The sequence below is a fragment of the Herbaspirillum frisingense genome (assembly GCF_047325095.1).
Classification (GTDB): domain Bacteria; phylum Pseudomonadota; class Gammaproteobacteria; order Burkholderiales; family Burkholderiaceae_D; genus Herbaspirillum; species Herbaspirillum frisingense.
Genome location: NZ_CP168558.1, coordinates 3,354,166 through 3,582,298 on the forward strand (window position 1 = coordinate 3,354,166; position 228,133 = coordinate 3,582,298).

The 228,133-nt window shown below is 63.1% G+C and carries 205 protein-coding genes, 13 tRNA genes and 1 riboswitch (2 of these 219 running past the window's edge); of the genes, 66 read left to right on the plus strand and 152 right to left on the minus strand.

All coding sequences use genetic code 11. The features are described 5' to 3' along the window. On the minus strand, positions 1 to 98 hold the start of the coding sequence (gene thrS / locus ACEOAC_RS15405; protein WP_006712685.1) for a threonine--tRNA ligase. The gene continues 1,810 nt to the left of window position 1, outside the view; the window shows 98 of its 1,908 coding nt (coding positions 1-98); the start codon lies at positions 96 to 98; its stop codon lies off the left edge, out of view. Positions 99 to 470: 372 nt separating this feature from the next. Here thrS and ACEOAC_RS15410 point away from each other — a divergent pair, with 372 nt between their 5' ends. Beyond that, entirely contained in the window at positions 471 to 656 is a 186-nt protein-coding gene (locus ACEOAC_RS15410; protein WP_006712683.1) for a hypothetical protein, read from the plus strand. A gap of 83 nt (positions 657 to 739) precedes the next feature. Here ACEOAC_RS15410 and ACEOAC_RS15415 read toward each other — a convergent pair whose 3' ends face one another. The 6 genes from ACEOAC_RS15415 to ACEOAC_RS15440 form a co-directional block, all read right to left on the minus strand. Beyond that, on the minus strand, positions 740 to 1,147 hold the full coding sequence (locus ACEOAC_RS15415) for a response regulator (protein WP_006712681.1): 408 nt from the start codon (positions 1,145 to 1,147) through the stop codon (positions 740 to 742). 316 nt (positions 1,148 to 1,463) lie between these two features. After that, positions 1,464 to 1,540: transfer RNA gene (locus tag ACEOAC_RS15420), tRNA-Val, on the minus strand. Between the two features lie 102 nt (positions 1,541 to 1,642). Then, positions 1,643 to 1,719: transfer RNA gene (locus tag ACEOAC_RS15425), tRNA-Val, on the minus strand. A gap of 124 nt (positions 1,720 to 1,843) precedes the next feature. Continuing rightward, positions 1,844 to 4,096 carry a RelA/SpoT family protein gene (locus ACEOAC_RS15430; RefSeq protein WP_006712679.1) on the minus strand — a complete coding sequence of 751 codons (2,253 nt, stop codon included), beginning with the start codon at positions 4,094 to 4,096 and terminating at the stop codon, positions 1,844 to 1,846. A 6-nt stretch (positions 4,097 to 4,102) separates the two neighbouring features. Continuing rightward, the gene (locus tag ACEOAC_RS15435) at positions 4,103 to 4,453 is read right to left on the minus strand and encodes a RidA family protein (RefSeq protein ID WP_006712677.1); all 351 of its coding nucleotides are present in this window, start codon (positions 4,451 to 4,453) and stop codon (positions 4,103 to 4,105) included. A 69-nt stretch (positions 4,454 to 4,522) separates the two neighbouring features. After that, complete coding sequence (locus ACEOAC_RS15440) at positions 4,523 to 5,389, minus strand: alpha/beta fold hydrolase (protein ID WP_234296350.1); 867 nt, start codon at positions 5,387 to 5,389, stop codon at positions 4,523 to 4,525. A 240-nt stretch (positions 5,390 to 5,629) separates the two neighbouring features. Here ACEOAC_RS15440 and ACEOAC_RS15445 point away from each other — a divergent pair. After that, a tRNA-Leu gene (locus tag ACEOAC_RS15445) sits at positions 5,630 to 5,722 on the plus strand. A 145-nt stretch (positions 5,723 to 5,867) separates the two neighbouring features. Here ACEOAC_RS15445 and ACEOAC_RS15450 read toward each other — a convergent pair. Beyond that, on the minus strand, positions 5,868 to 6,011 hold the full coding sequence (locus ACEOAC_RS15450; RefSeq protein ID WP_233207655.1) for a hypothetical protein: 144 nt from the start codon (positions 6,009 to 6,011) through the stop codon (positions 5,868 to 5,870). Between the two features lie 369 nt (positions 6,012 to 6,380). On the opposite strand from ACEOAC_RS15450, the gene ACEOAC_RS15455 reads away from it, so the two are divergent. Then, the gene (locus ACEOAC_RS15455) at positions 6,381 to 6,935 is read left to right on the plus strand and encodes a DUF2242 domain-containing protein (RefSeq protein WP_006712670.1); all 555 of its coding nucleotides are present in this window, start codon (positions 6,381 to 6,383) and stop codon (positions 6,933 to 6,935) included. A gap of 128 nt (positions 6,936 to 7,063) precedes the next feature. Here the strand turns inward: ACEOAC_RS15455 and ACEOAC_RS15460 are convergent, their stop codons facing one another. The 8 genes from ACEOAC_RS15460 to ACEOAC_RS15495 form a co-directional block, all read right to left on the minus strand. Beyond that, complete coding sequence (locus ACEOAC_RS15460) at positions 7,064 to 7,375, minus strand: hypothetical protein (protein ID WP_006465596.1); 312 nt, start codon at positions 7,373 to 7,375, stop codon at positions 7,064 to 7,066. Between the two features lie 211 nt (positions 7,376 to 7,586). Further along, positions 7,587 to 8,102, minus strand: a complete 516-nt coding sequence (locus tag ACEOAC_RS15465) for a 6,7-dimethyl-8-ribityllumazine synthase (RefSeq protein ID WP_006465597.1) — start codon at positions 8,100 to 8,102, stop codon at positions 7,587 to 7,589. A gap of 88 nt (positions 8,103 to 8,190) precedes the next feature. Next, positions 8,191 to 8,359: riboswitch (FMN riboswitch) on the minus strand. Positions 8,360 to 8,454: 95 nt separating this feature from the next. Next, positions 8,455 to 10,095 carry a YbaL family putative K(+) efflux transporter gene (gene ybaL / locus ACEOAC_RS15470; RefSeq protein WP_006465598.1) on the minus strand — a complete coding sequence of 547 codons (1,641 nt, stop codon included), beginning with the start codon at positions 10,093 to 10,095 and terminating at the stop codon, positions 8,455 to 8,457. Positions 10,096 to 10,270: 175 nt separating this feature from the next. Beyond that, positions 10,271 to 11,149, minus strand: a complete 879-nt coding sequence (gene htpX / locus ACEOAC_RS15475; protein WP_102663981.1) for a protease HtpX — start codon at positions 11,147 to 11,149, stop codon at positions 10,271 to 10,273. A gap of 152 nt (positions 11,150 to 11,301) precedes the next feature. Beyond that, on the minus strand, positions 11,302 to 11,814 hold the full coding sequence (locus ACEOAC_RS15480; RefSeq protein WP_413444789.1) for a hypothetical protein: 513 nt from the start codon (positions 11,812 to 11,814) through the stop codon (positions 11,302 to 11,304). 219 nt (positions 11,815 to 12,033) lie between these two features. After that, on the minus strand, positions 12,034 to 12,996 hold the full coding sequence (locus ACEOAC_RS15485) for a diguanylate cyclase domain-containing protein (protein WP_413444790.1): 963 nt from the start codon (positions 12,994 to 12,996) through the stop codon (positions 12,034 to 12,036). After that, entirely contained in the window at positions 12,993 to 13,616 is a 624-nt protein-coding gene (locus ACEOAC_RS15490; RefSeq protein WP_077236996.1) for a chemotaxis protein CheC, read from the minus strand. The genes ACEOAC_RS15485 and ACEOAC_RS15490 overlap by 4 nt, the downstream gene beginning before the upstream one ends. Continuing rightward, positions 13,613 to 13,996, minus strand: coding sequence for a response regulator transcription factor (locus ACEOAC_RS15495; RefSeq protein WP_006465603.1), 384 nt, complete (start codon positions 13,994 to 13,996; stop codon positions 13,613 to 13,615). Before ACEOAC_RS15495 ends, ACEOAC_RS15490 begins: the two co-directional genes overlap by 4 nt. Positions 13,997 to 14,317: 321 nt before the next feature. Here ACEOAC_RS15495 and ACEOAC_RS15500 point away from each other — a divergent pair, with 321 nt between their 5' ends. Together ACEOAC_RS15500 and ACEOAC_RS15505 are read left to right on the plus strand one after the other, a co-directional pair. Further along, positions 14,318 to 15,739 carry a cache domain-containing protein gene (locus ACEOAC_RS15500; RefSeq protein WP_241812697.1) on the plus strand — a complete coding sequence of 474 codons (1,422 nt, stop codon included), beginning with the start codon at positions 14,318 to 14,320 and terminating at the stop codon, positions 15,737 to 15,739. Next, positions 15,732 to 16,385, plus strand: a complete 654-nt coding sequence (locus ACEOAC_RS15505; protein WP_413444791.1) for a response regulator — start codon at positions 15,732 to 15,734, stop codon at positions 16,383 to 16,385. The genes ACEOAC_RS15500 and ACEOAC_RS15505 overlap by 8 nt, the downstream gene beginning before the upstream one ends. Before the next feature lie 33 nt (positions 16,386 to 16,418). Here ACEOAC_RS15505 and ACEOAC_RS15510 read toward each other — a convergent pair whose 3' ends face one another. The 31 genes from ACEOAC_RS15510 to plsX form a co-directional block, all read right to left on the minus strand. Further along, a complete protein-coding gene (locus tag ACEOAC_RS15510) occupies positions 16,419 to 17,033 on the minus strand; it encodes a histidine phosphatase family protein (protein WP_413444792.1) in 615 nt (204 codons plus the stop codon). A gap of 2 nt (positions 17,034 to 17,035) precedes the next feature. Beyond that, the gene (locus ACEOAC_RS15515; RefSeq protein ID WP_413444793.1) at positions 17,036 to 17,875 is read right to left on the minus strand and encodes an adenosylcobinamide-GDP ribazoletransferase; all 840 of its coding nucleotides are present in this window, start codon (positions 17,873 to 17,875) and stop codon (positions 17,036 to 17,038) included. Then, positions 17,868 to 18,911, minus strand: coding sequence for a nicotinate-nucleotide--dimethylbenzimidazole phosphoribosyltransferase (gene cobT, locus ACEOAC_RS15520; protein WP_413444794.1), 1,044 nt, complete (start codon positions 18,909 to 18,911; stop codon positions 17,868 to 17,870). The genes ACEOAC_RS15515 and cobT overlap by 8 nt, the downstream gene beginning before the upstream one ends. 169 nt (positions 18,912 to 19,080) lie before the next feature. After that, positions 19,081 to 20,055, minus strand: coding sequence for a chemotaxis protein (locus tag ACEOAC_RS15525; RefSeq protein WP_077236989.1), 975 nt, complete (start codon positions 20,053 to 20,055; stop codon positions 19,081 to 19,083). A 283-nt stretch (positions 20,056 to 20,338) separates the two neighbouring features. Further along, positions 20,339 to 20,414: transfer RNA gene (locus ACEOAC_RS15530), tRNA-Gly, on the minus strand. Between the two features lie 52 nt (positions 20,415 to 20,466). Further along, positions 20,467 to 20,542 (minus strand) — tRNA-Gly (locus ACEOAC_RS15535). Between the two features lie 52 nt (positions 20,543 to 20,594). After that, positions 20,595 to 20,670: transfer RNA gene (locus ACEOAC_RS15540), tRNA-Gly, on the minus strand. An 11-nt stretch (positions 20,671 to 20,681) separates the two neighbouring features. Then, positions 20,682 to 20,755: transfer RNA gene (locus ACEOAC_RS15545), tRNA-Cys, on the minus strand. Positions 20,756 to 20,907: 152 nt separating this feature from the next. Beyond that, positions 20,908 to 20,983, minus strand: a tRNA-Gly gene (locus ACEOAC_RS15550). A 70-nt stretch (positions 20,984 to 21,053) separates the two neighbouring features. Further along, positions 21,054 to 21,653 carry a CDP-diacylglycerol--glycerol-3-phosphate 3-phosphatidyltransferase gene (gene pgsA / locus ACEOAC_RS15555; protein ID WP_006463484.1) on the minus strand — a complete coding sequence of 200 codons (600 nt, stop codon included), beginning with the start codon at positions 21,651 to 21,653 and terminating at the stop codon, positions 21,054 to 21,056. A 122-nt stretch (positions 21,654 to 21,775) separates the two neighbouring features. Beyond that, positions 21,776 to 23,641, minus strand: coding sequence for an excinuclease ABC subunit UvrC (gene uvrC / locus ACEOAC_RS15560; protein WP_413443387.1), 1,866 nt, complete (start codon positions 23,639 to 23,641; stop codon positions 21,776 to 21,778). Between the two features lie 15 nt (positions 23,642 to 23,656). Next, complete coding sequence (gene nagZ / locus ACEOAC_RS15565; protein WP_413443388.1) at positions 23,657 to 24,685, minus strand: beta-N-acetylhexosaminidase; 1,029 nt, start codon at positions 24,683 to 24,685, stop codon at positions 23,657 to 23,659. Continuing rightward, positions 24,682 to 25,074, minus strand: a complete 393-nt coding sequence (gene acpS, locus ACEOAC_RS15570) for a holo-ACP synthase (RefSeq protein WP_006463490.1) — start codon at positions 25,072 to 25,074, stop codon at positions 24,682 to 24,684. The genes nagZ and acpS overlap by 4 nt, the downstream gene beginning before the upstream one ends. Before the next feature lie 10 nt (positions 25,075 to 25,084). Then, positions 25,085 to 25,864 carry a pyridoxine 5'-phosphate synthase gene (gene pdxJ, locus ACEOAC_RS15575; RefSeq protein ID WP_413443389.1) on the minus strand — a complete coding sequence of 260 codons (780 nt, stop codon included), beginning with the start codon at positions 25,862 to 25,864 and terminating at the stop codon, positions 25,085 to 25,087. A 142-nt stretch (positions 25,865 to 26,006) separates the two neighbouring features. Then, positions 26,007 to 26,867 carry a DNA repair protein RecO gene (gene recO, locus ACEOAC_RS15580; protein ID WP_006463493.1) on the minus strand — a complete coding sequence of 287 codons (861 nt, stop codon included), beginning with the start codon at positions 26,865 to 26,867 and terminating at the stop codon, positions 26,007 to 26,009. 103 nt (positions 26,868 to 26,970) lie between these two features. Beyond that, positions 26,971 to 27,900 carry a GTPase Era gene (era, locus tag ACEOAC_RS15585; RefSeq protein WP_039875381.1) on the minus strand — a complete coding sequence of 310 codons (930 nt, stop codon included), beginning with the start codon at positions 27,898 to 27,900 and terminating at the stop codon, positions 26,971 to 26,973. Further along, positions 27,897 to 28,871: a ribonuclease III gene (gene rnc / locus ACEOAC_RS15590; RefSeq protein ID WP_413443390.1), complete on the minus strand. Its 975-nt coding sequence runs from the start codon at positions 28,869 to 28,871 to the stop codon at positions 27,897 to 27,899. Before rnc ends, era begins: the two co-directional genes overlap by 4 nt. 203 nt (positions 28,872 to 29,074) lie before the next feature. Further along, positions 29,075 to 29,989, minus strand: a complete 915-nt coding sequence (gene lepB, locus ACEOAC_RS15595; RefSeq protein ID WP_006463496.1) for a signal peptidase I — start codon at positions 29,987 to 29,989, stop codon at positions 29,075 to 29,077. 1 nt (position 29,990) lies between these two features. After that, positions 29,991 to 31,784, minus strand: coding sequence for a translation elongation factor 4 (lepA, locus tag ACEOAC_RS15600; RefSeq protein WP_077236983.1), 1,794 nt, complete (start codon positions 31,782 to 31,784; stop codon positions 29,991 to 29,993). Positions 31,785 to 32,033: 249 nt separating this feature from the next. Next, on the minus strand, positions 32,034 to 32,342 hold the full coding sequence (locus ACEOAC_RS15605) for a glutaredoxin family protein (protein ID WP_413443391.1): 309 nt from the start codon (positions 32,340 to 32,342) through the stop codon (positions 32,034 to 32,036). A gap of 113 nt (positions 32,343 to 32,455) precedes the next feature. Then, a complete protein-coding gene (locus ACEOAC_RS15610) occupies positions 32,456 to 33,934 on the minus strand; it encodes a DegQ family serine endoprotease (RefSeq protein WP_413443392.1) in 1,479 nt (492 codons plus the stop codon). Positions 33,935 to 33,950: 16 nt separating this feature from the next. After that, positions 33,951 to 34,985: a MucB/RseB C-terminal domain-containing protein gene (locus tag ACEOAC_RS15615; RefSeq protein ID WP_413443393.1), complete on the minus strand. Its 1,035-nt coding sequence runs from the start codon at positions 34,983 to 34,985 to the stop codon at positions 33,951 to 33,953. Between the two features lies 1 nt (position 34,986). Further along, positions 34,987 to 35,691 carry a sigma-E factor negative regulatory protein gene (locus tag ACEOAC_RS15620; protein WP_413443394.1) on the minus strand — a complete coding sequence of 235 codons (705 nt, stop codon included), beginning with the start codon at positions 35,689 to 35,691 and terminating at the stop codon, positions 34,987 to 34,989. 76 nt (positions 35,692 to 35,767) lie between these two features. Next, on the minus strand, positions 35,768 to 36,370 hold the full coding sequence (gene rpoE / locus ACEOAC_RS15625) for an RNA polymerase sigma factor RpoE (protein WP_006463502.1): 603 nt from the start codon (positions 36,368 to 36,370) through the stop codon (positions 35,768 to 35,770). A 91-nt stretch (positions 36,371 to 36,461) separates the two neighbouring features. Then, positions 36,462 to 36,959, minus strand: a complete 498-nt coding sequence (locus tag ACEOAC_RS15630) for a protein YgfX (RefSeq protein WP_039875390.1) — start codon at positions 36,957 to 36,959, stop codon at positions 36,462 to 36,464. A gap of 69 nt (positions 36,960 to 37,028) precedes the next feature. Further along, positions 37,029 to 38,270 (minus strand): beta-ketoacyl-ACP synthase II, encoded by a 1,242-nt coding sequence (fabF, locus tag ACEOAC_RS15635; RefSeq protein ID WP_006463504.1) that lies wholly within the window; start codon positions 38,268 to 38,270, stop codon positions 37,029 to 37,031. A 33-nt stretch (positions 38,271 to 38,303) separates the two neighbouring features. Beyond that, a complete protein-coding gene (acpP, locus tag ACEOAC_RS15640) occupies positions 38,304 to 38,543 on the minus strand; it encodes an acyl carrier protein (protein ID WP_006463505.1) in 240 nt (79 codons plus the stop codon). Positions 38,544 to 38,706: 163 nt separating this feature from the next. After that, positions 38,707 to 39,462 (minus strand): 3-oxoacyl-ACP reductase FabG, encoded by a 756-nt coding sequence (gene fabG, locus ACEOAC_RS15645; RefSeq protein WP_413443395.1) that lies wholly within the window; start codon positions 39,460 to 39,462, stop codon positions 38,707 to 38,709. Beyond that, the gene (gene fabD, locus ACEOAC_RS15650) at positions 39,459 to 40,391 is read right to left on the minus strand and encodes an ACP S-malonyltransferase (RefSeq protein ID WP_413443396.1); all 933 of its coding nucleotides are present in this window, start codon (positions 40,389 to 40,391) and stop codon (positions 39,459 to 39,461) included. The genes fabG and fabD overlap by 4 nt, the downstream gene beginning before the upstream one ends. A gap of 75 nt (positions 40,392 to 40,466) precedes the next feature. Further along, the gene (locus ACEOAC_RS15655; protein WP_413443397.1) at positions 40,467 to 41,453 is read right to left on the minus strand and encodes a beta-ketoacyl-ACP synthase III; all 987 of its coding nucleotides are present in this window, start codon (positions 41,451 to 41,453) and stop codon (positions 40,467 to 40,469) included. Positions 41,454 to 41,470: 17 nt separating this feature from the next. Beyond that, positions 41,471 to 42,571: a phosphate acyltransferase PlsX gene (plsX, locus tag ACEOAC_RS15660; protein WP_241813783.1), complete on the minus strand. Its 1,101-nt coding sequence runs from the start codon at positions 42,569 to 42,571 to the stop codon at positions 41,471 to 41,473. Between plsX and ACEOAC_RS15665 the strand changes: the two genes are divergently transcribed. After that, complete coding sequence (locus tag ACEOAC_RS15665) at positions 42,543 to 42,794, plus strand: hypothetical protein (RefSeq protein ID WP_158243310.1); 252 nt, start codon at positions 42,543 to 42,545, stop codon at positions 42,792 to 42,794. The two genes, plsX and ACEOAC_RS15665, sit on opposite strands and share 29 nt — an antisense overlap. Before the next feature lie 6 nt (positions 42,795 to 42,800). Here ACEOAC_RS15665 and rpmF read toward each other — a convergent pair whose 3' ends face one another. Both rpmF and ACEOAC_RS15675 read right to left on the minus strand, forming a co-directional pair. Beyond that, complete coding sequence (rpmF, locus tag ACEOAC_RS15670; protein ID WP_006463510.1) at positions 42,801 to 42,983, minus strand: 50S ribosomal protein L32; 183 nt, start codon at positions 42,981 to 42,983, stop codon at positions 42,801 to 42,803. A 113-nt stretch (positions 42,984 to 43,096) separates the two neighbouring features. After that, entirely contained in the window at positions 43,097 to 43,627 is a 531-nt protein-coding gene (locus tag ACEOAC_RS15675) for a YceD family protein (RefSeq protein ID WP_006463511.1), read from the minus strand. Positions 43,628 to 43,799: 172 nt separating this feature from the next. Here ACEOAC_RS15675 and ACEOAC_RS15680 point away from each other — a divergent pair, with 172 nt between their 5' ends. After that, positions 43,800 to 44,441: a Maf-like protein gene (locus ACEOAC_RS15680; RefSeq protein ID WP_413443398.1), complete on the plus strand. Its 642-nt coding sequence runs from the start codon at positions 43,800 to 43,802 to the stop codon at positions 44,439 to 44,441. Here the strand turns inward: ACEOAC_RS15680 and ACEOAC_RS15685 are convergent. Together ACEOAC_RS15685 and ACEOAC_RS15690 are read right to left on the minus strand one after the other, a co-directional pair. Beyond that, the gene (locus ACEOAC_RS15685; protein WP_039875400.1) at positions 44,435 to 44,653 is read right to left on the minus strand and encodes a DUF1289 domain-containing protein; all 219 of its coding nucleotides are present in this window, start codon (positions 44,651 to 44,653) and stop codon (positions 44,435 to 44,437) included. The genes ACEOAC_RS15680 and ACEOAC_RS15685 overlap by 7 nt on opposite strands. Positions 44,654 to 45,175: 522 nt before the next feature. Next, positions 45,176 to 46,372, minus strand: a complete 1,197-nt coding sequence (locus ACEOAC_RS15690) for an HPP family protein (RefSeq protein ID WP_413443399.1) — start codon at positions 46,370 to 46,372, stop codon at positions 45,176 to 45,178. Positions 46,373 to 46,531: 159 nt separating this feature from the next. Here ACEOAC_RS15690 and ACEOAC_RS15695 point away from each other — a divergent pair, with 159 nt between their 5' ends. Both ACEOAC_RS15695 and ACEOAC_RS15700 read left to right on the plus strand, forming a co-directional pair. After that, complete coding sequence (locus ACEOAC_RS15695; RefSeq protein ID WP_006463515.1) at positions 46,532 to 46,957, plus strand: MarR family winged helix-turn-helix transcriptional regulator; 426 nt, start codon at positions 46,532 to 46,534, stop codon at positions 46,955 to 46,957. Positions 46,958 to 47,057: 100 nt separating this feature from the next. Then, positions 47,058 to 48,080 carry a LacI family DNA-binding transcriptional regulator gene (locus tag ACEOAC_RS15700; protein ID WP_241813788.1) on the plus strand — a complete coding sequence of 341 codons (1,023 nt, stop codon included), beginning with the start codon at positions 47,058 to 47,060 and terminating at the stop codon, positions 48,078 to 48,080. A gap of 21 nt (positions 48,081 to 48,101) precedes the next feature. On the opposite strand, the gene ACEOAC_RS15705 is transcribed toward ACEOAC_RS15700, so the two are convergent. Together ACEOAC_RS15705 and ACEOAC_RS15710 are read right to left on the minus strand one after the other, a co-directional pair. Continuing rightward, positions 48,102 to 49,847 (minus strand): diguanylate cyclase, encoded by a 1,746-nt coding sequence (locus ACEOAC_RS15705; RefSeq protein WP_413443400.1) that lies wholly within the window; start codon positions 49,845 to 49,847, stop codon positions 48,102 to 48,104. Positions 49,848 to 50,243: 396 nt separating this feature from the next. Further along, a tRNA-Ser gene (locus ACEOAC_RS15710) sits at positions 50,244 to 50,333 on the minus strand. Positions 50,334 to 50,595: 262 nt separating this feature from the next. Between ACEOAC_RS15710 and ACEOAC_RS15715 the strand changes: the two genes are divergently transcribed. Then, complete coding sequence (locus ACEOAC_RS15715) at positions 50,596 to 52,482, plus strand: GGDEF domain-containing protein (RefSeq protein ID WP_413443401.1); 1,887 nt, start codon at positions 50,596 to 50,598, stop codon at positions 52,480 to 52,482. Positions 52,483 to 52,584: 102 nt separating this feature from the next. On the opposite strand, the gene serS is transcribed toward ACEOAC_RS15715, so the two are convergent. Continuing rightward, the gene (gene serS, locus ACEOAC_RS15720) at positions 52,585 to 53,886 is read right to left on the minus strand and encodes a serine--tRNA ligase (RefSeq protein WP_077236972.1); all 1,302 of its coding nucleotides are present in this window, start codon (positions 53,884 to 53,886) and stop codon (positions 52,585 to 52,587) included. A gap of 175 nt (positions 53,887 to 54,061) precedes the next feature. Between serS and ACEOAC_RS15725 the strand changes: the two genes are divergently transcribed. Then, complete coding sequence (locus tag ACEOAC_RS15725; RefSeq protein ID WP_241813792.1) at positions 54,062 to 54,685, plus strand: anaphase-promoting protein; 624 nt, start codon at positions 54,062 to 54,064, stop codon at positions 54,683 to 54,685. Between the two features lie 50 nt (positions 54,686 to 54,735). Here ACEOAC_RS15725 and ACEOAC_RS15730 read toward each other — a convergent pair whose 3' ends face one another. Then, positions 54,736 to 55,680, minus strand: a complete 945-nt coding sequence (locus tag ACEOAC_RS15730) for a LysR substrate-binding domain-containing protein (RefSeq protein WP_413443402.1) — start codon at positions 55,678 to 55,680, stop codon at positions 54,736 to 54,738. A 95-nt stretch (positions 55,681 to 55,775) separates the two neighbouring features. Between ACEOAC_RS15730 and ACEOAC_RS15735 the strand changes: the two genes are divergently transcribed. Beyond that, positions 55,776 to 56,414, plus strand: a complete 639-nt coding sequence (locus ACEOAC_RS15735; RefSeq protein WP_413443403.1) for an alanyl-tRNA editing protein — start codon at positions 55,776 to 55,778, stop codon at positions 56,412 to 56,414. Between the two features lie 21 nt (positions 56,415 to 56,435). On the opposite strand, the gene ACEOAC_RS15740 is transcribed toward ACEOAC_RS15735, so the two are convergent. Continuing rightward, entirely contained in the window at positions 56,436 to 57,740 is a 1,305-nt protein-coding gene (locus ACEOAC_RS15740) for a replication-associated recombination protein A (protein ID WP_241813795.1), read from the minus strand. A 259-nt stretch (positions 57,741 to 57,999) separates the two neighbouring features. Between ACEOAC_RS15740 and fdxA the strand changes: the two genes are divergently transcribed. Further along, positions 58,000 to 58,338, plus strand: a complete 339-nt coding sequence (gene fdxA / locus ACEOAC_RS15745) for a ferredoxin FdxA (RefSeq protein ID WP_413443404.1) — start codon at positions 58,000 to 58,002, stop codon at positions 58,336 to 58,338. A gap of 71 nt (positions 58,339 to 58,409) precedes the next feature. Here the strand turns inward: fdxA and lolA are convergent, their stop codons facing one another. Together lolA and ACEOAC_RS15755 are read right to left on the minus strand one after the other, a co-directional pair. Then, the gene (lolA, locus tag ACEOAC_RS15750; protein WP_077238544.1) at positions 58,410 to 59,129 is read right to left on the minus strand and encodes an outer membrane lipoprotein chaperone LolA; all 720 of its coding nucleotides are present in this window, start codon (positions 59,127 to 59,129) and stop codon (positions 58,410 to 58,412) included. Between the two features lie 110 nt (positions 59,130 to 59,239). Beyond that, on the minus strand, positions 59,240 to 61,579 hold the full coding sequence (locus tag ACEOAC_RS15755) for a DNA translocase FtsK (RefSeq protein ID WP_413443405.1): 2,340 nt from the start codon (positions 61,577 to 61,579) through the stop codon (positions 59,240 to 59,242). 477 nt (positions 61,580 to 62,056) lie between these two features. Here ACEOAC_RS15755 and trxB point away from each other — a divergent pair, with 477 nt between their 5' ends. The 3 genes from trxB to ACEOAC_RS15770 all read left to right on the plus strand — a co-directional run bounded on the left by trxB (position 62,057) and on the right by ACEOAC_RS15770 (position 64,208). Next, the gene (gene trxB / locus ACEOAC_RS15760) at positions 62,057 to 63,010 is read left to right on the plus strand and encodes a thioredoxin-disulfide reductase (protein WP_006463527.1); all 954 of its coding nucleotides are present in this window, start codon (positions 62,057 to 62,059) and stop codon (positions 63,008 to 63,010) included. 144 nt (positions 63,011 to 63,154) lie between these two features. Next, positions 63,155 to 63,469 carry an I78 family peptidase inhibitor gene (locus ACEOAC_RS15765; protein WP_413628438.1) on the plus strand — a complete coding sequence of 105 codons (315 nt, stop codon included), beginning with the start codon at positions 63,155 to 63,157 and terminating at the stop codon, positions 63,467 to 63,469. A gap of 85 nt (positions 63,470 to 63,554) precedes the next feature. Next, positions 63,555 to 64,208, plus strand: a complete 654-nt coding sequence (locus tag ACEOAC_RS15770) for a Smr/MutS family protein (RefSeq protein WP_039875406.1) — start codon at positions 63,555 to 63,557, stop codon at positions 64,206 to 64,208. Between the two features lie 14 nt (positions 64,209 to 64,222). On the opposite strand, the gene ACEOAC_RS15775 is transcribed toward ACEOAC_RS15770, so the two are convergent. Further along, positions 64,223 to 65,533: a leucine-rich repeat-containing protein kinase family protein gene (locus ACEOAC_RS15775; RefSeq protein WP_413443406.1), complete on the minus strand. Its 1,311-nt coding sequence runs from the start codon at positions 65,531 to 65,533 to the stop codon at positions 64,223 to 64,225. A gap of 65 nt (positions 65,534 to 65,598) precedes the next feature. Next, positions 65,599 to 66,906, minus strand: a complete 1,308-nt coding sequence (locus ACEOAC_RS15780) for a PA0069 family radical SAM protein (protein WP_413628439.1) — start codon at positions 66,904 to 66,906, stop codon at positions 65,599 to 65,601. A gap of 208 nt (positions 66,907 to 67,114) precedes the next feature. Here ACEOAC_RS15780 and ACEOAC_RS15785 point away from each other — a divergent pair, with 208 nt between their 5' ends. Further along, positions 67,115 to 69,136, plus strand: a complete 2,022-nt coding sequence (locus ACEOAC_RS15785; protein WP_413444059.1) for a sigma-54-dependent Fis family transcriptional regulator — start codon at positions 67,115 to 67,117, stop codon at positions 69,134 to 69,136. On the opposite strand, the gene ACEOAC_RS15790 is transcribed toward ACEOAC_RS15785, so the two are convergent. The 4 genes from ACEOAC_RS15790 to ACEOAC_RS15805 form a co-directional block, all read right to left on the minus strand. Continuing rightward, entirely contained in the window at positions 69,117 to 69,497 is a 381-nt protein-coding gene (locus ACEOAC_RS15790; protein WP_006463533.1) for a DUF779 domain-containing protein, read from the minus strand. The genes ACEOAC_RS15785 and ACEOAC_RS15790 overlap by 20 nt on opposite strands. Positions 69,498 to 69,612: 115 nt before the next feature. Next, positions 69,613 to 71,133 carry an aldehyde dehydrogenase gene (adh, locus tag ACEOAC_RS15795; protein WP_077238539.1) on the minus strand — a complete coding sequence of 507 codons (1,521 nt, stop codon included), beginning with the start codon at positions 71,131 to 71,133 and terminating at the stop codon, positions 69,613 to 69,615. Positions 71,134 to 71,400: 267 nt separating this feature from the next. After that, on the minus strand, positions 71,401 to 71,739 hold the full coding sequence (locus ACEOAC_RS15800) for a P-II family nitrogen regulator (protein WP_006463535.1): 339 nt from the start codon (positions 71,737 to 71,739) through the stop codon (positions 71,401 to 71,403). Positions 71,740 to 71,919: 180 nt separating this feature from the next. Next, entirely contained in the window at positions 71,920 to 73,977 is a 2,058-nt protein-coding gene (locus tag ACEOAC_RS15805) for an NAD(+) synthase (protein WP_413444060.1), read from the minus strand. A gap of 125 nt (positions 73,978 to 74,102) precedes the next feature. Here ACEOAC_RS15805 and ACEOAC_RS15810 point away from each other — a divergent pair, with 125 nt between their 5' ends. Further along, positions 74,103 to 75,245 (plus strand): GNAT family N-acetyltransferase, encoded by a 1,143-nt coding sequence (locus ACEOAC_RS15810; RefSeq protein WP_413628440.1) that lies wholly within the window; start codon positions 74,103 to 74,105, stop codon positions 75,243 to 75,245. Positions 75,246 to 75,304: 59 nt separating this feature from the next. On the opposite strand, the gene ACEOAC_RS15815 is transcribed toward ACEOAC_RS15810, so the two are convergent. After that, on the minus strand, positions 75,305 to 76,339 hold the full coding sequence (locus ACEOAC_RS15815) for an extracellular solute-binding protein (RefSeq protein ID WP_077238536.1): 1,035 nt from the start codon (positions 76,337 to 76,339) through the stop codon (positions 75,305 to 75,307). A gap of 358 nt (positions 76,340 to 76,697) precedes the next feature. Then, positions 76,698 to 78,155, minus strand: a complete 1,458-nt coding sequence (locus ACEOAC_RS15820; RefSeq protein ID WP_413444062.1) for a Ppx/GppA family phosphatase — start codon at positions 78,153 to 78,155, stop codon at positions 76,698 to 76,700. Between the two features lie 189 nt (positions 78,156 to 78,344). Between ACEOAC_RS15820 and ACEOAC_RS15825 the strand changes: the two genes are divergently transcribed. Next, a complete protein-coding gene (locus tag ACEOAC_RS15825) occupies positions 78,345 to 79,109 on the plus strand; it encodes an SAM-dependent methyltransferase (RefSeq protein WP_077238534.1) in 765 nt (254 codons plus the stop codon). Between the two features lie 90 nt (positions 79,110 to 79,199). On the opposite strand, the gene ACEOAC_RS15830 is transcribed toward ACEOAC_RS15825, so the two are convergent. From ACEOAC_RS15830 to ACEOAC_RS15845, 4 genes are all read right to left on the minus strand, one after another. Next, a complete protein-coding gene (locus ACEOAC_RS15830) occupies positions 79,200 to 80,243 on the minus strand; it encodes a S49 family peptidase (RefSeq protein WP_006463541.1) in 1,044 nt (347 codons plus the stop codon). 47 nt (positions 80,244 to 80,290) lie between these two features. After that, entirely contained in the window at positions 80,291 to 80,689 is a 399-nt protein-coding gene (locus ACEOAC_RS15835) for a Rieske (2Fe-2S) protein (protein ID WP_006463542.1), read from the minus strand. Then, positions 80,676 to 81,335, minus strand: a complete 660-nt coding sequence (locus ACEOAC_RS15840; protein ID WP_006463543.1) for an HAD-IIIA family hydrolase — start codon at positions 81,333 to 81,335, stop codon at positions 80,676 to 80,678. Before ACEOAC_RS15840 ends, ACEOAC_RS15835 begins: the two co-directional genes overlap by 14 nt. A gap of 128 nt (positions 81,336 to 81,463) precedes the next feature. Beyond that, positions 81,464 to 82,531, minus strand: a complete 1,068-nt coding sequence (locus ACEOAC_RS15845) for an RluA family pseudouridine synthase (protein ID WP_413444064.1) — start codon at positions 82,529 to 82,531, stop codon at positions 81,464 to 81,466. A 798-nt stretch (positions 82,532 to 83,329) separates the two neighbouring features. On the opposite strand from ACEOAC_RS15845, the gene ACEOAC_RS15850 reads away from it, so the two are divergent. The 4 genes from ACEOAC_RS15850 to glp all read left to right on the plus strand — a co-directional run bounded on the left by ACEOAC_RS15850 (position 83,330) and on the right by glp (position 90,044). Beyond that, positions 83,330 to 86,581 (plus strand): Rne/Rng family ribonuclease, encoded by a 3,252-nt coding sequence (locus tag ACEOAC_RS15850; protein WP_413628441.1) that lies wholly within the window; start codon positions 83,330 to 83,332, stop codon positions 86,579 to 86,581. 396 nt (positions 86,582 to 86,977) lie between these two features. After that, entirely contained in the window at positions 86,978 to 88,093 is a 1,116-nt protein-coding gene (gene moaA / locus ACEOAC_RS15855) for a GTP 3',8-cyclase MoaA (RefSeq protein ID WP_241813759.1), read from the plus strand. A gap of 47 nt (positions 88,094 to 88,140) precedes the next feature. Further along, entirely contained in the window at positions 88,141 to 88,761 is a 621-nt protein-coding gene (mobA, locus tag ACEOAC_RS15860; protein ID WP_077238528.1) for a molybdenum cofactor guanylyltransferase MobA, read from the plus strand. Next, complete coding sequence (gene glp / locus ACEOAC_RS15865) at positions 88,758 to 90,044, plus strand: gephyrin-like molybdotransferase Glp (RefSeq protein ID WP_413628442.1); 1,287 nt, start codon at positions 88,758 to 88,760, stop codon at positions 90,042 to 90,044. The genes mobA and glp overlap by 4 nt, the downstream gene beginning before the upstream one ends. 359 nt (positions 90,045 to 90,403) lie before the next feature. Here the strand turns inward: glp and rmuC are convergent, their stop codons facing one another. From rmuC to ACEOAC_RS15885, 4 genes are all read right to left on the minus strand, one after another. Then, positions 90,404 to 91,885: a DNA recombination protein RmuC gene (gene rmuC, locus ACEOAC_RS15870; RefSeq protein WP_254427102.1), complete on the minus strand. Its 1,482-nt coding sequence runs from the start codon at positions 91,883 to 91,885 to the stop codon at positions 90,404 to 90,406. Between the two features lie 9 nt (positions 91,886 to 91,894). Then, a complete protein-coding gene (locus ACEOAC_RS15875) occupies positions 91,895 to 92,296 on the minus strand; it encodes a group II truncated hemoglobin (protein WP_006463550.1) in 402 nt (133 codons plus the stop codon). Between the two features lie 81 nt (positions 92,297 to 92,377). Then, positions 92,378 to 94,876, minus strand: coding sequence for an ABC transporter permease (locus tag ACEOAC_RS15880; RefSeq protein ID WP_413628443.1), 2,499 nt, complete (start codon positions 94,874 to 94,876; stop codon positions 92,378 to 92,380). A gap of 100 nt (positions 94,877 to 94,976) precedes the next feature. Next, on the minus strand, positions 94,977 to 95,327 hold the full coding sequence (locus ACEOAC_RS15885) for a hypothetical protein (protein WP_077238524.1): 351 nt from the start codon (positions 95,325 to 95,327) through the stop codon (positions 94,977 to 94,979). Between the two features lie 148 nt (positions 95,328 to 95,475). Here ACEOAC_RS15885 and ACEOAC_RS15890 point away from each other — a divergent pair, with 148 nt between their 5' ends. Together ACEOAC_RS15890 and ACEOAC_RS15895 are read left to right on the plus strand one after the other, a co-directional pair. Beyond that, positions 95,476 to 95,865 carry a lysozyme inhibitor LprI family protein gene (locus ACEOAC_RS15890; RefSeq protein WP_006463553.1) on the plus strand — a complete coding sequence of 130 codons (390 nt, stop codon included), beginning with the start codon at positions 95,476 to 95,478 and terminating at the stop codon, positions 95,863 to 95,865. A gap of 79 nt (positions 95,866 to 95,944) precedes the next feature. Beyond that, the gene (locus ACEOAC_RS15895) at positions 95,945 to 96,244 is read left to right on the plus strand and encodes a PsiF family protein (protein WP_006463554.1); all 300 of its coding nucleotides are present in this window, start codon (positions 95,945 to 95,947) and stop codon (positions 96,242 to 96,244) included. A 127-nt stretch (positions 96,245 to 96,371) separates the two neighbouring features. Here ACEOAC_RS15895 and ACEOAC_RS15900 read toward each other — a convergent pair whose 3' ends face one another. Beyond that, entirely contained in the window at positions 96,372 to 97,031 is a 660-nt protein-coding gene (locus ACEOAC_RS15900; RefSeq protein ID WP_006463555.1) for a LysE family transporter, read from the minus strand. A gap of 205 nt (positions 97,032 to 97,236) precedes the next feature. Here ACEOAC_RS15900 and ACEOAC_RS15905 point away from each other — a divergent pair, with 205 nt between their 5' ends. Both ACEOAC_RS15905 and ACEOAC_RS15910 read left to right on the plus strand, forming a co-directional pair. Next, positions 97,237 to 97,533: a hypothetical protein gene (locus ACEOAC_RS15905; protein WP_413628444.1), complete on the plus strand. Its 297-nt coding sequence runs from the start codon at positions 97,237 to 97,239 to the stop codon at positions 97,531 to 97,533. A 77-nt stretch (positions 97,534 to 97,610) separates the two neighbouring features. After that, positions 97,611 to 97,862, plus strand: coding sequence for a hypothetical protein (locus ACEOAC_RS15910; RefSeq protein ID WP_006463557.1), 252 nt, complete (start codon positions 97,611 to 97,613; stop codon positions 97,860 to 97,862). Between the two features lie 141 nt (positions 97,863 to 98,003). On the opposite strand, the gene tilS is transcribed toward ACEOAC_RS15910, so the two are convergent. The 4 genes from tilS to cysS form a co-directional block, all read right to left on the minus strand. Then, on the minus strand, positions 98,004 to 99,422 hold the full coding sequence (gene tilS, locus ACEOAC_RS15915; protein WP_413628445.1) for a tRNA lysidine(34) synthetase TilS: 1,419 nt from the start codon (positions 99,420 to 99,422) through the stop codon (positions 98,004 to 98,006). A gap of 82 nt (positions 99,423 to 99,504) precedes the next feature. After that, positions 99,505 to 100,485 carry an acetyl-CoA carboxylase carboxyltransferase subunit alpha gene (locus ACEOAC_RS15920; RefSeq protein WP_006463559.1) on the minus strand — a complete coding sequence of 327 codons (981 nt, stop codon included), beginning with the start codon at positions 100,483 to 100,485 and terminating at the stop codon, positions 99,505 to 99,507. A gap of 147 nt (positions 100,486 to 100,632) precedes the next feature. Further along, the gene (locus ACEOAC_RS15925) at positions 100,633 to 101,292 is read right to left on the minus strand and encodes a DNA-3-methyladenine glycosylase family protein (RefSeq protein WP_006463560.1); all 660 of its coding nucleotides are present in this window, start codon (positions 101,290 to 101,292) and stop codon (positions 100,633 to 100,635) included. A 1-nt stretch (position 101,293) separates the two neighbouring features. Then, positions 101,294 to 102,685, minus strand: coding sequence for a cysteine--tRNA ligase (gene cysS / locus ACEOAC_RS15930; protein ID WP_241813766.1), 1,392 nt, complete (start codon positions 102,683 to 102,685; stop codon positions 101,294 to 101,296). A 231-nt stretch (positions 102,686 to 102,916) separates the two neighbouring features. Between cysS and ACEOAC_RS15935 the strand changes: the two genes are divergently transcribed. From ACEOAC_RS15935 to ACEOAC_RS15955, 5 genes are all read left to right on the plus strand, one after another. Further along, positions 102,917 to 104,428, plus strand: coding sequence for a tetratricopeptide repeat protein (locus tag ACEOAC_RS15935; RefSeq protein ID WP_413628446.1), 1,512 nt, complete (start codon positions 102,917 to 102,919; stop codon positions 104,426 to 104,428). A 30-nt stretch (positions 104,429 to 104,458) separates the two neighbouring features. Further along, positions 104,459 to 105,682, plus strand: a complete 1,224-nt coding sequence (locus ACEOAC_RS15940; RefSeq protein ID WP_413445304.1) for a L,D-transpeptidase family protein — start codon at positions 104,459 to 104,461, stop codon at positions 105,680 to 105,682. Continuing rightward, positions 105,679 to 106,248: a peptidylprolyl isomerase gene (locus tag ACEOAC_RS15945; protein ID WP_006463564.1), complete on the plus strand. Its 570-nt coding sequence runs from the start codon at positions 105,679 to 105,681 to the stop codon at positions 106,246 to 106,248. Before ACEOAC_RS15940 ends, ACEOAC_RS15945 begins: the two co-directional genes overlap by 4 nt. 82 nt (positions 106,249 to 106,330) lie before the next feature. Further along, entirely contained in the window at positions 106,331 to 106,819 is a 489-nt protein-coding gene (locus tag ACEOAC_RS15950) for a peptidylprolyl isomerase (RefSeq protein ID WP_077238520.1), read from the plus strand. A gap of 23 nt (positions 106,820 to 106,842) precedes the next feature. Beyond that, a complete protein-coding gene (locus ACEOAC_RS15955; RefSeq protein ID WP_413445302.1) occupies positions 106,843 to 107,634 on the plus strand; it encodes a UDP-2,3-diacylglucosamine diphosphatase in 792 nt (263 codons plus the stop codon). Between the two features lie 68 nt (positions 107,635 to 107,702). Here ACEOAC_RS15955 and cysE read toward each other — a convergent pair whose 3' ends face one another. The 3 genes from cysE to rnr form a co-directional block, all read right to left on the minus strand. Beyond that, on the minus strand, positions 107,703 to 108,455 hold the full coding sequence (gene cysE / locus ACEOAC_RS15960) for a serine O-acetyltransferase (protein WP_006463567.1): 753 nt from the start codon (positions 108,453 to 108,455) through the stop codon (positions 107,703 to 107,705). Between the two features lie 99 nt (positions 108,456 to 108,554). After that, positions 108,555 to 109,292 carry a 23S rRNA (guanosine(2251)-2'-O)-methyltransferase RlmB gene (rlmB, locus tag ACEOAC_RS15965; RefSeq protein ID WP_077238518.1) on the minus strand — a complete coding sequence of 246 codons (738 nt, stop codon included), beginning with the start codon at positions 109,290 to 109,292 and terminating at the stop codon, positions 108,555 to 108,557. Between the two features lie 90 nt (positions 109,293 to 109,382). Continuing rightward, positions 109,383 to 111,917, minus strand: a complete 2,535-nt coding sequence (gene rnr, locus ACEOAC_RS15970) for a ribonuclease R (protein ID WP_413628447.1) — start codon at positions 111,915 to 111,917, stop codon at positions 109,383 to 109,385. A gap of 221 nt (positions 111,918 to 112,138) precedes the next feature. Between rnr and ACEOAC_RS15975 the strand changes: the two genes are divergently transcribed. Further along, positions 112,139 to 112,223, plus strand: a tRNA-Leu gene (locus ACEOAC_RS15975). A gap of 100 nt (positions 112,224 to 112,323) precedes the next feature. Here ACEOAC_RS15975 and ACEOAC_RS15980 read toward each other — a convergent pair. Beyond that, positions 112,324 to 113,865, minus strand: a complete 1,542-nt coding sequence (locus ACEOAC_RS15980) for a methyl-accepting chemotaxis protein (RefSeq protein ID WP_006463570.1) — start codon at positions 113,863 to 113,865, stop codon at positions 112,324 to 112,326. Between the two features lie 239 nt (positions 113,866 to 114,104). On the opposite strand from ACEOAC_RS15980, the gene ACEOAC_RS15985 reads away from it, so the two are divergent. Continuing rightward, positions 114,105 to 115,589, plus strand: a complete 1,485-nt coding sequence (locus ACEOAC_RS15985) for a cryptochrome/photolyase family protein (protein WP_413444420.1) — start codon at positions 114,105 to 114,107, stop codon at positions 115,587 to 115,589. Positions 115,590 to 115,669: 80 nt separating this feature from the next. Here ACEOAC_RS15985 and ACEOAC_RS15990 read toward each other — a convergent pair whose 3' ends face one another. The 3 genes from ACEOAC_RS15990 to pmbA form a co-directional block, all read right to left on the minus strand. Then, a complete protein-coding gene (locus tag ACEOAC_RS15990; protein ID WP_077238514.1) occupies positions 115,670 to 117,268 on the minus strand; it encodes an MDR family MFS transporter in 1,599 nt (532 codons plus the stop codon). 82 nt (positions 117,269 to 117,350) lie between these two features. Further along, positions 117,351 to 117,842 carry a GNAT family N-acetyltransferase gene (locus ACEOAC_RS15995; RefSeq protein WP_006463573.1) on the minus strand — a complete coding sequence of 164 codons (492 nt, stop codon included), beginning with the start codon at positions 117,840 to 117,842 and terminating at the stop codon, positions 117,351 to 117,353. 75 nt (positions 117,843 to 117,917) lie between these two features. Beyond that, a complete protein-coding gene (pmbA, locus tag ACEOAC_RS16000) occupies positions 117,918 to 119,282 on the minus strand; it encodes a metalloprotease PmbA (protein WP_006463574.1) in 1,365 nt (454 codons plus the stop codon). Between the two features lie 75 nt (positions 119,283 to 119,357). Here pmbA and yjgA point away from each other — a divergent pair, with 75 nt between their 5' ends. Together yjgA and mog are read left to right on the plus strand one after the other, a co-directional pair. Continuing rightward, entirely contained in the window at positions 119,358 to 119,960 is a 603-nt protein-coding gene (gene yjgA, locus ACEOAC_RS16005; protein WP_182994577.1) for a ribosome biogenesis factor YjgA, read from the plus strand. Then, on the plus strand, positions 119,950 to 120,579 hold the full coding sequence (gene mog, locus ACEOAC_RS16010; protein WP_413444419.1) for a molybdopterin adenylyltransferase: 630 nt from the start codon (positions 119,950 to 119,952) through the stop codon (positions 120,577 to 120,579). The genes yjgA and mog overlap by 11 nt, the downstream gene beginning before the upstream one ends. Before the next feature lie 48 nt (positions 120,580 to 120,627). Here the strand turns inward: mog and ACEOAC_RS16015 are convergent, their stop codons facing one another. Continuing rightward, a complete protein-coding gene (locus tag ACEOAC_RS16015) occupies positions 120,628 to 121,290 on the minus strand; it encodes a hypothetical protein (protein WP_102664605.1) in 663 nt (220 codons plus the stop codon). Positions 121,291 to 121,495: 205 nt separating this feature from the next. Here ACEOAC_RS16015 and ACEOAC_RS16020 point away from each other — a divergent pair, with 205 nt between their 5' ends. Beyond that, positions 121,496 to 122,164 carry an alpha/beta hydrolase gene (locus tag ACEOAC_RS16020; protein ID WP_006463578.1) on the plus strand — a complete coding sequence of 223 codons (669 nt, stop codon included), beginning with the start codon at positions 121,496 to 121,498 and terminating at the stop codon, positions 122,162 to 122,164. 152 nt (positions 122,165 to 122,316) lie between these two features. On the opposite strand, the gene ACEOAC_RS16025 is transcribed toward ACEOAC_RS16020, so the two are convergent. Both ACEOAC_RS16025 and ACEOAC_RS16030 read right to left on the minus strand, forming a co-directional pair. After that, positions 122,317 to 123,339, minus strand: a complete 1,023-nt coding sequence (locus ACEOAC_RS16025; protein WP_006463579.1) for an alpha/beta hydrolase — start codon at positions 123,337 to 123,339, stop codon at positions 122,317 to 122,319. A 347-nt stretch (positions 123,340 to 123,686) separates the two neighbouring features. After that, complete coding sequence (locus ACEOAC_RS16030) at positions 123,687 to 124,148, minus strand: MarR family winged helix-turn-helix transcriptional regulator (protein WP_077238506.1); 462 nt, start codon at positions 124,146 to 124,148, stop codon at positions 123,687 to 123,689. A 447-nt stretch (positions 124,149 to 124,595) separates the two neighbouring features. Between ACEOAC_RS16030 and ACEOAC_RS16035 the strand changes: the two genes are divergently transcribed. From ACEOAC_RS16035 to ACEOAC_RS16070, 8 genes are all read left to right on the plus strand, one after another. Continuing rightward, positions 124,596 to 126,095 carry an ABC transporter substrate-binding protein gene (locus tag ACEOAC_RS16035; RefSeq protein WP_413444418.1) on the plus strand — a complete coding sequence of 500 codons (1,500 nt, stop codon included), beginning with the start codon at positions 124,596 to 124,598 and terminating at the stop codon, positions 126,093 to 126,095. 65 nt (positions 126,096 to 126,160) lie between these two features. Next, positions 126,161 to 127,099: an ABC transporter permease gene (locus ACEOAC_RS16040; RefSeq protein WP_006463582.1), complete on the plus strand. Its 939-nt coding sequence runs from the start codon at positions 126,161 to 126,163 to the stop codon at positions 127,097 to 127,099. A 55-nt stretch (positions 127,100 to 127,154) separates the two neighbouring features. Further along, positions 127,155 to 128,057, plus strand: coding sequence for an ABC transporter permease (locus ACEOAC_RS16045; RefSeq protein WP_182994574.1), 903 nt, complete (start codon positions 127,155 to 127,157; stop codon positions 128,055 to 128,057). A gap of 45 nt (positions 128,058 to 128,102) precedes the next feature. Then, complete coding sequence (locus ACEOAC_RS16050; RefSeq protein ID WP_413628448.1) at positions 128,103 to 129,062, plus strand: ABC transporter ATP-binding protein; 960 nt, start codon at positions 128,103 to 128,105, stop codon at positions 129,060 to 129,062. A 16-nt stretch (positions 129,063 to 129,078) separates the two neighbouring features. Next, positions 129,079 to 130,026: an ABC transporter ATP-binding protein gene (locus ACEOAC_RS16055; RefSeq protein WP_241813431.1), complete on the plus strand. Its 948-nt coding sequence runs from the start codon at positions 129,079 to 129,081 to the stop codon at positions 130,024 to 130,026. 33 nt (positions 130,027 to 130,059) lie between these two features. Beyond that, positions 130,060 to 131,679 carry a gamma-glutamyltransferase family protein gene (locus ACEOAC_RS16060; protein WP_413628449.1) on the plus strand — a complete coding sequence of 540 codons (1,620 nt, stop codon included), beginning with the start codon at positions 130,060 to 130,062 and terminating at the stop codon, positions 131,677 to 131,679. A gap of 13 nt (positions 131,680 to 131,692) precedes the next feature. Next, the gene (locus tag ACEOAC_RS16065) at positions 131,693 to 132,493 is read left to right on the plus strand and encodes a GntR family transcriptional regulator (RefSeq protein WP_324877702.1); all 801 of its coding nucleotides are present in this window, start codon (positions 131,693 to 131,695) and stop codon (positions 132,491 to 132,493) included. Between the two features lie 84 nt (positions 132,494 to 132,577). Then, a complete protein-coding gene (locus tag ACEOAC_RS16070) occupies positions 132,578 to 133,471 on the plus strand; it encodes a ketopantoate reductase family protein (protein WP_234296224.1) in 894 nt (297 codons plus the stop codon). A gap of 9 nt (positions 133,472 to 133,480) precedes the next feature. Here the strand turns inward: ACEOAC_RS16070 and ACEOAC_RS16075 are convergent, their stop codons facing one another. The 8 genes from ACEOAC_RS16075 to ACEOAC_RS16110 all read right to left on the minus strand — a co-directional run bounded on the left by ACEOAC_RS16075 (position 133,481) and on the right by ACEOAC_RS16110 (position 142,907). After that, complete coding sequence (locus ACEOAC_RS16075) at positions 133,481 to 134,326, minus strand: M55 family metallopeptidase (protein ID WP_413444598.1); 846 nt, start codon at positions 134,324 to 134,326, stop codon at positions 133,481 to 133,483. 24 nt (positions 134,327 to 134,350) lie between these two features. Continuing rightward, the gene (locus ACEOAC_RS16080; RefSeq protein ID WP_413444597.1) at positions 134,351 to 135,379 is read right to left on the minus strand and encodes a P1 family peptidase; all 1,029 of its coding nucleotides are present in this window, start codon (positions 135,377 to 135,379) and stop codon (positions 134,351 to 134,353) included. 35 nt (positions 135,380 to 135,414) lie between these two features. Then, positions 135,415 to 136,359 carry a glutathione ABC transporter permease GsiD gene (gene gsiD, locus ACEOAC_RS16085; protein WP_006463593.1) on the minus strand — a complete coding sequence of 315 codons (945 nt, stop codon included), beginning with the start codon at positions 136,357 to 136,359 and terminating at the stop codon, positions 135,415 to 135,417. Positions 136,360 to 136,367: 8 nt separating this feature from the next. Continuing rightward, positions 136,368 to 137,288 (minus strand): glutathione ABC transporter permease GsiC, encoded by a 921-nt coding sequence (gsiC, locus tag ACEOAC_RS16090; RefSeq protein WP_413444596.1) that lies wholly within the window; start codon positions 137,286 to 137,288, stop codon positions 136,368 to 136,370. A gap of 129 nt (positions 137,289 to 137,417) precedes the next feature. Next, entirely contained in the window at positions 137,418 to 138,989 is a 1,572-nt protein-coding gene (gene gsiB / locus ACEOAC_RS16095; RefSeq protein WP_039875449.1) for a glutathione ABC transporter substrate-binding protein GsiB, read from the minus strand. 90 nt (positions 138,990 to 139,079) lie between these two features. Next, positions 139,080 to 140,933, minus strand: coding sequence for a dipeptide ABC transporter ATP-binding protein (locus ACEOAC_RS16100; protein WP_039875450.1), 1,854 nt, complete (start codon positions 140,931 to 140,933; stop codon positions 139,080 to 139,082). A 25-nt stretch (positions 140,934 to 140,958) separates the two neighbouring features. After that, positions 140,959 to 141,945, minus strand: a complete 987-nt coding sequence (locus ACEOAC_RS16105; protein ID WP_413444595.1) for an isoaspartyl peptidase/L-asparaginase family protein — start codon at positions 141,943 to 141,945, stop codon at positions 140,959 to 140,961. Continuing rightward, complete coding sequence (locus ACEOAC_RS16110) at positions 141,942 to 142,907, minus strand: MurR/RpiR family transcriptional regulator (protein ID WP_039875452.1); 966 nt, start codon at positions 142,905 to 142,907, stop codon at positions 141,942 to 141,944. Before ACEOAC_RS16110 ends, ACEOAC_RS16105 begins: the two co-directional genes overlap by 4 nt. Before the next feature lie 368 nt (positions 142,908 to 143,275). Between ACEOAC_RS16110 and ACEOAC_RS16115 the strand changes: the two genes are divergently transcribed. The 7 genes from ACEOAC_RS16115 (at position 143,276) to parC (ending at position 153,833) form a co-directional block, all read left to right on the plus strand. After that, on the plus strand, positions 143,276 to 144,211 hold the full coding sequence (locus ACEOAC_RS16115) for a LysR family transcriptional regulator (protein WP_006463599.1): 936 nt from the start codon (positions 143,276 to 143,278) through the stop codon (positions 144,209 to 144,211). Positions 144,212 to 144,779: 568 nt separating this feature from the next. Beyond that, the gene (locus tag ACEOAC_RS16120; RefSeq protein ID WP_039876979.1) at positions 144,780 to 146,093 is read left to right on the plus strand and encodes an MFS transporter; all 1,314 of its coding nucleotides are present in this window, start codon (positions 144,780 to 144,782) and stop codon (positions 146,091 to 146,093) included. Positions 146,094 to 146,161: 68 nt separating this feature from the next. Further along, the gene (locus ACEOAC_RS16125; RefSeq protein ID WP_006465278.1) at positions 146,162 to 146,839 is read left to right on the plus strand and encodes a DUF2848 domain-containing protein; all 678 of its coding nucleotides are present in this window, start codon (positions 146,162 to 146,164) and stop codon (positions 146,837 to 146,839) included. A gap of 107 nt (positions 146,840 to 146,946) precedes the next feature. Then, positions 146,947 to 148,299, plus strand: coding sequence for an amidase (locus tag ACEOAC_RS16130; RefSeq protein WP_413445159.1), 1,353 nt, complete (start codon positions 146,947 to 146,949; stop codon positions 148,297 to 148,299). 270 nt (positions 148,300 to 148,569) lie between these two features. Beyond that, complete coding sequence (locus ACEOAC_RS16135) at positions 148,570 to 150,558, plus strand: DNA topoisomerase IV subunit B (protein ID WP_413445160.1); 1,989 nt, start codon at positions 148,570 to 148,572, stop codon at positions 150,556 to 150,558. 1 nt (position 150,559) lies between these two features. Further along, positions 150,560 to 151,483, plus strand: coding sequence for a lytic transglycosylase domain-containing protein (locus ACEOAC_RS16140; protein ID WP_413628450.1), 924 nt, complete (start codon positions 150,560 to 150,562; stop codon positions 151,481 to 151,483). A 34-nt stretch (positions 151,484 to 151,517) separates the two neighbouring features. Then, positions 151,518 to 153,833 (plus strand): DNA topoisomerase IV subunit A, encoded by a 2,316-nt coding sequence (gene parC / locus ACEOAC_RS16145; RefSeq protein ID WP_413445117.1) that lies wholly within the window; start codon positions 151,518 to 151,520, stop codon positions 153,831 to 153,833. Between the two features lie 60 nt (positions 153,834 to 153,893). Here the strand turns inward: parC and ACEOAC_RS16150 are convergent, their stop codons facing one another. The 9 genes from ACEOAC_RS16150 to ACEOAC_RS16190 form a co-directional block, all read right to left on the minus strand. Then, positions 153,894 to 154,058, minus strand: a complete 165-nt coding sequence (locus ACEOAC_RS16150; protein WP_241813440.1) for a hypothetical protein — start codon at positions 154,056 to 154,058, stop codon at positions 153,894 to 153,896. A 64-nt stretch (positions 154,059 to 154,122) separates the two neighbouring features. Beyond that, positions 154,123 to 155,250: an ABC transporter permease gene (locus ACEOAC_RS16155; RefSeq protein WP_413445118.1), complete on the minus strand. Its 1,128-nt coding sequence runs from the start codon at positions 155,248 to 155,250 to the stop codon at positions 154,123 to 154,125. A gap of 1 nt (position 155,251) precedes the next feature. Beyond that, entirely contained in the window at positions 155,252 to 158,035 is a 2,784-nt protein-coding gene (gene rbbA, locus ACEOAC_RS16160) for a ribosome-associated ATPase/putative transporter RbbA (protein ID WP_413628451.1), read from the minus strand. Then, a complete protein-coding gene (locus tag ACEOAC_RS16165; protein ID WP_413628452.1) occupies positions 157,999 to 159,078 on the minus strand; it encodes an HlyD family secretion protein in 1,080 nt (359 codons plus the stop codon). Before ACEOAC_RS16165 ends, rbbA begins: the two co-directional genes overlap by 37 nt. A 2-nt stretch (positions 159,079 to 159,080) precedes the next feature. Beyond that, entirely contained in the window at positions 159,081 to 160,505 is a 1,425-nt protein-coding gene (locus tag ACEOAC_RS16170; protein WP_413445442.1) for an efflux transporter outer membrane subunit, read from the minus strand. Between the two features lie 199 nt (positions 160,506 to 160,704). Continuing rightward, positions 160,705 to 161,073, minus strand: coding sequence for an Hpt domain-containing protein (locus tag ACEOAC_RS16175; RefSeq protein WP_077238489.1), 369 nt, complete (start codon positions 161,071 to 161,073; stop codon positions 160,705 to 160,707). Positions 161,074 to 161,357: 284 nt separating this feature from the next. After that, entirely contained in the window at positions 161,358 to 161,816 is a 459-nt protein-coding gene (locus ACEOAC_RS16180; RefSeq protein ID WP_006465288.1) for an Hsp20 family protein, read from the minus strand. A gap of 158 nt (positions 161,817 to 161,974) precedes the next feature. Then, positions 161,975 to 162,592: an FMN-dependent NADH-azoreductase gene (locus ACEOAC_RS16185; RefSeq protein ID WP_413445443.1), complete on the minus strand. Its 618-nt coding sequence runs from the start codon at positions 162,590 to 162,592 to the stop codon at positions 161,975 to 161,977. Further along, positions 162,589 to 163,074, minus strand: coding sequence for a GNAT family N-acetyltransferase (locus ACEOAC_RS16190; RefSeq protein ID WP_077238487.1), 486 nt, complete (start codon positions 163,072 to 163,074; stop codon positions 162,589 to 162,591). The genes ACEOAC_RS16185 and ACEOAC_RS16190 overlap by 4 nt, the downstream gene beginning before the upstream one ends. Positions 163,075 to 163,170: 96 nt before the next feature. On the opposite strand from ACEOAC_RS16190, the gene ACEOAC_RS16195 reads away from it, so the two are divergent. Beyond that, the gene (locus ACEOAC_RS16195) at positions 163,171 to 164,643 is read left to right on the plus strand and encodes a PLP-dependent aminotransferase family protein (protein ID WP_413628453.1); all 1,473 of its coding nucleotides are present in this window, start codon (positions 163,171 to 163,173) and stop codon (positions 164,641 to 164,643) included. Between the two features lie 99 nt (positions 164,644 to 164,742). Further along, the gene (locus ACEOAC_RS16200; protein WP_413443888.1) at positions 164,743 to 165,195 is read left to right on the plus strand and encodes a carboxymuconolactone decarboxylase family protein; all 453 of its coding nucleotides are present in this window, start codon (positions 164,743 to 164,745) and stop codon (positions 165,193 to 165,195) included. A gap of 17 nt (positions 165,196 to 165,212) precedes the next feature. Here the strand turns inward: ACEOAC_RS16200 and ACEOAC_RS16205 are convergent, their stop codons facing one another. Continuing rightward, complete coding sequence (locus tag ACEOAC_RS16205) at positions 165,213 to 166,058, minus strand: LysR family transcriptional regulator (protein WP_234296186.1); 846 nt, start codon at positions 166,056 to 166,058, stop codon at positions 165,213 to 165,215. Positions 166,059 to 166,256: 198 nt separating this feature from the next. Between ACEOAC_RS16205 and ACEOAC_RS16210 the strand changes: the two genes are divergently transcribed. Further along, positions 166,257 to 166,640, plus strand: coding sequence for a tautomerase family protein (locus tag ACEOAC_RS16210; protein WP_102664256.1), 384 nt, complete (start codon positions 166,257 to 166,259; stop codon positions 166,638 to 166,640). Between the two features lie 101 nt (positions 166,641 to 166,741). Then, positions 166,742 to 167,851 carry an MBL fold metallo-hydrolase gene (locus tag ACEOAC_RS16215; RefSeq protein ID WP_413445362.1) on the plus strand — a complete coding sequence of 370 codons (1,110 nt, stop codon included), beginning with the start codon at positions 166,742 to 166,744 and terminating at the stop codon, positions 167,849 to 167,851. A 73-nt stretch (positions 167,852 to 167,924) separates the two neighbouring features. Here ACEOAC_RS16215 and ACEOAC_RS16220 read toward each other — a convergent pair whose 3' ends face one another. From ACEOAC_RS16220 to ACEOAC_RS16245, 6 genes are all read right to left on the minus strand, one after another. Beyond that, positions 167,925 to 168,254, minus strand: coding sequence for a DHCW motif cupin fold protein (locus tag ACEOAC_RS16220; RefSeq protein ID WP_413445363.1), 330 nt, complete (start codon positions 168,252 to 168,254; stop codon positions 167,925 to 167,927). Between the two features lie 19 nt (positions 168,255 to 168,273). Beyond that, positions 168,274 to 169,470, minus strand: a complete 1,197-nt coding sequence (locus ACEOAC_RS16225) for a PLP-dependent aminotransferase family protein (protein ID WP_006465297.1) — start codon at positions 169,468 to 169,470, stop codon at positions 168,274 to 168,276. 112 nt (positions 169,471 to 169,582) lie between these two features. Next, positions 169,583 to 170,041 carry a RidA family protein gene (locus ACEOAC_RS16230; protein ID WP_077238480.1) on the minus strand — a complete coding sequence of 153 codons (459 nt, stop codon included), beginning with the start codon at positions 170,039 to 170,041 and terminating at the stop codon, positions 169,583 to 169,585. A gap of 161 nt (positions 170,042 to 170,202) precedes the next feature. After that, complete coding sequence (locus ACEOAC_RS16235) at positions 170,203 to 171,123, minus strand: DMT family transporter (RefSeq protein ID WP_039876989.1); 921 nt, start codon at positions 171,121 to 171,123, stop codon at positions 170,203 to 170,205. 112 nt (positions 171,124 to 171,235) lie between these two features. Then, entirely contained in the window at positions 171,236 to 171,835 is a 600-nt protein-coding gene (locus tag ACEOAC_RS16240) for a LysE family translocator (protein WP_006465300.1), read from the minus strand. Further along, entirely contained in the window at positions 171,832 to 172,926 is a 1,095-nt protein-coding gene (locus ACEOAC_RS16245) for a threonine dehydratase (protein WP_413444949.1), read from the minus strand. The genes ACEOAC_RS16240 and ACEOAC_RS16245 overlap by 4 nt, the downstream gene beginning before the upstream one ends. Before the next feature lie 199 nt (positions 172,927 to 173,125). Between ACEOAC_RS16245 and ACEOAC_RS16250 the strand changes: the two genes are divergently transcribed. Further along, positions 173,126 to 174,622 (plus strand): PLP-dependent aminotransferase family protein, encoded by a 1,497-nt coding sequence (locus tag ACEOAC_RS16250; RefSeq protein ID WP_413444950.1) that lies wholly within the window; start codon positions 173,126 to 173,128, stop codon positions 174,620 to 174,622. Between the two features lie 47 nt (positions 174,623 to 174,669). Here the strand turns inward: ACEOAC_RS16250 and ACEOAC_RS16255 are convergent, their stop codons facing one another. The 6 genes from ACEOAC_RS16255 to ACEOAC_RS16280 form a co-directional block, all read right to left on the minus strand. Next, complete coding sequence (locus tag ACEOAC_RS16255) at positions 174,670 to 182,682, minus strand: beta strand repeat-containing protein (RefSeq protein WP_413628454.1); 8,013 nt, start codon at positions 182,680 to 182,682, stop codon at positions 174,670 to 174,672. Positions 182,683 to 182,737: 55 nt separating this feature from the next. Continuing rightward, the gene (locus ACEOAC_RS16260; protein WP_006465392.1) at positions 182,738 to 184,441 is read right to left on the minus strand and encodes a peptidase domain-containing ABC transporter; all 1,704 of its coding nucleotides are present in this window, start codon (positions 184,439 to 184,441) and stop codon (positions 182,738 to 182,740) included. 39 nt (positions 184,442 to 184,480) lie between these two features. Beyond that, positions 184,481 to 186,151 (minus strand): biopolymer transporter ExbB, encoded by a 1,671-nt coding sequence (locus ACEOAC_RS16265; RefSeq protein ID WP_413445036.1) that lies wholly within the window; start codon positions 186,149 to 186,151, stop codon positions 184,481 to 184,483. A gap of 127 nt (positions 186,152 to 186,278) precedes the next feature. Beyond that, positions 186,279 to 187,652 carry an HlyD family type I secretion periplasmic adaptor subunit gene (locus ACEOAC_RS16270; protein WP_234296173.1) on the minus strand — a complete coding sequence of 458 codons (1,374 nt, stop codon included), beginning with the start codon at positions 187,650 to 187,652 and terminating at the stop codon, positions 186,279 to 186,281. After that, positions 187,649 to 188,488, minus strand: coding sequence for an OmpA family protein (locus ACEOAC_RS16275; RefSeq protein ID WP_413445398.1), 840 nt, complete (start codon positions 188,486 to 188,488; stop codon positions 187,649 to 187,651). Before ACEOAC_RS16275 ends, ACEOAC_RS16270 begins: the two co-directional genes overlap by 4 nt. Positions 188,489 to 188,500: 12 nt before the next feature. Further along, on the minus strand, positions 188,501 to 190,015 hold the full coding sequence (locus ACEOAC_RS16280) for a TolC family protein (RefSeq protein WP_413445400.1): 1,515 nt from the start codon (positions 190,013 to 190,015) through the stop codon (positions 188,501 to 188,503). 581 nt (positions 190,016 to 190,596) lie between these two features. Here ACEOAC_RS16280 and htpG point away from each other — a divergent pair. From htpG to ACEOAC_RS16295, 3 genes are all read left to right on the plus strand, one after another. Beyond that, a complete protein-coding gene (gene htpG / locus ACEOAC_RS16285) occupies positions 190,597 to 192,507 on the plus strand; it encodes a molecular chaperone HtpG (RefSeq protein WP_413445399.1) in 1,911 nt (636 codons plus the stop codon). 166 nt (positions 192,508 to 192,673) lie between these two features. Next, positions 192,674 to 193,201, plus strand: coding sequence for an FUSC family protein (locus tag ACEOAC_RS16290; protein ID WP_241813458.1), 528 nt, complete (start codon positions 192,674 to 192,676; stop codon positions 193,199 to 193,201). Continuing rightward, positions 193,185 to 193,763 carry a GNAT family N-acetyltransferase gene (locus ACEOAC_RS16295; RefSeq protein ID WP_413445243.1) on the plus strand — a complete coding sequence of 193 codons (579 nt, stop codon included), beginning with the start codon at positions 193,185 to 193,187 and terminating at the stop codon, positions 193,761 to 193,763. Before ACEOAC_RS16290 ends, ACEOAC_RS16295 begins: the two co-directional genes overlap by 17 nt. A 61-nt stretch (positions 193,764 to 193,824) precedes the next feature. On the opposite strand, the gene ACEOAC_RS16300 is transcribed toward ACEOAC_RS16295, so the two are convergent. The 3 genes from ACEOAC_RS16300 to ACEOAC_RS16310 all read right to left on the minus strand — a co-directional run bounded on the left by ACEOAC_RS16300 (position 193,825) and on the right by ACEOAC_RS16310 (position 195,671). Then, positions 193,825 to 194,277, minus strand: a complete 453-nt coding sequence (locus tag ACEOAC_RS16300) for a glycine zipper 2TM domain-containing protein (protein ID WP_241813460.1) — start codon at positions 194,275 to 194,277, stop codon at positions 193,825 to 193,827. A gap of 163 nt (positions 194,278 to 194,440) precedes the next feature. Beyond that, positions 194,441 to 194,887: a DUF962 domain-containing protein gene (locus tag ACEOAC_RS16305; protein WP_006465403.1), complete on the minus strand. Its 447-nt coding sequence runs from the start codon at positions 194,885 to 194,887 to the stop codon at positions 194,441 to 194,443. 34 nt (positions 194,888 to 194,921) lie between these two features. Then, positions 194,922 to 195,671 carry an SDR family oxidoreductase gene (locus ACEOAC_RS16310; protein WP_413445244.1) on the minus strand — a complete coding sequence of 250 codons (750 nt, stop codon included), beginning with the start codon at positions 195,669 to 195,671 and terminating at the stop codon, positions 194,922 to 194,924. Positions 195,672 to 195,835: 164 nt separating this feature from the next. Between ACEOAC_RS16310 and ACEOAC_RS16315 the strand changes: the two genes are divergently transcribed. Then, positions 195,836 to 196,435, plus strand: coding sequence for a DNA-deoxyinosine glycosylase (locus ACEOAC_RS16315; protein WP_413445245.1), 600 nt, complete (start codon positions 195,836 to 195,838; stop codon positions 196,433 to 196,435). A gap of 36 nt (positions 196,436 to 196,471) precedes the next feature. Here the strand turns inward: ACEOAC_RS16315 and ACEOAC_RS16320 are convergent, their stop codons facing one another. After that, positions 196,472 to 196,612 (minus strand): hypothetical protein, encoded by a 141-nt coding sequence (locus tag ACEOAC_RS16320; protein ID WP_166757875.1) that lies wholly within the window; start codon positions 196,610 to 196,612, stop codon positions 196,472 to 196,474. 82 nt (positions 196,613 to 196,694) lie between these two features. Continuing rightward, the gene (locus tag ACEOAC_RS16325) at positions 196,695 to 197,510 is read right to left on the minus strand and encodes a MetQ/NlpA family ABC transporter substrate-binding protein (protein WP_006465406.1); all 816 of its coding nucleotides are present in this window, start codon (positions 197,508 to 197,510) and stop codon (positions 196,695 to 196,697) included. A gap of 184 nt (positions 197,511 to 197,694) precedes the next feature. On the opposite strand from ACEOAC_RS16325, the gene ACEOAC_RS16330 reads away from it, so the two are divergent. The 3 genes from ACEOAC_RS16330 to ACEOAC_RS16340 all read left to right on the plus strand — a co-directional run bounded on the left by ACEOAC_RS16330 (position 197,695) and on the right by ACEOAC_RS16340 (position 198,957). Further along, entirely contained in the window at positions 197,695 to 198,519 is an 825-nt protein-coding gene (locus ACEOAC_RS16330) for a spermidine synthase (protein WP_102664269.1), read from the plus strand. Positions 198,520 to 198,734: 215 nt separating this feature from the next. Further along, a tRNA-Lys gene (locus ACEOAC_RS16335) sits at positions 198,735 to 198,810 on the plus strand. 71 nt (positions 198,811 to 198,881) lie between these two features. Further along, positions 198,882 to 198,957, plus strand: a tRNA-Lys gene (locus tag ACEOAC_RS16340). 486 nt (positions 198,958 to 199,443) lie between these two features. On the opposite strand, the gene ACEOAC_RS16345 is transcribed toward ACEOAC_RS16340, so the two are convergent. Continuing rightward, positions 199,444 to 199,935: a helix-turn-helix domain-containing protein gene (locus ACEOAC_RS16345; protein WP_254427100.1), complete on the minus strand. Its 492-nt coding sequence runs from the start codon at positions 199,933 to 199,935 to the stop codon at positions 199,444 to 199,446. A gap of 57 nt (positions 199,936 to 199,992) precedes the next feature. Between ACEOAC_RS16345 and ACEOAC_RS16350 the strand changes: the two genes are divergently transcribed. Next, positions 199,993 to 200,187: a hypothetical protein gene (locus ACEOAC_RS16350; RefSeq protein ID WP_077238466.1), complete on the plus strand. Its 195-nt coding sequence runs from the start codon at positions 199,993 to 199,995 to the stop codon at positions 200,185 to 200,187. 32 nt (positions 200,188 to 200,219) lie between these two features. Here the strand turns inward: ACEOAC_RS16350 and ACEOAC_RS16355 are convergent, their stop codons facing one another. The 6 genes from ACEOAC_RS16355 to ACEOAC_RS16380 all read right to left on the minus strand — a co-directional run bounded on the left by ACEOAC_RS16355 (position 200,220) and on the right by ACEOAC_RS16380 (position 206,716). After that, positions 200,220 to 201,050 carry an alpha/beta fold hydrolase gene (locus tag ACEOAC_RS16355; RefSeq protein WP_413444936.1) on the minus strand — a complete coding sequence of 277 codons (831 nt, stop codon included), beginning with the start codon at positions 201,048 to 201,050 and terminating at the stop codon, positions 200,220 to 200,222. 164 nt (positions 201,051 to 201,214) lie between these two features. After that, positions 201,215 to 201,943 carry an ABC transporter ATP-binding protein gene (locus ACEOAC_RS16360; RefSeq protein ID WP_006465411.1) on the minus strand — a complete coding sequence of 243 codons (729 nt, stop codon included), beginning with the start codon at positions 201,941 to 201,943 and terminating at the stop codon, positions 201,215 to 201,217. A 2-nt stretch (positions 201,944 to 201,945) separates the two neighbouring features. Further along, positions 201,946 to 203,913 carry an ABC transporter permease subunit gene (locus tag ACEOAC_RS16365; RefSeq protein ID WP_241813466.1) on the minus strand — a complete coding sequence of 656 codons (1,968 nt, stop codon included), beginning with the start codon at positions 203,911 to 203,913 and terminating at the stop codon, positions 201,946 to 201,948. Positions 203,914 to 203,917: 4 nt separating this feature from the next. Further along, positions 203,918 to 204,808 (minus strand): branched-chain amino acid ABC transporter permease, encoded by an 891-nt coding sequence (locus ACEOAC_RS16370; protein WP_006465413.1) that lies wholly within the window; start codon positions 204,806 to 204,808, stop codon positions 203,918 to 203,920. Between the two features lie 171 nt (positions 204,809 to 204,979). Beyond that, on the minus strand, positions 204,980 to 206,131 hold the full coding sequence (locus tag ACEOAC_RS16375; protein ID WP_413444937.1) for an ABC transporter substrate-binding protein: 1,152 nt from the start codon (positions 206,129 to 206,131) through the stop codon (positions 204,980 to 204,982). Between the two features lie 159 nt (positions 206,132 to 206,290). After that, the gene (locus ACEOAC_RS16380) at positions 206,291 to 206,716 is read right to left on the minus strand and encodes an acyl-CoA thioesterase (RefSeq protein ID WP_241813470.1); all 426 of its coding nucleotides are present in this window, start codon (positions 206,714 to 206,716) and stop codon (positions 206,291 to 206,293) included. Positions 206,717 to 207,151: 435 nt separating this feature from the next. On the opposite strand from ACEOAC_RS16380, the gene ACEOAC_RS16385 reads away from it, so the two are divergent. Continuing rightward, positions 207,152 to 208,828 carry a 4Fe-4S dicluster domain-containing protein gene (locus tag ACEOAC_RS16385; RefSeq protein WP_413628455.1) on the plus strand — a complete coding sequence of 559 codons (1,677 nt, stop codon included), beginning with the start codon at positions 207,152 to 207,154 and terminating at the stop codon, positions 208,826 to 208,828. 63 nt (positions 208,829 to 208,891) lie between these two features. Here the strand turns inward: ACEOAC_RS16385 and ACEOAC_RS16390 are convergent, their stop codons facing one another. The 21 genes from ACEOAC_RS16390 to ACEOAC_RS16490 all read right to left on the minus strand — a co-directional run. Beyond that, positions 208,892 to 209,467, minus strand: a complete 576-nt coding sequence (locus ACEOAC_RS16390) for an NUDIX domain-containing protein (RefSeq protein WP_006712954.1) — start codon at positions 209,465 to 209,467, stop codon at positions 208,892 to 208,894. Between the two features lie 116 nt (positions 209,468 to 209,583). Then, positions 209,584 to 209,898, minus strand: a complete 315-nt coding sequence (locus ACEOAC_RS16395; RefSeq protein WP_006712953.1) for a DUF2818 family protein — start codon at positions 209,896 to 209,898, stop codon at positions 209,584 to 209,586. 12 nt (positions 209,899 to 209,910) lie between these two features. Further along, entirely contained in the window at positions 209,911 to 211,419 is a 1,509-nt protein-coding gene (gene nuoN, locus ACEOAC_RS16400) for an NADH-quinone oxidoreductase subunit NuoN (RefSeq protein ID WP_039876426.1), read from the minus strand. Between the two features lie 158 nt (positions 211,420 to 211,577). Beyond that, complete coding sequence (locus ACEOAC_RS16405) at positions 211,578 to 213,068, minus strand: NADH-quinone oxidoreductase subunit M (protein WP_077235637.1); 1,491 nt, start codon at positions 213,066 to 213,068, stop codon at positions 211,578 to 211,580. A gap of 22 nt (positions 213,069 to 213,090) precedes the next feature. Continuing rightward, a complete protein-coding gene (gene nuoL / locus ACEOAC_RS16410; RefSeq protein WP_413443468.1) occupies positions 213,091 to 215,181 on the minus strand; it encodes an NADH-quinone oxidoreductase subunit L in 2,091 nt (696 codons plus the stop codon). A 115-nt stretch (positions 215,182 to 215,296) separates the two neighbouring features. Beyond that, positions 215,297 to 215,605 carry an NADH-quinone oxidoreductase subunit NuoK gene (gene nuoK / locus ACEOAC_RS16415; protein WP_006712949.1) on the minus strand — a complete coding sequence of 103 codons (309 nt, stop codon included), beginning with the start codon at positions 215,603 to 215,605 and terminating at the stop codon, positions 215,297 to 215,299. 18 nt (positions 215,606 to 215,623) lie between these two features. After that, complete coding sequence (locus ACEOAC_RS16420; protein ID WP_077235635.1) at positions 215,624 to 216,283, minus strand: NADH-quinone oxidoreductase subunit J; 660 nt, start codon at positions 216,281 to 216,283, stop codon at positions 215,624 to 215,626. A 135-nt stretch (positions 216,284 to 216,418) separates the two neighbouring features. Further along, positions 216,419 to 216,907 (minus strand): NADH-quinone oxidoreductase subunit NuoI, encoded by a 489-nt coding sequence (gene nuoI, locus ACEOAC_RS16425; protein WP_006712947.1) that lies wholly within the window; start codon positions 216,905 to 216,907, stop codon positions 216,419 to 216,421. Between the two features lie 21 nt (positions 216,908 to 216,928). Further along, positions 216,929 to 217,999: an NADH-quinone oxidoreductase subunit NuoH gene (nuoH, locus tag ACEOAC_RS16430; protein ID WP_006712946.1), complete on the minus strand. Its 1,071-nt coding sequence runs from the start codon at positions 217,997 to 217,999 to the stop codon at positions 216,929 to 216,931. Positions 218,000 to 218,001: 2 nt separating this feature from the next. Continuing rightward, a complete protein-coding gene (gene nuoG, locus ACEOAC_RS16435; protein WP_413443469.1) occupies positions 218,002 to 220,329 on the minus strand; it encodes an NADH-quinone oxidoreductase subunit NuoG in 2,328 nt (775 codons plus the stop codon). A gap of 83 nt (positions 220,330 to 220,412) precedes the next feature. Further along, positions 220,413 to 221,708: an NADH-quinone oxidoreductase subunit NuoF gene (gene nuoF / locus ACEOAC_RS16440; RefSeq protein WP_006712944.1), complete on the minus strand. Its 1,296-nt coding sequence runs from the start codon at positions 221,706 to 221,708 to the stop codon at positions 220,413 to 220,415. Further along, on the minus strand, positions 221,705 to 222,196 hold the full coding sequence (gene nuoE, locus ACEOAC_RS16445; protein ID WP_006712943.1) for an NADH-quinone oxidoreductase subunit NuoE: 492 nt from the start codon (positions 222,194 to 222,196) through the stop codon (positions 221,705 to 221,707). Before nuoE ends, nuoF begins: the two co-directional genes overlap by 4 nt. 92 nt (positions 222,197 to 222,288) lie before the next feature. After that, the gene (locus ACEOAC_RS16450; RefSeq protein WP_006712942.1) at positions 222,289 to 223,542 is read right to left on the minus strand and encodes an NADH-quinone oxidoreductase subunit D; all 1,254 of its coding nucleotides are present in this window, start codon (positions 223,540 to 223,542) and stop codon (positions 222,289 to 222,291) included. Next, the gene (locus ACEOAC_RS16455) at positions 223,542 to 224,138 is read right to left on the minus strand and encodes an NADH-quinone oxidoreductase subunit C (protein ID WP_039876418.1); all 597 of its coding nucleotides are present in this window, start codon (positions 224,136 to 224,138) and stop codon (positions 223,542 to 223,544) included. The genes ACEOAC_RS16450 and ACEOAC_RS16455 overlap by 1 nt, the downstream gene beginning before the upstream one ends. A gap of 9 nt (positions 224,139 to 224,147) precedes the next feature. After that, positions 224,148 to 224,624 (minus strand): NuoB/complex I 20 kDa subunit family protein, encoded by a 477-nt coding sequence (locus ACEOAC_RS16460; RefSeq protein ID WP_006712940.1) that lies wholly within the window; start codon positions 224,622 to 224,624, stop codon positions 224,148 to 224,150. A 3-nt stretch (positions 224,625 to 224,627) separates the two neighbouring features. Then, positions 224,628 to 224,987 (minus strand): NADH-quinone oxidoreductase subunit A, encoded by a 360-nt coding sequence (locus ACEOAC_RS16465; protein WP_006712939.1) that lies wholly within the window; start codon positions 224,985 to 224,987, stop codon positions 224,628 to 224,630. A gap of 119 nt (positions 224,988 to 225,106) precedes the next feature. Then, positions 225,107 to 225,191: transfer RNA gene (locus ACEOAC_RS16470), tRNA-Leu, on the minus strand. A 109-nt stretch (positions 225,192 to 225,300) separates the two neighbouring features. Beyond that, entirely contained in the window at positions 225,301 to 225,675 is a 375-nt protein-coding gene (gene secG / locus ACEOAC_RS16475; protein ID WP_413443470.1) for a preprotein translocase subunit SecG, read from the minus strand. 82 nt (positions 225,676 to 225,757) lie between these two features. Next, the gene (tpiA, locus tag ACEOAC_RS16480) at positions 225,758 to 226,507 is read right to left on the minus strand and encodes a triose-phosphate isomerase (protein ID WP_413443471.1); all 750 of its coding nucleotides are present in this window, start codon (positions 226,505 to 226,507) and stop codon (positions 225,758 to 225,760) included. A 102-nt stretch (positions 226,508 to 226,609) separates the two neighbouring features. Then, positions 226,610 to 227,587: an NAD(P)H-quinone oxidoreductase gene (locus ACEOAC_RS16485; RefSeq protein ID WP_413443472.1), complete on the minus strand. Its 978-nt coding sequence runs from the start codon at positions 227,585 to 227,587 to the stop codon at positions 226,610 to 226,612. Positions 227,588 to 227,614: 27 nt separating this feature from the next. After that, positions 227,615 to 228,133, minus strand: partial view of a winged helix DNA-binding protein gene (locus ACEOAC_RS16490; protein ID WP_006712932.1) — the 3' portion only. Its footprint extends 9 nt past the window's final position; 519 of the gene's 528 nt are visible here — the last part of the coding sequence; the start codon falls outside the window, past its right edge; its stop codon occupies positions 227,615 to 227,617.

Below are 228,133 nucleotides of genomic sequence, written 5' to 3' on the forward strand. Positions count from 1 at the left end.
TTGGCCAGACCGGTGCCGATGTTGGCAGCAACCTGCGCTACCGTGACCGGGTTGTCGAACTGGCGTTGCGAACCATCGGGAAGACGAACTGAAACCATTGTGCACTCCATGTCGGCAGCGTGACTGCCTTGCCTATTGAGGGTAAAAGAGGGTCGCCAAGGAAAATGGCGAAAAGACGGACAAAAAAAAACGCGGACCAGCCGCGCTTTTTCAAAGGACGAAAAAGAACCCGACTAGCGTCGCGTGAAAACCTCGGTGGTAGTTCGCGGTGTCATAACCGGATTGCCTTTCTCACTCTTACAGATTGGGATGAATCGATATTCGGGAGGCTACCACTGACAGGTGACCTCGACCGTAGATGGCTATTATAGCAAATTCCCTCGACCATCGACACAACTTACCCTTGCCACAGCGTACGCAGAGGGGCGCCACCGTGCTAGCATCCAAGTCCATAGAGGGAGGCCAGCATCATGTCGGACCAGAAAAATCACACCGAGCACCAGACCGTGATCAACAACCGGGAATACACCCTGCAGAGTCGCACCGTGGAACTGGAGAACGGCGAGCGCCATGAGGAGTACCGCGTACTACTTGACGGAGATGTCATCAAATCCTGGACGCGCGGCGATGTGGCCCGCTACTTCGGCCTGGCCTGAATCCCGCCCCTCCATCCTCCGCACCAAAAAACAAAAACGGCATCCGCAGATGCCGTTTTTTGCTCACCGACCACCTACCAGCCTCAGGCCTTGGCCAGGCTGGCGCGTCGCGCCAGGATCTTCTCGATCTTGTCCTTCAGCGTCGCCGCATTGAAGGGCTTGACGATATAACCATCGGCTCCCGACTGAGCGGCCTCGACAATGTTTTCCTTCTTGGCTTCGGCCGTGATCATCAGCACCGGCAGATGCGCCATGGATGGCGTGGCGCGAATCTTCTTGAGCAGCGTCAGGCCGTCCATGCCGGGCATGTTCCAGTCGGTCAACACGAACGTGATCGGCATGGCACCTGCTTCCAGGATTTTCAGGGCGGACGTACCGTCGTCAGCCTCCGCCATCTTGGTGTATTCAAGCTCCTTCAGCAGGCCGCTGACAATACGACGCATCGTCGAAAAGTCATCAACCACGAGGAAATACTGATCATCTGCTGCCATAGGAAAATTCGTTCATCCGTAGAGAATATGAGTTTGAGGAGCAAACTCACAAAAAATTCGACGCAAGTGTAAAGCATTTTTAGATGCTTTCGCGAAACATATGTCACGCAAACACGTAAAAACACCCTCTTCCGCCCTGCTATGCCCAAACAGCGTAACAGCCATACCCCAAGTCTCCCGCAATACGGGAAAGAAAGATGGAAACAATGGGAGATGTCAATGCAGGGCCACAAAACAAAAAAGGAAGCCGCCGATGCGCTTCCTTTTGCGTTTTTATCTTCACCAACTCACCCGTTCGATACTGCAACAGAAGAATTGGTAGGCACGATTGGACTCGAACCAACGACCCCTACCATGTCAAGGTAGTGCTCTAACCAGCTGAGCTACGCGCCTATCGAAGAATTACCGATGAGAAAACAAAAAAGGAAGCCAAGAATGCGCCTCCTTTTCAGTTGGCTTCGCCCCAACCCAACATCCCCAAAAGGGAAGAAAGATTGGTAGGCACGATTGGACTCGAACCAACGACCCCTACCATGTCAAGGTAGTGCTCTAACCAGCTGAGCTACGCGCCTAACGAAGAAGCGAGAGTATAGGAGGCTTTTCAAAATTTGCCAAGAGGTAAATGATGAAAAATTAAAATAATTTCCATACCTCCTGCCACCCCCTACCCCGCAATCCTTCCCTGCTCGCCCTCCCCTATTGTCGCTTGGCCTCGATCACACCCTTCACATCGCGGATCACCGTCAGGGCTTTCTGCAATTGTTCGGTCGAACCGATCTCGGCGGTAAAGGCCATGCGTGCATGCCCCTTCACGCTTTGCGTGCTCACCCCGATCACATTGATCTTGTCACGCAGGAAGATATCGGAGATATCGCGCAGCAGACCCTGACGATCACTGGCCAGCACGAAGATATCGACCGGATAGACCGTATCCCGCGCCGGTGCACCCCAGGTGGTCTGGATCACCCGCTCGGGCGCATGCGAGGCCATCTCGGCGAAATTCTTGCAGTTCACCCGATGGATCGACACTCCCTTGCCGCGCGTGACGAAGCCGGCAATCACATCCGGCGGCGCTGGCTTGCAGCAGCGCGCCAGTTGCGTCAGCAAACCATCGGTGCCGACCACCAGCACGCCGGACTTGGCACCCTGCACGATGCTGGAAGCGCGACTCTTGCGGGTAATCAGCGCCTCGTCATCTATCTCGGGCTTCTTGTCCTGGCCTTCATGCAAAGCCTGCTCGACATGACGCAGGCTGAACTCTTCCTTGGCCAACGACAGGCACAGGTCGTCCACCTTGGCAAAGCCCAGCTTCTGCGCCAGCTCTTCCAGGTTGACAGCCGTCTTGCCCTCGCGCTGCAGGGTCTTTTCCAGCAGGCCGCGACCGACCGACAGGGTCTCCTGCTGCTCGATGGCATTGAACCAGGCGCGGATCTTGGACCGGGTGCGTGAGCTGGCGGCATAACCGGGGCTCAGCCAGTCGCGCGACGGCCCGACACCGGCACCACTCTTGGCCGTGATGATCTCCACCGTCTGACCATTCTTGAGCACCGTATTCAACGGCACCATGACCCCATCTACGCGGGCGCCGCGGCAGCGATGGCCGACATCGCTGTGCAGGTGATAGGCGAAGTCGATCGGCGTGGCGCCGCTGGGCAACTCGATCACCCGCGCCTGCGGCGTGAGCACGTAGATGCGCTCATCCAGCGTGGCCGACTTGAGCTTTTGCACCCAGTCACGGCGAACCTCTTCCTGATCCACGACGGCGTCGGTGACTTCATTTTTCCAGGCCAGAAGCTGACGCAACCAGGCAATCTTCTCGTCGTATTTCTGTGCCGAGAAATTGGAGCCGCCGCTTTCCTTGTAACGCCAGTGGGCCGCCACCCCGTACTCGGCGAAGTGATGCATCTCGTGCGTGCGGATCTGCACTTCCAGGGCGCGACCGTCCTCGGCCAATACCACCGTGTGCAGGGACTGGTAGCCGTTCTGCTTGGGACGGGAGATGTAGTCGTCGAACTCTTCGGGAATCGGAGTCCAGATATCGTGCACGATGCCCAGCACCGCGTAGCAGGTCTTGACGTCGTCGACGATGACCCGGAAGGCGCGCACATCGTAGAGCTCGGAAAAGTCGATCGACTTGCCGCGCATCTTGTTCCAGATGCTATAGATGTGCTTGGGCCGGCCACTGACCTCGGCCCGGATATCCTGGGCCGCCATTTCCGAGCGCAGGCGCGCAATGGCACTGGCCACGAAGGCTTCGCGCTCCAGGCGCTTTTCTTCCAGCATCTTGGCGATGCGCTTGTAGGTCTGCGGCTCCAGGAAGCGGAACGACAGATCCTCCAGCTCCCACTTCAGCTGCCAGATGCCCAGGCGGTTGGCCAGCGGCGCATAGAGGTCGAAGGTCTGTCGCGCATACTGGGCACTGGCCTCGTTCTCCTGCTTGGTTTCGGCAAAGTAGCGCAAGGTCGCCACGCGGGAGGCCAGGCGCACCAGCACCGCCCGCATGTCGGTGGCCATGGCCAGGAGCATCTTGCGCAGTGTTTCCACCTGGGCAGCCGCCTGCTGGGCGGCGTTCTTGCCGCGCAGGACCTCCTGGTTCTGCGGCTGGAAGCTGAGGCTATGGAAGCGCATCAACTGGCGCACATTACCCACCAGCTCGGCGATCTCCTTGCCGAAGCGCTCTTCCAGCTTTTCTTCCAGCTCGGGGTGCAGCATCTGCGCCTCGAAGGCCAGGCCGGCGATACGCGTAGCCGCATCGACATTGAGCGCCGTCAGCACGGTGGCCACGGAAACCGCGAATTGCAAGGCGTTCTGCCCGGACAGGATCTGCCTGTCGGCATACAACGGTTCGAGCTCGGCCAGTGCCTGCTCGACCCGCGTCACATCCTCGGGGGCGAGACCGGCGGTGATCGCCGCCAGGCCTTCGCCCTGTGTACTTGCTACCGAAACCATAAACGATTACTTCTGTGCGGCGACGATGATGATTTCCACCAGCAGTTCAGGACGGGCCAGCTTGGCTTCGACGGTGGCGCGCGGCGGCGCGTTGCCGGGGGCGACCCATTCGTCCCAGACCGAATTCATGCCAGCAAAATCCTTCACATCGGACAGGAAAATCTGGCACGACAGGATCTTGGTCTTGTCGCTGCCGGCCTCGGCCAGCAGGCGGTCGATATGACCCAGTACTTCACGAGTCTGGCCTTCGATGTTCTGGGTGGCGTCTTCGGCGATCTGGCCGGCCAGGTAGACGGTGCCGTTGTGGATGGCCACTTCGGAGAGGCGCTTGCCGACGTGCAGGCGTTGAATGGGCATGGGATTTTCCTTATAGGTAAGCCGGCTCAGCAGGAGCCGGCATATGAAAAAATCTACCGGGTCGAATGCTCAACCCAGCAGGAACTGACGCGCCACCTCGATTTGCGGGGCATGCATGAAGGTCGGCGCATGACCGACCTCGGGGAATTCCACCAGCCTGGCCTGGGGGCCACGACGGGTCATCTCCTGCGCCACTTCGGGCAGCAGCAGATCGGACTGGGCGCCGCGCACCAGCAGCGTCGGGCAAGTGATGGCGTCATAGGCAGCCCACAGCATCTGCTCGGCGGCACTGGCCGCTTCCGGCGTGGTCAGCTTGAACGGCACCGCCAGCGCCAGATCGTAATGGCGCACCCACTTGCCGTCCTCATTCTGGCGCAGTACATCCCTGGCCAGCTTGTGCCACTCCTCATCACTATGATGGCCGAAGCTGGCCGAGATGGTACGAATGTACTGCGCAGCTTCCTCGAAACTGTCGAAACGCACATCCTGGCCGATGTAATCGCCGATGCGCGCCAGCGCCGCGCCATTGATGGAGGGGCCGATATCGTTGAGCACCAGGCGCCGGATCGGATTACCCGGCAGCGACGCCAGTGCCATGCCGATCAGTCCGCCCATCGAAGTGCCGAACCAGTCCACGATCTCGGCATCGGCCCGCGCCAGCAGGGTGACCATGTCGCTGACGTATTGCGGCACCGTATAGAACTGCGGATTGGCCAGGCGCCCGGAGCGCCCGCGACCGACCACATCGGGGCAGATCACGCGATAGGTATCGCAGAGCTCACGGGCCATGCGGTCGAAATCGTCTGAGACCCGGGTCACCCCGTGCACGCACACCAGCACATTGGGATTGCGGGCATCGCCCCATTCCTTGTAGGCCATGGTATGCAGCCCGGCGGGCGAAATGCATTGCACTGTCTTGACTACGGCTTCAGTCATGATGACGGCTTTCTGGTGAAAGAAGTCGTCATTCTACTATCCCGAACCGGTTTATCACCCGGAAATGGACTGCCCCATGGACTTAAAACGCTCTGCATGGCAGGACCAAACCGGAGCGTGCGCCGCGCTGCAAGGATGATCAGGATCATCCTGCCTTTTCCCCAGCAAAAAACAGATGAAGCTGCGCAAGTCGCTGCTATAATGCGTCCCTTTTCCGGCGACCCTCGCCGGCATCCTCATGCCTGAGTGGTGAAATTGGTAGACACAGCGGACTTAAAATCCGCCGCCTACCCGGAAGGGAGCGTGCCGGTTCGACCCCGGCCTCAGGCACCAGAAGAATGCGATGACAGCACGTCGTGCCGGTTCTTCGCTTCCATCTTCAGTTATCGATTTCCTGCTACGAATTTTTCCTGGTGTGGCATGCCCCGTGATCGGCATGGCCGGACGAGCTTGTATTGCCCTCGTCTCTGGTCACCGGTCAGCGCTTGAGCAACTCCAGCGCATCCTCGGCCACGCTGCGCAGATTGGTGATGGTGGCGTTGAGGTCGGCCAGCTCAGCCGCGGTGGGCGGCTGATCCATGCCATTCTTGACCAGCGAAGCCTTGATGATCGTGGCAGCCATCTGCCACGCAGCCTTATTGTGTGCATCCACCAGTTCCCTCTGGATGCGCGCCAATTCCGCTTTCTGATTTTTATCCATTATCCTTGACGAGGCCGTATGCGAATTTGCCCAGCTCGCTGCGCAGATTCATGATCGTCCCGATGGAAGACCACTCCCGAACGCCACTTTCTTGACTCACCTAACGATACTTTCAGTCAGGCAATTTCACAAGTGATTTTACCTTCACGCAAGGGACTTGCGAATCTCTTCACATCTGTTCTCACTCGATGATAAGCCTTCTGTTACCGATCTTTACCATCTGCCCAAACCCTGCGTCAGGCGAATCCTTTACAATTCAGCCACCATTTTTTGTCGCCGGAGATTAGCTGCATGTCGCGCCCGTGTGTTTATGTCCCGCTCACCCTGGTCCTCGCCCTTGGACTGACCGCCTGCTCCACCGGCAAGACCGCCTTCTACCACCAGGAAGAATTCAGCGATACCAGCGCCTTCTCGCGCAGCTTCCCCGGTAGCGAAAAGGCCGTCTGCGAGGCCGCGCGCCGTGCGTTGCTGGGCCAGGGCTATGTCATCAGCCGCTCCACCGACAACACCATGGATGGCAACAAGAGCTTCCAGCCTGCCAGCGACAAGCACATGGAAATCGCTTTTCACGTCGTCTGCGCCTCCAATGGCAACGGCAAGAGTTCGACCATGTTTGCCAGCGCTACCCAGGATGGCTACGGCATCAAGAAGAGCAACAGTTCAGCCAGCCTCGGGGTCAGCGTGCTGGGCTCGGTGTCGATGCCCTTCGCTGCCAGCGACGACTCCATGGTGCGCGTCTCCAGCGAGACCATCCGCTCGCCCGATTTCTACGATCGCTTCTTCGGCGCGGCAGAGCGCTATCTGCTGGTGGACGTCGACGACGAAGCCGCCCCGGCCAAGAAGTAAGCCGGGCTCAATCGAGAGGCCTACCACTCCTGCGCAATGTTCACATCGCGGATACGACAATGGCGGCCTCGGCCGCCATTTTTTTCGCCGGCACACCTGGCATCACCAGGCACCGCCCGCCCCCGACATCAACGATGCCAGTAGCCCGGAGGCGGCGGCGGCCGGTGCCAGTGACGATGATGGTGCCCACGGTAATACCCCGGCGCCACATAGACCGGCGGCGGACCGTAGTAGACCGGAGCCGGTCGGACATAGACCGGCGGCGGCGGTGCGTACACCGGTGCAGGCTGCACGTAGACCGGCTGCGGAGCCACGTAGGCGCCCGGCACGCCGATGTTCACGCCGATCGAGACATGCCCGGCCATGGCCGGAGCGGCCGACAGGCCGGCTACGGCAGCGAAGACGGCCAGGCCGGCCATCAGGGGAATCGACTTTTTCACGATAGCTCCTCGTTGTTCTGGATTACGTAGCGTGAATATAGCCCGCCAATCCTGACAACTCTAGGCCAAAGCCGTAAGGGTTGTAAGCAAATGCTTCACAATCGTTAAGCAAAATGTGAACGGATATTTGAATCCGCCCCCCCCTGCGCGAGCCGCCTGCGCGCCCGGCCGACCTCATTGAGCCCGCTCGCAGCCCACGTTCAGGCCGCGCTCATGCCGCGTTCAGGCTATGCCGCGCAGCCTCCGCAGCCCGCACCTCCGCCAGCTTGGCCACGGTGGTAGCGCATGCCTGTGCCGCTTCCTTGCCCTTGACCAGGAAATGCTCGTGGAAGTACTGATGGTGCTCGCTATGGGAATGGAAGTGATGCGGGGTCAAGACGGCCGAAAAGACCGGCACTTCGGTATCAAGCTGCACCTGCATCAGCGCCGAAATGACCGACTGTGCCACGAAGTCGTGACGGTAGATGCCGCCATCGACCACCAGGCCGCTGGCGACGATGCCGGCATACTTGCCGGTTTTGGCCAAGACCTTGGCATGCAGGGGAATTTCGAAGGCGCCAGGCAGTTCGAAGAAATCGATGCTGCTGCTCGGCCAGCCGAGTGCGGCCATTTCCGCGGTGAAGGCGATACGGCACTGGTCGACGATATCCTTGTGCCAGCAAGCCTGGATGAAGGCGATACGTTGACCGTGGTGGGAAGACACTGCAGAAAGATGCGATTGCGACATGGTTCAGGACTCCTGTTCGATGATTAAACAGGGCGTTGGAATGCGCGGCCGCAGGCAGACTGCTCGCGCAGGGCTGCCATGCCGGACACTCCGTTCTCTTTCATCCGGACTATGACCGTCGGCCCCGGGATCACACCGGGTCTGCTGACCCCGACCTGCCGCGATGGCAGGCCGGGCGCTCGCGGGCTACAGACGAGGTCGGGTGACCTCGTCTGATTACCGCCGGTGGGGAGTTTCGCCCCGCCCCGAGAACTTGTTGCTGCGCAGCGGGCAGGGAGCCCGCCACAGCAGCAGCCGCGACTTTAGCACGCATGGAAAATTGCTGCAGGCCATCGACGCGATAGCTGAACCGTCAGGCGCCCTGCCCCACCATGTCGAGCATGCCACGGGCGATTTCGCGTTCCCCCATGATGACGCGCTGGGCACCATGTTTTTCCAGGTGCTCGATCTCGGCATCCGAATGGGCCCGCGCCACGACCTGCAGCCCGGCGTTCAGCTCCAGCGCGTTCTCGATCACCTGGCCGGCCTCGAACACCTCGGGAATGGCCACCAGCAACCAGCGTGCGCGGTCCACGGCGGCCGCCTTCAACAGTTCGCTCTGGGCGGCATTGCCATACAGGGCCGGCACACCGGCACTGCGCAGGGCATCCAGGTTTTCCCGTTGCGCCTCGATGACCACAAAGGGCCGACCCTGGGCACGCAGTTGCTCGCCGATGCCGCGCCCCACCCGGCCATAGCCGACCAGCACCACATGATCCTGCAGGTCGACGGTCGGTGGCACATTGTCGGCGTCTGGCTCCTTGGGCTGGCGTGCCTCGTAGCGATCCAGCAGCGAGAACAGCAGCGGATTGAGCAGGATGGAGAGGATGGCGCCGCCCAGGATCAGGTCGCGTGCCATCGGCGAGAGCAGGTCCAGCGACAGTCCCAGCGTTGCCAGGATGAAGGAAAATTCACCGATCTGCGCCAGGCTAGCCGAGATCGTCAGGGCGGTCGAATTCGGGTGTCCGAAGACCCGCACGATCATCAATGCCGCCAGCGACTTGCCGATCACGATGATGAGCACTGTCGCCAGTACCAGCAAGGGCTCGCGCACCAGGATGGAAGGATCGAACAGCATACCGACCGAAACGAAGAACAGCACCGAGAAGGCGTCACGCAGCGGCAGGGATTCCTCGGCGGCGCGATGGCTCAACTCGGATTCGGACAGGATCATGCCCGCGAAGAAAGCCCCCAGCGCGAAGGAAACACCGAACACATAGGCCGAACCCAATGCGAAGCCCAGCGCAATGGCCAGCACTGCCAGCCGAAACAGTTCGCGCGAACCGGTATCGGCAATGCGCTCCAGGATCCAGGGAATGACGCGACGACCGACGATGAGCATCACCGCCACGAAGGCTACCACCTTGCCCAGGGTGATCCCCAGCGTCAGCAGCACCGCGTTGCCGCTCAGGGCCTCGCCCTTGCCGCCGAGGATGCCCGACAGCGCCGGGATCAGCACCAGCGCCAGCACCATGGCAATGTCTTCGACGATCAGCCAACCGACTGCGATACGCCCACGCTGGGTCTCCACCAGGCGCCGCTCCTGCAGGGCCTTGAGCAGCACCACGGTACTGGCCACCGACAAGGCCAGGCCGAACAGGAAACCTTCACCCACCGGCCATCCCAGCACCCACCCCATGCCCATGCCCAGCAAGGTCGCAATGGCGATCTGCGCGACCGCCCCGGGGATGGCGATGTTCTTGACCGACAGCAGGTCCTTGAGCGAGAAGTGCAGCCCCACTCCGAACATCAGCAGGATCACCCCGATCTCGGCCAGCTCCTGGGCCAGGTCGGCATCGCCCACGAAACCGGGAGTAAAGGGGCCGATGGCGATACCGGCGACCAGATAACCGATCAGCGGCGGCATTTTCAGACGATGGGCCAGGGTGCCGAAGATAAAGGCCAGCACCAGGCCTGCGACAATGGTGGCAATCAGGGGGGTGTGATGGGGCATCAGTCAGGGTTCCTTTCTGTGTGGATGAAATTGATGGAGATGACTGCAGATAAAGCACGAAGGACACCGACGACCACGCAAAGACTAACATGGCCGTCGGCCGACCACGGCGGCGAACTGCGGCGCTTGGCGCGACGCCACTGGTCCGCCGCCTGCGGTCACTGCGCCGTGGCGATCAGCGGGCTGCCTGCAGGGCGGCGATGCGCGACTCCAGCGGCGGATGGCTGGAAAACAGCCCCAGCCAGGCCTCACGCCCCGAAATGCCGGACGCCTGCAGGTTCTGCGGCAGACCGTCGGATTGCAGGCCACCCAGGCGACGCAGGGCATTGATCATCGGCGCGCGGGAACCCATGAGCGTGGCGGCACCGGCATCGGCGCGATACTCGCGCTGACGCGAGAAGTACATGACGATGACGCTGGCCAGGATGCCGAACACGATCTCGCAGACGAAGACGGTCACCATGTAGGCGATGCCAGGGCCGGAATTTTCTTCGTTGTTGCGACGCAGGAAGGAGTCGACGAAGTAGCCGACAATGCGGGCGAAAAACATCACGAAGGTATTGACCACGCCCTGGATCAGGGTCAGCGTCACCATGTCGCCATTGGCGATGTGCGCCACTTCATGGGCCAGCACGGCTTCCACTTCTTCCTTGGTCATGCCCTGCAGCAGGCCGGTAGACACCGCCACCAGCGAATTGCTCTTGCTGGCACCCGTGGCGAAGGCATTGGGCGGGCCGTCATAGACCGCCACTTCGGGCATCGGCAACTGGGCGCGGGCGGCCAGGGTCTGGACGGTCTGCAGCAGCCACAGTTCGGTGGAATTCTGCGGTTGCTCGATCACGCGCGCACCGGTCGACCACTTGGCGATGGTCTTGGACATGAACAGCGAAATGAAGGAGCCACCAAACCCCATCAGGCCGCAGAACACCAGCAGCATGCCGAAGTTGAGGCCATTGGCGGTGAGGTAGCGATTCACCCCGAGCAGACTGGCTGTGACGCTCAGGACCAGCATCACGGCCAGGTTGGTAACGAGGAAGAGAACAATGCGTTTCATGGTTTTTCCTGTAGAACGAAATGAAAGCGTCCGGCACGGGCCGGTCGCCAAGACTGGGGAAACGGGAACACGGGAAATCAAAGAGGGAGCGCACCGCCAGTGGCGGGGCCATCACTGGGGAGGCGGCAAGGCCGCGAGCAGATCAGGCGCGCTCAGGCCACCAATGGTGGCGGCCGCAACTGGTCTCGCAGGTAGGAAGACCAGGCAGGGATTGCCGAAAAGGCGTGGGGAAACGGGTACCAGAGCAGCTCCGGGGTGGCGATGCGCGCCGGCAAGGTGGGGTCTTCCAGCTCACCCTGTAGCGAGGGCCGGTCATCATCATCGTCCACGGGCGCACCGGGCTCGCTGGCGGTCGCGCCGGCCACGCCAGCCACATCAGCCAAATCAGTTACACCCGCCAGCGCCGTCAATGCGTGCCAGCCACGCAGGTCGGGTCCGGCCTGCAGGCAAGAAGCCGCACCAGCAGCGGAGTGCGATGCGTTGTGCAATTCGGTGCGCAACTGCTCGCGAAGCTGTGACTCTCCCGTGGCTGCCAGCAATTGCAGCGGGATCAGCAGAGTCAACAACAGGAGCAGCAATCGGCGCATCAAATCCTTGTCAGGTGGAAAAACGGAGCAAGAGCAGGCCCAACCCACAGGCGTCAAAAAGGAAATATCCGTCAGCATTTCGTCAGCAATGACGGCCCGGCATTATACGCAATATCCCCGCCAGCCCGCTGTCGACCATCTGCCGAGCATTCTCCCCAGAATCAAGCTGGCAGGAAAGTTATCCACAAAAGCTGTGAACAAGCCTGTTGATAAGCACCCTGCCAGCTTCTGACATGCTTGCTGAGCAAGGGTTTCCAATAAATTGCCCTTGTTTTACACAAAGGTGAAGAAATTGGCCTAGGTGATGGAGACCACCTTGTTGCGGCCACCGAGTTTGGCGCGGTAGAGCGCGGCATCGGCCGCTTCCAGCAGCTGACGACCGTCGGTATCGTCCTGCAGTTCACGGGTGCAGACACCGACGCTGATGGTCAGGCGCCGTTCGACCAGTGACTTGTCATGAGGCTCGGCCAGTTGATAGACCGCCTGGCGCAATGCCTCCCCAAGCTCGGCAGCCTGCAGCGGCGGCAGATTGCGGACCAGGAGGATGAATTCCTCGCCACCATAGCGCGCCAGCACGTCATCCGGGCGCTGCAGGTGCGCGCGCAGGGTCTCCGCCACGCGCTTGAGCACGCGATCGCCGCCGCCGTGACCATAGAGGTCGTTGTACTGCTTGAAATAATCGACGTCGATCATGAACAGGGAGAGCGTTCCACCCTCTTCCTGCACCCGCTGCAAGGCGCGGGTGTAGTTCTCGTCGAAGTAGCGGCGATTGGGGATGCCGGTCAGGCCATCGGTACCGACCTGGCGCTTGAGCACTTCCGAATGGGACAGCAGCATCTTCTCGCGCTTGACCGAATTGCTGGCGTCGGTGACCTGCATCAGGCATAGGCGCTGGCCATCCGGATTATCGATGGGCGTGAGCACCACCGACTGCGCCATCCTCTGGGCGCCCTCCCCCTGCCCGCCCGGATGGTGCGGGTAGAGCGGCAAGGGCGAACGGTGCAAGGCGCTGGAGAGCAGCGATGGCAGGCCGTAGCTGAGGGTGTTGTCCAGCGCGCGCAGCAGGGCCGGTGTCATCTGTCCCGCAAACAGCGCAGCAAAGTCGGCATTGATGGCAGCGCCGGCAGGCACACGGCTGTGGCGCGCCATCCAGGCGTTCCAGAGCAGGATGTTCAAGTCCCTGTCCAGCATGACCAGGCCGCAATTGAGCTGGTCGTAGACGTCCTCCAAGCGGAAGCGCCCGGCAACGAAACTGCTCATGTCAACTCGATCTTCCTCAGATAGGCCTGGACATGCTCGACCAGTGCGTGCAAGGAGGTGGAACTGAGCAGGAAGATGAGATGGCCGTCGGTCTGGTGTTTCTCGATGACCAGGTCGATGTGCAGGACCAGCACATAGCGCTCGTCGGACTGCACCTCCGACAGGCGCGAGGAAATCTCCTCCGGGGAGGACACGACGTACTGCGGCAGGGAGCTGTTGAGCGTGATCTCCAGCATGTCCGCCATGGCCGACAGACAGGCATTGAGGATGATGTTGCCCAGTTCGCACATGGCTTCGCGCTCGAACTCGGCCAACTGGTCCAGGCTCATCTGCGACCCCATCATGTCGCGCACGATGGACAGCGCCCGGTCTTCGGTGAAGAGCAGCACCGCCTCGGCATCGAAGGGGCCATAGAAATTCTGGCTCACCGTGGCAAAGCGGCCCTGGATACGCGGTAGCAGTTGCTCGTTGATGGCGTCGGTGCGCAAGACCTCCACCGAAGGCACGGTCAGGCGCACTTCATCGCCGACGATTTCCGACAGGCTCTGCGCCGCGCGACCGGCACCGACGTTGAAGATCTCGGTCAGGGCATCGCGTTCGATTTCCGACAGGATGCTCACACCGGTCCCCGGAAATGCAGCAAGGCCTGGGCGATCGACTTTTCCGTGACCGGCTTGGCGACGAACACTGCGCCCAGTTGCTGGGCCCGCGTCTGTGCGGCCTCCTGGATATTGGCCGAGAAGATCGCCACCCGCACACTGGGCTGTAGCTGCAGGATCTGCTCGGCCGCATCGGTGCCGAGCATGCCGGGCATGTTGATGTCCATCGTGCAGTAATGCGGCGCATTCTGCTGCACCACACGGATCGCCTCTTCCCCGCTGGCCGCTTCCACCACCTGCCAATCCGGGTGCGCCGCCAGCACGTGGGCCTTGATCACCATGCGCGATACCTTGCTGTCATCGACGATGAGGAGGGTCTTGCCTGTTGCGTCATTAACCATCTTGAATCACTTTGACTATCAGAAAGCTGAATACAAGCTGAAAACAAACAGCTGAACGAAAATGCAGAAAAAACGGGATAAATGCTGACACCTACTGACAAGTTGTCAGACATTTAAGAATGATAAATCAAAATCAAGCCGGGCCGTATGGGGGAATCCCTGATAAAACGTGCATCTGTCAAAGATGCAACATGAATATTACTCCGGTGAGACCGCTTTCTCACGCCACTGCAGCCGACATCTTGACCTGCGGCAATATCGTGATGCCGGAGCAATGCAGATTTTCGGCGGCGTCGGCAGCCCTTGGGTAGAATCGCGGGCATGAAGCTGCGCCAGAAGATCATTTTCCTTGCCATTGTTCCCCTAGGACTGGCTTTTGCCGCCATTGCGCTGGTGGTGCGCTACCAGGCGGTGGAGCTGGCCCGCCAGCAGCGCGCCACCATCGAAGCGGCCTATCTGGCCAGCAAGAACACCGAATTGCGGCATTACGTGGACCTGGCGCAGCACGCGCTGGCCCATCTCTACGACACCGGGCGCAGCGACGACGCCATCAAGGAAGAGGCGCGCCGCATCCTGGCCGACATGGAGTTCGGCGACGATGGCTATTTCTTCGTCTATGACGACCATGGCCGCAACATCGTCCACCCGCGCCAGCCGGAACTGGTGGGACTGGACATGTGGGACTGGCGCGACGAGTCCGGCAGCCTCACCATCCAGCACCTGATCACGCTGGCCCATCAGGGCGGCGGCTTCGAACATTACCTGTGGCGCAAGCCGTCCAGCAAGGCGGTGGCGCCCAAGCTGGGCTATGTGATCAGCCTGCCTCGCTGGGGCTGGGTGATCGGCACCGGCATCTATCTCGACGACGTCGACAAGGCGCTGGCCCAGGTGGATCACCAGAACTCCGGCCACCTGCGCCGGACCATGCTGCTGATCGCCGCCATTGCACTTTCCAGCGCGCTGGTGGTGGGCCTGGCCGGCGTCCTGCTGAACCTGAGCGAACACCGCGTGGCCGACGCCAAGCTGCGCCAGCTGGCGCAGCGCGTGGTGCGCTCGCAGGAAGAAGAACGCGCCCGCCTCTCACGCGATCTGCATGACGGCATCAGCCAATGGCTGGTGTCGATCAAGCTGCAGATCGAAGCAGCCCTGGAACGCCTGCGCGGCACACCCGAGCAGGCCGCCCAGGCGCGGCTGGGCTTCGAGAAGACCGCGACCCAGATCAATGGGGTGCTGGCCGAAGTAAGGCGCATCTCGCACGACCTGCGTCCGGCCATCCTGGATGACCTCGGCCTGGCGGCGGCACTGGAACATCTCTGCGTTGAATGGCGCGATGCAGTCGGCGACAGCGACGGCGATGGTGTCGGGCGCACGGAAAGCCGCATCACCTTCGTCAGCGAAGGCAACATCGGCGATGGCGCGCCGCTGTCCGACGTGGTCAATACGGTGCTCTTCCGGGTGGCCCAGGAGGCGCTGACCAACATCGCACGCCATGCGCACGCCAGCCAGATCAGGATGCGCCTCTACGGTGGCCACAACCTGATCATGCTGCAAGTCCAGGACAATGGCTGCGGCTTCGACCTGGGCCAGGTGGATGATCACTCGCGCCACGGCATCGGTCTGCGCAACATGCGCGAGCGCATGGAGTCGGTGGGCGGCGAACTGGCGATCGATTCGTCGGCCGCCGGCACCAGCATCAGCGCCATCATTCCCCGTTCTTCCCTGTTCCTCTCCTCCCATGGCTGAATTCATTCCCATCGCACCGGCACTGACCCGCATCATGCTCATCGACGACCATCCGCTGGTGCGGGACGGCTTGCGGGCACGCCTGGAAATGGTACCCGGCCTGCTGGTGGTGGCCGAAGCCGGCAACGCCGAGGAAGCGCTGGCCGCCGCCAGCGCGCAGCAGATCGACCTGACGCTGATGGACATCAACATGCGCGGCATCAACGGGATCGAGCTGACCGGCCGCTTCCACGCCCTGCATCCGGAGATCGCGGTGCTCATCCTGAGCATGCATGACAAGGCTGAATACGTGATGCAATCGATCCAGGCCGGTGCCCGTGGCTATGTGCTCAAGGATGCGCCCAGCCAGGATATCGTGCAGGCCATCGAGACCGTGCGTTCGGGCGGCATCTACTACAGCGCGGCACTGGCACGCCAGCTGACCCAACCGCTGCCGCCGCGCGACCTGCTCACGCAGCGCGAACGGGAGGTGCTGCAGCACATCGCCAACGGCGAATCGAACAAGCAGATTGCCCGCGAGCTGGACCTGAGCGTGCGCACGGTGGAAACGCATCGACTCAACATCAAGCGCAAGCTCAACATCGATGGGCAGGCCGAGCTGATCAAGTTCGCGGTGGAGTCACGCAACAGCGCCGGCACGTCCTGACAGGTGCAGGCCGATTGGCCGGCATGATGCACGTCACGCCGCTGGTGTGGACATGGCGGGCAAGCTCAGGCGGATCACCTCCCCAAATCCGATCTGGCGTCGCTGCGCCATGGCGCGCAGGGCAATGTCTTCATATGCCTGCTGCTCCGGGGCGAGCATGTCGCCCTGCTCTGCGCGCCACTGGACGCAGGCGTGCAGCATGCGGATCGATCCCGCATGGCAGACCACGATAGCAGCCGGTAGAGCGCGTGCGCGCAGGCGCTCAAGGGCCTGCCAGATGCGCCGGGCCATCACCGGCAGTGTCTCGCCGCCACCGGGTGCCTGATGCAGCAGGTCCTGGTTCCAGGCCTCGACCTCGGCCCAGGGGATATCGTCCCAGCGGCGCAATTCCCAACTGCCGAAATCCATTTCCTGCAGATCATGTTCCAGCACCGCGCCTGCCTGCTCCAGCCGCACCGCCAGCTGTTGCGCCAGCCCGGCGCAGCGACGCAGCGGACTGCTGAACACCGGCACATCGCGCGGCAGTTGCGTGAGCAGTTGTTCCAGGCACTGCTGCTGCACCTCGGGTGCGACCGCGATATCGCTGCGGCCATAGCAGGTGTGCTGGTCCAATACCGGCTGCGGATGGCGGATCAGGTAGAGCAGCATGGTCAGGCAGTCCACCAGCCTGGCAGCGTGGCCAGTGCGCCCAGATAGAACGCGGTCTCGCTCATTTGCTGGACCGCCCCCAGGCAATCGCCGGTGTAGCCCCCCAGCCGCTGCTGGAAACGTCGCGCCAGCCAGACGGCAGCGAGCGCCGCGAGCAGCACGCCCACCACGATGCGTTGCCACGACATGAGGCCGAGCGCCCACACGCCGATCACCGGTAGCGCCGCGCACAGCGAAGCGAGCAGGAATTCACCGCCATGCAGGTGCTGGGCCAGCGGCTTGGCCTTGCCTTGCTCGCGCACGTAGTCCATACGCCAGATCAGGCAGGTGGCCAGCCAGCGCGACACCGGATGGGCCATGCCCAGTACGGCCAGCACCTGCAAGGGCAGGAATGCGTTGAGCGCAGCCACCTTGAGGGCCAGCAGCAGGACAATCCCGATCACGCCATAGCTGCCCAGACGCGAATCGCGCATGATCTCCAGCGCCCGCTCGCGCCCCACTGCACCCCCCAGGCCATCGCAGACATCGGCAAAGCCATCCTCGTGAAACGCCCCGGTGAGCCAGATGCCCACCGCTGTCGACAAGAGCACCGCCAGCAGATGTGGCCAGAACTGCACTGCCAGCAGATACACCAGGGCGCAGACCCAGGCCACGATCCAGCCCACCAGGGGGAAATAGCGCGTGCAACGCTGCAGCCATTCCGGCCGGAAGCCAACCCAGCGCGGAATCGGCAGGCGCGTGAAGAACTGCAGGGCGATGAAGAACAGCCGCAGCTGATACAGCAGGCCCGTGCCGGATGTGGAGTCCCCGGAGTCCCCGGGGTCCTGGCGCGGATCAGCCATGTTTAGCGCTGACGCTGGCCGAGGAGAAGGTCGCCATCTGTTCCACGAAATTCACGGCCGCCCGCAGCAGGGGCAAGGCCAGCGCAGCGCCGGTGCCCTCGCCCAGGCGCAGATCCAGCTGCATCAGCGGTCGGGCCTGCAGATACTGCAGCATGCGAGCGTGGCCGGCCTCGTCGGAGCAGTGGGAAAACACGCAGTAGTCCAGCACCGCCGGCTGCAAGGCCGCCGCCACCAGCAGCGCCGACGTGACGATGAAACCGTCGATCAGCAGGACCAGGCGCCGCTTGGCGGCGCCCAGCATGGCGCCGACCATGAAGGCAATCTCCAGGCCACCCAGCGCCGCCAGTTGTTCCAGCGGCGCCAGTGGCGTACTCCCCTGCGCATGCAGGCGCAGCGCCCGCGTGATGGCATCGGCCTTGCGCGCCATGCCCTGCTGGTCCATCCCGGTGCCGGCGCCGATACAATCCTCCACGGCCATGCCGGTCAGCGCGGCCATCAAGGCGGCCGCCGCAGTCGTATTGCCGATCCCCATCTCGCCAAAACCGAGCACGTCCGCATCCACCGACGCGGCCCACTGCAGCCCCGCCTGGATGGCGCTCTCGCATTGCACCGCCGTCATTGCCGGGCCAAGACAGAAGTTGGCAGTGCCGTAGGCAATCTTGCGATCCAGCAGGCCGGTACGAACACCGAAATCATGATTGACGCCGACATCGACGATAGTCAGCGCGCATTCGTTCTGTCGCGCAAAGACATTGATCGCGGCGCCGCCGGCCAGGAAATTTTCGACCATCTGCCAGGTCACGCTTTGCGGATAGGCTGAAACCCCCTCTGCGGTGACCCCGTGGTCACCGGCACAGATGACGATGGCCGGCCGCCGCAGGGTGGGCCGATCAGTCGCCTGGATCAGTCCGATCTGGCGCGCCAGGCGCTCCAGCGCGCCGAGGCTGCCCTGTGGCTTGGTCTTCTCGTTGATGCGTGCGTCCAGGCGTGCAGCCAGCGCGGCATCGTGGGTGGAAACGAGGGTGGGAATCTGCATGGCGTCGTGCTCGGCGCCGCATGGCGCGGCAGGATCAAGGGAGCGACAGTATAAGAGATCGCCTCGACCGACGGCGACGACGAAGCGCAGTGCGGACGCAAAAAAGGCAGGGCGCCCTGCGACTCCCTGCCCTTGACCGCTGTTGGCCGGCCCGTGGTGGCGACCCCGATCAGGCCTTCACGGCCGCCTTGTCCAGCACGCCGTAGATGGTCGAGGCCAGCTCGTTGGCTTCGAACTTGGCGACATAGGCATCGCCCCCCACGCTGCGCACGTGATCCTCGTTGGCCGAACCGGACAATGAGGAGTGGATGATGACGGGAATGCTCTTGAGGAAATCTTCACGCTTGATATTGCGGGTCAGCGTGAAGCCATCCATTTCGGGCATTTCCAGATCGGTCAGGACGAAGGAAATCTTGTCGGAGATCGGCTTGCCCTCGGCGCGTGCTTCCTTGGCCAGTTTCTGGATCTTCTCCCAGGCTTCCTTGCCGGTGACGTGCATCTCGAAGGGAATCTCCATGGCCCGCAAGCCCTGCTCGATGAGCGAACGTGCCACCTTGGAATCGTCCGCGGCAATGGCCACGGTCCCCGGGCGGATGCCATGACCGGTGCTCTTCTCCAGGCTTTCCATCTTCAGGTGACGGTCGCTAGGCATGATCTCGTGCAGGATCTGCTCGACGTCCAGCACCTGGGCCAGGCGGCTGGTGTCCTTGTCGTTGTCCAGGCGCGCGATGCTGGTGACGAAGGCGCCACCGCTGCTGGATTCGGCCGACAGCACCTGGCTCCATTCCAGGCGCACGATCTCGTCCACCGACTCCACCGCAAAGGCCTGGGTGCTGCGGGCATATTCGGTGACCAGCAGGATGTTCAGGCCGGTCTTGGGCACACAGCCGACCACGGCCGGCAAATCGATGACCGAAATGATCTGCCCCCGGATGTTGACCATGCCCAGCATCGGCGATTGCGTTCCGGCCGCCTTGGTGACGGGCGGCATGGGCACGATTTCACGGATCTTGAAGACATTGATGCCAAACAGCTCAGAGCGCTCGCCGTAAGGATCCGCCCCCAGACGGAATAGCAGCAGCTCGAATTTGTTAGATGCGGTGAGATTGGTTCTCTCATCGATCTCTTTCTGGAAACTATCCATATCTTCCCCCCGATTCGAATGGATGTGACAGGTAAAGACCTGCTCCAGCAATGTAGTTGGGAAAGTTGGCCGTGGCAATCAGGCAATCACTGATATACGATTTTTTTGATTTTCTGCAATTTGAATCAGGCTGAAATACGACGTCACGAGAGACATCCTGGCAGAAGGATGGGCAACGCCCAGGGAGCAAGGCCGCTGCGCCGGCAGGGAAGAAAAACCGTGGGCTGCTGGAAATACGAGCCGGAAAGCAAAAAAGGAAGCCCGAAGGCTTCCTTTTTCAACTTGGAGCGGGAGAAGAGTCTCGAACTCTCGACCTATACCTTGGCAAGGTATCGCTCTACCAACTGAGCTACTCCCGCATGGGAACTTACATCTACTGCAACAGGAAACCGAAGCCGCCTGCCTTGAAACTGGAGCGGGAGAAGAGTCTCGAACTCTCGACCTATACCTTGGCAAGGTATCGCTCTACCAACTGAGCTACTCCCGCATGGGAACCTGCATCTACTGCAACAGGAAGCCGAAGCTGCCTGCCTTGAATCTGGAGCGGGAGAAGAGTCTCGAACTCTCGACCTATACCTTGGCAAGGTATCGCTCTACCAACTGAGCTACTCCCGCATGGAGCGTTTTGGAGGCGGGGGTCGGGATCGAACCGGCGTAGACGGCTTTGCAGGCCGCTGCATAACCACTTTGCTACCCCGCCTTGGGGACACGCATACTACCTAAAACGCGTGTTGTTTGCAAACATCTTTTTTGACTTTTTCGACAACTTTCCAAAGCCAAACTTTCAATGCATGCTCACCTATCACAATAAAAAAAGGAAGCTTTGTTAGGCTTCCTTTTTTCCAAGTAACCTGGAGCGGGAGAAGAGTCTCGAACTCTCGACCTATACCTTGGCAAGGTATCGCTCTACCAACTGAGCTACTCCCGCATCGAAAACAGAACGCTATTATAAGTCACCGTTGGCGTTTGTCAACTATTGAACTTGGTTTTTTAATTATTTATTTAATTATCTTCTTGCGGTTTTCAGCGTCGGCTTCCTTGATCATCGGCATGGCGCGACGCAGGTAATACAGCATTGACCATACCGTCAGCACCGCCGCCACCAGCAGCAGCAGGCTGCCCCACAGACGGGTATCGATGATGGAGAACAGCGTGTCGTAGTACAGCAGCATGGGGATGGCAATCATCTGGGCGGTGGTCTTGATCTTGCCCAGCGAACTGACGGCCACCGACTTGGAAGCGCCGATCTGGGCCATCCACTCGCGCAGGGCCGAGATGGCGATCTCGCGACCGATGATGACGAAGGCGATCACCGGGTGTACGCGATCCAGGTGCACCAGCACCAGCAGCGCACCGGTGACCATGAGCTTGTCGGCCACCGGGTCGAGGAAAGCACCGAAGGCCGAGGTCTGGTTCCAGCGCCGGGCCAGGAAGCCGTCGAACCAGTCGGTCGCGGCGGCGACGATGAACACGGCGGTAGCGGCGATACCTTGCTCATAGCGGTTCAGGCCGATCTCGGGCAGATAGTAGACACCGACGACCAGGGGAATGAGCGCCACCCGCAACCAGGTCAGCAGAATCGGAATATTGAAAGGCATACGTCTTGGAGGGTGGGTGCGGCGTACACAAAAAAAATTTACCGAATAGTAGCAGAGTCGTCCCCTGCTGCGCCCGCCTTTCATTCGGCCGGCGCCGCAGGGCGCATCGCGCGCGTGACGGATCAGTGCAATTGCCGGTAGATTTCCTCGGCCAGCTGGCGCGAGATACCTTCCACCGAAGCCAGGTCATCCACGCTGGCATCGACCACGCCGCGCAAGCCACCAAAGCGCACCAGCAGGCGCTGGCGACGCTTGGCACCGATGCCTTCGATCTCTTCCAGGCGCGAGGTCTGGCGTGCCTTGGCGCGCTTGGCCCGCATGCCGGTGATGGCGAAGCGGTGCGCTTCGTCGCGGATCTGGGCGATCAACATCAGCGCGGCCGATTCCTTGCCCAGTTCCTTGGGCGCGCGTCCATCTGCGAAGACCAGGGTTTCCAGGCCGACCTTGCGCCCTTCCCCCTTGGCGACGCCGACGATGAGGCTGATGTCCAGGCCCAGTTCAGTAAGGACCTGGCGTGCCATTTCCACCTGCCCCTTGCCGCCGTCGATCAGGACGATGTCGGGCATGACGCCTTCGCCGTTGGCGACCTTTTCATAACGGCGCGTGAGCACCTGGCGCATGGCGGCGTAATCATCACCCGGGGTGATGTCGTTGATGTTGTAGCGGCGGTATTCGCCGTTCTGCATGGCATGGTGATGGAACACCACACAGGATGCCTGCGTGGCCTCACCCTGGGTGTGACTGATGTCGAAGCATTCGGCGCGCAGCTCGTCGAGGTCGTCGCGTTCCAGCTCCAGCACCTCGGCCAGGGCACGCGTGCGGGCCTGCTGCGAACCCTGTTCGGAGAGCAACCGGGCCAGCGCGATGCCGGCACCCTTGGTCGCCATGTCCAGCCACTGCCGGCGCTGACCCTGGGGCTGGAAGGTCAGCGTGATGCGGTGGCCGCACTGCTCCATCAGCGCCACCATCAAGGCCGGATCGTCGAATTCGGCCCCCACGATCAGCGAGCCGGGGACGAACTTGTCGATGTAATGCTGGGCCAGGAAGGCCTTGAGCACTTCGACCTCGATGCTGTCCTCGGCGGTATCCATCGCATCGTCGACGTGCGTGGGGAAATAGGCACGGTCGCCGAGATGACGTCCGCCGCGCACCATCGCCAGGTTGACGCAGGCGCGACCGCCCTGCACCACGACCGCAATGATGTCGATATCGGCGTCGCTGACGGTTTCCATGCTCTGCTGATGCAACACACTGGAGAGCGAGCCGATCTGGTCGCGCACGGCAGCGGCCTGCTCGAACTTGAGGTCGGCGGCGAAGGCATGCATCTTCTGCTCCAGCGCTTCCATCACCTCGCTTTGGCGACCACGCAGGAATTTCGAGGCGTTCTCGACGTCGATGGCGTAGTCCTCACGACTCACCAGATTCACGCAGGGTCCGCTGCAGCGATGGATCTGGTGCAACAGGCAGGGACGCGTGCGATTGGTGAAGACCGTGTCTTCGCAGGTGCGCAGCAGGAAGACCTTCTGCAGGATCTGGATCGATTCCTTGACCGCGCCGGCATTGGGAAACGGCCCGAAATACTGGCTGCGCTTGTCCACCGCACCACGGTAATAGGCCATGCGCGGAAAGGCGTGGCCGGTGATCTTCAGATAGGGGTAGGACTTGTCGTCGCGAAAGAGGATGTTGAAACGCGGCCGCAGGGTCTTGATCAGGTTGTTTTCCAGCAGCAGCGCTTCGGCTTCGCTACGGGTCACCGTGGTTTCCAGGCGGGCGATGCGCTCGACCATCATGGCGATGCGCGGGCTGGTCAGGGTCTTCTGGAAATAGCTGGAAACCCGCTTCTTGAGGTCGCGTGCCTTGCCCACGTAGAGCACATTGTCTTCGGCATCGAAGTAGCGATAGACGCCGGGCAGGTGCGGCAGGCGGCCGACCGTTTCAAGCACGATCTCGCGTGGATCGGGCAACGCAGAGGCAGGAATATCGGACATGGATATGACGGCAGCTTACAGCGATTGCAGCAATGTGCGCGCAGCCAGATAGCGCGCATCGGCTTGCAGCGCATCCCAGCCCGGGGCCTGGCCCAGCGGCAGCAGGCTGGCACGGCGTGTGGCGGAAGCGGTATCGGTGCCGCCCTTGAGACCGGCCAGGATGGCATCGGCCTTGTCGGGCGAATTGCAGATCAGCGCCACGTCGCAACCCGCATCCAGCGCAGCCTGCGCTGCCTCCAGCGGGCCACCGGCGACACTGGCGCCGTGCATGCTGAGGTCGTCGCTGAAGATCACACCCTGGAAGCCGAAACGCTCGCGCAGCAGCGACAGCCATACCTTGGAAAAACCGGCCGGCTGGGCATCCACCTTGGGATAGATGACGTGGGCCGGCATCACCGCCGCCAGGCTCATGCCGAGCCAGTCGTAGGGCGTCGCATCCTCGCCGAGAATGTCATCCAGTTCCCGCTCGTCGACCGGGATGGCCACATGCGAATCGGCCGTGACGAAACCGTGCCCGGGGAAATGCTTGCCGCAATTGGCCATGCCGGCCAGCGCCAGGCCGTGATTGACGCTCTTGGCCAGCAAGGTCACCACGCGCGGATCGCGATGGAAGGAGCGGTCGCCGATCACGGTGGAGACGCCGTAGTCGAGGTCCAGCACAGGCGTGAAGGACAGGTCGATGCCACAGGCGCGCAACTCGGCGGCCAGCACGAAACCGGTGACAGTCGCCAGCTTGGTAGCCTGCAGCACATCACGGTCCCACAGCTGACCCAGTTGACCCATGGCCGGCAGGCGGGTGAAACCGTCGCTGCGAAAACGCTGCACACGCCCGCCTTCGTGGTCGACCGCGATCAGGATGCCGGGGCGTGCCTGGCGGATGGCGCTGGTCAGCGCGACCAACTGCGCACGGTCCTCGTAGTTGCGGGCAAACAGGATGACGCCGCCGGTGAGCGGGTGCTGCAGGCGGGCGATATCGGCGGCATCCAGCCGCGTGCCGACCACGTCCAGCATCACCGGACCCAGGGGCTTGACGGCTTGGTTCATGACTTCTCCACGATGACAAAGGCGACGGCGTATTCCACTTCGTCGGTGATGGTGACGTGGGCGCTGAGGCCCTGCTCTTGCATCCATTGTTGCAAGGCGCCGCTACAGACCACCACCGGCTTGCCGCTGGGGGCGTTCAGAACCTGCATGGCGCGCCAGGTCATGGGCATGCGCATGCCCATGCCGATGGCCTTGGAAAAGGCTTCCTTGGCCGCGAAACGGGTGGCCAGGAAACGGATGCCGCGTGCCTCCACCTTGGCCTTGCGCCGCAGGTATTTTTCCATTTCCTGCGGCCCCAGGATCTTGCCGGCGAAGCGATCGCCGTGGCGCTTGAGCGCCGCTTCCAGGCGCGGGATCTTGAGGATGTCGGTACCGATGCCGTAGATCATGCGATGCGCCTCAAGCCTTGGCGCCGGACTTGGTCGCTTCCAGGCGCGCCTTGACCATGATGGCCTTCATTTCGGAGACCGCATTGCGCCAACCGACGAAGACCGCATGCGCCACCACGGCATGGCCGATGTTGAGTTCGGCGATCTCGGGAATGGCGGCAATCGCCTGGACATTGGTGTAGTGCAGACCATGCCCGGCATTGACCTTCAGGCCGAGCTTGATGCCGGCCTGGACGGCGATGCGGATGCGCTCCAGTTCTTCCTGCTGCTCCTGCTCGCTGGTGGCGTCGGCGTAGCGACCGGTGTGCAGTTCGATCACCGGCGCGCCGGATTCGGCGGCCGCCTGGATCTGTTGCACGTCGGGATCGATGAAGAGCGAGACGCGTACCCGTTCCTGCTGCAATTGGCGGATGGCGGACTGCACATCGGCAAAGTGGCCGGTCACGTCCAGCCCGCCTTCGGTAGTGACTTCGGTGCGCTTTTCCGGCACCAGGCAGACATCCTGCGGCTTGATGAGGCAGGCGAAGTCGATCATCTCCTTCGTCACTGCCGCTTCCAGGTTCATGCGGGTCTGCAGCAGCGGGCGGATGGCCTTCACATCGTCATCGCGGATGTGGCGACGATCTTCACGCAGGTGCAGGGTGATGACGTCGGCACCGGCTTCCTCCGCTTCCAGGGCTGCCCGGATGGGATCGGGATAGCGGGTACCGCGCGCATTGCGCAGGGTGGCGACGTGGTCGATGTTGATGCCCAGTTCGATGGTCGGGCCGGCGGGCTGCAGGAAACTCATGGCGTCAGGATGCTTCGTGTGAGTGATATTCGGATGTGCTGTATGCATCTGGCCGCGCATCGCAGATGATGCGGCCAGACGATGATTGTAGCGACTTGGGAGCGTGCGTGGGAGGAGCGACGGCGAGCGCGCCGCCGTCGGATCACAATTGCATGAGGTCGATCAGGATCTGGCGCGTATTCAACTGCGCTCCACCCAGATGGTGCGCCAGCAGATAGCGCATCAGGAATTTGCTCTGGAGCTGGGTGGTGGGGTCGCTGTAATCTTCGCGCTCCATGTCCAGCAGGGTCTTGCCGCTGACCTTGGGCGCACGGTCGGAAATGCGCTCTGGACGCGTCCCCTGCTCCGGATCGACGACATAGATGCCATCGGCCTGGACCGTCTTGCCGCTGACCACGCAATGACTCCAGTTGCCGGCCACGCCGGTCTGCCTGAGCAGGACGCGTTCGAACTGGCGCAGCACGATGGGTGCATTCTCTCCATGGGCCAGCTTGTTCAGGGTGGCCACGTAATGATCGAACAGCGCCGGGTGCGCGTCTTCGCGGGCCAGCAGCTTGACCAGCAATTCGTTGAGATAGAAACCGCACAGCAGCGCCGACTTCTCCAGCGGCAGCAGGCCACCGACCCATTCGGCATCGGTCAGGGTACGCACCTCGGACTTGCCGCTCCACGACAGCGAGAGCGGCTGGAAGGTCTGCAAGGCGCCACGCAACTTGGAATGCGGGCGCTTGGCGCCCTTGGCCACCAGCGCCACGCGACCATGGTCACGCGAGAAGACGTCGATGATGAGACTGGTTTCCTTGTAGGGATAGCTGTGCAGCACGAAGCCCGGCTGCGCCAGTACCTTGTGCTCCTTCTCCGGCACGGCGCGGCTGCGCGCACGAGGCGCGGCCGGCTTGCGCGCTGGGGCCTTGACAGGCGCCTGCGGCACGACTGCCGGCGCTGCGGCATTTGCCGGATCAGCCTGGCTGTCGAGCTGGGATTCGGTGAGCATGGTAGTCATGGATATCCGTCCTGAATGCGTGAAGCCACGTCGTTAGGGCGCGGCGTAATGCCATGATGATGCAGGAATTTCGCGCAGCCCGCAGGACGGGCCGCAGCCGGGATCATTCGTAGCCGTAGGCACGCAGGCCGGCTTCGTTGTCGGCCCAGCCCGATTTGACCTTGACCCAGATTTCCAGATAGACCGGACCGCCGAAGAGGCGCTCCATGTCCAGCCGCGACTGGGTGGAAATTTCCTTCAGACGCGCGCCCTTCTGACCGATCACCATGGCCTTGTGGGTGTCGCGTTCGACCAGGATGGCGGCGAAGACGCGGCGCAGGTTGCCTTCCTGTTCGAACTTCTCGATCAGCACCGTGCTGGTATAGGGCAGTTCTTCGCCGACAAAGCGGAACACCTTTTCACGCACGATTTCGGAGGCCAGGAATTTCTCGCTGCGGTCGGTGATGTCGTCTTCGTCGAACATCGGCGGATTCTGCGGCAACAGCTTGCGCACCTCTTCCTGCAGACGATCCAGCTGGAAGCGCTGCTTGGCCGAGACCGGCACCACGGCGGCGAAGTCATGATGCGAGGCCACTTCGGCAGCAAAGGGCATGAGGGTGGTCTTGTCCTTGTTGCGGTCGGCCTTGTTCAACACCAGGATGCAGGGCACGTTGGACGGCAGCAGGTCCAGCACCTGCTTGTCGGCCGGGCCGAAGGTGCCCGCCTCGATGACGAACAGGATCACATCGGCTGCCGTCAGGGTATTGGTGACGGTGCGGTTCAGGGTCTTGTTGAGCGCATTGCTGTGACGGGTCTGGAAACCGGGCGTGTCGACGTAGACGTACTGGGTGTTCTCGATGGTCTGGATGCCGGTGATGCGGTGACGCGTGGTCTGGGCCTTGCGCGAGGTGATGCTGACCTTGGCACCGACCAGCACGTTCATCAGGGTCGACTTGCCGACGTTGGGACGACCGACGATGGCGATGTAACCGCAACGGTAATCGTCTGCCGGGGTCTGCGCCGACGCGTCGCCGGCCATGGGGGAATCTGTCATGCTGTTCTGGATTGCGTGGCGGATGAAGCCGCCGAAATGGGTTCTGCCGCGACCGTTTCAGCGCGGTCGCCAGTGTTGTTCTTGCCCTCGTTGCGGGTGGCCGCCGCAGGGCTCTTCGGCTCCTTGGCGGACTTGGCCGGCTTGCTGCCAGGAGCACGCTCGGAGGAGGACGCCCCCTCCGGACGGTTGCCCTTGCCGCTTTCCTGGTCCGGTGCATCGGGCTGGATGGTGGCGATGCCGGCCAGCTTCAACTGGGTGGTCCGGGTGCGCGGCTTGCGGCCGGCCGAGGGCGTCTTGGCCAGCGCCAGCTGCACCGCCTCCAGCGCCAGCTTGGCAGCGGCCTGTTCACCGGCGCGGCGACTGCCACCGGTGCCGAAGACCTGGATGTCCAGCTTGGGCACCAGGCATTCGATCTCGAATTCCTGGCTGTGGGCGGCACCGTGGGTAGCGATCACGTTGTATTGCGGCAGCGGGATTTTCTTGCCCTGCAGGAATTCCTGCAGCAGCGTCTTGGCATCCTTGCCCAGCGTACGGGGGTCGACGTGTTCCAGCACCGGCACGTAGAGCGAACGGATCACCGCGCGTGCCGCCTCGAAACCGGAATCGAGGAAGATGGCGCCGAACAGCGCCTCCAGGGTATCGGCCAGGATCGAGGGGCGGCGGAAACCGCCCGACTTCAGCTCGCCCTCGCCCAGGCGCAGGAACTGCGACAGCTCCAGCCGCTGGGCGATCTCGTACAGGGACTGCTGCTTGACCAGATTGGCACGCAAACGGGAAAGGTCGCCTTCGTCGATCTTGTCGTAGCGCTCGAACAGAAGGGATGCCACCACGCAGTTCAGTACCGAATCGCCGAGGAATTCCAGCCGCTCGTTATGCAAGGCGCTATGGCTACGATGGGTCAAGGCCTGCTGCAGGAGCGACGCATCCTTGAAAGTGTGGCCTAGCCGTTGTTGCAAGAGTTGAGGATCCATTTTTTCATCCGTCATTCAGTCTGCCGCCCCGTTCGCGCAGCGGCGCGAGGATCGGGGATTACCAGCCTGACCAGTCAGCGGGATCGGTGCAAAGCAAAGCTCAATACTGCTCCGGGTCTGCCTCCACAACGCAAAATTGCCAAATGGAAACTACGGAAAACTGCGAAACCTTCGAAAGCTGCTCGATCAGAACGTGGCGCGCCTTAGTGGAAGCTGCCGATCCGCTTGATATCGCCCAGGTTCATCCAGACAAAGAAGGCCTTGCCGACGATGTTCTGGTCCGGCACGAAGCCCCAGTAACGACTGTCGAGGCTGTTGTCCCGGTTGTCGCCCATCATGAAGTACTCGCCCGGCGGCACCGTGCAGGCAAAACCTTCAGCGTTGTAGGTGCACAGCTCATGATGCGGGAAGGCATCCGGGTTGGGCACGAAGTTGGGAGCACGCTCATCAGTGAGGATCTTGTGTTCCACGCCGGTCAGGTTTTCCTGCCATTGCTTATAGTACGTCAGATTTTCCTCGTCCAGATAATCCGGCAGCGCTTTATAAGAAATTTGTTCACCATTTACGGTTAAGCGCTTGTTTTTATAGACAATTTTATCACCAGGAACGCCAACCACGCGCTTGATGTAGTCCACCGACATGTCCTTCGGATACTTGAAGACCATGACGTCGCCGCGCTGAGGCTGGTTCACTTCGATGATCTTCTTGTTGATGATGGGCAGGCGGATGCCGTAGGTAAATTTGTTCACCAGGATCAGGTCGCCGACCAGCAAGGTGGGCACCATGGAGCTGGAAGGAATCTTGAACGGCTCGTAGAGGAAGGAGCGCAGGCAGAACACCAGGGCGATCACCGGGAAGAAGCTGCCCGAGTATTCGATCCAGGCCGGCTGCTTCATCAGGCTGGCCTGCAGGTCGGCGCGGCCGGTGGCCACGGCGCCGTCACGCTTGATGCCCTGGGCCTCGTCACGCGCCACGCGGGCATCGAACTCGGCCAGGGCGGCATCGGCGCGGGCGCGACGCTGCTTGGACAGGAAGAAGGTATCGGCGAACCAGATCACGCCGGTCACCAGCATCAGGACGAACAGAATGAGTGCGAAGTTGCCCAACAAAGCCTGCATGTTATTTATCTTCCACTTGTAAGATTGCCAGGAATGCTTCCTGCGGGATTTCGACCGAGCCCACCTGCTTCATGCGCTTCTTGCCGGCCTTCTGCTTTTCCAGCAGCTTGCGCTTGCGCGAGATGTCGCCGCCGTAGCACTTGGCCAGCACGTTCTTGCGCATGGCCTTGACGTTTTCGCGCGAGATGATGGTGGCGCCGATGGCGGCCTGGATGGCGACGTCAAACATCTGGCGCGGAATCAGTTCGCGCATCTTGGCCGCCACCTGGCGACCACGGATCTGGGCGGCGGCGCGGTGCACGATGATGGCCAGCGCATCGACCTTCTCGCTGTTGATCAGCATGTCCACCTTGACCACGTCGGCGGCCCGGTATTCCTTGAACTCGTAGTCCATCGAGGCATAGCCGCGCGAGGTCGACTTCAGGCGATCAAAGAAGTCCAGCACGATCTCGGCCATCGGCATTTCATAGGTCAGCTGCACCTGCTTGCCGTGGTAGCTCATGTTCATCTGGATGCCGCGTTTCTGCGTGCACAGGGTGATGACGGAGCCCACGTATTCCTGCGGCATGTACAGGTTGACGGTGACGATGGGTTCGCGGATTTCCTCGATCTTGGACACTTCCGGCATCTTCGACGGGTTGTCCACCATCAGCATGGTGCCGTCCCGCTGCTGGACTTCGTAGACCACCGTGGGCGCAGTGGTGATCAGGTCCATGTCGAATTCGCGCTCCAGACGCTCTTGCACGATTTCCATGTGCAGCAGGCCCAGGAAGCCGCAGCGGAAGCCGAAGCCCAGCGCCTGCGAGACTTCGGGCTCGTACATCAGCGCGGCGTCGTTGAGCTTCAGTTTTTCCAGCGAGTCGCGCAGGGCGTCGTACTGGTTGGCCTCCACCGGGAAGAGGCCCGCGAACACCTGCGGCTGCACTTCCTTGAAGCCTGGCAGCGGCGAAGGCGCCGGCTTGCTGGCCAGGGTGATGGTGTCGCCCACGCGGGCCGATTTCAGTTCCTTGATGCCGGCGATGACGAAGCCTACCTGCCCTGCCGTGAGCGCATCACGCGATTGCGACTTGGGCGTGAACACGCCGATGCTTTCAGTCAGATACTGGGTCTCGGTGGCCATCAGCAGGATCTTGTCCTTGGGACGCAGGGTGCCGTTGACGATACGCACCAGCATGACCACGCCGACATAGTTGTCGAACCAGGAATCGATGATCAGCGCCTGCAGCGGCGCATCCGGGTCGCCCTTGGGCGCCGGCACCTTGGCGACGATGGCTTCCAGCACCTCTTCCACGCCCAGGCCGGTCTTGGCCGAGCATGGGGTGGCATCAGAGGCATCGATGCCGATCACATCCTCGATCTCGCTCTTGGCGTTGTCGGGGTCAGCCGACGGCAAGTCGATCTTGTTCAGTACGGGCACCACTTCCACGCCCAGGTCCAGGGCGGTGTAGCAATTGGCCACGGTCTGCGCTTCCACGCCTTGCGAGGCATCAACCACCAGCAGTGCACCTTCGCAAGCCGACAGCGAACGCGAAACTTCATAGCTGAAGTCGACGTGACCCGGGGTATCGATGAGGTTCAGATTGTAGATCTGGCCATCCTTGGCCTTGTAGGACAGGGCTGCGGTCTGGGCCTTGATGGTGATGCCGCGCTCGCGCTCGATATCCATCGAATCCAGCACCTGCGCTTCCATCTCGCGGTTGGAGAGGCCCCCGCACAACTGGATGATGCGGTCGGCGAGCGTGGACTTGCCGTGATCGATGTGGGCGATGATCGAGAAATTACGGATATTGTTCATTAACAGACTGGAAACGATGAAAAAAGGCGCTCTGAAGCGGGCAGTGCCCAGCCGAGCGCCTTTGCAACAGCTTATTCGACCCGGCATTTTACCGGATTTCAGAGTGACAAGCCCGACTTTCCGGTGTCGGGCCGCGTTTGCGGAGGCGAAAAAACCTCGGAAAAGCGCACCACGCGGCGCTGCCGAGCATGACTACCAGGCAACTTTTGCTTGCGCGAAAATGTATCCCGGCCCTCCCTCCGTCCTGCGTTACCTGGCCGCGAGAAAATCCTGCAAGCGCAGCGGATCAAGGTGGTAGTGACACAACTGCAACCACTGCCCATCCGTCGCCCGCCCCATCAAGACCGGCACCAGTTCGTCATAGAGTGCCACCAGCTCCGGATCGGCATCCACGTCGATCATCTCGATCTGCGCCGGCTGCGACCCGAGCGCGGCGCGCAAGGCGTCACGCAAGTCATCACACAGGTGACAATAACTGCGCGAATAGATGATGAACTGCAATTCCGCGGGCTGGGCTGGCTGACCTTCAGTAGCGGATGCAGGGGACGTATGGGACATGTGACGGATGGGCGATCAATCCCGGGCGATGGATGGAAAAAGGCTGCGACTCCCGGGAATCGCAGCCTTGAGGATCAATGCCCGCAGGCATTTGCTTAGCGGAGCGGACTTCCTCAGTTGCCGCCGTTCGGGCGCAGCGGCACGAATTGCGAGGAGTCGCCACGGCGCACCAGTACCGCGGCGCGCTTCTTGGCATCCAGCTTGGCGACCAACTGCCCGAATTGCTTGGCGTCCTTGACATCGACTTCGTTCAGGCGCTGGATCACGTCGCCCGGGCGGATGCCGGCGGCTGCGGCGGCACCGCTGACGGCCTCCACCAGCACGCCGTTATCGACCTTCAATTCCTTCTTCTGGGCGTCAGACAGGTCGCTCACCACCAGGCCCAGGGCATTGGGGGTGTTATCCGGCTTGGCTTTCTTTTCCTCGGCCTGCTTGGGCTTGTCGGCTTCCAGCTCGACCACGGTCACCGTCAGGTCACGCGCACTGCCCTTGCGCCAGATGTTGACGGTCGCCTTGGCCCCCGGCTTGGTGGCACCCACCATGCGCGGCAGATCGCTGGGGCGTTCGATGGCGGCGCCGTTGTATTTCAGGATGATGTCGCCTGCTTCCAGGCCAGCCTTCTCGGCCGGGCCGCCGGCCTCCACACGCTGCACCAGGGCACCCTGGGCGCGCGCCAGGCCCAGCGACTCAGCCACATCCTTGGTCACTTCGCCGATCTGCACGCCGATGCGGCCACGTGTCACGCGACCGCTGGCCTTCAACTGGTCGGCCACGCGCAGCGCCTCATCGATGGGCACCGCGAAGGAAATCCCCATGAAGCCACCAGAACGGCTGTAGATCTGCGAGTTGATGCCGACCACTTCGCCCTTGAGATTGATCAGCGGGCCACCGGAGTTGCCCGGATTGACGGCAACGTCGGTCTGGATCAGCGGCAGGTAGTCGCCGGTATCACGCGCCTTGGCCGAGACGATGCCAGCAGTGACCGTGTTTTCCAGCCCGAACGGCGAGCCGATGGCCAGCACCCACTCGCCGACACGAATCTTGTCGGAGTCGCCCATGTTCAGGCGCGGCAGGTTGCTGCCGTCGATCTTGAGCACAGCCACATCGGTGCGGGTATCGGAGCCGACGATCTTGGCCTTGAATTCACGCTTGTCGGTCAGGGTCACATAGACCTCGCTGGCACCTTCCACCACATGGGCATTGGTCAGGATGAAGCCGTCGGCGGAGATGATGAAGCCGGAACCAACGCCACGCGGCACCTCCTCCTGCTGCCCCTGCCCACCCTGTTTGCCATTGCCACGAGGCGTTCCGGGCTGCTGCTGGCGTGGGACGGGGATACCGAAGAAACGCCGGAAGAATTCCTGCATTTCCGGATCATCCATCCCGCCCTGCCCCTGGGCATTCTGACGTACGCGCTCGGTAGTCCGGATATTGACCACACCGGGGCCGGTGCGCTCGACGATGTCGGCAAAATCGGGCAGCGCGGCCACACTTGGCGACGCCACGGGCGGCGCAGCCAGCACGCCCGGAGCGGCGACCACAACGGAGGCGGCCAGCAAGGCGCTGGCAAAGGTCTTCTTCAACGGAGTCATTGCAACAGTCTCTCTTCTATTTGGATGTCAGTTCAATGGAATCGGCGACTTGCCGGATCGCGGCGGCGGGCACCTCGCCAACCACGGTCAACCAGTAGTCTCCCTGGCGACGACCGAGGATATTCAGGGCCCCTTGCTGGATCGTACCTTCTTCCCCGCCCTGGCTACCGGGCTCGATGAACACCGAGATGGCGGCCAGGCCGTCAGAAAACACGATCTGCGACACTTCACGTCCGGCTGGCTGGTTCTGGGCAGGCACCGGCCCGTCCGGCGTCACACCGGGGATCATGCGTCTTACCTGCTGGATCTTGCGAAATCCCGACGGTGGCGTAATCCGCCATGCGGAAAGATCGACCGGGCTCATGGCAGTCTTTTTCACCTGCCAGCCGCGCGTATCCCTGTAGGTGGGGTTGACGCGGCTGCGATCAATCCCGCCGATCTCTATTTGTGTGAAGGCGATCTGCTCGATCACCTCCCCCTTCGCTCCCAGCGTCTGGGCGCGTAACAACAGGCCCGTGGCCTTGTCGCCGCAGAACCGGTAACCGTAACGCAGCTTGTCCAGTGGCTCCAGCACCACGGCATCACACACCCGTCCGGCCACGCGCTCGGGGGCGCCAGCCTTGAATCGATAGTGGACAGCCAGTTCATCGGGGCGGGCATCCAGGATCGCCGGGAACACATCCCGGCTCACACGTTTTTCCATGCGCATGATGCGTACGTCAGGCAGATAGCCGACGACATCATCATTGTTGCGAATGAATTCGCTGGGCTTGCCATCGAGAAGCTCCAGCTTTTCGTGCTCGGTCTTGCCGGCGACCACGTGCGTGACACGCGAACTGCGGATCAAAGAGCCCTGCTGATAGACGAAACTACCCGAATAATTCAATCGCTGCGCGGCAGATTGCATTTTTTGCAACTGCGTCGGCAATGGGGAAGGAGTGGAAGCTTCACTGGCAGGAGATGCTGAAACGCCATCCGCCGCATGAGCGGATGGCGAGAACAACATGGGCAGGAAGCAGAGTACGCCGTACAGACGCCCCGTTTGACGCATCTTATTTATCGGCGTCAGAGGAGAAGGCAGCAGAACGGGCGTATTGCGCCGAACTATAGGAAGGCGAGAAACGCTGGTGGGCAGACAGGTACTGGTCGATACGCGGGTCGCGCTTGACTTCACCCTGCTGGGCCAGCGAACTGAACTGGTTCACGTTTTGCGGATTGCCGCTGGTATCGGCCACCGTGGCAATCGCCGACGGTACCGAAGGGGCAGCCAAGGGAGCCGAAGCCACCTGAGCGACCGGAGCCGCCATTCTGGCATCGGCATTGACTACCGCCTGCTGCGGCATGGCCACGAACACTGCGGCCACGGCAGCTGCAGCCGCTGCCGCGCTGGGCATCAACAGACGCACCAGACGGCTGGGACGAGCCGCGCGATGATCACCATTGGCAGCAGTCTTGACTGCAGCTGGCTTAACCTCAGCAGCGGCAGGCACTGCCGCGGTCACTGCGGCAGCCTGAGGCGCCACGATGGACGGCTCGGCGTCCAGCAATGCCGCCATGCGGGCCGAGAAGCCGGCGCACAGGGAGACATCCATCTCTTCCGAACGCAGCACCTCGCCGATGCGGTGGTAATCTTCCCAAGCGTCCTGGGCGTTCTCGGAAGAACGCAAGGCCGCGAAGGCAAGGGTCATTTCGTCAGAGCTCAACTCGCCATCGGCAAGGGCTGAGATCTGTTCTCTGGTCGTTACTTTGGTATCCATAAGCAGTCACCCGGCAAAAATCTTAGTTCCATACCCGCTTTATTATTTTCTTTCTTACAACAGGCTTGTGGCCTCATTACCAGCGCTTGTCCGCCGCCGTATCCAGCAAGGGACGCAACTTCTCGGCAATTGCTTCCCGGGCGCGGAAAATGCGACTGCGCACGGTGCCGATCGGACAATTCATCGCATCTGCAATCTCGTCGTAGCTCAACCCCTCGATCTCGCGCAACGTGATGGCAGTACGTAATTCTTCCGGCAATGCCTCCATCGCCACGTTGACCGTTTGAGCAATTTGCTTGGTGGCCAACATCGACTCTGGAGTGTTGATGTCCCTCAGATGGTCCGCATCGTCAAAAGTTTCAGCTTCTTCTGCATCGGCTTCTGTCGAAGTTGGCGCCCGACGGCCCATGGTGACCAAATAGTTCTTGGCAGTGTTGATACCGATGCGGTACAGCCAGGTATAGAAGGCCGAATCGCCGCGAAATTGCGGCAATGCCCGATATGCCTTGATGAAGGCTTCCTGTACCACGTCTTCAGCTTCGGCCTGGTCGCGCACCAGGCGCGAGACCAGCCGCATGAGCTTGCGTTGATACTTGACTACCAATAGCTCGAACGCCTTCTTGTCGCCGCGCTGGACGCGCTCAACAAGCTGCTGATCTATTTCGCGTTCTGTCGTCAAACCGGGTTCCTTGTTTTTTATGGCCGTGTTGTTTTATCGTCATTGCCCGTGGCAGATGCTTCCAGCCCGGCAATTTTCAAGTCTGCCGACCTTATTTTTCGAGCATCTTCGCTTTGGCCGTATTGTGACTGATCAGCCAGCGACATGCCACGGAAAGTGAACGGAAGGTATCTTCAGAAACCGAATCCGGAAGAATTGGAATGGTACGGGTCTTGCCGTTTTCCAGGCGCAGGCGCAGAAACAGCATGCCTGGCCAGATGGTGCTGCCGGCCAGCAATTGGGCCAGCCCGGCCTTCATGACCTGCGGCTTGGCGCGCGCCGACTGCACCAGGTGCTCCACCACGCGGATCTGCCCGGTACCGGAAATATGCAGCCAGATGACCTTGCGATCACGCAACACCATGGCCAGGGCGACTGCGGCTGCCAGGATGCAGCCCCCAGCGAGGCCCAATCGCGCCGGCAAGGACAGCGCGCCCGGCATCAGCAACGACATCAGTATGCCGGCCAGGGCCACGCACAGGCAGGCAAAGCCTGTGACCAGCAGAAGTAGCCGGGAGGGTTTGATATCCGCAGAAACTGCTATCGACATGAGATGCCCGGGAGCGATGGCGCCGTTAAAACGACAAACCCGGCTTCCTGGGAAGCCGGGTCTTGCATTTTACATCTTGCCGATGACCAGGGTACCGTTGGTGCCACCGAACCCAAAGGAGTTCTTGACGGCAATATCGATCTTCATGTCCCGCGCCTGGTTGGCGCAGTAATCCAGATCGCACTCCGGATCCTGATTGAAGATATTCATGGTCGGCGGCGACACCTGATTGTGCACGGCCAGTACAGTCAGCACGGTCTCCAGACCGCCAGCGCCACCCAACAGGTGACCGGTCATGGATTTGGTCGAATTGACAACCATCTTGTAAGCATGGTCGCCGAATGCAGCCTTGATCGCGTCCGACTCGTTCTTGTCGCCCAAGGGGGTCGACGTACCGTGCGCGTTCAGGTACTGCACCTCATCGCCATTGACGCCTGCATCGCGCAGTGCATTGAGCACGCAGCGACGCGGACCGTCAAGGTTGGGGGCAGTCATGTGGTAAGCGTCGCCGCTCATGCCGAAGCCGAGCAGTTCCGCATAGATCTTGGCGCCACGGGCCTTGGCGTGTTCGTACTCTTCGAGCACCATCACGCCGGCACCCTCGCCCAGCACGAAGCCGTCGCGATCCTTGTCCCACGGACGGGACGCGGTCGCGGGATCATCGTTGCGGGTCGACAGCGCGCGCGCCGAAGCGAAACCACCGATGCCCAGCGGCGAGACACTGGATTCAGCGCCACCAGCAACCATCACATCCGCATCACCGTACATGATCATGCGCGCGGCGGAGCCGATGCAGTGCAGACCGGTGGTGCAGGCGGTGACAATCGCCAGGTTAGGGCCCTTCAGACCGAACTTGATGGACAAGTTGCCGGAGATCATGTTGATGATCGAGGCCGGGATGAAGAAGGGACTGATGCGGCGCGGACCACGGTTGGTCAGTTCGGCGTGGGTATCTTCGATCAGCGGCAAGCCGCCGATGCCCGAACCGATCATGACGCCGATGCGCTCGGCATTCTCGTCGGTCACCGTCAAGCCACTGTCCTGGATGGCCTGGATACCGGCGGCCATGCCATAGTGGATGAAGGTGTCCATATGACGCGCTTCCTTGGCGGGGATGTAATCCTCGATATTGAAGCCCTTGACTTCACCGGCGAAGTGCGTGGTGAAGGGGGTAGCGTCGAATTTGGTGACGGTAGCGATGCCGGACTTGCCTTCCTTGATGGCACTCCACGTATCGGCGACGTTGTTGCCGACAGGCGAGATGCATCCCAGGCCGGTAATGACTACACGACGTTCACGAGTGCGGCTCAAGCAATTCTCCTGAAACTTTGACCAAAGCCCTTATCAGGCCTTGACTTGCGACTTGGCGTAGTCGATCGCCTGTTGCACGGTGGTGATCTTTTCGGCTTGTTCGTCGGGGATTTCCATTTCGAACTCATCTTCCAGTGCCATAACCAGCTCGACGGTGTCCAGCGAGTCGGCGCCCAGGTCGTCCACGAACGACGATTCGTTCTTGATGTCGGCTTCGGCGACGCCCAGTTGCTCAGCGACGATCTTCTTCACGCGTTGTTCGATATCGGACATAGTGTTCCTCCAGAGGGATGATAGGTTACAAAAGTGCGCGCATTTTAGCAGGTTTGCGCGGGGAAAATTTACTTTTAACTATTCCTGGCAAGATTGCGCCAAGTGCAGCTTAACTTCAAACAAAAGTCGGCAAAAGGACTTGAATCAAGCCCTCAGGACTTACTCAACCCATGTACATGCCACCGTTCACATTGAGGGTGGTACCGGTGATGTAGGCGGCTTGCGGCGAGGCCAGGAAGGCCACCGCATAGGCGATCTCCTCGGCCGCACCCAGACGACCCAGCGGAATCTGCTGCAAGATCGCGGCGGACTGCTGCTCGTTCAAGGCCTTGGTCATGTCGGTATCGATGAAGCCGGGCGCCACGCAATTGACGGTGATGTTGCGGCTACCGATCTCGCGCGCCAGCGCGCGGCTCATGCCGGCCACGCCGGCCTTGGCGGCGGCGTAGTTCATCTGGCCGGGATTGCCGGCCTCGCCCACCACCGAAGTGATGTTGATGATGCGACCGCTGCGGGCCTTCATCATGCCGCGCAGTACCGCGCGGGAGAGTCGGCCCACGGCCGTGAGGTTGGTGGCGATGACGCTGTCCCACTCCTCGTCCTTCATGCGCATGGCCAGCTGATCCTGGGTGATACCAGCATTGTTGACCAGGATGGACAGCGAACCGAATTCCTTCTGCACCTGCTCCACCACGGCCACGCTGGCCTCGGCATCGTTGACGTTCAACACCACGCCGCGACCGGCTTCCGGCCCCAGCGCCGCCAGGTATTCACTGATGGCGGCCGCGCCGGCCTCGGAGGTGGCGGTACCGACCACCTTGGCACCCTGGCGCGCCAGTTCAGTGGCGATGGCACGTCCGATACCGCGCGATGCGCCGGTCACCAGGGCGACCTGGCCCTGCAGATTCTGTGCACTCATTTCAGCAACTCCAATACTTTGTTCAGGGATTCCTGGTCGACGATGGCCTCACCCACCAGTTCGCCATTGATACGCTTGGTCAGGCCGGTGAGCACCTTGCCGGGACCACATTCGATCAGGTGGGTCACGCCACCGGCGGCCATCTTCTGCACGGTCTCGACCCAGCGCACGGGCGCTGCAGCCTGGCGCACCAGCGCATCCTTGATGGCAGCCGGATCGCTGACCAACGCCACATCGACGTTATTGATCAAGGCAATCTGCGGGGCCGCAAATGCCACATTGGCCAGATAGGCTTGCAGGCGATCCGAAGCCGGCTTGAGCAGCGAGGAATGGAACGGTGCCGACACCGGCAACGGCAACGCACGCTTGGCACCCTTGGCCTTGGCGATGTCGCAGGCGCGGCCGACCGCAGCCTTGTGACCGGCGATCACCACTTGCGCCGGCGCATTGAAGTTGACCGCCTCGACCACTTCACCTTGCGCGGCTTCGGCACAGGCGGCGCGCACGTCGTCGTCCGACAGACCGAGAATGGCGGCCATGCCACCCTGCCCGACCGGCACGGCTTCCTGCATGGCCTGGGCGCGGAAGCGCACCAGCGGCACGGCATCCTTGAACTGGATCACACCGGCGGCGACCAGCGCCGAGTATTCACCCAGGCTGTGGCCGGCAACCAGTGACGGCACCTTGCCACCGGCGGCCAGCCAGGCGCGATAGAACGCCACGGCAGCCGTCAGCATGACGGGCTGGGTGTTGGTGGTCAGGTCCAGGTCTTCCTTGGGGCCTTCGGCAATGAGCTTGCCCAGGTCGAACTGCAGCGCGTCGGAGGCTTCGGCGACGGTCTGGCGAACGATCTCGTTGTCGGCAAAACCGTTGAGCATCCCGATCGCCTGAGAACCCTGGCCCGGGAAAACAAAAGCAAATGTTGTCATGCTTGGATGTGATTGAGTTTGGATAAAAATGCGGGGCCGGCGCCAGAGAACCCGGCGCCACGCTCCCTGCCCTGCTTACATGCGCGCCAACACGGCGCCCCAGGTGAAGCCGCCGCCCACGCCTTCCATCATGACGGTATGGCCTGGCCGGATACGACCATCGCGCACCGCCTGGTCCAGCGCCAGCGGGATCGAGGCAGCCGAGGTGTTGCCATGTTCGGCAACGGTGACCACCATCTTTTCCAGTGGCAGCCCCATCTTCTTGGCCGTCCCCTGCATGATGCGGATATTGGCCTGGTGCGGCACCAGCCAGTCCACGTCGCTGGACTGCATGTTGGCTGCTTCCAGCGCTTCACGCGCCACCTTGTCCAGCACCGAGACGGCCAGCTTGAACACGGCCGGACCATCCATGTACAGATAGGCGGAACCGGCCACTGCACCATTGTTCACACTGCCCGGCACACAGAGGATGTGGCCGTGGCTGCCGTCGGCGTGCAGCTTGGTCGCCAGCACGCCCGGCTCCTTCGAAGCACTCATGACGATGGCGCCGGCGCCATCACCGAAGAGCACGCAGGTGGTGCGATCCTTGAAGTCGAGGATGCGCGAGAAGACTTCCGCGCCGATCACCAGCACATTCTTGTGGGCGCCCGACTTGATGAAGCTGTCAGCCACCGACATGGCATAGACGAAGCCGCTGCACACTGCCTGCACGTCCATGGCCGGCGCGCCGTTGGTGATGCCCAGCTTGCGCTGGACCCCACAGGCGGTGCTGGGGAAGCCCCCCAGGTGATCCGGGGTGGACGTCGCCAGGATGATCAGGTCGATGTCATTGGGCTGCATGTTGGCCGCCTCCAGCGCGCGCTGCGCTGCGGCCAGGGCCAGGTCGCTGGAGAGCTGGGTCGGCTCGGCGTAGTGACGCGCGGAGATACCGCTGCGCGTGACGATCCATTCATCCGAGGTCTCGATACCCTGCTCTGCCAGTTGTGCAGCCAGTTCGTGATTGGTCACGCGCTTGGTCGGCAGGTAGCTGCCAGTGCCGACGATTTTGCTGTAAGTGGTCATGCCGTCTTCTTGCTCTGTTAATTCGGTTGATCCAGCGAGACCGGTGCCGCAGGCTCCATCGCCACGACAGCCGTCTCGGCCGCGCGCCCCTGTCCCTGGGGCATCAGCTCCGCCATGGTGGCGGCAATACGGGCGAGCACATCATACTTGGCCGCATCATACGCGCGGCGGATGGCCCATTCGAACGCATACACATCGGCGCCGCCATGGCTCTTGAACACCAGGCCCTTCAGGCCCAGCAGGCTGGCGCCATTGTAACGGGAGGGATTGAGCCGGCGCGACAGCGCCTTGATGGCGCCATAGGCGATCAGGGCGCCCAGCTTGTTGATGAATCCCTTCTTGAATTCACTGGTGAGCACGCTCTTGACGAAGCGTCCCAGCCCCTCGGAGGCCTTCAGGGTGACGTTGCCGACGAAACCGTCGCACACCACCAGGTCGGTCGTGCCTTCGAAGATATCGTTACCTTCCACGTTGCCGTAGAAGTTGAGGATACCCTTCTCGTGGTCAGCACGCAGCAGCCCGGCGGTCGCCTTGACCAGCTCGTTGCCCTTCATGTCTTCCTCACCCACGTTCAAGAGGCCCACGGTCGGCTTGGGCTTGCCTTCCATGACCGCCACCAGGGCCGAGCCCATCAGTGCAAATTGATGTAAATGCTGAGGCTCGCAGTCGACATTGGCGCCGAGGTCGAGCATGTAGGTAGGGCCATCCTTCTGGTTCGGCAGGATGGTGCAGATGGCCGGGCGATCCACGCCGGGCAGGGTCTTGAGCACATAGCGCGACACTGCCATCAGGGCCCCGGTATTGCCAGCCGACACGGCCGCCTGGACCACGCCATCCTTGACCAGGTTCACGGCCACGCGCATGGAGGAATCCTTCTTGCGGCGCAGTGCGACCTCGATCGGGTCTTCCATGGTCACCACCTCGGTGGCGTTCTGAATCTGCACACGCGGCTCGCCGGCCAGCCGGTATTTCCTCAGCAGCGGCAGCAGCACGCTTTCCTGCCCTACCAGGATCAGCTCGGCATCGGATTCACGCTTCAGGAAGGAGGCAGCGGCCGGGAGAGTGACTGACGGGCCATGATCGCCACCCATGCAGTCGATTGAAATTTTGATGGTCATCGATTTGATTCAGAGCCTTGCCAGCCCACATTATGAGGCAGATTGGGAACCCTTCAAAATAGCACGCTCGTACAGCGCAAAAAGTGAAGGTTCACGCAAGCAGGCAGGCACGTCCGCACACGGATTACACGGATGCAACGGACATAAAAAAGCGGCGCAAAATGAACCTCCTGAATCAGAAGCTCATTGCGCCGCTTTTCTCCAAAAACAGCAAGCTCAATGAATGAGATTACTCGTCGTTCTTGGTCTTCAGCACCTTGCGACCACGGTAGAAACCGTTCGGGCTGATGTGGTGACGCAGGTGGGTTTCACCAGTCGTCGGCTCCACAGCCAGCGGGGGTGCAGTCAGAAAGTCGTGTGCGCGATGCATACCGCGCTTGGACGGGGTCTTTTTGTTCTGTTGAACGGCCATGATTACTCCTAAACCTTACTTAAGATTGAAAATTTTAACACACCGGATTGCGTTTTTCCGCAAACCCACTGTGCCGCTGCCCGGCAACGCCAGACATTCCCCTACAATACTTGTTACTGCTTCAACTTCTTCAGTACCTCAAACGGGGAAGCCCGTTCAGCACCTTTGGCCTCGGCCGCCACACCACCCTCAGGACAGACATCATGCTTGGGTGCCACCGGCAGGGCCAGCAGCGCATCGTCTTCGATCAGGTAGTTCACATCGAAGGCTGCCGATCCGACGATGACATCGATCTCGTCATCATCCAGCAGTTCTTCGATGGTGTCGGCTTGCGCCTCATCTTTTGCCAATACCAGCAGCGACTTCGAATCAATCTCGAAATTCAATGCCGTCAGGCAACGCTGACAGATCAGATTAACTGCACCCGACACTGCCAGACTGAGTTGAGCATGTCCCAGCTTGTCGATGTCGCCGGACAGAGCCCAACGAATCGTGCCGGAACGGTCAACCGTCTCTTGCGCCAGACGACCTAATTCAGCAACCGGAATCTCACCCTGCGCCTGCTGTTTCAGCCTGCAGAATTCGAACGCGTCGATAACAAATGCATTCATAGCCAAAGCAGAATCCGGAAAACCTGCGATCATAACAGAAAATTTCCTTACCAGTCAAAGCCTTAGCACGCCATTTGCGGCAGACAGGCGAAAAAATCGCCAAACCTGTCGCGGCAAACCCTCTTTTGCGTCGATTTTCCGCCAGAATCCCGGTTTTACTTGCCCACGTCGCCTGTCGACACCAGCCACCACACCACCACACACCATGTTGCAACAGCATCCCGAAACCTCCCCTACCCGCCTGATCCTCGGCTCCAGCTCGATCTATCGCAAGCAATTGCTGAGCCGGCTCGGCCTGCCTTTCGAGACCATGATCCCGGACATCGACGAAACCCCGCATGCCACAGAGACGCCGGAGGCCACCGCCCTGCGACTGGCGCGTGAAAAGGCGGCCGCCATCGGTTCGCGCAGCGGGCCGGCCCTGGTGATCGGCTCGGACCAGGTAGCCACCCTGGATGGCCTGCAGATCGGCAAACCCGGCAACCATCCCAATGCACTACGGCAATTGCAGTTGATGCGCGGGCGGGAAGTCGTCTTCCATACCGCCCTGTGCCTGTGGGATGGTCGAAATGGGCAGGCTGGCGGGACCGCGCAAGTCTGCAATGTGCAGACGCTGGTCCGCTTTCGGGATCTGGAGGATGCAGAACTGGACGCCTACCTGCGCATCGAACAGCCCTACGACTGCGCCGGCAGCGCAAAGAATGAAGGCCTGGGCATTGCCATCCTGGAAAGCATCCGCAGCGACGACCCCACTGCACTGACCGGCCTGCCACTGATCGCCCTGACCGGCATGCTGCGCCAGGCTGGAATCCGCTTCTTCAGGACGGAGAACGCCGGCAATCAGTAATTGCGGCGCGGATAACCCTCGGCCAGGATGCGCTGCCACACCACCTCGCGCTGCTCCACATCCATGAAGACCCATTGCGCGACCTCATCGACGGTGCGCCCGCAACCGCGGCAGACATCATCGAACGTGGTCGAGCAGACCGCCACGCATGGCGTATCGGGCCGCTCGGGCGCAGGAGACAAGGACGAGGGAGACAGGGATGTGGAAGACATTGACAGAATCTGAACAGAAAACGTGAAGCGGCATGATCGGTCATATCGACCAGCCTCATGCGCGCCGTGTCCGCCATCTTACCAAGAACCGGTGCACCACCACCCCTGACACCAGAAGGGATAATCAGTCCTGACAGGGAAAACCCGAACGGAAATGCGGAAACGATAGACAAAAAAAAGCCCGCGACCAAGAGGTGCGGGCTTCAATCTAATTTCTTAAGGAGGAGATTGGAGGAGACAGGTGCAACTATAGCGACGGCCCACTGCCGAGTCTGCTTTATTGTGGCAATAGCAGATATTCACCACCCGCATAACTGTTGCAGCATCACCTCATCCACCTCACGCCACCTGAGCAACACCGTGCAAGGCCGACGTCACCGGCCGTGGCGGAGCACCACCCTTGCGCTCGCATGCTTGCACCAGCAAGAGCGCGCATAGCGCCAGAACCGCGCCGCTCATTCTCATGATCAGCTCCCGATGTGAAGTATCATGCAAGCACGATCCCCCCTGGCGGGCAGCCTGTCAAGCCACGCTGCGCAAACCCGGCTCCATGCGGGCGCTGGCCAGGTTCTTTTCGTAGAGCGCAGCGATCATGTCCGATTGCGTCATCATCCCGGCCAGCTTGCCGTCGGCCTGCACAATGGGGATCTGGTGCAGGCCATCGGCCATGCGCGGTACCAGCTCCAGCACCGGCGTATCCACCTGGGCCGTGATCACGGGGCGGCTCATGATCTGCCCCACCACCTCCGGCTTGTCCGAATGACTGAACGGCACCCGGCGCAAGAGCTGCCGCAATTGCGCCACCAGCCCGGTATGCACCTCCACCCCGGCATGCTCCAGAAAATCGCTGCGACTGACGATGCCGATCACATGCCGCCCCCGATCCAGCACGGGCATGGCGCGCAGGCGGTGCTGCTGCAACAGCCGCCAGGCCTCATCCAGCACGGTGGCAAACTCCACCGACACCACATCACGGGACATCACCGCCGCACACAGGGTCTGGCCAAAGCGACGATGGTAGGCGCGCATCTCGGTCTGCAGGAAGATTTCCTCCAGATCGTCGCGACCGATGTCGAGCACCTGATTGAAATCCTTCAGCACCTCATCCAGATCTTCATGCGAAAAGCCCAGCCGCGTGATCGGCAGTTCATCGCGCGTCTGGTGCGGATGCGGTGCCGCGCTGTGCTGCGCATGGGGATAGCGGCGCCCCGTGGCGTTGTTGAAAAACAGCGCCGTCAGCAACAACAGCACCGAATTGAGCAGCACCGGCGACAACACGAAGGCATAGCCCATCTCATGCACCACCGGCCCACCCAGTACGGCGGTCAGCGCCACCGCGCCGCTGGGCGGATGAATACAGCGCAGCAGGAACATCGCGCCGATGGCCAGCGAGATTGCCAATGCCGCCGCCAGCGCTGGCTCCTGGACCAGCCGGGCACAGCTCACACCGATAAGCGCCGCGCACAGGTTGCCACCGATGATGGACCAAGGCTGGGCCAGCGGACTGGATGGCACCGCGAACAACAGCACTGCCGACGCCCCCATGGGCGCGATCAGCCAGATGGTGCGGACTTCATGCGGAAGGACTGCATAACTGATCAGGCCGACCAGCAGAATCCCGAACAGACTGCCGGCGCAGGAGCGCATGCGCTCGAAGCGATCGACATTGGTCTTGGCAGGAATAAAACTTTTGAACCACAGCAAGATAGAATCGGGCATATCCGTTCCCTGACAACTTGGGCAGACGACAACCTGGGACGCAGCCACGCACCAGACCAAACCGCAATTACATCACAAGATGATATATATGTCCCGCTTACCCCGTATTGCGCAGTTCCGCGCACCGGAAAACTCCCTCCACGATGAAGGCCAGTCCTCATGAAAAGCGCCAGCCGCCTGCAAAAGGAGGATTTCGAAGCCCTGTCGGATTTTCGCTACCAGTTGCGCCGCTTCCTGCGCTTTTCGGAAGACGCCGCGCAAAGTGAGGGCCTCACTCCCTTGCAATACCTGTTGCTGTTGCATATCAAGGGCTTTCCCGGGCGCGAGTGGGCCAGCATCAGCGAACTGGCCGAACGCTTGCAGGCCCAGCACCACGGCGTGGTGGCGCTGGTTACGCGCTGCGTGAAGGCGGGACTGGTCACCCGTGCCCCGGATGATCGCGACAAGCGACTGGTGCAAGTCCGGCTGACCGAACTGGGCGAGCAGTACCTGCACCGCCTGGCGCAATTGCACCGCGACGAACTGCAATCCCTGTCGGGCGTGTTCCAGGTCTCGCACATCTCGGCCTTCAACGACCGCGACTGAGCTTGCACATCGCCGTCCGGCTGGGCGCCTGTGGATGTCCGCAGGCCCTGCCGCGGCAAGCTGCTGTTATGCTTGCGACAACTTGCCACCACCCATCCCCATGAATCGCAAACCCGCCACCGCCGCTGCGCTCTCCCGCGCCATCACCAAGGAAGACGTGGCGCGCGCTGCCGGTGTTTCGCACATCACGGTATCGCGGGTCATCAATACGCCGGAGAAAGTGGCCCCCGCCACCCGTGAGCGGGTCGAGGCCTTCATCAGCAGCATGGGGTACATCCCCAACATGCTGGCCGGCGGGCTGGCCTCGCGGCGCACACGCATCGTGGCCGCCATCGTGCCCACCATCAGCCATTCGATCTTCGCCGAAACCGTGCGTGGGCTGTCCGAACAACTCAGCCTGCAGGGCTACCAGTTGTTGCTGGGACAGACCAATTATTCGGAAGAAGCGGAAACAGGGCTGGTGGAAGCCTTCATCGGCCGTCGGGTCGACGGCCTGGTGCTGACCGGCGTGCAGCATTCGGTACGTACCCGCCAGCGCCTCAAGGCGGCCGGCATCCCGGTGGTGGAAACCTGGGATCTAACCCCGCAACCGATCGACATGCTGGTCGGTTTCGACAACCATGCCGCCGGCCACGCCATGGGGCAGTACCTGCACCGCAAGGGTTATCGCCGCATGGCCTTCGTGGGCGGCGAAGACCCGCGTGGCCTGGCACGCTATGCCGGCATGCGCGAGGCGCTGCTGGCACAGTCGGCACCGGAGCCGGTGCATCTGGTCATGCCCATGGGCTCCTTCCTGCAGGCCGGGCGCGAAGCCATCTGCCGGCTCCTGGCATTACAACCCGGCATCGACGCCGCCTTTTTCAGCAATGACGTCCTCGCCGCAGGCGCTGCCCTGGAGTGCGCCCGACGCGGCATCGCCGTGCCGCAGCGCATCGCGCTGGCCGGTTTCGCCAATCTGGATATCGCGCCGGAAGTCTTGCCCGCCCTCACCACCGTCCAGATCAGCGCCCACCAGATCGGACTGACGGCCGCCGAGATGCTGCTGACCCGCTTCGATGGCGATGCAGTCACGCAAACGGTATGCGATCTCGGCTACGCCATCCTCGAACGCGACAGCGCCTAAAGATCAGGAAGCCCAGGAATCTCAGGACACCAGGTCGTCGGCAGTCGCCTGTTCGACCCGATTGCGCCCGATCCGCTTGGCCCGGTACAGGGCCAGATCGGCGCGCTTGATCAGTTCGTCGAGTCCCTCGCCATCACCCAACGCCGCCACGCCGAAGCTGGCACTGACCTTGATCCGGCGCCCGTCCTCGATCTCGAAATCGGCGTGCTCCAGGGCCGCACGCAATTTCTCGGCAGCGCTGCCAGCCTGCGCCAGGTCGGCCTCCGGCAACAGGATGATGAACTCCTCGCCGCCATAGCGCGCCAGCACATCCACCTTGCGCAGCAAGCCAGCCACGAGCTGGGCCACGCCGTGCAGGATGACGTCGCCAGCCTGGTGGCCGTAGGTGTCGTTGATGCGCTTGAAGTGGTCGATATCGAACAACACCACCGCCATGCCCCGCCCATAGCGCTGCGACAGGCCCATCTGCTGGCCGGCCTGGGTGAAGAAGGCGCGCCGGTTCAGCACCCCCGTGAGGAAATCGGTATTGGAGGAGGTCTGCAGCTGCGTGATCAATGCTTCGCGCTCGCTGGCCAGGCTATTGCGCTCTCGCATGCGCTGCTTGAGCACCCGCAGGGCGCGCATCATGGCAGCAATCTCGTCGCGATGGCGCGCCTCCGGGATTTCCTGCTCCAGCTTGCCCTCCACCAGACCGGCCACCAGATCGGTGGCCCGCACCAGCGGCTGCACCACGCGCCGGCGAATGAGCACCATCAGCAACTGGAAGAACAGGCAGGCCGTCAGCGTCAGCCCCACGACCAGCACCAGCAGGTTGCGCGCCCGGGCATTGTTCTGTTCGGCCTGCCGCATCAATTCGGCCAGCAACAGGTCGCGCAGATCGGTGATCGATTGCATCTGCGGCACATAGAACTTGTAGAGATCAGCGGTGCTGACGCCATAGCTGCTGGAATGCAGGCCAATCTGCAGCAGGAAGTCGAGGAACTGGAATCCACTATCGAAATACTCCTTGTCCACCCGGTCCAGTGCCTCGGCAAACTGCGGCTGGCTCGCGTAGCCAGCCATCTGCGCAGCCACCACGCCGCGCAACAGTTCGATGCGGCCATACAGGCGCCCGATTTCGATGACCTCATCCTGGGTCAGCTGGCGCTGCGCGATCAGCGGCGCGACGAAGCGCGAACCGACCTGCCCGGCGTATTCGCGCAGGCTGGCAGTGGCACGTACGGCCGACAGACCATCGCGCAGGCGCGGGTCAGCCCGATCCACGTCCAGTGTCAATTCGCTGACCACGCGGATCATCAGCGGCATCAGGTCTACCATGCCGGCGACGGCGGCCAGCACCAGCACGTCGCTGCGATTGTCGGCCGACAGGCGCGCCACCCGATCCAGATTGGCCCGGGCCGGCCCCAGTCCCTGCTCCACCGTGCGCACCTTGTCCAGCGCCCAAGACTGACGCAAGCGGGCATCGGCTTCCAGCGCCGCATGCAAACTGGCCAGGGCGACGTCGGTCTGTTGCCGGGCGCCGGCCAGTTGCTTCAGCAGTGCCTCGGATTGTTGCGGTGATGCGCCCAGGAAAGCATTGGCCGGGCCACGCTCGGCCGAAACCTTCTCCATGGCCAGCAGGGCCAGCCGCAGATTGCGCAATGCAGGCACGCTGTTGGCGCCGTTGCGATAGGTACTCCATTCCGTCCAGACCAACGCCACTGCAAATGCCAGAAACAGCATCAGCAAGCCGATGGAAATGAGCCGGAACAGACGATTCAAGGACATGATGAGCCCGCTACGAAGGCAAGTGCATTTGACGAATATAACAAGGCCGACCAATCGACGGCACGACTACATCGCGAGCAGGGATGAAAAAAGCGGGCAGCGCAGACACGGCGCCACGAAAGCAGGCATGCACTCCCACGTCATGGGAGAAACCGGCGCATCACGCGCTTCCCCCTCGTGAACGCGTGACCACCGATACGATGAACAAAGCGCGGCGATGCGCTTGGTCCGGAAGCATTTCCCGCGCAGGCGGCGGGCGGGCAGAACAGGTAGCCAATGACGAAACCTCAGACAAAGGCGACCAGCCAACACGACAACCCGAAACGACAGACAAAAAAATAAGGCCCTGAAAAATTCAGAGCCTTATCTATACAACTGCTACAACTGCGAGCCAACTGGCGGAGAGGGTGGGATTCGAACCCACGGTACGGGAAACCGTACGCCTGATTTCGAGTCAGGTACATTCGACCACTCTGCCACCTCTCCGGTTAACTTCGGTCGTTTCACTGCGTGGTGCAGCAAAGACAGCGACTATATCAGAACTATTTTCATAGTGGAATGTTTTTTTGAAAAAACTTTAAAAAAAGAGCTTTTCATCCTCTTGAACCGGAAGCAGCGTGGCGAAAGAATCCTTCTTCACCTACAAACCGCTCAGACTGCATTCCTCATCATCATGTTGTCATAAATCACTTCTAGCATCCGTAAACTATTTGCCGTTCTTTGGACCTTCAGACCCGGATTCAGCCAGATGGCGCCCCTATCCAACGCTACCTTCCCGCTCGGCGCAGAAGTCGTCGATCTCATTGCCCGCGCCTCGGGTGCCGCCCTGCGTGGCGTCGAAGATCCGGACCCGATGCTGTCCCTACTGCACGAGATCATCGCCCAGCGCAAGCTCTCCGCCCTGTTCCAGCCCATCGTGCGCATGCGCAATGGCGAAATCCTGGGCTACGAAGGATTGATCCGAGGGCCCTCCAATACCCCCCTGCACTCCCCGCTGGCGCTGTTCAAGGTGGCGCGCGCCCACAATCTGTCGGTGCAGATGGAATACCTGTGCCGGCACATCGTGCTGACCCGCTTTGCGCAACTCGGCCTGCCGGGCAACCTGTTCCTCAATGTCTCCCCCGGGGCGCTGATGCAGCCCGAGGCGATCCAGGGCGAAACCCTGCGCTATCTGGAAAAGCTGGGCGTGAATCCGCAGCGCATCATCATCGAGCTGACCGAGAACGAACCTACCTACGACTACGCCCTGCTGCGCAATGCCGCCATGCACTACCGCGACATGGGCTTCCAGATCGCCATCGATGATCTCGGCGAAGGCTTTTCCAGCCTGCGCCTGTGGTCGGAACTGCAGCCGGAATACGTGAAGATCGACATGCACTTCGTGCAGGGCATCAACCATGATCCGATGAAGCTGCAGTTCGTGCGCTCGATCCAGGAGATCGCCGAAAAATCCGGCTCCATCGTCATCGCCGAAGGCATCGAGTCGCAGGCCGAGCTCCTGACCATCCGCGACCTGGGCATCGCCTGCGGCCAGGGCTACCATATCTCGCGTCCGCTGCCGGAGCCGCCGGTCTCGATTTCGGAAGACGTCAGCAAGACCCTGCGCCGCGACAAGGTGCCGCTCCATGCCAACAAGTACGGCCCCGGCAAGCGCAGCGCCACCGTCGCCAAGCTGCTGCGCGAGACGCAATACGTCAGCCCGGAAGTCACCAACGATGCGGCCTACGACATGTTCGTCAACGACCCGCAGCTGCAAGCCCTGCCGGTGGTCAGCAATGGCCTGCCGATCGGCCTCATCAACCGCTACAGCATGGTGGAGCGCTTCGCCCGCCTGTATGGGCGCGAGCTGTACGGCAAAAAGTCCTGCGCCTTCTTCATGGCCCCCAATCCCCTGCTGACCGAGCAGGACACCAGCCTGCAAGATCTCTCCAACCTGCTGGTGCAGGCCGAGACGCACCACCTCTCCAACGGCTTCATCATCACCGACCGCGGCCAGTATGTGGGCCTGGGCACCGGCCACGACCTGCTGCGCGAAATCACGCAGATGCAGATCGACGCCGCCCGCCACGCCAATCCGCTCACGCAGTTGCCGGGCAACGTCCCCATCAACGACCACATCGAATACCTGCTGCAAAGCGGCGTCGAATTCTGCATCTGCTACTGCGACCTGGACCAGTTCAAGCCCTTCAACGATGTCTATGGCTATCGCAAGGGCGACGACATGATCCAGGCTACCGGCCGCGTGCTGCAACAGGCCTGCGATCCTGCCCTGGACTTCATCGGCCACATCGGCGGCGACGATTTCCTGATCATGTTCCAGTGCGAAGACTGGGAAAAACGCTGCCGCGTCATCCTCGACAACTTCGACGCCGAGGCCCGCGCCTTCTACTACGACGAAGACCTGGCGCGTGGCGGCTACTACACCGAGGATCGCCAGGGCAACCGGGTGTTCCACCCGCTGGTTTCGGTATCGCTGGGCGCGGTGAAGATCGAGCCTTCGCAATACTCATCACCGCACCAGATCGCCTCGGCCGCCACCCGTGCCAAGAAACAGGCCAAGAAGATCCAGGGCAACAGTCTCTTCATCGAGCGCCGCATCCCGGCCACCTTCTCCTGGGCCATGAAGGACGCCTAACCGGCACGCTCAGGAAAACGTTTTCTCACCCGCACACCCGCAAAAAAACGGCCGCCTCATCAACGAGGCGGCCGTTCGTGCGTCCTGCAGTGGTAAAGCCGATCAGACGCCCGGCACCAGCTTGCTCACGCCGCCCATGTAGGGCTGCAAGACCTCGGGGATATCCACGCTGCCATCGGCCTGCTGGTAGTTTTCCAGCACGGCGACCAGGGTACGGCCCACGGCCAGACCGGAACCGTTCAAGGTATGCAGCAGTTCCGGCTTGCCCTGGGCATTGCGGAAGCGCGCCTGCATGCGACGCGCCTGGAAGGCTTCGCAGTTGGAGACCGACGAGATTTCGCGATAGGTGTTCTGCGCCGGTAACCAGACCTCGATGTCATAGGTCTTGGCCGCGCCAAAGCCCATGTCACCGGTACACAGGGTGATGACGCGGTACGGCAGGCCGAGCTTCTTGAGGATGGTCTCGGCGTGGCCCAGCATCTCGTCCAGGGCTTCGTAGGACTTCTCGGGGTGGACGATCTGCACCATTTCCACCTTGTCGAACTGGTGCTGGCGGATCATGCCGCGGGTATCGCGACCATAGGAGCCGGCTTCCGAACGGAAGCAAGGCGAGTGCGCCGTGAACTTCATCGGCAGCGCATCGCCGGCCACGATCTCGTCGCGCACGAAGTTGGTCAGCGGCACTTCAGCCGTAGGGATCAGGTACAGCGCGGCATTCTCGGCCTCGCCTTCCTGCCCCCCCTTCTTGGCAGCGAACAGGTCGGCTTCGAACTTGGGCAACTGGCCGGTGCCGCGCAGGCTGTCGGCATTGACGATGTAGGGGGTATAGCACTCGGTATAGCCATGCTCCATGGTATGGGTGTTGAGCATGAACTGCGCCAGCGCGCGGTGCAGGCGGGCAATGCCACCCTTGAGCACGGCAAAGCGCGAACCGGTGAGCTTGGTGGCGGTATCGAAATCCAGGCCCAGCGGGGCGCCGACATCGACGTGATCCTTGATCTCGAAGTCGAACTGGCGCGGCGTACCGACCTTGCGCAATTCCACATTGCCGCTTTCGTCATTGCCAGCCGGCACCGATTCGTGCGGCAGGTTGGGAACCGCCTGCAGGAACAGGTTCATCTGGTGCTGCACTTCTTCCAGGCGCGCCGCCGAGGACTTGAGCTCGTCGCCGATGCCATTGACCTCGGCCATCACCGCGGAGGCATCCTCGCCACGGCCCTTGAGCATGCCGATCTGCTTGGACAGGGTGTTGCGCTTGCCCTGCAGTTCTTCGGTGCGGGTCTGGATCTGCTTGCGTTCAGCTTCCAGCGCGTTGAAGCCGGCCACGTCCAGCACGAACTTGCGGGCTGCCAGGCGGGCCGCGACGTTCTCGATGTCTTTACGGAGGAGTTGGATGTCGATCATGGGGAGAAAATACGATAGGTTTGAAGCAGGAAACCGCGATTGTACCAAGTCGCGCGCCCGTCACGGGGTTCCAGCCCCCTTCCCTCTCAAGAAAATGCTGCGGCCGTGGTAGCGGCCACCGGCCTTGCGGGTTACCATTCGGCCCATTCCCGTCATCCAGAGAGCCTCCCCACCCATGTCCGACCAGCCCGACCCGCGCCCGCAGCGCGATGTTCCCGTCCTGTTTTCCCTGCTGGGCCTGGTGGCCGCCTTCGCCGTGGGACTGTGGGCCGGCATCCACTACATGTCCAATGACGCCAGCCTGTTCTACGGACTGATCGCCGGCCTTTCCTTCGGCGCCGCCTTCGCCTTCGGGCAGCAGATCAAGAACCGCTTCATCCCGCCCAAGGTACGCAAGACCGACTGGAAGGTGCAGGCCCCGGGCGCGGCCGAATTGTCCAGCGGCCGCCTGGCGGCACAGCAGGCGCGCAAGATCAGTGTCGAATTCGACGATCAGGAAATCCGAACCATGGTGCGTGGCGCCAAGCGCGAAGGCATCGCCTGGAGCGCCATCGACGACGTCACCATCCGCATCAGCGACGACAGCCTGCCCCAGCCGCAATGGATCATCGCCGGCCAGACTGCCGAGGGTATCAAGGGCGTACTGGTCCCCAACGACGCCGATGGCCTGGAAGAGCTGATGGAAGCGATGAAGCAGCGCCTGCCCGGCTATGACAACGACAAGAACTACGAAACCGTGATCGCCGCCATGTCCGCCATGGAGGGCAGTTTCCGCGTCTGGCACCGGGCGGCCGCCTGATCTCAAGCCTGATCGCTGAAGCCTGAGATATCAGGCAAGGCCGGCACGGATCAGCCAGGTCCGCCGGTATCGGCCATGGTTGGCTCCCGGGCCAGCCTTTCTGCCAGGAAGTTGACGAAAGCCCCCAGCCGCGGCGGCAGATGGCGGGTCGCCGGATAGAGCGCCCACAGATCGCCGCAATAGTGCGTCCTGAAACTCCATTGCGGCAGGACCTGGACGATACACCCCTGCGCCAGCGCCTCCCGGGCGACGAAATACGGCAGGCTGCCGATACCGAGATGGCGCAGCACCGCATCCAGTCGCACCCCGGTATGGTTGGCCGCATAGCGCCCCCGCACCTCGACCGTGACCCGTTCACCCTGCCGGCGGAAGCGCCAGCGCGCGTCCCCGGGCGCCTCGCCGAGATAGATGCAGGAATGTGTCTTGAGTCCCTGTGGATGCTGAGGCGTCCCGTGCTGCGCCAGGTACTCCGGCGTGGCGCACAGCAGGTGCTCGATGCGCGTCAACCTGCGGCCCATCAGGCCCGGCGGCGGCTGGTCGGTGATACGGATGGCCAGGTCCACCTCCTCATCGATCAGATCCATGTAGCGGTCTTCCAGCCTCAACAGGACGTCCACCCTGGGATGGGCGGCAAGGAAATCCGGCACATGCGGATGTACCAGGTAATGCCCGACCGCCTTGGGCACGCTCACCCTGACCTGCCCCTGCGGCGCGGCATCAAAACCACCGGAGGCGGCCAGCACCGATTGCGCGGCGTCCAGCATTTCCCGGCAACGCTGGTGGATATCACGCCCGCTTTCGCTCAGGCGCAGCTTGCGGGTGGTTCGTTGCAGCAACTGCGTGCCGAGTGCCTTTTCCAGGCGTGCAATGGCCCGGCTGACAGCCGAGGGCGTCGCGCCCAGCTGGCGTGCCGCTTCCGAGAAACTGCCCGTCTCCACCACCTTGGCAAAGACAGCCATTTCGTTGAGCAGGGCGATGCTTTGATTTGTGCTCATGGGGCAAAGATTATTTGCTTGGGTAATGGATTATCGCAACTTCACCCGGGCGATACAATTCCCATCCCTCTCCCTGATCTATCTAAAAGCCAGCCGTGACCGACCGCATCTACCTGACCCAGCCAGCGCTGGAAGCCGATACCGAAGTGTTGATCTGCACTCCCCTGGAAGATGGTCGCTACGCGGTCCATCTGGCGGCCACGCCGTTTCATCCGCAAGGTGGCGGCCAGCCTAGCGATGTCGGCTGGCTGGGGGCAGTCGAGGTAACGAAGGTCGTGAGCGAAGGCGACGAGATCATCCATTACACCAGCGCGGCCGTAGCAGCCGGCCCGATCCGCGCCAGGGTGGATGCCCAGCCACGGCAGCTGCATGCGCGGCTACATTCCGGTGGGCATGTGATCGGCTATGTGATGGCGCAACTGGGATGGCGCGCCACCAAGGCTCACCACTGGCCAGGGGAAGGTCGTGTCGTCGGCGTCAGCGCCCCCGACGCCGGCGCGCAGGAACTGGAAGCGGCAGAGATCGAAAGCCGCTGCAATGCCCTCATTGCCGACGACCTGGCCTGCGCGCTCTCCAGCGAAGGTGGACGCCGCCAGGTCGGTTTCGGCGCCCTGCCCGCCTATCCCTGCGGCGGCACGCATGTGGCGTCGCTGGGCGAGATCGGCAGGATCGCCATCCAGTCGGTACGAGTGAAAAAGGGGGAGGCCTCGATCCGCTACGATGTGGTGATCTAAGGCCGTCTTCTACGGCCGCACTCAGTCGTTACCGGCTTCCTCATCCCACTTGCGCAGGGTCGCCAGCTTCTCGCCGATCTTGATCTCCAGCCCACGCGGCACCGGCTGATACCAGCCCGGCTCATCGATGCCATCCGGCAGATAGGTCTCCCCGGCCGCATAGGCATTGGGTTCGTCATGGGCATATCGATATTCATGTCCATACCCCAATTCCTTCATCAGCTTGGTCGGCGCATTGCGCAGGTGCACCGGCACCTCGCGGCTCTTGTCCTGCTTCACGAAGGCGCGGGCGGCGTTGTAGGCGTTGTAGCCGGCATTGCTCTTGGCCGCCACGGCCAGGTAGATCACCGCCTGGCCCAGCGCCAGTTCGCCCTCGGGACTACCCAGACGTTCGAAGGTCAGCGCGGCGTCGTTGGCGATCTGCATAGCACGGGGGTCGGCCAGGCCGATGTCCTCCCAGGCCATGCGCACGATGCGGCGTGACAGGTAGCGCGGATCGGCGCCGCCGTCCAGCATGCGGGTCAGCCAGTAGAGCGCCGCGTCCGGGTGGGAACCGCGTACCGACTTGTGCAGGGCTGAAATCTGGTCATAGAAATTGTCACCGCCCTTGTCGAAACGGCGGCTGTTCAGGGTCAGCGCATTCTGCAGGAAATCGGCCGTCACCAGCACCGTACCGGTGGTGCGGGCAGCGGTTTCGGTCTGCTCCAGCAGGTTCAGGAAGCGACGTGCATCGCCGTCGGCGTAACCGATGATGGTGTCGGCGGCCTGCTCGTCGAAGTGCAGTTCACCCAGCGCCTTTTCCTGGGCGCGCTTGAGCAGGAGCCGCAGTTCGTCGTCACTCAGCGACTTGAGCACATACACCTGCGCCCGCGACAGCAGCGCCGAGTTGACCTCGAAGGAGGGATTCTCGGTGGTGGCGCCGATGAAGGTCACCAGGCCGCTCTCGGCGTAGGGTAGCAGCGCATCCTGCTGCGACTTGTTGAAGCGATGGATTTCATCCACGAACAGGATGGTGTGCTTGCCCATGGCCAGGTTCTGCTCGGCCTGCTCCATCGCCGCGCGAATATCCTTGACCCCCGAGAACACCGCCGACAAGGCGATGAATTCGCACTGGAAGGCCGTTGCCGTCAGGCGCGCCAGCGTGGTCTTGCCCACCCCCGGCGGCCCCCAGAAGATCATGGAATGCGGCTTGCCCGACTGAAACGCCAGGCGCAAGGGCTTGCCTTCGCCCAGCAGGTGCGACTGGCCGATGACCTCGTCCAGCGTCTTGGGACGCAGGGCTTCGGCCAGCGGCGCGGCGGGCTCTTGTGCAAACAGGTCAGCCATGGGGGTGCTCCCCGGCCAGACTGGTTGCGTGGTCCGGCGATGGCGAGCGCATCGGGGCGGTCTCGAAAATCGGTTTCATGTTCTTTCAGGATGCGGGCGCGGCGCCGGATTGCAAGGCGCATTCGCCAAAGGCCGTAGTCTAACGCAGCAGCGGGACGATGAGGGCAGATGGCGGGCAGAGGGCCGGCAGAGGGCAGCAGGCATCGGGCGCAGGCGTTACAATGCGGCCTGCCCTTTTGACTGCCCACCCGGAGTTGCCATGCCCTTCGTCGTCACCGATTCCTGTATCCAGTGCAAGTACACCGATTGCGTCAGCGTCTGCCCCATGGACTGTTTCATGGAGGGGCCAAACTTCCTGGTCATCGATCCGGACGGCTGCATCGATTGTTCCATGTGCGTACCGGAATGCCCGGTCGGGGCCATCTACAACGCCACTGATCTGCCGGCGGCGCTGGCGCACTTCGAGGACCTCAACGCCAAGCTGGCCAGGCAAGCCGGCTGGAAGCCCATCACCCAGGCCAAGGCGCCCCTGCCGGAACATGCGCAATGGAAGGACCGGACCGACAAGCTCCCGCTGCTGCAGATGCCGCCAACCTGATCTGCCCTCTTCAAACCAAACAGCCCCGCAGGCTCGCGCTTGCGGGGCTGTTGCTTTGGGGCGCAGTGCAATCAGTTGTCGAACACGTCAGCGCCCTTGGGGACCACGAAATTGAAGCTGTTGCCCTTCAGCGAGGGGTTCTTCTCGAAGCTGTCGAAAGTCAGCACCGACACTTGGCCGAAGGAATCATGCAATTCCATCGCCACCGGCGTGCCATTCTTCAGGCCGATACCGATGTTGTCGAAGGTGGTATCACGGCTCTTGGGGGTGGCTTGCAGCCATTCCAGGCCATCCTTGTTGCCGGCTTCCTTCAAGGTGAAGTTCTTTTCCAGGTCGTTGCTGCCGAACAGGATCGCGGCCGGGGAAGAACCCAGTGCATTGCCCAGCTTCTTGGTGGTGACCTGGTTCAGGTCCTTGTCGTAGATGAAGAGTTTTTCTCCATCGGCCTGGATCACCTGCTCATAGGGTTTCTGGTAGGTCCAGATGAACTTGCCCGGGCGCGAAAACACGAAGCTGCCACTGGAGGTATTGACTACCTTGGATGTGCCGTTCTCGTTGCGCACCATGCGCTGGGTGAAGCTGCCCTTGGCCGATTGCGTGCTGCTGACGAATTGCTTGAACTGGTCCAGCGCGGCGGCCGAAGCACGGCCCGGCGTGAGCGCGGTGATGGCGATGGCACCGGCCACGGCCAGTGCCGAGAGGCCGGCAGCCATGACCATGCGGCGCAGCTTGAGGTTGAGGGTGCGGGCTTGTGCGGTACGCGAGCGCAAAGCGGTTCTGGAATTGTCCATGTTGTTCGATTCCTTCTTGATTGATCCACCCGGAGGTGGCGGCCGGCGCGAAAGTGGCCGGCCTTCAGGGCGTGGTGGAAGACGTCCGCGACGATACCGATGCGGGCTTCCTATTCGGCTGCATCCGCGGCACCCGCCGGCACCAGGATTTCACGGTTGCCATTGGATTGCATGGTGGATACCAGTCCGCTCTGCTCCATCTGTTCCAGCAGGCGCGCAGCGCGGTTGTAACCGATGCGCAGATGACGCTGCACCAGCGAGATCGAGGCCCGGCGATGCTTGAGGACCACGGCCACGGCCTGGTCGTACATCTCGTCGCCTTCGCCGCCACCGGCGCCGGCTGTGGCACCACTGCCGCCGCCGTCGGCGTCTTCCAGCACGCCTCCCTCTAGGATGCCCTCGATGTAATTCGGTTCCCCCTGGGATTTCAGGTGTTCCACCACCCGGTGCACTTCATCGTCGGAGACAAAGGCGCCGTGCACCCGTACCGGCAGGCCGGTGCCAGGCGGGTTGTAGAGCATGTCACCCATGCCCAGCAAGGTCTCGGCGCCCATCTGGTCGAGGATGGTGCGGGAATCGATCTTGGACGACACCTGGAAGGCGATGCGGGTCGGCACGTTGGCCTTGATCAGGCCGGTGATCACGTCCACCGAGGGCCGCTGGGTCGCCAGGATCAGGTGGATGCCGGCCGCGCGCGCCTTCTGGGCGATGCGGGCGATCAGTTCTTCCACCTTCTTGCCCACCACCATCATCAGGTCAGCCAGTTCGTCGATGATGATGACGATGGTTTCCAGCTGCTCCAGCGGTTCCGGTGCATCCGGAGTGAGGCTGAAGGGGTTGGGGATCTTCTCGCCGCGCTTGTCGGCGTCTACGATCTTCTGGTTGTAGCCGGCCAGGTTGCGCACGCCCAGCTTGGACATCTTCTTGTAGCGGCGCTCCATCTCTTCCACCGCCCAGTTCAGGGCGTGGCCGGCCTGGCGCATGTCGGTCACCACCGGCGCCAAGAGGTGCGGGATGCCTTCGTAGATCGACAATTCCAGCATCTTGGGGTCGATCAGGATCAGGCGCACCTGGCGCGGCGAGGACTTGTACAGCAACGACAGGATGGTGGCGTTGATGCCGACCGACTTGCCCGAACCGGTGGTACCGGCCACCAGCAGGTGGGGCATCTTGGCCAGGTCGGCCACCACCGGGTTGCCGGCGATGTCCTTGCCCAGCGCCACGGTGAGGCTGGAGTGGCTGTCGTTGTAGACCTTGGAGCCGAGGATTTCGGTCAGGCGCACGATCTGGCGCTTGGGGTTGGGCAACTCCAGGCCCATGTAATTCTTGCCCTGGATGACTTCCACCACGCGGATCGAGGTCAGCGACAGCGAACGCGCCAGGTCGCGCGCCAGATTGACGATCTGGCTGCCCTTGACGCCGGTGGCCGGTTCGATCTCGTAGCGGGTGATCACCGGGCCGGGATAGGCGGCCACCACCTTGACCTCGACGCCGAAGTCGGAAAGCTTCTTCTCGATCAGCCGGCTGGTGAATTCCAGGGTCTCCACCGACACGGTCTGCTGCGATGGCGGCGCTTCATCCAGCAGCGACAGCGGCGGCAGTTCGCTGTTGAGGTCGTCGAACAGGCTAGTCTGTTTTTCCTTCTGCACGCGGTCCGACTTCTGCACTTCCACGATCTGCGGTTCGATGCGGATCGGCGGTGCCTCGACGATCTTGGCGCGCTCCTGGACCACGGTTTCCTCACGCTTGACGGCGGCTTCCTGGCCGGCGCGACGGTCGGCGCGGGCGGCGAAGAAATCGCGCACCCAGAACAGGCCATCCTCGATCAGGCCGCCGATGCGCTCCACCGCTGCCAGCCAGGACACCTGGAACAGCAGCGAGAAGCCCAGCCCGAACAGCAGCAACAGCAGCAACGTCGAACCGGTAAAGCCGAAGGTCGGCTGCATGCCGGCACCGATCATCTCGCCCAGCACGCCGCCGGAGGAATGCGGCAGCTTGGGAGTAAAACGGTGCATGCGGGTGAATTCGATACCCATGCTGCCGGTGAGCATGAAGACGAAGCCGACGGCGCGGATCAGCGGTTCCTGCTGGTGCTCCGGCTCGACCGGCTGCTCCACCAGGAAACGGTTGGACAGGCGGCGATAGCCGGTCCACACCGAACGCGCCACCAGCACGCACCACCACCAGGCCGACAGGCCAAAGATGTAGAGCATCAGGTCGGCCATCCAGGCGCCCACCCGGCCTCCCAAGTTACCCACGCGCGGCACCGAACTGGCCACCGACCAGCCGGGGTCGGTCTTGGAATAGGTCAGCAGGATCAGTACCAGGTAGAGCAGCAAGGCCGCCAGCGCCAGCCAGCGTGCCTCCGATAGCAACCGCACCAGGCGACTGGGCATGGGAGGCGCCGGCGCCTTGGTATTGCGGATGTGGGCTTGACTCGTCTTCGACATAACTTCCGTGCAAAAAAAACCAGCCGTCATTGTAACGGCATTGAATTGGCGCTTCGCGGATTTGCGCCAGGCAGCACCGCCAACGGCTCACTGACCGGCTTTTGCCGCTATCGTTCTGCTTTCCTGATGCTCAATTGCTCGCTCGGGTGCTTTCCAGCATTCTTTCCTGATCCCGATACTGCACTTCTGTTGCCCTGCGCGTGAAGGAGCGAGACAGGCTGGGTGGACGCTGATGCGGCGCCCGCCTGCATCCGACCCACCTTCGACCTATCGTCGGGATAGCGTAATTCCATGAGCCTGGATGAGGGCTTGGACTATAATCTTACCCGTTTTGCAGCGCGGCAATCCGCAAACTTCGGTACCCGCCAGTTGATCCGCATGCCCTGCCCGCCCCGTTGTCAGCGACGGTCGGGAATTGAAATCCCGGGAGTCGCCTCAAGTTGCAGAGGCGATCCCACAACATTTGATGAGTAGCTTATGAGCACGCCCAAACATGCCAAGGTCCTGATTCTCGGCTCCGGCCCCGCCGGTTACAGCGCCGCCGTCTATGCCGCGCGCGCCAACCTGAACCCGGTGCTGATCACCGGCGTGGAACAGGGCGGCCAGTTGATGACCACCACCGATGTCGAGAACTGGCCCGGTGATCCGCTGGGCGTGCAAGGTCCGGAACTGATGCAGCGCCTGCTGCAGCACGCCGAACGCTTCAATACCGAGATCATTTTCGATCACATCCATACCACCAAGCTGTCCGAACGCCCTTTCCGCCTGATCGGCGACAACGGCGAATACACCGCCGACGCCCTGATCATCGCCACCGGCGCCTCGGCCCAGTACCTCGGCCTGCCCTCGGAACAAGCCTTCATGGGTCGTGGCGTGTCGGCCTGCGCCACCTGCGACGGCTTCTTCTACCGTGGCCGTGAAGTGGCCGTGGTCGGCGGCGGCAATACGGCCGTGGAAGAGGCGCTGTACCTCTCCAACATCGCCAGCAAGGTCACCATCATCCACCGTCGCGACAAGTTCCGCGCCGAGCCCATCCTGATCGACCGCCTGCTGCACAAGGTCACCGAGGGCAAGATCGCCATCCAGTGGCATTCCACCCTGGACGAAGTGGTCGGCGACGACAGCGGCGTGACCGGCATCAAGATCAAGTCCACCCAGGACGGTGCCATCACCGAGATCCCGGTCCACGGCCTGTTCATCGCCATCGGCCACAAGCCCAATACCGGCATCTTCGACGGCCAGCTCGACATGCAGAACGGCTACCTCAAGACCCGCACCGGGACCGAGGGTTTCGCCACGGCAACCAGCATCGAAGGCGTGTTCGCCGCCGGTGACGTGCAGGACCACATCTACCGCCAGGCCATCACCAGCGCAGGGACGGGTTGCATGGCGGCACTGGATGCCCAGCGCTACCTGGAAGGGCTGGAATAAAAAATGCTGCGCTGCGAGAACTCGTAGCGCAACAAGGCATCAAAACGCCGGTGACGAGTATTCGTCCCGGCGTTTTTTGTTTACATTAAGCTTATTCTAAAGACAACAAAAGCGCCCTCCCCTCATTTCAACAAGGAAAGCACCGTGCCACGCTCCTCTGCTGCCGTCACTACCGTGTTTGCCTCGCTGACCCTGGGCGCCGTACTGGCTGCCTGCAGTGCCTCGCGCGAAAGCGCCGACGCCGCTGCCGGCCCCGGCCAGTGCGATGCCTCCCGTGCCGATCACCTGATCGGCGAGAACCTGAGCGGCCACCTGGAACGCCAGGCCCAGGCCGAATCGGGCGCTGCCGAGGTGCGCGTGCTCAAGCCTGACGACGTGGTCACGATGGAATTCAATCCGCGCCGCCTCAACCTCTACATCGATCCCGGCAAGGTCATCATCAAGGTCGCCTGCGGCTGAGGCCTGCGATCGCGCTGTCGAGGGACTGCACTTCTGCTAAAGTTGCCAGCTCAGGCAAACGTAGGCTACAGGGTTGGGTGCTGTCATGGCGACAATGAAGGACTTCTCGGCGCTCAAGGGATTGCGCCGCGATCTGCAGGAACAGGAAAAAGCGCGCGCGCTGGCCTTGGCCGAGCGCCAGCGTCAGGAAGCGGCCGCCCGCGAGGAGGCCAATCTGTTCCGCCACAGCATCGGCCAGGTGGCGCCGCTGCATCAGCGGGTGGTCGACAAGACCCTTCACCTGCCCGATCCCCCCTTGCCCATTCCACGCCAGCACATCGCCGATGAACAGGCGGCGCTGCTGGAGTCGCTCTCCGACGAATTCACCATCGAAACCCTGATGGACAGCGACGAGAACCTCAGTTTCGCCCGCCCTGGCGTGGGCGCCGATGTGCTCGGCAAGCTGCGGCGCGGCAACTGGGTGATCCAGGCCCAGCTCGACCTGCACGGCTATCGCCGCGACCAGGCGCGTGAAGCGCTGGGCGAATTCCTCCGCCAGTCACGCCGGCGCGGCCTGCGCTGCGTGCGCATCATCCACGGCAAGGGACTGGGTTCGGTCAACAAGGAGCCCGTGCTCAAGCACAAGGTACGCAACTGGCTCGCGCAAAAAGATGAAGTGATGGCCTTCTGCCAGGCCCGCGCCGCCGATGGCGGGGCCGGTGCGCTGGTGGTGTTGCTCAAGTCCAGCGAGCGCAGCTAAGGCCCCCAGCCCGCCTACGCAAGTTCGTCGAGCATGGAGACGATAGCCTCGAAATGCGGGCGCGAGGCCGCATCCGCCGACAGGCAGGCCTGCCGCAATCCGGCCAGCACCGCCCGTCCCTTTTCCTCGGCCGGCTGGCTGTGTGCCAGCAACTCTTCCAGCAGACAACCGTAAGCCCGCACCTCCATGGCCTGCACGCCCCAGGCATGGGGCTGGGCGGTATCGTAGAACCAGGCCGCACCGAAGTCGCCCAGCAGCGCGGCATCGGAACGATGCAGGATATTGTGGGCATACAGGTCGCCATGGACGATGCCCTGGGCATGCAGGTGCGCTGCCGCCGAAGCGATATCGCGCGCGATCGCCAGCGCCTGCGACCACGGCAGCGTCATCGCTTCGGGATACACGTCGCGGGTGCAGGACTGCAGGCTGGGCGGCCCGGCCAGGTTGGCATAGTCCGGATCGATCAGCGGCATCACCAGCCCCGCCATGCCCTGCGGATGTCCCTGCAGGCGGCCCAGCACCGGGATCAGCCCGCGATGGCGGCCTGCCATGATGCAGGCGGCCATTTCGCGTTCCGGCAGGCCATCGCTGGTGACGGCGCCCTTGAAGAGCTTGACCGCCACCGGCTGCGCCGTACCGGCCACCTGCCAGCGGGCGGCATGGATCACCCCGGAGGCGCCCTCGCCCAGCTTGTCCTGCAGCTGCAGATCGTCCCAGGCGATGTCCGCCACCTGCGCCAGGCCATCGGCCCGTTCTTCCACCGGCGCGCACCAGGGGTTGCCGGCCATGGCCAGCCAGCTCAGTCGCGGCAAGGTCAACAGCCAGTGCGGGAATTCTTCCAGCGCATTGGCGGCCAGGCGCAGCAGTTCCAGATTGCGGCAGGCCGCCAGTTCTGGCGGCAAGGCGCGCAGGCGGTTACCGGCCAGCATCAGCTTTTGCAAGGGCCGGCAACGGCCGATGCTGGCCGGCAGTGCCTCGATGCGATTGTCGGTCAATACCAGCCAGCGTAACGAGGGCGGCAGGGAGTCGGCCGGCACCGTTGCGATCTGGTTGGCCTTGAAGCCGATCATCTCCAGCGACGGGCAACGGCCGAGGACAGCTGGCAATTCGGTGAACAGATTGTCGGAACAGAAGACGATGCGCAGCCGCGTCAGGCGTGGCAGGTCGTCCGGCAAGGCGCTGAGCTGGTTGCCGCTCAGATCGAGGATTTCCAGCGTATCGGCCAGGGTGAAAATCTCCGGCGGGAATTCACGCAGGCCGCAAGACAGTGAAAGCCGCGTCACGCCAGCCAACTCGCCACTACGCAATTGTTCCAGGGTATGCATGCAAAAAAGCCTGATTCGATCAAAGCGCGCAGTGTACCAGCCAAGCCCCTCCCCAAGACTTCAGTTCAGAACAGATCAAGCTGATCATCCTTGTTCCGCTTGCCCTGCCCGCCCGGGGCCGGCGGCACCAGCAGCGGCCGCCGGAAACGGCTGGCATCCAGCGTGGCGAAGGCGCGGTTGCGATGGTCGATGCCCAGCCGGCGGCTGGCCTTGTCGAAGCGCTGCTGCAGGAGCTCGGCCCAGACACCGGTGCCGCGCATGCGGGTGGCGAAATCGGCGTCGTAGTCCTTGCCACCGCGCATGTCCTGGATGCGGTTCATCACCCGTGCCGCCCGGTCCGGGAAATGCGCCTGCAACCACTGCCTGAACAAGGGGCTGACTTCCCATGGCAGGCGCAGCACGATATAGCCGGCCTGGCCGGCACCGGCTTCCACGGCCGCTTCCATGACCCGCTCCAGATCCGGCTCGGTGACGAAGGGAATCACCGGCGCAATCGATACGCTCACTGGAATACCTGCCTCGGCGAGCGTACGGATCACCCGCAGGCGCCGCGCCGGACTGGCCGCCCGGGGTTCCAGGGTGCGAGCGATGGCCGGGTCCAGCGTGGTGATGGTGACGGCGGCAATGGCCTGGCGCTTGGCTGCCATCGCCGCCAGCAGGTCGATGTCACGCTCGATCAGGGACGACTTGGTGATCAGGGCCACCGGGTTTTCGCAATCGTGCAGGATCTGCAGGATGCGGCGGGTCAACTGGCGCTCGCGCTCGATGGGCTGGTAGGCGTCGGTATTGATGCCCACCGTGATGGTGTCTGGCTGGTAGGACGGCCGGGCCAGCTCGCGCAGCAATAGCTCCGGGGCATTGGCCTTGGCCACCAGCCGGCTTTCGAAATCCAGGCCCGGCGAGAGGCCCAGGTAGCTGTGCGAGGGTCGGGCAAAACAGTAGATGCAGCCGTGCTCGCAGCCGCGGTAAGGATTCAGGGACAGCGAGAACGGCAGGTCGGGCGAGGCATTGCGGCTGATGATGGACTTGGCCGTCTCTTCCGTGACGATGGTCTTCAGGCGCGGCGGTTCGGCGTCCTGATCGCTAGCATCGGTGGTATCGGTCTGTTCAGCGCCAGCGGCCGGTTCACCTGTCGATGGACCATCACCGGCAAATTGCAGAGGCTGCCAGCCATCATCGAACTCCTCGCGGTTCACCGATTCGTAGCGCCCGCGCAGGTTGGTGACCGCACCCCGACCCTTTTGGGCCACCTGTTGGCGATGGATGAAGGTAGCCGGTGTGATGGTCGCATCGTCGTCATCCGAGGGCGATGGCTCCGGCTGGTCAGGAAACGGCCGGGCGATGCCCTGCGGGAATTTGGGGAAGGAAGCCATAGCTAGCTGATTTAGCTGAACAATACTGTATATATAAACAGTATTTTGCCCACACTTCCAGCCGCCTGCAAACCCTGTTTCAATTTAGCCGGCTGCCGGATTAATCAGGTATGCTTGTTCACCCCAGGCTTCCCGAAAGATAAGAAATAGAACACCGGGCGGCCACGACGACAGGGCATAAGGACCGCAAAGGTCCAAGGAGACAAGGATGCAATACCAGGCAAACCGGCCAGGCGCCGGTGCATTGCTGGGCGCAGCGCCCCTGGTGCAGGCCACGGCCGACGGCGAGCCGGACCTGCAGGCCATTGCGCGCTCGCACCAGCGCAGTTCTTCCTATGGCATCACCCGCGGCCAGCGGCCCGATCTGGAACAGCTCTCGCGTGCCGACCTGGCGCAGACGCTGGAGGCCAGCCAGTCACTGTCCGGCCATGCCCGGCCGGTGATGGAAACCCTCTACGATCAGATTCGCAATACCCACAGCATGGTGATCCTGTCGGACGCCGAAGGCACCATCATCCATACCCTGGGCGACCGCGACTTCCTGGCCAAGGCCGACCGCGTGGCGCTCGGTCCCGGCGGGCGCTGGTCGGAGCAGTTGCGCGGCACCAATGCCATCGGTACGGCCCTGTTCGAACAGAAACCGACCACGGTCCACGCCCAGCAGCACTACCTGGATGCCAACCGCTTCCTGACCTGCTCGGCGGCCCCCATCTTCGACCATCGCGGCAAGGTGCTGGGAGTGCTGGACGTGTCGGGCGAATGCGGCAGCTTCCACAAGCACACCATGGCCCTGGTGCGCATGTCGGCGCAGATGATAGAAAACCACCTGCTGGCCGGCAGCTTTCCCGATTGCATCACCCTGCACTTCCACAGCCGCGCCGAATTCGTGGGTACGCTGGTAGAGGGCATCGTCAGCTTCACGCCGGGCGGACGTTTCCTGGCGGCCAACCGCAGTGCCCAGTTCCAGCTGGGCCTGACGCTGGCAGCACTGCAGTCGCATACCTTCACCTCGCTGTTCGGGGTGCCGTTGTCGCTGTTGTTCGAGCAGCACCGCAAGGCGGCGCCCGGCCTGCTGGAGCTGTGCCTGCACAATGGCATCCGCATCCACGGTCGCGCCGAGTTGCGGCTGCGCGACCAGCATTTCCAGAATGCCCGTGAAGCGGTCATCGAGGCGCCTGAACTTGGAACGGCAGCAGCGTCTGCACCCGCGTTGGCGCCGGTCTGCCACCCACCGGCCGTGCGCGGACCCGCAGACCTGCCCGATCTGCAGGCGCTGGAGACCGGCGACGCCCGCATGAGCGACATCATCGGCAAGCTGCGCCGTGTGATCGACCGCGCCATCCCGGTCTTGATCACCGGCGAGACCGGCACCGGCAAGGAGTGGCTGGCGCAGGCCATCCACCGCGCCAGCGCCTGTTCGCGCAGGGCGCAAAGCCAGGGGATGGCGGCGCCCTTCGTGGCGGTCAACTGCTCGGCCATTCCGGAAAACCTGATCGAAGCCGAACTGTTCGGCTATGAAGACGGCGCCTTCACCGGCGCGCGCCGCAAGGGTGCCATCGGCAAGATCGCGCAAGCCCAGGGCGGCACGCTGTTCCTCGATGAAATCGGCGACATGCCATTGTCACTGCAGGGTCGTTTGTTGCGGGTGCTGCAGGAGCGCGCCGTCACGCCGCTGGGCAGCCAGCGTGTGATCCCGGTGGAGTTCGCACTGGTATGCGCCACCAACCAGCCGCTACGCGAGATGGCAGCGCGCCATGCCTTCCGCGAAGACCTGTACTACCGCATCAATGGCTTGCAGGTCAGGCTGCCCGCCCTGCGCGAACGCAGCGATCTGGATTGCCTGATCGAGCGCATCCTGCAGGAAGAAGGCGGCCCGCAGGCGCCGCGCTTCGATGCCCAGGCCCTGGCGCTGCTGCATGCCAGCCGCTGGCCGGGCAACCTGCGGCAATTGTCCAACCTGGTCCGCACCGCGCTGGCCATGGCCGAGGGCGAAGCAGCCATCAGCCTGCGGCATCTGCCGGACGACTTCCTGGAAGACGCGGCGGCCAGCTCCCCGCTGGCCAGCGTTGACGATGAACCACCCTCTCCGCCGCTTTCCATGCAGGACACGGAATGGGCCGCCATCGAACGCGCACTGCGCACGCATGACGGCAATGTCAGCGCCGCCGCCAAGGCGCTCGGGGTGTCGCGCAATACGCTGTACCGGCGCTTCAAGTCACGCGGGCACTGAGCGGTTCCAAAGCGTCATATTCTTCATCGGAAAACAGCCGCGAGCGCGTCAGGAAGCGCTTGCCGCTGCCATTCTCCAGCGAGAACATGCCACCGTTGCCATTGACCACGTCAATGATCAGCTGCGTGTGCTTCCAGTACTCGAACTGGTCGGCGCCGATGTAGAACGGCACGCCGTCGATCTCCCCCAGGTACACATCGGTGTCGCCCAAGGTGAAGTCTCCTTCGGGGTAGCACATTGGCGCGCTGCCATCACAGCAGCCGCCGGACTGGAAGAAGATCAAAGCGCCATGGCGTGTCTTCAACTGGCGCAGCAGTGCCACCGTGGCGTCGGTGGCGGTAACCCGGGGTAAGGCGCTCATTGGCATGCTCCTGGAAAGTCCACATAAAAAAGGCGCCGGCCGTGGGAGAACGGACCGGCGCCCAAGCTGCCTTGCTGCAAGGAGCCAAGGAGACAAACGAAGGATAGGAACCCGATCAGAAGAAGCCCAGCGCCTTGGGGCTGTAACTGACCAGCAGGTTCTTGGTCTGCTGGTAGTGGTCCAGCATCATCTTGTGGTTTTCACGACCGATGCCGGATTGCTTGTAGCCACCGAAGGCCGCATGCGCCGGATACAGGTGATAGCAGTTGGTCCACACGCGCCCGGCCTGGATCTCGCGGCCCATGCGGAAGGCACGGGTGCCATCGCGGGTCCATAGGCCTGCACCCAGGCCGTAGAGGGTGTCGTTGGCGATGGCCAGGGCTTCTTCCTCGTCCTTGAAGGTGGTCACCGAGACCACGGGGCCGAAGATTTCTTCCTGGAAGATGCGCATCTTGTTGTTGCCCTGGAAGACGGTCGGCTTGACGTAGTAACCCGAGGCCAGGTCGCCGCCCAGTTCTTCACGGCCGCCACCGGCCAGCACCTTGGCGCCTTCCTGCTTGCCGATGTCGATGTAGGAGAGGATCTTTTCCAGCTGCTCCTGCGAGGCTTGCGCGCCGATCATGGTGCTCTTGTCCAGCGGGTTGCCCTGCTTGATGGCAGCCACGCGCTTCAAGGCGCGCTCGATGAAGCGCTCGTAGATCGATTCCTGCACCAGCACGCGCGAGGGGCAGGTGCAGACCTCACCCTGGTTCAGCGCGAACATGGCGAAGCCTTCCAGGGCCTTGTCGAAGAAGTCGTCGTCCTTGTCCAGCACGTCGGCGAAGAAGATATTGGGCGACTTGCCGCCCAGCTCCAGGGTCACCGGGATCAGGTTCTGCGAGGCGTATTGCATGATCAGGCGACCGGTGGTGGTCTCGCCGGTGAAGGCGATCTTGGCGATACGCTTGTTGGAGGCCAGCGGCTTGCCGGCTTCCACGCCGAAGCCCTGCACGATGTTGACCACGCCCGGCGGGATCAGGTCGGCGATCAGTTCGATCAGCACCATGATGGAGGCCGGGGTCTGCTCGGCCGGCTTCAACACCACGCAATTGCCCGCAGCCAGCGCCGGGGCCAGCTTCCACACCGCCATCAGGATGGGGAAGTTCCAGGGAATGATCTGGCCCACCACGCCCAGCGGCTCATGGAAGTGATAGGCATAGGTGTCGTTGTCGATGGTGCCGATGCTGCCTTCCTGGGTGCGCACGGCGGCGGCGAAGTAGCGGAAATGGTCGATCGCCAGCGGGATGTCCGCGGCCATGGTTTCGCGGATGGGCTTGCCGTTGTCCAGGGTCTCGGCGGTGGCCAGCAGCTCCAGGTTGGCTTCCATGCGGTCGGCGATCTTCAACAGCAGGTTGGCGCGATCGGTGGGTGAGGTCTTGCCCCAGCTCTTCTTGGCGGCATGGGCGGCGTCCAGCGCCAGCTCCACGTCCTCGGCGCTGGAACGGGCCACCTCACAGAAGGCGCGTCCGATCACCGGGCTGATGTTCTCGAAGTATTCCCCCTTCACCGGCGGGACGAATTTGCCGCCGATGAAGTTGTCGTAGCGTTGCTTGAAAGGGTCGCGTACGCCGAGTTTGCTGATGTCTGCCAGGTTCATGTCGTCTCCGTTATGGTGATGGTTGAAATCCCGCACGCATCGATGGCCGCGGCGGGCGTTCGACCTCCTTAGGGGCAAATCGCATGCCAGCCGCCAGAGGCCCGTCCCAGGCGGTCCAGCGGCCTGTGCCACCGGTGTGGCGCTGTCACGCTGTGTCAGACTGACGCAATCCGTCACGCCACGGCGCAACAGACTGCAACAGCTTTCCGGCTGCAATGGACGTAAAAAAACCGGCCAGCGGCCGGTTTCGGGGAGAGCGGAACCTGCTCAGACGGCATCGGGACCGGTTTCACCGGTACGGATACGGATCACCTGTTCCACTTCCTGCACGAAGATCTTGCCATCGCCGATCTTGCCGGTGCGGGCAGCCTTGATGATGGCATCCACCGCCTGCTCCACCACCTTGTCATCGACCACCACCTCGATCTTGACCTTGGGCAGGAAATCGACCACGTATTCGGCGCCGCGATACAGCTCGGTATGCCCCTTCTGACGACCGAAGCCCTTCACTTCGGTGACCGTCAGGCCCGTGACGCCGACTTCGGCGAGGGATTCACGCACCTCGTCCAGCTTGAACGGTTTGATGATGGCGGTCACTTGTTTCATGGCAATTCCTCTCTTGGTATGTCGTAAAGAAACGATCGGTTGCGATCTGTTGAATAGCGGGTGCTGCGATGTTGTTCTTTTAGGGACAGGGACGTGGCCCCCCTGCCCACTTGTACATTGTCAATCAGGCTCGCGCAGCTTTCAACCACCCTGCGCAAGCGAGCCCTCAAAAAGCCGGTTTCAGCCCTCCAGATCCGGAATCCGCTCCAGATCCTGCAGCCATACCGTGGCCTCGCCATCGCTGGGGGCGCGCCAGTCACCCCGCGGCGAGAGCGAGCCGCCGGTACCGACCTTGGGCGCATTGGGTACGCAGGAACGCTTGAACTGGCTGGTCTTGAAAAAGCGATAGACGAAGATGCCCAGGTTCTTCTTGATCTGCGGCAAGCTGTACTGGTTGTGGGCGCCATGCAGGCCGTCCGGCCAATGACCGGCATCGCGGTCATGCCAGGCGCTGTGCGCCAGGAAGGCCACCTTGGCCGGCGTGAAGCCGTAGCGCAGGATGTAGTAGAGGTTGAAGTCCTGCAATTCGTAGGGACCGATGAAGTCCTGGGTGCGCTGACCGGGTTCGCCATCGGAGGCGCCCGGCACCAGTTCAGGGCTGATCTCGGTTTCCAGGATGTGGATCAGCACTTCCGGCTGCTTCAGTTCCAGTGAGCCGGACTCGGCCACCCAGCGCACCAGATGGGTGATGAGGGTCTTGGGCACGCTGGCGTTGACATTGTAGTGCGACATGTGGTCGCCCACGCCATAGGTGCACCAGCCCAGCGCCAGTTCCGACAGGTCGCCGGTGCCGATGACGATGGCGCCATGGTGGTTGGCCAGGCGGAACAGGTGATTGGTACGCTCCCCGGCCTGCACGTTCTCGAAGGTGATGTCGTAGACCGGCTCGCCTCGCGAATAGGGATGGCCGAGATCCTTCAACATCTGTTCGCAGCTGGGGCGGATATCGATTTCCTGCGCCGAGCAACCGACCTGCGTCATCAACTGATGCGCCTGCACCAGGGTACGACTGCTGGTGGCGAAACCGGGCATGGTATAGGCCAGGATGTTGGTGCGCGGCAGGCCCAGCTTGTCCATTGCCTTGGCGCAGACCAGCAGGGCATGGGTGGAATCCAGGCCGCCGGAAACGCCGATGACCACCTTCTTCAGGCCCGACGAAGACAGGCGCTGCACCAGCGCCATGACCTGGATGTTGTAGACCTCGCGGCAGCGCAGTTCCCGCTGCTCCGCGTTGGCCGGCACATAGGGGAAACGCGCCACCCGGCGTTGCAGCGGCAGCGGGCGGTCCTGCGGCAGCTGGACATCGAACGACACCACCTCGAAGCGGCGCACTTCGTCCGCATGGCGGCGCACCGACTGGCCGAAGGTGGTCTGGTGGAAACGCTCGCGCGAAAGACGCTCCAGGTCCACATCGGCATAGATGACGTGGCCACCCTGGGAGAAGCGCTCGGACTCGGCCAGCAGTTCGCCGTTCTCGCAGATCAGCGCCTGGCCGTCCCAGGCCAGGTCGGTGGTCGATTCACCATCGCCGGCCGAGGAATACAGGTAGGCCGCCAGGCAGCGCGCCGATTGCTGCGACACCAGCTGGTGACGGTAACCGGACTTGCCGACCACGATATTGGACGCCGACAGGTTCACCAGCACGGTGGCGCCGGCCAGGGCCGCAAAGGAGGACGGCGGGATCGGCACCCAGACGTCTTCGCAGATTTCGACATGGAAGCGCAGGTCGGGGATATTGCTGATCTCGAACAGCAGGTGACTGCCGAAGTCCACGTCCTGGCCCAGCAGACGGGTGCGGCGGGTGACGGCGCAATCGGCGCTGCTGAACTGGCGCGCTTCGTAGAATTCGCTGTAGTTGGGCAGGTAGCTCTTGGGAACCACGCCCATGATGCGGCCGGCGCTGACCACCACCGCGCAGTTATAGAGCTGGTGTTCGACCTTCAGCGGCATGCCCACGATCAGGGCGGCCGGGATGCGCAAGGAGGCTTCCAGCACGCTCTGCAGGGCATTCTGCGCGGCGTCCAGCAAGGCACGCTGCTGGAACAGGTCTTCGCAGCTATAGGCCGACAGCCCCAGTTCGGGGAAGGCCACCAACACCGCGCCACCGGCGGCGGCCTGCTCGGCCAGGGCGATGGTGCGCCGGGCATTGAAGACCGGATCGGCCACCTTGCAGTCCGGCACCGCCACGGCGACGCGGGCGAAACCGTGGCTATAGAGATTGAAGAATGGGCTAGTCATATCGTGCGGACTTTCTTGCTCTGTGCGGGTCGCCGCGATGGCGACGCGTTCTGTCGGTTTTGCGTAGAATGCCTGTTCGAGCGGGGCCGTGGGCCGCGCCTTCTTATGCAGGTCACTCGCAGTCCATGGATTATCGCACGCGAATCGTTTCTTCTCTGGCCGAGATCGGCCCCGGCCGCTGGGACGCACTGGTGGCCACCCAGGCCGAAGGCAACCCCTTCCTCAGCTACGCTTTCCTGCATGCGCTGCACGAGAGCGGCGCGGCCAGTGCCGACACCGGCTGGGAGCCGCATTACCTGACGCTGTGGCAGGACGAAGCCCTGGTGGCGGCCTTGCCCCTGTATCGCAAGTTCCACTCCTATGGTGAATATGTCTTCGACTGGGCCTGGGCCGAGGCCTACCAGCGCCACGGCGTCGAATACTATCCCAAGCTGCTGGCCGCCATCCCTTTCACGCCGGTGCGCGGGGCGCGGCTGATGGCAGTCGATGAGACGGCCCGCGCCGGCCTGCTGGCCGCCTTGCAGGCCCTGCAGCAGGAGGGCGAACACTCGTCCACCCACATCCTCTACCCGCCCCCGGAGCAGGCGGAACAGCTGGCCGATGCCGGTTTCCTGCTGCGCAGCGGCGTGCAGTTCCACTGGCACAACGAAGGCTATGGCAGCTTTGCCGAGTTCGTCGATACCCTGGATCGCAAGAAGCGCAAGAACATCCTGGCCGAGCGGCGCAAGGTGGCCGAACAGGGCGTGCAATTCACCTGGCTGCGGGGCAGCGAGATCACCGAGGCCCACTGGCGATTCTTCAACCGCTGCTATCGCCATACCTATGCGGCGCATTATTCGACGCCCTACCTGAACCTGGAATTCTTCCGCCGCATCGGTGCCACCATGCCGCAGCACCTGCTGCTGACCCTGGCCCTGCGTGATGGCCAGCCCATCGCCTCCTCGCTCACCGTGCATGACGGCGACACCCTCTACGGTCGCTACTGGGGCGCGCTAGAACACGTCCCCTGCCTGCACTTCGAGACCGCCTACTACCAGCCGCTGGAATTCTGCATCGCCGAAAAGATCCGCTGGTTCGAAGGCGGCGCCCAGGGCGAGCACAAGATGGCACGCGGCTTCCTGCCGCAGAAGACCTGGTCGGCACACTGGCTGGCGCATCCGGGGTTCTACGATGCCGTGGAGCACTTCCTGGCCCGCGAAGTCGGCGGCATCGATGGTTATATCAACGAGCTCAACGAGCGCAATCCCTTCCGCGATCCGCCCCGCTGAGGCGGCGTAAAAAAAACCGGCCCGCAGCAATGCTGCGGGCCGGCCTCCTGCCATCCGGATTACTTGTAACCGACGCGATCCAGCATCTGCAACACCTTCTGCTGGTTGGCACCGACGGCGCCGATGTTGATCACTTCAGCCTTGAACGGACCCATCTTGACCAGCGCCGGGTTCTCGGTCTTCACGCTCTTGACGGCCGGCCATTCGTTATTGCCTTCAGCGAAGTAGCGCTGGGCCGCATCGCTGGCCAGGTATTCCAGGAACTGCACGGCTTCGGCCTTGTGCGGGGCATGCTTGGCCACGCCACCACCGGCGATGTTGACGTGCGCGCCATAGCTCTTCTGGTTGGGCCAGACGATGCCGACCTTTTCCATCAGGGCCACGTCTTCCGGCTTGGTGGAACGCAGCAGGCGGGCCACATAGTAGGAGTTGGAAATGGCCACGCCACATTCGCCCGAACCCACGGCCTTGATCTGGTCGGTATCGCCACCCACCGGCTGGCGCGCCTGGTTGGCGACCATGCCCTTCAAGATGGCTTCGGTCTTGGCCGCACCATCATGCTCCAGCAGCGCGCCGAACAGCGAGACGTTGTAGGGGTGCGAGCCGCTGCGGGTGCAGAGCTTGCCCTTGTTCTTCGGGTCGCCCAGGGCTTCGTAGGTGTCCACGTCTTCCGGCTTGACGCTGGTCTTGTTGTAGACGATCACGCGAGCGCGGGTGGAGAAACCGAACCACTGGGTGCCGTCGCTGCCCTCCTTGCTGTGCAGGTTGGCGGGGATGCGTTCGTCCAGCAGCCTGGACTTGACCGGCTGGAACAGGCCATCGCTCTGGGCCTTCCACAGGCGCGCCGCATCCACCAGCAGGATCACGTCGGCGGGACTGGAAGCACCCTCGCTCTTGAGGCGTGCCAGGATGCCGGCGTCATCGCCATCGACGCGGTTGATCTTGATGCCGGTGGCCTTGGTGAAGTCGGCGTAGAGCGCTTCGTCGGTCTGGTAGTGGCGTGCCGAGTACAGGTTCAGGACTTTTTCCTGCGCGAAGCTGGAGGCGGCAATGGCAGCCAGTACGGCGCCGACGGCGAATTGACGGGAGAACATGGACCATCCTTTTCAAAAAGAGTGAACGACCGCCGTGGCGAAACGGCGTTTTCTTTTGGCGCGGAAGGCGGTCCGGGGAGCGGGCTCCAGGATGGACTTGGCTGTCGCAGCGGGCGGCCTGATGGCTGCCTCGTTATGGGTATGCTTGTGCGTGTGCGTGTGCATACGCGAGAGGTAAAGCGCAGGCGAATATATCACAAATAAGAAGCATTATCATCTTCTAAAGGACATATCGAAAAGCCATGCAGTGAACGTAAAAACGCCCTTGCCGACTGATGTGGCAAGGGCGTGATGACGTGCTGTGAATGCAGCGAAAGCAGAGAAAGCGACAAAGACAGCGAAGGGGGACGAAGCGCGCTCAGATCACCTTGACGGCGAAATCGACGCCGATGCCGGCCCACCACTCCTGCTCCTTCTGGAACCAGAAGGAAATGCTGGGATGCTCCTTGATGTAGTCGCGACGGATCTCGAGGTCGATGCGGCTCTTGAGCTTGACCCTTACCTTGTCCAGGTCCAGCGTGATGTGCGCGTGGCGGAACATCACCGCCAGCCGCAGTGCCAGCACTGCCTTGGCGAAATCGACGTCTGCCAGCATCTCGCTGATCTTCTTCAGGTTGCCCTTCTGACCGAGGATCAGGGTACTCATCAGACGCTGCTCGCGAGTGGTAAAGCCCGGCAGGTCGGCATTGGCGATCATGTAGGCCGAATGCTTGTGGTAACCGGTGGGCGACACCACCAGCCCGGTCTCGTGCAGCAAGGCGCTCCAGTAGAGATAGCGGGCGTAGGAGTCGGTGGCCGGCTTCAGCAGATCGAAGAAACCTCGCGCGGTATCGGCCACGCCATGGGCGCGGGCGGCATCGACGTGGAAGCGGCGGGCAAACTCTTCGACCGAACGATCGCGACGGTCGGCCTTGGTGGCGCGCAGTTGCAGGTCCCACATCACGCCCATGCGCAGGCCGGCTTCCACCGGGGTGATGACCTCGATGCCGAATTCCTGCATGAAGCCGATCAGCACCGCCAGGCCGCCCATGATCACACCGGCACGGTCGGGTTTCATGCCGTCCAGCGCGATCTGGCTGACATGACCGAAGTCGATCAGGCGCTGCATCAGGTCAGCCAGGCTGGGCAGGCTCACGCGGCCATCGCCCATGCCGTTGCGACGGATGGTGTCGGCAATGGCGCGCATGGTGCCGGAAGAGCCATAGACATTCACCTCTGCCGGGTCGAAGCTGAACAGGTGTACTGCATCTTCGACATGCGAGCGGGCCGAGATGATGGCGCGTTCGAAGGCCGCCGTGGTGATGGCACCATCGGGGAAGAAGGCCAGGCTTTGATTGACGGTGCCGATGCCGAAGGATTCGACGTGACGGATATGCTCGCCCAGGCCACGGATGACCTCGGTGGAACCGCCGCCGATGTCGATGACCATGCGTTCTTCACCGGCATCGGCCAGCACGCCGGCCACGCCCATGTAGATCAGGCGGCCCTCTTCCTCACCGGAAATGATCTCCACCGGATAACCGATGGCCCGCTCCAGTTCCGGCAGCAGGTCGGCTGCGTTCTTGGCCACGCGCAAGGTATTGGTGGCCACCACCCGCACCGCGGTCAGCGGATAGTCACGCAGGATGGCGCGAAAGCGGGTGAGCGAATCGATGGCGCTCTGACAGGCCTGCTGGGTCAGGTTGCCGCTCTTGTCGATGCCCGCCGCCAGGCGGATGGGGTCGCGCGCGCTCTTGATGACGCGTATGCCGTCGTCCTCGTACTTGCCGATATGCAAGCGAAAACTGTTGGAACCGAGATCTACCGCAGCAAACATGCATGTCCTTTCGCAATCGCACTAGAAGCCAATTGCTAAATAATTTAAACCTCACCTTGTCTCCATCCCGACAAGATAATCGGCGCGCATTACACTTTGATGACAGCCGGCACCCTGTAGAATGGCGGCTCGGCGCTGCCATGCTGCGTCGCACATATTATTTTATACAATTTATCCCATTTCCCTTCCATGCCCGGCATTCTTTACCTGGTTCCCAACACACTGGGCCCCACCGAGCCTCCCGCCGACGCCAGCGTGACGCATCCGCTGGAAAGCATCATCCCGCGCCAGGTGCAGGCCATCGCAGCACGCCTGGATTATTTCGTCGCCGAGAACGCCAAGACCACGCGCGCCTTCCTGAAACTCCTGGGCAGCAGCCAAGCCCTGGCCAAGCCCATCCAGGAAATCCAGATTGCCGAGCTCAACGTCAACACACCGCCGGCCGCCCTGCCCTCGCTGCTGGCCCCCCTGCTGGAAGGCCGTGATGGTGGCCTGATCTCGGAAGCAGGCGTGCCGGCGGTGGCCGACCCCGGCGCCAACCTGGTCCGGCTGGCGCACCAGCATGGCATCCAGGTGCGCCCGCTGGTGGGCCCCTCTTCCTTGCTGCTGGCGGTCATGGCCAGTGGTCTCAATGGCCAGAGCTTCGCCTTCAACGGCTACCTGCCTACCGATGCCGAGGCGCGCGCCAAGCGCATCCGCCAGCTGGAAGATCGCGCCCGCAAGGAAAAGCAGACCCAGCTGCTGATCGAAACGCCCTATCGCAACACCGCCATGCTGGAGGCGCTGGTGCAATCCTGCCAGCCCGGCACGCTGATCTGCGTGGCCACCGACCTGTCGTTGTCCAGCGAGTCGGTACGCACGCAGACGGCCGCGCAGTGGAAGGCCGCCCTGGCTGCCGGCAAGGCACCGGACTTCCACAAGAAACCAACCGTCTTCCTGCTGCTGGCCGAATAGCGTCGCCCCAATGCGAGAGACGCGGCGCCCCAATGACTAAGGCCGGTTGTGATACACAACCGGCCTTTTTGCATGCTCCGTCCCCAGGCGTCAGCGCAGGGTGGAAAGCGGCGTCGACATCAGCGTCTTGGCAAAGCCTGCACCGAAGGCCACGCCGAATTTCTTGAGCACCCGTTCGGAGAGGTTTTCGGTCTGGGTGTAATCCACCACATCCTCGGCCTTGAGCACGTCACGGGCCACGCTATCGACCGTGCCATAGCCATCGGCCAGACCCAGCTCGATCGCCTTGGAACCGGTCCATACCAGCCCAGAGAAGGTATCCGGCGTTTCCTTCAGGCGCGCGCCACGACCCTGGCGCACCACCTCGATGAACTGCTGGTGGATCTCCTGCAGCATCGATTGCGCGTATTCACGCTGCTTCGGGCTTTGCGGGCTGAAGGGGTCGAGGAAGCTCTTGTTCTCGCCCGCGGTCAGCAGGCGGCGTTCCACGCCCAGCTTGTCCATCAGGCCGGTGAAGCCGAAGCCGTCCATGAGCACGCCCACCGAACCGATCAGGCTGGCCTTGTTGACGTAGATCTTGTCGGCCGCCGCGGCGATGTAATAGCCGCCGGAGGCGCACACTTCCTCCACCACCACGTAGATCGGCTTCTTGGGATAGGCCTTGCGCAGGCGGGTGATCTCGTCATTGATCATGCCGGCCTGTACCGGGCTGCCGCCGGGGCTGTTGATCTTGAGGATCACGCCGACCGAGTCGGAGGCGGCAAAGGCCTTGTCCAGCGCCGGGATCACCACCCCTGCCGAGCCCTGCCCTTCGGAATCGATGGCGCCCTTGATCTCGACCAAGGCGGTATGGGTGCCCAGCGGCTCGCTCTCGGTCTTGTTATAGGTGAAGGCCAGCCAGGCCCCCAGCACGATCACCACCAGGATGGCGATGCGGAAGAAGATGCCCCAGCGGCGCCGGGCGCGCTGTTCCTTGACGGCGAACAGGGCCAGTTTTTCCAGTACGTCGCGCTCCCAGCCGCTCTTCTTGTCCTCGCGCACGCTGGCGGGGATGGAGGGCGATGGTGGCGATGGCGGCGTTTGTGGAGGGACTGGCGGCTTGTCTTGCTGGTTTTCAGATTCGTTGTTGCTCATAGGCTCACTCTAAGCAGCGCAGCAGCCTGCGCCGGTTTCCCCGAAGCTCATGCCTCGACGGGCTTGACGATGTCGTCCGGACGCCAGTAGACCTGGCCGTCGCGTTCCACCGCCATGATCTTACGCAAGTGGGCGCCGGTACAAGGACCGCCCTCGCATTTTCCGGTATCGGGCGCGTAAACGGCGCCATGTGTTGCACACATGAGATACAGACCGCTGGATTCGAAGAACTCGCCCTCGGCCCAGTCCAGTTCGATGGGGACATGGGCGCAGCGGTTCAGGTAGCCATAGACCACCCCGCCATAGCGCACCACGAAACCGGTGGTCTCGTCGCCATGCACCTGCACCGGGAAGCGCTTGCCCAGGCCGCCTTCGGCCAGATCGCCGGAAGCGCAGATGAGGATGTCGCCGGAAGCGTTCACGTAGCCGTCCTCAGGCCTGCTCATTGAGCCACTGGTGCAGCTCGCGGATGGAGCGCGCCGAATACAGCGGCGAGAGCGTCTGCAACTGCTGTGGCGGATGCGCGCCGAACTCCACCGCCACGCCCGCGGCGCCGGCGTTGATGGCCATCTGCAGGTCGTGGGTGGTGTCGCCGATCATCAGGGTGCGGTGCATGTCCTGGCCCAGCTCGCGGGTCAGCTCCTGCAACATGGCCGGATGCGGCTTGGAGAAGGTCTCGTCGGCGCAGCGGGTGGCGTCGAACATGGACAGCAGGCCGGTGGTGTTCATGGCCCGGTTCAGCCCGACCCGGCTCTTGCCGGTGGCCACTGCCAGGAAATAGCCCTGCTGCGACAGGTCGGTCAGCATTTCGGGCACGCCCTCGAAGAGCGTGAGGTCCTTGTCCTGGCCCAGGTAATGGTGGCGGTAACGCTCCACGATGCGCGGATAGTACTTGGGGTCGACATCGGGAATGGCGGCCTGCATCGCGTCCTGCAGGCCCAGGCCGATCACGTAGGAAGCTGCACTCTTGTCGGGAATCGGCAGGCCCAGGTCACGCGCTGCGGCCTGGATGCAGCGCACGATGGTGGACGTGCTGTCCATCAGGGTGCCATCCCAGTCGAAGACGATCAGGTCGAATTGCTTTCTTGCCATGTCTGATGCTCTTTCTGCGGGCATGTCCGCCGCCGGCTTGCCAGCGCGACAAGGCAGCAGCGAAACATGCGATTTTGTTAATGCCGGGCAGAAAGTATCATATCCCGGCCGACTACGTGCACTGTCCTTCAGTCCTCCGCGCCAGCCAGCATGTTGTAGGGCAGGAGATCGCCCTCGGCCCCGCCTTCCAGGCTGCGCAGGAATTTTGCGCATTCATCGGGCAGGCCGGCCTTCAGGGTGACGGTCTGGCCGGTTTCCGGATGCAGGAAGCTGATGCGCCAGGCATGCAGGAACATGCGCTTGAAAGCGATACGCTTGCCATCGGCCTTCTGCAGCGCCTTGTTCAAGGGGAAGTCGCCGTACTTGTCGTCGCCGACGATGGGAAAACCGCTGGAAGACAGGTGCACCCGGATCTGATGGGTGCGACCGGTCTTCAGTTCAGCTTCCAGCAGGACAAATTCACCGAAGCGACGCAAGAGCGAGAACACCGTATGGGACGGCTGGCCATCGGCCTGCACCCGCACCCGGCGCTCACCGTCAGGCGTGCTGTACTTGAACAGCGGCAACTTCACGTGCTGGCGGGCATTCTTCCAGTCGCCCTGGACCAGGGTCAGGTAGCGCTTGTCGGTCTGGCCCTCGCGCATCTGTTCATGCAGGTTGGTCAGCGCCGAACGCTTCTTGGCGATCAGCAGCACGCCCGAGGTGTCACGGTCCAGCCGGTGCACCAGCTCCAGGAACTTGGCCTGGGGCCGTGCCGCCCGCAACTGCTCGATGACACCGTAGCTCACGCCGGACCCGCCATGCACGGCCACACCGGCCGGCTTGTCGATGACCAGCATGTGGCTGTCTTCCAGCAGGATGCGGAATTCCGCTCCCGGGACTACAGTTTCTTGCTTCTCTGCAACTCGTATTGGCGGCACACGCACGACATCGCCCTCGACCAGGCGATAGGTCTGGTCGATACGGCCCTTGTTGACGCGCACCTCGCCCGAACGCAGGACACGATAGATATGGCTCTTGGGAACGCCTTTGCAAACCCGCAGCAGGAAATTGTCAATCCGCTGGCCCGCCTCTTCGTCGGAAATGGTCAGCAACTGCACCTGAGGGACGCTCTGCGAGGCTGTTGCGTTCCGGGAGGCCGGCGCCGCATCGGCGCTTTCAGAAGCCCCCCTAGAAAATCTCGCTAAGTCCTTCATTTTGAATATATAATCGATTGACGCCGATCAAAAAACGGCGTTAGTAGAATAAAAAAGGAACATTCTACACAAGAGGAGTCTTCGTCAGCCTCGCTCATTTGCAAAATTGACGAAGGGGGCCCCGAAAACCACGACGCGCGGCATCGCAGACGCAATAAAAGCGCTGCAACGGTTGACAATACAGCCGATCATGTCGCTTGCCTGGTCCACGTAAAGGCCTCGAAACGAGTACGCACCTTCCCTTTGCGAGTCCAGTTTGCACCGCAGTTGCAATCGGACAGCGCACTTGGAAGTGGAACAGATTTGTTTGGATCATCAGGATAAAAGTCTGGCAAGACTCGCATCCGGTGACCCGACCCAGGACAGCAGTGCACAGCCCCCCGGCGACCAGCAGCGCAAGCATGGCAGGCTCATCAGCCCGCCCCCTTGCAGCGCATCGCTCGGGCCATGCCGCAATTCGGGCCGGGCCATCGCGAAGCTTGCCGGTTGATGCAGTAGAACCCGATCGCCGTCGCCAACCTCACTATGTTACGTTTGGCTCCACAGACCAGCTTACCGTCCGCAGTTGCCTGCGCGACCGCCTATGGCGGAGCGCGCGGCGCGGATACGGTGCTGCCCGGCGTCCCGGTCCACTGCATCCGCGCCCCCTTGTGCTGGAGCGCCCGCTAAGGCGCACTCACACAATCAAGGCAATTCCCTCCCCAATCACTTCGTTCTCGCGTACATCCCCTGTACTTTTGGCCCGCTACCACATACGGACGGGCCATTTGAAGGATCTTCGGATCCCGGAGTGAAAACATGAAACGTATGTTGTTCAACGCAACGCAGCAGGAAGAACTGCGCGTAGCGATCGTTGACGGTCAGAAGCTGATCGACATCGACATCGAAACCACCGGACGCGAGCAGCGCAAGTCCAACATCTACAAGGGCGTGATCACCCGCATCGAGCCCTCGCTGGAAGCCTGCTTCGTCAACTACGGCGAGGAACGCCACGGCTTCCTGCCCTTCAAGGAAGTGGCCCGTTCCTACTTCAAGGAAGGCATCGACGTCCGTAACGCCAGCATCAAGGAAGCGCTGCGCGAAGGCCAGGAAATCATCGTCCAGGTCGAAAAGGAAGAGCGCGGCAACAAGGGCGCGGCCCTGACCTCCTTCATCTCGCTGGCCGGCCGCTACCTGGTCCTGATGCCCAACAACCCGCGTGGTGGTGGCGTCTCCCGCCGCGTCGAAGGCGAAGACCGCCAGGAACTGCGCGAAACCATGGACAAGCTGGACCTGCCCAACGGCATGTCCGTCATCGCCCGCACCGCCGGCATCGGCCGCAACGTCGATGAACTGCAGTGGGACCTGAACTACCTGATGCAACTGTGGCGCGCCATCGAAGGCGCCGGCCAGTCCGCCTCGGGCGCCTTCCTGATCTACCAGGAATCGTCACTGGTCATCCGCGCCATCCGCGACTACTTCCAGCCCGACATCGGCGAAATCCTGATCGACACCGACGACATCCACGACCAGGCCCAGCAGTTCATGGCCCACGTGATGCCGGACATGGTCCACCGCGTCAAGCGCTACCGCGACGACGTGCCGCTGTTCTCCCGCTTCCAGATCGAACACCAGATCGAGACCGCCTACTCGCGTACGGTCCCGCTGCCGTCCGGCGGCGCCATCGTGATCGACCACACCGAAGCCCTGGTGTCGGTGGACGTGAACTCGGCGCGCGCCACCCGTGGCAGCGACATCGAGACCACCGCCTTCAACACCAACCTCGAAGCGGCTGATGAAGTGGCCCGCCAGTTGCGCCTGCGCGACCTGGGTGGCCTGATCGTGATCGACTTCATCGACATGGAGAATTCCAAGAACCAGCGCGAAGTCGAAGGTCGCCTGAAAGACGCCCTGCACCACGACCGTGCCCGCGTCCAGATGGGCAAGATCTCCCGCTTTGGCCTGATGGAACTGTCGCGCCAGCGCCTGCGCCCGTCGCTGTCCGAAGGCAGCCACGTGACCTGCCCGCGCTGCAACGGCACCGGCCACATCCGCGATACCGAATCCTCCGCCCTGCAGGTGCTGCGCATCATCCAGGAAGAGGCGATGAAGGAAAACTCGGCCGCCATCCATGTGCAGGCGCCGGTGGACGTCGCCGCCTTCCTGTTGAACGAGAAGCGCGGTGAAATCCTGAAGATCGAGACGCGTCATCGCGTCACGGTCATCATGATCCCCAACAAGCACCTGGAAACGCCGCACTACAAGATGGAACGGATCAAGCACGACGATCCGCGCCTGGACGACGCCCAAGCCAGCTACAACATGGCTGAGCAGGCCGATACCGACATCGGCTACAGCAAGCGCCAGAAGGAAGAAGTGCGTCCGCGCCAGGAAGCGGTGGTCAAGGGCATCACCCCTGACCAGCCGGCCCCCATCGTCGAACGCAAGGCCCCGGAACCGGTGGCTGCCCCCGTACCGCCGCCGACCCTGGCACCGGAATCGGGCCTGCTGGGCAAGATCTTCGCCTTCTTCCGCAAGAAGCCCGTGGCCCCGGTGGAAGCACCGGCCCCGGTCGAAGCCAAGGCCCCTGCCAAGCGTGAAGGCGACCGCAATGGCCGTGGCGGCGACCGCAACGGTCGTGGCCGCAATCGCAATGAACGCAATGACCGTGGTGATCGTGCCGAACGTGGCGAACGCAACGCCAATGGCGAACAGCGCAATGCCCGTGGCGCCGCTGCCGTCGAGGTAAAGGCGGGAGAACTGGCCGATGCCAAGCAGGCGCGTCCGCCGCGTGGCCCGCGCGAGCCCAAGGAAGCGCGTGAACCACGCGAAGGCCGTGAGCCGCGTGAAGGTCGCGAGGGCCGTGAAGTCCAGGTCCGCGAAGGCCAGGAACCCAAGGAAGCCCGTCGCAACGAGCCCCGTGAGCCACGCGAACCGCGTGAAGGTCGCGAAGGTCGTGAACCCCGCGAACCGCGTCAACCGCGTGAACCTCGCGCCCCCCGTGGCGACCGCAAGGAAGCCCGCAGCGAGGAAGGTCTGCCGCTGGAAGCCGCTCTGGCAGCCGGCGCTGCAACCGCCGGCGTGGCCGTGGCCGCTGGTGCCGTAGCCCTGTCCAATGACGAGCAGGCTGCGCAACTGGATCTGGCGCAAGTTGAACGTGGCGAAGGTGGCGAAGGCGTCGAAGCCTCGGAAAACGCCGAAGGCGGCACCGAACCGCGCCGTCGCCGTCGTCGTGGCGGTCGCAACCGTCATCGTCGCGAACGTGACGAGAACGGCAACCTGATCGAAAACGCCGATGCCGATGCGGCTGAAGCTGGCGAAGCCGGTGAACGCAGCGAAAACGGCGAAGCCGTGACCGCAGCAGCCCCTGCAGCCCCCGCAGCACCGGTGGAAGTCGCCCAGGCCGCCGTGGCCCAGGCTTCCTTCGCAGCCTCGCCGGTTCCGGCGCAAGCTGCTGAAGCAGCCGACGTGTCCGCGCCTGCTGCCCTCCATACCGAAGCCGTCGCCGTGGAAAGCGGCGTGAACTCGGTGGAAGCCGTGGCTGCCGCCGCTGCCGAAGCGACCGAAGCCGTGTTCTCGCAACAGCAGGCCATCGAACCGCCGGCGCCGTCCATCGACGCCAGCTTCGCCCCGGCACCGAGCTTTGAACCTGCCCCGGCGCCAGTGCAAGCCCCTGTCGCCGCCCCGGCGGCATCGGAAGCACCGGTCCAGGTCGAGGTCGTGCAGCAAGCCGCGCCGGCAGCCAGCCTGCCGCAGCAGATCAGCCTGCTGGATGCGGTCGAAGCCAATCCGGCCCCGGCTCCTGTGGAAGTGGCTGCACCTGCAGCAACTGCAGCAACTGCGGCACCTGCCGCACCTGCAGCACATGCCGGCAATGGCGCCCAGCCGGAGTCGCTGCAGCAGATGCTGTCGCAAGCCGGCCTGACGCTGGCCACGACCGATCCGGTCAAGCTGCGTGCAGCGCAGGAAGCGGCCGCCGCCTTCGTGCCGGCACCGCGTGTACCGCGCGAGCGCAAGCCGCTGCCGCCGCAGTCCAGCGAACCGCTGGTCCAGGTGGAAACGCGTCGCTGATCGCCAGGGTGCAAGCGCACCGGTGATCACCAGGAAAAAGGGAGCTTCGGCTCCCTTTTTTCTTGTCCGCGCTCTTGCCTGCTCGCCTGCCTGTACGCCGGCCTGCTGTTTTCGCCAATTTTCCTGGCCAGTCTGTCGCCGCAGCCCGGCAACTATCGCTCTCGCGCCTCTTGTCATCCGCCGCTTGTCCCCTATCTGGTGACAGTTGGCCCGCCCTGGCAGCGATACAGTGCCGGCCGCGCAGCGCTGCGGTCCAGCTGCGGATATCCCAAGTCCAGATCCGGCGCGGCATTGCGCTCAATACCTGCACTTGCGGCATACTGAATATGCATGAACCGACCGCAACGTCGCAGCGCTAGCCGTGCTATCTTTACACACCCATTTTTGCCAGCCCGTATGAACAAGCGCGTCATTCCCATCCTCGATCACCGGCAAGCGCCGTCGGCCAGTACGGCAGGCGTGATTGCGCCCGTGGCGGTGGTGCCGACCGGCTGGCTGACCGATTCCCTGGGCCGCCCCCTGCACGACCTGCGCATCTCGGTCACCGACCGCTGCAATTTTCGCTGCGTCTACTGCATGCCCAAGGATGTCTTTGACAAGCAATACCAGTTCCTGCCGCACTCCGACCTGCTGACCTTCGAAGAGCTGACCCGCGTGGCCGCCCAGTTCGTGGCGCATGGCGTGCGCAAGATCCGCCTTACCGGCGGCGAACCGCTGCTGCGCAAGAACATCGAGACCCTGATCGCCATGCTGGCCGCCTTGCGCACGCCCGATGGCGAGCCGGTGGATCTCACCCTGACCACCAATGGCACCCTGCTCAAGCAGAAGGCGCAGGCGCTCAAGGCTGCCGGCCTGCGGCGCGTGACGGTCTCGCTGGATTCGCTGGATGACGAGAGCTTCCGCCGCATGAACGATGTCGACTTCCCGGTGGCACGCGTGCTGGAAGGCATTGATGCCGCCCACGCCGCCGGCCTGGGTCCGGTCAAGATCAACATGGTGGTCAAGAAAGGCGTCAACGACGACCAGATCCTGCCGATGGCGCGCCACTTCAAGGGGACGCCGGCCATCCTGCGCTTCATCGAATACATGGACGTGGGCAGTTCGAACGGCTGGCGCATGGACGAGGTACTGCCCTCCAGCGAAGTGGTGCGGCGCATCTCGGCCGAGATGCCGCTCCAGGTGGCCGACCCCAACTACACCGGCGAGACCGCCGAGCGCTGGCGCTATGTCGATGGCAGCGGCGAGATCGGTGTCATCTCCAGCGTGACCCAGGCCTTCTGCCAGGATTGCTCGCGCGCCCGGCTCTCTACCGAGGGCAAGGTCTACACCTGCCTGTTCGCCAGCGAAGGCCACGATCTGCGCAGCCTCCTGCGCAATGGAGCCAGCGACGCCGAGATGGCCGGCGCCATCGCCGCATTGTGGGGCCAACGGGGCGACCGCTATTCCGAATTGCGCAGCGCCATGCAAGCCGCCCCGGCACGCAAGGTCGAGATGTCCTATATCGGCGGCTAGCTATTCAGTTCCGCCTCCCGCCGCCCTGCCCCCAGTCCTCACCCGCCATGGCCTCCTCCACCGCCAACACCCTGAGCGCCAGCCACATCACCGGCCTGGTACTGGCCGGCGGGCGCGGCACGCGCATGGGCGGGGTGGACAAGGGCCTGCAACCGCTGCATGGCAAGCCACTGGTCCAGCACGTGCTGGAGCGGCTGGCGCCGCAGGTCGGCACCCTGGCCGTCAATGCCAACCGCTCGCAACTGCATTACGCCAGCTTCGGCTATCCGGTCTGGAGCGATCTGCAAGCCGGCTTCCCCGGCCCGCTGGCGGGCCTGCAGAGTGGTCTGGCCCACTGCACCACCCCCTGGCTGGCCTGCGCCCCCTGCGATGCACCGCTGATCCCCTATGACCTGATGGCGCACCTGGCCGATGCCATTGCCGAGGCCGGTGCCGAAGCCGCCATCGCCGTCACCACCGGCGCGCAGGGCCGGCAGCGCCATCCGGTCTGCGCCCTGCTCTCCAGGAGCACCCGCGACGCCCTGGACGCCTTCCTGGCCACGGGTGAACGCAAGATGGACCGCTGGTTCGCCACCCTCCATTGCGTGGAAGTGGAATTCCCCGAAGAACACGCCTTCAGCAACATCAACACCGCGCCGGAGTTGCAACGGCTCGAAGAAGAACAATGACCCATCCTTCCCTGAACGACATCGTCAGCTGCATCAGCGGCTATGACCCCCACGCCATGACCGTGGCCCGTGCCCAGGCCGTGATCCAGGACTTCATCACCCCCATCGAGACGGTGGAAAAGCTGGCCATCCGCAGCGCGCTCTCGCGGGTGCTGGCACAGGACATCATCTCCCGCATCGATGTGCCGGCCCACGACAACTCGGCTATGGATGGCTACGCCCTGCGCGGCGAAGACATCGCCGACGGCCAGGCGCAGCGCCTGCAGATCGTCGGCGCGGTCCATGCCGGCCAGCGCTTCGAAGGCAGCGTGCAACGCGGCCAGTGCGTGCGCATCATGACCGGCGCTCCCATGCCGGCCGGATGCGACACCGTCATCCCGCAGGAACTGACCACCGACGCCGACGACCAGGGCGTGACCCTGCCGGCCGGGCGCGTACGGCCCGGTGACAACCGCCGCCTGCGCGGCGAAGACCTGATGCAAGGCAGCGTGGCGCTGCCGAGCGGGCGTATCCTGCGGCCCTCCGACATCGGCCTGCTGGCCTCGCTGGGCATCGCCGAGGTTCCGGTGCAGCGCCGCCTGCGCGTGGCCTTCTTCTCCACCGGCGACGAACTGCGCTCGGTGGGCGAGCCGCTGGACGCAGGCTGCGTCTATGACTCCAACCGCTACACCCTGCACGGCATGCTGACCCGCCTGGGTTGCGAGGTGCTGGACATGGGTGTGGTGCCGGACGATCCGGTGGCGCTGGAGGCAGCCTTTCGCAGTGCCTGTGAAGAGGCCGACGCCGTCATCACCTCCGGTGGCGTGTCGGTGGGTGCCGCCGACTACACCAGGCAGATCATGGCCAGCCTGGGTGAAATGACGTTCTGGAAGATCGCCATGCGTCCCGGCCGGCCGCTGGCCTTTGGCCGCATCAGCTCGCGTGGGCGCGATGCCTACCTGTTCGGCCTGCCCGGCAACCCGGTGGCGGTGACCGTCAGTTTTTCCTTCTTCGTGCGCGACGCCCTGCTGCGGCTGGCCGGTGCCGAGTCCCGGCCCTTGCCACGCCTGCGGGTGACGACCGCCACGCCCATCCGCAAGAAAGCCGGTCGCACCGAATACCAGCGCGGCATCCTGGCACCCGACGCCGATGGCCGCTGGAGCGTGCGCCTGACCGGCATGCAGGGCTCGGGCATCCTGCGCTCGATGTCGGACGCCAACTGCATCCTCGAACTGGAGCATGAGCGCGGCGACGTGGCTGCCGGCGAAGAGGTCTCGGTGGTGCTGTTCGACGGGCTGGTCTGAAACCGCCCCGGCATGAAAAAAGCGCGGCCAAGGCCGTAATGCCGTTCAGTTAAGCTTGTTACCAGCTCGAAAGCTCGCTCAGACTTTGTTTGCACCACCGCTGACCGTTCGTCCTGAGTAGCGGCGTAGCCGCGTATCGAAGGCGCGCCACAAGCTGAGCAGCGCCCCTTCGACAGGCTCAGGACAGGCTTCGATACGGCCCTAAAGGGCCTACTCAGTCCGAACGGTTTCAGATGGCTTGAAGAGAACCAAGCAAAATCGCCGCGCCAAGGTCATCTGGCGCGGCGATTTTTTCTTAACTGAACGGCATTACGGCCTTGGCAGCGCTTTTTTCGTTTTCTGGCCGAAGCATCAGCCGCTCAGACCGCCTCGTCCGTATCGCCCAGGTCCAGCTCTGCCGTCCCCAGCAGCTTCTGCGCACTTTCCGCCGGCAGCGCCTCCACCGACTTGAGCTTGCGGTTCATCTGGCGCGTACGGGTCTCGGCCTGATCGATATTGCGGGCAGCGCGTTCCAGCGCCGCCTTGGTCGAGGCCAGCACTTCGCCGAACTTGCCGAACTCGGTCTTGACCGCGCCCAGCACCTGCCACACTTCGGAGGACCGCTTCTCCAGCGCCAGCGTGCGGAAGCCCATCTGCAGGCTGTTCAACAGTGCCGACAGCGTCGACGGCCCGGCGATGGTCACCCGGCAGGTACGCTGCAGATCGTCGGACAGGCCCGGTCGGCGCATCACCTCGGCATACAGGCCTTCGGTGGGCAGGAACAGGATCGCGAAATCGGTCGTCAGCGGGGGCGAGAGGTATTTCTCGGCGATGGTCTTGGCCTCGTTGCGCACGGCGCGCTCCAGCTCCTTGCCGGCGCTGGCCACGCCATCGGCGTCGGCACGCTCGGCCGCATCGACCAGGCGTTCGTACTGTTCCTTGGGGAATTTGGCGTCGATGGGCATCCACACCGGCTCGCCCTCTTCCTTCGCTCCCGGCAGGCGGATGGCGAATTCCACGCGCTCGCCGGTGCCGCGCACGGTCTCGACGTTCTTGGCGTACTGCTCGGGCGTGAGCATCTGTTCCAGCAGGATTTCCAGCTGCACTTCACCCCAGGTGCCACGGGTCTTGACGTTGGTCAGCACGCGCTTGAGATCGCCCACACCGGTGGCCAGCTGCTGCATCTCGCCCAGGCCCTGATGCACCTTGTCCAGGCGGTCCGAGACCAGCTTGAAGGATTCACCCAGGCGCTGCTCCAGCGTAGCGTGCAGCTTCTCGTCCACGGTCTTGCGCATCTCTTCCAGCTTGAGCGCGTTGTCGTTCTGCAGATCCTTGATGCGGGCTTCCAGCGTGGCCCGCACTTCGCCCATGCGTTGGGCATTGGATTCGGTCAGTGCCGACAGTTGCTGGTTCAGGGTATCGCCGAAGCGCTTGAGCGAAACCGCCTGCTCTTCGCGGTTGACCTGTGCCTGCAGCGTCATGGACTGGCGCATGCTGTCCAGTTGCTGGGCGTTGGTTTCGTTCAGTTTCACCAGTTGCCGTGCGAAGCCGTCGATCTGCTGGTTCTGCAGGCCGGCCACGCTGGACATCTGCGTGGCCAAGGTCTGCTGCAACTGGGCAAAGTTGCTGCCCAGTTCCTGGCGCGTGCTCTGGGCGCTGGCCTGGACCTGGCTGCGCAATTCGCGCTCGATGCGCTCGCCGGTGTCCTGCTGGTGGCGTTGCAGCTCCTGCTGCAGCTGCAACAGCATGTCCTCGATGGCAGCACCCGGATCGTCGCGCGAGCCGCCACGCAGCAGCACCAGTACCTGCAAGACGATGCCCACCACCACCAGGCCGGCCAGGATCATTTCGAATGTGTTCATGGAATGCAATTACTCGGGCTTGTTGCGCATCCAGTCGGCGGTCTGATAGAGCGCCGTCAGCAGGCGTTTCATCAGCTCGTCGGGCAGGCCCACGTCCTGCATGGCCCAGGTCATGCAGCGCAGCCACTGGTCGCGCTCGGAGATGCCGATGGGGAAAGGCAGGTGACGTGCGCGCAGGCGCGGATGGCCGAACTTTTCCATGTACAGGCTGGGACCGCCGGTCCAGCCGGAGAGGAACATGTAGGTCTTCTCGCGCGAGCCCTCCAGCGAAGGCGGATGCAGCGCGCGAATGCCGGCGAACTCCGGCTCCAGGTCCATCAGGTCGTAGAAACGGTCGACCATCTCGCGCAGTTTTTCAGCGCCGCCGATGAGTTCGAACGTGGTGGGTTGGTTGGGATCTTCGATTTGCATAAGACCGCCATGATACCGCAGCCGCCCTGCCATCGTCGGGCCGGCCGGCTGCGATCTGCAGGGCGTTTGACCTGCCTCGGCTCAGGCTTCGCGCAAGGTCTGCAGGGGCGGACGACGCAGCACGTGACGCAGTCCAGCCCAGCCGCCCAACGCCGAGCAGGCAGCGCCCAAGCCCATGCCGGCCACCCACACCAGCGGGCTGAAGCTCCAGTCGAAATTGAAGACATAATGCGCCAGCGCCCAGCCGATGCCGGCCGCACCGCTGGCCGCCAGCAATCCCGCCAGCGAACCCACCAGCAGCACTTCGATGCGCTGCGCCCGCGACAGCTCCTGGCGCGTGGCGCCCAGGGCGCGCAACAGGCCGGCCTCGCGCACCCGCTCGTCCTGCGAACCGGCCAGGGCCGCATACAGCACCAGCACGCCCGAGCAGAGCGTGAAGAGGAACAGGAACTCCACCGCCGAAATCACCTGCCCCACCACCTCCTGGATCTGGCGCAGCACGCTGCCGATATCGACCACGGTGAGATTGGGGAAGTCGCGCGTCAGGCGATTGCCCAGGGCTTCCTGCTGCGGATCCAGATGCACCGCCGTGATCCAGCTCTGCGGGGTATCGCGCATCAGGGTCGGGTTCAGGATCACGAAGAAATTGACCCGCAAGGAACCCCACTCCAGCTTGCGCAGGCTGGTCACCGGCGCCTCCACCAACTGGCCGGCGATGTCGAATTGCAGGCGATCACCCAACTGGATGCCCAGGGTCTGCGCCAGGCCGCGCTCCACCGAGGCCTCCGGCTGGCGATCGTCGTACCAGCGGCCGGCGACGATGCCGTTGCCGGGCGGGATCTCGGCCATGGTGGAGAGGTTGAATTCACGATCGACCAGGCGCTTGGCGCGATCTTCCTGGTAATCCGCCGGGTTGACCGGGCGTCCGTTGATCTGCACCAGGCGGCCGCGGATCATCGGATACAGGGCGGCGTCCTTCACCCCGCCTTGCTGCAGCACCTGCTGCACCGCCTGGCGCTGGTCGGGCTGGATGTTGATGATGAAACGATTGGGCGCATCCGCCGGGGTGGCCTGGCGCCAGGCACCTACCAGGTCGCCACGGATGACGGTCAGCAGCAGCAGCGCCATCAGGCCCAGCCCGAGCGCCACCACCTGCATCACGGCGGCTGCCGGTCGACGCTGCAGGCCGTCGATGGCAAAGCGCCAGCTCTGGCGATCCACCAGGCCGCGCATGGATCGTAGCGCCCGCAGGCACAGCCAGGCCACCAGCGCGAACAGGCCGAAGCCACCGAGGAAGCCGGCAATGGTCAGCAAGCCCAGCTTGAGGTCACCGGCCTGCCACAACAGCAAGCCCGAAAAGACCAGCGTCCCCAACACATAGGTGAGCACCGTCATCGCCTGCGGTGCGCCCTGGTCGCGCCGGATCACCCGGTTATGCGGCACATTGCGCAGCTGCAGGATGGGCGGCAGCGCAAAGCCGACCAGCAACAGCAGGCCGGTGGCCACGCCCTGCACCGCCGGCGCCCAGCCCGGCGCCGGCAAGGCGGTCGGCATGAAGCTGCCCAGCCACTGCAGCAGCGCAAAATGCGCGGCAAAGCCGACCAGCATGCCAATCACGCTGGCGGCCAGACCGATGACGATGAATTCGGTCAGGTACAGCCGCGTCACCTGCGCCTGGGTCATGCCGAAACAACGCAGCATGGCGCAGGCATCCAGATGGCGCAGCATGAAGCGGCGCGCCGCCATGGCCACCGCCAGCGCCGCCAGCATGGCCGAGAGCAGGCCCACCAGCGAGAGGAACTGTTCGGCCCGGTCCAGCGTGGCGCGCATCTCGGGACGACCGTTTTCCAATGACTCCAGGCGCACGCCGCGCAGCTTGTCGGCGTCGATCTGGCGCTCGATCTGCTTCTGGTAGCGCTGGACCTCCCCGGCCGGGCCGGCGATCAGCAGCCGGTAGGTCACCCGTGAGCCGAGCTGCACCAGATGGGTGGCGGCCAGATCGGCTTGGCCCAGCATCACGCGGGGGGCGAAGTTGACGAAGGCACTGCCGCGGTCCGGTTCCACCGATATGATGGCGGCGATCTTCAGCGGCAAGTCGCCCAGCTTGATGGTATCGCCCAGCTTCACGTCCAGTTGCGACAGGATCTGCGGGTCCACCCACACCGTCCCCGGCTGTGGAATGCCTTCGGCCGGCCGGTCGCTGCCATCGGCGGCGCGCAGCCTGAGCTGGCCGCGCAGCGGATAGCCCGGCGTGACGGCCTTGATGGACGAGAGGACCGAACGTGCCGCATCGCCCTCGCCCGCCAGCGCCATGCTGGGAAAGACCTGGGTCTGGGCCTGCAACAGCCCCTGCTGGCCGGCCTGTTGCACCCATTGCGGCGGCAAGGGCTGGTCGGCCGCCACCAGCAGGTCGGCCCCCAGCAACTGGTGGGCGTCACGCACCATGCCGGCCCGCATGCGGTCAACGAAGAAACCCACCGACGACAGGGCCGCCACCGCCACGATCAGGGCGATCAACAGGAAGCGGAGTTCACCGGTACGCCAGTCGCGCAGGGTCATGCGCAATGCTTGTTGGAACATTCAGTCGCCAGGAATAAAAAAGGAAGAAGAAAGGAAGCAGAAAATGCGCAGGCCATACCTGCACCATAGCGGGAATACCGATTCCACGCCGCCCGCAGGCTCAACGCAACCAGAGCGCCACCAGCCCCACGGCCAGCAGCACGCAGCCGGCGGTCAACATGCGCAGGCGCGAGCGCATGCGGTCCATGGTGGCGACCAGTTGCGCATTCTGCTCGGCCAGGGTGTTGATCAACTGGCTGGCTTCCAGCTGTTCGGCCTCCAGCTGCCGGATGCGCTGGGCGAACAGTTCGGCATCGCTGGCCGCCGGCATGGCCTCCTGCGCCTCCACCGCCGACTTGGCCTTGCGGGTGCGCGACCAGAGATCACGTGCGCCCTTGACGATGCCCGGGGTGGCCTGGACCACATCGCCCCAGGGAATCAACTTGATGGCAGACAACCAGCTCAATCCCATGTGTTTCTCCTTTGTCGGCAGGGTCGGATACGGCTTGTTGCAATTTCGTTGCACGCCTGGGAGAACCGTGACCCCGCACTGTCTTCTAAGACAGGCAAAATGCAATTCTATCCCGAGCATCCGCTAACCATGACGGAGTTTCCTGACGATGAAAGCCCCCCTGCCCCTGCTGGGCGCCCTGCTGTTCCTGTGCGCCGGCGCCAGCTACGCCGCCGATTGCAGCAAGGCCGCCACCCAGGCCGAAATGAATGCCTGCGCCTCGCAGACCCTGACCCAGAACGACAGCGACCTCAATGCCACCTATCTGGCCTACCGCGAGAAGCTGAACAAGGCCCAGCAGAACCAGCTGCGCGAAGTGCAACTGGCCTGGCTGAAATACCGCGACCTGTCCTGCCGGTTCGAGAGCTCCGCCAGCGCCGGTGGCTCGGCGGCCCCGCTGGCCCTGCAGACCTGCTTGGCCGACAAGACCCGGCAGCGCGCCGATGAGCTCAAGGCCCTGGCCGGCTGCCAGGAGGGTGACCTGAACTGCGTACGCTAGGCAGTCGCAAACTTTCATGCTGTAATGCTCCCGTCTGAATTTTCAGACAGACGAATCCACACTGCCCAGGGAGTATTCAATGAAAAAATTGCTCATCGCCATCACCTCTTTCGCACTGGCCGCCCCGCTGCTGGTGGCAAGTCCCGCCATGGCGGAAAACGCCCAGCAGAACAAGATGAAGCAATGTAATGCGGACGCCACCGCTGCCGGCAAGAAAGGGGACGACCGCAAGGCCTTCATGTCGTCCTGCCTGAAGAAGGAACAGCCCAAGCCGGCCACCCAGCAGGACAAGATGAAGCAGTGCAACGCCGACGCCGCCGGCAAGAAGGGCGACGAGCGCAAGGCCTTCATGTCGTCGTGTTTGAAAAAGGACAAATGAAGCTGAAGTGAAGGAAAAGGCAGGCGCAGGCCATTCCATCGGCCTCACCGGCCTGCCCGGATGAAAAAAACCCGCAAGTTTGTGACTTGCGGGTTTTTTGTTGGGCGCGTGGGCCTGCGCCCGTGATTCAGTGCTGGGTGCGCTTGAAGAAGAACAGTCCCGCGCCCACCAGCATCAGCACGCCGCCGAAGAAACGGTTCTGCGCCTTGATCGCCTTCTGGCTGCGGAAGAAGCGCTGCAGGCGGCTGGCCGCGAACGCGTAGCCATGCATCACCACCAGGTCCACCACCACCATGGTCACCGCCAGCACCAGCAGTTGCAGCCACAGCGGACGCTGGTGGTCGATGAACTGCGGCAGCACGGCCACCATGAAGACGATGCCCTTGGGATTGGTGGCATTGGTCAGGAAACCGGTCATGCAACGTTGCCACCAGAGCTGGCCACGATTGGCGCGGGCGGCGGCATTGGCCGCGTCCAGCGCTTCGCCCTGCTGCTCGGTCGGCACCGGCGCGCGCCATTGCGAAAAACCGAGATAGATCAGATACAGCGCACCGGCCACCTTGATGACGTTGAAGGCGGTTTCGGAGGCCACCAGCAGCGAACCGACGCCTGCCCCGGCGATGACCAGGATCACCACCAGCGCGATCTCCAGTCCGAGGATGGTGGCACTGGTGCGGCGCACGCCGTAATTGAGACCGTGGCTCATGGACAGGACCGCGCCCGAACCGGGCGAGATGGCGATGACGCATGCAGCGGCGAAGAAAGTGAACCAGGTCTGGTAGTCCATGAGGCGCTCGGTGAGGCAAAAAGTGAAGATGCTCATTATAAGCAAAGCCGCAACGATTGCTTACAAATCCACGATGAATTGAAACACTTTGACGTCGTCCTGCACGTCGGCGGCTCGTTATAGGAAGCAAGGCGCAAGGAAATGATGAAGCGATTACGCAAAATCAAGCGTCGAGCGTAACAACCACTTTCTAAAGGAAATTGCCATGAAAACCCAATCCGTCATCGTCGCTTCCCTGCTGACCGCGCTGGCCCTGCCGGTGTTTGCCCAGACCGGCGCCACCGCACCTGCCACTGCCGCGCCAGCCGCGACCACGGCCGCACCGGCCAAGGCGGAAGCAGGCAAGACCGAGGCGACGACCAAGGCCAAGGCCAAGGCCAAGACCAAGTCCGAACATCACGCCAAGCACAAGAAGGCCGAAAAGAAGGCCGCCGGCAGCGAAGCCAAGCCCGCAGCCGAGGCTGCACCGGCCGCCGCACCAGCTGCTGCCAAGACCAAGTAATCCTGCAGTACACCGTACGACCGAACACTGACACACCCCATCCGAACCGATTTTCGTCTCCTTGAAAGGACACCATCATGAACACCAAGACCATCATCGTTGCCTCCCTGCTGTCGGCCCTGACCCTGCCCGTGTTCGCCCAGACCGGCGCCGCAGCAGCACCGGCCGCCGCCCCGGCCAAGACCGAAGCCGCCAAGACCGAGGCTGCGCCCAAGGCCAAGCATCACGTCAAGCACAAGAAGTCGGAGAAGAAGGCCGAAGCCAAGACTGACAAGAAGGAAGCCACCGGCGAGCAAGCCAAGCCGGCCACCGACGGCGCCAAGAAATAAGCCGTCCGCAAGGAGCAAGACCGGGCGCGGTTCATCTTCGGCCACGCCCAACCATGTCAGGGATGACAGGGATGCCGCACCCTCGCCAAAGGCCAGGGTGCGGTATTTTTTTATATTGTTTAGATCATTGGAGCCAAGAATTCAGTCAGGCTGCCAGCGCAAGGTGATACGTTCGCCCTGCGTGACGAAACGACTGCAGTCCATGCCGATGCCGGCGGCCAGGAGCAAGGTGTCGCCGGCCCACACCAGCGGCAGGTAAGGTCGCTCCCAGGCGGGGACATCGGCGCTCTGGTATTGCTGCTTGAGACTGCGCGCCGGCCGGTTGTGTGCCAGCCTGACACGCTCGCCACCGCTGCGACCGCAGATCAGCAGGGATTGCGACTGCAGCCAGGCCGGATCGAAGCCGCCCCGGCCATCGGCGTCAACCTCGGCACCTGAAACAGGCTCGAAATGCAGCGTGCCGTAGAAGGCCGGCACATGCACCTGGGCCTGGCCTTGCCAGCGCAATTGCAGGGATTCGCCCTCTTCCGGCGGCCTGCGGCGCGGGGCCAGGAAGACGCGGTCGCGATAGCGGTGCACCTCGCCATCGGGATGCGAGACACACAGTTGCGCCTCGACGTCGGCCTGCAGCAGTTGACTGCGCATCTCCTGCATCCAGGCCGCCGAGGGCATGCGCATGCCGCGCAGCGCAAACCAGTGGCGCATCAGATTGAGGAAGCGCTGCTCGCTCAACTGGCGCATCGCCGGCATGCGCAGGTGATCGTCCTGCCGACATTGCTCCAGGTCGGCCTGAGCCACTTCACGCAGCAATTCCTGCGCGCCCTGGGCATGGCCCGCAGCCCGCGCCAGTCGCTGCTGGTAGCCGGGAAAGACCTGCCCCAGCGCCGGCATCACCTGATGACGCAAGGCATTGCGGGCGTAGCGCGGATCACGGTTGGATTCATCCTCGATCCAGGTCAGCGACAGCGCCTGCGCGACGCTCTCCAGTTGCGCGCGCGTCACGCCCAGCAACGGCCGCGCCATCCGGGTATCCGGGTCGCCCAGCAAGGCTGGCGCAGCATTGCAGCGATCCATGCCGGACAGACCGGCCAGGCCGCTGCCGCGCAGCAGTTGCAGCAGCACGGTTTCGGCCTGGTCGTCGAGGTGATGCGCGGTCAGCAGCAGGCGCGCGCCCTGCTGGCGACACAGGCGCCCCAGGGCGGCATAGCGCGCCAGGCGCGCCGCTTCTTCCACGCCGCTGTCGGCGACCTGCTGCAGTTGTACCCGCTCGGCCTGGAAGGCCAGACCGCGCACGTCGCAAAAGCCCTGTGCATGCGCCAGCCAGGCGTCCGCATGGAGGCTGAGCCCATGATGGACGTGCAAGGCCACCAGCCTGCCACCCGCCTGCTGCGCCCAATGCGCGGCCACCTGCAGCAGCACGGTGGAATCCAGCCCTGCGCTGTAGGCCACGGCCAGGGTGTCGCGACGGGCGTCGAAGCCGGCCAGCGCCAGCGTGGCCTGCAGGGCCTGCATCAGGCTGGCCAGGGTCTTGTCGTGGGAGGCGGAAGGATGATCGGACATGGGAAACGCGGCGGCTGAAAAGACAAACGCCAGCGAAGCAATCGCTGGCGCCTGAGCGTAGGAAGCGGAAACGGTGGGGAAATTATTCCGCCGAATTCAATTCCTTGAACTTGCCGTAGGCCATCAGCTTTTCGTGACGGGCGGCCAGCAGGTCCTTGGTCTTCATGCCCTGGAACTGGCGCAGCGAATCCGACAGGGCACGCTTGAGCAGGCCGGCCATCTGCTTGGGGTCGCGATGGGCGCCGCCCAGCGGTTCGTTGACGATCTTGTCGATCAGGCCGATGGCCTTGAGGCGGTGGGCGGTCAGGCCCAGTGCCTCGGCGGCGTCGGCAGCGCGGTCGGCTGTCTTCCACAGGATGGAAGCGCAGCCTTCCGGCGAGATCACCGAATAGGTCGCATATTGCAGCATCAGCACCTGGTCGCCCACGGCGATGGCCAGCGCGCCGCCGGAACCACCTTCACCGATGATGGTGGCGATCAGCGGCACCTTCAGCTCGGCCATGACATACAGGTTGTGGCCGATGGCTTCGGACTGGCCGCGCTCTTCGGCATCGATGCCGGGGAAGGCACCGGGGGTATCGACGAAGGTGAAGATGGGCAGGCCGAACTTTTCGGCGACCTTCATCAGGCGCATGGCCTTGCGATAGCCTTCGGGCTTGGGCATGCCGAAGTTGCGCATGGCGCGTTCCTTGGTGTCGCGCCCCTTCTGGTGGCCGATCACCATGCAGGCCTGGCCATTGAAACGGGCCAGACCGCCAACGATGGACTGGTCGTCAGCGAAGGTGCGGTCGCCGTGCAGTTCGTGGAAGTCGGTGAAGATTTCGCGCACGTAGTCCATGGTGTAGGGACGTTGCGGATGACGCGCGATCTGCGACACCTGCCAGGGGGTCAGCTTGGCGTAGATGTCCTTGGTCAGTTGCTGGCTTTTCTTGACCAGGCGTTCGATCTCTTCGGAGATGTCGACGGCCGAGTCGTCCTGCACAAAACGCAACTCTTCGATCTTGGCATCCAGCTCGGCGATGGCCTGCTCGAAGCCCAGAAAAGTCGTTGTCGATTTACTCATTGTGTTCCTTTTCAACAAGTCCGATCATCGGCGGGAGGCCGCCCCGGTGCGGGTTGCGGCGCGATGGTCCCGGATGGATCGGTTTGCCTTAAATCTTGAGAGGAGCGGAGTATACACCAGAGGCCTCCGCGCCCTCTTCCCCTTGGATCAATAATCGGATGGCAGCGGATCCAGGCTGCGCCACAGATACCAGGTGGCCACGGTGCGCCACGGTTCCCAGTTCGCGGCGACTTCGCGCGCATCGCTGCGCGAGACAGGCTCGCCCGAGAAATAACTGACGCTGATGCCCTTGAGCAATCCCAGGTCATCCAGCGGCAGCACGTTCGGGCGCAGCAGATTAAATATCAAAAACATCTCGGCTGTCCAGCGGCCAATCCCGCGGATCTGGATCATCTCGGCAATGACGGCTTCGTCTTCCATCTCCGCCCATTTGTCGGGATGTACCGTCTTGGCCTTGAAGTGGGCCGCCAGATCGAGAATATATTCGGCCTTGCGCTTGGACAGGCCGCAGGCAGCGAGCGCCTCGGGGCCGGTACGGATCACCTGGCCCGGCGTGCAGCGCGGGCAGGCTTCCAGGAAGCGCTGCCAGACCGCATTGGCGGCCTTGGTCGAAATCTGCTGGCCGATCACCGAACGTGCCAGCGTGGTGAAGGCGTCGCCCCGCACTGTCAATTGCAGGTCCCCGAACTGCGGGATGAGCTTGCGCATGATGCGGTCGCGCTTCATCAGCTCGGCCTTGGCCTCTTCCCAGTAGGCCGGGACGATCAGGCTGGGATCGAGCTCGCTGGCTTTTCGGTTGGTATTCAAATCAAGCTCTCCGCCATTCGGTCAGGCCGCCCGGTTTGTCTTCCAGAATGATGCCGGCGTCGGTCAGCTCGGCACGGATGCGGTCGGCTTCGGCAAAGTTCTTGCCGGCCTTGGCCGCCTTGCGGGCGTCGATCAGGGCTGCGATGGCTGCTTCGTCCAGGCCACCGGCTGCGCTGACACCGCCCTTGAGGTATTCGCCCGGCGCGCGCTGCAGCAGGCCCAGGATGCCGGCCAGTGCCTTCAACTGGCGCGCCTGCGCCGGCGAGCGGCTGCGATTGACCTCGTTGGCCAGCTCGAACAGCACCGAGATCGCCACCGGGGTGTTGAAGTCGTCGTTGAGGGCATCGGCGAAGCGCTGGGCGTGGGCTTCGTCGGCGACCAGGCCGCCGGCCTCGGGGGGCACATCCTTCAAGGCGGTATACAGACGGGTCAAGGCCTGGCGGGCGTCGTCCAGGTGCGCATCCGAATAATTGAGCGGGCTGCGATAGTGCGCGCGCAGGATGAAGAAGCGCAGCACTTCCGGGTCGTATTGCTTCAGGACGTCACGGATGGTGAAGAAATTGCCGAGCGACTTCGACATCTTTTCGTTGTCGATGCGCACGAAGCCGTTATGCATCCAGTAATTGACGAAGGTGTGCTGGTGCGCCCCTTCGGACTGGGCGATTTCATTTTCGTGGTGGGGGAACTGCAGGTCCTGGCCGCCGCCGTGGATGTCGAAATGGTCGCCCAGCAGGTCGCTGGACATGGCCGAGCACTCGATGTGCCAGCCCGGACGGCCACAGCCCCAGGGCGAATCCCACTTGGCCTCGTCGGGCTCGGTCGGCTTGGCCGCCTTCCAGAGGACGAAGTCCAGCGGGTCACGCTTGCCGGTGTTGACATCGACGCGCTCGCCGGCGCGCAGATCGTCCAGCGACTTGCCGGAGAGCTTGCCGTAGCCGGGGAAGTCGCGCACCGAGTAATTGACGTCACCATCGCTGGCCTTGTAGGCCAGGCCGTTCTTTTCCAGCTTGCCGATCAGGTCCAGCATCTGCGGCACGTACTGGGTGGCGCGCGGCTCGTGATCGGGACGCTGCACGCCCAGGGCGCCGGCATCCTCGTTCATGGCGTCGATGAAGCGACGAGTCAGCTGGCTGATGGTCTCGCCGTTTTCCAGGGCACGCTTGATGATCTTGTCATCGATGTCGGTGATGTTGCGCACATAGGTCACGTCGTAACCGGAGGCGCGCAGCCAGCGCTGCACCATGTCGAACACCACCAGCACCCGTGCATGGCCGATATGGCAATAGTCATAGACGGTCATGCCGCACACGTACAAGCGCACCTTGCCGGGTTCGATCGGGGAAAAGGTCTGCTTATCACGCGCTAGCGTGTTGTAAATCTTGAGCTCGCTCATGGGATGGGAATTCTTGGGTTGGCGTGACCGCTGGGGGCGCCGGGTTCATGCGATTGCGTGGGGCCGCGCCGGAAAGCCTCCTGGCGCTGGCATGCCCCTGCCGGGGATCATTGTTCTAACAGCAGTTGCAACATGAACGGGTCACGGTAGCCAAACCTCTTTTTGTCTTACTTGTTTGTTATAAAATGCCAGCTTTCTTCGAATTTCTTCGAGTATAGCATCGATAAAACCATGGCCCCAGAATCACAAGAACAGACATCCATTCATGGTTTGCGCGGTTTGATCAGCAAGACTGCCCACAAGACAGCAGTGTTGTCCAGCCTGGTGGCCGCCCTGTTCGGGGTGCCTGCCGGCCTCGCGCATGCCAGTGAAATGTCTGACATCAACAAGCTGATGCGGGCAGGACAGTATGCCGAAGCACTGACCAAGACCGATGCCGTACTGGCGAAACACCCGCGCGATGCGCAACTGCGTTTCACGAAGGGGCTGATCTTAGCAGAACAAAGCCGTTCTGCCGAGGCCATCGCGGTGTTCAGCAAGCTCACCGAGGATTTCCCCGACCTGCCCGAGCCGTACAACAACCTGGCTGTCCTGTACGCGGCTGACGGCCAGTACGACAAGGCCCGTGCGGCGCTGGACATGGCCATGCGCACCAACCCGACCTATGCCACGGCGCTGGAAAACCTGGGCGACGTCTATGCCAAGCTGGCCAGCCAGGCCTATGACAAGGCGCTGCAGATCGACCCGGGTGCCAACGTGCCGCAACCCAAGCTGACCCTGCTGCGCTCCCTGAACGGCAATACCACCGGCGGCACCGTGCCGCGCCTGGCCTCCGCGGCCAGCGCCCAGCGTGACGCCAAGGCCAAGGCCGACGCCAGCGCCGCCGAACAGCAGCAGCGCGCCAAGGCTCTGGCGGCCGAAAAGGCAGCCCAGCAGGCCGCCGCCGACAAGGCCGAAGCGGAAAAGACTGCCATTGCCAAGGCCACCGCCGACAAGGAAAAGGCGCAGGCCGACAAGGAAAAGGCGGACAAGGCCGCTGCCGACAAGGCGGCCTCGGACAAGGCAGCGGCGGAAAAGGCTGCCGCTGACAAGGCCGCGACAGACAAGGCCCGCGCCGACAAGGCACGCTCCGAGCAACTGGCCGCCGAGCAGGCCCGCGCGCAAAAGGCCGCCGCCGACAAGGCTGCCGCCGAGCAGAAGCAGGCCGAACTGCTGGCCCAGAAGGAAAAGGACAAGGCCGACAAGCTGGCCAAGGAACAGGCCGCCCGCGCCGAGAAGGAAAAAGCCGCCCAGGCAGCCGCCGAGAAGGCGCGTGCCGACAAGCTGGCCGCCGCCGAGAAGGCAAAGGCCGACAAGGCCCGCGCCGACAAGGACAAGGCCAAGGCGGAAGCCAGCGCCGAACAGGAAAAGTCAGCGGTACTGGCGGCCCTCAGCGGCTGGGCCAAATCCTGGAGCGACAAGGATGTGCGCGGCTACCTGGGCCACTACGCCAGCGACTTCGACACCCCCAAGGGCGCATCCCGCAAGGAATGGGCCGAAGAACGCCGCGCCCGCATCGAGGACAAGGGCCGCATCAGCGTCAAGGTCAGCAATGCCACGGTCAGCATCAGCGGCAACACCGCCACCGTGCGCTATCGCCAGATATATAATTCGGATCGGCTGACGGTGGACAGCCGCAAGACCCTGATATTCGTCAAACAGGGCAATCGATGGCTGATCAAACAGGAACGATCGGGAGGGTAATTGGTGGCTAGCGCTTTGCAAGGGCGTTCCATGCGCGTGCTGGGACGCCTGCTGATGTTGTGTCTGGCAGCTCTGCCTTCGATGGGCAGCGTGGCCTCTTCTTCTTCCATTCCGCCGCAGAGCAGTCCGGCCGGCGCGGCCGAGGCCAAGCCTGACCCGGAGGCCTTGCTGATCGATATCTACAAGGATCTCGGCGCCAATCGCCTGCGCGAAGCCCAGGTCAAGGCCGACGCCCTGGTGGCGGCCTATCCCACTTTCCGCCTCGGCCATCTGGTACGGGGCGACCTGCTGCTGATGCATGCGCGACCGGTACGCAACTTCGGCGCCATGGCCGACGGCCCGGCCGACAAGCTCAAGGAACTGCGCGACGAGGCCATGGTGCGCATCCGCTCGCTGCAGGAAAAGCCGGACCCGCAACTCATTCCCAAGGCCGTGCTGCAGGTCGGCGACGACCAGAAGAACGTGCTGGTGGTCGACACCACCCGATCGCGCCTGTACGTCTATGAGAACCAGGGCGGTGAACTGAAATACCTGACCGACTACTACGTCTCCCAGGGTCGCTTCGGCGCCAACAAGACCAAGTCCGGCGACCAGCGCACCCCCATCGGCGTGTACTACGTCAACAACCGCATCCCCGGCCCCAAGCTGCCCGATTTCTATGGCACTGGCGCCCTGCCCCTGTCCTACCCCAACGAATGGGATAAGCGCAATGGCCGCAGCGGCTATGGCATCTGGCTGCACGGCACGCCCTCGGACAATTTCAGTCGCCCGCCGCTGTCCTCCGACGGCTGCGTGGTGCTGGCCAATCCCGACCTGCAGAGCCTGTATTCCACGGCCGAGGTCGGCCGGACGGTGGTGGTGATCAGCCAGCACGTGCAGTTCGTGGACAAGAGCGAATGGGCCAGGCAGCGTGACGCCGCCAGCGCCATGCTGGAAGACTGGGGCCAGTCGCTGGAAAATGCGGATGCCGACAAGGTCCTGTCGTACTATTCCCCCGAATTCCGCTCGGCCCAGGGCGAAAACCTGAGCACCTGGTTCGGCCGCCAGCAGAAGAGCCTGAACGGCGCGCGCTATACCAGTGTCAAACTGCGCGATGTCAGCCTGTTCCGCTATCCCGGCACACCGGAAGACATGATCGTCAGCACCTTCACCCAGGAGAGTGCCGTCGGCAAGAGCAAGAACGCGATCCGCAAGCGCCAGTACTGGGTGCGTGAAGGATCGCAATGGAAAATCATTTACGAAGGCAACGCATGATCATTTCTCGTCGTCACCTGCTGCGCATGGCAGCAGCCCTGTCCCTGTCGGCTACGCTGGCCTCCCCCGTGCTGGCCGCTGACGCGCCCCGCGTGCTGCTGAAAACCAGCATGGGCGACATCACCGTCGAGCTGAACCCGGAAAAAGCCCCGGTCTCGGTCGACAACTTCCTGAAGTACGTCAAGAAGGGCCAGTACAACGGCACGGTGTTTCACCGCGTCATCAACGGCTTCATGATCCAGGGCGGCGGCATGGACCAGAACCTGCGCGAAAAGCCCACCGACGCGCCCATCAAGAACGAGGCCAATAACGGTTTGAAGAACGAGGTTTATACTATCGCCATGGCGCGCACCTCGGCACCGCACTCGGCCACCGCGCAATTCTTCATCAACGTCGCCAACAACCGCTTCCTGGACTATCCGGGCCAGGATGGTTGGGGTTATGCGGTGTTCGGCAAGGTGATCGCCGGCACCGACGTGGTCGACAAGATCAAGCAGGTGCGCACCGGCGGCGGTGATGTCCCGACCACTCCGGTGGTGATCGAATCGGCCAGCATCGTCAAGTAGGTCTGAGCCGCACCGGCATGCCAGGCGGGCCAGCGTTGCCCGCCTCGTTTTTTTATTTTCACCCTCAAGCAAAGGATTCAACATGGCAGTTCTGCTCACCACCAACCACGGCAACATCAAGATCGAACTGGACGCGGAAAAAGCGCCGAAGACCGTTGAAAACTTCCTGGCTTATGTCAATGCAGGTCACTACAACGGCACCATCTTCCACCGCGTCATCGACGGTTTCATGATCCAGGGCGGCGGCTTCGAACCCGGCATGAAGCAGAAGGAAACCAAAGAACCCATCGAGAACGAAGCCAAGAATGGCCTCAAGAACGAGCCCTACACCCTGGCCATGGCCCGCACCGCCGCCCCGCACTCGGCCTCGGCGCAGTTCTTCATCAACGTCAAGAACAACAGCTTCCTGGATTTCCCGGGCCAGGACGGTTGGGGCTACTGCGTCTTCGGCAAGGTCGTCGAAGGCACTGAAGTGGTCGACAAGATCAAGGGCGTCAAGACCACCCGCTCCGGCATGTTCGCCGACGTCCCGGCGGAAGACGTGGTGATCGAGAAGGCCGAAGTGGTCTGAGCCAGACCCTCTTCACCCCGACCATGACTGATTTCCAGTTCATGCAAAAAGCGCAACCGACGGTTGCGCTTTTTGTTTCCGATCTCCATCTGCAAGCTTCCCTGCCGCGTACCACGGCGGCCTTCCTGTCCTTCCTGCAGCACCAGGCGACGCGCACGCAGCAGCTCTACCTGCTGGGCGACATCTTCGAATACTGGGCCGGCGACGATGACCTGGTCACGCCCTACAACCGGCAGATCGCCGATGCCCTGAAGGCCGTGCAGGCGCAAGGCGTGCAACTGTTCTGGATGGCGGGCAACCGTGATTTCCTGGTAGGTCAAGGCTTTGCGGAAGCCGCCGGACTGACGCTGCTGGACGACCCCACGGTGGTCACCCTGACCGGTCGCCGCCTGGCGCTGGCGCACGGCGACGCCCAGTGTACGGACGACCTGGCCTACATGGCCTTTCGGGCCCAGGTGCGTCAGCCGGCCTACCAGCAGCAATTCCTGGCAATGCCGCTGGCGCAGCGCAAGGCCATCATCGAAGGCATCCGCAAGAACAGCCAGGACGCCAACCAGTGCAAGGAAATGGCCATCATGGATGTGAATGCTGATGCCATCGCCGCGCTCTTCGCTCAGACCGGCAGCGACGTGCTCATCCACGGCCACACCCACCGCCCTGCCCTGCATCGCCTGGAGGACGGTGAGGCCCCCAGGCTGCGCTACGTCCTGCCGGACTGGGAATACGACGTCGAGACGCCGCGCGGTGGCTGGATCAGCCTGAGCGCCGACGGCGTGCTGCACCGGCATGATGCCCAGGGCGACGAGATCGCCTGAATCACCGCTCCCCTGCCCAGCCTCCCACCGCAGCCGGCATGATCCCGGCTGCGGACTGCGACTTCGATTCAATCCACCAACCGGTTCAACTGGGCGGCGTCGAAGTGCGTTGTTTCTTCCAGTCGTCGACACCCTATCCCCGCACTCTTCAAGGCGGCCAGCACCACCTCGAGCTGCTGCTCCTGCGCCGCCACCTGGTTGATCAGGCCATGCAGCGCCTTGGAGAGCGGGTCGTCGCCATTGGGCATGACGCCATAGGCCGCAAACAGCCGGGCTGTCGCCTGGTCGCGCTCGACCGGCCCTGGATTACGCTCAACGATGCGCGCCGGGTTGCCGACCGCCGTGGCGCCGGCCGGTACTTCCTTGGTCACCACCGCATTGGAGCCGACCTTGGCGCCGTCGCCCACCGTAAATCCGCCCAGGACCTTGGCACCGGCACCGATGATGACGCCGCGTCCCAGGGTGGGATGGCGCTTGGCGCCCTTGGACAGCGAGGTACCGCCCAGGGTCACGCCCTGGTAGATGGTGGAATCGTCACCGACCACAGCGGTCTCGCCGATGACCACGCCCATGCCGTGGTCGATGAAGACACGGCGACCGATGGTGGCGCCGGGATGGATCTCGATACCGGTCAGCGTGCGCCCCAGTTGCGAGATGAAGCGTCCCAGCCACTTCAGGTCGGCATGCCAGCAGGCCTTGGCCCAGCGGTGCAGGATCACCGCATGCAGGCCGGGGTAACAGGTCAGCACCTCCCAGCTATTGCGCGCGGCGGGGTCGCGCTCACGGATGCTGGCGATGTCTTCTCTGAGTCGGCTGAACATGATGGATTCCTGGAACGTTGAACGAACTGCGGGATGAACTACAAAAAAAAATCGCCGGACGCAAAGTCCGGCGATGTTGTCATGCGGGGATGACCGGACTTACCTGGGCAAGCGCTGACGTCGCGCCTCGTACAGACACACGCCCGATGCCACCGACACGTTCAGGCTCTCGACCGAACCGAACATGGGGATGTTGACCAGCACGTCGCAGGTCTCGCGGGTCAGGCGACGCATGCCCTCGCCTTCGGAACCCATGACCAGCGCGGTGGGGCCGGTGAAGTCGCCCTCGTAGAGGCCCTTCTCGGCGTCGTCGGAGGTACCGATGATCCAGACGCCGCGCTCCTTCAGGTCGCGCATGGTGCGCGCCAGGTTGGTGACGGTGATGTAGGGCACGGTATCGGAGGCGCCACTGGAGACCTTCATGGCCGTGGCGTTGAGGCCAACGGCGCGATCCTTGGGGGCGATCACGGCGTGCGCGCCGGCACCGTCGGCCACGCGCAGGCAGGCGCCCAGGTTGTGCGGATCGGTGATGCCGTCCAGGATCAGCAGCAGCGGCGGACCGACCACGGCGTCCAGCAGTTCATCCAGGGTGCGCGCCAGCGACAGTGTGGCGGCCTTGGCGACCACGCCCTGGTGACGGCGCGTACCGACCATGGCCGACAGACGCTGGTCGTCGGCCTGGATGATGCGCACATTGGCTTCCTTGGCGGCATGCAGCATGTCCAGCATGCGGCGGTCGCGGCGCTCGGCATCCACGTAGATCTCGTCCACCGAGGAAGCCTCGTGGCGGATGCGGGAGGTCACGGCATGGAAGCCGAAAATCATTTTGCTCTTCATAAATCCTGCTTGTGTCTTTCGTCTTGCGGTCAAATCATTCCATCAAACCCGGTCGCAGGCTGCCTGGGCAGCTGGCGGCCGGGGACATGCTCATCGCTTCTTCTTGCCGCCCTTGTTGAAACCCTTGGCGGCGGCGCGCTTGCGGTCGGCTTCGCCGGCGCGGGCATGGCTGGCGCCGGTCTTGGCCTGGGCACCACCCTTGGCACCCTTGCCCTTGGCGGCCACGGCGGCCGGCTTGGGCGCGGCGCCCTTCTTGGCGCGGGGTGCCGGTTGACCGGCGTCACCGCCGGCGCCGTTCCCGGCCGCATTCCTGGCCGACCCAGACTTGCCCCGCGCCGCACTTTCGGCGCGCTTGGCTTCATTCTTGATCAGGGTGCGGATGCCCGGTTCGTTGACCAGCGACAGATCGATCTTGCGTGCATCCAGGTCGACCCGGCTGACCTGCACGGTCACGCGATCGGTCAGCTGGTAGCGGATGCCGGTGCGTTCGCCGCGCAGTTCGTGGCGCGCTTCGTCGTACTGGAAGTAGTCGGCCCCCAGTTCGGTGACGTGCACCAGGCCTTCGATATAGAGCGCATCGAGCTGCACGAAGATGCCGAAGGTGGCCACGCCGGCGATGGTGCCGGTGAATTCCTCGCCCAGCTTGTCGCGGATGAAGTAGCACTTCAGCCATGCTTCCACGTCACGCGAGGCCTCGTCGGCGCGACGTTCATTGGCCGAACAGTGCAGGCCCAGCGCTTCCCAGATCGCCAGGGCGCTTTCGCCACGCGGCTTCTTGCCGGCGGCCTTGTCGGTGGCGCGCTGCAGTGCCTGCGCCTTGCGGGCGGCCGGCGAGATCGAGGTATTGAGCGCGCTGCTGTCGATACCCTTGGGCTCGTAGCGCTTGCCCTGCAGCACGGCCTTGATGGCACGATGGGTCAGCAGGTCGGGATAGCGACGGATCGGGCTGGTGAAGTGCGCGTAGGACTCGTAGGACAGGCCGAAGTGACCGATGTTGTCGGGGCTGTAGACCGCCTGCTGCATGGAGCGCAGCAGCATGGTCTGGATCAGGACCGCATCCGGACGCGCCTTGACCTTGGGCATCAGTTCCGCATAGTCGGACGCGCTGGGGGTGTCGCCCCCACCCAGGGTGAGGCCTACCTGCTTGAGGAAGGTCCGCAGCTGGGTCAGCTTTTCCTTGGTCGGGCCGGCGTGGATACGGTACAGCGCCGGATGATCGTGACGCTTCAACAGGTCGGCCGCGCAGACGTTGGCCGCCAGCATGCACTCTTCGATCAGGCGGTGCGCATCGTTGCGGGTGCGCGGCAGGATCTTCTCGATCTTGCCGGCGGCATTGCAGACGATGTAGGTCTCGGTGGTCTCGAAGTCGATGGCGCCACGCGCCTGGCGCGCCGTCAGCAGCGCCTGGAAGACTTCGTAGAGGTGCGTCAGGTGCGGCACCAGACCGATCCGGCGCGCCGCCTCCGGACCCTTGGTATTGCCCAGGATCGAGGCCACTTCGGTGTAGGTCAGGCGGGCGGCCGAGTGGATCACGGCGGGATAGAACTGGTAGGCCTTGATCTCGCCCTTGGCGGTGATCACGGCGTCGCAGACCAGGGTCAGGCGATCGACATCGGGGTTGAGCGAGCACAGGCCGTTGGAGAGCTTTTCCGGCAGCATCGGGATGACCCGGCGCGGGAAATAGACCGAAGTGCTGCGCTCCAGCGCATCGGTATCCAGGGCATCGTTGGGCTTGACGTAGTGGCTGACGTCGGCGATCGCCACGATCAGGCGGTAACCCTTGGTGCGACCGATCTTGACCGGTTCGCAATAGACCGCGTCATCGAAGTCGCGGGCATCTTCACCGTCGATGGTGACCAGCGGGACATCACGCAGATCGACCCTATCCTTCAGGTCGGCCGCCTTGACTTCGCTGGGCAGCTTGGCCGAGAGCTTCTTGGCCGCTTCGGAGAATTCGTGCGGTACGCCGTACTTGCGCACGGCGATTTCGATTTCCATGCCAGGGTCGTCGATGTCGCCGAGGATTTCGACGATCTTGCCCACCGGCTGGGTATAGCGTGACGGGTGCTCGGTCAGTTCGACGCTGACCACCTGCCCGGCCTTGGCCTTGCCTGGCGAGCCGGCCAACAGCACGTCATGGCCGATGCGCTTGTCTTCGGGGGCGACCACCCAGACGCCGTTCTCGTTGAGCAGACGACCGATCACGTGGCTGTTGGCACGCTCCACCACTTCGACGATGGTCCCTTCCGGACGGCCGCGACGGTCGGTGCCGACGATGCGGGCCTGGACGCGGTCCCCGTGCATGACCTTCTGCATTTCCTTCTCGGGCAGGAACAGGTCAGCGCTGCCATCATCGGGCAGCAGGAAACCGAAGCCATCACGGTGGCTGGAAACGCGGCCCAGGATGAAGTCGGGTGAATGGGTCAGTTTGTAATGACCGGCGCGATCCGGCTTGATCTGGCCGTCACGCTCCATGGCGTTGAGGCGGCGCGTCAGGCCATCCATTTCTTCAGGCTTGACGCCGAGCGCGGCTGCCAGTGCGGCAGCGTTTTGCGAGCCGGACGAAGTGCGCAGGATGCCGAGGATCTCTTCCCGGCTGGGAATGGAATAGGGAAATTGGCTCAAAAGTTTCGTTTCGCGCAATTGTTATAAATGCCGGGGCAAGCATCGCCCGGACCGATGGAAGCCCCTAGTGTAACGGAGTTGCTGCCATTTACCTAACCGCAATACGGAGGAAGAAGGGGGTCAAGCTTTCGTATTACAACGAAAAAACACCTTGGAGATCAAGAAAAGTATTGACAGCCAACGAATACCCTCTATAATTACGTTCTTCACTTTACAGCGCAGCCCACGTGGCGGAATTGGTAGACGCGCATGGTTCAGGTCCATGTGCCGCGAGGTGTGGGGGTTCGAGTCCCTCCGTGGGCACCAAACAAAAAAGGTCGATTGATGAAAATCAATCGGCCTTTTGCGTTTTGGGGCGCGTAAGGATAAGAGCAAAGCGCCTGCGTGCCTTGCCCCCCTTCCCTAGCTACCCGCGCAGCCGGAACACGCTCACCGTCTCGCTCAGGGCAGCGGCCTGTTCCTGCATCTGGCGCGCCGCGGCGGCAGCCTGCTCCACCAGCGCTGCATTCTGCTGGGTCGCCTCGTCCATCAGGTTGATGGCCTGGTTGACCTGCTCGATGCCGTCGCTCTGCTCCTGCGAGGCGGACGTGATCTCGCCCACGATGTCGGTCACCCGGCGCACGCTGGCCACCACTTCCTCCATGGTCGTGCCGGCCTGCTCGACCAGCTTGCTGCCGGCCTCGACCTTGCCGACCGAATCGCCGATCAATTCCTTGATTTCCTTGGCCGCACTGGCCGAGCGCTGGGCCAGCGTACGCACTTCCGACGCCACCACGGCAAAGCCGCGGCCCTGCTCGCCGGCGCGGGCCGCTTCGACGGCAGCGTTCAAGGCCAGGATGTTGGTCTGGAAGGCGATGCCATCGATCACCGCGATGATGTCCACGATCTTGCGCGAGGAATCGTTGATCGACCCCATCGTCGCCACCACTTCGGACACCACCGAACCGCCCTGCACCGCCACCTCCGAGGCGGAGGCCGCCAGCTGGTTGGCCTGGCGCGCATTGTCGGCATTCTGCTTCACGGTGGAAGTCAGTTCTTCCATGGCCGAGGCGGTCTCCTCCAGCGAACTGGCCTGCTGTTCGGTGCGGTTGGACAGGTCCAGGTTGCCATGGGCGATTTCAGTGGAAGCCGTGGCAATGGTGTCGGTCCCCTGGCGCACGCGACTGACGATGCCCACCAGGTTGTCGTTCATTTCCTTCAAGGCGCGCATCAGCTGGCCGGTTTCGTCACCCCGGCTGACCTCGATCTGGTTGTCCAGCTGGCCCTTGGCCACACGGCTGGCCACGTCAACCGCCTTGTTCAGCGGTGCCGTGATGGAGCGCGTGATGGCCAGCGCCAGCACCACTCCCAGGAGGATGGCGATCACCCCCAGGGTCATCATCACGATGCGTGCCGTCCGGAACAGGCCGTCGATCTCCACCGTCAGGCCCTGGATGCGCTCGGTCTGCATGTTCGCCAGCTTTTCGATGGCGGCCAGGTAGACCCGCGTACTGGGCAACAGCTGCTCGTCGACCACCTTGCGGGCGGCTTCCTCGTTACCGGCATCCTTTTCCTTGAAGACGGCGGCGTTGGCGGCCAGCACCACCTTGCGCCGCTCGTTGATCTCGTTCAGACCGGCCCGCCCGGCGTCATCGGTGATCAGTTCTTCCATGCGCTTGACCAGCTCATTGTTCTTGCTGATGGTGGCGCCGATTTCCTGCTTGTAGAACTTCTGCTGTTCCGGGTCAGCATTCTTGGCCGCAGCCACGATGCGCCCGACGTTGATCTCGATGGACTTGTAGAAGGTATTGACCAGCCGCTCCTTGACCAGTGCATCGTTGACCATCATGTCGTTGAGCTTGCCCACGGCCTGCAGGCGCCAGATGCCGATGCCGGTGATCATTGCCATCAGCACCAGGACCGCCGCAAACGCCAACCCCAGGCGGACGCCGATTGTCATATTCTTCATTGCTTTTCCATCTCCCATTGTGTGAGACGCAGACATTGCGACCGCGTCACTCCCCGCTTCCGCATCCCCATGCGGATGAATCATTATCGGTCACGTGATGTCGCACTTGAGATGCCTTGCGTCAAATCGGCAGAAATCTTTTATCATCCGGGGCAGACGCTACCGATCAGTAGCGAGCATCGGAAAGCGAGCTTTTCTTCCCGGGCGCCACCCTCATCAACCCTCATTCTGCGAACGCAATGTCCCAATTCGAGAACTCTCTGGTCTGGTTCCGCCGCGACCTGCGCCACACCGACCATGCCGCCCTGTATCACGCGCTGTCGCAGAGCGCCAAAGTCTGGTGCGCTTTCGTCTTCGATACCGACATCCTGGACGCCCTCAAGGCCGAAGGGGTCACACGCGACCGTCGCATCGACTTCCTGCTGGCCAGCGTGGCCGAGCTGGATGCCGCCTTGCGCAAGGCCGGTGGTGGTCTCATCGTGCTGCATGGTTCAGCCGCCCAGCGCATCACCGAACTGGCGGCCGAACTGGAGGTGCAGGCGGTCTTCACCAATGCCGACTATGAGCCGGCCGCCATCGAGCGCGACCAGTTGGTAGCGCGACAACTGAAGAAACAAGGCGCACAGCTGCTCAGCTACAAGGATCAGGTCATTTTCGAGAAAGATGAAGTATTGACCCAGTCGGCCAAGCCCTTCTCGGTCTTCACGCCCTACAAGAACGCCTGGATGGCCAAGCTGGCGGCCGCCGGTGGCGACTTCTACCTGAAACCCTATCCGGTCGAAAAATACCTCAAGGCGCTGGCCAGACCACCTGCCAGACTGGATCACGCCCGGCCCACCCATGCGCAACTCAGTTTTGAGCCCAGCAATCTGCAGGAACTGAAGATCCCCACCGGCATGTCCGGGGGCCAGGCGTTGCTGGACGATTTCCTGGAGCGCATAGGGGCCTACGGTACCGCGCGTGATTTCCCGGCGGTGAAGGGGCCCTCCTACCTGTCGGTCCACCTGCGCTTTGGCACCGTGTCCATTCGCACCTTGGCGCGTGCCGCCATGCAGGCCATGCACGCCGGCCAGGGGGCGGCCGGGGCGGCGGTGTGGCTGTCGGAGCTGACCTGGCGCGATTTCTACTTCATGATCCTTCACCACCATCCGCGTGTGACTGAAAAAGCCTTCAAGCCAGAGTACGACGCCATCCGCTGGGAACAGGGCCCGCATGCCGAAGAACTGTTCGCTGCCTGGTGCGAAGGCCGCACCGGCTACCCGCTGGTGGATGCGGCCATGGCCCAGATCAACCAGACCGGCTACATGCACAACCGCCTGCGCATGGTGGTGGCCAGCTTCCTGACCAAGGACCTGGGCATCGACTGGCGCTGGGGCGAGCGCTATTTCGCCATCCACCTCAACGACTTCGATCTGTCTGCCAACAACGGCGGCTGGCAATGGGCGTCTTCCTCGGGCTGCGATGCCCAGCCCTATTTCCGCATCTTCAATCCGGTCACGCAGTCGGAGAAGTTCGACCCCGACGGCAAGTTCATCCGCCGTTATCTACCGCAGCTGGCCAAGCTCTCCGACAAACGCATCCACGCGCCGTGGACCGCCACGCCGGACGAGCGCATGGATGCGGGCGTGACGCTGGGCCAGAACTATCCGCGTCCCATCGTGGACCACGCCCAGGCGCGTGAGCGTACGCTGGAACGTTATGCGGTGGTGAAGAAGGCCGAATAAGCCCGACGACCGATCTGCATGGGCAAGAAAAAACGGACTGCAACTCACATTGCAGTCCGTTTTTCATTTCACCGCGAAGATCACTCCGACATGACAGGCTCCACCTTCTTGTCCTGATCGAAGCGGATCGGCGGCACCCGCCGCACCATCCACAGGCCCACCAGCGCGGCCACGATGGCAATGGCGATGCCCATGTGGATGGCCCCGACCAGCGCGTCACGGGCCGCATCCAGCAAGGCCGAGCCATTGTGGCCGGCCTGCATCAGCTGGGCCAGCAGCACCGACTGGATGTCATGGTTGACCAGCACTTCCGGGTCGCTGAAATCCTTGAGCCACTGGGCGGCATGATCGCCCTCCAGCGCCTTCTGCACGCCGGCACCATACATCTGGCTGACCAGCGTGCCGGTGATGGCGGTCCCCAGCATCCCACCGATCATGCGCAGGGACTGCAGCAAGGCGGTGGCGATGCCCAGGTGCTCGCGGGCCGCGGCCTGCTGGGCGAACACCGTCAGGTTGGGCAAGACCAGCCCCAGCCCGAAACCGCCGGCCAGCATCACCGCCAGCAGGAAGCCGTTGCCGGTATTGCGGTCGCACAGCACCACCCCCAGGCAGGCGGCCGCGATCAGGGCGAAGCCCAGGTTCATCATCAGGTTGGGGTTGGGAATGCGGGTGATGATGCGGCCATTGACGATGCTGGCCACGGTAATACAGGCCACCAGCGGCGTGATCAGCAGGCCGGCCTCGCGCGGGCTCAGGCCGAAGCCGCCCTGGAACAGCAGCGGCGCGTACATCAGCAGCGAGAACATGGCAAAGCCGGCCAGCACCGATAGCAGGAACAGGCTGGCCAGCGCCCGGTCGCGCAGCATCTCGAAGGGCAGGATGGGTTGTGCGGCGCGTTGCTCCCACTTCCACAAGGCATAGAACGCCACCACCGAGAGCACCAGCAGTGCCAGCATGCCGCCGGTGATGCCGCGCTTGGGCAAGAGCTCCACCAGCAATTGCAGGCTGCCCAGCGACAGCGAGATCAGCAGTGCACCCGGCCAGTCCAGCCGCATCTTGCCCGCATGCTGCATATGCCGGATGTGCGGCACGAAGCGCCAGACGAAGAACAGCGAGATCACGCCGATAGGCAGGTTGCAGTAGAACACCCAGCGCCAGCCCAGGCCCTGCGTGAGGAAGCCGCCCAGCGACGGCCCCACGGCAGTGGCGATGCCGAACGAGGCCGACAGGATGATCTGCCAGCGCAGCCGCACGCGGGGATCGGGAAACAGGTCTGCTATCGACGCAAAGCAGGTCCCCACCAGCATGCCGCCACCGATGCCCTGCAGGCCGCGCGCCAGCACCAGGAACAGCATGCTGTCGGCCATGCCGCACAGGGCCGAGGCACCGACGAAGACCACGATGGATGCGATCACGAAGGGCTTGCGGCCGAAATAGTCACCCAGCCGCCCGAAGATGGGCACCGTGATCACCGAGGTCAGCAGATAGGCCGTCGCCACCCAGGCATAGAGTTCGAAGCCCTTCAGCTCGGCCACGATGGTGGGCAATGCGGTACCGACGATGGTCTGGTCCAGCGCGACCAGCATGATGACGAAGCAGATACCGAGCGTGGCCAGCAGGGATTCACGGAACGGCAGGACTTGGCCGCTGGAGTGGGCGGCGGCGGTGTGTTGGGCCATGTGGCGAGGGATGCAATCCGGAAGTTGCGCAGGTGCGCCAATCCGCCATTCTAGCGCCGCAGCGTGCGCCCTGCAGATCGCCTCACAGCAGCAACTCGTAGCGCCGCTCGTTGAGCTTCACTCCCCAATGCGAGCCGATGCGCTGCTCGGCCAGCACGAAGCCATGTCGTTCGTATAACGCATTTGCTGCGTGCAGTCCCTCGAAGCTCCACAGGTAGATGGAAGGATAATCCCGCTCTGCGCAAGTGCGCACCGCCTCGGCCACCAGGGCATCGCCGACACCGCGCCCGCGCAGTTTTTCGGAGGCGATGAACCAGCGTAGCCAGGCGCCCTGCTGCTGTGCATGCTGGCCATCGATGGTGAGCGACCCCTCGACGCGCCCGTGAACGGCGGCGGTCCAGAAACCGTCGCGGCTGTCGTCGTAGCGACTCATGAAGGCGGCCAGCTCGGTGGCGATGCGCGCTTCGAAGTAGACCCCGAAGCTCCAGTTTTCGGTGTAATAGGCGGCGTGCAGCTCGGCTACCCGCCCGATGGCGCCTGGCAGATAGCCGCGCCGGATGTGGATGTCGTCCAAGGCTTGCCTCCCGGTCAGGGCGGCTGCGGCCGTGGCGCCGCAACACCCTGACGGGCGCTGCGGCCTGCACCGGGCTCAGTCGCCAGCGATGGTCATGTTTTCCAGCAGGATGGAACCGGTTTCCTTGGTTCCGCGCACCAGCGTGTCGTTACCCACGGCGACGATCTGGCGCAGCATGTCCTTCATGTTGCCGGCGATGGTGATCTCCTCCACCGGGTACTGGATGACACCGTTCTCGACCCAGTAACCGGAGGCGCCACGCGAATAATCGCCGGTGACGTAGTTCACGCCCTGCCCCATCAACTCGGTCACCAGCAGGCCGGTCCCCATCTTCTTCAACATGCCCTTGAAGGTGTCGGCCTTGGTGGTCAGGTCCGAGCGCAGTGTCAGGTTGTGCGATCCGCCGGAGTTGCCGGTGGTCTGCATGCCCAGCTTGCGTGCCGAATAGGTGGACAGGAAATAGCCCTGCACCACGCCATCCTTGACCACTTCGCGCTTGACGGTGCGCACGCCTTCTTCATCGAAGGGCGCCGAGCCCACTGCACCGATCACGTGCGGATCTTCCAGGATCTGGATGTGCTCGGGGAAGACCTGCTGGCCCAGCGAATCCAGCAGGAAGGTGGACTTGCGATATAGCGCACCACCCGACACCGCCTGCACGAAGGCGCCCAGCAAACCGGCCGCCAGCGGTGCCTCGAACAGCACCGGGCACTTGCGGGTGCTCAGCTTGCGTGCATTCAGGCGCGCCAGCGCGCGTTCGGCGGCGTAGCGGCCGATGGCTTCCGGCTTGGCCAGCAGCTTGGGGTCGCGCTTGGAGGAATACCAGTCGTCGCGCTGCATGCCCGCGCCCTTGCCGGCGATGGGCGCCACCGAGATGGTGTGGCGCGAGAACGGGTAGCCGCCCATGAAGCCACGGCTGTTGGCTGCGATGAAATGCGAGTGTTGCACATAGACACCGGCCCCTTCGCTGTTGCTGATGCGGGGATCGGTCTCCAGGGCCGCCGCCTCGCAGCGTTGGGCCAGCGCCACAGCTTCTTCGGTGGAAATGTTCCATGGCGAAAACAGTTTCAGGTCGCGCGGCGCCATTTCCAGCATCTCGGCCTCGGGCAGGCCGGCGCAATCATCGATGGAGGTGAAGCGGGCGATGTTGTAGGCCGCTTCCACCGTTTCCTTCAGCGCCTGCTGCGAGAAATCCGAGGTGCTGGCATTGCCGCGCCGCACCTGGCGGCCTTCTCCGAGGAACACCGTGACACCGATGCCCTTGTCCTTGTTCTGCTCGATGGTCTCGATCTTGCCCTTGCGCACCGCTACCGACAGGCCACTGCCTTCGCTGATATCGACGGCGGCGTCCGAGGCGCCCTTGTCACGGGCATAACGCAGGACATCCTGCGCCAACTGCTTCAACTGATCCTGACTGTGCGTAAATGGGGTATCGCTCATGAGCCTGTTTTCTCTGAAATGCGGGTAAAACGGTTATCATAGCAGTCGTTAAGCTTTATTTCTCGAAGTCACGATATGCCCAATGCCAACCGCGGCGCTGTCGGATTCCAGTCCAGCGAATTCGAACAGGAATACGACCGCCCCTCCAAGTCCCAGCTCAAGCGCGAGATGGATGCCCTGCAAAAACTGGGCGAATCGCTGGTCGCCGAACCGCGCGACCGCGTCAAGCGCGTCCCCATGCCGGAAGACGTGCGCGATGCCATCCTCGAATGCCAGCAGATCAAGGACCACGAAGGCCGTCGCCGCCAGATGCAGTACGTGGGCAAGAAGATGCGCACACTGGAGCCGGATGAACTGGCCATCATCCAGAAGACCATCGACAGCTGGCACGGCGCCTCCAAGGCCGAAACCGCCGCCATGCACGCCCTGGAGCGCCGCCGCGAAAAACTGCTGGCCGACGACCAGGCCCTGACCGAACTGCTGGACCGCCATCCCGAGGTCGACGCGCAGCACATGCGCACGCTGATCCGCAATGCCCGCAAGGAACAGGCCGAGCACAAGCCGCCCAAGGCCTACCGCGAAATCTTCCAGATCCTCAAGCAGCTGCAGACCCAGGCCAACCTGGCCAAGGGCGAAGCGGTCGAGGACCAGGATCAGCAGGACGACGATGAGCGTTGAAGCCCAGGCCGGCCAGCGCGAGGTGCTGCGGGTCGGACTGGTCTCGATCTCGGACCGCGCCTCCGGCGGGGTCTACCAGGACCAGGGCATCCCGGCCCTGCAGGAATGGCTGCGCAGCGCGCTGACCACCCCGTTCCAGATCGAAACCCGCCTGATCCCCGATGAACGCGCCCAGATCGAACAGACCCTGATGGAACTGGTCGATGTCGCTGCCTGCGACCTGGTGCTCACCACCGGCGGCACCGGCCCCTCGCGCCGCGACGTCACGCCCGAAGCCACACTGGCCATCGGCACCAAGGAAATGCCGGGCTTCGGCGAGCAGATGCGCCAGATCAGCCTGCAGTTCGTGCCGACTGCCATCCTGTCGCGCCAGGTGGCGGTGATCCGCGAGACCGAGCGCCACGCTGCACTGGTGCTGAACCTGCCGGGCCAGCCCAAGTCCATCCGCGAAACACTGGAAGGCCTGAAGGAAGCCGATGGCAAGGTCAAGGTGCCGGGCATCTTCGCCGCCATCCCCTACTGCATCGACCTCATCGGTGGCCCCTACATCGAGACCGACGACACCGTCTGCAAGGCCTTCCGCCCCAAGTCGGCGATCCGGCCGGCGGTCAAACCCTAGGGCATGTTCACACTGAATCTGCGAGAGCAGATTCAGTGCGCACAGGCGCTAGTTCGGACACTTCCCCTCATCCGGCCCGCCGCACAGCGTGGCCGCGTTCAGCAGATCCAGGAACTGCTGCAGACCCGCCGGGCTGATCCGGTAAGGGTATTGCTTCAGTGCGTTCTCGGTCGGCGGCCGCCAGCTGAACTGCACCACGAACAGCCGTTCCTTGCCCTGATAGACCGCCAGCACCGTCCCCTCGCCATACGGGGCCGAGGGACCGACGCGGTCGCAGAAGCCACCGCTGACCGACAGCGGGATATTGTTGGTGCTGCCATCCTTCTGCGACATCGGCACGAAGCGCCCCGGGCAGTTGCGCTGGGCACCCTGCATCACCTCGCTCAGGGCCACCTGCGGCACGGTCACATTGCGCGCCCGGATATTGGCCAGCAGGCCGGCGTCGGGAAAACTGCGGCGCTGCACGCCCATATAGCCCTCGCGCCAGGAATCGTGCGCCTCGTTGGCGGGCAGGAAGTCGACCACGTAATCGCCCTCCGGATCACCATTCATGTAGGCCAGCCGCCAGCCCGGCGGCGGCGCGATCATCAGGTTTTCGCCCACGGGCTGGAACAGCCGCCCCTCGGCCTCGGCATGCCCCTGCACGGGCGCCAGCATCAGCAATGCGGCGCAGGTGGCCAGCAGGTGGCGGATCAATGGTCGGCAATTCATGGAAGCATCCTCGTTCGGCGCGGCAGCATTTGCGCGGTGTTCATCGTATGATGTGAGCCCATCGCAATATGACTGGCTCGCAGCGACACTGGACGACGGACAACACCGTATTGTGCGCCGCCCCGGCGGCAGACACAAATCCGCCGCCTGCGCTGGGCCGTCAAGCGCCAACCGTCAACTCACAAGCAATCAGGAAACCTCGCCCATGGCCGCCCAACTCGAAACGATACAGATCGAAACCGCCCCCAACCCGACTGCTGCCGTCATCTGGCTGCACGGCCTGGGCGCCGACGGTTCGGACTTCGTGCCCATCGTGCGCGAGCTGGACCTCTCCGGCTGCCCGCCGATCCGCTTCATCTTCCCCACCGCGCCCACCATGCCGGTGACCATCAACGGCGGCTACGTGATGCGCGCCTGGTACGACATCTTCGCCCCCGACCTGGTGCGCCGCGAAGACGAACCTGGCCTGCGCGCCTCGCAGGCCGCCGTCGAAGCGCTGATCGCCAACGAAAAGGCGCGTGGCATCCCGGCCGAGCGCATCGTGCTGGCCGGCTTCTCGCAAGGTTGCGCCATGACCCTGCAGACCGGCCTGCGCCATCCGGAGCGACTGGCCGGCCTGATGTGCCTGTCCGGCTACCTGCCGCTGGCGGCCACCATCGAGGCCGAACGCCACGGCGCCAACCATGACACACCGATCTTCATGGCGCACGGCACCATGGACCCGGTGGTGGTGCTGGAACGCGCCGTCAAATCGCGCGAACTGCTCACGCAACTGGGCCACAAGGTCGAATGGCATGACTACCCCATGCAGCACTCGGTGTGTGGCGAAGAAGTGGCCGATATCGGCGCCTGGCTGACCAAGGTCCTGGCCTGAAGTCCTCGGCCCTGAGTTCTGGTCCCCTGATGCCGCGCTGAACGCGACGGCGACGGAAAACACAACGCCCCCGGACGACGCTGTCGTTCGGGGGCGTTGTGCTTGAAGCCGGACGCTGCCTGTGCAGCGGTCCGGCACTTCCGGTCAGGCGGTTACTTCAGGCGGAACTTCAGTTCCTCGCCAGCCTGACGCATTGCTGTCTGGACGGCAGGTACCTTGGCCAGCACGTTCAGCAGGCCGAAGTCGTGAATCATGCCGTTGTAGCGCACGCTGGTCACAGCCACACCGGCGGCTTGCAGCTTGCGACCGTAGGCTTCGCCTTCGTCACGCAGCACGTCGTTTTCGGCGGTCTGGATCAGGGTCGGCGGCAGGCCGGTCAACTCAGCCTGGGAAGCATTGAGCGGCGAAGCGTAGATTTCCTTGCGCTTGGCGGCGTCGGTGGTGTAGCTGTCCCAGAACCACTTCATCATGTTCTTGGTGAGGAAGTAGCCATTGGCGAACTGGTTGTAGGAACCGGTCTCGAAGTTGGCGTCGGTCACCGGCCACATCAGGACTTCCGAACGCAGTGCGGGGCCACCCTTGTCCTTGGCCATCAGGGCCACGACCGCGGCCATGTTGCCGCCGACGCTGTTGCCGGCCACGGCCAGGCGCTTGCCATCGACGTTGATTTCCTTGCCATGAGCGGCCACCCACTTGGTGGCGGCGTAGGCCTGGTTGATCGCCACACCGTAACCGGCTTCCGGCGACGGGGTATAGTTCACGAAGACAGCCACGGCACCGGAGTTGGCCACCAGGTCACGCACCAGGCGTTCGTGGGTCGGGAAGTCGCCCAGCACCCAGCCACCACCGTGGAAGAACATGAAGGCCGGCAGCGTCTTCTTGGCCGAACCGGCCGGACGCACGATGGTCAGCTTGATCTCCTGGCCGTCGGCGGTGATGGTCTTTTCCGACACATCCGCCTTGGGCAGTTCCAGCTTCACGCCGGCTTGCGCACCCACCAGCACGGCACGCGCATCCTTCGGGGAGAGCTGTTCCAGGGGCTTGCCACCGCCCGCTTCCAGGGCTTGCAGGAAAGACTGGGTGGTCGGCTCGACACCGGCGTCACCAGCTGCGTAGGCATTGCCGAATACCAGACCGATGGCGGCGACGGCGGCGAGTTGCTTGAACGATTTCATGATCTTCTTCCTTTTCTCTATGGTCGGATTGGTGCATCTGCACCGGGAAATTTCAACGAGGGAACAACAACCAGCTACTTCGAAACACTGACCCCGAGGGTCGAAAACTGCATGGAAAACACATACAACTAAATCACTATTAAATAGCAAACTACTTATTAAAACCATTGGCTCTGCGTATAACAGCGCGTCCTGCAAACCTGGGCGATATTGACCTTGCTCACCATCAATCACCACCGATCACCACCTAGATTGCCGATGCAATCAATTTATCACGCTATTATATAGCGCACTACTTATATCATCTTATAAAAGGGACGTCGGCATCGCCGTTACATCCCTCTCGCTCACTCGCCCGTGTTCTTGTGCAAGCGGGCGCGCAGCTCCATCAATTCTTCCTTCATCGCCATCAGTTCGGCGGCGGTGGACTCGGTCGCCCTCAACACTTCCCTCGGCAGCTCCACGGCCTGCTCACGCAGTGCGTCGCCTTCGGGTGTCAGGGAAATGACCACCTGGCGCTCATCGCTGGCCGCCCGTTCGCGGGTCAGCAGTCCCTGCGCTTCCATGCGCTTGAGCAAGGGCGTGAGCGTGGCCGAATCCAGCACCAGGCGCTCGCCAATCTCGGAGACCGTCAACTGGTCCTGCTCCCACAACACCATCAGCACCAGGTACTGCGAATAGGTGATGCCCATGTTGCGCAAGAGCTTGCGATAGAGCTTGCTCATCGACAGCGAAGTCGAGTACAGCGCAAAACACAACTGGGCATCCAGTAGCGGGGCCGCCTTGCGTTTGTCTGTTTTCGAATTCATGGACGCAGTTTAACGAGGCCAAAATTAAATAGCAAGCGATTTAATCAAAAATCTTTTAATGCGCTATTGCGAGGTCATTCCGCCACATGATCTTGCCCCATACCCGCCCCCATCCGATAGCCTCGCGCGCACCGCCGCAGGGCATTGCCCCATCGGCGAACCTCACTACGCCCTGCCATGAATCACGGCACGAAGCACCGCCCGGAGGCCTCTCCGGCCGATCAGGCAAGTGCTGCAAGGCATCCCGCAAGTGGGCCCGATCCGGGCAGACATGGCACGGTTCATGCATGTCTTCTTTGTTGTATACATTGACGTATCCGTCCTTGCCCTCACCGTTTTCATCGCTTAAGCTGCCGCGATGGCCTGACGACATTCCCCTGCGCCGAGCGGTGTGGGAACGCCAGCCGGCTGCGACCAGTGCGTGATGACCCTTGAAAGGAACACCGAATGAACCAGCGCGTCTCCCGTTTCCTGTTGTCCACGATGTCCTCGGCGGTGCTTGCCGCCTGTTCCCTGCCGGCCTTGGCAGTGACCCTGAACATCTCCCTGGACGCCGATCCCGGCAAGCTCGATCCGACCCAGTCCTCGATGCTCAATGAGCGCATCGTCTACCAGAGCATCTTCGACAAGCTGGTGGACCTGGATGGCGAAGGCAAGATCGTGCCGATGCTGGCGGAGCGCTGGACCGTCTCGGAGGACCAGAAGACCTATACCCTCTTTCTGCGCAAGGGCGTGAAGTTCCAGGACGGTACGCCCTTCGATGCCAAGGCGGTGGAATTCAATTTGCTGCGCGGCCAGGAAAAGACCTCTTTGCGCCGTAACGAGCTGAAGTACGTCAGCAAGATCACGGTGGTGGACGATCACACCATCAAACTGGATCTCTCCACGCCCTTCGCACCCTTCCTCTCCATCCTCACCGACCGTGCCGGCATGATGTCCTCGCCGGCGGCCGTGAAGAAATATGGCGACGACTACGTCAACCATCCGGTCGGCACCGGCCCCTTCAGCTATGAAGGCCGGCTCAAGGGCGCCACCATCACCCTGAAGAAGAATCCCGACTACTGGCGCGCCGGCCTGCCCAAGGTGGACGAGGTGGTCTACAAGATCATGCCGGACGTCAACGTGGCCTTCAACAACCTGCGCAGCGGCCAGGTGGACATCACCAATCGCTTCCCCTACAAGGAAATCACCAACGTCCCCGCCAACGCCAGCTACACCGTGCTCAACAAGCCCTCGCTGGGCTTCCGCGGCTTCTACATGAATACCGGCAAGCCTCCCTTCGACAAGAAGGAAGTGCGCGAAGCCGTGGACATCCTGATCGACCGCAACGCCATCGCCAAGGTGGTCTACAACAACGCCGTCGCCGCCGGTCACTCGCCCTTCTCCAAGGCGCAGTTCGCCAACGGTCCCAGCGACGTCCCGCCCAAGGTCGATGTGGCGCGTGCCAAGGCACTGCTGAAGGCAGCCGGCAAGGAAGGCGGCTTCAGCTTCAAGCTGACCCTGCCCACCACCCCGGATGAATTGCAGGTCGGCCAGATGATCCAGGGCATGTTGCGTCCGGCCGGGATCAGCGTCACGCTGGAAAAGACCGAACTGGCCACCCAGATCGAGGCCGGCAAGGCCGGCAATTTCGAAGGCCTTTTCGTGGGCTGGAGCGGACGTCCCGACCCGGACCAGAACATCTATGACTTCGTCACCACCAATGGCTCGCTGAACTACTCCCACTTCGGCGCCAAGGAAGTGGACGACCTGCTGCAGCAGGCCCGGGTGGAAGGCGACCAGGCCAAGCGCAAAGGCTTCTACGACCAGGCCATGGCCATCCTGGTCAAGGAAGTGCCCTACATCTACACCGTGCACGACAACGTGCTGTTCGGCATCGCCAAGTCGGTCAAGGGCTTCCAGTACGTGCCCGACGGCGTGATCCGCACTGCCACCGTGTCCAAGTAGTCGCGCGCCATCGCACGCCATTGCAGCCTGCCTCAAGTCGTCTCAAGTCGTTTCGAAAACAAGCCATGCCCAAGCTGCTCAAGCGTCTCCTGCTGTCCCTCCCCACCCTGCTGCTGGTGAGCATGGTGGTGTTTTCCCTGCTGGCGGTGCTACCGGGCGATCCGGTAGCCGCCATCCTCGGCATGGAAGCCACGCCGGAAGCGGCGGCCGCCCTGCGCCTGAAACTGGGCCTGGACGATCCGCTGCTGGTGCAGTACGGGCGCTGGCTATGGGCCGTGCTGCACGGCGACCTGGGCCGCTCCTTCATCGACAACACCCCGGTGGCCGACGCCCTGTGGCAACGCCTGCCGGTGACCATCGAACTGGCCATCGGCAGCTTCCTGGTGGCGGTGATCATCGCCGTGCCGGCCGGCATCCTCTCGGCCGCACGACCGCGTGGCTGGGCCAATGCCATCGGCACCCTGATCGCGCTGTTCGGCATGTCGGTGCCACACTTCTGGCTGGGCATGCTGTTCATCATCCTGTTCGCGGTCAAGCTGGGCTGGCTGCCGGCCTCGGGCTTCGTACCACTGAGCGTGGACTGGCACGCCAACCTGATCGCCATGATCATGCCCATGGTGGTGACCGGCCTGCGCGAATCGGCCATCCTCATGCGCATGGTGCGCAGCAGCCTGCTGGAAGTGCTCAACGAGGACTACATCCGCACCGCCTTCTCCAAGGGCCTGCGCGACTGGCAGGTGGTGCTGGGCCACGCCCTGCGCAACGCCATGATCCCGGTGCTCACCGCCAGCGGCCTGATGGTCTCGGGCATGCTCGGTGGACTGGTGATCACCGAAAGCATCTTCGGCATTCCCGGCATGGGCAAGATGATCGTGGACGCCATCTTCCAGCGCGACTACGTGACCGTGCAGGCCGGCGTGCTGGCCGCCACCGTCATGGTGGTGATCGTCAACCTGGGCGTGGACCTGCTCTACAGCGTGATCGATCCGCGTATTTCACGATGATCACGATGAGCTTCATGAGCACCATGCATCCCCGCCCACCCTGCCAGGCCCGACCATGAATTCCTCCACCAACACGACCAACACGACCAACACGACGTCCTCCCAGGCCCTGCCCGAACTGCCGCGCTGGCGCACGCTGCGCCGCTTCGCCGGCAACCGGCTGGCGCTGATCGGCGCCCTCATCATCGGGTTGCTGATCGTACTGGCGCTGGCCGCGCCACTGCTGGCGCACTACGACCCCATCTTCGACCAGGACTACGGCAACCTGCTGGCCGGCCCCAGCGCCGAACACTGGCTGGGCACCGACGATCTCGGCCGCGACATCTACACCCGCATGCTCTTCGGCTCGCGCATCTCGCTGCAGGCGGCGCTGATCTCGGTGGGGCTGGCGTTTTCCCTGGGCGTGCCCATCGGCATCGTCAGCGGCTACTACCGTGGCGCGGTCGATGCCATCGTCATGCGCGTGGTCGATGCACTGCAGGCCTTCCCCTCGCTGATCCTGGCGCTGGCACTGGCGGCCGCACTGGGTGGCGGCTTCTACAATGCCATGGTGGCGGTGGGTATCGGTTTCACGTCTTCCTTCGTGCGCCTGGCGCGCGGCCAGGCCATGACCATCCGCAACCTCGATTACGTGATGGCGGCCCGCTCGATCGGCGCCGGCCACCTGCGCATCATGTGGCGCTACATCCTGCCCAATTCGCTGGCGCCGCTAGTGATCCAGGCTACCTTCGCCATGGGTACCGCGATCATCGCCGAAGCCGGCCTGTCCTACCTGGGCCTGGGCGCCAAGCCGGAAGATCCGAGCTGGGGCTCCATGCTGCACATCGCCCAGGGCTACCTGAACACCACACCGATGCTGGCCATGTGGCCGGGGCTGGCGATCTTCCTGGTGGTGCTGGGCTTCAACCTGCTGGGCGATGGCATCCGCGAAGTCTTTGATCCAAAACTGAGCCGCTGATGGCATCACCAAGTGAGTCACCAAGTGAGCCGCCAAGGAATACCCATGCTGGAAATCGACAATCTGAAAATAGAATTCCTGAGCCACGGCCGGCGCGTGGCGCCGGTCGATGGTGTCTCCTTCTCGCTGGGGCGCGACGAAACGGTCGGCCTGCTGGGCGAATCCGGCTGCGGCAAGAGCGTGACCGCGCTGTCCATCCTGCGGCTGTTCCCCATGGCCAGCCAGGCCCGCCTGTCAGGCGCGATCCGCTTCGACGGGCGCGACCTGCTGCAGGCCGAGGATGAGGCCCTGCGCGGCATCCGGGGCAAGGAGATCGCCATGATCTTCCAGGAACCGATGACTTCCCTGAACCCCTTGCACCGCATCGGCGAACAACTGGCCGAGATGCTGCGCATCCACACCGGCCTGGCGCGCCAGGAAATCGATGCCCGCGTGCTGGCCATGCTGGAACGCGTGGGTCTGGCACGGGCCGCGCAACTGGTGGACGAATACCCGCACAGCCTCTCCGGCGGCATGCGCCAGCGCGTGATGATCGCCATGGCACTGCTGTGCAAGCCCAAGCTGCTCATCTGCGACGAACCCACTACCGCCCTGGACGTCACCATCCAGGCCCAGATCCTGGACCTGATGCGTGACCTCAAGCGCGAGCAGCAGACTTCCATCCTGTTGATCACCCACGACCTGGGCGTGGTAGCCGAGATGTGCGAACGGGTGGTGGTGATGTATGCCGGCCAGGTGGTGGAACAGAGCAGCGTGGAGGACCTCTTCGACCGCCCCGCCCACCCCTACACCCACGCCCTCATGCGCGCCCGCCCGGCACTGGACGCCACGCCCGGCGCGCCCCTGAACGCCATTCCCGGCAGCGTGCCGCCGCCCGGCACCGTCAAGAGCGGCTGCCGCTTCGCCGCCCGCTGCGCCCGCGCGCAGGACATCTGCCGCCAGGAAATGCCGCCACTGGAAGACCTGGGCGACGGCCATCATGTGCGCTGCTGGTATCCGCATTGAAGCAAGGCTAATGACGATGAACCCTCCCCTGCTCGAAGTCCACGGACTGAAAAAACATTTTGCTGCCGGCAGCACCACCGTCAAGGCCGTCGACGACGTCTCCTTCAGCATTGCAGAAGGCCAGACCCTGGGCCTGGTCGGCGAATCCGGCTGCGGCAAGTCCACCACCGGCCGCAGCGTACTGCGCCTGATCGAACCCACCGAAGGCAGTGTGCGCTTCATGGGCCAGGAAATCACCCTGCTGCCGGCCGGCCCGCTGCGTGCCATGCGCCGCCACATGCAGATGGTGTTCCAGGACCCCTATGCCTCGCTGAACCCGCGCATGAGCATCGGCGAAGTGCTGGAAGAACCGCTCATCGTGCATGGCCTGCACGACCGCGCCACCCGCAAGCGCAAGGTGGCCGAGGCACTGGACATGGTGGGTCTGAACCCGGCCTATGCGGCGCGCCATCCGCACGAATTCTCCGGCGGCCAGCGCCAGCGCGTGGGCATCGCCCGCGCCATCATCACCCGCCCCAGACTGGTGGTGGCCGACGAAGCCGTCTCGGCGCTGGATGTCTCGATCCAGGCGCAGATCCTCAACCTGCTGCGCGAACTGCAGCAGGAACTGGGGCTGACCTATCTCTTCGTCTCGCACGACCTGGCCGTGATCCGCCATGTGAGCGACACCATCGGCGTGATGTACCTGGGCCGCATGGTGGAGCTGGGCGCGCGTGAAGACATCTACGCCCGGCCCAGCCACCCCTATACGCAAGCCCTGCTCTCGGCCATCCCGCGTGAACACCCACGCGAGCAGCGCCAGCGCATCGTGCTGCAGGGAAGCATCCCCAACCCGGCCGCGCCGCCCGCCGGCTGCCACTTCCATCCACGCTGCCCGTCCTGCATGGAAGTCTGCCAGCGCGAAGTGCCGGCCCCGATCAAGCTCAGCCCCACCCATACCGTGGCCTGCCACCTGTATCGCTAAAATACACACCTGACCCAAGAACGAGAGACCGCCATGCCTGCCTTCCCCGACTTCAGCAGCAATCACTATCCCTACCTCTCGCGCCGCAGTGCCGTCTATGCCCGGCGCGGCATGGTCGCCACCTCGCAGCCGCTGGCCGCGCAAGCCGGGCTGGAAGTCCTGCAGCGCGGCGGCAATGCCATCGACGCCGCCATCGCAGCGGCCGCCGCGCTGACGGTCGTGGAGCCGACCGCCAACGGCATCGGCGGCGATGCCTTCGCCCTGGTCTGGCATGGCGGCAAGCTGCATGGCCTCAACGCCAGCGGCCCGGCACCGCAATCGATCTCGGCCGACAAGCTCACCGGCGCCGGCCTGAAGGAAGTCTCCAAATACGGCGCCCTGCCGGTGACGGTGCCTGGCACGCCCAGCGCCTGGGCTGCCATGGCCAAGCGCTTCGGCAAGCTGGCCCTCACCGATTCGATGGCCGGTGCCATCACCCTGGCGCAGGAAGGTTTCCCGGTCTCGCCGATGGTGGCGCACGCCTGGCAGGTGGCACAACAGAACTTCAAGCGTGAATTCAAGGACGCCCATTTCCAGTCCTGGTTCGACACCTTCTGCATCGACGGCCGAGCACCGCAAGCCGGCCAGCTGTGGCGCTCGGCCGGCCATGCCGCGACCCTGCAATCCATCGCAGAGGACGGCGCCGAAGGTTTCTATCGCGGTGAACTGGCTGGCCGGATCGCCGCCTTCATCCAGCAAGCCGGCGGCTACCTGCAAGCCTCCGACCTGGCCGCCTTCCAGCCGGAATGGGTGGACCCCATCGGCGTGAACTATCGCGGCTACGACGTCTGGGAAATCCCGCCCAATGGCCACGGCATGGTGGCGCTGATGGCGCTGAACCTGCTGAAGGCCTACGACTTTTCCGAGCGCGACACCCTGGCCACCTATCACCGCCAGATCGAAGCCATCAAGCTGGCCTACGCCGATGGCCTGGCGCACATCGCGGACCCGGCCCACATGAAGGTGACGGGGGAGCAGTTGCTCTCCGACGCCTATGCCGACGAACGCCGCAAGCTCATCGGCGAACGCGCCACCCTGCCGGTGGCCGGCGATCCCTCACGCGGTGGCACGGTCTATCTGTGCACCGCCGACGCCGAGGGCAACATGGTGTCCTTCATCCAGAGCAACTACATGGGCTTTGGCTCCGGCCTGGTCGTGCCGGGTACCGGCATCGCCCTGCACAACCGTGGCAACAACTTCACCCTGGAATCCGGCCATCCCAACGTGCTGGCGCCGGGCAAGCGCCCGTATCACACCATCATCCCCGGCTTCATGACGCGCAACGGTCAGGCAGTCGGTCCCTTCGGCGTGATGGGCGGCTTCATGCAACCCCAGGGCCATGTGCAGATGGTGATGAACACGGTCGATTTCGGCCTCAACCCGCAGGCATCGCTGGACGCGCCGCGCTGGGAATGGGAAAAGGGCAACAAGGTCTCCATCGAACACAGCACCGCCGAACACCTGTTCCGTGGCCTGGGCGGGCTTGGTCACGAGGTCTCGTGGTCGGGCAACCAGTTGGGCTTCGGCCGTGGCCAGATCATCTGGCGCAATGACGAAGGCGTCCTGTGCGGCGGTACCGAACCGCGCACCGATGGCTGCGTAGCGGCCTGGTGAGGATGCGACCATCGTGAAGAGCGTGGCTGCCCCCTCCCCCCTGCCGCCGTCGGCCGAGGCCATCGACGTGGCCGAGCCCGACGGCGACGATGCGCTGGTGCGCAGCGGCTCCCTGCCCGAATATGTCTACGCCCAGCTGCGGCAGGATATCTTCGACATGCGGCTGCTACCCGGCGACCAGATCACCGAGACCGAAATCGCCGCCTACTTCAAGGTCTCGCGCACGCCGGTGCGGCAAGCCCTGCAGCGGCTGCAGAACGATGGCCTGATGCAGGGCTACGTGCGCGGTGGCTGGGAGATCGTGCCGATCGATTTCAAGCGCTTTTCCGACCTCTACGAAATGCGCAAGCTCATCGAGACCCACGCCGTGCGCCGCCTGTGCGCCCAGGCCGGCGACCAGAGCGTGCTGGCCGGCCTGCGCGCCTCCTGGTGCGTGCCGGAGCAGGCCCGCGAGCTGGATGGCCCCAAGGCCGCACAGCTCGACGAAGTGTTCCACCAGACCCTGGTGCGCGCGGCCGGCAATCAGGAGATGGCCGATACCTTCGACCGCCTGACCGACCGCATCCGCATCGTGCGCCGCCTGGATTTCCTCTATGGCGATTGCCTGCATTCGACCTACGAGGAACATGCCGCCATCCTCGACTGCATCGCGGCCGGCGATGCCGACGCGGCACAGCAGCTCATGGGAGAGCACATCGACGGCAGCCATGCCGAGGTCAACCAGATCACCCTGCACCGCCTGCACAGCGCCCGGGCGACTGCCACCACCAAGCCCCCGGCCTATGTATCGGTGCGGGTGCGGCGTTCGTTCTGACCGCTGCTGACCCCGCCTGAAAAGACCGCGGTGCTGTGTTAGGCTTTCCGCTTCGTCATCAATCTACCGAGCGGGGAGACACGCATGAAAGTTGCAGTGATGGGCGCGGGTGCAGTGGGCTGTTATTTTGCCGGGATGCTGGCACGCGCCGGACATGAGGTGGTCCTGGTGGGCCGCCCCCAGCACGTGGAGGCCTTCAATACCCGTGGCCTGCGGCTGGAAGCCAAGACCTTCGATGAGACCATCCCCGTCAAGGCCAGCACCGATCCCGCCATTGTCGCCGGCGCCGAGCTGGTGCTGTTCTGCGTCAAGTCTCCTGATACCGAAACTGCCGGCGCGCAACTGCGCCCCTACCTGGGCGCCGATACGCTGGTGCTGACATTGCAGAACGGCACCGACAATGCCGAGCGCCTGCGCACCGTGATCCCGCAACCGGTGTCGGCGGCGGTGGTCTACGTCGCCACCGAAATGGCCGGCCCCGGCCACGTCAAGCACCACGGACGCGGCGAACTGGTGATCGAACCGGCTGCCCGCAGCCGGGCTGCCGCCGATGCCCTGATCGCCGCTGGCGTGCCTACCGAGATATCCGACAATGTGCGTGGCGCCCTGTGGCTGAAGCTGATCATCAACTGCGCCTACAACGCCCTCTCTGCCATCACGCAACTGCCCTACGGCAAGCTGGTGGAAGGCGTGGGCGTGCCGGAGGTGATGGCCCACCTGGTGGCCGAATGCAAGGCCGTGGCCGCTGCCGAAGGGGTGACCCTGGCCGGCGACGTCGACACCGCCGTACGCAAGATCATCGAGACCATGCCCTCCCAGTTCTCCTCGACCGCGCAGGACCTGGCACGCGGCAAGCCCAGCGAAATCGACCATCTGAACGGCTTCATCGTCCGGCGCGGCCAGGCCCATGGGCTGTCCACACCGGTCAACCTGACCGTGCATGCGCTGGTCAAGCTGATCGAGAGCAAGGTGAAATAACTTATCGCATCAGCGCAGCATGGCCGACATCGCCGACAAGCTGTTGAGCACGCGCACCGCGTATTCCGCCGTCGGCGCATCGAACTCCACGGTGACATTGTCGCTGCGCTCCAGGATGGGCAACTGGCTGAACAGGTCGGCCAGCGCCACGGTCTGTACCTGCAGGCGACACCGCAATGGTCCGTGCAAGGGCAGTACCGGCATCGACGCCGGTTGCGCCAGCAGGCTGGTCACTGCCTGCCGGGCGCGCTCTTCCAGCAACACGCAAGATTGTTGAGGGGTCAGCGAATCGCCACTGTTGGCGCCATAGGCTTTCTTGGTCTCGGCAAAGACCGCGTGGGGATACAGCGGCTGGTTTTCCTCGATGAAGGCATCGTCCCCGCTGCCGAAGATCACCGGCACGCCATGCTCGGCAGCCAGTGCGCCATAGAGGCCGGCCTCGCCCATCTCCTGCCCGCCCAGCCAGACCCGGGCAAAGGCAAAGCTGTTGGTGGTGTGCGCGAGGATGCCGCGCCCCTGGGCGCGCGAGTGGTAACCCACCAGCATCACGGCATCGATCTCCTGGTCCACGCCACCCATCATGCCCAGCACGCGAGGCTTGCCCAGCACCATGCGGGCCTGCGGATGCAGCAGGTCGGGCAGCAGATTGCGGAAGCCGCCATGCGAATCATTGACCTTGATGCCGGTGGCACCAGCCGCCAGGGCACCGCGGATGACGGCGTTGGCTTCTTCGGTCATCCAGCGCCGGGCGCGTTCATATTCGCCGTTGCCGGCACGGGTCTGCTCGACGTGAAAAACCCCGGCCACGCCTTCGATATCGACGGAAACCAGAATGTTGGCGCGTTTGCCAGTCATGAAAATCTCGCTACGGTAAGTCGTTCAGTTCAATGCCGCCAGCCGCTCGCGCAGGCTGACGCGCACATGGCCGTCGCGCCCGTACACGGTCTCGGCGGCAAAGAGCGCATGGACGATGGCCTGCTCCACGCTGTCGGCGGCGGCATGGAACAGCGGATCCAGCAGATGATCGGCCAGCAGCGCCATGTGCAGGCACTCGGCCTCGGCCTCGATCTGCTGCGCGGTCGAAAACGCCAGGGCGATATCGCCGCTGCCGTGCCCATAGGCCGATCCGGTACGTGCCAGCCCGGCACCGGCCCGTACGGCCAGGCGCTTCAACTGGCGCGCATCCAGCGGCGCATCGGTGGCCAGGATGATGATGATGGAGCCCTTCTCGGGGGCGGCATCCGGCGGCTCTGCAGCGGCCAGGCGCGCGCCCAGCGGATCGCCGGCCAGGATCAGCTCGGGCAGGCGACCGAAGTTGGACAGCACCAGCGCCCCCACGGTGTAGCCCTGCCCGGCGGCGCCGACAACGGCTACCCGGGAAGCCGTCCCGATCCCGCCCTTCAGGCCGAAGCTGGACATGCCGCGCCCGGCGCCCACCGATCCTTGGGCCACCTCAGATGAAACTGCCTGCAGGGCCGCATCGAAATGCGCCGGCTGCACCGCCATCGCCTGCAGATCGTTGAGATAGCCGTCATTGCATTCCAGCACCAGCGGATTGACGGTGGGCAGGCTGCGCCCGCATTGCGGGTTGGCGCGCAGGGTGTGGGCGATCTGGGCGTTGAGCAGCGTGCCGACGGCGAAGGTGTTGGACAGCGCAATCGGCGTCTCCAGCAGGCCCAGCTCTTCCAGTTGCACCAGTCCGGCACTCTTGCCGAAGCCGTTGATGACCGCCGCGGCCGCCGGCAGGCGGTGGGTGAACAGGTTGCCGCCATGCGGCGCAATCACGGTCACCCCGGTCTGCACCGGGCCGTCATCGAGGGTGCAATGGCCGACGGTCACGCCGGCCACGTCGGTGATGCTGTTACGCGGGCCGGCGGCAAGCCGGCCAATGTGCGGTAGCGTCGACATAGGCGACCTCGTCACAAGCGGCAGGCCCATCGCCATCAACGCTGATCGATCTTGGGATCGAGCGCGTCACGCAGGCCATCGCCCAGCAGGTTGAAAGCCAGCACGGTGAGGAAGATGGCGATGCTGGGCACCAGCGCCACGTGCGGCGAGGTCACCATGTCGGCGCGGGCTTCGTTCAACATCAGGCCCCACTCCGGCGTGGGCGATTGCGCACCCAGGCCGAGGAAGGACAGCCCGGCGGCGGTGATGATGGAGGTGCCGATGCGCATGGTGAAATACACCACGATGGCCGAGATGGTGCCGGGGAAGATGTGCTTCCACATGATGGTGGTATCGGACGCACCGATGCTGCGGGTAGCCTCGATATAGGTCAGGTTCTTCAATTGCAGGGTATTGCCGCGCACCAGGCGGGCAAAGGCCGGGATGCTGAACACCGACACCGAGATGATGACGTTGATCATGCCGCCACCCAGGATGGCGACGATGCCGATGGCCAGCAGGATGCCGGGGAAGGCGAACAGTACGTCGCAGATACGCATGGTGATGCGGTCCCACCAGCCCTCGTAGTAGCCGGCCAGCAGGCCGAAGACGGTGCCGATCACGGCGCCGATGGCCACCGAGAAGAAGCCCGAGGCCAGCGAGATGCGTGCGCCCATCAGGATGCGGCTGAAGATGTCGCGGCCCAGCGAGTCCACGCCGAACCAGTGGGTCCAGGTCGGCGGCGAGTTCAGGGCGTCGTAGTCGAAGAAGTTCTCGGCATCGAACGGCACGATCCAGGGGGCCAGGATGGCGACCAGGATCAGCAGCAGGATGAACACGCCGGCATAGACGGCCAGCCGCTGCTTCTTGAACTTGCGCCAGAATTCGCGCCACGGGGTGCGGATCTTCTGGCCAGAGGCCGTGACCGCGGCGGGATCGGGCGGCGGCAAGGGCGCGCCGGTTTCGGAGGTGGTTGCCAGAGGCGAATTGGAGAGCGACATGATTCCCCTCACTTGAAACGGATGCTGGGGTTGATCACGGCATACAGCACGTCCACCACCAGGTTGATGAAAATGAATTCCAGCGAGAACAGCAGGATCTCGGCCTGGATGATGGGGTAGTCACGCATTTCGACCGCGTCCACCAGCAGGCGCCCCATGCCCGGCCAGTTGAAGACCACTTCGACCAGGATCGAGCCGCCCAACAGGAAGCCGAACTGCAGGCCCATCATGGTGACCACCGGAATGAGGGCATTGCGCAGGCAGTGCTTGATGACTACCACCGTCTCGGTCAGGCCCTTGGCGCGGGCGGTACGGACGAAGTCTTCCTGCAGGATCTCGATGAAGGAGGAACGGGAGAAGCGCGCCATCACCGCCGCCACCGCAGCGCCCAGCGTGATCGAGGGCAGGATGTAGTGGCGCCAGGTGTCGTCGCCCACCGTGGGCAACCATCCCAGGTTGACCGAAAACACCTGCATCAGCAGGATGCCCAACGAAAAGGCAGGGAAGGAAATGCCGGACACCGCCAGCGTCATGCCCAGGCGATCCGGCCACTTGTTGCGCCATACCGCCGAGGAAATGCCGATGATCAGACCGAAGATCACGGCCCAGATCATGGCCACCACCGTCAGCCACAGCGTGGGCCAGAAGCGCGCGGCGATCTCTTCGGACACCGGGCGCTTGCTGCGGATGGAACGACCGAAGTCACCCTTGGCGGCGTTGACGAAGAAGTTCACGAACTGCTCCGGCAGGGGCTTGTCCAGGCCGAGGTCGGCACGCACCAGCGCGACCGTCTTGTCGTCGGCGTCGGGGCCGGCCGCCAGGCGTGCCGGATCGCCCGGCAACAAGTGCACGAACAGAAATACCAGGACCGCCACCAGCAGCAGCGTGGGAATCAGGCCTAACAGGCGTTTGATGACAAAGGAAAACATGATGCTCTCTGAATAAGGCCGCTCGTCGCCGATGGATCGGACCCTTCTTGTTGCGCGATGGACCAGACGTCCATCGAAGAATGCAAGCGGCGGCGCGCTCCTGCTGCGCCGCCGCTTGGTGCTGCCTGCTTACTTCGTCAGTTCGATGTTCTCGAATTCAATCGCCTGGTCAGGCATCACATAGACGCCCTTGAGGTTCTTGTTACGCGCGTACAGCAGCTTTTCGGTCACCAGGAAGGCCCACGGTGCATCCTTCCAGATTTCCTGCTGGGCATCCTTGTACAGGGCTTCCTTTTCCTTGCGATCGGTCAGGGTCAGGGCCTTGGCGATGTCGGCGTCGACCTTGTCGTTCTTGTAGTAGGCGGTGTTGTACAGGCGCGGCGGCATGGCTTCGGAAGCCAGCAGCGGACGCAGTGCCCAGTCGGCTTCACCAGTGGAGGAGGACCAGCCGATGTAGAGCAGACGTACCGGCGCGGTGGCAGGGTCTTGCCAGCTTTCCACGCGTTCCACGCGCTGACCGGACTCCAGGGCCTGGATCTTGGCCTTGATGCCGACCTGCGCCAGTTGCTGCTGCAGGAACTGGATGATCTTCAGTGCCGTGCTGTGCGTGTAGGCCGACCACAGTTCGGTCTCGAAACCATTCGGATAACCGGCTTCGGCCAGCAGGGCCTTGGCCTTCTTCACGTCATAGGGCCAGGGGCCGGTCTTGAAGGCGTAGTCCACGCCCTGCGGTACCACGCCTTCCATCGGCGTGGCATAGCCGTTGAAGGCCACCTTCACCAGCGCCTGCTTGTTGATGGCGTAGTTGATGGCTTCGCGCACCTTCGGGTTGTCGAAAGGCTTCTGCTTGGTATTCATCGACATGTAACGCTGGATGATGGATGGTGCCGCCACCACATCCAGGTTGGACTTGCTCTTCAACAGATCGGCCTGCTCGTAGGGCAGCGGATAGGTGAATTGCGCCTCGCCGGTCTGCATCATGGCCGAGCGGGCGTTGTTGTCGACCACCGGCTTCCAGATGATCTCGTCGACCTTGGGGTAGCCCGGCTTCCAGTAACCATCGAATTTCTCGACCTTGACGTAGTCGGTCTGTTTCCATTCGACGAACTTGAAGGGGCCGGTGCCGACCGGGTGGAAGGCGATGTCCTTGTTGCCGTACTGCTTCAGCGCAGCCGGCGAAATCATCACTGCCGACGGGTGGGCCAGCACGTTGATGAAGGCCGAGAACGGCTCCTTGAGCACGATCTTGACGGTGTAGTCGTTCAGGATTTCGGTTTTGGCGATGCGGTTGAAGAGGTTGTAGCGCTTCAACTTGTTGTCCGGGTTGGTGACACGGTCGAACACGGCCTTCACGGCATCGGCCTTGAACACGGTACCGTCCTGGAACTTCACGCCCTGCTTCAGGCGGATGGTGTATTCCAGACCGTCCTTGCTCACCAGGTAGCCTTCGGCCAGCACCGGAATGAGCTTCATGTCCTTGTCGAAACCGAACAGGCCCTGGTAGAAGGACTTGGCCATGGACAGCGACAGGGTGTCGTTGGCGTCATAGGGGTCCAGCGTGGTGAAGGTGGAATACACCGCCAGCGTCACGGTCTTGGCCGCGAACGCATGTGCCGCTGCAAATTGCAGCGAGGTGCCCAGGGCGCCGACGGCCAGCCATTTGGCAATGGTCATGCCCTTCCGGGTTGCAGTGGTAGTCATGTAGTCTCTCCTGATCAGTAAAGCGAGGTTGGTACGACGTAGTGGGGATTACTGCACTGAAGCATTTACAACATGGAAACCCGCCCGCGCTCAGAAAGCGCCGGCAATACGGTGCTGGGCCACAAAGTGCCCGGGAGCCACTTCCTTCAGGGGCTCCACTTTGGGCTCATCGCCCACCAGCCGGATCGGGCTGGGAATTTCATCGGTCAGCAGCTTCTTGCCCGGCTGGCGCAAGGTCGGATCGGCCACCGGCACGGCCGCCATCAGCTTGCGCGTATAGGGATGCTGCGGATTCTCGAAGATCGCGCGACGCGGGCCGATCTCCACGATCTGGCCCAGGTACATCACCGCGACCCGGTGGCTGATGCGCTCTACCACGGCCATGTCGTGCGAGATGAAGATGAAGGAAATCCCCAGCTCGGCCTGCAGGTCCAGCATCAGGTTGACGATCTGGGCCTGGATCGACACGTCCAGTGCCGACACCGATTCGTCGGCAATGACGATCTTGGGGTTCAGGGCCAGGGCGCGGGCGATGCAGATGCGCTGGCGCTGACCGCCGGAAAATTCATGCGGATAGCGCTGGCCATGTTCGGGGGTGAGGCCCACGCGGGTCAGCAGTGCATCCACGCGTTCCTGGGCGCCCTCCTTCATGCCGTGCACCAGCATCGGCTCCATGATGGAGTAACCGACCGTCATGCGCGGATCGAGGGAAGCGAACGGGTCCTGGAAGATGAACTGGATATCGCGCCGCAACTGGCGCAGCTCGGTGCGCGGCAATTGCGCCAGGTCGCGGCCGCCGAATTCGACACGACCACCGGCGATATCGACCAGGCGCAACAGCGAGCGGCCGGTGGTGGACTTGCCACAGCCGGATTCACCGACGATGGCCAGGGTCTCGCCGGCAAACAGGTCGAAGCTGACCTTTTCCACCGCATGCACACGCTGCTTGACGCGACCGAAGATGCCGCTCTTCACATCGAAGCGGGTGGTCAGGTCGCGCACCTTGAGGATGGGCTGGCGCTGGGCGGCGATCTCCTGCTGGGTCTGCAGCTCGCTGGCGATCAGGTCGGGGCGCACCTCGGCCTGCGGCGCAATACCGAAACGCAGCGGCATATCGGTACCGCGCATGGAACCCAGGCGCGGCACGGCGGCCAGCAGGGAACGGGTATAGGGATGGCTGGGTGCGGCGAAGAGCGGCTCGACGGCGTTTTCTTCCACCTTCTCGCCACGACACATGACCACCACGCGGTCGGCCACTTCGGCCACCACGCCCATGTCGTGGGTGATGAAGATCACGCCCATGTGCATCTCTTCCTGCAGGGAGCGGATCAGTTGCAGGATCTGCGCCTGGATGGTCACGTCCAGGGCCGTGGTCGGTTCATCGGCGATCAACAGCGAAGGCTTGCAGGACAAGGCCATGGCGATCATCACGCGTTGCCGCATGCCACCCGACAACTGGTGCGGATGGCGGCCCAGCACGCGCCTGGCCTCGGGGATACGCACCATCTCCAGCATGCGCAGCGCCTCGGCCTGGGCGGCGGCGCGGCTCATGCCCTGGTGCAGGCGGATCGATTCGGCGATCTGTTCACCGACGGTGAAGACCGGGTTCAGCGAGGTCATCGGTTCCTGGAAGATCATGGCGATCTCGGCGCCCCGGATGCCGCGCATGGTGGCATTGTCGGCCTGGGCCAGATCAAGCGTCTGGCCACTGCGGCGCAGGAACTGCATGCTGCCGCCGACGATCTTGCCGCCGCCGTGTTCGATCAGGCGCATGATCGCCAGCGAGGACACCGACTTGCCCGAACCCGATTCGCCGACGATGGCCAGGGTCTCGCCCTGGTCCACATGGAAGGACAGGTCGCGCACCGCGTCCACCGTCCGCTCGGAGGTGGCGAAGCGGACGTTGAGGTGGCTGACATCGAGCACGCGTTGTGACTGTTGCATCTTGATTCTCTCCTGCTCGGCCGACTCAGGCCGGTGCTGCGTAGATTTCGGTGACCGGCGCCAGCTCGCCGCAGCCATAGGCGCGGTACATGCCCTCGGTATTGAACGGCAGGGCCAGGTTGCCCTGGGCATCGATGGCGATCACGCCACCGCGTCCGCCGACCTTGGGCAGGGTATCGAACACCACGGCGCGGCTGGCTTCTTCCAGCGACTGACCGGCATAGGCCATGCGCGCGCCGATGTCGTAACAGGCCACGGTGCGCATGAAGGCCTCGCCGGTGCCGGTGGCGGAAACCGCAACGGTGGCATTGTTGGCATAGCAGCCGGCACCGATGATGGGTGAATCCCCTACCCGGCCCGGCTGCTTGTTGGTGATGCCACCGGTCGAGGTGGCCGCAGCCAGGTTGCCGAACTGGTCCAGCGCCACCGCACCGACGGTGCCGAACTTGTGGTCGGGGTCGATGGGCTCGACGGTGGCGGCGGTCTTTTCGGCAAAGGCAAAGGAGGAGGCGTCATGGTCCAGCATGGCCCGCGACTGACCGCGCACGCGCAGCCATTGCTCGTGGCGGGCATCGGTATGGAAATAGTCGGGCGTGACCGTGGCCACACCGTTGCGAGCGGCAAAGGCTTCGGCAGCGGGACCGACCAGCAGCACGTGCTCGCTCTTTTCCATCACGGCGCGGGCAGCCAGCACCGGGTTGCGCAGATTGGTGACACAGGCCACCGCGCCGGAGGCCAGGTCGGCGCCATTCATCACGCAGGCATCCAGCTCAAGCCGGCCTTCACTGGTATAGACGGCGCCATGGCCGGCATTGAACAGCGGACAGTCTTCCAGCAGGCGCACTGCTTCGGTCACCGCTTCCAGCGCCGAGCCACCGGCATTCAATACGGCCTGGCCGGCGGCCACGATGTCAGCCAGCGCCTGGTGATATCGGGCTTCGTCCTCGGCGCTCAGCGAGGCGCGCGTGATGGTGCCTGCGCCACCATGGATGGCAATTACCGGAGTGGTCATGCTTTGGTCTTTCCTTTATTGAGAGCGGCCCGGGCCGGCTTGGCGACAGGCGTCATGGCCGGACGCTGGTGCTGTTGCGGCAAGTAGAGCCAGGGCAGTACGAATTCGGTCATCTGCGAAGCAGCCTGCACCGAGCGCCGGGCGCGATGCGCCACCGCATCGCACAGGGCCTGGATCAAGATCAGCGCGGCCGCATCGGACGTGGGTGACAGCTTGCGATCGGTCTGGGCATAGATCGTGACATCGGCCAGCGGCACCAGCGGCGAGCCGGGAGTATCGGTGATAGCCAGGATACGGGCGCCCTTCTCCACTGCACGCTGGGTCAGCCAGACGGTATCGGCGGCATAGCGCGGAAACACCATCGGGATCACCAGGTCGCGACTATCGAGCTTGAAGAATTGCCGACCCGCCTGCGAAGGACCACCAGCCAGCGCCACCGAGGACACGGTGCGCACATAGGGCTCCAGCGCATGTGCCATCAGGCCGGCCAGGTAGGCCGAGGCGCCGAAGCCGGTGATGAAGATGCGTTCGGCGGCAAGAATCATGTCCACTGCCTGTTCACAATGCTCGGGCGTGAGCATGCGGCGGGTGGCCTCGATGTTATGGATGTCGCTATCGAAGGCAGCGGCCATGATCTCGGCGCTGGTGGCGGCGCGTTGCACTTCGTCGCGCAGCTTTTCCACCGGCGCCAGCGTGGTGGCAAAGTCCGCCACCAGGGCCGCGCGGAAGGAGGCATAACCATCAAAACCCAGCGCGTGGGCAAAACGGTTGGCGGTGGCTACCGAGATGCCGGCGGCCTCCGACAGTTCGTCGATGGTCATGGTCGCGGCGCGAAAGGGGTTGCCGAGCACATAGTCGGCGGTCTTGCGGTGCGACTTGGACAACTGCGGATACAGCTTGCCCACGGCCTGCGCGACCGCGCCGGCTCCCTGCAAGCTGATGTTCTTCGGTTGTTGTGTCACCGTCCGCTGCCCCGTCTGTGCTGAAGAAATCGCCCCGTGCCTGCAAACGCTCCATATCATTGATTGGATTTATATCGTTTACGAAAACGCGGGCCTCACCCATTTTTATCCTGTCGCGGGACTTGATATGACGACCAGCCCTGGCGCGAAAAATGTAAATATATTTTCATTTCAATCCGGAGTAAAGAAAAAATACTTTCAAATTCCGAATATCGATATAACGCACCAGAAGCACGCAACTTACCCTGTGAAATGCACCAGATGTGCGCCGAACAGGACCGACTTTATTGCGCAGCGCACCAAAAATGACAACGGGAGTTGACACGTCCTGGCGATAAAATACGCCTCTTCTCCACGTCCTGCTCGTCATGAATATCCGCTTCCTCGAAACCTTCGTTTGGCTGGCCCGGCTGCGCAATTTCCGGCTCACTGCCGAGCGCCTGCACACCACCCAGGCTGCCGTCTCCAGCCGCATCGCCTCGCTCGAACAGGACTTCGGCGTGCGCCTGTTCGACCGCAGCGCGCGCGAGGTGGCACTCACCGCCGACGGCAGCAAGGCGCTGGTGTATGCCGAGCGCATGGTCAAGCTCATGCGCGAGATGAAGGACGACATGTCCGACCGCGAAGTCTATGCCGGCGTGATCCGCATCGGCGTGATCGAATCCATCGTCCACAGCTGGTTCCCGGATTTCCTGGGGCGGCTGCACAAGACCTTCCCGCGCCTGCAGATCGAGATCGTCAGCGATACCACCATCCACCTGCACGAACAGTTCAGCAAGAGCAACCTGGACCTGGTGCTGCAGGCCGAACCGGTGATCGGCCCGCAGGTCAGCAATATCGCGCTATGCGAATTCCCCATGCGCTGGGTCGGTAGTCCCAAGCTCGACATCGGCAGCGAGACCCTGTCGCTGACCGACCTGGCGGCCTTCCCGATCATCAGCTTCGCCCGCAACTCGGGGCCGCATGCGGTGATCGAGCGCCTGTTCTCGGGCAGCGAACGCAGCGAGCGCACGCTGCATATCAATTGCATCGCCTCGGTGGCGACCATGATCCGGCTGGCCACCGACGGCTTCGGCATCACCGCCGTGCCGCCGGCCATCATCCAGCGCGAGCTCAACGAGGAAAGCCTGCACCTGCTGCGGGTCGATACCGAGTTCCCGGCCCTGGCGCTGATCGCCTGCTTCCGCTCGGACCATGAGAATCCCCTGACCGAAACCGTGGCCCGCATCGCCCAGGAAACCGCGTCCGACTTCGCACTCAATTGGGGCCACGAGATCGCCCGCCTGCCTGCGCCGCTCAACTGAGCCGGGCGCAATACCGCGCCGCTGCTGGCTGCGCATCCACAACCGCCGCATGCGGCGCAGCACCATCCTGAAGCAACCGCCGCCCCGCTTTTGCTCATAAGATTTTTCAATCAAGCCCGTTCAGATTTTCTTGTTGGACAGCGCCCTCCCCGCATCCCCATACTGATTTAGGGCCTGTTCACACTAAATCTGTGAGTGCGAGAGGTCGTCAAGCGTTGACTGCCTAGGCGCAGCGACGCGCCGTAGTGGTGCTACGGCAAGTTGCTGCAACAACGGCAGGCGACGCTTGACGGCCTCTCCCGGAGGGTTGCGCCCAGAAGGCGCGCTGGCGGCGTTGCCCGGCAAGGCTGGTGGCGCCACCACCAGCCTTGCCGTGCGCCTTGCCACCACGCCTTCTGGGCGCAACGCATCTCGCAGATTTAGTGTGAACAGGCCCTAAGACCGGTGCCTTCGGGCGATAACAACAGCATGGCCGGTCCTGCTTGCCCATCCTTGCACCCAGTCCATCCCATGCCGAACACAGCACGGCGCCGCCACGCGGACGCCGGCACTACTTGAGGAGGTTTTCATGTCTTATTCCCCATCCGCCGCCGCCACAGCGGCGGCATCGGCAGGCGCGCCATCCAGCATGGATGTCACCTATCGCAAGATCGCCTGGCGCCTGATCCCGTTCCTGGTCTTCCTGTTCGTGCTGGCCTGGATCGACCGCGTCAACGTCGGCTTCGCCAAGCTGCAGATGCTGCAGGACCTGCAGTTCTCGGAAGCCGTCTACGGCCTGGGGGCAGGCATCTTCTTCATCGGCTACTTCCTCTTCGAAGTCCCCAGCAACCTGTTGCTGGAAAAGATCGGTGCCCGCAAGACCCTGGCCCGCATCACCATCCTCTGGGGCCTGGCCTCGATGGCGATGGCCTATGTCACCACGCCCACCAGCTTCTACATCCTGCGCTTTTTGCTGGGCATCTTCGAGGCCGGCTTCTTCCCCGGCGTGGTGCTGTACCTGACCTACTGGTTCCCGGCGCAGCGCCGCGCCCGCGTCAATGGCCTGTTCATGACCTCGTTCGCCATCGCCGGTGCGGTCGGCGGCCCCATTGCCGGCCTCATCATGAGCAGCATGGAAGGCGTGGGTCACCTGGCGAACTGGCAGTGGCTGTTCATCATCGAGGGCATCCCTTCCCTGCTGGCCGGCTTCGCCGTGCTGGCCTGGCTGCCGGAAAAACCCGCCAACGCCAAGTGGTTGAGCGAGGCCGAGAAGAATGCCGTCACCCAGGTACTGGCTGCCGAAAACAGCGCACCGGGCAAGCACTTCTCCTTCAAGGACGCCTGTAGCAACTACCGCGTCTGGATCTGCGCTGCCGTGTATTTCTGCGTGGTCAGCGGCAACGCCACCATCGCCTTCTGGGCACCGTCCATCATCAAGGAAATCGGCGTCAAGGGTAATCTGCAGATCGGCCTGATCTCGGCCATCCCCTTCGTGGCCGGCACCCTGGCCATGATCTGGAACGGCTTCCACTCCGACAAGACCGGCGAACGCCGCATGCACAGCGCTATCGCCACCCTGATTGCCTGTATCGGCCTGATCGCCACCGGCATGAGCCTGGGCAATGCCACCCTGGCGCTGTGCTCGCTGACGCTGGCGGCGGTCGGCATCCTGGCGGCCTTCCCGGTGTTCTGGTCGATTCCCGGTGCCTTCCTGGCCGGCACGGCAGCCGCCGGCGGCATCGCCCTGATCAACTCCATTGGCAACCTGGCCGGCTTCGTGGCGCCCTACATGATCGGCGCGCTGAAGACCAGCACCGGGTCGCTGTCCTCGGGCCTGTACTTCGTGGCAGCGCTGGAATTCCTGGCCAGTTTCCTGGTGGTGGTGTTCGTCAGGAAGCACTGACACCCCACTGAACCAACTCCCCCAAGCGCAGTGCACATCACCCTTGAATCACCTGCAGGATAGACATCATGAAGCTGACCTTTACCCTCCCCGACCAATCTGCCCTCCAGGCCGACATCGACAGCCTGGTCATCGCCGGCTGGGCCGGCCGCGACATGGCGGCCATCGAACATCACATCGAAGAACTGGAAGCCCTGGGCATCTCCCGTCCCAGCGCAGTGCCGCTGTTCTACCGCGTCTCGGCCAACCAGCTGTCGCAGGCCGAACAGGTGCAGGTACTGGGCGAGGCCTCCTCCGGCGAAGTCGAGACCTTCGTCTTCAATGCCGGTGGCGAACTGTATGTTTCCATCGCCTCCGACCATACCGACCGCAAGCTGGAAGCCCATAGCGTGGCCTTTTCCAAGCAGGCCTGCGTCAAGCCGGTGGGCGCCGCTGCCTGGAAACTGGCGGACGTGGCCGACTACTGGGACGAGCTGGTGATCCGCTCCTGGATCGAAGAAGACGGTGCCACCGTGCTGTACCAGGAAGGTCCGCTGGCCTCGCTGCGCACCCCGTCCGACCTGATCGCCCGCTTCACCGACGGCAGCGCGACACTGCCCGAGGGCTGCGGCATGACCTGCGGCACGGTGGGCGCCATCGGCGGCATCCGTCCGGCCGCCTCCTTCACGATGGAGCTCTACGATCCACGCCGTCAGCGTGCGCTGCGCCATCACTATGTCGCGCAGTCGCTGGCCGAAGTCGCCTGATCCCGTGGCCAGCCCTGCTGGCCATTTTTGTCTGATGCGGCTAGGGCCTGTTACTCTTGTCGCCTTTATCGCTGCACCGCTCCTGTCGACCACCCCATTTTTCCATCATGCCGAGCACACTTTCCCAACTTGCCGCCGACCTCGATGCCGGCCGCATCACCTCCCTGCAACTGACCGAACAGGCCCTGGCCCGCATCGCCGACCCGGCTGGCGAAGGCGCACGCGTCTTCACCAGCGTCTATGCCGACCAGGCGCGTGCCGCCGCCCGTGCCTCCGACACCCTGCGCGCCGCCGGTCTGCGCCGCTCGCCGCTGGAAGGCGTGCCGGTCTCGGTCAAGGACCTGTTCGACGTGGCCGGTGAGACTACCCTGGCCGGGTCCGTGGTGCTGCGCGGCAAGCCGGTCGCCAGCGCCCATGCCGAGGTGGTGCAGAAGCTGATCAAGGCGGGTGCCATCGTCATCGGCAAGACCAACATGACCGAGTTCGCCTATTCCGGGCTGGGCATCAATCCGCACTATGGCACCCCGCAAAACCAGTGGGAACGTGGCGTCGAAGGAGGCCGCATTCCCGGCGGCTCGTCTTCCGGCGCGGCCATCTCGGTGACCGATGGCATGGCGTTCGCCGCGGTGGGCTCGGACACTGGCGGTTCGGTGCGCATTCCCTCGGCACTGAACGGCCTGACCGGTTTCAAGCCGACCGCCGCACGGGTCTCCATGGAGGGCGTGCTGCCGCTGTCGGCCTACCTGGATTCAATCGGCCCGCTGGCGGCCTCGGTGGAGTGCTGCGCCATCATGGACGCCGTGCTGGCCGGTGAAACCTATCGCCCGCTGCCTGCCCATCCGCTGCGCGGCCTGCGCCTGCTGGCACCCACCAATGTCGTGCTCGACGGCATGGACGAGAGCGTCGCCAAGGCCTACCGTGCCGCCCTGTCCAGGCTCACGCAAGCCGGTGCGGTGGTGGTGGAGGAAGAAGTCCCCGCCTTCAACGGCCTGGCCGCCATCAACAGCAAGGGTGGCTTCACCGCCGCCGAGGCCTATGCCTGGCACCGCGCCCTGATTGCCGAGAACGCTGCCGGCTACGACCAGCGTGTGGTCTCGCGCATCATGCGCGGCAAGGACATGAGCGCGGCCGACCTGCTGGATGTGCTGCACGCCCGCTCGCCCTGGATCGCCCAGGTCGAGGCACAACTGGCCGGCTACGATGCGCTGGTGATGCCCACCGTGCCCATCGTCGCACCACGCATTGCCGAGCTGCTGGCCAGCGACGACGCCTATTACGGCGCCAACGGCAAGATGCTGCGCAACCCCACGCTGATCAACTTCCTCGACGGCTGCGCGGTGTCCCTGCCCTGCCACGCAGAAGGCAGCGCACCGGTGGGCCTGTCGCTGGCGGCTCCTGGTGGCCAGGACCGGCGCCTGCTGTCCATTGCGCTGGCCGTGGAGGGCTTGCTGGCCAGCTGAAATCCGGCGTGCTTGCAACACATCAACCAGGCCTGTGCATGCACAGGCCTTTTTCATTGCCGCATTTAAATGCATATTTGGCAGCATTTAAGCGCATTTAAGGACAAGTCCCACGCGGAAGGGAACATTTCCACGGCCCGGACGCCGAATTCCTGGAATTTTCATTAGAATGCGCTTTTGCAGCGCAAGACGGCCCCTCCCACGGGGCTGCAGCGCTGGGCAAACAAAGATAGAACAACCCTCCGGCATCAGCCACGACCACTCATCTGCATGGCAACCAAAAAAACATCCCCGTCCGATTACAGTGAATCATCGATCCGTGTCCTCAAGGGACTGGAGCCGGTCAAGCAGCGCCCGGGCATGTACACCCGCACCGAGAACCCGCTGCACATCCTCCAGGAAGTGATCGACAACGCCTCCGACGAAGCGCTGGGCGGCTACGGCAAGAGCATCATCGTCACCCTGAACGCCGACGGCAGCGTCAGCGTGGAAGACGACGGCCGCGGCATCCCGGTCGGCCTGCACCCGGAAGAAAAGGTCCCCACCGTCGAGATCGTGTTCACCCGCCTGCACGCGGGCGGCAAGTTCGACAAGGGCTCCGGCGGCGCCTATGCCTTCTCCGGCGGTCTGCACGGCGTGGGCGTGTCGGTCACCAATGCCCTGGCCACGCGTCTGGAAATCACGGTCTGGCGTGAAGGCGGCGTGCATACCCTGGCCTTCTCCGGCGGCGACGTCATCGAAAAGCTCAAGTCGCGCCCCGCCACCCGCGAAGACAAGAAATCCGGCACCCGCGTCACGGTCTGGCCTGACGCCAGGTATTTCGATTCGCCCACCATCCCGCTGGGCGAGCTGCAACGCCTGTTGCGGTCCAAGGCAGTGCTGCTGCCGGGCGTGAAGGTGACCTTCACCAACGCCAGGACCGGTGACAGCCAGAGCTGGCAGTACGACCAGGGCCTGCGCGGCTACCTGATGGAACAACTGGCCCAGAGCGGCAGCGGCGAGACCCTGATCCCGCTGTTCGAGGGCGAGCAGTTCGCCGGCAAGGATGCCGAAGGCTTCGCCGAGGGCGAAGGTGCCTCCTGGGTGGTGGCCTGGACCGAGGAAGGCGCCGTGGTGCGCGAGTCCTACGTCAACCTGATCCCCACCTCCAACGGCGGCACCCATGAATCGGGCCTGCGCGAAGGCCTGTTCTCGGCCGTGAAGAGCTTCGCCGAGATGCATTCGCTGCTGCCCAAGGGCGTCAAGCTGCTGGCCGAGGACGTGTTTGCACGCGTCTCCTTCGTGCTCTCGGCCAAGGTGCTGGACCCGCAATTCCAGGGCCAGATCAAGGAACGTCTCAACTCCCGCGACGCCGTGCGCCTGGTGGCCGGTTATTCGCGCCCGGCGCTGGAGCTGTGGCTGAACCAGCACGTCGAGTACGGCAAGAAGCTGGCCGAACTGGTCATCAAGCAGGCCCAGAGCCGCCTGCGCTCGGCGCAGAAGGTCGAGAAGAAGAAGTCTTCCGGCGTGGCCGTGCTGCCGGGCAAGCTGACCGATTGCGAATCCTCGGATGTGTCGCGCAATGAAATCTTCCTGGTCGAGGGCGACTCCGCCGGCGGCTCGGCCAAGATGGGCCGCGACAAGGAGTTCCAGGCTATCCTGCCGCTGCGCGGCAAGGTCCTGAACGCCTGGGAAACCGAGCGCGACCGCCTCTTCGCCAACAATGAGATCCACGACATCGCCGTGGCCATCGGCGTCGATCCGCATGGCATCAACGACAGCCCGGATCTGTCCGGCCTGCGCTACGGCAAGATCTGCATCCTCTCGGATGCGGACGTGGACGGCTCGCACATTCAGGTGCTGCTGCTGACGCTGTTCTTCCGTCACTTCCCCAAGCTGATCCAGAACGGCAACATCTGCGTGGCGCGTCCGCCCCTGTATCGCGTGGATGCCCCCGCGCGCGGCAAGAAGCCGGTGCAGAAGCTGTATGCCCTGGACGATGGCGAACTCGAAGCCATCGAAGACAAGCTGCGCAAGGATGGCCTGAAGGAAGGCGCCTGGAGCATTTCCCGCTTCAAAGGCCTGGGCGAGATGAATGCCGAACAGCTGTGGGAAACCACCATGAATCCGGACACCCGCCGCCTGTTGCCGATCGGCTTCGGCGAACCGGGCGTGCAGACCTCGGAAGAGCGTTTCAACATGCTCATGGGCAAGGGCGAAGCCGCCTCCCGCCGCGCCTGGATCGAAGAGCACGGCAACGAAGCCGAAGCCGATATCTGACATGACCCGCCGCCCGCCCCGCCTACCGCTCATCGCTCGCGCCGCCCTGCTGGTCGCGACGGTGCTGTTGTGCGCGGGCGCAGGAACGGCACGGGCGCAACAGATGGTGCGCTACACCGATGCCGATGGCGTGCAGCACATGCGGGTGGAGGCGGCCGAGGGCAACAAGAACGGCGGCAAGGACGGCAGCAGCCGCAAACCCCGCACCATCGTCTACCGCTACACCGATGCCGACGGCGCGGTCCACTTCTATGCCCAGGCCCTGGACGACCCCGACAAGCTCATGGCCAGCAGCGCCTCGCTGCTGAACCATCCCGGCAGCAAGGAAGCCGTCACCCCGACCGACCCGCCCTTCGTGCGGACCATGCTCGCGCATCGCGATGCACGCAAGTACGACAGCCTGCTCAGCGAAGCGGCCGGAGAGTTCGGCCTGGATGCGGCCCTGCTCAAGGCGGTCATGACGGCCGAATCCGGCTTCAATGCCGGTGCCGTCTCCAGCAAGGGCGCCATCGGCCTGATGCAGATCATGCCCGATACCGCCGAGCGCTATGGCCTGCAGGGCGACCGCCGCAAGAGCCTGCACCAGAAGCTGGTCGATCCAAAGATCAACATCCGTCTGGCCGCACGCTACTTGCGCGACCTGATGGCCATGTTCCCGCAGCATGTGGAACTGGCGATCGCCTCCTACAATGCCGGCGAAGGCACGGTGCAGAAATACGGCAACAAGATTCCTCCCTATCCCGAGACCCAGGGCTATGTGCGGCTGGTGTCGCGCTTCTATGAGCTGTATCGCCCGCCCGGCGCAATGCGCTTGGCTGCCGGTGAGCGCAGCCCTGCCTCCGCCTCCGCCCCCGGCGCCAGCTCAGGCCAGGCCCGTCTCAAGGTGACGCTGCCGCCGCGCGAGCCCGTCACCGCCAACGATTAACCCTGTCCACCACGACGACAACAAGAACTGTTCCATGACCGATCAACCAACCCTGTTTGACCCAGTCCCGGCCGCCCCTGATGGCGAATCGCTGACGCTGTCCACCTTCGCCGAACGCGCCTATCTCGATTACGCGATCTCGGTGGTCAAGGGCCGCGCCCTGCCCGATGTGGCCGATGGCCAGAAGCCGGTGCAACGCCGCATCCTCTACGCGATGAACGAACTCTCGCTCAACAGCGCCGCCAAGCCGCGCAAATCGGCCGCCGTGGTCGGCGATGTGCTGGGCAAGCTGCACCCGCACGGCGACCAGTCGGTGTACGACGCGCTGGTGCGCATGGCCCAGGATTTCTCGCTGCGCTACCCGCTCATCGATGGCCACGGCAACTTCGGTTCGCGTGATGGCGATGGCGCGGCGGCCATGCGCTACACCGAAGCCCGCCTGACGCCCATCAGCAAGCTGCTGCTCGATGAAATCGACATGGGCACCGTGGAATTCCAGCCCAACTACGACGGTTCCACCGAAGAGCCGCGCCTGCTGCCGGCGCGCCTGCCCTTCCTGCTGTTGAATGGCGCCTCCGGCATTGCCGTGGGCATGGCCACCGAAATCCCGTCGCACAACCTCACCGAAGTGGCCAAGGCGGCGGTGGCGATGATCCGCAACCCCAAGATCAGCCATGCCGAACTGATGGAACTGGTCCCCGGCCCGGACTTCCCCGGTGGCGGCCAGATCATCACCCCGGCCACGACCATCGCCGAGATGTACCAGAGCGGCCGCGGCAGCCTCAAGGTGCGCGCCCGCTGGAAGATCGAAGACCTGGCGCGCGGCCAGTGGCAGGCGGTGATCACCGAACTGCCGCCGGGCGTATCCTCGCAGCGCGTACTGGAAGAGATCGAAGAACTGACCAACCCCAAGCTCAAGCTGGGCAAGAAATCGCTCACGCCCGAGCAGCAAGCCCAGAAGGCCACCATCCTCGGCCTGCTCGACGCCGTGCGCGACGAGTCGGGCCGCGAGGCCCCGGTACGCCTGGTGTTCGAACCCAAGTCCAAGAACCAGGACCAGACCGAGTTCATGAACACCTTGCTGGCCCAGACCTCGCTGGAAACCAGTGCCTCGCTGAACCTGGTGATGATCGGCGGCGATGGCCGTCCGCGCCAGAAGAACCTGACCGACATCCTCGGCGAGTGGATCAGCTTCCGCTTCGAGACCGTGACCCGCCGCACGCAATTCCGCATGCAGAAGGTCAACGACCGCATCCACATCCTGGAAGGCCGGGAAGCGGTGCTCCTGAACATCGACAAGGTCATCAAGATCATCCGCGAGTCCGATGAACCCAAGCCGCCCCTGATCGAGGCCTTCAGGCTGTCGGATCGCCAGGCCGAAGACATCCTGGAAATCCGTCTGCGCCAGCTGGCCCGCCTGGAAGCCATCAAGATCCAGCAGGAACTGGCCGAGCTGCGCGGCGAGAAGACCACCCTGCAAGACCTGTTGGACAACCCGGCCTCGATGAAGAAGCTGGTCATCAAGGAAATCGAAGGCGACGCCAAGACCTATGGCGACGCTCGTCGCACCATCATCGAGGAAGCCGAACGCGCCACCTTCGAACAGAAGGTGATCGATGAACCGGTCACCGTCATCATCTCGCAGAAGGGCTGGGTGCGCGCCCGCACCGGCCACGGTCACGATGCCACGCAATTCACCTTCAAGGCCGGCGACAGCCTGTATGGCGCCTTCGAATGCCGTACCGTGGATAACCTGCTGGCCTTCGGCTCCAACGGCCGGGTCTACACCATCGCCGTGAGCGCCCTGCCCAATGCACGCGGGGATGGCGTGCCGGTGACCACGCTGATCGAACTGGCCAGCGGCAGCAGCATCCTGCACTACTTCGCTGGCCCCGCCGACACCACGCTGCTGCTGGCCTCGGATGCGGCGGCCGGCTTCATCGCCAAGGCCTCCGACATGTTCGGCCGGGTCAAGGGCGGCAAGAGCTTCTTCACGCTGGACGAAGGCGCCCTGCCCCTGGCACCGCGCGCAGTCGCTGCCGACGCCAGCGCCGTGGCCTGCGTCTCGGGCAATGGTCGTCTGCTGGTGTTTGGCCTGGACGAGATGAAGACCCTGTCTTCCGGCGGCCGTGGCGTGAACCTGATGGAGCTGGAGAAAAACGAAAAGCTGATCGGCGCACAAGCCATCAGCCAGAAGGGCGTGGTGGTCGAAGGCACCGGCAATGTCGGTAAAGCCAAGGAAATCGCCCTCTCGGCCGCGTCGCTGGGCGTGCATATCGGCAAGCGGGCGCGCAAGGGCAAGGCGCTGGAGTCGCGGATCAAGGTGACGGGGCTGCGCCCACAAGTCTGAGGCACGGCCTGGCGTTGTTGAGATATCGCCCTCTGCGCATGTTGTGCAGGGGGCGATTTGCTAGCTAATCGCCACCGACACCCGATACAACAACACCCCCAGCAAGCCGAACGCCCCGGCCAGCATGCAATAGGGCGCCCAGCGTCGGGCGCGCATGCCATAGCCGAACAGGAGCAGCGCGATGCTGATGGCGGGTATCAATGCGGAAGGGCTGGTCAGGTCCATGGTGGTTACTCCCCGGTGAGGTCGGTGTTCGCACGGGCGCTGCACGGGCGAACGAAAATATCCATCACGCCATCTGGCTGATGGTCTTCCTGAAGCGGCCCAGCGCGGCCGTGAACAACAAGGCACCGATTGCAAAGATGGCCAGCAGTTGCGGCCATACCACCTCCAGCCCGGCACCCCGATACAGAATGGCCTGCCCGGCCGCCACGAAGTGCGTGGTGGGCGCGGCCAGCATGATGTCCTGCACCAGCAGCGGCATGCTTTCGCGCGGCGTGGAACCGCCCGAGAGCAGTTGCAGCGGCAACAGCACCAGCACGGTCAGCATGCCGAACTGCGGCATCGAACGCGCCAGCGTGGCCATGAAGATGCCCATGGAGGTGGTGGCGAAAAGATGCATGACGGTGGCCAGCATGAACAGCGCCAGCGAACCTTCGATCGGCACCTGCAGCGCGCCGCGCACGATCAACAGCAAGGAGGCCAGTGCCGCCAGCGCCACCACCAGCCCCATGGACCAGACCTTGGCCAGCATGATCTCGGCAGGCGTTACCGGCATCACCAGCAGGTGTTCGATGGTGCCGTGCTCGCGCTCGCGGATCAGTGCGGCGCCGGTGAGGATGATGGAAAGCATGGTCACGTTGTTGATGATCTCCATGAGCGATCCGAACCAGGACTGCTCCAGATTGGGGTTGAAGCGCATGCGCATGGCCAGGTTCACCGGTGCGGTGGTACCGGCCTCGGTGCGTCGCACGAACTGCGTCACCTCGGTGGTGATCATCTGCTGGATGTAGCTGTTACCGGTGAAGGCCTGGCTCATGCGGGTGGCATCGACATTCAGTTGCACTGCAGGCGCCCGTCCGGCCAGTACGTCACGTTGGAAGTCGGCAGGGATGTCCAATACGAAGGTGTAGTCGCCATCATCCAGGCCGGCATCAGCCTCTTGCGCCGTAACCAGCCGCGCCACCTTGAAGTGCGGCGGATAGAAGGTCGCCGCGATGCGTGCCGACAGCGGCGAGCCGTCGTTATCGACGATGGCGATGGCGGCGTGGTGCAGGCTTTCCGGCATGGCGGTCGCGGCCACGTAGATGGACAGCGTAAAGGTGTAGGCGATGAGCACCAGCATGGCCGGATCGCGCAGCAGGCTCCATAGTTCCTTGATGCCGAGGCGGTAGATGTTGGCCCAGGAGTTGCGCATCTCACCGCTCCTGTTTCTTCAGTAACAGCACCGACAGCCCCAGGATCACGGGTGCGGCGAGTACCAGGGGCCAGAAGGACGAGCCCAGGTCGCCGACGGCGAGCGCCTTGCTGAACACGCCGCGACTGATGGTGAGGAAATGCGTGGCCGGATAGACCTGGCCGATCAGGGCGCCCATGCCCTCCAGCGAGGACACCGGGTTCAACAGGCCGGCAAACTGCACGCAGGGAATGATGGTGCCGATCATGGTCACGAACAGCGCCGCGATCTGACTGTTGGTGAAGGTCGATGCCAGCAGACCGAAACCGGTGGAGCAGATGATGAACACCAGCGCCGCCAGGGTCAGCGTGAACAGGCTGCCCTTGACCGGCACCCCGAATACCGTCACCGCCAGCAGCGTGAGCATGGCGAAGTTGAGCATGCCCAGTAGCAGATAGGGCAACTGCTTGCCCAGCAGGAATTCGGTGCGGGTGACCGGCGTGACGTAGAGGTTGAGGATGGAGCCCAGCTCCTTCTCGCGCACCACCGACAGCGCCGTGAGCATGGCCGGAATCATCATCAGCAGCAGCGGGATGATGGCCGGCACCATGGCCGGCAGGCTTTTCACATCCGGGTTGTAGCGATAGCGTGTCTCGATGGTGGCCGGCGTGGCCAGGGTCTGCCCCAACCGGTGCAGGGCCATGTCGGCCAGCCACAGTTGATGCATGCCCTGCACATAGCCGCGCACGGTCTCGGCGCGCGTGGGCATGGCACCATCCACCCAGGCCCCGACCTCGACCGGCTTGCCGCGCCCGATATCGCGGGCAAAGCCGGAGGGAATCTCGATGGCCAGCGAAATCTCGCCGCTGCGCATGCGCCGGTCCAGGTCCTGGTAATCGGTGATGGCGGGTTTCTCGATGAAGTAGCGCGAGCCCGACAGGTTCAGCGCATAGTTCTGGCTCAGGCCGGTCTGGTCGCGGTCCAGCACGGCATAGGTGAGGTTTTCCACATCGAGGTTGATGCCATAGCCGATGATGAACATCAGGATCGCCGTCCCCAGCAAGGCCAGCGTGGCGCGCACCGGGTCGCGTCGCAGCTCCAGGCTTTCGCGCTGGCTGTAGCTCAGGGCGCGGCCCAGGCTGGTGCGCCACCGGCCGGGGCGCGATGTTGACGCTTCCATCGCCGCGGGCCGCGCTGGCCGGTCATCGGCAACCGGCGCGCTCCCCTTGCCCGCCGCCTCTTCCAGATAGGCGATGAAGGCCTGTTCCAGCGTAGCCGCGCCGCGTTCACGGATGAGCGCATCCGGCGTAGCGCTCACCAGGACCCGGCCGGCATGCATGAGCGAGATGCGGTCGCAGCGCTGGGCCTCGTTCATGAAATGGGTGGAGATGAAGATGGTGACCCTATCCTTGCGCGCCAGGTCGATCATCAGTTGCCAGAACAGGTCACGGGCGATCGGATCCACGCCGGAAGTCGGCTCGTCCAGGATCAGCAGTTCCGGCTTGTGCACCATCGCCACAGCCAGTGACAGGCGCTGGCGGATGCCCAGCGGCAGGCTCTCGGGCAGGCTGTCCATCACATCCAGCAGACCGAAGCGGGTCGCCATCTCTTCGGTGCGGGCGTCGATCTGCGCTTCCGGCACACGGTACAGGCGGGCATGCAGGACCAGGTTCTGGCGCACGCTCAATTCCCCGTACAGCGAAAAGGCCTGCGACATATAGCCCACCCTGGCCCGTGTGGCCATGTCGCGCGGATCGACCTCCTGGCCGAACAGCCAGGCCTGGCCTTCGCTGGCCTGCAGCAGCCCGGTCAACATCTTCATGGTGGTCGACTTGCCGCAACCATTGGAGCCGAGAAAGCCGAATATCTCGCCCCGCCGGATACGGAAATCCACATGATCCACCGCCACGAAATCGCCGAAGCGCATGGTCAGGCCCTTGGCCTCGATGGCAATGCCGGCCTCGACGCTTGCATCCAGCGGGGTGACCTGCACTGTCTGGTGCTGGCGCCGCTTTTGTTCGGGCAGCAGGCTGATGAAGGCCTCTTCCAGCGCTGCCGTGCCGGTACGGGCGTGCAGCTCGGCCGGAGTGCCGGTCGCCAGCAGCTTGCCGTCGTCCATCGCCACCAGCCAGTCGAAGCGGTCCGCCTCTTCCATGTAGGCGGTGGCGACGATGACGCTCATGCCCGGCCGTTGCTGGCGGATATGTGCGATCAGGTCCCAGAACTGCGCCCGTGACAGCGGGTCCACGCCGGTGGTGGGTTCATCCAGGATCAGCAGGTCGGGATCGTGGATCAGCGAACAGCACAGTCCCAGCTTCTGCTTCATCCCTCCGGAGAGCTTGCCGGCCGGGCGCGAGAGAAAGGGGGCCAAGCCCGTACCACGGGTAAGTTCGTCGATGCGACGACGGCGCTCGGCACCATCCTGGCCGAACAGGCGGCCAAAGAATTGCAGGTTTTCTTCCACCGACAGGGTGGGATAGAGATTCTTGCCCAGTCCTTGCGGCATGTAGGCGATGCGCGGGCAGACCTGGGTACGATGCGCGACCTTGCGCATGTCGCCGCCCAGCACGCTCACCTCGCCCTGCTGCAAGGCGCGCGCGCCGGCCACCAGCGAGAGCAGGCTGGATTTGCCGACGCCGTCCGGGCCGATCAGGCCGACCATGCAGCCGGCCGGAACCTGCAGCGATATCGCATCCAGTGCCAGCGTCTTGCCATAGCGCAGCGACACCCCGTCCAGGCGTGCCACCCACGACTGGTCCGGGGTGGCGGTCATTGCGGAACCCTGGTCACCAGCTGCGGCGGCCATGCCTGGCTCTGGTCGGTACGTACCCAGGCCACGCCCGGCAGGCCGGTCTTGACCAGCGTCAGGTGTTGCTGCAACAGGGCCGGATCGATCTGCGCCTTGACGCGGAACATCAGCTTCTGCCGCTCGCTGGCCGTCTCCACCGTCTTGGGGGTGAACTGGGCGGTGCTGGCGACGAAGGAAATCCTGGCCGGGATCACATACTGCGGTGCGGCGTCCAGCACGATGCGGGCCTCGGCCCCCAGGGCCAGCTTGCCGGCCACGGCCTCGGGGACGAAGAAGGTCATGTAGACGTCACTCAGGTCCACCAGGTTGAGCAGCTTGCCGCCGCCCCCCAGCACCTCGCCCGGCTGGGCGATGCGGTACTGCACCCGCCCGGCACGGGGTGCGACGAGCGTGCTGTCGTCGATATCGACCTTGATGCGCTGTACCGTGGCGGCGGCGGCGGTCACCGTCGATCTGGCACCGCTGACCTGGGGGCGCGCCGCCACCACGGCGGCACGGGCGGCCGTCACCTGTGCCTGGGCAGCGGTCACGGCGGCTTGCATGCCGCGCACCCGGGCGCGGTCGTCATCGACTTCCTGCAGCGACGAGGCCCCTTCCTTGACCAGCACTTCGGAGCGCGCCAGGCGGCGCCGCGCCGCGTCTAGTTCACTCTCGCGTTGTGCACTCTGTGCCAGCGCGGCCTGGTAGTCACTCTCGCGTACCGCCACCTGCGCCTCGGCACTGGCCACGGCCGACAGCGATTGCTGCTGGCGCGCCTGGGCCTCCTCGCGCTGCGCCTGCAATGAGAGGATCTGCATCTGCGCCAGCGGCTGGCCGGCGCTGACGAAATCCCCTTCGTTGACCAGGATGGCGTCCACCCTGCCCCCCAGCTTGGTGGCCACATCCACCTCGGTGGCTTCGATGCGGCCATTGCCGCTGGCGAAACCCTCCCCCGGGCCGCTGTGATGCAGGCGCTGCCAGGCATAGGTGGCACCGCCAGCAAGGAGGACGACCAGCAGGCCGGCGGTCAGCAGGTTTTTCTTGGCGGGAGAAAGCGTCATGATCAGGGTCCGGGACGAAGAGGGATGGCAGCGCCGGCTTGGCTGGTATCACCGCCCAAGGCCGCATACAGCGCCACGGAGGACGACAGCAAGGCGCGCCGGGTCTGCACCAGCTGCTGGCGCGCGCTGAGCAGGTCGCGCTGGGCATCGAGCACATCCAGGAAAGGCGCGGCGCCGTTGTCATAGCGCAGCGTGGACAGGCGGGCCCGCTCGGCCTGCACGGTCACGGCTGTCTGTGCGATGGCCAGTTGCCGCGTCAACCACTGGCGGGCGGCCAGGGCATCGGCCACCTCGCGGAAGGCGGCCTGGACGGTCTTTTCATAATTGGCCACCGAGATATCGCGACGGATCTCGGACAGCGCCAGATTGTTGCGCAGACGACCGGCCGTGAAGATCGGCAGCGTGATGCTGGGCGAGAAGCTCCAGGCGTGGCTGCCATCGCGAAACAGGCCAATCAATTCGGCACTGGCGCTGCCGACCTGGCCGGTCAGCGAAATAGACGGGAAAAAAGCCGCCCGCGCGGCACCGATGTTGGCGTTGGCTGCCTGCAGCCGGTATTCGGCAGCAAGCACGTCAGGCCGGCGCGTCAACAACAGCGAAGGCAGGCCCGGCTGCAACGCGGGGAAGACCGTGTCCAGCACGGTGCGCGCCTGTCCCGGTGCCAGTTCCAGTGGACTGCCCACCAACAGCGTCAAGGCATTCAGGCGCTGGGCGCGCAGTTGCTCCAGTTGTGCGCCCAAGGCCTGGGCCTGGGTCAGCAGGGTTTCGATCTGTGTCAGGTTCAGGCGCGAACTGGCCCCCACTTCCACCCGCCGTGCATAGATGCGATAGCTCTCCTGACGGCTGGCGATGGTATCGCTGGCGATGGCCAGGCGCTCGTCGAGCTCACCCAGTTCCAGATACGCATCGGCCACTTGCGTGACCAGGCTCAGGGTAGCGGCGCGACGCGTGGCTTCGCTGGCCTGGGCAATGTGCAGGGCCGCATCATCCAGACTGCGCAGACGGCCCCACAGGTCGATCTCCCAGCTGCTCAGGCCCAGCCCTGCCTGATAGGCGCTACCGACCAGCGGTCGTCCGGTCAGGTTGAGGTCGGCCGGGGTACGCGAACGATCCAGGCCGACCTGCGCGCCGATGGTGGGAAAGAGGTCCGCACGCTGGATGCCATAGAGCGCCATGGCCTCCTCCACCCGCAAGGCGGCCACCCGCAGGTCGCGGTTATTGGCCAGCGCCAGGCTGATGAGGGCTTGCAGTTGCGGATCGCTGAAGGTGGACTTCCAGTCCAGCGGCGTCGTGGCAGGCAGCGTGCTGTCAGACTGCTGCGGGTAGTGCGCGGCCACCGGCGCGGCGGGCCGCTGGTAGTCCGGCGCCATGGACTGGCAGGCCGCCAGCAAAAAGGCCAGCAACAGCGGCATTGCGGCCAGGCGCATTCTGGGAGGGGGCTCGCACATCGTGGGCATCGGCGGAAGCGGAAAATGTGACGACGAAAGTCTTCGTCTTTTGTGTCCACATTATGAAGTTGCTTGCCAAAAACCCGATTGATGTAAGTCAGGTTACTGACTGATGAGTCGGTAACAAGTCAAATAGGGGAATAGGGGAAACGCTCGAGGCCGATGGCGCCTTCCTGCCCTACTGCGCTACGCCAACCTGGTCGACATAATGGCGCACCTCGGCGGCGACGTCGGCGAAGAGCGCCTGCAGCTCTGCCAGACGCGGCTGGGCGCTGACCGGTGGTTCGGCGCGCGACTGGGTCTCGATGCTCTTGAGCATGTCGGTCAGCACGCCCGCGCCCACCAGGGCCGTCATGCTCTTGAGGCTATGCGCCTCGCGCTTGACCTGGGCTGCATCGTCGGCGTGGATGGCCTGTTCCAGCCGGGCGAAGGTGGCCGGTGCGCTCTGCGCAAAAGTGCCGAACATGTGACGGCAGGCGGCAGCATCGCCCCCCATGGCCTCGAGCAGTGGCTCGGGATTGATGTGCTGGTATCGGTTGTCGTTCACGCGTTTCTCCCCTGAGGCCGACGCAATATACGCAATATATTGCTCCATTGCCAATTTCTTTTGAGCAGCAGTTCCGGGCCGATGGGTACGGCGCGGATCGTGAGCGGGTGCGGCAAACTCGCGCAAACTCACGCAAACTCTTTCGCCGCGCCTGTAACGTAACCAAGCCGGCTACGACAGTCAATCAGAAGTGTTAGGTATAGACGCAAAAAAGCCGCCCGCAATTAGCGGGCGGCATGCTCAATCAGGCTTCCGGATGCGCCCGGCATCCAGGGGGAAGCCAATCAGGCAGCGCGTTCCAGACGTTGGACGTTGTCGCTGCCATCAGCGGCGCCGATCTCGATCTTGCGCGGCTTCAGGGCTTCAGGGATTTCGCGGACCAGCTCGATGTTGAGCAGGCCGTTTTCCAGATTGGCGCCGACCACCTTGATGTGGTTGGCCAGCTGGAAGCGCTGCTCGAAATCACGGGCGGCGATGCCGCGGTGCAGGAAGTTGACCTGCTTGTCTTCCTTCTGCTTGCGGCCGGTAATCTTCAGGGTTTCGTTTTCGGTCTCGATGTCGATTTCGCTGCGGGCAAAGCCGGCGACGGCCATCGTAATCCGGTACTTGTCTTCTGCCACCAGTTCGATGTTGTACGGCGGGTAGCTGGGCTGATCGGTACGCTGGGCGTTGTCGAACATCTGGGCCAGGCGATCGAAGCCGATGGCGGTACGGTACAGGGGGGAGAGATCAAAAGTACGCATAAAAATATCCTTTCAGTTAAGCGATGTTTTCGTGGCAGACCTCAACGTCGAGCATCTGCTGGTACCGATCTAGGGATGGCATTTTGGGTTTTCAAGGGATTTTTTTCGAAAAAATACGGGCGCCTCTGACGCCCGATTTTCTTCCGGGAAAAGCGGCTTCAGGCCCTTGAAAACTGCCGATCCAGCTCCATCGCGACCCGCTCGCGTTCGCTGCGCACCACCTGTGCGCCGGCTGCCAGTCCCTCCATCACCGTCAGGCGCAGGTCATGCAGGCCAATGGTGGCCAGCGCCACCTTCAGGTAGGGCGTGAGGAAATCCGGTTGGCGTGCGGACGCGCCGGTAAAGCGGCCGCCGGAGACCACGGCCAGGTGTACCGGGCGGTCGTGCAGCAGGCCGACCTTGCCGTCGGGGGTGATGCCGAAGGTGCGGCGCACCCGCACCACATGGTCGATCCAGGCCTTCAATACGGAGGGGACGGTGTAGTTGTGCATGGGGGTGCCGATGACCACCTGATCGGCGGCCTCCAGCTCGGCAATCAGCAGGTCCGACAAGACCAGCGTCCCCTGCGCGGCGCCGGCATCCTCCACGAAGGCGGGCGAGCCCAGCGCATCGGCATAGGCAGCATCGACGTGACCAATGGCACTGGCATGCAGGTCGCGCAGCACGATCTGCGCCTGCGGGTGCAAGGCGCGCAGGCGGCTGACGATCTGTTGCGAGAGCCACCAGGTGTTGGATGCTTCCTGGCGTGGGGAGGCAAGCAGGTGCAGGATCTTCATGCCGCACCTCCGATGGCCTTGCCGAAGCGCAGTGCGCCGGTCAGCATGCCCTGGCGGAAGTAGAAGCGCTGCGCCAGCGCGTTGGCCATACCGGTATCGAGCACCAGTCGCGCACAGCCGGCCTCGGCGGCCACACCTTCGAGCGCGGCGAGCAGGCGCTCGCCCCAACGTTTGCCGCGTTGCGTGCTGGCGGCCACCAGATCATCGACGTACAGGAAGGGGCCGTAGACCAGATTCTCCTGGAAACGGTAACCGGCCAGGGCGACCACCACGCCCTGCTCCCAGGCTGCCAGGATGCGATAGCCCTGCTCGCGGGCGCGACCGGTACGCTGCATGAACTCGTCGGCGTCGCGCAGGTGTGGGCGCAGTTCGTGCATCACGGAAAAGCAGGCCAGCCGGTCGGCCTCGGTGTCGGCATGGCGCAAGGCGCTGTCGGCGATATGCCAGTGGCCAGGAGGGGCAATCTTGGAAGCTTGGTTCATGGGAGAAAGCTCAATGCGTTCAAAGTAGAAGGAGCTTCATCCTAGCCAGCCGATGGCATAATCGGGAGATCCAAGAAATGACATTTCGACTGGTCCATGATTATGCAGTCCTCCGCTCCCCTGATCACCATCGACAGCGCCACCGACGAGCCCTACTACCGCCAGATCTACGGGCGCCTGCGTAGCGCGGTGGCGGCAGGGATGCTGCGCCCGGGCGACCGCATTCCCTCGGCGCGGGCACTGGCAGCAGAACTGGGACTGGCGCGCGGCACCGTGGAGACGGCCTATTCGTTGCTGGCGGCTGAAGGCTACGTGGAAGCACGCGGACAGGCCGGCACCGTGATCGCGGCCGGGCTGCCCGCCAGAGCGCCGAACGCGCCCGGCAAACCCGGCCCCATCATCGCCCAGGCAGTACCTGCCGCGCCGCGCTCCCCCATCCTGCCGGAAGACGGCCACGCCGAGGCCCCGGGACCGCGTCCGTTCCAGATGGGCATCCCGGCGCTGGACGCCTTTCCGCGCAAGATCTGGGCGCGCCTGGCGGCCCGCGCGGCGCGTGCCACGCAAGCGGTGGACATGCTCTACCCCTCTCCCGCCGGACTGATGGCCTTGCGCGTGGAAGTTGCGCGTTATCTGCAGCTGTCGCGGGGGCTGGACTGCCGGCCGGAACAGGTCTTCATCACTTCCGGGTATCGCGACAGCCTCAACCTGATCACGCGCACCCTGCTCAAACCCGGCGACAAGGTCTGGGTGGAAGACCCCGGCTATGCGCCCACCGGCGCCCTGCTGCGCGAAGCCGGTATGCAGCTGGTGGGGGTACCGGTCGATGCCGAGGGCATGCAGGTGGAGCACGGGCTGCAGCATGCCGCACGCGCACGGGCGGCGGTGGTCACGCCGGCCCACCAGAGCCCCACCTGCGTGGCCCTGTCACTGCCGCGCCGGCTGGCGCTGCTGGAATGGGCGGCACGGCAGCAGGCCTGGATCGTGGAAGACGACTACGATGGCGAATACCGCTACGTCAGCCGCCCCCTGCCCGCCCTCAAGAGCCTGGACCGGGATGACCGCGTGCTCTATGCCGGCACCTTCAGCAAGGTGCTGTTCCCGGCCATCCGGCTGGCCTATCTGGTGGTGCCGCGTTCCCAGGTGCAGCGTTTCGAAGACAGTGCCCGGCTGTTTTCTGGGGGCGCGCCGGCACTGATGCAGCATATCGTGGCCGACTTCATGGCCGAGGGGCATTTCGCCCGCCACATCCAGCGCATGCGACGCCTGTACGCACAGCGCCGGACCCTGACCATCGCCGGCCTGGAAGCAGTATTGAAGGCCCATGTCCGCATCGATTCGCCACCTGGCGGTATGCATCTGCTGCTGCGCCTGCAGGGCCGCCGTTCGGACCGCGTACTGGCCGAGAAGATGCGCCAGCACGGCATGTTCAGCCGCGCCCTGTCGGAATGCCTGCTGACGCCGCGCAGCGGGGTGGCGCCGATGATCATGCTCAGCTTCACCAATATCGACAGCCGACGCCAGGCCAGTGAGCTGGGACGGCGCATCCTGGCGCTGCTGGAGCCGTCCTGACATGGCCTAGTCCGATTCATCATTCTTGGCACTTATCGACTGGGCCATGAGCGGGCATGATGGCGCTTCGTTTCCATCCACAACAGGAGCCTTGTCGCCATGTCCAACCGTATCGATCTCTACCGGAACGCCACCGCCGCCTACGACGGCCTGCTGGCCGTGAACCGTCACCTCAAGCAATGCAGCCTGCCGGCAGACCTGGTGGAACTGGTGTTTCTGCGGGTGTCGCTGATCAACGGCTGTGCCTATTGCATCGACAAGCATTCACGCGACCTGCTCAAGAGCGGGATGAGCATCGACAAGCTGGTGCTGGTGCCGGTCTGGCACGAGGCCGGCAGCCTCTTCACGCCCCGCGAGCAGGCTGCGCTGGCCTGGGCCGAAGTGGTGACGCGCATCGGCGAAACGGCGGCGCCGGATGCGGATTACCAGGCGGTGATCCAGCATTTCACGCCAGAGGAGTACAGCGAACTGACGGTCGCCATCGCCCTGATGAATGCCATGAACCGCCTGGCCATCCCGGGCCGCATGCGGCCACAGGCGGCGCGCGCCTGATTGAGGCGACTCCGGGCTCAGGCTGACTTCAGTGCGGCCACCAGCGTGCGCAATGCCGCCTGCGCGCGGGTCTCCCTGAGGCGGGAATGCAGCATCACCTGGGCCAGCGGCAAGGTGGGCAGGCCCAGCCGTTGGCCCACCTCCACCGCCCCCGGCGGCGCGCTGCGATGGAGCAGCGCCGACACCGCCAGGCCCGCGCTGACCGCCGCGCCGACCGCCAGGATGCCACCACCGACGAAGACCTCGACCCAGGCGATACCGGCTTCGTCGAGTCGGCGCAGCGACAGTTCACGGATGCGGCAGGTCGAAGAAAAAGTCGCCACCCGCAAGGCAGGCCCGACCCGGCATTGCGCGTCGGGATGGGCAAACCAGCCGATGGGTTCCTGCATGATCAATTCACCGCCCTGGTCCTGCGGCTCGCGACGCACGATGACGGCGTCCAGTTCGCCGCGTTCATAGAGCGGCATGAGGTCGTGCGACGAGCCCACCCTCACCTCCACCATCACGCCGGCATCATGGGCATGCAGCTGCGCCAGGGCGCGTGGCAGGCCGGCACCGGCCACGTGATCGCTGATACCCACCGAAAAGCGCACCAGCCCCTGCTCCAGTCGGTCCAGGGCGCGTTCGTGCGCGGCCAGCAATTCGCGGGCGGCCGGCAAGAATTGCTGGCCTTCCGCAGACAGGCGTACCAGGCGCGGGGTGCGTTCCAGCAGGCGACGCCCCAGGCGCTGCTCCAGTTTCTTGAGCTTGAGGCTGATCGCCGATTGCGTGCTGTCCAGCACTTCGGCGGCACGGGTGAAGCTTTGCAGGTCGGCTGCCAGCACGAAGGCTTGTACGGCATCCAGTTCCAGGGGGCGGTCCATGGGGTAGGCTCCTCGCATCTGATATCGGGTCGGATTGCTCAATGATTCGAATTTTAAATCATTGAAATCAGCATTCAGCAGTTCTTCAAATGATAGAGGAACCTTAAGATGCACCGCATGGGTCGCACACGGGCAGGCCTGCTCAGGCGATCCACGGCTTTTCAAGCACTTTAACCACCCGATCTCAAGGAGAACACCATGCCCCTGGTCCGCCTTTCCCTGCTGCGCGGCAAGCCCCGCGCCTACCGTGATGCCATTGTCGACAACGTCTACCAGGCCATGCACGAGAGTTTCAACGTCCCCAAGGACGATCTCTTCATGATCGTGAGCCAGCACGACCCCGAGGATCTGATCTTCGACCGCCACTACATGGGGATGGAGCGTTCGGACGACTTCGTGGTCATCCAGCTGTCGGTCAGCAACACCCGCAACCAGGCGCAGAAGAATGCGCTCTTTGCCCGCATCGTCGAGCGCTTGCAGGCCAATCCCGGCATCCGTCCTGACGACGTGCTGATCCACCTGCTTGAAGGTGACAAGGGCAACTGGTCCTTCGGACGCGGGCTGGCGCAGTACGTGCTCTGAGACAGCGCACCTGGCAATGGGGCCGCAAGACATGCGCGTCCCCTGCGCGCCGCGCCGGCTGCTGCTAGGATGTCGTTCCTCCCAGCCATCGCACCTCTCACATGCCACCTGCGACATCCTGCCGCCATCCGCTTCTGCGCCGCCTCTTCCGCTGTACTGCCGCCCTGCTGCTGGCAGCGGGGTTGACGGCCTGCTCCTCGTCGAGCAAGTACTACGACCCCGCCAAGTCCAACCGCACCGAGACCGGTTTTCGCAACAACTACCCGCAGCCGGAGCGTGCCTCCGTCTTGAAGTGGCAATGGGAACGCCTGACCCAGGGCCTGCCCAAGCCGCCCTCCAACGACTACCGGTTCCCGGTGCTCAAACCAGACCTGGCCTGGATCAAGGCCAACCACGACATGCCCAGCGTGACCTGGATCGGCCATGCCACGGCGCTGCTGCAGCTGGGTGGCAAGAATGTGCTGACCGACCCCATGTTTTCGGAGCGCGCTTCGCCCTTTACCTTCATCGGACCGCGTCGCAAGGTGCCACTGCCGGTGCAGATTGCCGAGCTGCCGCATATCGACCTGGTGGTGATTTCGCACAACCACTACGACCATCTGGACCGCGCCAGCGTGGAACAGTTGAACCGGCAGGCTGGTGGCCCGCCACTGTTCCTGGTGCCGCTGGGATTGCGCGACTGGTTCATGGCGCTGGGCATCGACAACGTGCGGGAAATGGACTGGTGGGACAAGACGTCCCTGGACAAGCTGGACATCACGTTCGTACCCGCGACCCATTGGTCGGCGCGCAGCCTGTTCGACCGTTCCGAGACGCTATGGGGTGGCTGGGTGCTGCAGGCCGCGCCGGCCCAGAATGACCGCGGCGCACCGTTCACGGTGTATTTCGCCGGTGACACCGGGTATTCGAAGGACTTCCAGGACATCGGTGCACGCTTCCCTCATGTCGACCTGGCGCTGATCCCCATCGGCGCCTACGCGCCGCGCTGGTTCATGCAGGGCCAACACGTGGACCCGGAACAGGCTGTGCAGATCCACCGCGACGTGCACGCCACACGCTCCATCGGTATCCACTGGGGGACCTTCGAACTGGCCGATGAGCCGCTGGACGAACCACCGCAGGCGCTGGCCAAGGCCATGCAGCAGGCCAATCTGCCGCCGGAGCAGTTCGTCACGCTCAAGCATGGCGAGACGCTGAAGCTTGAGCGCTAAGCCCTTCAGATGAAAAATGCCCGCCCTGTTTCGAGGGCGGGCATCTGGATGCACAACGATACGCTGGGAACGGCTAGTCCACGATGAACAACTTCGCCCCGAGCGAGGTGGACGAGCGATGCGGTTCCGCATCATCGGCGACCTGGTAACTCATGCCAGGCTTGAGTACGAAGCTGCGTCCATCTTCCAGCTCGGTGTGCAGTTCACCCTCCAGACAGAGCAAGATATGCCCCTTCACACACCAGTGATCGGCCAGGTAGCCGGCGGTGTACTCGACCATGCGCACGCGCAGGTCACCGAAGCGGCAGGTGCGCCACCAGGCCGTGCCGGTGACGCCGGGATGCTCGGTGGCCGCGATCTGGCTCCAGTCGGTGGTGCCGAAGGGCAGGTCGGAGATCTTCATGCGCGCCCGCCCTGCCTGCTTACAGCTTGGAAGCGATCAGCTTGCCCAGGCGCTCCACGCCGGCGCGGATCTGTTCCGGCGGCACGGTCACGAAGGACAGGCGCAGGGTGTTCTTCTGCGGCACGTTGGCATAGAACGGCGCGCCCGGAACGAAGGCGACCTTCTCCTGTTCCACCGCTTCGTTCAACAGCGCGCCGGCGTCGAGGTGCTCGGGCAGCGTGACCCAGATGAACATGCCGCCTTCCGGCTTGCTCCAGGAGCAGCTGGCCGGGAAGTACTGCTGCAGCGCGTCCAGCATGGCCTGGCACTGGTCGCCGTAGAGCTGGCGGATGGTCGGCACGTGCTGATCCAGGAAGCCGTCCTTGATGGCCTCGTACACCACCATCTGCGTCAGTTGCGCAGTGTGCAGGTCGGTGGCCTGCTTGGCCTGTTCCATCTTCAGGATCAGCGGACGCGGCGCGACCACGTAGCCCAGGCGGATGCCGGGGGTCAAGACCTTGGAGAAGGAACCCATGTAGATCACGCCAGCCGGGTTCATCGACAGCATCTTGGGCAGCGGTGCGTTGCGATAGCTCAGGGCGCCGTACGGATCATCCTCGATCAGCGGCAGACCCAGGCGGGCACAGGTTTCCACCAGCTTGATGCGACGCTCGGTGGGCAGGGTGCGGCCGGTCGGGTTCTGGAAGTTGGGCAGCGAATACAGCATGCGCGCGCCACCGGCGATGGCTTCGATGGTCTCGGGCTGCAGGCCGAATTCGTCACTGGGGACCGATTCGAACTGGGCGCCATACAGCGCGAAGGCTTGCAGCGCGCCCAGGTAGCTGGGGGTCTCGACCAGCACCTTGCTGCCTTCGTCGATGAGCACCTTGCCCAGCAGGTCCAGGCCTTGTTGCGAACCGGACACCATCAGCACCTGGTCAGGCGTGATCTGGGCGCCGTCGGAAGACAGCGAAGCGGCGATCCATTCACGCAGCGGCAGATAGCCGTCGGTGGGGCCGTATTGCAGGGCGGTCTTGCCCTGTTGCGTGAGCACGCGGTCGAAGGCAGCCTTCATGTGCTCCACCGGGAAGGTCAGCGGCGAGGGCAGGCCGCCGGCGAAGGAGGTGATGTCGGGACGCATGGTCACCTTCAGGATTTCGCGGATGGCCGAGCTCTTCATGGCTTCGGCGCGCTGGGAAAACTGCCATTGCAGTGCTGCTGGATTTTCGAGTTTCATACGGTACCGTGTTCTGTGTCTGTGTGGTTCAGGGTGATTCGGGATGAATCAGGCCGCGCGCCTCTGCGGATGCTGCGGCGGTGCTGGTCGGCAATTCGACAGTTTCGATCGATCAGGCAATCTCGGCGATCATCTCGATCTCGACGCAAGCGCCCATGGGCAATTGCGCTACGCCGAAGGCAGAACGGGCATGCTTGCCAGTCTCGCCGAAGACTTCGCCGATCAGTTCCGAAGCGCCGTTGGTCACCAGGTGGTGTTCGGTGAATTCGCCGGTGGAGTTGACCAGGCTCATCAGCTTGACGATGCGCTTGACGCGGGTCAGGTCGCCGCCACAGGCCGCCTGCAGGGTGGCGATCAGGTCGATGGCCACGCCGCGCGCGGCCAGCTTGGCGTCGTCGGTACCGATGTCGCGTCCCAGCTGGCCGACCCATACCTTGCCATCCTTCTTGGCCAGGTGGCCGGAGAGGAAGACGGTATTGCCGGTTTGTGCATACATCACATAGGCTGCTGCCGGGGCGGCCACGGCGGGCAGTTCGATGTTCAATGCTTTCAGCTTTTCATAGACGGACATGCGGTACTCCCTGTTGGACAGCGCCCGCGCGGCTGAGGCCGCAGGCGCTGCGCGTTAAGAAAAATAAGTCGAAGATTATCTCAAAATTCCGAGGTTTTAGCCCGGTACAGTCTGAACTATTTCGGCTCGCAACACGGCCACAGCCGCGCCTGCGACGCCCTTCAGCGGCGCACGGCCATGCGTCTGCCAATGGCCACCACCACGATCACCGCCAGCGCAAAGAGCATGTTGCTCGCATCCAGGGCTTCATTGGCGATCACCGCCGCCCCCAGCAGGCTCATGAAAGGTTGCAACAATTGCACCTGACCGACACGGGCAATGCCGCCCAGGGCCAGGCCCTTGTACCAGAAGAAAAAGCCGATGAACATCGAAAACAGCGACACGTAGGCAAACGCCAGCCAGGCCGGTGCCGAGGCGGTGACGCCATATTGCCAGCCCAGCCACAGCGACACCGGCAGCATCACCGGCAAGGCCACCACCAGCGCCCAGGCGATCACGTTCTGGCCACCCATGGTCTGCGCCAGTCGGCCGCCCTCGGCATAGCCCATGGCCGCCGCGATCACGGCCGCAAAGAGGGCAAAGTCGGCCAGGTGGAAACTGCCACCGCCTTCGTGCAAGGCAAACCCGATCACGATGCCCGAGCCCACCAGCGCGGCCAGCCAGAAGCCGGCCGAGGGTCGCTCGCCGAAACGCAGCGCCCCGAACAGTGCGGTCGCCAGCGGCAGCAGCCCGACCACCACGGCGCCGTGCGCAGCCGGCACATAGCGCATGGCGATCGAGGAAAACAGCGGGAAACCCACCACCACGCCCAGTGCCGTGATTACCAGGGCGCGCAGTTGGCTGGCCGTGGGGCGCGGTGCCTTGATCCAGACCAGCAACACCAGCGCGCATACGCCGGCCACCACCGCCCGACCGAAGGCGACGAAGGCCGGATTGAGTTCGGCCACGGCGATGCGGGTAAAGGGCAGCGTGAGACTGAAGATCGCCACCCCGATCAGGCCCAGCCACATGCCGCGACTTTCGTGGCGTGCCGGTACCCCGGTCGATGGACTACCCAGAACGGATTTGCTGCCTGTCTGCATGAAATGCCCCTGTCTGCGTACGCTGTTGTCTTATTGATATAAAAGATTTACCCGCGCCCTGCCCTTTCCCCGACGGCCCTGACGGCCCTGGCAGCCGTGGCCTGGCGCCGCATTACAGCCAGATCGCCAGCGCCGAATACAGGGTCAGCACCACCATGGTCGCGGCAAAGCCGATGCGCCACAGCGGGCGTTCCAGATAGCGCCGCAATACCGCTCCGGCACCGGCCCAGACCGACACGCAAGGCAAGTTGATGGCGCAGAACACCAGGCAGTAGATCAGGATTGCCAGCCATCCGGCATGCTTATGCAGCAACGGCATGAAGGCCGAGGCACCGGTGATGGCCATCACCCAGGCCTTGGGATTGGCGAACTGGAACATCGCCGCCGCGCCGAAGGACATCGGCTGCAGCGCCCGCTCCCCCGTGCCGGCCACGCCCATGCGGCGCAATTGCCAGGCCAGGTACAACAGATAGGCGCAGCCAGCCGCCTTGAGCAGCAGCACCACCTGCGGCAGCGCCACCACCAGCTCGCCTATACCGAAGGCGCATACCGCCAGCAGGACGCCGAAGCCGAAGGTGATACCCAGCATGTGCGGTACCGAGCGACGAAAGCCGAACCAGATCCCCGAGGAGGTCAGCATGATGTTGTTGGGTCCCGGCGTGATCGAAGAGACAAAGGCGAACGACATCAGCGGTAGCAAAGCTTCGATCATGCCGACCTCCGCTGCGCCAGCTGGCCTTCGTGCGGGGCTTGCGCATGCCCCTGCAGCAGCGACACCACCCGCGCCGGGGCCAGCAGGGCATCGGCCACGGCACTGTCGCGGGCCAGCACGCGGGCGAAGACGTCATGATCGACGTTGCCGCCGGAGAGCGTGATGCCGATCTTCTTGCCGCGCAGCCGAGTGCGCAGCTGCAGGGCCGCTGCCAGGGCGCAGGCACCCGCTCCTTCGGCCACATTGTGGGTGGCAATGAAGGCCAGCTTCATGGCGTCCATGACTTCATCGTCGGTGACGGCCACGACCTCGTCCACTTCGGACAGCATCACCTCCAGCGAGGCCTGATCGGGGACGCGACAGGCGACGCCATCGGCGATACAGGTACTGACCGGCGCCTCGATCTTGCGGCCGGCCTCGAAGGACAGCTTGTAGGCCAGCGCGTGGGCGGACACCACACCGATGATGCGGGTCTTCAGGCCCAGTGCATTGCGTGCTGCCACCGCGCCGCACATGCCGGAGCCCTGGCCGATGGGCACCAGCACCAGGTCCAGTTCGGGCTGGGCGGCAAACAGTTCCATCCAGTAGGTCGAGACGCCGGCCACCAGGTCGCGGTGGAAGGACGGGATCATGTGCAATTGCTGCTGTTGCGCCAGTTGCTGGGCGTGTTCGCGGCTGTCCTGGAATTCGCGGCCATGTTCGATCAGATCCACGCCCAGGGCGCGCATGGCGGCATTCTTTTCGCGGCTGTTGCCTTCGGGCACGACGATGGTGGCAGGAATGCCGAAGCGGCGCGCCGACAGCCCCACCGACTGGCCGTGATTGCCCCGGGTGGCCGAAATCACGCCGGACAGTTGCGGTTGTTGCCGGGCCAGGTGATGCAGATAGACCATGCCACCGCGCACCTTGAAAGCGCCCGTGGGGGCATGGTTCTCGTGCTTGACCCAGACTTCGGCACCCAGTGCCTGGTTCAGCAGCGGCCAGCACAGTTGCGCGGTGGGTGCCATGCCGGCATAGACGATACCGGCGGCCTGTTCGATCTCCATCAGGCTGGGCAACAGGCGGTGGACGGCGGAAGTGGCTTGGGTCATGACGGTTCTCCTATCGGAATGCAGGTTGCTGGCGACAAGGCCAGGGTAGCTAGGGTGGATCCGGTGGACCGAAGTGGCCCGGATTGGCTTGCTTGTCCCGGCGATACGCTTGCTCTTGTATTGGAAGCCATCCTAGCCGACAATACCGATACAGTACCTGTACACTTTTCCAAATAATCCCAAACATTGTCACGGCAAAATGACCAATACAGTCAAGCAATTGCGCAGCGTCAGACCCGATATGCCTCAGAGCGACAGCGCCCTCCCCGGCTGGCCGCTGCTGTTGCGCGAGAGTGGCGAATCGCTGGTGGACCAGATTGTGCGCGGCATCCGCGCCCGCATCGATGACAAGCTCTTGCGCAGCGGCGTGCGCATGCCTTCGATCCGGCAGTTTGCCGATGGCAACGAGATTTCGCGCTTTACCGTGGTGGAGGCCTATGACCGCCTAGTGGCCCAGGGCTATCTGGAATCGCGCCGGGGCTCCGGCTTCTACGTCAAGGAGCGCTCGCCCCTGGGTGGCGGCTATGGCAACACCGCTGTCCAGGCCGAAGCCGTGGCCGAGGCCGGGCGCGGGCTGGATGTGGTCTGGCTGGTACGCAACATGTTCCGCCAGATGCCGCCGCACAAGATGCCCGGGGGCGGCCTGCTGCCACCGGACTGGCTGGATGGCGAACTGATCGCCAACGCCCTGCGTGCCGTCAGCCGCGACAATCCTTCCCTGCTGCTGGGCTATGGCACGCCGCTGGGTTTCCTGCCGCTACGCCAGCAGTTGCAGCTGAAGCTGGCGGAGCTGGAAATCGCCGCCGCCCCCGACCAGATCGTGATGACCACGGGCGTGACCCAGGGCCTGGACACGGTGGCGCGGCATTTCCTGCGCCCGGGCGATGTGATCTTCGTCGATGATCCGGCCTGGTTCCTGATGTTCGGCTCCTTTGCTGCGCTGGGCGCCAAGATCGTCGGCATCCCGCGGCTGGGCGACGGCCCCGACATCGTGCGCCTGCGCGAGCTGGCGGCGATCCACAAGCCCAAGCTGTATGTGATCAATTCGGTGCTGCACAACCCGACCTCGACCTCGCTGTCGGCGGCCAAGGCCTTCCAGGTCCTGCGTATCGCCGAGGAACACGATTTCATCATCGTCGAGGATGACATCTACTGCGACATGCATCCCGGTTCGGCGGTACAGCCGGCGACCCGCATCGCCGCGCTGGACCAGCTGCAGCGGGTGATCTACCTGGGCGGTTTTTCCAAGACCTTGTCGGCCAACCTGCGGGTAGGCTTCATCGCCACTTCGGCCGAACTGGCACGCAGCCTGGCCGACCGCAAGCTGCTCTCGACCCTCACCACCGGCGAGATCGGCGAACGCGTGGCCTACAAGGTGCTCTCGGAGGGGCATTACCGCAAGCATGCCGAACGGCTGCGGGCGCGGCTCAATGGCGCGCGCGACAAGGTGATGCGCCAGCTGGAACGCATGGGCATGGAGATCGGTGATCCGCCGCCCTGCGGGATGTTCCTGTGGGTCGATACCGGGCGCGACACCAATGTCATGACCGAGGAGGCGATGGAACAGGGCTTCCTGCTGGCACCGGGCAGCCTGTTCTCGCCCGCGCAGCTACCCTCCACGCGCATGCGCATCAACGTGGCCAGCATGTCCGACCCCGGCATCTGGCGCTTCCTGGAAAAGGCGATGGCGCGCTGAGCCCCTCGCCCACCCTGGCCGCCCTGGCCGCCCTGAGCACCGGTAGGTCAGGTGGTCAGGTGGATGCGGGCGATCTCCTGGTTGGTGGCGTTGTAGAAGGCATAGTCGGTGGTGCCGGGGAAGTAGACGTAATGGTCCGACCCATTGGCCATGATCTGCAAGCTTTCACTGGAGCTCATCTTCACCGTCAACAGGTGCGAGGTGGCACCGCTGACCATGCCCATGTTGATCACGTCCTGGGCCGTGATGATGATGTTGGTGCCATTGCCGGCGCTGACATCGAGGGTGGTGATACCGGTGACCTTGCTGGAGAAGTTGCTCAGGTTGAGGGTATTGCCCAGGTCGGCAAAATGCAGCGTCGTCACCCCGGCCACGCCATTGATGGAATCGATGTTGGAGGTGCCGGTGTTCTTATTGACCATGTCGCTCTGCGCCCCACCGGTACTGCCCAGGCCGGCGCTGACATTGATCAGGTTGTTGCCGCTGCCCACCGTCACCGAATTGTGCCCGCCCTCGACCACGTTGAAGATATCGGTACCAGAACTGGCGCCACCGCCCTTGAGCACGTTGGTGGTAGCGTTGCCACGCGCGGTCAGCGTATTGGCGCCGGCGTTGCCGATGAGCTCGCTAGCGACGGTTAAACTGCCTTCCAGGTTGGAAATGCCGATATAGCTGTCGCCGTTGGCATCGCCCAAGCTACCGCCGGCGGACAAGTCGGCCTTGATCGGCCCACTGGTCGAGTACAGGTAGCTGACGGTATCGCTACCGCCGGCCCCACCATTGAAGACATTGGCCACACCGCTGGCATAGAAGATATCGTCGCCGGCGCTGCCGGTGACATTCTGGATGTTGACGTAGGTGTCGTTGGCAGCATAGCCATTGGCACCCGTGCCGTGGAACAGGTCCACCGTCACGCCCACCCCGCCCGAACGCGCATAGTTGACCGTATTGTTGCCGGCGCCACCGTCGAAGGCGTTGGTGGCGGCGCTGGCATAGAAGGTGTCGTTGCCGGAACCGCCGATCAGGTTTTCGATATTGGTGAACTTGTCGCCGAGCGCATAGAGGCCGCTGGCGGCCAGCGTATTGGTCAGGTCCACCGTCACGCCACCGGTATCGAATTCATAGCTCACCGTATCGACGCCGGCACCGCCATCGAAGTTGTTGGCCTGGGTGCTGGCCTTGAAGAGGTCGTTGGCGGCGCTGCCGATCACGTTGTCGATGTTGAACAGGGTATCGCCCTGGGCGTCGCCACCGGTACCGGTCCCGTTCTTCAGGTCGATGGTCACGCCCAGCGTCGAGCCGGCGTAGGACGCGAAGGTCGAACCCCGGTTGCCGACCACCGCGGTGATGCTGTCGGCACCCGCGCCGCCTTCCAGCACCGAGCGCGTACCGGGGGTGGAGAACCCCTTGAGCACGTCATTGAAGGCACTGCCCACCACGTTCTCGATATTGGTGTAGGAATCGCCGGCGGCATAGTTGCCGCTGCCGGTACCGGTGGCCGTGGACAGGTCCACATTCACGCCGTTGGTACCGTCGCTGCTGGTGGAGAGCGAATAGTTGACGGTGTCCGAGCCGCCGGTGCCGCCATTGAGGATGTTGACTGCAGCGCTGGCCAGGAAGGTATCGTCGTTGTTGCTGCCGATCACGTTGTCGATGTTGAACAGGGTATCGCCCTGGGCATCCCCCCCGGTACCGGTCCCGTTCTTCAGGTCGATGGTCACGCCGCTGGACGACCCGGCATAGGACGCATAGGTGTAGGCGCGATTGCCGAGGTCGGCGGTGATGCTGTCGGCACCCTTGCCACCGGTCAGTACCGACATCACGCCGACCGTGGAAAAGCCGGTCAGGGTATCGGCCCAGTCGCTGCCGATGACGTTCTGGATGTTGGCATAGGTGTCGCCCTGGGCGTAGTTGCCCGATCCGACGCCACTGGTGAGGTTGACCGTCACGCCGGTGGCGCTGTTGCTGCTGGTGGAACCGGCATAGCTGACCGTGTTCGACCCGGCTCCGCCATCCAGGAAGTTGGCCGCCGCGTTGGCCACGATGGTGTCGTTGCCACTGCCGCCGGTGGCGTCCTGGATGTTGGCATAGGTATCGCCATTGGCCAGGCTGCCGGTACCGCCCGAACCGCTGCCGCTGAGCAGGTTGATGGTTTCATTGACGGTGGAGTTGGCGTAGCTCACCCGATTGTGCAGCGAGCCTGTGCCGCCATCGAAGAAGTTGGCGGCCGCGCTGGCCACGAACACGTCATCGGCGGACCCGCCGGTGGCATCCTGGATGTTGGTGTAGGTGTCGCCATTGGCCAGGCTGCCCGTGCCGCCCGTGCCGGTTCCGTTGAACAGGTTGATGGTTTCGGCCACCGTCGAGGTACTGTAGTTGACCCGGTTATGGGTACCGCCACCGCCATCGAAATTGTTGGCGGCAGTATTGCCGTAGAAGGTGTCATTGCCACCACCGCCGGTGATGTCCTGGATGTTGATGTAGGTGTCGCCGTTGGCCAGGCTGTTGGCGCCGCCACTGCCCTGGCCGGTGACCAGGTTGACGGTCTCGTCGACTGCGGAATTGGCATAGCTCACCCGGTTGTGCAGCGAGCCGGTGCCACCATCGAAGGCATTGGCGAGCCCATTGGCGATGAACACGTCATCGGCAGTACCGCCGGTGACGTCCTGGATGTTGGTGTAGGTATCGCCGTTGGCCAGGCTGCCGGTGCCGCCCGTGCCGGTACCGTTGAACAGGTTGACCGTCTCCGATACCGTGGAACTGCTGTAGTTGACCCGGTTGTGGCTGCCGCCACCACCGTCGAAACTGTTGGCGGCGGTGTTGCCGTAGAAAGTGTCGTTGCCGCTGCCGCCGGTGGCGTCCTGGATGTTGGTGTAGGTGTCGCCATTGGCCAGGCTGTTGGTGCCGCCACTACCCAGCCCGCTGATCAGGTCGATCGTTTCATCGACGGTGGAGTTGGTGTAGCTCACCCGGTTGTGGGTACCGGCACCACCATCGAAACGATTGGCCGCCGCGCTGGCGACGAAGGTGTCGTTACCGCTGCCGCCGGTGACATCCTGAATGTTGGCATAGGTGTCGCCATTGGCCAGGCTGCCGGTGCCGCCGCTACCCGTGCCATTGAACAGGTTCACCGTTTCGTCGACGGTGGAATTGGTGTAGCTGACCCGGTTGTGCAGCGAACCCGTGCCGCCGTCGAGGAAGTTGGCCGCCGCGCTGGCGATGAAGACATCGTCGGCGGTGCCGCCGGTGGCGTCCTGGATGTTGGTATAGGTATCGCCATTGGACAGGCTGCCGGTACCGCCGGTCCCGGTGCCACCGAACAGGTCGATGGTCTCGGCCACCGTCGAGGTGCTGTAGTTGACCCGGTTGTGGCTACCACCGCCGCCATCGAAGCGGTTGGCAGCGGTATTGCCGTAGAAGGTATCGTTGCCGCCACCGCCGGTGATGTCCTGGATGTTGATGTAGGTATCGCCATTGGCCAGGCTGCCGGTGCCGCCCGTGCCCTGGCCGGTGACCAGGTTGACGGTCTCGTCGACGGTGGAATTGGTATAGCTCACCCGGTTATGCAGCGAGCCGGTGCCGCCATCGAAGAAGTTGGCGGCCGCACTGGCGATGAAGACATCGTCGGCGGTGCCACCGGTGACGTCCTGGATGTTGGCATACGTATCGCCGTTGGCCAGGCTGCCGGTGCCGCCCGTGCCGGTACCGTCGAACAGGTTGACCGTCTCCGACACCGTGGAACTGCTGTAGTTGACCCGGTTGTGCAAGCCGCCGCCGCCATCCAGACGGTTGGCCGCGGCATTGCCGTAAAAGGTGTCGTTGCCACTGCCGCCGGTGACGTCCTGGATATTGGTGTAGGTATCGCCATTGGCCAGGCTGCCCGTGCCGCCGCTGCCGGCGCTGGTGACCAGGTTGACGGTCTCGTCCACGCTGGAATTGGCATAGCTCACACGGTTGTGGGTACCGCCGCCACCGTCGAAATTGTTGGCTGCGGCGCTGGCGACAAAGGTGTCGTCGGCGCTGCCGCCGGTGACGTCCTGGATGTTGGTGTAGGTGTCGCCGTTGGCCAGGCTGCCAGTGCCGCCAGTACCTACGCCGTTGAACAGGTCCACCGTTTCGGACACGGTGGAATTCTGGTAGCTGACGCGATTATGCGAACTCGCCGTGCTGGCGCCACCGTCGATATTGTTCGCGGCGGCGCTGGCGATGATCAGGTCGTCACCCGAACCACCGGTGACGTCCTGGATGTTGGTATAGGTATCGCTCTGGGCATAGGTGCCGCTGCCGGCACCGGTAAACAGGTTGATGGTTTCGCTGCTGGTGGAATGCGCATAGCTGACGCGGTTGTGCAGGGAGACGCCGCCACCGTCGAAGTTGTTGGCCGCCAGGCTGGCCACGAAGGTATCGTCGTAGATGCTACCGGTCAGGTCCTGGATGTTGGAGAGCTTGTCGCCGGCCGCGTAGCCGCCCGAGGTACCGGTGCCGTTGGTGTAGCTCAGGTCCACCGTCACGGCGGCGTCCGAGCTGGCATAGCTGACCCGATTGTGGGAGGTGGCCGTGCTGCTGCCGCCGTCGATGCTATTGGCCTCGGCGCTGGCGATGATCACATCGTCCTGGGCGGAACCCACCACGTTCTGGATGGCGGTATAGCTGTCGCGGGCCGCAACGCCGCCGCTACCGGTGCCGGTGACCAGGTTGATCGTCACCGCGCCGGTCGAGAAGGCGTAGCTGACAGTATTGGAACCCAGCCCGCCATTGAAGACATTGACGTTGTTGTCGGCGATGAAGGTATCGTCATAGGCGCTGCCGATGACGTTCTGGATGCCGCTATAGGTGTCACCTGCGGCAAAGCCGGTACTGCCGGTGCCGTGGAACAGGTCGACGGTGACGCCATTGCCATCGCTGGCCTTGGCATAGCTGACGGTATTGTTGCCGGCACCGCCGACGAAGGCATTGGCCGCCAGGTTGGCAATGAACAGGTCGTTGTAGTCGCTGCCGATGACGTTCTGGATGTTGAGGTAGGTGTCGTTGTCGGCATAGCCGCCACTGCCGCTGCCCTGCACCAGGTCGACCGTCACGGCGCCGTTGGAACGCGCGTAGCTGACCGTGTTGGAGCCGGCGCCACCGTCGAAGTTGTTGGCTGCCAGGTTGGCCACGAAGAGGTCATTGCCGGCACCGCCGGTGAGGTCCTGGATGTTGACCAGCTTGTCGCCCTGGGCATAGCCACCGGAGGTGCCGGTGCCGTCAGCGTAGTTCAGGTCCACCGTCACGGCGGCGCTGGAGGCGGCATAGCTGACGCGGTTGTGGTTGGAGCCGCCACCGTCGAAGCTGTTGGCCGCGGCACTGGCGACGAAGGTATCGTCGTAGACGCTGCCGATCAGGTTCTGGATATTGGTGAAGGAGTCGCCCGCCGCATAGTAGCCGCCGGTACCGGTGCCGATGGTATTGGTCAGGTCCACCGTGACACCACCGGTCGAATAGATGTAGCTGACCGTATTGGAGCCACCCCGGCCGTCGAAATTGTTGACGTCGGCACTGGCGATGAAGATGTCGTCGTAGGCGCTGCCGATCAGGTTCTGGATGTGCGCCAGCACGTCGCCCTGGGCGTAGCCGCCAGAGGTGCCGGTGCCATCGGTGTGGGTCAGATCGACCGTCACGGCGCTGGTGGAAAACTCGTAGCTCACCGTGTCCGAGCCGCCCAGGCCGCCGTTGAAATTGTTGGCTCCGACGCTGGCGATGAAGGTGTCGGAATACGAGCTGCCGACGATGTTCTGGATGTTGGCGAAGCTGATGTTCTGCGCATACCCGCCGCTGCCGGTCTGGGTGATCATGTTGATGCTGACCGCGCCGGTGGAAGCGCCGAAGTTCAGGGTATCGGAACCGCCGCTACCGCCGTCGATGCGGCGCGTATCCACGCCGACGATGAAGACGTCGTCGAAGGCCGAGCCGATGGCATTCTGGATGTGGTTGTAGCTATCACCCTCGGCATAGCCGCCGGTACCGCGACCGGAGACGAAGTTGATCGACACGCCGGTGGTGGAGCCGGCATAGCTGACTGTGTCATTGCCGCCAGTGCCGCCATCGAAGGTATTGACGTCCACGTTGCCCACGAAGGTATCGTCATAGGCGCTGCCGATGACGTTCTGGATGCGTATGTAGCTGTCGCCCGCCGCTGCGCCGCCGCTCCCCAGGCCGCTTTGCAGGTTGACGTTCACGCCGGCATTGGAATTGGCGTAGGAGACGGTGTTCGAACCCAGGCCGCCGTCGAAGCGGTTGGCATCGCTGCTGGCCACGAAGAGATCGTTGTAGTCGCTGCCGATGGCGTTCTGGATATGGGTATAGGTGTCGCCCTGGGCATAACCGCCCGCGCCGGTGCCGGTGATCAGGTTGACCGTCACGGCCGCGTTCGAAGACACGTAGGACACCGTATCGGAACCGCCACTGCCGCCATCCAGGCGGTTGATCACGGCATTGGCGACGAAGGTATCGTCGAAGGCACTGCCGCGCAGGTTCTGGATGTTGGAAAGCTGGTCGCCCTGGGCATCGCCGCCGCTGCCCAGGCCGGTCACCAGATTGACCGTCACCCCGGCGCTGGAGCCGGCGTAGCTGGCCGTGTTGACGTTGGTACCGGTGCTGTTGACGCCGCCCACCAGCTGGTCAGCGCCGGCACCGCCCTGGAAGAAGGTATTGCCACTGCCACCGTAGATGATGTCGTTGCCGCTGCCGCCATAGAGCAGGTCATTGGCATTGCTGCCGTAGATGGTCACGCCACCGTTGCCGGCATGTACCTCGTGCGGTGCGCCCTGGGCCGGCAACACCAGCACCGGGTCGCCGGTGGCCGGATCGAGGTAGCTCAGGTCGCCATAGACGGTGGCGTCCTTGACGGCGACGTGGCGCACATCGACCAGGGTCTGCGGGCCGCGCGAGGTCGAGACCGTGGTGGTGAAGGTGAGATCGAAGGCCTGATGCACCGGCGAGGAGGCATTGGCCTCGACCGTGTTGTACTGCAACTGCATCGGGAAATCGGTCTGGCCGGCAGCCACCGTCATCTCGTAGCGACCGCCGCCGAGATCGGTGGCGTTGACGATGGACATGTTGGCCGGCACGCCCGAGACGATCACTGACACCACGTTGCCATTGCCGGTGATGGTGACATCGAACACCTTGATGAAGGTGCCGGCATTGTTGCCGGCGGCATAGATGGTGCGCACATCATTGCCGGCGTTGATCACCTGGGTGCTGAACTGCAGCGGCAGGCCGGCATCCGTGGCCGATTGCGGAATGCCGCCGCTGCCGTAGAGGACGTCGCCGGTCTGGGTGATGGTGGCCAGGTTGACCAGCTTGATGGCCATGGCCGGCTGCGAGGGGTCGACCTGGATCGGCGGCGAGGGAATCGAGCCGGGCCGCTCGGGCGGCACCTGCGGTTCGGAAGGCTTGACCGGCGCATCGTTGGAACTGGGATTGGCCGGCGGCGAGAACACCGGTGGCGTATTGGCCGTCAGGTTCTGCGACGCCGCCGCGGTGGCGCCCACCGTGGTGTGGGTGGTGTCGCCCCCCACCACTGCACCGGCCGAACCACCGGCCTTGCTGGTGCCGTTGCTGCTGGTAGTGAGCGAGGCCGAATTCTCGCTGATGATCTGGGAAAACTGGCTGCCGCCATCGTTGCCGATGCTGGCCGCATTGCGGTCCACCGTGACCTGCTGGGCCGGTGTCACATTGGGCGGGACCGCCACCGGGTCGGAATTGAGGATGCGCGACTGGTCATTGGGCTTGAGCGCGATCTTGCCCACCGAATCGAGCAGCTTGCCGGTATCGGCGCTGGTATCGGCAAACTTGACCTTGGACTTGTCGTCCATCGCCTCGATGGCGCCACCGGCCAGCACCACCTTGGTGCCGTCGGCCATGTGCAGCACCATGTCCACGTCCACCACCTGGACGTGCTGAACGGCGGCGCGGGTGGCGCTGACCTGGAAGCTGCCGGCCTGGTCGGGCATCACCACCCGTACCGGGCCGGTGACCTTGTCCGCGGAGTTCGCTTGTGATGAGCTTGCGGTTGCCATGTTTCCTCGCTATCGAAGATCGGTTCGAATCAGGTTCGCCGTGGGCTGCACGGCGTTACTGCAAAATCTGGGCCCGCGGCCCGTCGGCCACGATGCGACCGCCGTCGATGACGACGATGCGGTCCATGTGCTGCAACAGCGCGGGGCTATGGGTGGCCACCACCAGCGTGCGCGGGCCGGCATAGGCCACCAGGCGCTCGATGATGCGGGCCTCGGTCTGCTGGTCCACGCCGGTGGTGGGCTCGTCCAGCAGCAGGATGCGCGGCGTGCTGGCGACCACCCGGGCCAGGGCCACCATCTGGCGCTGGCCACCGGAAAGATTGCCGGGCGCCTTGATGACCTGGTCCAGCCGCAGTTCGCCACGGGCGATCAGGTCGTCCAGCGAGGACACCGCCAACGCTGCCTCGTACACCTGCCCCGGCACGCGGTCGCCGACAAAGATATTGGCTGCCACTGTGCCATCGAAGAGGAAGGGTTCCTGCGGCTTGAAGCCGATGCAGCGCATGCGGACCTCAGGGGCATAGGCCGTCACGGCCACGCCATCGATGAGCACATGGCCTTCGTCGGGATGATGCAGCCCGGCCAGCGCACGCAGCAGCGTGGACTTGCCGGAACCGGAGCGGCCGACGATGCCGACCTTCTCGCCCGGCTGCACGGTCAGGGAGACATGCTTGAGGGTCGGGGTTTCCTTCCTGTCCAGGTGCAGCAGCAGGTTGCCGACCTGGATCAGCCCGCGCATTTCCTGGCGCAGCACGTCGGCGCTGACGGTCTCGGGTTGCGCCTCGAACAGCTGGTCGAACTCGGCGCGGGCGCGGCGGAACATCTCGATACGTCCCAGCAGTGCCGCCAGCGAGGACAGCACCGTGGTGGCGCGGCTGATCAGGAGCGAACACGCGATCAGCGCGCCCACGGTCAGGAGGTTGTCTTCCACCAGATAGACACCCACCACCAGGGTGGCCACCGCGATGAAGGTATAGCCGACGCTGGAGATGGCGTAGCTGGTGTTCATCCAGTAACGGCTCTTGGCCTGGGCCACCGCATTGGCGGCGGCGTCGATCAGGAAGCTGCGCAACAGGCGGTCCTGCAGCGGCGTGGTCTTCAGGGTTTCCATGCCGTAGACGATGCTGGCGAGCTTGTCGACCTTGCCGGCACCGGCCTTCATGGCGGCATTGGCATAGTCGTTGGCCGGCACCTTCAGCAAGAGCTGCAGCGCCACCAGCACGGCCCCACCTACCAGCAGCACCCACACCATGTGGCCGCCGATCAGGCCCAGCACCACCAGGTAGAGCAGCAGGAAAGGCAGGTCCACCAGCAACAGCATGTAGTTGGAGGACAGCAGGTCACGCGCGGCCGAAAGGTCGCGGTAACGTGCCAGCACCACCCCGACCGGGGCCTGCACCTTGGCGGTCAGGAGGCGACGTGCCGAGACCTCGTCGAACTCGGTATCCAGGCGCCCGGCCAGCTGTTCGGTGTAGTACACGCGGATGACGCGCAATACCATTTCCAGTGCCATGAACAGCAGCATCCCCAGGGTCAGGGCCCAGAGCGTCTCGGGAATGTGGTTGCCCAGTACCTTGTCGTAGATCAGCCGTGAATACAGCGGCATGAGCAGGCCCAGCAGGTTCACCAGCACCCCGGCCACGATGATCTCGACGAAGCGACTGCCATAGGCGCGCAACAGCGACAGGTAGCTGGGGTCCTGCCGCAGGTCCTGCAGGACCTGCGGTTGATCGATGTGGACCTGTTCGCTGGCGTTCATGATGCGGTGGTGACTCTCTTATGCCCGGTTATGCCGCGATCAGGCCTGGCCGCCGCGGTTGGCGGTGGTGATTTCGCGGATGGCTTCGCGCAGTTCCAGGCGCAGGTCCTTGACCATGGTCTGGCGGCCGCTGCGCATTTCGTCGATGACGGTCTGCCAGTTGATGTTCTGGCGCATCAGGGCTTCGGTGATGGAGGTCAGCGATTGCGGGATGGCGCCCAGGTTCTTGACGCGATCGTTCTGGGTCGCCATGTGCTTGGCCAGGTCGATCTGCAGCTGGCGTGCCGACAGCGCGTCGCGGGCCATGTTGCTGGAGTTCTCACCGATGGTGTTGCCCAGTTCGTTCAGGCGCGCTGCGACCGTGGCCTGCAGTTCGCCCTGGTACTGGATGGCGCCCATCTCGTCGGCCAGGCGCACGGAAATCTGGTTCAGCAGTGCCGGCAGTTGCGCGATGTTCTGCGCGTTCTTTTCGTTCATATTGGAGATTTCGCCCTGCTGCGTCTGCAGCGAGCTCAGCGCGGTGGACAGCGCCAGCTGGCCGGCCTGGATGGTGGTGACGATCTGTGGCAGCACTTCGAAGGTGCGGTTGGCGATGTCGCCGTTGACCGAGAGGCGTTCTTCCAGCGAGGACAGGCTGTCGGAGAGGTCGCGGGCCGAGGTGATCTTGGTATTGATCAGCTGGCCGACGGTGCGGATCTCTTCTAGGGTCTGCTGCGCGGTTTCGTGCATGCGCGGGCCGAAGGCCACCAGCTGGCGCAGGCTACGCGATTCTTCCATGCTGTCGTTGAAGAGCTGGACGATGTTGTTCAGGCGGTCGTTCAGGCCTTCGAGCTTGATGCCGGCCTGCAGCGAGGCTTCCGAGCTGTTGCGGGCAGCCATGATGGATTCGCGCTGCAGGACCATCAGATCCTGCAGGAATTCGGCCAGGAAGGATTCGGACACGCCCTGGCGTTGGGTGGCAGCCGGACCGGTGGCGTCGTGCACCACGTGTTGCACCATGTCGCTGATGCATTCGCGGGCGCGGGCCACCAGCTTCTTGCTGGCCGCGCGCAGCGGGGTCAGGGTCAGGCCCAGCGCCAGCGAACCGATCAGGCCGAACATCGAGGCCGAGAAGGCGGTACCCATCGAAGCCAGCGGTTTCTGCAGGTCGGCCACCAGGTGCATGAAAGACGCATCCATGTCGCCGCCGGTGCTGGCCTTGCCGAAGCCGTCAATCAGCTCGGCGGTGCTGACCAGGGTCTCAAGCAGGCCGATGAAGGTCCCCAGCAGACCCAGCGCGATCATGAAGCCGGTCAGGAATTGCGGGAATTCGGTCTTGGCTTCGAGGTGGGCGCGCAGGTCGTGCAGCGAACCTTCGATGGTTTCCTGTTCGATACGCGAGGTCAGGCGGCCCTTGGTGCTGGCCACGCTGACCAGGACCTGACCGATCTCGGTGCCCGCGAACTCGGGCGCCTTGACCAGGCTCTCCATGGATTCGCCGGACTTGGTGCGGTCATAGAACTGCATCAGCTTGTCGTATTCCCAGTTGACGCGGTACAGGTTGTAGCCGATCAGGCCGATCCCGAACAGCGCCACGGCGATGATGAACAGGTTCAGGAAGGGGTTGATCTGGATGGCATGCCCCACGAAGCCCCGGAACAGGAAGGCGCCCAACAGCAGCAGGAGCGTCGGGATGGCGGCAAGTGCATAGAACTGGCGAAGGTTTTTCATACGTGCGAGGTTCCGGAGAAAAGAACGCAAGGGATGTGGATGGTGCGGAAAACGTCAAAGGTCGCAACGCCCATCAGGGTGGGCGTGTGCGACCGGTGAAACCGGGGATGCAGGCGGTGCGGGGCGATCATCGCGGCTCCCGCAGGGCACCCTGGCCGAAGCGCGACAGGGGCGACATCAGGTACTGCCAGACGGTACGGCGACCGACGATGATGTCGGCGCTGGCGGTCATGCCGGGCATCAGGTCCAGCTTGCGCTGCAAGGCGCTGTCACCGCGCTGCACGGCGATCTTGATGCGATAGCTGCGTTCGCCGCGCTGGTTGTTCTCGTCGGGCACGGTATCGGCGCTGATCTCGGTGACCACGCCTTCCATGGCGCCATAGACGCCATAGTCATAGGCCGAGACCTTGACCCGCGCACGGGCGCCGGTGACCAGTTCGGCACGGTCGGTCGGGGAGATGCGGGCTTCGATGACCAACTTGTCGTCGCTGGGGGTCATCTCGATGATGGGGTCGCCCGGGCGCACCACCCCGCCCACGGTATTGATCATGACGCGGTTGACCACGCCATCCATGGGTGCCTTGACTTCGGAACGGGAGACACGGTCGTTGCGCGACTTGATTTCTTCCTGCAGGCGCGCCAGTTCGTTTTCGGTGGCGGTCAGGTCGGTACGGGCATCAGAGCGGAAGCGCGAAGAGGCTTCGCCCATCTTGGCCTGGGATTCGGCGATGGCCGCCTTCAGGCGCGGGATCATGGCATCGGTGGCGGCCAGGCGGCTCTGGGCATCCTGCACGCGGGCCGCAGCCTGGATGTCTTCCAGCTGGGAGGCGGCATTGCGCTCCAGCATGTTGTGGATCAGCTTGTATTGGCGCTGGGCCAGGTCGACCTCGGTGGCCTGGCTCTTCTGGCGGCTCACGGCCTCGCCCAGTTCGGCCTGGCGCTGGGCGGCCTGTTCGCGCAGCACCGACATTTCCTGCGTCAGCTTGGCGGCGCGGGCGGCGAAGGCAGCCTGCTCGCTCTGCACGGCCGGATCATCACGCTCGAGGTCGGCCGGCATCTGCAGGCTGGCCGCGCCGGAGGCTTCGGCCGAGAGCCGCGCCGTCCTGGCGCGCAGGCCGAGGATTTTCACACGGCCTTCGCCCAGGTCGGCATTGGCGCGCACGTCGGCAATGGAGATCAGGGTCTGGCCCTTCTTGACCACCGCGCCTTCGCGCACCAGGATGGCCGAGACGATGCCCCCCTCCAGATGCTGGATCACCTGGTTATGTTCGGAAGCGACGATGCGCCCGCTGCCGCGCACCACCATGTCGATCGGCGCCAGGATGGACCAGACGACCAGCAAGGCCAGCAGCAGCGCGCAGGCCAGGACCGCCAGGCGCGGACGCGGCATGGCCTGCAGCTGGCCCAGGCGGCGGTCCAGGCGCGGCGCCACGCGGCGCATGAAGCCCTTGCCGCGGGAGGCAATCCCGTGGTCGGCGCCGGGCTTGAGCGAGAGCGTCATTTTGCCGAGGCCTGATATTGCACGACCACGCGGGCGTCGTTGCCGCTACCGTTCTGGTCGGTGGCCACGCGGCTGGTCAAGCGCTCCTTGTCGACCCCGGCATCGATGAGGTAATTGCGCACGGCGACGGTGCGGTAGTAGGCGCGGCGGCGGCTTTCACTGTAGCTGCCACTGCCGATGACGCCGGTCACGACAATCTTGCCCTGGCTGGATTTGACGCGCCGGATCCAGTCGCCGATGCTCTTGTCGAGGGCCTTGCCGCCCTCTTCGTTCAACTGGGTGGAGTCGGCGTCGAAAGTGAGGGTGACCGCTTTTTCGTTGGCGTCGATGCGCAGGCCGGGGGCCACTTCCTTGTCATTGGGTTCGGTCTTGACCTGGATCGCGTTGGGGCTGGAGGGCGCGGCGTCGCTACGCAGGCTGCCGTTGTCGGACTGCAGCGGCGGCGCGGCCAGCTTGGCTTTCAGGGTAGCCACTTCGCGCCTGAGCTGTTCGATTTCCTTGGCCTTCTCGCGCTCGCCCGGTGTCTCGGCGGCGCTGGATGCGGCGCTGTTGGCAGCGCTGCTGGCACTGCTGGCGTTAGTGGGCGCATTGTCGTTCTGGCGCTCGGCCCCGCTGCGTTCGGCGGCAGCCACATCCTTCTGCGATGCCTTGACCTCACGCTGGTTCTGGCTCTGCGTCTGCGAGATCAGTTGGCTGACCTTGGTCTGCGCCAGCTTCTGCGAGTAGTAGAACAAGGTCACCACGAACACCACCACGACGAAGATCATCACCAGCACCACGTTGGACAGTGCGTCCACGAAGCCTGGCCAGAAATTCTGTTCCCTTCCCCCCTCCATGTGTCCCCCGTCCTATTTCGCTGCCCGCGCGGGCAGGGTTTCCAGCGCCGAGGCGCGCCCCGTGTTGCGCAGGATCTGATAGCTGATGTCGGCCTGCTGGAACAGCAGGTTGGCAAAATCGGTCCGCGCCTGGTAGGCCTGCTGGTAGGCATCCAGCACGTCCAGCAATTGCTTGCTGCCGGTGGAGAGCTGTTCCAGGAAGACATCGGCCACGTTGGCATTGGTCAGGTAAGCCTGGCGCGAGATTTCCATGCGCTTTCTCACCGCGCCCAGGGTGCGGTAATTGATCTCGATCTGCTCACGCAACTTGCGTTCCAGGTCCAGCGCGGTGTTGCTCTTTTCGACGTACTTGGCGCCGGCCTGCTTGGTGTAATAGACGTCGGAGCCACCGTTGAGCAGGTTCATCGACATCACCAGCATCAGGCGGCGGTCGGTGGTCTGCTGCAGGGCGTTGGTGGTAGTGTCGATAGCGCCACCGACCCCACGGCTCTTGATCTGGGTCCATTCCAGGGCCAGCGTGGGAGAGAACTTGGCACGGGCCGACTTCAGTTCCTGGTTGGCCGCATCCAGATCGCGCCGCGCGGCACGCACGCCGGGATTGGTGTCGTAGACGTCCTGCAGGGCAAGCTTGGAGGTGTCGGGGACCACCGGCATCATGTGATCGGGCACTTCCAGCTGCTCGATCTTGCGGCCGGTGACCTGGTTCAAGGTCACCATGGCGCTTTCCAGGGCGCCTTCGGCTTCGGCCACGGCGGACTGGGCGGTCAGCGAGCGGCCGCGCACGCGTTCGAAATCGATGCGACTGGCGCCGCCGCCTTCGAGGCGCTTGTTCATGTAGTCCAGCAAGGCGCTCATGCGCTGCGAGTAGCTGCGGGCAAAGGACAGCGAGGCGTACGCGCGCATGACGTCGTAGTAGGCCTTGATGGCGTTGTAGTACAGGGTCTCGCGGGCGTCGTCGCGGCGCAGGTCGGCGGCATCGGCCAGGGAACTGGACTTGCGGTAGTCATAGTAGGAGCCGGGTGCGAAGATGGGCTGGCGGCCGATCAGCGTGACGTCCCAGCGCTTGTGGTAGTTCGCACGCTGCACCAGGCCGGTATTGGGGTCGAGCACGGAGGAAGGCGAGGAATACTCGTTGCCCTTCTGCGCCCGCACGTCCAGGGTCGGCCCCATCTGTCCGGCGGTGGCCTTGGACGCATAGCGGGCCTGATCGGCCTGGGCCGCCGTGGCGGCATAGCTGTAGCTGTTGTTGAGCGCCAGGTCGAGTACGCTGCGCAGGTTCAGGTCAGGGACGACATCGCCCTCGGAGACGATGCTGATCTGGGGCAGCGCAATCAGGTTGCCGGAAAAGCCGGGATCGGACTGGCGCAGCAGCAGCAGGATTTCATCCTGCGCCGAAGGCGCCGGGGTATCGGCGGGCAAGGCCGGCAAGCGATAGTCGGCCAGCGCCGGACCGGCCGGATCGGCGCCCAGGCGAATCTGGGGCGGTACATCCAGGGTGCCGCCATTCTGTGGCGGTACGTTCACCACCGCTCTGGACGCTGCCGGCGGCTCCGCCGGTAGCGGCGGGTTATCTGCAGACCGTGCCACCTGGGGCGCGGTCAGTCCGAGTGAAACTGCGAATATGAACGGTTTGCTCTTGAGAACTCTCATCAACGCGATCAGCCGGTACCGGACCGGCCTCCCCTGCCCCAAAACACCCTTAGGAAAGAATCGCCAGCCAGCGCTGCGATTCCAGTTATCAGGCACGGGGACTCATATTCTTCGTCTTTGCAAGTCCCGGCCTGGCCCTCCGCTTCCGCTCTCCCTCTTTGGGGAAAAACGAAAAATATTACCATTTTGTCAAAACAATTCTATCACTCGAGGATTGCAACTCAATTACAAATAACAGGGAAAAACCGTTTAATTTCAATTGACTTGATAAAAATTAATAGTCGCAATTATGGTGATCTTGTTGCCGCCGTGCCATCAGGAAATTCCGCAGAAGACCAAAGCGCTGAAAAACTCTTTAAAAATGCTGTTGAAAAACCACAAGTCTCTCCCTATATCCAGCCCACAGGCGATTGCCGCAAGCTATTCAACTCATCCATTTCTTCAATAAGGACACAAACATGGCCACCGAAAAACAGACCATGGGCTTCCAGGCCGAAGTCAAGCAACTGCTCCAGTTGATGATCCACTCGCTGTATTCGAACAAGGAAATCTTCCTGCGCGAGCTGGTCTCCAACGCCTCCGACGCGGCCGACAAGCTGCGCTTCGAGGCGATCAACAACGCCGGCCTGTACGAAGACGACCCGGAACTGAAGATCAGGATCAGCTTCGACAAGGCCGCACGCACCATCACCATTTCCGACAACGGCATCGGCATGAACCGTGACGAGGCCATCTCCCACCTGGGCACCATCGCCAAGTCGGGCACCAAGGAGTTCTTCTCGCGCCTGTCGGGCGACCAGCAGAAGGACGCGGCCCTGATCGGCCAGTTCGGCGTAGGCTTCTATTCCGGCTTCATCATCGCTGACCGCATCACGGTCGAGACGCGCCGTGCCGGCACCCCGGCCGCCGAAGGCGTGCGCTGGGAATCCGAAGGTGCCGGTGATTTCTCCATCGAGCAGATCGACAAGCCGAGCCGCGGCACCGACATCATCCTGCACCTGCGCGAGGGTGAGGACGAGTTCCTCTCGGCCTGGCAGTTGAAGTCCATCATCCGCAAGTATTCCGACCACATTTCCCTGCCCATCCTGATGCACAAGGAAGAATGGGACGAGGAAAAGAAGGAAACCGTGCAGAAGGACGAGCTGGAGACCGTGAACCAGGCCAGCGCGCTGTGGAGCCGCAGCAAGTCGGAAGTCACGCCTGAGCAATATGAAGAGTTCTACAAGCACGTCTCGCACGATTTCGGCGCGCCCCTGGCCTACACCCACAACCGGGTCGAGGGCCGCAGCGAATACACCCAGTTGCTCTACATCCCGGCGCGCGCCCCGTTCGACCTGTGGGACCGAAACAAGCGCGGCGGCATCAAGCTCTACGTCAAGCGCGTGTTCATCATGGATGACGCCGAGCAGCTGATGCCGGTGTATCTGCGCTTCGTCAAGGGCGTGATCGATTCGGCTGACCTGCCGCTGAACGTCTCGCGCGAAATCCTGCAGGAGTCGCGCGACGTGCGGGCCATCCGCGATGGTTCGGCCAAGCGCGTGCTGGGCCTGCTGGAAGAGCTGGCCAACAGCGAGGACCAGGCGCAGAAGGACAAGTACGCCACCTTCTGGACCGAGTTCGGCCAGGTGCTCAAGGAAGGCATCGGCGAAGACGCGGCCAACAAGGAGCGCATCGCCAAGCTGCTGCGCTTCGCTTCGACCCACAACGACAGCGAGGTGCAGAACGTCGCGCTGGCCGATTACCTGGGTCGCATGAAGGAAGGCCAGGACAAGATCTATTACGTCACCGCCGAGACCTTCCAGGCGGCCAAGAACAGCCCGCACCTGGAAATCTTCCGCAAGAAGGGCGTGGAAGTGCTGCTGCTGACGGACCGCGTGGACGAGTGGATGCTGTCCTTCCTGACCGAGTTCGAAGGCAAGGAACTGGCCTCGGTGGCCAAGGGTGGTCTGGATCTGGGCCAGCTGGAAAACGAAGCCGAGAAGAAGCAGCACGAAGATACGCAGGCCGAGTACAAGGATCTGGTGGAAAAGATGAAGACCGCCCTGGCCGACAAGGCCAAGGACGTGCGCGTGACCTTCCGCCTGACCGACTCCCCGGCTTGCCTGGTGGCTGACGAGAACGAGCTCTCGGGCAACCTGGTACGCATGCTGAAGGCGGCGGGACAGGCCGCACCGGATTCCAAGCCGACCCTGGAAATCAATCCGGACCACCCGCTGGTACAGCGTCTGAAGTATGAAGAGGCGCGCTTCGACGACTGGTCGCACATCCTGTACGACCAGGCCCTGCTGGCCGAGGGTGGCGCCCTGGCTGACCCGGCCAGTTTCGTCAAGCGTACCAATGACATGCTGCTGGCCATGGCTGGCAAGTAAGCCATAGCAGCCTGGCGTCCGGGTTCGGGTGCCTGCGCCAGAAACGCCGCCGCGCACCGGTCACTCCGTACGCGGCGGCGTTTTTGCATGGAGGCTTGCCGGGTTGTCCGTGCATGGTTAACATCGCCCCCATCCAGTCGCCCCTCCCCTGCTCCCGCCCGTTTCCATGGAATTGCACTTCATCAATCCCCGCAAGAATGCCCTGGCCTACCTGGTCAAGATCCTCTCCGGCTGCCTGATCCTGTGGTACGGATTGCGCGCCCTGGGCATCGCCGAACCCTACTGGGCCATGATCTCGCTGATCATCGTCACCGAACCGGACATGACGGTGGCCAAGGCCAATTTCCGGGCGCGGTTGATCAATACCATTTCCGGCTGCATCGTCTCGTGCATCGCACTGGTGGTGTTCGGACCGACCTTCCTGGCGATGCTGGTGGCGCTGACGGCGGCCGTGGTGGTGGCCATGCTGCTGCAGAACTATCCCAGCAACTGGCGGCTGGGCCCGGCGACCGTGGTGATCCTGCTATCGGCGGCCTTTACCGGCCAGGGGCTGAGCCAGGAATTGCATCTGGCGCTGATGCGGGTGGGCGAAGTCATCATCGGCAGCACGGTGGCGCTGCTGGAGACGGTGATCTACATGTGGCTGCTGAAGCTGCGGCCCAAGCCGGAGGATGGGAATGCTGCGAACTCCTGAAAACACCCTGCTGAGGGGACCACGGGTACTGCTACGTCGGTGGCGGCCGGATGATCGAGGGCCGCTGGCAGAGCTCAATGCCGATCCCGTGGCCATGCAACATTTCCCGGCTCCGCTGAAGCGCTCGGAGAGCGATGCACTGGCGGATCGCATCGAAGCGCATTTCGACATGCACGGCTTCGGCCCATGGGCGCTGGAAATACCGGACGTGGCCGAGTTCGCGGGGCTCGTGGGCTTGATGCAGGTGGGATTTGAAGCGCATTTCACCCCGGCCGTGGAAATCGCCTGGCGATTGGCGCCGGCGTTATGGGGAAAGGGTTATGTGAATGAGGCAGCGCATTGTGCCTTCGATTACGGGTTCCAGGCACTGCACTTATCCCAGATCGTGGCATTCACGATTCCGGCGAACCTGCGCTCGCTGGCGGTAATGCAAAGGCTGGGAATGCAGACGGACGTGCAGGACGACTTCCTGCACCCACGGCTGCCCGTGAATCACCCGTATCGCATGCACCGGCTATACCGGATGGAGAGGCAAGCCTGGCTGACGCGGGCTTGCTCCTGAACTGCGCAAGGACAAAAAAAGCAGGACCGCAGTCCTGCTTTTTCTGATGCGGTGACGCCGATCAGTGGGTCACGCGGGTGGTACGGCCGTTGGAGAGCAGGCGCACGCGCTCGCCGACACGGAACGGCTCGTCGGCATCCTGGGTGATGGCACGCAGTTCGCCATTGTCCAGGCGCACGGTGATTTCCAGGCCGGGACGGTTGTTCAGGTGGGCTTCAGCCTGGTTGCCCAGCACGCCACCGGCCAGCGCGCCGACGATGCCGGCTGCCAGGGCACCGTTGCCACCACCGATGTTGGAGCCCGCGGCGATGCCGCCGAGTGCAGCGCCACCGAGCGTACCGATGCCGCTGGAACCCTTGTCGATGGTCACGTTGCGGATCGATTCGACCACGCCCATGCGCACGGTCTGCTCACCCTGCGCCTGGCGGGAGTTGTAGACGCTGGCCGAATTGGGGGTCACTGCGCAGCCGGCCACCAGGGAACCCAAGGCTGCAATCACAAGCAATTTCTTCATAACAAAAACACTCCAACTGAAATTTTGGCCCGTCTCCGGGCAGCGTGGAAATGGCACGCATCCTCGCAAACGCGCCATGAATGCGCATCGGCGGTCGATACCGTCCATCTGCGACATCTTAATACAAAGCGCGCCCGATCCGGAAATACTGCGGCTGCCCGCTTCAGTACGGGATATGCCAGCGCCGATAGAGGAAGGCCAGTACGAACAGCGGCCCGATCAGGAGGAAGCGCAAATCCTGGAAGAAGGAGGGCTTGCGCCCTTCGATCCGATGGCCGACGAACTGGCCGATCCAGGCCAGCACGAAGACCACGACAGAGACCGGCAGCACCGCACCTGCGGGCAAGCGCGCCAGCACGACCAGCATCAGCGCCGACATGGCCAGCATGCCCACGGCAAAGGGCGGCGACAGGCGCAGGTAGTAAGCCAGTGCGCCGGCCGCGACCAGCAGTGCTACCGCCGGCGAGATGAGCCAGCAAAGACCCAGCACCGCAAACACGATGGCCGGCACGCAGATGCAGTGGATCAGCTCGTTCATGGGGTGCCGGTGGTGCTCGCCGTAGCGGGCCAGCAACTCGTCGATACGACGGGGTGAAATCGTGCTATCCATGCTGGCTCTCCGCTGGAAAGGAAACCGGCCGGCCTCAACGGCCGCCGGAGACGTCGATGAAGGTACCGGTGGCGTAGGAGGCCTCGTCCGAGAGCAGCCAGAGGATGGCATGGGCGACTTCCTCGGCAGTGCCGCCGCGTTTCATCGGGACGGCGTCCTTGAGACGATCGACCCGGCCGGCTTCGCCGCCGCTGGCATGGATGTCGGTATAGATCAGGCCCGGGCGCACGCCATTGACGCGAATACCCTCGCCCGCCACCTCCTTGGACAGGCCGATGGTGAAGGCGTCGATGGCCCCCTTGGAGGCGGCATAGTCGACATATTCGCCCGGCCCGCCCAGCTTGGCCGCCATCGAGGACAGGTTGACGATGGCCCCACCCTGGCCGCCATGGCGGGTAGACATACGCTTGACCGCTTCGCGCGCGCACAAGAGGCTGCCGGTGACATTGGCGACCAGCACGCGGGTGATACGCTCGGCGCTCATGTCTTCCAGGCGGGACTGGTGTTCAAGGATGCCGGCATTGTTGACGAGAGCGCTCACGCGGCCGAGCTGCTCATCTACCGTGGCATAGAGCCGCAGCACATCCTCCTCGCGGGACACGTCACCGGCCACCGTAATGGCGCGGCCACCGGCTGTGCGGATGCGTTCGGCCACCGATTCGGCGGCGTCACGGTTGCTGACATAGTTGACGCATACCGCATAGCCGCGCTGGCCCGCCAGCAAGGCGGTTGCCGCACCGATGCCACGGCTGCCGCCCGTGACGATGATGACCTTTTCTGTCATGTCCTGTCTCCCTTGGATGAAATGCCCGAACGCGCTGGCCCGGGGGATGATTACGCTAAGATGTGCATTTTGCCGCAAGCGCGCGGCATCTGCAGCCGCCGGTCATTGTGCCGCGTCCAGATGAGTGCGGCGCTTGCTGAAATTCTTTTCATCCAGACGCCATCATGCCCGACCGCAAAACCGCCCGGCGTGCTACCGCCTTGACCCCGGCATCGGTAGCGGAGTCCAGCAGCGCTCTCCACGCGCCGGTAGCCTTCACCGCCAGTGATCCGCTGCTGGCGAGCTTTCCACCGGTGGTGGCACAGGACACGCAGACCCTGATCCTGGGCAGCCTGCCTGGCGCCACCTCGCTGGCCCTGCACCAGTATTATGGCCATCCGCGCAATGCGTTCTGGCGCCTGGTGGGCGAGGTGATAGGAGTCGATTTGTATGGGATGGCCTATGAAGCCCGGCTGGCGACGCTGCTGGAACACCGCATCGGCCTGTGGGACGTGATTGCCAATGCGCGACGTCTGGGCAGCCTGGACAGCGCTATCCGCGATCACTCCCAGAACGACCTGCAGGCGCTGTTGGCCACCTTGCCGCAATTGCACACGATTGCCTTCAATGGCGGGACGGCGGCCAAGCTGGGACTGGCGGCCTTGGGGTCGCATGCACAGCGGTATCGGATCGCCCTGTTGCCGTCCAGCAGCCCGGCCTATGCGGCGCTGGCGTATGCGCAGAAGCTGCAGCGCTGGCGCGATGCATTGACCGGATCCGCTTGAAGCCCGCTGGTCCTTTGTAGCGCACGCACCCGGCGTTCACTTACGGAAGAACAGGTAATCGTAGAACTCCCCTGACAAGCCGCCATTGAAAATCAGATACTGCAAGGCCTTCGCGAAAAACACGATGGCGCCGAAGACGATGGCCAGCTTCAGGCAGAGGATGAGATTCTTGATCATGCCGGCAGTTTAATGGAGGCCGGCGCGGTTGGCATGAAAAAACCGCCCCGGAGGGCGGTTCGGCTCGTGCTTGCCGCCCGGCTCAGAAGGCGGGGACCAGCGAGCCCTTGAATTCGGTCTCGATGAACTTGCGCACTTCCTCGGAGTGGTAGGCCTGCACCAGTTTCTTGGCCCAGGGCTTGTCCTGATCTTCGGCACGGGTGGCGATGATGTTGGCGTAGCGGCCGCGCGGGTCTTCCACGGCGATGGTGTCCTTCTGCAGCGACAGCCCGGCCTTGTAGGCGTAGTCGTTATTGATCGAGGCTGCGGCCAGGTCGTCCAGCGAGCGCGGGAGTTGCGCGGCGTCCAGTTCGATCAGCTTGAGCTTGCGGGGATTGTCGATGATGTCCAGCGGCGTGGCGTTGACGCCGTTTTCACCCACGCCCGGCTTGAGCTTGATCAGGCCGGCCTTCTGCAACAGCAGCAGGGCGCGATTGCCGTTGGAGGGATCGTTCTGGATACCGATATGGGCGCCGTTGGGCAGTTGGTCGACCGACTTGAACTTACGCGAATAGATGCCCAGCGGCGCGGTGATGGTCAGACCGACTGGCACGATCTTGTAGCCGCGCGCGGCGATCTGGCTTTCCAGGTAGGGGCGGTGCTGGAAGGCATTGGCGTCAAGGTCGCCCGCTGCCAGTGCCGCATTGGGCTGCAGATAGTCACTGAAGACCACGGTCTGGATCTCCAGTCCATCGCGAGCGGCGACTTTCTTGACCACATCGAAGATGGCCTCGGCGCTGCCGACCGAGATGCCGACCTTGATCTTGGTCTTGTCCTGGGCGTGCGCCAGATGGGGCGCGACCGCCAGGGTCAGCGCAGCAACGACTGCGATGCGCTTGATGAATGCAGCGAAATGCATGGTGACTCCGAAAATGATGAGGTCTGCATCCTCACATGTAGCCAGGCCCGGAAGAAGGAATGAATCCGCATGTCGATATGCGGCAATTGCAGGCAAGGCGCTGGGCATCGGTCAGGCAAGGTATCATTCGGCATCCGTCGGCACGCCCTTCTCTTCGGGATGCTGCGCCAGATTCCTATCGAAAATGCTCATCAAAAGAAAATCCATCGAGGCCCAGGCCAATACCAAGGCGGGACCCAATCGCCGTCGTCAACAACTGGACGCCGACAGCAACAAGCCGCGCAAGCCCAAATACGCACCGGTCACGCTCTCCGAACTGGACGGCGTGCGTTATCTGCACTTCGGGACTGAATGGGTGCAGGGTGCCATGCGCATCCGCAAACCGGACTGGATCGAACTGGAATATGCGCAGCAGATGATGGCGTGGATGCTGTTCAACGGTGCGCCGCGACACATCGTGCAACTGGGGCTGGGCACGGGTGCGCTGACCAAGTTCGGTTATCGGCAATTCCCGCAGGCGCAGGTGACGGCGGTGGAATTGAACCCGGCGGTGATTGCGATTTGCCATAGCATGTTCAAGCTGCCTGAACCGGACGAACGTCTGATGATCATCGAGAGCGACGCCATGGATTTCATCGTCCATGCCGCCGGTCACGGCATCATCGATGCGTTGCAGGTCGATCTCTATGACGCCACGGCGCGCGGGCCGGTGCTGGATAGCCCGGAGTTCTACCAGGCCTGTTACGACAGTCTGGCGCCGGGTGGCGTGATGACGGTCAACCTCTTCGGCGATCATCCCAGCTACGCCAAGAACTTGCGCGCCATGGAGTTCGCCTTCGACAAGGTGGTGTCGCTGCCGGAGGTCCACGATGGCAACGTGGTGGCGCTGGCCTTCAAGGGACAGATCGCGTTTGATTTTCCGGAACTCTATGCGCGGGCGGCCTTGATCGAGGCCCAGACCAAACTGCCGGCAAAGTCCTGGGTGAACGGTATCAAAGCTGGAGATTGAGCGTAAAGGGGACTGCGCAATAGCCTGGCATGGCCTTGTTGCAATGGCGCGATCAGTGCGCGCCATTCGCCACAAAACAGGGGGCTGGATAGCTTGTTAGTGCCAAGAGATAAAATATTTTTATCTTTTTCCCAAAAAATGCTTGCACTGCCCCCTACCCCCTCCTATAATGCGCTCTCTCTTGCAGCACTGCAGCAACAACGAAGTGCAGCAACGGGGCGTTAGCTCAGCTGGTAGAGCAGCGGACTCTTAATCCGTAGGTCCACAGTTCGAATCTGTGACGCCCCACCAAAATTTCAAAAGGCCTCTCGTATCGAGGCCTTTTTCACTTCCAGATTGACCTGCATTGGCAGGAACATCTCGGGGCGTTAGCTCAGCTGGTAGAGCAGCGGACTCTTAATCCGTAGGTCCACAGTTCGAATCTGTGACGCCCCACCAATACAAAAGGGTTACAGCCTGCACAGGTCTGTAACCCTTTTTTCATTTCCACCATTCCCGGTTTGTTGATCAAGCCACTACATCGGCGAGATCAGCTCACACGCCTGAGTGGCGGTTTGGTAACAGCCTGGAAGCAAAGCTCCTTTCACTGTCAGCAAGATCAGCTCGCATAGACGACATGACTTGCCGGGAAATGAAGCAATCTGCTGGCTACCAAAACGGGGCCGTACGACTTCCGACAAAAGCAACTCCGCAAATGTCCGGCCTTCACTAAAGCCGAATATCGCTTGATGCAGATATCGCTTGATGCAGAGCTGCCCGGAACACAATTCCCCATATCGACCCGCCGACGTGCGAGGAAGTCATGAATAGGCCTAGCGATGGTTTTCGTGGTCTCGACGCGGCACCGCGAGGCGATGCTCCAGGGCGAAGCTTGCCAATCGACCTGAGGCTTCGGAAAACAGCCCAAGGCGCCTCCCCTCCGGCTCAGCGCCCGTCCATTCGGTCCGGGCCCGAGGTCGGCGTGGTTGAGTCGCCACCAGCATCGACCTTCGGTGCTTCGGGAGGCACTGATTTGCGGCGACCCGGCTTGCCACGCTTGACGTCCTGAACAGCGTAGAAGTCGCGCTTCTTGCGTGTCGCCAGCGACATGCGCGCCATTCCTTGCAGCAGTTGCACAAGCAAAGTGCGGGTCGGTGCATCGACACTGCGATAGCACGAGATCAGTTCACTCTCCTGTGCCGTGGGGAGCACGCCTCGCGTGCCGGTCAGCACATAGGTGACATCGATGCCGATCGCCACGAGGCCATGCAGGTAGTAAGCGTCAGGCGCGGTTTCACCGATCTCGTACTTGATCTGCGTGCGGGCGGTGATCTCCAGTTCGTCGGCCACGGATTTCTGGGTGTGGCCACAACGGCTGCGTTCTTTCGCCAACCGATCGCCAAGTATTGTCAAATATTCAGTTTTATTCGATGACATCTGAAAACGACCTCTCCTAGAATGTTTCTCTCGAATCAATAAGCCAGGAGACATCTTATGGCAGGCAAGCAACAAACCGAACGTATGCCCGCAAATGCGTCGGCACGTCTGGTGAATTTTCGACTTACCCAAGCTGAACTGGAGGAGGCTAACCACTTTGCGGCACAAACTTACCGATCCAGGGCACTGTTCATCAGGATGATGTACTTGCGAGGCCTGCAGGCCTTCCAGGGTGATCTGGATGAGCAATAGAGGCGGTGCTCACCCCGAACCACCCTCCCCCGCTAACCAGACAGATGCGAACAGCCTTCGACCCGCCGCCGCAGAAAATCGCAGACTGCCTGCAGAACCTGCTCCGGCTGCTCCCGGTGAGGCACATGGCCGCAGCGGGACAGCACCAGGCATTCGCGTCCCTGCTGCCCCTCTACGCCGACGCGGGCAATGCGCTGCGGATGCGCCAGTGATCCAAATTCATCCAGATCGCCATGCAGCGCCAGCACCGGGCAATGCACGCGGGCCAAAACAGCATCCAGCGACCAGCCGGCAAAGCCTGGATCGAGCCAGGTGTCGATCCAGGCATCGAGCACCCACCGTGCTTTCCGCACGTCGTTGACGTGATACTTCGCCAGCCGCAATACCTGGGCCGGGTCGGCGAAGCTGTTACGCGCCGCGCGTATGCCTTGCAGCGTTTGCTCTTCCACAAAGGCCTGAGCCGATTCAGTGATGACGGCCACCACCTGATCCGGCAATTGGGACGCGGCCGAGATGGCCATGCCGCCGCCCACGCTATGACCGAACAACACCACGGCGCCCAGTTCCAGCTGCTGCAATACGGCGGCCAGCCACGGCCGGGCCTCGGCGGCGACGAAATCAGATGGAAGCCGGTCATTGCGCGCATCGGAGGCACCAAAGCCATAGCGATCGTAAGCGACCACGGCGCAACCGGTACGCGCCGATAATTGCGCCGGAAAGTCCCGCCAAAGGGCCAGCCCACCGAGGGATTCGTGCATCAACACCAGGGCCGGACGGCCCGGCTTGCGCTCACCCCAGAGACAGGCCTGCAGGGTGACACCCTCGACCTTCACCTCGAACCGGCATGATTGCGGCGCATTCACGTAGACACCTCCACCAAAGAAAAGGCGCACCCAAGGGTGCGCCTAAACAGCCTTCAAGGGGTATGCCTCCCCCTTAATATACCGGACACGCTGTCAGCCACGGCGACGTGCGAGCCCAAGTATCATGCGGATCGCACGCCTGACGCGATGCCCAATTCAGCTCATCAGTGATGCGCCCCACCGCCCAGATAGGCGGCCTTGACCGCCGGGTCGTTCTGCAGCTTGTCGGCGGGTCCATGTACGGAGATCTTTCCATTCTCCAACACATAACCGTAATCCGCAACATTGAGCGCGGCCGCCGCAAACTGCTCGACCAGCAGCATGGTCACGCCCTGCTCCTTGAGCCGCGAGATGATACGGAACACCTCATCAACCAGGATCGGCGCCAGCCCCATGGAGGGCTCGTCCAGCAGGATGACCTCGGGATTCAACATCACGGCACGCGCCATGGCCAGCATCTGTTGCTCGCCGCCAGAGAGCGTCCCGGCCAATTGGGTCTGGCGCTCCTTGAGCCGTGGGAACAACTCCAGCGCCCGCTCCAGATCGTGGGCGATATCTCCCTTGGGCCGCGCCCGGGTGAAACGTGGGAAAGCGCCCAGCAGCAGGTTGTCCGTCACGCTCATGGTGGCGAACACTCGCCGCCCTTCCGGCGAATGGGCCAGGCCGAAGCGGGCGATCCGGTGGGAATCGAGGCCGGTGATGTTCTTGCCGCCGAGCGTGACCTCTCCGCCTTTCGGTTTGATCATGCCGGAGATGGCGCGCATGGTGGTGGTCTTGCCGGCACCGTTGGAGCCGATCAGTGTCACCACCTTGCCCTTGGGCACGTCCATGGAAATGCCATGCAGCACCTCGACCTTGCCGTAAGCGGCGTGCAGATTGGAAATAGTCAGCATGTTCAGGCTCCCGCGGGGCTGGATGTGTTGTCATGGGCATCGCCTGCGCCACTGCCGAGGTAGGCTTCGATGACCTTGGGGTCAGCTTGCACCTGGGCTGGCTTGCCTTCGGCGATCTTCTGGCCGAAGTCGAGCACGGTGACGGTATCGCAGATCGACATGACCACGTCCATGTGGTGTTCGATCAGGATGATGGTGATGCCGGCTTCGCGGATCTTGCGGATGATGGCAATGAGCTCCTTGATGTCGGGCGCGGTCAGGCCGGCGGCCGGCTCGTCCAGCAGCAACAGGCTCGGGTTCAGCCCCAGGGCACGACCGATTTCCAGCAGGCGCTGCTTGCCGTAAGGCAGGTTGCGTGCCTCTTCGTTGGCCAGGTTGGCCAGACCGACGAACTCAAGGATGGCAGCCGCACGCTCGCGGGCAGCCTGCTCTTCCCGCACGTAACGCGGCGTATTGACCATCACATCGACCACGTTGCTGTTGAACGTGTGATGCAAGCCAACCAGCACGTTTTCGGTGGCAGTCATTTCGCCGAACAGTTGCACGTTCTGGAAAGTCCGCGCCACGCCACCCAGGGCAATGGTCGAGGGCGTATTGCCGGAGATCTGGCGACCGTCGTATTCCACCGCACCATCGGTAGGACGATAGATGCCGGTGAGCACGTTCATCATCGTGCTCTTGCCGGAACCATTGGGGCCGATCAGGCCATGCACGGTCCCCTTGCGCACATCCAGGTCCACGCGGTTGAGCGCCTTCAGACCACCGAATTGCATCAGGATCTGGTTGACCTTCAGCAGGGTTGCACCTTCATCCTTGACCGAGTCGGTCGTGATGACGGCGCGCTCCTTGTCACCGGCAATCTGCTGCGCCACCGGCACATGCCTGGTCAAGACACGGCCGAACAGGCTACGACAGAAGCCGACGATGCCATCCTGCAGGTAGTACACGACGAACAGGGTCATCAAACCGAAGATGGTCAGACGCCAGTCGGTGATGTTTTCCAGCTTGTAGGAGAAGGCCGCCATGGCAATGGTCGCCACCACCGGCACGGCCACGCCGCGCAGGGTCTTGGTCTTCTTGGCCAGCTGCACACCTGCGCCGACCACCACGATGACCGCAAGCACGGTCGCGATCTGACGGAACAGCGCGATATCCGACAACAGGCTGGGCAGCATCACCACGATCAGCGCGCCGATGAGCGAGCCGATGCGCGACTTGCGTCCACCCATGATCACTGCCAGCAGGAACAGGATGGTCAGTTCGAAGTTGTAGGTATTGGGTGAGATGTACTCCTCCGAATACGCATACAACGCGCCCGACAGGCCCGCCAGCGCGGCACTGATGATGAAGGCATAGACCTTGTAGCGATACACCGAGACACCCATGCAGTCCGAGGCAATCGGGCTATCACGCAATGCCTGGAAAGCACGACCGAGATTGGACTTGAGAATGCGGTGCACCACGATCATGGACAGCACCATCAGGATCGCCACCAGATAGAAGAACTGCACTTCGCTCATCTTCTCGCCGCCGATCATGGGCTTCTGCAGCTTGATGCCCAGCGGACCTTCGGTGAGGAAGGTCATCTCGTTGATCAGGATCTGGATGATGGTGCCGAATGCCAGCGTGACCATGGCCAGGTAAGGACCGGTCACGCGCAAGGCCGGTAGCGCCAGGATGGCACCGAACACGGCCGTTACCGCGATGGCGGCAGGAATGGTCACGAAGATGGGCATGCCAAGCTTGAAGAACAGCACGCCGGCCGCATAGGAACCAATGCCGAACAGGCCGGCATGACCCAGCGAGACCTGGCCGGTGTAGCCGACCACGATGTCCAGCCCGAACAGCAGGATGGCATAGATGAGGATGGTTTCGATCAGGTGCAGGTAATACGGGTTGTGCACCACCATGGGGATGCCGCCCAGCGCGACAATGCCCAGCAAGGACAGCAGCAGGATTTTCTTGTTCATCGCTTCAGACCTTCTTGATCGCAGTTTTGCCGAACAGGCCTGCAGGTTTGACAGCCAGTACCAGCAACAGCAGTACCAGTCCCGGAACTTCCTTGTAGCCGGTCGAGATGTAGAAGCCGGTCACGGTCTCGGCCACGCCCAGGATCAGGCCGCCGACGATGGCGCCCATGCCCGAGGTCAGGCCGCCGATGATGGCCACCGCAAACGCCTTCAGACCCAGTGCCGCCCCCATGGTGGCTCCGGTCAAGGTCAGCGGGGCCACCAGCACGCCGGCAAAGGCCGCCGTGGCCGAGGACAGCGCATAGGAGAACGTGATCACCATGCTGGTGTTGATGCCCATCAGGCCGGCAGCGTCACGGTCATTGGAAGTCGCCACCACGGCCTTACCGTAGATGGACTTGCGGTTGAACAATTCGACCGCCGCCATGATCAGCAAGGCGCCGATCACCACCAGCACCTGCATGGGCTGCACATTGGCGCCCATGATCTGGAACGGCGTGCCGGAGATCGGCGAAGGGAACGGCAAGTCGTCCTTGCCCCAGATGTTTTCGGCCACGTTCTTGAAGATGATGGCCAGTGCGATGGTGGACATGATCCAGCCGAATTCGGACTTGATCTTGATGGCCGGCCGCACGCCGATCCATTCGACGAACATGCCTTGCAGTGCGCCGAACACCAGCACGATGGGGATCATCAGCCAATAGTTGAGATAAGGTCCGCCGTGGATATTGCCCACGACCGACAGGCCCACCAGCGCGCCCAGCATCAGGGCTTCACCCTGACCGAAATTGAGCGTGCCGGACGTGGCGAAGGTCAGTTGGTAACCGAAGGCGATCACGGCGTAGATCATGCCGAGCGCGATCCCGGAGAAGACCAGTTGTAAGAGGATGTCCATTGTATTTCCCAAGAAGCGGCTACCGCCGGGTGGCGGCGTAGAGCTGCGACGACGCCGCGGCACCGCCAGGGCGGACCGTTAGGAAATCGTCAACAGATCGTGTGAAAAAGGCCAGCCCCCGGATCGCAAGGACTGGCCTCTTCGACTACTGTGCGTGAAGCAAGTCGAGTCTTATTTGCCGAGGATGACGCGGCCGTTCTTGACCTCGCCCATCACGACCATGCCCGGCTTGATGGCTTCGTGATCGTCGTGAGTGAACGGCTTGTCGTAGGTGGTGACCACGCCTTCGACCTTGGTGTTCAGGTTTTCCAGGGCTGCACGGACCTTGTCACCGTCGGTGGTGCCAGCCTGCTTGATGGCAGCGGCCAGCAGCAGGATGGAGTCGTAGCCTTGGGCAGCCGAGACAGCCGAGGGCATGCGGTCAACCTTGTAAGCCTTCTGGTAAGCCTCGATGAAGGCCTTGCGCTTGGGAGTGGTGCCGTCCTGGATGAAGGTCTGCGGCATACGGGCGCCATTGCCGTTCTTGCCGGAGTTGTCGATGAAGTTACCCATGGACAGCGGCCAGCTGCCGATGATAGGCACGTGCCAGTTCAGCTTTTCCATGCCATTGGCGATCTGCGCCAGTTCGGGGCCGATGCCGTAGGTCAGCACCGCCTGGGCGCCGCCCTGCTTGGACTTGAGCAGCTGAGCCGTCATGTCCACGTCCTTGATGTTGTACTTTTCGACGGCCACCGGAGTGACCTTCTTGTCGGAGAGGACTTTTTCCAGGTCTTCACGACCAAGCTGACCATAGTTGGTGGAGTCGGCCAGGATGGCGACCTTGGTCAGCTTCTGCTTGTCGACGGCTTCGTCGGCGATCATCTTGGCCTGGATCTTGTCGGCAGCCGAGGTGCGGAAGACGTAATTGTCCTTCTCCTTCTCGAACTGCTTGGTGATCACGGTGCCGGTGGCCACGTTGTTGATCACGGGGATCTTGGCTTCCTGGTAGAAGCGTTGCGAGGCCAGGGCCACGCCGGTGTTAATGAATCCGACGGTGGCGACCACCTTTTCCTTGTTGATCAGCTCCTGGGCGATCTGCACGCCGCGCTCGTTCTTGGCTTCATCATCGCGTTCGACCAGCTGAATCTGGCGACCCAGCAGGCCACCAGCGGCGTTGATCTCGGCCACGGCCAGCTTCACGCCGTCGCGCATGGAGACGCCCATCGGAGCGGAACCACCAGTGTACGGACCAGAAACACCGATCTTGATCGGATCAGCTGCCTGCGACGACATTGCGAGCGTCATCAGGGCGGCAGCAACAACGGCTTGGGTCTTGTATGTCATGTCATCCTCCAGAATGTAATTGTTGGCTAGCACATCGGTGACGGGCGTAGCACTTTTTGAACCCGCTCCGTGTGAAACGAATTCTCCGCTCCCCTCGCTCTTTGGCGATTCCTTGCGGGAGTGTCGGGGCGATTCTGTCGCAGTTTCCTTGCGCCAAACTTACAAGCTTGTCAGGAGCTGTCGCAGCTTGTCAGGCATCGCAGTGGACTTTTCTTTTTTGAAATCAACCCAGACTATTTTTGCGGCACCGTCAGCATAAATGATCTGTTCATCGTCGGCGTCGCGGATGACATACGTAGTTTCCACACTCGTGCGTCCCAGCTGGCCACCCAGCATGTGCACCTCGATGGTGGCTGGATACTTCATCTGGCGCCGGAAATTGCAGTGCGCATTGACGATCACCGGTCCTTCCTCGCCCGCGATGGTGGGGCCGAAGACCTCTTCCAGCCACTCGATGCGGCATTGCTCCATGAAGCGAAAGTAGACGGTATTGTTGACGTGACCGAACGCATCCATGTCGCCCCAGCGAATGCTCTGGCGGGAAACGAAAAGAGGTTTCGCTACGGTGCTTTCCTGACTGCTCATTGGTGATCCTTTACGGTTTGATTCATCGATGACTGAAATATTTTTCATGCGGGCGGGCCGTTCTCGTCGCTTTTCTGACTCAGCAGATTCTTCTTGAACCCCTGTTTTCCGCTTCATTCCGGATTCAACCGCAGACTCTCTGCGCCACCCTTGGCACAGATTTCAGCGGGAACATAAGCGCGAGTTATAGCCAGATGCCAAACCGGTATGAGTCTCGCCGGCAAAATCCCATAAAATACGCGGCATTCTGGAACAACTCAGACCGGCGCAATGGCCGCCGTGAAACGCTGTTCACCGCGCATTGTTTCAGACCTGCGCGCAGGAAGGCGAAGAAATTCGACGAATTACCGCCGGCCCTCTAGCGTTTCATCGAAAAATACTTAACAATAGCACGATCGTTCGAAAAACAGGCAGTTCACATAACACGGGACACCCATGACTTCTTCTCAAGACTTGCTCGCACAATACGGCCCTCGCGAATCCATGGAATACGACGTGGTCATCGTCGGCGGCGGTCCAGCCGGGCTGTCGGCAGCGATCCGCCTCAAGCAACTGGCCACCCGGCAACATCGCGAGGTCTCGGTCTGCGTGCTGGAAAAAGGCAGCGAAGTCGGCGCCCATATCCTCTCAGGCGCCGTGATGGACCCGCGTGCGCTGAGCGAGCTGATCCCAGACTGGAAGGAGCAAGGCGCGCCGCTGGACACGCCGGTGACCGAAGACCGCTTCCTCTTCCTCTCGGTCGACAAGGCCTACAAGACGCCGAACTGGCTGCTCCCGGCCTGCTTCCAGAACCATGGTAATTATGTGATTTCGCTCTCCAACGTCACGCGCTGGCTGGGCCAGCAGGCCGAAGCGCTGGGCGTGGAAATCTTCCCGGGCTTCCCCGCTGCCGAAGTGCTCTACCACGAGGATGGCTCAGTCAAGGGCGTAGCCACCGGCAACATGGGCATCAACAAGGAGGGCGAACCCGGCCCGGAATTCCAGCTGGGTATGGAACTGCACGCCAAATACACCTTCTTCGCCGAAGGTGCGCGCGGCCACCTGGGCAAGCAATTGATCGCGAAATACAAGCTGGATGCCGGCCGCGATCCGCAGACCTATGCCATCGGCATCAAGGAACTGTGGGAAGTGAAGCCGGAAGTGCACCAGCCCGGTCTGGTGGTCCACACCGCCGGCTGGCCGCTCTCCAATGACACCTACGGAGGTTCCTTCCTCTATCACCTGGACAACAACCAGGTGGCCGTCGGCTACGTGGTCGGCCTGGCTTACCAGAATCCCTACCTGTCGCCGTTCGAGGAATTCCAGCGCTACAAGACCCATCCGGAAATCCGCAAGTTCTTCGAAGGCGGCAAGCGCCTCTCCTACGGCGCCCGCGCGATCACTGCCGGCGGCGTGCAATCCTTGCCCAAGCTGGTGTTCCCCGGTGGTGCGCTGCTGGGTTGCGATGCCGGTTTCCTCAATGCCTCACGCATCAAGGGCAGCCATGCGGCGATCAAGAGCGGCATGCTGGCAGCGGATGCGGCATTCAATGCCCTGGGTGAGAATCGCCAGTCGGACGAGCTGTCGGCCTACCCGGCCGCTTTCGAGGCCTCCTGGCTGAAGGAAGAACTGCACAAGGCCCGCAACTTCAAGCCCTCGATGAGCAAGGGCCTGGTGGCCGGCACGCTGCTGGTGGGCATCGATCAGGTACTGTTCGGTGGCAAGGCCCCCTGGACCCTGCGCCACACGCATGCCGACCACGAATGCCTGCGCCCGCCCGCCGACTTTGCGCCGATCGCCTATCCCAAGCCGGATGGCAAGCTGACCTTCGATCGCCTGTCATCGGTCTTCATCTCCAATACCAACCATGGTGAAGACCAGCCCGCGCACCTGACGCTGAAGGACAAGGCCGTGCCGGTCCAGATCAACCTGGCCAAGTACGCCGGCCCGGAAGCACGCTACTGCCCGGCAGGTGTCTATGAATTCGTCAAGAACGAAGACAACACCGACCGCCTTCAGATCAACGCCCAGAACTGCGTGCACTGCAAGACCTGCGATATCAAGGACCCGACCCAGAACATCGTCTGGGTCACGCCTGAAGGCGGCGGCGGGCCGAACTACTCGGGCATGTAAGCACCCTGCCCCATCAGGACAAATGCCGCATCCTCGGATGCGGCTTTTTGCATGTTGCCGTCGTCAGACGCCAGCCGGGCGTTGCGGCGGCGTCCAGCTACCGTTGACGATCTTCTCCAGCCAGAACAGCCCGATGACAGTCTTGACGTCGGTAATCTGGCCGTTGCGCACCTGTTCCAGCAAATCGGCAAGCGGCGCCTTGTAGACATCCAGGAACTCGCCCTCATCCAGCTCGCGCTCCCCTTCCTTCAGTCCACGTGCCAGGTAGAGCACCAGATGTTCGTCAGAATAGGCGATGGCATTGTGAATGGTGCAGACGTACTGCCACTCGGTAGCCGTATAGCCGGTCTCTTCCTTGAGCTCGCGCTTGGCACACTCCAGCGTATCTTCGCCCGGATCGATCTTCCCCGCCGGCACCTCGATGAAGACGCGATCCAGCGGATAACGGAACTGGCGCTCCATCAGCACGCTGCCGTCGTCGAACAAGGGCAGCACCGTCACGGCGCCGGGATGCTTGATGTATTCGCGCGTGCTTTCCTTGCCATCGGGCAGCACGATGGTGTCCTTCTGAACCTTGAGGAAATGACCTTCGTAGACCCGGTGGCTGTCTTTCTGCGTCTCTTTGAGATGGGCGTCCATGATGTGAGCGTGGTGTGAAAGTGGTGGAATGAAATGGGGATTGGCTGCCGGACGAGGATGGCGGCTCCGATGTAAAAAAGGCGCCGATCCAGGATCGGCGCCTCTTGCTGGCAGGTTCAGGCGTGCTGCTTGCGCAGGTAGCGCATCACGTAACCGGGATAGGCCAATACCAGGAACAGACAGCCGGTGATGGCATAGAATTCCCAGCCCTGCGAAAAGACGTTGCCGATACCCGCTTCCAGGAAATGTGCCACGACGCCCACGCCGAAATACAGCACCAGCAGTTCAATCAGCCGCACCCAGACCGGCTTGACCCAGGCGGCGTCGCGCTTGAGCGGGATGAGGCCGAACAATTGCTGGTTGAAGAAAGGCAAATTGGCCGCGAAGGCGGCCAACAGGATCACGATCCAGCTGAACAGGGAAACGTTCATTTCCCTGCTTCCTTACGCAACGACCTTGCTGAGGAAGGTCGCCAGCGTGCTGACGATGGCATTGGTGCAGGCATCCATCAGGTGACCCGGCCACAGGCCGATGGCCAGGGCAGCGATACCGTTCAAGCTCAGCACCACGCGCATTTCCGGTGTGGCGACGATCTTGGCGGTATCGGTCGGCTCATCGAAGTACATGACCTTGACCACACGGATGTAGTAGAAGGCACCGATCAGCGAGAAGATCACGGCCAGCACCGGCAGCCAGATCTGGCCGGTGGCCATGGCGGCCTGCAGCACGGACAGCTTGGCATAGAAGCCCACCAGCGGAGGAATACCGGCCAGCGAGAACATCATGATCATCATCACGGCAGCAAACCAGGGGCTGCGCTGGTTCAGACCCTTGAAGTCTTCCAGGGTGTCGGCCTCGAAACCGGAGCGCGACAGCAGGATGATCACGCCGAAGGAACCGAGCGTGGTAATCACATAGGTCACCGCATAGAACAGCGACGAGCTGTAGGCGTTCACGGCCGAGAACAGGTTGCCATCGACCACGCCGGACATCATGCCCAACAGCATGAAGCCCATGTGCGAAATGGTCGAGTAGGCCAGCATGCGCTTGATGTTGGTCTGCGCGATGGCGGTGACGTTACCCAGGATGATGGACAGCACGGCCAGCACCATCAGCATCTGTTGCCAGTCCACGGCCAGCGGCAGCATGCCTTCGACCAGCAGACGGAAGGTGATGGCGAAAGTGGCCAGCTTGGGAGCGGCACCCAGCAGCAGGGTCACGGGAGTCGGCGAACCCTGGTAGACGTCCGGCACCCACATGTGGAAGGGAACGGCACCCAGCTTGAAGGCCAGGCCAGCCACCACGAACACGATGCCGAACACCAGCGGAGTACGGTCAACGGTACCGGAGACGATGGCACGGAACACTTCGTTCAATTCCAGCGCGCCACCGGTCGCACCATACAGCATGGACATGCCGTACAGCAGGAAGCCGGAAGCCAGCGCGCCCAGGATGAAATACTTCATGCCGGCTTCGGTGGAAGCGGCGTGGTCACGACGCAGGGCCACCAGCGCGTACAGCGACAGCGACATCAGTTCCAGGCCCAGGTAGATGGACAGGAAGCTGTTGCCGGAAATCATGACCATCTGGCCCAGCAGGGCAAACAGCGCCAGGGCGTAGTATTCGCCGCCCAGCATGCCACCGGTGATGCCGCGCGCAGTGTTGTACTGGCGCGAGTAGATCAGCGTCACACCCACACCCAGGTAGGTGAACAGCTTCAACAGATTGGCCAGCGGATCGGACACGAACATGTTGTTGAACGTGTAGACCGTCGCGCCGCTGTTGAGATCAACAAAGGTCAATACCGCGCACACCACCAGCGCCGCCAGGGACAGAAGATAGGTGATGACGCGCTTGCTTTCCGGCAGGAACATATCGATCAGCAGGATCGCGGAAGTCGCGATCAGCAGAAATATTTCCGGATAGACAGGGATCAGATTCATGTTATTCATTTAGTTACTACCGCTTGTGTTCGCCCGCTTGTGTCGCGACTTCCGGTCGCGCCGCCCGACCGGCAATGTCACACCGGCTCGTCTCGTTACTCGTTGTTGCCCAGCTTTCTGGCTGGCGGGACGCAAGCGCCCCGCCCTTCACATCTTTGTTGCGCAGATCAGTTGATCTTGGAGACCGCCACGTGCTTCAACAGGTCGGTCACCGAAGTCTGGATGCTGTCGGTGATGATGCCGGGATAGATACCCATGACCAGGGTAGCGATGGCCAGCAGACCCAGGATGAAGAACTCGCGGGCATTCACATCGACCAGCTCGGCCACGTGGTGGTTGGTCACGGCGCCGAAGATGACGCGCTTGGCCAGCCACAGCGAGTAGGCCGCACCCAGGATCAGGGCGGTGGCCGCCAGCAGGCCGATCCAGAAGTTGAACTTCACAGCACCCAGAATCACCATGAATTCGCCGACGAAACCGGAGGTGGCCGGCAGGCCGCAGTTGGCCAGCGAGAACAGGATGAAGAAGAAGGCGAAGCGCGGCATCTTGTTGACCACACCACCGTACTGCGAAATCTCGCGGGTATGCATCTGGTCGTACAGCACGCCGATACACATGAACATGGCGCCGGAGACGAAACCGTGCGAGATCATCTGCACGATGCCGCCCTGCACTGCCATGTCGTTGAACATGAAGAAGCCCAGGGTGACGAAGCCCATGTGGGCGATCGACGAATAGGCCACCAGTTTCTTCATGTCCTGCTGCACCAGTGCCACCAGACCGATGTAGATCACGGCCACCAGCGACAGGAAGATCATGAAGCCGGACAGCGCATGGCTGGCGTCAGGCAGGATCGGCAGCGAGAAGCGCAGGAAACCGTAGGCGCCCAGCTTCAGCATGATCGCCGCCAGCACGATGGAGCCGCCAGTCGGCGCCTGCACGTGGGCATCCGGCAGCCAGGTGTGCACCGGCCACATCGGTACCTTCACGGCGAAGGCGGCCAGGAAGGCGAAGAACAGGATCTTCTGCTCCAGCATCGACAGTGGCACCTGATGCCAGGTCGGGATCTCGAAGCTGCCACCGGACACGTAGTACAGGTAGATCAGCGCGATCAGCATCAGGAGCGAACCCAGCAGCGTGTACAGGAACAGCTTGAAGGCTGCATACACGCGGTTGTCACCGCCCCAGACGCCCACGATGATGAACATCGGGATCAGGGTCGCTTCGAAGAAGGCATAGAACAGCATCGCATCCAGCGACGAGAAGACGCCGACCATGATGCCCGAGAGGATCAGGAAGGCGCCCATGTACTGAGCGACACGCTTCTGGATCACCACCCAGCCGGCCAGCACCACGATGACCGTGATGAAGGCGGTCAGCGGTACGAACCACAGCGAGATGCCGTCCAGTCCGAGGAAGTAGCTGATGTTGAAGCGGTCGATCCAGGGCGTCTTTTCGACGAACTGGTAACCGTGCGCCAGCGGATCGAAATGCTGGATCAGAGGGAAAGTAACGACCAGGCCGACCAGCGAACCGAACAGCGCCAGCCAGCGGCTGAGCGCCGGATTGCTGTCGCGGCCCAGTGCCAGGACGAGGATGCCGAAGACGATCGGTACCCAGATCGCAAGGCTCAAGATGGGAAATGTTGACTGCATCATGGTTGTTATTTACTCGGACAGCTTATTTGGCGAACGGGAACGGCATGAACCACACCAGGAAACCCAGCACCCCGATGATCATCACGAATGCATAGTGATAGATGTAACCGGACTGCCAGAGACGCGTGAATTTCGAGAACCAGCCAACAACCTTGGCGCTGCCGTTGACGAACAGGCCGTCGATCAGGCCACGGTCGCCCACGGTGGACAGGCCGCTACCCAGCAGGCGGGCACCGCCAGCGAAGACGACTTCGTTGAACTTGTCCATGTAGTACTTGTTGTCCAGGATGGTGTAGATGATGCTGAACTTTTCCTTGAACCAGGCCGGAACGCGCGGATTGATCATGTAGCAGTAGTAGGCCACGACCACACCTGCAATGGCCAGCCACAGCGGCGCACTGGTGAAGGCATGCAGCACCATGGCCACCGGACCGTGGTATTCGTGGGCCAGCTCTTCCATGACCTTGTGGTTTTCACCGAAGAAGATCACGCCCTTGAAGAAATCGCCATACAGCATCGGCGAGATCGCGAAGAAACCGACGATGACCGAGGGGATGGCCAGCAGGATCAGCGGCAGGGTCACCACCAGCGGCGACTCGTGCGGCTTCTGTCCAGGAGCCAGACCATGGTGATGTTCATCGTGGCCATGATCGTCATGGGCATCATGCGCGTGGTCGTCGTGCACGCCGTGGGCGGCAGCCGGTGCGTGATGCTCGTCATGTGCATGGGCCTGGCCGAAACGTTCCTTGCCATGGAAGACCATGAAGTACATGCGGAACGAGTAGAAGGCGGTCACGAACACGCTGGCCAGCACGGCGAAATAGGCGAAGCCCGAACCCGGCAGGTGCGACTCGGCTGCGGCTTCGATGATCGAATCCTTGGAGTAGAAGCCGGAGAAGAACGGAGTACCGATCAGGGCCAGCGAACCCAGCAGCGAGGTGATCCAGGTGATGGGCATGTACTTGCGCAGGCCGCCCATGTTGCGCATGTCCTGATCGTGGTGCATGCCGATGATGACCGAGCCCGCACCCAGGAACAGCAGCGCCTTGAAGAAGGCGTGGGTCATCAGGTGGAACACGGCCACCGAGTAGGCCGACGCACCCAGTGCGACAGTCATGTAACCCAGCTGCGACAGCGTGGAGTAAGCCACGACGCGCTTGATGTCATTCTGCATGGTGCCCAGGAAGCCCATGAACAGCGCCGTGATGGCTCCGATCACGAGGATGAAGGACAGTGCGGTATCGGACAGTTCGAACAGCGGCGACATGCGGGTCACCATGAAGATACCGGCCGTCACCATGGTCGCAGCGTGAATCAGCGCGGAAATCGGGGTCGGACCTTCCATCGAGTCAGGCAGCCAGACGTGCAGCGGGAACTGCGCCGATTTACCCATCGCACCCACGAACAGGCAGATGCAGGCCACGGTCAGCAGCATCCAGTCGGTACCCGGCAAGGTCAGCGTAGCCAGTTCCGCACGCTTGGCGAAGACTTCGGTGTAGTTCATCGAACCGGCGTAGGCCAGCAGCAGGCCGATACCCAGGATGAAGCCGAAGTCACCGACACGGTTGACCAGGAAGGCCTTCATGTTGGCCTTGATGGCGGTCGGACGGGTGTACCAGAAACCGATCAGCAGGTAGGACACCAGACCCACCGCTTCCCAACCGAAGAACAGTTGCAGGAAGTTGTTGCTCATGACCAGCATGAGCATGGAGAAGGTGAACAGCGAGATGTAGGAGAAGAAGCGGTTGTAGCCCTCATCCTCGGCCATGTAGCCGATGGTGTAGATGTGGACCATCAGGGACACGAAGGTCACCACGCACATCATCATCGCGGTCAGGCTGTCGACCATGAAGCCGATCTCCAGCTTGAGACCTGCCACCGTCATCCAGTTGTACAGCGTACCGTTGTAGGTGGCGCCATCCAGCACTGCGAGCAGGGTCTGGATCGAGATGATGGCGGCGATCAGCACGCCAAGGATGGTCACGGTGTGCGACACCTTGCGGCCAACCACGTTGCCGAAGAATTTGGTACCCAGCAGACCGGCGATGGCCGAGCCTGCCAGCGGCGCCAGGGGTACAGCAAGAAGAAGATGTGGGTTAAGTTGCCCAGCCATGATGAACCTTATCGCTTATTGGCTGCCCCGCTTGCACCATCTGCTGCAAGGGGGCCTCCCATCTTTAAATGAAATCCAAACCAGAACGCAAAAACAGGATGCTGCGGATGCCGACTCAGCCCTTGAGGCTATCGAGGTCTTCCACGTTGATGGTATCCAGGTTACGGAACAGCACCACCAGAATCGCCAGACCGATCGCGGACTCAGCCGCGGCCACGGTCAGGATGAAGAACACGAAGATCTGTCCGCCCGCGTCACCGAGGTAATGCGAGAAAGCAATGAAGTTCATGTTGACCGCTAGCAGCATCAGTTCGATCGCCATCAGCAGCACGATGATGTTCTTGCGGTTCAGGAAAATACCGACGATCGAGATCGCGAACAGGATCGCGCCGATGATCAGGTAGTGGGAGAGCGTGATTGCCATGATTCTTGTTCGCCCTTCTTAAGATTGTTGACCGGCGGCCGGCTTGTCGGCCACGACGGCGGCATCGGTGGCCGGCGCGTTGCGGGTGGATTCGGCCGGCATGCTGACCAGACGCACGCGGTCCGATGCCTTGACCTTGACCGCCTGGGCCGGGTCGAAGTACTTGCTGTCCTTGCGCTTGCGCAGGGTCAATGCAACTGCGGCGACGATGGCCACCAGCAGGATCACGGCGGCGATTTCGAAGGCGTACACGTATTCGGTGAAGATCAGCTTGCCCAGCGGCTTGGTCTGGCCCAGCGTGTCGGATGCGGCCGGCACCTGCGATTCGGACACCCAGAAGCTGCGCAGCAGGACCGCGGCCATCTCCAGCACAATGATCACGCCGATGGTGGCAGCCAGCGGGAAGTAACCCCAGAAGCCTTCGCGCAGCTTGTCCAGGTTGATATCGAGCATCATCACCACGAACAGGAATAGCACCATCACCGCGCCGACGTAGACCAGCACCAGCACGATGGCCAGGAATTCGGCCTTGAGCAGCATCCAGAGACCGGCTGCCGAGAAGAAGGACAGCACCAGGAACAGCGCGGCATGCACCGGGTTGCGGGCCGTGATGACGCGTACGGCGGCAATCACCAGGATCACCGCGAACACGTAGAACAAGACAGTTTTAAATTCCATAATCAACCAGAAGTTGGTTCATTCAATCAGCACGGGGACCGCAGTTGCGGCCATCCCATCGCAATACATCCAACAGATTCCTGCCAGCCTTCCACCACCCTGCCCGGCCGCCTTCAGGTGGCCCGGCAGTACCGATCAACGGTAGGCGGCGTCAGCGGCACGGGCGGCGGCGATTTCGTTTTCGTAACGGTCGCCCACTGCCAGCAGCATTTCCTTGGTGTAGTACAGGTCGCCCCGCTTTTCACCGTGGTATTCCAGGATGTGCGTTTCAACGATCGAGTCGACCGGGCAGGATTCTTCGCAGAAACCGCAGAAGATGCACTTGGTCAGGTCGATGTCGTAGCGGCTGGTGCGACGGGTACCGTCGGCACGCTGCTCTGATTCGATAGTGATGGCCATCGCCGGGCAGACCGCTTCGCACAGCTTGCAGGCGATGCAGCGCTCTTCACCGTTGGGATAGCGACGCAGTGCGTGCAGACCACGGAAACGCGGCGACATCGGTGTCTTTTCCTCAGGGAATTGCACCGTGATCTTGCGCTTGAACAGGTAGCGACCGGTCAGGGCAAGGCCCTTGAACAGCTCGCGGAGCATCAGGCTGCCGAAAAAATCCTTAATAGCTTCCATTTTTAGCCTCAGCCTTCCAACTTATTTCCAGATATTCCACGGCGACTGAATCCAGATCGCCACGACCACCAGCCACACCAGGGTCAGCGGAATGAACACTTTCCAGCCCAGACGCATGATCTGGTCATAGCGGTAGCGCGGGAACGATGCGCGAATCCACACATACAGCGACAGGAAGAAGAAGGTCTTCAAGCCCAGCCAGATCCATCCCGGGATGAAGTCCAGCGCCGATACCGGAGCCGACCAGCCGCCGAAGAACAGCAGTGCGGTCAGGATCGAGATCAGGATCATCGCGGCGTATTCCGCCAGGAAGAACATGGCGAAGGACATGCCCGAGTATTCAATCATGTGACCGGCCACGATTTCGGATTCACCTTCCACCACGTCGAACGGGTGACGGTTGGTCTCGGCCACGCCGGAGACGAAGTAGATCACGAAGATCGGCAGCAGCGGCAGCCAGTTCCAGGACAGGAAGTTCAGACCCATGCTGGCGAAATGACCGGTAGTCTGGCCCATGACGATGTCAGTCATGTTCAGGCTGCCCGAGACCATCAGCACCACCACCAGGCAGAAGCCCATGGAGATTTCGTAGGACACCATCTGTGCCGAAGCGCGCATGGCACCCAGGAAGGCGTACTTCGAGTTGGAGGCCCAGCCGGCGATGATGATGCCGTAGACTTCCATCGATGTGATGGCCATCAGGTACAGCAGGCCGGCGTTGACGTTGGCCAGCACGTGCTCGGGCGAGAACGGCACCACAGCCCAGGCGGCCAGCGCCGGCATGATGGTCATCACCGGGGCCAGGTAGAACAGCGCCTTGTTGGCCTTGGACGGAGTCGAGATTTCCTTGAAGATCAGCTTGACGGCGTCAGCGATAGGCTGCAGCAGACCGGCAGGACCGACGCGGTTCGGGCCCAGACGCACGTGCATCCAGCCGATCAGCTTGCGCTCCCAGTAGGTCATGTAGGCCACGCACACCAGCAGCGGCACCATCACCACCAGGATCTTGACCAGCGTCCACACCAGGGTGAACAGGGTCGGACCCAGGTAGGCCGGGCCTACGTTGTTGATTTGGGCGATCAGGTGATCCATTTTTACGCTTTCTCCACGACGATTGCGCCAAACATGCCGCCCAGTGCAGCGGTGGAGGCGTGCGCAGCAGCGACGCGGACCACGTTTTCCGGCAGTTTCTTATCGATGGCTGCAGTCAGCGCAGCGCTGCCGGAGCCTTGCTTGACCTTGACCTGGTCGCCTTCGGCCACGCCCAGCTTGGTCGCCAGTGCAGCCGACAGCCATGCCTTGGGCGCCTGGCCATCGCGGGTTTCCAGCAGCGGTGCGGAACGACGGGCAACGGCGTCGGCGAAGTAGATGGGCACATCGGCCACGCGTTCCACGCTACCAGTAGCAGCAGCAACTGCCTGCAGCTGCACGGAGGCAGCGTTGTTCAGGCGGGCCGACAGGTCGGTTTCCTTGCCCAGCAGCTCATCGCGGATGGATTCGGAAGTCTCGTAGTCGAAGTTTTCCAGCTCCAGCAGGTTACCCAGCACGCGCAGAACCTTCCAGCCTGGACGCGCATCGCCGGCCGGCTTGACGGTACCGTTGAAGCTTTGTGCACGGCCTTCGGCGTTGACGAAGGTGCCGGAGGTTTCGGTGAACGGAGCGATCGGCAGCAGGACGTCGGCGTAGTCGGCACCATGCTTGAAGGCCGACATGACCACGACCATCTCGGCCTGGTTCAGGGCAGCACGCGCGGCTTGCGGGTCATGGCTGTCCAGTTCCGGCTCGGCGTTCAGCAGCAGGTAGGCCTTGCGCGGCTGTGCGAACACGGCGGCAGCGTTGGCGCCCTTGCCCGGTGTCGGTACGGCGTTGGCCAGGTAGCCACCGACGGCGTTGCCGCCTTCGGTCAGCACACCCAGCTTGGCACCGGTCTGTTCAGCGATCCATTGGGCCGCAGCGTGCAGTTGTGCAGCTTGCGGATGCTGGACGGCGGCATTGCCCAGGAACACGGCGCGGCCTTCGCCCGACAGCAGGCTGGCGGCGGTGGTCTTGGCAGCATCGGAGGCGGTCACGCCGGCATAAGCGGCGGGAGCAGCCACGCCCTTGGCTTCGGCCACGGCCACGGCCACTTCGGCCAGGGCGGACAGCCATGCCGAAGGAGCGGCGATGATCTTGTTGGCCACCGGCATCAGCAGGTCGTCGTCGGTCGCGTGCAGCACGCTGAGCTTGGCACCGCTCTTGACGGACTGGCGCAGGCGGGCCGACAGCAGCGGGTGGTCCTTGCGCAGGAAGGAGCCGATCACAAAGACGCGGTTCAGCTGCGAGAACTCGACGATGGACATGCCCAGCCACGGCTTGACCTGGCCATCCAGAGCGAAGTCGGACTGACGCAGGCGGAAGTCGACGTTGTCCGAACCGACACCGCGCACCACCTTCTGCAGCAAGTTCAGTTCTTCCAGCGTGGAGTACGGGGTACCCAGTGCGGCGATGGCATCGGCACCATGTTCATGACGGATGTTGCGCAGGCCGTGGGCAACGTATTCCAGCGCGGTCTGCCAATCCACTTCCTGCCACTTGCCGTCTTGCTTCAGCATGGGCTTGGTCAGGCGCTCGGCGCTGTCCAGGGACTCATAGGAGAAACGGTCCTTGTCGGAGATCCAGCACTCGTTGACTTCTTCGTTCTCGAAGGGCAGCACGCGCATGACCTTGCCGCCCTTGACCTGGACGATCAGGTTGGCGCCGACGCTGTCGTGCGGGCTCACCGACTTGCGACGCGACAGTTCCCAGGTACGGGCGCTGTAGCGGAACGGCTTGGAGGTCAGGGCACCGACCGGGCACAGGTCGATCATGTTGCCCGACAGCTCGGAGTCCACGGTCTTGCCGACGAAGGTGGTGATCTCGGAGTGTTCACCGCGACCCAGCATGCCCAACTCCATCACGCCGGCCACTTCCTGGCCGAAGCGCACGCAGCGGGTGCAATGGATGCAGCGGTTCATTTCCTTCATGGAGATCAGCGGACCAACGTCCTTGGGCTCCACGACACGCTTTTCTTCGTGGTAGCGCGAGGAAGAACCGCCGTAACCGACGGCCAGATCCTGCAGCTGGCACTCACCACCCTGGTCGCAGATGGGGCAATCCAGCGGGTGGTTGATCAGGAGGAATTCCATCACGCCCTTCTGGGCTTTGACGGCCTTGTCGCTGGCGGTGCGCACGATCATGCCGTTGTTCACGGGCGTGGCGCAGGCAGGCAGCGGCTTCGGGGCCTTTTCGACCTCGACCAGGCACATGCGGCAGTTAGCCGCGATGGACAGTTTCTTGTGATAGCAGAAGTGAGGGATGTACGTGCCGATCTTGTTGGCAGCGTCCATGACCATGCTGCCTTCCTGCACTTCAACCTTCTTGCCGTCTATTTCGATTTCAACCATGGCTGTTTGCCCAAGCTAAATATTCTTTGCCAACGATACCGACGGAAGGCTCATCGCATTCCGCCCGGCATCCCCTGCCCTGTTCAGATGTATGCCGGAACCAGGCAGTGTTTGTGCTCGATGTGGTACTCGAACTCTTCACGGAAATTCTTCACGAACGCGCGTACCGGCATGGCCGCTGCATCACCCAGCGCACAGATGGTGCGCCCCTGGATGTTGTCGGCCACCGAGTTGAGCACGTCCAGATCTTCCATCTTGCCGTGACCATTCTCGATACGCTCCACCATGCGGTACATCCAGCCGGTGCCTTCGCGGCACGGCGTGCACTGGCCGCAGGATTCTTCGTAGTAGAAGTAGGACAGGCGCAGCAGCGACTTGACCATGCAACGGGTCTCGTCCATCACAATCACCGCGCCCGAACCCAGCATCGAGCCGGCCTTGGCGATGGCGTCGTAGTCCATGGTGGTGTCCATCATGACATCGCCACGGATCACCGGAGCGGACGAGCCGCCAGGAATGACTGCCTTGATCTTCTTGCCGCCGCGCATGCCACCTGCCAGTTCCAGCAGGGTGGAGAACGGCGTGCCCAGCGGGATCTCGTAATTGCCCGGACGCTCGACGTCGCCCGAGATCGAGAAGATCTTGGTGCCGCCGTTGTTGGGCTTGCCCATCTCGGCGTAGGCCTGCGGGCCTACCTGGAAGATGAACGGCACGGCCGCAAAGGTCTCGGTGTTGTTGATGGTGGTCGGCTTGCCGTACAGGCCGAAGCTGGCCGGGAAAGGCGGCTTGAAGCGCGGCTGGCCCTTCTTGCCTTCCAGCGATTCCAGCAGCGCCGTTTCTTCTCCGCAGATGTAGGCACCATAACCATGGTGCGCATGCAGCTGGAAGCTGAAGCCGGTACCGAGGATGTTGTCGCCCAGGAAGCCGGCGGCGCGCGCCTCTTCCAGAGCAGCCTCGAAGCGCTCGTACTCGGCGAAGATCTCGCCGTGGATGTAGTTGTAGCCGACGGTGATACCCATCGCGTAACCGCCGATGATCATGCCTTCGATCAGCGCGTGCGGATTGTAACGAATGATGTCGCGGTCCTTGAAGGTACCCGGTTCGCCTTCATCTGTATTGCAGACGAGGTACTTCTGGCCCGGGAACTGGCGGGGCATGAAGCTCCACTTCAGGCCGGTCGGGAAACCTGCGCCACCGCGACCACGCAGGCCGGAGGCCTTGAGGTCGGCGATGACTTGTTCGGGCGTGATCTTGTCGTTGAGGATGCGCTTGAGCGACTCATAGCCGCCGCGCTTGACGTAATCCTCGAGGTGCCAGTTCTCGCCATTCAGGTCGGCGAGGATCAGCGGTTTGATGTGGCGGTCGTGCAGGCAGGTCATTTCTTCAGTTCCTCCAGCAGCGCGTCGATCTTTTCGTTGGACATCCAGCTGCACATCTGATGGTTGTTGACCAGCATGACCGGTGCGTCGCCGCAGGCCCCCATGCATTCGCCTTCCATCAGCGTGAACTGGCCGTCGGCCGTGGTTTCACGATAATCGATGCCCAGCTTGTGCTTCAGGTGATGGGCGGCGCGTTCGCCACCCGACAGCAGACACGGCAGGTTGGTGCACACGGTGATCTTGTGCTTGCCCACCGGGCTGGTGTTGAACATGTTGTAGAAGGTCGCAACTTCCTGCACAGCCACGGCGGGCATGCCGATGTAGTCGGCGATTTCCTGCTGCAACTCGGCCGGCAACCAGCCATGTTCCACCTGGGCGATACGCAGTGCGGACATGACCGCGGACTGGCGTTGATCCGCCGGGTATTTCGCGAGTTCGCGATCGATCTTCTTAAGGGCTTCTTGACTTAACAGCATATCGTTGGCCATCCATGCGCATCATTACTGCGCGGTTATTGGATATTCCCCAAACCTGACGGGCTTCTCATCGAAGCCCGCCTTGACTCTTACTCTCGTTCGACTTACCGGTCGATTTCCCCGAACACGATGTCCTGGGTACCGATGATGGTGACCGCGTCGGCAATCATGTGACCCTTGGCCATTTCGTTCAGGGCCTGCAGGTGGGCAAAGCCCGGGGCGCGGATCTTCAGGCGGTACGGCTTGTTGGCACCGTCCGAGACCAGGTAGACACCGAACTCACCCTTCGGATGTTCGACGGCGGCATACGCTTCGCCGGCAGGCACGCGGAAACCTTCGGTAAACAGCTTGAAGTGGTGGATCAGGTCTTCCATGTTGGACTTCATGTCCGCACGCTTGGGAGGAGCGATCTTGTGGTTGTCGGTGATGACCGGACCCGGGTTGTTGCGCAACCATTCCACGCACTGCTTGATGATGCGATTGGACTGGCGCATTTCAGCCACGCGCACCAGGTAACGGTCGTAGCAGTCGCCGTTCTTGCCCACGGGAATATCGAAATCCATCAGGTCGTACACTTCGTACGGCTGCTTCTTGCGCAGATCCCAGGCGATGCCCGAGCCACGCAGCATCGGACCGGAGAAACCCATCTGCAGCGCACGTTCCGGCGAGACCACGCCCACGCCCACCAGACGCTGCTTCCAGATACGGTTATCGGTCAGCAGGGTCTCGTATTCATCGACATAGGTCGGGAAACGGTTGGTGAAGTCTTCGATGAAGTCCAGCAGCGAACCCTGACGGTTTTCGTTCAGTTCGCGGATGGCCTTCTCGTTGCGCACGATCGAAGCCTTGTACTGCGGCATGCTGTCCGGCAGGTCGCGATAGACGCCACCCGGACGGTAGTAGGCCGCGTGCATGCGGGCGCCGGAAACGGCTTCGTAGCAGTCAAAGAGGTCTTCGCGTTCGCGGAAGGCATACAGCAGCACGCCCATTGCACCCACGTCCAGCGCGTGCGCGCCGATCCACATCAGGTGGTTCAGCAGGCGGGTGATCTCGTCGAACATCACGCGGATGTACTGCGCGCGCAGCGGCACTTCCAGACCCAGCAGACGCTCGATGGCCAGCACATAACCGTGCTCGTTGCTCATCATCGAGACGTAGTCCAGGCGGTCCATGTAAGGCACGGACTGCAGGAAGGTCTTCTGCTCGGCCAGCTTTTCGGTGCCACGATGCAGCAGACCGATATGGGGGTCGGCGCGCTGGATGACTTCACCGTCCAGCTCCAGCACCAGACGCAGCACACCGTGCGCGGCCGGGTGCTGGGGACCGAAGTTCAGCGTATAGTTTTTGATCTCTGCCATTATTTGATCCCGTAGTTTTCTTCACGAATGATGCGCGGAGTAATCTCGCGCGGCTCGATCGTCACGGGTTGATAGATGACGCGTTTCTGTTCGGCGTCGTAGCGCATTTCGACATAGCCCGACACCGGGAAGTCCTTGCGGAACGGGTGGCCGATGAAACCATAGTCGGTCAGGATGCGGCGCAGGTCGGGGTGGCCGTCGAACAGGATGCCGTAGAAGTCGAAGGCTTCGCGTTCGTACCAGCCAGCCGAATTCCAGATCGGATCGACCGATGCCACGATGGGCAGGTCGTCATCCGGTGCGAACACGCGCACACGCACACGCCAGTTGTGCGCAATCGACATCAGGTGCGACACCACGGCAAAGCGCGGGCCTTCCCAGGCGCCGTCGCCATAGGTCGAATAGTCCACGCCGCACAGATCGAGCAGCTGCTCGAAGCGGGTGTCGGCATGGTCACGCAGAACGCGCATGGCCGACAGATAGTCGGCCGCCTTGACCACCACGGTGACTTCACCGAGGGCCACGGTCAGATTCTGAAGATACCCTCCAAGCGCATTACGCAGGGCGGCTTCGAGAGTTTCCAATTTTGTCGTCATACTGCCCTCTTAGCGCGCGATGGTGTTGGTGCGCTTGATCTTGTTCTGCAACTGGATCACGCCATACAGCAGTGCCTCAGCCGTCGGCGGGCAACCCGGAACGTACACGTCCACCGGCACGATGCGATCGCAACCGCGCACCACCGAGTAGGAGTAGTGATAGTAACCACCGCCATTGGCACAGGAGCCCATGGAAATGACCCAGCGCGGCTCCGGCATCTGGTCGTAGACCTTGCGCAGTGCCGGCGCCATCTTGTTGCACAGGGTGCCGGCCACGATCATCAGGTCGGACTGGCGCGGCGACGGACGGAACACCGCACCGAAGCGGTCCAGGTCGTAACGCGAAGCACCGACGTGCATCATTTCAACCGCGCAGCAGGCCAGACCGAAGGTCATGGGCCACAGGGATCCGGTACGGGTCCAGTTGATTACCTTATCCAGCGAGGTGGTAACAAACCCCTCATTCAATACGCCTTCAATAGACATGGCTTACTCCCAATCCAGGGCACCCTTTTTCCAGATGTACCAAAATCCGACAACAAATTCAGCGATGAAGACCATCATCGTGACGAAACCTTGCCAGCCCAGCTCACGCATGGACACGCCCCAAGGGAAGAAGAAGGCGGTTTCCAGATCAAACAGGATGAACAGGATGGCGATCAGGTAGTAGCGCACATCGAACTTCATGCGCGCATCTTCGAATGCTTCGAAACCGCATTCGTAAGGAGAAGTTTTTTGAGCGTCCGGCTTGTGCGGACCGAGAAGACGACCGAGGAGCTGGGGAGCGACACCGACACCGATGCCGACAAGAATAAACAGGAGGACTGGGAAGTAATTTTCGAGGTTCACGATTGGCCGCTATGCGTTGGTTTATCGATGGGAATGATTCTCAATATCAATCAGAAACTTCCTCGACAAAAAGCCAGCTCAGGCACTAGGACCTTCGCTGGCTTTTCATTTCATTTCTATGGTGCCGACGACGAGACTCGAACTCGTACAGCTTTCGCCACTACCCCCTCAAGATAGCGTGTCTACCAATTTCACCACGTCGGCCTGAGACTGCTATTGTACCTTCATTTGTTACTCTTGTTCAATGCACAATCAGCTAAAAAGAAAGATTCTTCTATGTTTATTCCGGGATTATTCCAGAATGCGCAAAGGCTTATTTCGGAATCTGATTCGACTGGTCGGCCGGCTTGGCAGCATCAGCCGGAGCAGCAGAAGCCGCCGGCGCAGCTTGTTGGGCAGGAGCGGCCGGCGCCTGCAGATTATCCATCACGCCGCCGCTTTGCGCTACGTGATGATTGCCGATGAAAGTCAGACCCAGGGTCGCGACGAAGAAGATGCCGGCTGCCACGGCGGTCGACTTGGACAGGAAGTTCGACGACCCGGTGGCACCAAACAGGCTGCCGGACGCGCCGGAGCCAAAGGCTGCCCCCATGTCGGCACCTTTACCGTGCTGCAACAGCACCAGACCGATGATCGCCAGCGCCGCCAGCACCTGAACTACAACCACAACCAAAAACAAAGTATTCATTTAAACAAGTCCACTCTTGATGTTTCAATTGCCTGCTGCAGAAGTATCCCTTCCGCAACTGACAAACCCCTTACTCTACCCTTCAGGCCGCCGCGTTGACGATGGCCAGAAAATCCGTTGCCTTCAGTGCCGCGCCGCCGATGAGACCACCATCGATATCGACCATGGCCAGCAATTGCTGCGCGTTATCCGGCTTCATGCTGCCGCCGTACAGGATGCGCACCTTGGCGGCTGCCTCGGCACTCTTGGCACCCAGGCGTGCACGCAACATGGCATGGACTTCCTGCGCCATTTCCGGCGTCGCCGTCTTGCCGGTGCCGATGGCCCAGACAGGCTCGTAAGCCACCACGATGCGCGCCGCATCCTCAACGCTCAAGGCCGTCAGCACCACATCGAGCTGACCACCCACGATTTCATTGGTCTGGCCGGCCTCACGCTGCTCCAGCGTCTCACCCACGCAGACCACCGGCACCAGGCCGGCACTCAGCGCTGCCACCGTCTTGGCCGCCACCGCCGCGTCGGATTCACCATGATAGGCGCGGCGCTCGGAGTGGCCGAGGATGACGTATTGCACGCCAAATTCCTGCAACATCGATGCCGACACCTCACCGGTGTAGGCACCGGAGGCGTGGGCCGACATGTCCTGCGCACCCAGCGCCACGGCCGAACCAGCGACGGCGCCCTGCACCTGTGCCAGATAAGGTGCCGGAACACATACCGCGACGTCGCAGACAGCGGCCGGCAGGCCTTCCTTGATGCCGGCCACCAGGGCCGCATTGGCAGCCAGGCTGCCGTTCATTTTCCAGTTACCGGCTACAAGTTTGCGACGCATAGGCTGTGTTCTACGAGATGGGTGTCAATTTGGATAACCTCGTATTGTAGCCGGTTGCTGTAAAGGCGGTCAAACCGGACCGCCCGAGCTTCACCTGCGCGCCTACAGTTCCAGCATGATCTTGCCGATGTGGGCACTCGATTCCATCATCGCGTGCGCCTGGGCCGCCTGCTCCAGCGGGAAGCGCTGGTGGATCACCGGCTTGATCTTGCCGGCTTCGATCAGCGGCCAGACGTGCTGACGCAGATTGGCGGCAATGGCCGCCTTGAACGCCACCGGGCGCGGGCGCAAGGTCGAACCGGTGATGGTCAGGCGACGACGCATCACCTGCCCCATGTCGAGCTGCCCCTTGGCACCGCCCAGCTGGGCAATAAAGACCAGCCGACCGTCATCGGCCAGCGCCTTGATTTCACGTGGCAGGTAATCCCCACCGACCATGTCCAGGATGACATCCACCCCACGGCCACCGGTCAATTCCTTGACCACGGCCTCGAAATCCTCGGTCTTGTAGTTGATGGCACGTTCCGCACCGAGCTCTTCGCAGGCCCGGCACTTTTCGGCACTGCCAGCGGTGGCGAACACGCGATGCCCCAGGGCGCGGGCGATCTGGATGGCCGTGACGCCGATCCCGGACGAACCGCCCTGCACCAGCAGGGTTTCCTCGCCCGACAACTGGCCCCGGTCGAAGACATTGCTCCAGACCGTGAAGTAGTTTTCCGGCAGCGCGGCCGCCTCCAGGGCGCTCAGTCCCTTCGGTACCGGCAGACACTGCGCCAGCGGGGCCGCACAGTATTCGGCATAGCCGCCACCCTGCACCAGCGCGCAGACCAGGTCGCCCAGCCTGAAGCCGCTGTCACCCAGCTCACCGGCCACGATCTCGCCGGCCACTTCCAGGCCAGGCAGGTCGGAGGCGCCCGGCGGCACCGGATAGTTGCCGGTACGCTGGAACACGTCCGGACGGTTCACGCCAGCGGCATGCACCTTGATCAACACTTCACCGGGCTTCAACTCCGGCACCGGGCGCTCGCAGGGCTGCAATACCTCGGGGCCGCCAAATTCCTTGATTTCGATTGCTCGCATGGGTCCTGTCCTTGATCGATAGTGGGTTCAGAGCGACGCCGCGGCGCGCGCAGCCGTGTCATAGAGCCCGGAGGCATTGCGCAACAGCTGGGCCGCCTGGCCGATGTCGTGATTGGAGACGCCACTTTCGGCCTGGGTCTCGATGAGGCAGCGCTCGCGCACCTCACGGTAGCGCATGCACAGCGCCTGCCCCTCGGGCGTGGTGGAAAACAGCAGTTCCTTGCCGGCCTTCTCGCTCTGCACCAGACCGGCCTTCACCAGCTTCTTCAATGCATAGGTGACCACGTGGGTATCTTCGACGTTCAACACGAAGCAGATGTCGGCCAGCTTCTTCTTGCGCTCGCGGTGGTTCACATGGTGCAGCAGGGAGACTTCGATGGCCGTCATGTCCTTGGCGCCGGCGGCCGACATGCAGCGCACCATCCAGCGGTTGAAGGCGTTGCCCGCCATGATCAGTCCGTATTCCAGCTCGGACATCTCGGCACTGCGCTCGGAAACCAGATGCTGGGAAGAGACGATCTGGGGTGCGTTGGAAGGTGGGTTGGG

Coding starts and splice junctions, on each gene's coding strand:
- ACEOAC_RS15410 (WP_006712683.1), top strand. CDS start 471: ATGTCGGACCAGAAAAATCACACCGAGCACCAGACCGTGATCAACAAC.
- ACEOAC_RS16155 (WP_413445118.1), bottom strand. CDS start 155,250: ATGCGCAACTCCTGGGCCAACATCTACCGCCTCGGCATCAAGGAACTA.
- rmuC (WP_254427102.1), bottom strand. CDS start 91,885: ATGAACACATTCGAAATGATCCTGGCCGGCCTGGTGGTGGTGGGCATC.
- ACEOAC_RS15945 (WP_006463564.1), top strand. CDS start 105,679: ATGATCATTTCTCGTCGTCACCTGCTGCGCATGGCAGCAGCCCTGTCC.
- ACEOAC_RS15485 (WP_413444790.1), bottom strand. CDS start 12,996: ATGAGCAGTTTCGTTGCCGGGCGCTTCCGCTTGGAGGACGTCTACGAC.
- pmbA (WP_006463574.1), bottom strand. CDS start 119,282: ATGAGCGATACCCCATTTACGCACAGTCAGGATCAGTTGAAGCAGTTG.
- ACEOAC_RS15805 (WP_413444060.1), bottom strand. CDS start 73,977: ATGACTAGCCCATTCTTCAATCTCTATAGCCACGGTTTCGCCCGCGTC.
- ACEOAC_RS15780 (WP_413628439.1), bottom strand. CDS start 66,906: ATGGCTTCCTTCCCCAAATTCCCGCAGGGCATCGCCCGGCCGTTTCCT.
- ACEOAC_RS16485 (WP_413443472.1), bottom strand. CDS start 227,587: ATGCGAGCAATCGAAATCAAGGAATTTGGCGGCCCCGAGGTATTGCAG.
- ACEOAC_RS15435 (WP_006712677.1), bottom strand. CDS start 4,453: ATGCCCATTCAACGCCTGCACGTCGGCAAGCGCCTCTCCGAAGTGGCC.
- ACEOAC_RS16325 (WP_006465406.1), bottom strand. CDS start 197,510: ATGCATTTCGCTGCATTCATCAAGCGCATCGCAGTCGTTGCTGCGCTG.
- ACEOAC_RS15675 (WP_006463511.1), bottom strand. CDS start 43,627: ATGATCGCAGGTTTTCCGGATTCTGCTTTGGCTATGAATGCATTTGTT.
- ACEOAC_RS16025 (WP_006463579.1), bottom strand. CDS start 123,339: ATGAAATCGTTCAAGCAACTCGCCGCCGTCGCCGCCATCGGTCTGGTA.
- nuoK (WP_006712949.1), bottom strand. CDS start 215,605: ATGGCAATCACGCTCTCCCACTACCTGATCATCGGCGCGATCCTGTTC.
- fabD (WP_413443396.1), bottom strand. CDS start 40,391: ATGACAACATTTGCTTTTGTTTTCCCGGGCCAGGGTTCTCAGGCGATC.
- uvrC (WP_413443387.1), bottom strand. CDS start 23,641: ATGTCCGATATTCCTGCCTCTGCGTTGCCCGATCCACGCGAGATCGTG.
- tpiA (WP_413443471.1), bottom strand. CDS start 226,507: ATGCGTCGCAAACTTGTAGCCGGTAACTGGAAAATGAACGGCAGCCTG.
- ACEOAC_RS15810 (WP_413628440.1), top strand. CDS start 74,103: ATGGATTATCGCACGCGAATCGTTTCTTCTCTGGCCGAGATCGGCCCC.
- ACEOAC_RS16345 (WP_254427100.1), bottom strand. CDS start 199,935: ATGTCATCGAATAAAACTGAATATTTGACAATACTTGGCGATCGGTTG.
- ACEOAC_RS16420 (WP_077235635.1), bottom strand. CDS start 216,283: ATGGAATTTAAAACTGTCTTGTTCTACGTGTTCGCGGTGATCCTGGTG.
- mobA (WP_077238528.1), top strand. CDS start 88,141: ATGGCCTCCTCCACCGCCAACACCCTGAGCGCCAGCCACATCACCGGC.
- ACEOAC_RS15755 (WP_413443405.1), bottom strand. CDS start 61,579: ATGTCGAAGACGAGTCAAGCCCACATCCGCAATACCAAGGCGCCGGCG.
- parC (WP_413445117.1), top strand. CDS start 151,518: ATGACCGATCAACCAACCCTGTTTGACCCAGTCCCGGCCGCCCCTGAT.
- trxB (WP_006463527.1), top strand. CDS start 62,057: ATGAGCACGCCCAAACATGCCAAGGTCCTGATTCTCGGCTCCGGCCCC.
- ACEOAC_RS16140 (WP_413628450.1), top strand. CDS start 150,560: ATGACCCGCCGCCCGCCCCGCCTACCGCTCATCGCTCGCGCCGCCCTG.
- ACEOAC_RS15620 (WP_413443394.1), bottom strand. CDS start 35,691: ATGGATACCAAAGTAACGACCAGAGAACAGATCTCAGCCCTTGCCGAT.
- ACEOAC_RS15685 (WP_039875400.1), bottom strand. CDS start 44,653: ATGTCTTCCACATCCCTGTCTCCCTCGTCCTTGTCTCCTGCGCCCGAG.
- ACEOAC_RS16250 (WP_413444950.1), top strand. CDS start 173,126: ATGACCAATACAGTCAAGCAATTGCGCAGCGTCAGACCCGATATGCCT.
- lepB (WP_006463496.1), bottom strand. CDS start 29,989: ATGCAGGCTTTGTTGGGCAACTTCGCACTCATTCTGTTCGTCCTGATG.
- ACEOAC_RS16040 (WP_006463582.1), top strand. CDS start 126,161: ATGCCCAAGCTGCTCAAGCGTCTCCTGCTGTCCCTCCCCACCCTGCTG.
- ACEOAC_RS15465 (WP_006465597.1), bottom strand. CDS start 8,102: ATGTCGCAATCGCATCTTTCTGCAGTGTCTTCCCACCACGGTCAACGT.
- gsiD (WP_006463593.1), bottom strand. CDS start 136,359: ATGTCGCTCTCCAATTCGCCTCTGGCAACCACCTCCGAAACCGGCGCG.
- ACEOAC_RS16220 (WP_413445363.1), bottom strand. CDS start 168,254: ATGAAGATCTCCGACCTGCCCTTCGGCACCACCGACTGGAGCCAGATC.
- nuoI (WP_006712947.1), bottom strand. CDS start 216,907: ATGGAAGCTATTAAGGATTTTTTCGGCAGCCTGATGCTCCGCGAGCTG.
- ACEOAC_RS15900 (WP_006463555.1), bottom strand. CDS start 97,031: ATGGACTACCAGACCTGGTTCACTTTCTTCGCCGCTGCATGCGTCATC.
- ACEOAC_RS16150 (WP_241813440.1), bottom strand. CDS start 154,058: ATGGACCTGACCAGCCCTTCCGCATTGATACCCGCCATCAGCATCGCG.
- ACEOAC_RS15695 (WP_006463515.1), top strand. CDS start 46,532: ATGAAAAGCGCCAGCCGCCTGCAAAAGGAGGATTTCGAAGCCCTGTCG.
- ACEOAC_RS16240 (WP_006465300.1), bottom strand. CDS start 171,835: ATGATCGAAGCTTTGCTACCGCTGATGTCGTTCGCCTTTGTCTCTTCG.
- ACEOAC_RS15630 (WP_039875390.1), bottom strand. CDS start 36,959: ATGTCGATAGCAGTTTCTGCGGATATCAAACCCTCCCGGCTACTTCTG.
- ACEOAC_RS16300 (WP_241813460.1), bottom strand. CDS start 194,277: ATGAAGAAATTGCTTGTGATTGCAGCCTTGGGTTCCCTGGTGGCCGGC.
- ACEOAC_RS15910 (WP_006463557.1), top strand. CDS start 97,611: ATGAACACCAAGACCATCATCGTTGCCTCCCTGCTGTCGGCCCTGACC.
- ACEOAC_RS15920 (WP_006463559.1), bottom strand. CDS start 100,485: ATGAGTAAATCGACAACGACTTTTCTGGGCTTCGAGCAGGCCATCGCC.
- fabG (WP_413443395.1), bottom strand. CDS start 39,462: ATGAGTGCACAGAATCTGCAGGGCCAGGTCGCCCTGGTGACCGGCGCA.
- ACEOAC_RS15935 (WP_413628446.1), top strand. CDS start 102,917: ATGGCCCCAGAATCACAAGAACAGACATCCATTCATGGTTTGCGCGGT.
- ACEOAC_RS16060 (WP_413628449.1), top strand. CDS start 130,060: ATGCCTGCCTTCCCCGACTTCAGCAGCAATCACTATCCCTACCTCTCG.
- ACEOAC_RS16455 (WP_039876418.1), bottom strand. CDS start 224,138: ATGACGACAAAATTGGAAACTCTCGAAGCCGCCCTGCGTAATGCGCTT.
- ACEOAC_RS15880 (WP_413628443.1), bottom strand. CDS start 94,876: ATGTTCCAACAAGCATTGCGCATGACCCTGCGCGACTGGCGTACCGGT.
- ACEOAC_RS15495 (WP_006465603.1), bottom strand. CDS start 13,996: ATGGTTAATGACGCAACAGGCAAGACCCTCCTCATCGTCGATGACAGC.
- ACEOAC_RS16115 (WP_006463599.1), top strand. CDS start 143,276: ATGAATATCCGCTTCCTCGAAACCTTCGTTTGGCTGGCCCGGCTGCGC.
- ACEOAC_RS16450 (WP_006712942.1), bottom strand. CDS start 223,542: ATGGCAGAGATCAAAAACTATACGCTGAACTTCGGTCCCCAGCACCCG.
- ACEOAC_RS15825 (WP_077238534.1), top strand. CDS start 78,345: ATGCCCGGCATTCTTTACCTGGTTCCCAACACACTGGGCCCCACCGAG.
- lepA (WP_077236983.1), bottom strand. CDS start 31,784: ATGAACAATATCCGTAATTTCTCGATCATCGCCCACATCGATCACGGC.
- fdxA (WP_413443404.1), top strand. CDS start 58,000: ATGCCCTTCGTCGTCACCGATTCCTGTATCCAGTGCAAGTACACCGAT.
- pdxJ (WP_413443389.1), bottom strand. CDS start 25,864: ATGAGTTTCCTGCAGCCCGCCGGCCCGACCATCGAACTGGGCATCAAC.
- ACEOAC_RS16320 (WP_166757875.1), bottom strand. CDS start 196,612: ATGATCAAGAATCTCATCCTCTGCCTGAAGCTGGCCATCGTCTTCGGC.
- ACEOAC_RS15505 (WP_413444791.1), top strand. CDS start 15,732: ATGGCTGAATTCATTCCCATCGCACCGGCACTGACCCGCATCATGCTC.
- ACEOAC_RS15845 (WP_413444064.1), bottom strand. CDS start 82,531: ATGAAGGACTTAGCGAGATTTTCTAGGGGGGCTTCTGAAAGCGCCGAT.
- htpG (WP_413445399.1), top strand. CDS start 190,597: ATGGCCACCGAAAAACAGACCATGGGCTTCCAGGCCGAAGTCAAGCAA.
- ACEOAC_RS16360 (WP_006465411.1), bottom strand. CDS start 201,943: ATGCTGACTATTTCCAATCTGCACGCCGCTTACGGCAAGGTCGAGGTG.
- nagZ (WP_413443388.1), bottom strand. CDS start 24,685: ATGAACCAAGCCGTCAAGCCCCTGGGTCCGGTGATGCTGGACGTGGTC.
- ACEOAC_RS15785 (WP_413444059.1), top strand. CDS start 67,115: ATGCAATACCAGGCAAACCGGCCAGGCGCCGGTGCATTGCTGGGCGCA.
- ACEOAC_RS15665 (WP_158243310.1), top strand. CDS start 42,543: ATGCAGTCGATTGAAATTTTGATGGTCATCGATTTGATTCAGAGCCTT.
- ACEOAC_RS15725 (WP_241813792.1), top strand. CDS start 54,062: ATGTCCGACCAGCCCGACCCGCGCCCGCAGCGCGATGTTCCCGTCCTG.
- nuoN (WP_039876426.1), bottom strand. CDS start 211,419: ATGAATAACATGAATCTGATCCCTGTCTATCCGGAAATATTTCTGCTG.
- ACEOAC_RS15450 (WP_233207655.1), bottom strand. CDS start 6,011: ATGGCTGCCACGATCATCAAGGCTTCGCTGGTCAAGAATGGCATGGAT.
- cysE (WP_006463567.1), bottom strand. CDS start 108,455: ATGTTCAGCCGACTCAGAGAAGACATCGCCAGCATCCGTGAGCGCGAC.
- gsiC (WP_413444596.1), bottom strand. CDS start 137,288: ATGTTTTCCTTTGTCATCAAACGCCTGTTAGGCCTGATTCCCACGCTG.
- ACEOAC_RS15835 (WP_006463542.1), bottom strand. CDS start 80,689: ATGAGCAGGCCTGAGGACGGCTACGTGAACGCTTCCGGCGACATCCTC.
- ACEOAC_RS15775 (WP_413443406.1), bottom strand. CDS start 65,533: ATGCATACCCTGGAACAATTGCGTAGTGGCGAGTTGGCTGGCGTGACG.
- ACEOAC_RS15705 (WP_413443400.1), bottom strand. CDS start 49,847: ATGTCCTTGAATCGTCTGTTCCGGCTCATTTCCATCGGCTTGCTGATG.
- ACEOAC_RS15740 (WP_241813795.1), bottom strand. CDS start 57,740: ATGGCTGACCTGTTTGCACAAGAGCCCGCCGCGCCGCTGGCCGAAGCC.
- ACEOAC_RS16135 (WP_413445160.1), top strand. CDS start 148,570: ATGGCAACCAAAAAAACATCCCCGTCCGATTACAGTGAATCATCGATC.
- ACEOAC_RS16290 (WP_241813458.1), top strand. CDS start 192,674: ATGGAATTGCACTTCATCAATCCCCGCAAGAATGCCCTGGCCTACCTG.
- ACEOAC_RS16460 (WP_006712940.1), bottom strand. CDS start 224,624: ATGTCTATTGAAGGCGTATTGAATGAGGGGTTTGTTACCACCTCGCTG.
- ACEOAC_RS15950 (WP_077238520.1), top strand. CDS start 106,331: ATGGCAGTTCTGCTCACCACCAACCACGGCAACATCAAGATCGAACTG.
- ACEOAC_RS16350 (WP_077238466.1), top strand. CDS start 199,993: ATGGCAGGCAAGCAACAAACCGAACGTATGCCCGCAAATGCGTCGGCA.
- ACEOAC_RS15430 (WP_006712679.1), bottom strand. CDS start 4,096: ATGGTTTCGGTAGCAAGTACACAGGGCGAAGGCCTGGCGGCGATCACC.
- ACEOAC_RS16215 (WP_413445362.1), top strand. CDS start 166,742: ATGCCACCTGCGACATCCTGCCGCCATCCGCTTCTGCGCCGCCTCTTC.
- ACEOAC_RS16190 (WP_077238487.1), bottom strand. CDS start 163,074: ATGAACCAAGCTTCCAAGATTGCCCCTCCTGGCCACTGGCATATCGCC.
- ACEOAC_RS15615 (WP_413443393.1), bottom strand. CDS start 34,985: ATGCGTCAAACGGGGCGTCTGTACGGCGTACTCTGCTTCCTGCCCATG.
- ACEOAC_RS16015 (WP_102664605.1), bottom strand. CDS start 121,290: ATGAATTGCCGACCATTGATCCGCCACCTGCTGGCCACCTGCGCCGCA.
- ACEOAC_RS16395 (WP_006712953.1), bottom strand. CDS start 209,898: ATGAACGTTTCCCTGTTCAGCTGGATCGTGATCCTGTTGGCCGCCTTC.
- ACEOAC_RS16075 (WP_413444598.1), bottom strand. CDS start 134,326: ATGACTGGCAAACGCGCCAACATTCTGGTTTCCGTCGATATCGAAGGC.
- rbbA (WP_413628451.1), bottom strand. CDS start 158,035: ATGGCCGCCGCAGCTGGTGACCAGGGTTCCGCAATGACCGCCACCCCG.
- ACEOAC_RS15850 (WP_413628441.1), top strand. CDS start 83,330: ATGAAACGTATGTTGTTCAACGCAACGCAGCAGGAAGAACTGCGCGTA.
- ACEOAC_RS15730 (WP_413443402.1), bottom strand. CDS start 55,680: ATGAGCACAAATCAAAGCATCGCCCTGCTCAACGAAATGGCTGTCTTT.
- ACEOAC_RS15840 (WP_006463543.1), bottom strand. CDS start 81,335: ATGGCAAGAAAGCAATTCGACCTGATCGTCTTCGACTGGGATGGCACC.
- ACEOAC_RS16380 (WP_241813470.1), bottom strand. CDS start 206,716: ATGAGCAGTCAGGAAAGCACCGTAGCGAAACCTCTTTTCGTTTCCCGC.
- ACEOAC_RS15875 (WP_006463550.1), bottom strand. CDS start 92,296: ATGCAAATCGAAGATCCCAACCAACCCACCACGTTCGAACTCATCGGC.
- ACEOAC_RS16305 (WP_006465403.1), bottom strand. CDS start 194,887: ATGGATAGCACGATTTCACCCCGTCGTATCGACGAGTTGCTGGCCCGC.
- ACEOAC_RS16200 (WP_413443888.1), top strand. CDS start 164,743: ATGTCCAACCGTATCGATCTCTACCGGAACGCCACCGCCGCCTACGAC.
- ACEOAC_RS16365 (WP_241813466.1), bottom strand. CDS start 203,913: ATGAACAAGAAAATCCTGCTGCTGTCCTTGCTGGGCATTGTCGCGCTG.
- nuoH (WP_006712946.1), bottom strand. CDS start 217,999: ATGGATCACCTGATCGCCCAAATCAACAACGTAGGCCCGGCCTACCTG.
- ACEOAC_RS16035 (WP_413444418.1), top strand. CDS start 124,596: ATGAACCAGCGCGTCTCCCGTTTCCTGTTGTCCACGATGTCCTCGGCG.
- mog (WP_413444419.1), top strand. CDS start 119,950: ATGAGCGTTGAAGCCCAGGCCGGCCAGCGCGAGGTGCTGCGGGTCGGA.
- ACEOAC_RS16315 (WP_413445245.1), top strand. CDS start 195,836: ATGCCCGACCGCAAAACCGCCCGGCGTGCTACCGCCTTGACCCCGGCA.
- ACEOAC_RS16185 (WP_413445443.1), bottom strand. CDS start 162,592: ATGAAGATCCTGCACCTGCTTGCCTCCCCACGCCAGGAAGCATCCAAC.
- plsX (WP_241813783.1), bottom strand. CDS start 42,571: ATGACCATCAAAATTTCAATCGACTGCATGGGTGGCGATCATGGCCCG.
- ACEOAC_RS16020 (WP_006463578.1), top strand. CDS start 121,496: ATGGCCGCCCAACTCGAAACGATACAGATCGAAACCGCCCCCAACCCG.
- ACEOAC_RS16080 (WP_413444597.1), bottom strand. CDS start 135,379: ATGTCGACGCTACCGCACATTGGCCGGCTTGCCGCCGGCCCGCGTAAC.
- ACEOAC_RS15895 (WP_006463554.1), top strand. CDS start 95,945: ATGAAAAAATTGCTCATCGCCATCACCTCTTTCGCACTGGCCGCCCCG.
- rnc (WP_413443390.1), bottom strand. CDS start 28,871: ATGGATCCTCAACTCTTGCAACAACGGCTAGGCCACACTTTCAAGGAT.
- ACEOAC_RS15790 (WP_006463533.1), bottom strand. CDS start 69,497: ATGAGCGCCTTACCCCGGGTTACCGCCACCGACGCCACGGTGGCACTG.
- ACEOAC_RS15510 (WP_413444792.1), bottom strand. CDS start 17,033: ATGCTGCTCTACCTGATCCGCCATCCGCAGCCGGTATTGGACCAGCAC.
- nuoF (WP_006712944.1), bottom strand. CDS start 221,708: ATGACCTGCCTGCACGACCGCCACATCAAACCGCTGATCCTCGCCGAC.
- ACEOAC_RS16405 (WP_077235637.1), bottom strand. CDS start 213,068: ATGATGCAGTCAACATTTCCCATCTTGAGCCTTGCGATCTGGGTACCG.
- ACEOAC_RS15800 (WP_006463535.1), bottom strand. CDS start 71,739: ATGAAACAAGTGACCGCCATCATCAAACCGTTCAAGCTGGACGAGGTG.
- ACEOAC_RS16230 (WP_077238480.1), bottom strand. CDS start 170,041: ATGTCCGTCTATGAAAAGCTGAAAGCATTGAACATCGAACTGCCCGCC.
- ACEOAC_RS16170 (WP_413445442.1), bottom strand. CDS start 160,505: ATGCGCCTGGCCGCAATGCCGCTGTTGCTGGCCTTTTTGCTGGCGGCC.
- ACEOAC_RS15885 (WP_077238524.1), bottom strand. CDS start 95,327: ATGGGATTGAGCTGGTTGTCTGCCATCAAGTTGATTCCCTGGGGCGAT.
- yjgA (WP_182994577.1), top strand. CDS start 119,358: ATGCCCAATGCCAACCGCGGCGCTGTCGGATTCCAGTCCAGCGAATTC.
- ACEOAC_RS15820 (WP_413444062.1), bottom strand. CDS start 78,155: ATGTTTGCTGCGGTAGATCTCGGTTCCAACAGTTTTCGCTTGCATATC.
- acpP (WP_006463505.1), bottom strand. CDS start 38,543: ATGTCCGATATCGAACAACGCGTGAAGAAGATCGTCGCTGAGCAACTG.
- ACEOAC_RS16310 (WP_413445244.1), bottom strand. CDS start 195,671: ATGACAGAAAAGGTCATCATCGTCACGGGCGGCAGCCGTGGCATCGGT.
- ACEOAC_RS15990 (WP_077238514.1), bottom strand. CDS start 117,268: ATGGCCCAACACACCGCCGCCGCCCACTCCAGCGGCCAAGTCCTGCCG.
- ACEOAC_RS15610 (WP_413443392.1), bottom strand. CDS start 33,934: ATGACTCCGTTGAAGAAGACCTTTGCCAGCGCCTTGCTGGCCGCCTCC.
- ACEOAC_RS16105 (WP_413444595.1), bottom strand. CDS start 141,945: ATGACCACTCCGGTAATTGCCATCCATGGTGGCGCAGGCACCATCACG.
- serS (WP_077236972.1), bottom strand. CDS start 53,886: ATGATCGACATCCAACTCCTCCGTAAAGACATCGAGAACGTCGCGGCC.
- era (WP_039875381.1), bottom strand. CDS start 27,900: ATGACAGATTCCCCCATGGCCGGCGACGCGTCGGCGCAGACCCCGGCA.
- ACEOAC_RS16195 (WP_413628453.1), top strand. CDS start 163,171: ATGATTATGCAGTCCTCCGCTCCCCTGATCACCATCGACAGCGCCACC.
- ACEOAC_RS15455 (WP_006712670.1), top strand. CDS start 6,381: ATGTCGCGCCCGTGTGTTTATGTCCCGCTCACCCTGGTCCTCGCCCTT.
- ACEOAC_RS16125 (WP_006465278.1), top strand. CDS start 146,162: ATGAAGCTGACCTTTACCCTCCCCGACCAATCTGCCCTCCAGGCCGAC.
- cysS (WP_241813766.1), bottom strand. CDS start 102,685: ATGAGCGAGCTCAAGATTTACAACACGCTAGCGCGTGATAAGCAGACC.
- ACEOAC_RS15525 (WP_077236989.1), bottom strand. CDS start 20,055: ATGGATAGTTTCCAGAAAGAGATCGATGAGAGAACCAATCTCACCGCA.
- ybaL (WP_006465598.1), bottom strand. CDS start 10,095: ATGCCCCATCACACCCCCCTGATTGCCACCATTGTCGCAGGCCTGGTG.
- ACEOAC_RS15515 (WP_413444793.1), bottom strand. CDS start 17,875: ATGGCTGATCCGCGCCAGGACCCCGGGGACTCCGGGGACTCCACATCC.
- ACEOAC_RS15415 (WP_006712681.1), bottom strand. CDS start 1,147: ATGGCAGCAGATGATCAGTATTTCCTCGTGGTTGATGACTTTTCGACG.
- ACEOAC_RS16375 (WP_413444937.1), bottom strand. CDS start 206,131: ATGACATACAAGACCCAAGCCGTTGTTGCTGCCGCCCTGATGACGCTC.
- ACEOAC_RS16180 (WP_006465288.1), bottom strand. CDS start 161,816: ATGCGTACTTTTGATCTCTCCCCCCTGTACCGTACCGCCATCGGCTTC.
- ACEOAC_RS16260 (WP_006465392.1), bottom strand. CDS start 184,441: ATGAACGCCAGCGAACAGGTCCACATCGATCAACCGCAGGTCCTGCAG.
- ACEOAC_RS15890 (WP_006463553.1), top strand. CDS start 95,476: ATGAAAGCCCCCCTGCCCCTGCTGGGCGCCCTGCTGTTCCTGTGCGCC.
- ACEOAC_RS16120 (WP_039876979.1), top strand. CDS start 144,780: ATGTCTTATTCCCCATCCGCCGCCGCCACAGCGGCGGCATCGGCAGGC.
- gsiB (WP_039875449.1), bottom strand. CDS start 138,989: ATGACTACCACTGCAACCCGGAAGGGCATGACCATTGCCAAATGGCTG.
- ACEOAC_RS16235 (WP_039876989.1), bottom strand. CDS start 171,123: ATGCAGACAGGCAGCAAATCCGTTCTGGGTAGTCCATCGACCGGGGTA.
- ACEOAC_RS15700 (WP_241813788.1), top strand. CDS start 47,058: ATGAATCGCAAACCCGCCACCGCCGCTGCGCTCTCCCGCGCCATCACC.
- ACEOAC_RS15770 (WP_039875406.1), top strand. CDS start 63,555: ATGGCGACAATGAAGGACTTCTCGGCGCTCAAGGGATTGCGCCGCGAT.
- ACEOAC_RS16390 (WP_006712954.1), bottom strand. CDS start 209,467: ATGGACGCCCATCTCAAAGAGACGCAGAAAGACAGCCACCGGGTCTAC.
- ACEOAC_RS16055 (WP_241813431.1), top strand. CDS start 129,079: ATGAACCCTCCCCTGCTCGAAGTCCACGGACTGAAAAAACATTTTGCT.
- ACEOAC_RS16330 (WP_102664269.1), top strand. CDS start 197,695: ATGCTCATCAAAAGAAAATCCATCGAGGCCCAGGCCAATACCAAGGCG.
- ACEOAC_RS16050 (WP_413628448.1), top strand. CDS start 128,103: ATGCTGGAAATCGACAATCTGAAAATAGAATTCCTGAGCCACGGCCGG.
- ACEOAC_RS15940 (WP_413445304.1), top strand. CDS start 104,459: ATGCGCGTGCTGGGACGCCTGCTGATGTTGTGTCTGGCAGCTCTGCCT.
- ACEOAC_RS16225 (WP_006465297.1), bottom strand. CDS start 169,470: ATGAAACTCGAAAATCCAGCAGCACTGCAATGGCAGTTTTCCCAGCGC.
- nuoL (WP_413443468.1), bottom strand. CDS start 215,181: ATGGCTGGGCAACTTAACCCACATCTTCTTCTTGCTGTACCCCTGGCG.
- ACEOAC_RS15715 (WP_413443401.1), top strand. CDS start 50,596: ATGGCGCCCCTATCCAACGCTACCTTCCCGCTCGGCGCAGAAGTCGTC.
- ACEOAC_RS15440 (WP_234296350.1), bottom strand. CDS start 5,389: ATGACTGAAGCCGTAGTCAAGACAGTGCAATGCATTTCGCCCGCCGGG.
- glp (WP_413628442.1), top strand. CDS start 88,758: ATGACCCATCCTTCCCTGAACGACATCGTCAGCTGCATCAGCGGCTAT.
- ACEOAC_RS16370 (WP_006465413.1), bottom strand. CDS start 204,808: ATGGACATCCTCTTACAACTGGTCTTCTCCGGGATCGCGCTCGGCATG.
- ACEOAC_RS16130 (WP_413445159.1), top strand. CDS start 146,947: ATGCCGAGCACACTTTCCCAACTTGCCGCCGACCTCGATGCCGGCCGC.
- ACEOAC_RS15480 (WP_413444789.1), bottom strand. CDS start 11,814: ATGCTGACGGATATTTCCTTTTTGACGCCTGTGGGTTGGGCCTGCTCT.
- ACEOAC_RS15955 (WP_413445302.1), top strand. CDS start 106,843: ATGACTGATTTCCAGTTCATGCAAAAAGCGCAACCGACGGTTGCGCTT.
- ACEOAC_RS16385 (WP_413628455.1), top strand. CDS start 207,152: ATGACTTCTTCTCAAGACTTGCTCGCACAATACGGCCCTCGCGAATCC.
- secG (WP_413443470.1), bottom strand. CDS start 225,675: ATGAATACTTTGTTTTTGGTTGTGGTTGTAGTTCAGGTGCTGGCGGCG.
- rpmF (WP_006463510.1), bottom strand. CDS start 42,983: ATGGCCGTTCAACAGAACAAAAAGACCCCGTCCAAGCGCGGTATGCAT.
- moaA (WP_241813759.1), top strand. CDS start 86,978: ATGAACAAGCGCGTCATTCCCATCCTCGATCACCGGCAAGCGCCGTCG.
- htpX (WP_102663981.1), bottom strand. CDS start 11,149: ATGAAACGCATTGTTCTCTTCCTCGTTACCAACCTGGCCGTGATGCTG.
- ACEOAC_RS15605 (WP_413443391.1), bottom strand. CDS start 32,342: ATGTCCCATACGTCCCCTGCATCCGCTACTGAAGGTCAGCCAGCCCAG.
- ACEOAC_RS15980 (WP_006463570.1), bottom strand. CDS start 113,865: ATGAAGAATATGACAATCGGCGTCCGCCTGGGGTTGGCGTTTGCGGCG.
- ACEOAC_RS16210 (WP_102664256.1), top strand. CDS start 166,257: ATGCCCCTGGTCCGCCTTTCCCTGCTGCGCGGCAAGCCCCGCGCCTAC.
- rlmB (WP_077238518.1), bottom strand. CDS start 109,292: ATGAAGAGCAAAATGATTTTCGGCTTCCATGCCGTGACCTCCCGCATC.
- ACEOAC_RS16245 (WP_413444949.1), bottom strand. CDS start 172,926: ATGACCCAAGCCACTTCCGCCGTCCACCGCCTGTTGCCCAGCCTGATG.
- ACEOAC_RS16030 (WP_077238506.1), bottom strand. CDS start 124,148: ATGAATTCGAAAACAGACAAACGCAAGGCGGCCCCGCTACTGGATGCC.
- recO (WP_006463493.1), bottom strand. CDS start 26,867: ATGACTACCATGCTCACCGAATCCCAGCTCGACAGCCAGGCTGATCCG.
- ACEOAC_RS15905 (WP_413628444.1), top strand. CDS start 97,237: ATGAAAACCCAATCCGTCATCGTCGCTTCCCTGCTGACCGCGCTGGCC.
- ACEOAC_RS16205 (WP_234296186.1), bottom strand. CDS start 166,058: ATGGACCGCCCCCTGGAACTGGATGCCGTACAAGCCTTCGTGCTGGCA.
- lolA (WP_077238544.1), bottom strand. CDS start 59,129: ATGGACAATTCCAGAACCGCTTTGCGCTCGCGTACCGCACAAGCCCGC.
- nuoG (WP_413443469.1), bottom strand. CDS start 220,329: ATGGTTGAAATCGAAATAGACGGCAAGAAGGTTGAAGTGCAGGAAGGC.
- ACEOAC_RS15985 (WP_413444420.1), top strand. CDS start 114,105: ATGTCCCAATTCGAGAACTCTCTGGTCTGGTTCCGCCGCGACCTGCGC.
- adh (WP_077238539.1), bottom strand. CDS start 71,133: ATGAACCTGGCAGACATCAGCAAACTCGGCGTACGCGACCCTTTCAAG.
- nuoE (WP_006712943.1), bottom strand. CDS start 222,196: ATGGCCAACGATATGCTGTTAAGTCAAGAAGCCCTTAAGAAGATCGAT.
- pgsA (WP_006463484.1), bottom strand. CDS start 21,653: ATGCCTTTCAATATTCCGATTCTGCTGACCTGGTTGCGGGTGGCGCTC.
- cobT (WP_413444794.1), bottom strand. CDS start 18,911: ATGCAGATTCCCACCCTCGTTTCCACCCACGATGCCGCGCTGGCTGCA.
- ACEOAC_RS15690 (WP_413443399.1), bottom strand. CDS start 46,372: ATGCCCGATTCTATCTTGCTGTGGTTCAAAAGTTTTATTCCTGCCAAG.
- ACEOAC_RS16070 (WP_234296224.1), top strand. CDS start 132,578: ATGAAAGTTGCAGTGATGGGCGCGGGTGCAGTGGGCTGTTATTTTGCC.
- ACEOAC_RS16165 (WP_413628452.1), bottom strand. CDS start 159,078: ATGACGCTTTCTCCCGCCAAGAAAAACCTGCTGACCGCCGGCCTGCTG.
- ACEOAC_RS16100 (WP_039875450.1), bottom strand. CDS start 140,933: ATGCAACAGTCACAACGCGTGCTCGATGTCAGCCACCTCAACGTCCGC.
- acpS (WP_006463490.1), bottom strand. CDS start 25,074: ATGATCTACGGCATCGGTACCGACATCCTCAAGATCCCGCGCCTGGAA.
- ACEOAC_RS16255 (WP_413628454.1), bottom strand. CDS start 182,682: ATGGCAACCGCAAGCTCATCACAAGCGAACTCCGCGGACAAGGTCACC.
- ACEOAC_RS15830 (WP_006463541.1), bottom strand. CDS start 80,243: ATGAGCAACAACGAATCTGAAAACCAGCAAGACAAGCCGCCAGTCCCT.
- ACEOAC_RS15500 (WP_241812697.1), top strand. CDS start 14,318: ATGAAGCTGCGCCAGAAGATCATTTTCCTTGCCATTGTTCCCCTAGGA.
- tilS (WP_413628445.1), bottom strand. CDS start 99,422: ATGTCCGATCATCCTTCCGCCTCCCACGACAAGACCCTGGCCAGCCTG.
- ACEOAC_RS15680 (WP_413443398.1), top strand. CDS start 43,800: ATGTTGCAACAGCATCCCGAAACCTCCCCTACCCGCCTGATCCTCGGC.
- ACEOAC_RS16295 (WP_413445243.1), top strand. CDS start 193,185: ATGCTGCGAACTCCTGAAAACACCCTGCTGAGGGGACCACGGGTACTG.
- ACEOAC_RS15655 (WP_413443397.1), bottom strand. CDS start 41,453: ATGACCACTTACAGCAAAATCGTCGGCACTGGCAGCTACCTGCCGACC.
- ACEOAC_RS16275 (WP_413445398.1), bottom strand. CDS start 188,488: ATGGAGGGGGGAAGGGAACAGAATTTCTGGCCAGGCTTCGTGGACGCA.
- ACEOAC_RS15815 (WP_077238536.1), bottom strand. CDS start 76,339: ATGTTCTCCCGTCAATTCGCCGTCGGCGCCGTACTGGCTGCCATTGCC.
- ACEOAC_RS16265 (WP_413445036.1), bottom strand. CDS start 186,151: ATGAAAAACCTTCGCCAGTTCTATGCACTTGCCGCCATCCCGACGCTC.
- ACEOAC_RS16270 (WP_234296173.1), bottom strand. CDS start 187,652: ATGACGCTCTCGCTCAAGCCCGGCGCCGACCACGGGATTGCCTCCCGC.
- ACEOAC_RS16045 (WP_182994574.1), top strand. CDS start 127,155: ATGAATTCCTCCACCAACACGACCAACACGACCAACACGACGTCCTCC.